Genomic DNA, 230686 nt, shown 5'->3' on the forward strand with positions numbered 1-230686 from the left:
CCGCGCGCCACGTCGGACATCTGGACCTTCTCCGCGAACTCGCGGACGGGCAGACCGGCGAGTAGCAGCAGGAACTGGTCCAGGCAAGCCGCGCCGCATTTCTCCTTCACGGCTGGTACAGATGGCCGGCCACGGCGTTTCGGCACACTTCCTGGAGTGCGTTCACCGCGTCTCGCAGCAGCGGGTTGGTGTTCGCGGTGCGGTGGACAGCGTGCACATGTCTGCGCACAGGCTTGTGCCGTAACGGCATCGCGTGCGTGCCGGGCAGCTCCTTGTACCCGAGCGCGGGCACGAGCGCCACGCCGACACCGGCCGCCACGAGCGACTGCACGACCTCGTAGTCGTTGCTTCGGAAAGCGATCTTGGGCGCGAAACCCGCCGCCGCGCACAGACGTGTGAGACAGGTGGCACCGGAGGTGCCGTCGCGTGACGCGATCCAGCGCTCGTCCTTGAGGTCTTCGAGTCTGACGTTGTTCTTCGCGGCCTGGTGCGCGGACGGCACCATGACCAGCAGGGATTCGTCCAGCAACGGCAGCACCGTCAGTTCTTCCGGCCACGTGCGCGGGACCAGGTCGTACGCGTAGACCAGTGCGAGGTCGAGCTCGCCGGACAGCACGAGCGGCAGGACGTCGTCCGGCTCCGCCTCGTCCAGGCGGACCTCGGCGCCCGGCAACTCGGCCTGCAGCTTCGCCAGCGCCTTCGGCACGACCCGCGCGCTCGCGGTGGGGAACGTGCCGATCCGCAGGCGGCCCCGCAGGCCCTGCACCATCGCCTTCACCTCGTGCTCGAACCCGTCGAACGCGGCGAGCAACTCGCCGCCGCGGTCGGCGATCAGCAGAGCGGCGGCGGCCGGCCTGATCGAGTGCGCCTCGCGTTCGAAGAGCGTCACGCCGACCGCCCGCTCGAACGCCGAGATCTGCTGCGACACGGCCGACGACGTGTAGCCGAGACGGCGGGCGGCCTCGGCGAAGGAACCCGTCTTCACGACCTCGACGAGCGTGCGGAGATGGACCGGGTTGAGCACCAGAGCAGCTTATGCTGGACGTCGCGAGGTTTCATTCTGCAACCTCTGGCGCATCCACCGCGCACCTACCAGGGTGGATGCATGCCCTACATCTCCACGAACCCGTCGAACACCTCCGACGTGGTCGCCGAGATCGAGCTCGGGACCAGCCGCGACTTCGTCGACGCCGCCCAGCGGGCCAAGGCCGCACAGCGCGCGTGGGCACGCGTACCCGCGCCCGTGCGCGGCCAGGTCATCGGCAACATCGGCCGCCTGGTCGAGGCGAACTTCGAACCCCTTTCCCAGCTCGTGACCCGCGAGATCGGCAAGCCGATCGCGGAGGCCCGCGGCGAGGTGCAGGAGATCGTCGACACCGCGAACTTCTTCCTCGGCGAGGGCAGGCGCCTCTACGGGCAGACGGTCCCTTCGGAGATGGCGGACAAGCAGCTCTTCACCTTCCGCAACCCGGTCGGCGTCGCGGCGATCATCACCGCCGGCAACTTCCCGGTCGCCGTGCCGTCCTGGTACATCATCCCGGCGCTGCTGTGCGGCAACTCCGTCGTCTGGAAGCCCGCCGAGTACTCCGCCGCGTCGGCCCAGGCGTTCTACGACGTGTTCCAGGCCGCCGGCATTCCGGCCGGCGTGTTCGAGATCCTCTTCGCCGAGGGCTCGGAGACGTTCGACGGACTCGAACAGTCGCTGCGGCAAGGACTCGTCGACAAGGTCGGCTTCACCGGGTCCAGCGAGGTCGGTGTGCGCATCGGCGAACTGTGCGGACGCCACCTCCAGACGCCGTGCCTGGAACTGGGCGGCAAGAACCCGATGGTCGTCACCGAGGACGCGGACCTCGACCTGGCCGTGCAGGGCGCGTTGTTCGCAGGCTTCGGCTCCGCGGGCCAGCGCTGTACCTCGCTCGGCACGGCGATCGTGCACGAGTCGGTGTACGACGAGTTCCTGACCCGGTTCGTCGAGGCCGCCGCCGGCGCCACCGTGGGCGACCCGACCGGTGATGTCCTCTATGGACCGTTGCTGGACGAGAAGTTCGCGCTGGCGTACGAGAAGTACCTCGGCTGGATCGGCGGGCACCACACGGTGCACGGCCCGACCGGCCGCATCTCGGCCACCAGTCCCCGCAACGGCTTCACTGGTGAGAACGGCTTCTTCTACCACCCCGCAATCGTTTCCGGCGTGCGCGACGACGACGAACTGTTCCTGCAGGAGACGTTCGGCCCGCTCGTCAGCGTCATGAGGTACTCGGACCTGGACGAGGCGATCGAGCTCGGCAACAAGCCGGGCTACGGCCTCTCCTGCTCGATCTACACGACGGACCCGAACAAGGCCTTCCGGTTCCGCGCCGGCATCTCCGCCGGAATGGTCAGCGTCAACAACTCGACGTCCGGGGCCGAGGCGCACCTGCCGTTCGGCGGCAACGGCAAGAGCGGCAACGGCTCCCGGCAGTCGGGCGTGTGGGTGCTCGACCAGTTCACCCGCTGGCAGTCCATGAACTGGGACTACTCCGGGAAGCTGCAGAAGGCGCAGATGGACACTCTCGCGATCGAGGCGAACCTTGACTTCCGACTCGCCTGAGCTGCCCGCTCAAGCAGAGGTCGTCGTCATCGGCGGCGGGGTGATGGGCACATCCATCGCCTTCCACCTCGCCGAGGCAGGAGTCCGGGACGTCGTGGTCGTGGAGAGGGATGACCTGGGATCCGGCTCCACCTGCAAGGCAGCGGGTGGAGTGCGCGCCCAGTTCTCCGACGAACTGAACATCAGGCTCGGAGCTCGATCCATCGAACTGTTCCAGCGCTTTCCGCAGCGCCCCGGGCAGGAGATCGATCTGCACCAGGTCGGCTACCTGTTCCTCCTTTCCTCTCGGGAACACGTCACGGCGTTCGAGCGCAACGTCGATCTCCAGAACTCCCTCGGCGTGCGCAGTCGCATGCTGACTGTCGAGGAGGCCCGGCGGATCTCGCCGCTGATCGAAACGGACGGCCTGCTCGCGGCGACCTACTCGCCCGACGACGGACACTGCACGCCTGAGTCCGTCGTACTGGGCTACGCCACCGCGGCCCGCCGATCCGGTGTCCGCTTCCACACCAGAACAACCGTGAGATCGATCGTAGGGACGGGGTCCGACAGTTTTCGCGTCGAAACCGACCGCGGAACGGTTTCGGCGGGAACCTTGGTGTGCGCGGCCGGCGCCTGGTCGCGGGAGATCGGCGAGATGGTGGGCGTTGACCTGCCCGTTTCTCCCCTGCGACGGCAGATCATGTTCACCGAACCCATGCCGGAGCTACACGATCGGGTGACTCCCTTCACCATCGACTTCGGCAGCACCTTCTACTTCCACCGCGAGGGCCAGGGGCTGCTGTTCGGCATGTCCGACCCCGACGAGACACCGGGTTTCAAGCTGGACATGTCCGACGCGTGGCTGCCCCGCCTCACCGAGGCGATCGGCAGGCGTGCGCCGAGACTGCTGGACGTGGGCGTGCGCGACGGGTGGGCCGGGTTGTACGAGGTGACGCCGGACCACAACGCGCTGATCGGCTCGGTGGGCAGGTTCTTCTACGCCACGGGCTTTTCGGGGCACGGGTTCCTGCAGGGTCCCGCGGTCGGCGAGGTCGTGCGCGACCTCGTGCTCGGTCGCGAGCCCTTTGTCGACGTGTCCAGTCTGGACGCCTCCAGGTTCGCCGCCGACCAGGCACGGCCGGAACTCAACTGCGTGTGAGGAATGTGATGGACGTTCTCGAGCTCATGGACGAGTGGGGGCCGGAGAAGGTCGTCTGCGTGTCCGACCGGCGCACCGGCATGAAAGGTGTGCTCGTCATCGACAACACCGCTCGCGGCATGGGCAAGGGCGGCACCCGGATGAGCCCGCACGTGACGGTCGCGGAGATCGCCCGTCTCGCCCGCGTGATGACGTGGAAGTGGGCCGGCGTCGACCTGTTCTTCGGCGGCGCGAAGGCGGGGATCGTGTTCGATCCTTCCTCTCCCGGCAAGGAAGCGGCGCTGCGGGCGTTCGCGCGCAAGCTCTCCAACGAGGTGCCGCGCGAGTACGTGCTCGGGCTCGACATGGGCCTCACGGAACGGGACGCCGCGATCGTCCAGGACGAACTGTCGGACCGCGGCGCTATGATGGGCGCACCGGCTCAACTCGGTGGTCTTCCGTACGACGAGCTGGGCGTCACCGGGTACGGCGTGGCCGAGGTGGCGGACGAGTTGGTGGTGCTGCGCGGAAAACGCGTGGCGATCCAGGGTTTCGGCGCGGTAGGTGCCGCGGCGGCGAAGCGGTTCTCCGAACTGGGCGCTGTCGTCGTCGCCGTGTCGTCGGTGCACGGCGCGCTGGTGGATGCCGGCGGCCTGGACGTCGCGCGACTGCTGAAGCTGCGAGGCGAATTCGGTGACCTCGCGGTGAAGGAGTACGGCGCCGTCCGCGCGCTCGGTGCCGAACTCCGGGTGCCGTGCGACGTGCTGGTGCCGGCCGCCCTGCAGGACGTGATCGACGCGGAACTCGCGGGCGAACTCGACACCGCCCTGGTGGTCGAGGGCGCGAACCTGCCGACTTCCGCCGCGGCGCAAGAGGTTCTCGCCGCGCGCGGGATCACGGTGGTGCCTGACTTCATCGCGAACGCCGGCGGCGTGGTCGCGGCGGCGTTCGGGATGGACGCGCGGTACTCGCCGTTCCCGGTGAATCCCGCGACGGTGCTGGAGGCCGTGTCCTCGAAGCTGAGGGCGAACGCGGCGAACATCATCGCCGAGGCGCGAAGTCGTGGCGCCACGACACATGTGGCGGCGCGCGAGCTGGCGCAGGAACGCGTGCTGGCCGCGATGAAGCTGCGGGGGCGGGTCGCATGAGCTCCCTCGAAGGCGTGGTGATCGCGGACTTCAGCCGGGTGCTGGCGGCGCCGTACGCGACGATGATGCTGGGCGACCTCGGTGCCGAGGTGGTCAAGGTCGAGCAGCCCGGCAGGGGCGACGAGACCCGCACGTGGGGTCCGCCGCACTACGAGGACGAGGCGACGTACTTCCTGTCCGTCAACAGGAACAAGACGTCCGTGCAGATCGACCTGTCGACCGAAGCGGGCCGGGAGGCGGCGCGCGAGCTGATCGCGCGGGCGGACGTCGTGGTCGAGAACTTCAAGCCGGGCACGATGAAGAAGTTCGGGCTCGACTACGAGTCACTCGGGCGGGACGACCTGATCTACTGCTCGATTTCGGGATTCGGTTCAGGCAAAGGCGCGGACCTGCCCGGCTACGACCTGCTCGTGCAGGCCGTGGGCGGGTTGATGAGCGTGACCGGGCCCGGCCCGTACGAGCCGGTGAAGACCGGCGTGGCGCTGGTCGACGTGCTGACCGGGTTGCACGCGTGCGTCGGCATCTTGGCGGCGTTGCGGCACCGGGAGGCGACGGGGCTGGGGCAGCTCGTCGAGCTCGACCTGCTGACGGTGTTGTTGTCGAGCATGGTGAACCAGAGCGCGGGCTTCACGCTGGCCGGCTCGGTGCCGAAGCCGATGGGCAACCGGCATCCGTCGATCGCGCCGTACGAGGTGTTCCCGACGGTCGACCAGCCGATCGTGCTCGCGGTCGGCAACGACCGGCAGTTCCGCCGGTTGTGCTCGGTGCTGGACGTGCCCGAGCTGGCCACGGACCCGCGGTTCGTCACGAACTCCGACCGGGTGGAGAACGTGGACGAACTGTTCGAGGTGCTCGCGGCGAGGCTGCGGACGCACCCGGCGCAGCACTGGTTCGAGACGCTGACGCCGCTGGGTGTCCCGTGTGGTCCCGTCAACGATGTCGCTCGGGCGTTCGCGCTGGCGGAGTCGCTGGATCTCGGTCCCACCGCGACGATCGACGGCATGACGCTCGTCGCGAACCCCATCCGCCTGTCGCGCACGCCGGTGACCTACCGGCTGCGCCCGCCGAAACTGGAGCAGTGACGTGCAGGACCCGTTGGAGTTGCTGGACATCCCGTCGTTGCTGGGCGACGAGGAGCGCGACATCCAGGCCACCGTCGCGGCCTACCTGTCCGACCACGTCCGGCCGCACATCGCCTCGTGGTTCGAGGCGGGCATCCTGCCGCGTGAGCTGGCGCAGGAGCTGGGCAAGCTCGGCGTGCTGGGCATGCATCTGGAGGGGTACGGGTGCGCGGGGACGTCCGCGCTCGCGTACGGGCTCGCGTGTCTGGAACTGGAGGCCGTCGACAGCGGCATCCGCAGCTTCGTGTCCGTGCAGGGTTCGCTGTCGATGTACTCGATCTGGAAGTACGGGTCGGAGGAGCAGAAGCAGGAGTGGCTGCCGCGGCTGGCCGCCGGTGAGGCGATCGGGAGCTTCGGGCTGACCGAGCCGGACTTCGGCTCGAACCCGTCCGGCATGCGCACGCGGGCCGTGCGCGACGGCGCGGACTGGATGCTGAACGGCACCAAGATGTGGATCACCAACGGTGGCCTCGCGGACGTGGCGACGGTGTGGGCGCGGACCGAGGAGGGAGTTCGAGGATTCCTCGTTCCCCGTGGCACGCCCGGATTCTCCACACGGGACATCAAGCAGAAGCTGTCGATGCGAGCATCCGTCACCTCCGAGTTGGTCCTGGAGGACGTGCGGCTGCCGGAAAGCGCTCGGCTGCCGCTCGCGACTTCCTTGCGCGCACCGCTGACGTGTCTGAACGAGGCGCGGTTCGGGATCGTGTTCGGCGCTGTCGGTGCCGCGCGGGATTCGTTGCAGGCGGCGCTCGGCTACTCCGGTACGCGCATCCAGTTCGACCAGCCGATCGCCTCGTTCCAGCTCACCCAGCGCAAGCTCGCGAGCATGACGGTGCAGCTCAGCAACTCGATGCTGCTGGCGTTGCACCTCGCACGGCTCAAGGAGGCCGGCACGCTCAAGCCCGAGCAGATCAGCGTCGGCAAGTACAACAACGTCGAGTCGGCCATCGCGATCGCGCGGGAAAGCCGGACCATCCTCGGCGCGAACGGCATCTCGCTCGAGTACTCGCCCTTGCGTCACGCCAACAACCTGGAATCCGTACTGACTTATGAGGGCACTTCCGACATCCACCTGCTATCCATCGGCCACGCGTTGACCGGAATCGCCGCTTTCCGTTGATCGTTCGCCCTATCCTGCACTCCGCAACGGGGTTCGCGGGTGGGAGGACGTTCTGCCGGAGGAGACAAACAGCCGCAGTGACGCGCGTCGCAACCGCAAGCGATTGCTGGACGCCGCGACGCACGTCCTGCGGGCTGAACCAGCAGCGGCGACGATGCAGTCGATCGCGCGCAAGGCCGCGCTTTCGCAAGCGACGGCGTATCGGCACTTTCCATCCGTGGAAGCGCTCGTGGTGGCCTATCACGAAGACGTCATAGCGTCGTTGGTCGAACACGGCGAACGGTCTCGCAAGACCGGCAAAGAACTGTTCGAGCATCAAGCCGCGCGGTGGGTGAAGCTGCAGAACATGCACGGCCCGGTGATAGTGCGGTTCTCGTCGCAGCGCGGGATTCTGGAACGGATGCACAACGCCGAAGAGGTGGCGGCGTTGACGTGCAGCGCGTGGGACCAGGCGTTGCGCGGCGTGCTGATCGACCTGGCACTCCCGGACGCCCTGCTGAACGTGGCGCGGTTCCTGCACCATGCGTTGTTCGACCCGCGGGAGATCCTCGACCTGACGAAAACCGCCGGACTACCTGACGAACAGGTGGTCCGGCGGCTCTCGGACGCGTTCTACGGCGCGTTGAAGGGCTGGGCTTCTCATTAGGGTCTAGATCCCGAGCGGGAGCACCCACTTGAGCTCGGACTTGACGTTCGGGCGGCCGTCGAGCGGGTTCTCCCCCGCGATGCCGCCGGCCGCGATCTTGTCCAGGGTCTTCAGTCCCTCGGGCAGGATCTGGCCGAACACGGTGTAGTTGGGGCGCAGGATCGAGTCCGACTGTACGAGGAAGAACTGCGAGCCGTTCGTGTCCGCGCCGGCGTTCGCCATGGCGAGCGCGCCGCGCGGGTAGATGCGGCGCTGCCCGGTCGGGTCGTTCGGGGCGGGCTGCAGGTCGGTCGGCAGCTCGTCCTTGTACTTGTAACCAGGGCCGCCCTCACCCGTGTTGGACGGATCGCCGCACTGCAGCACCTTCAGCGTCGGGTACGCGGTGAGCCGGTGGCACTCGGTCTGGTTGTAGAACCCCCGGTGCGCGAGGTGGATGAAGCTGTGCGCGGTGCACGCGGCCTTGGAGCGGTCGAGCACCAGCGGGATGTCGCCCTGGTTCGTCTTCACCTTGACCAGGACCTTGCCCTTGGTGAACCACGGGTCGTGCGGGATCGACACCGGACGCGCGGCCGGTTCCTCCGGGGTCGCGGTGTAGCCGCAGTCGGGCCGGGCCGTCTGAACCTCGGCGGACGCGGTGCCCGTCGTGATGAAACCAACGGCCAGCGCCGCCACTGCCAGTCCAGCTGCGATTCGCCTCATGCGCGTTTCCTAGTGGAGCCGGGGTGAACGGGCAAGGTTTAACGGATCACTCAGTTGTCCGTGGACTCGGTGATCTCGTACTCGCACTTCGCTTCCGCGCCGGCGTTCGTGATCTCCTTCTCCTTCTCCACGCGGAGTTTGCATGTCGCCTGGCCGGTCTTCGGCTTGACCGTCAGCGTGATCCTGCCCAGCGCGTTGGCGAGCATGGCCCGGTCCTTCACCGGCAGGTCCACGGTCTCGGACTGGGACGCGCCACCGGGAACGGTGAGCGTCAGCTCGGCCTTGCCGGTGCCCTCGACGTCGTAGAACGCCTCGTAGGTGTGGCTCTTCGGGCCGCACGCGGTGAGCGCCAGCACGGGAATCAGCAGGAGGAGTTTCTTCATGACCCGAATTCTGGTGATGGCCGCGGAACACGGCTTCTGTCCGCAGACCGGTTGTGGGTCCTACTTTTGGCCGATCAGCCGGGATTCCCACGCCCAGGCGGCGATCTCGACGCGGTTGCGGGCGTCCAGTTTGGCCTGAACGCTCGCCAGGTGCGTCTTGACCGTCCCGATCGAGATGAACAGTTCCTGCGCGATCTCGGCGTTCGTGCGGCCGATCGCGGCGAGCTTCACCACGTCCAGTTCACGCGCGGAGAGGGTGTGAGGTTGTTGCTGTGGCGGCGAGTTCATGTGCTGCAACAGCCTGACCGTGATCGACGGACTGATGAGCGCATCGCCCGTGACGGCCGCACGCACCGCCTCGATCAGCAGGTTCGGGCCGGCGTCCTTAAGCAGGAACCCGCACGCACCGTTCTTCAGTGCTGTGTGTACGTACTCGTCGTGGTCGAACGTCGTGCACACCACCACGTTGACGTCGTTCGCGATCTGTTTGAGCGCTTCGAGTCCGTCCATGCGCGGCATGCGGATGTCCATCAACGCGACGTCCGGCTTGGTGCGCCTTGCCTCCGCGACGGCCTCTACGCCGTCCCTCGCTTCCGCCACGACCTCGATGTCGGACTCGGCCCCTAGAATCATGCCGAACCCTGTGCGCACCATCGCCTGGTCGTCCGCGACGAGAACCCTGATCACGCGGTCGCCCTCCCCGTCGGGAGCGCGGCGTCGACGACCCATCCACCGTCGATGCCCGGCCCCGCCTTGATCCTGCCACCGAGCGCCTGCACGCGTTCGGTGAGTCCGACGAGCCCGAAACCGTTGCCCTGCCTCGCGGGCTTGCCGTCGTTGGAGACCTTGACCGTCACCCAGTCCGGTGTGGTCTGGATCTGGACGTCCACCGTGGTCGCCTCCTGGGCGTGTTTCCTGATGTTGGTCAACGACTCCATGACGACGCGGTGGACCGAGCCGGCCACTTCGAGCGGCAGCGCCGTGGTGTCGCCGTGGATTTCGAGGGTGGCTCGCGGTTCGGCCGCGACCAACGGCTCGATGTCGACGATGCCCGCGACCGGTGCCACGGGGGCGTCGTCGCGGAGCATGCCGATCATGCGGCGCATGGCGGCCATGGCCTCACCGCCGGCCTCCTCGATGCGGTCGAGGGCCTGTTTGGCCTGCGCCGGGTTGCGTTCGACGATCCGGCCCGCGCCCTGGGCGAGCACGACCATGCCGGTGATGTGGTGGCCCACGAAGTCGTGCAGATCGCGCGCGAACTCGGCCTTCTGCTCGGCTTTGACCGCCGCGACCTGCTTCTCCCTGGCGTTGCCCAGCAGCCGCAGGTAGCCGACGGACGCGACCACGCCTGTGGCGACGACCACCAGGGCCATCGCCAGGGTCAGCTCGGTGGGGCCGAGCGGGTACCGCAGCGGCTGGGTGACCAGCGCGATCACGATCCAGCCGATCAGCGGCGCGTCCCGGCGCGACCTTGCCCGATGGGTGGTGACGGCCAGGACGCCGGTGAGCGCCAGCGTCTCGGCGACGCCGAACTCCTTGTCGAGCGGGTTGACCAGGGTGAACGTGAGGCTTGCGGTGGCGGCGACGGCGGCCAGGGCTCGATGGGGGCGCAGCCAGGCCGACGAGGCCAGCACGATGCAGCCGAGCGCGGCCCAGCCGGTCCACGGGTAGAGGCCCGGCGACCTGAACAGGCCGTAGTAGAAATCGACGAACGCCGCAGCGATCAGTGCGGCGATCCCGCCGAACCTCCAGATCATGGCCATGACCTTATGCACTTGTGCCCGGTCCGCAGATCGGCCGAAAGACAGAGGCGAACCCTGCTCGGGACCGAGGTTTTCGCCTCCACTCCGGACTTTGCTGACCATGTGAACAACTTCGCTTCCGCCGCGGTCGACCTCGTGAAGGTGTACGGCTCCGGTGCCACCGCGGTTCGAGCGCTCGACGGGGTGACCGTCGGGTTCCGGCCCGCCGCCTTCAGCGCGATCATGGGGCCGTCCGGCTCCGGCAAGTCGACACTCATGCACTGCCTGGCGGGCCTCGACACGGCCACGTCCGGCGCGGCCCTGCTCGGCGGCAAGGACCTGACCCGGCTGCCGGACAACGCGCTGACCAAGGTGCGCCGCGACCGCATCGGGTTCGTGTTCCAGGCGTTCAACCTGCTGCCCACGCTCACCGCCCGGCAGAACGTCCTGCTGCCGTTGAGCCTGTCCGGGCGGCACGTCGACAAGGCCTGGTTCGCGCAGCTCGTGGAGGCGCTGGGGCTGTCGTCGCGGCTGTCGCACCGGCCCTCGGAGATGTCCGGCGGGCAGCAGCAACGCGTGGCGCTGGCGCGGGCGCTCGTCACCCGGCCCGAGGTCGTCTTCGCCGACGAACCGACCGGCAACCTGGACTCGCGGTCGTCCGTGGACGTGCTGAACCTGCTGCGTCAGGCCGTGCGCGAGTTCGGTCAGACGATCGTGATGGTCACGCACGACGACAGGGCCGCCTCTTACGCCGACGCCGTGGTGCACATGGCTGACGGACGGGTCGTTCAGGCGGTCGCCGCATGAGGAGGTTGCTGCCCGTCCTGTCGATCACGATCGCGGCGTTCTTCGCTTACTCGACCGTGCTCGCCAAGGACGTCACCGAACGTTCCCTGGCGGTCAGGGCGGCCCGCCTGGTCGAGGTGTTCGCACTGCTCGGCGCGTTCGTCACGGTCGCGATGATCGTGGCCGCCCTGGTCTCCACCTCGACGTTCCGGATCGTGTTCGCCCAACGGATGCGGGAGCTCGCGCTGTTGCGGGTGGTCGGCGCTTCACGGGCGCGGCTGGCGCGTGGCCTGATCGCCGAGGGGGCGCTGACCGGCTTGCTGGCCTCGGTCGCCGGGGTCGCGCTGGCGGCGGGCGCCGGGCAGCTCGTGCCGCTGGCGGGCCTGGTGGCGCCGGGCTTCCCGCTCGCGCCCGCGTTGGTCGTGGTGTCCGGGTCGTTCGTGCTGACGACGCTCGCCGTGCTGGCCCCCGCGTGGTCCGCGGCCAAGGTCTCACCGCTGGAGGCACTGCGCACCTCAGCCGTGCAGGACGCGAAAAGCCGGATCGGCCGGCCGCGCTGGGTGCTCGGAATCCTGATGGCGGTAGGTGCGGTCGCGCTGCTGGTCCACGTCGCGATCGACGGGCTTGCCACCGCACAACGGCCGAGCGGGATGACCGAGGACCTGCTGCTGCGCACCACCATCAGCGGTGCGCTGGCGTTCGGCGCGTTGATCACGCTCGGGCCCGCGTTGATCTCACCGGTGCTGAGACTGATCGGCCTTCCGTTGCGGCGCAGCACCATCGCGTCGCTCGCGGTGAGCGGTGTCGGTGGCGCGCCTCGCCGGGCCGCCTCGGTCACGGCGGTGGTGGCGCTGGGCGTCAGTCTCATCATCGCGACGCTGACGGGCGCGAACACGTTGCAGGGGCTGGGGAAGGCCGAGATGGCGAGCGCCTATCCGGCCGACCTGGAGATCGTCGGTCCGGTCGACGCCGGGAGGCTGAGAGCCTCCGGGCTCACGGACGTGCTCCCCTACCGCCGCACCGAGATCACCATCAACGGCACGCTCACGATGCGCGCCACCGACCTCGACATGACCAAGCTTCGCGACCTCACGGACTTCCGCGTCGACTCCGGTGCTCTCCAGGACATGGGACCACGCAAGATCATCCTGTCGACCTCCACCGCGAGCCGGCTCGGTTTGACCGCCGGGTCACGCGCCGAGGTGAACGGCGTGCAGATGACCGTGGCGGCGACGTTGTTCGGCGGGGTTCCGCTCGGCAGCGCGTTGCTGCACTCCTCCGACCTGGAGGGTGAACCGGTCGGCGTGCTCGCCAACGGCGCCAGGGAACGCGTGCCCGCGGGGCTGGAGGTCGAGTCGCTCGCCGCGCATCGTCTTACCCAGGAGGACTGGTTCGCCTCGTTGGTGGCGATCGCGGTAGGGCTGCTGTTCCTCACGGTGTTGATCGCCGTGGTCGGGGTGGGCTCGACCACGGCGTTGTCGGTGCTCGAACGGACCCGTGAGTCCGGTCTGCTGCGCGCGATCGGCCTGACCCGCAGGGAGCTCGGCCGCATGGTCACGGCCGAGGCCGGCCTGTACGGGGTCGTCGGCGCGATGATCGGACTCGTCATCGGCATTCCCTACGCGTGGCTCGCGATCATCTCGCTCGGCATCGAGTGGCCCCTGCAGGTGCCCGTCGTGTCCGTCGGCGTGGTGGTGCTCGTCCTGGCCGCCCTCACCGCGGGTGCGGGCCTGCTGCCGGCCCGCCGCGCGGCACGGGTGAGCCCGGTCGCGGCACTTCACTCGATCCAGTGACGTGTACCGGATCCAGGACCGGGTACCCGAACTGCATAGGGAGGTAATGCAGTCATGGGATTCGACGAGTTGAAGAACAAGGCCAAGGACCTCGCGGGCCAGCACGGTGACAAGGTCGACGACGGTGTCGAGCGCGCGGGGCAGGTCGCCGACGACAAGACCGGCGGCAAGCACAGCGAGCACATCGACAAGGGCGAAGACAAGCTCAAGGAAGGCCTTCGCAACTTCGGCGGCCAGCAACAGGAGTGACAGGACCTACCCAAAGTGGGTTCCTGAGGCGGCGCAGGCGATTGGTTCGCGTGTGAGTTACGCCTGATCGGATTCACTTCCGCGATCCCGGCGGCCCGGTTACCGTCGTTCGCCGGGATCGCGGAGGTGAAGGTGGATCCGAGCGGGGTGACCAGAGCGGCACGACTGACTGCGTTGGCCGCGTTGTGCCTGGTCACCGTCGTTTTGCTACTGCCGGCGGCCATCAGTGTGAGCACCGGCGGGGCCGTGCCGGGGTTCATCGGCGAGTTCGGCCGGTGGTTGTGGCCCGCGGTCGGCGTGATGGTCCTCGTCGCGGTCGGTCTCGCTCTCTGGGAGCGCGGCCGCGGCCACGAGACCAGCAACCGCACCGCCGCCCTCGCACGGGTCGAGTCACGGGTGAAAGCGCTGCTCGCCGCCTCCCTGGCCGCGCAGACACAGATCAAGCTCGGTGTCCTGAAGCAGCCCGCGATCTCTGTTCGGGTCGACGGCGAAGAAGTCTCCTCACGGGACCTGGAGGCCGTCTACGACCGCCTCGGCCACACGATGGTCCTGGTCGGACCGGTGGGCAGCGGCCGGTCGACGTTGCTGCGCGAGCTGTGCCTGGCGCTGGTCGAACGGGCCCGCAACGACCCGCAGGCGCCCATCCCGGTCGTCGTGGACCTGGCGACGTGGCGGGCGTACGGCGCGCGCAAGCCGACCGAGTTCACCGCATGGCTGTTGCGCGAGATGAACCGCCGGTACGGCATCAGCCGCTCGGCAGGCACGATCTGGCTGCGCCGCGAGCGGGTGGCCGTGCTCATCGACGGACTGGACGAGGTGCCGGGCGTGGACCGCGCGCACTGCGAGTCCGAACTCGCCCCGTTCGCCTCCGTCGTGAGCTCGACAGGTCCGATCGACAACCTGCCGTCGGTGTTCGTGGAGCCGTTGAACCGCGGTCAGGTGCTCGAGTACATCGCTTCGGTCAGCCCTCGGCTCGACAGCCTGGAATCAGCCCTGACCCCGGAGATCTGGGAGCGGCTGGACTCGCCACTGGCGTTGAACCTGCTGGCGCTGACGCACCTGGACAAGCAGGTCGACACGATCGGCACCGACTTTGTGGGGTCCTTCGTCGTGGAAAGGCTTTCCGGCCAACGCGGCGCAGGACCCACCATTCGCGCGTTGAAGTTCCTCGCGCGGTTGGGGCGGCCGGACCTCGGTGCACCCGTGCACATGCCTCAGCGCCGTGCGTGGCTTCCGCTGCTGCCGACGCGCCCCTTGTGGTTGCTGTTCGTGCGCGCGGTGCCTGCGGCATATGCCGGTGGGGTGTGTGCCGTGTCGTTCATGACGGGACTCCGCCTAGGATTGTGGCCCGCATTGGTGTTCGTGGTCGCCGCTTCTGCGTTGCTCGTGCTGGTGAACAAACTGCCTCGCGTCTTCCACCCGCCCGGACGCGCGCACGGCATTGTGACTGCCGCGCTGGGATTCCTCGCAGGAGTGCTCGCGGGATTACTGGTCGGTCTGGCCGGTTTGTGGCTGGGCGCAATCGGGACGCCGTGGCCGTATTTCGTGGCGTACGTGTTCGTGGTGGTGGCGTCATTCTTCTTGGCGTTGGGTTTCATACCGGGTGACGCACCCGTGCCGTGGGCGTTGCTGATCGCTGCCGCGCCCGGCGTCTCGATGATCTGGACCGGTCCCTACGCGGTGCTGACGGGCATGGGGGTCGGGTTCTCGGCTGGCGTGGCGGGCGGGATTTTTGCTGCCGCTGTGGGGCGTGTGTGGCGCACGGTGCGCACGGTGCAACAACAACGCATGCGGCAAGGGCGCCCGTGGTGGGTTCAGCCGGCCGTCCCGGTACTCGGCGCGATCGGTCTGCTGGGCGGGATCGGCGCGCTGGGATCCTGGGGAACAGCACTGGGAGTAGCACTCGGTCTACTGGTGACCCCGACCGCCGCCCGCGACTACGTCTGGCCGTTCGACGCGCTCGCCGAAATGGCTGCCGAGGCCGTCACACGGCCCCTGTCGCTGGGCGAGTTGTCGTTCCGCCGCAAGGCTTTGCTGCACCTCGCACAGGACAGGCTGCTGCTCACCCGCGTCGATGGCGAGTACCGCTTCGCGCACGTCGCGCTGCGCGACCACCTGGCGTCGTGCGACCCGACGGCGCTGGTTCGGGCCACGCGCCGTTGAACCTTCCCGATCTGCGGGCCGTACGGCCTGACAGAAAGGTCGGGTGTTGCGCATGCGCTGGTCGAAGGGCTGGATCGTGGGTGCCGGGGTCTTCTCGGTAGTCGCGGCCATCGGGGGAACGGCCTTCGCTCTCGCCGGATCGGGTGCCTCCTCGTCGCAGCCCGTGGTGGCGGGCAAAGAGGTGTGCGCCGGGCAGCAGGTGAAGACGACGAACGCCAAGGGGCCCGCGACCGTCCTGTCGGACAAGTTCCCGGTCGGCACGCTGTTGCGAATCACGAATCCCGCCAACGGTCGGGCGATCACGGTTTCGGTCACCGGACCGTCGACCGGATGCGCGGTGCTGAACATCGCGGCATTCGATTCACTCGGGGCCGCCGAAAGCGGCGAAGCGGAAAGCGTTCTCCGGCGCATTCGGGTGGAGATCGTCGGAAACGCACCGGCGCCGACACCCACCACCCGCACCTCCACAGCGCGGGTGCGGGCTTCCGGAACAGTCGGGCAGGTCGTCTGCGACGGCGCGACCGTCGGGTTGTCGGCCGTCGGTGGGGCACCTGGGGCGTTCTCGTCACAGCTCCCGGTCGGGACCGTGGTACGGGTCACCAATCTGGACAACGGGAAGCAGACGACCGTCCGCGTCGTCGGCGTCGGGCCGGCCTGCGTCGTGCTGAACAGCGCTGCTTTCGAACTCGTCGGGGAGTCCGGGAAGAACGTGATCAAGCGGGTGCAGATCGAGAAGGTGACCTGACCCGGTCACCAGTCCATCGGCTCGTCCGGCTCGTCCGGCTCCGGCCACTCGTCCACGGCGTCGCCCGAGCCCCACGCGGCACCACCGGGGCTCGTGGCCTTGAGCTTGGGCTTGGGTGCCGCGGCAGGTGCGGCCGCCTCCGGCGCGGGACCGCCGGCCGCCACCACCTCCAGGATCTGGTCGCCGTACTTCGTGAGCTTCGCCTGGCCGACGCCGCTCACCGCGCCCAGGGCGGTGAGCGAGCCGGGGCGCGACGCCGCGATGGACTTCAGCGTGGCGTCGTGGAAGATCACGTACGCCGGGACGCCCTGTTCGCGGGCCTGGCCGGCCCGCCATTCGCGCAGCGCCTCGAAGAGCGGGCCCGCTTCGGCCGGGAGGTCGACCTTCACCTTGGCCGCGCCGGACGAGGAGGACGCCGTGCGCGTCGTCGAGCGGGCAGGCGTCGGGTCCTTGCGCATCTTGACTTCGCGCTTGCGGCCGAGGACCTCGGAGCTCGCCTCGGTGAGGACGAGCGTCGAGTACTCGCCCTCGACGGCCAGCAGGCCCTGCGCGAGGAGCTGGCGGACCACGCCGCGCCACTCGCCCTCGCTCAGGTCCTCACCGATGCCGAAGGTGCTGAGCTGGTCGTGGTCGAACTGGATGATCTTGGCGGTCTTGCGGCCCAGCAGGATGTCGATGGCCTGACCGGCGCCGAACTTCTGGTTGCGCTCCTTGCGCAGCCGGTAGACCGTGGACAGGACCTTCTGCGCGGCGACGGTGCCGTCCCACGACTCGGGTGGCGTCAGGCAGGTGTCGCAGTTGCCGCAGGGGGCACCACCGGGTTCGTTGAAGTACTCCAGAAGCCTGGTGCGGCGGCACGTGACCGTCTCGCAGAGGGCGAGCATCGCGTCGAGGTGCGCCTGCGAGCGGCGGCGGAACGCCAGATCGCCTTCCGACGACTCGATCATCTTGCGCTGCTGCACCACGTCCTGCAGGCCGTAGGCGAGCCACGCGGTGGACGGGAGACCGTCGCGGCCGGCACGGCCCGTCTCCTGGTAGTAGCCCTCGACCGACTTCGGCAGGTCGAGGTGGGCGACGAAGCGGACGTCCGGTTTGTCGATGCCCATGCCGAACGCGATGGTGGCGACCATGACCAGGCCGTCCTCCCGCAGGAACCGGGCCTGGTTGCGCTGGCGGACCGACGAGTCGAGCCCCGCGTGGTACGGCAGCGCGGGGATCCCGTTCGCCACCAGGAACTCCGCCGTCTTCTCCACCGACGCGCGGGACAGGCAGTAGACGATGCCCGCGTCGCCCTGGTGCTCGCCGCGCAGCAGGTCCAGCAGCTGCTTCTTCGGCTCCTTCTTGCCGACGATGCGGTACTGGATGTTCGGCCGGTCGAAGCTGGAGACGAACTGCCGCCCCTCGTTCAGCTCCAGGCGCGTGAGGATCTCCTTGCGCGTCGCCTCCGTGGCCGTGGCGGTGAGCGCGATCCGCGGCACCTTCGGCCAGCGCTCGTGCAGGTGCGTGAGCGAGAGGTAGTCGGGCCGGAAGTCGTGGCCCCACTGGGAGACGCAGTGCGCCTCGTCGATCGCGAACAGCGCGATCTCACCCTGCTCCAGCAGGCGCAGCGTCGCGTCGGACGTCAGCCGCTCCGGCGCCAGGTAGAGCAGGTCGAGCTCGCCGTTGACGAACTCGGCCTCGACCATCCGGCGTTCGTCCCAGGACAGCGACGAGTTCAGGAAGCCCGCGCGCACGCCGAGAGCACGCAGCGCGTCCACCTGGTCCTGCATCAGCGCGATGAGCGGCGAGATCACCACGCCCACGCCCGGCCGGACCAGCGCCGGCACCTGGTAGCAGAGGGACTTGCCACCACCGGTCGGCATGAGCACGAGCGCGTCGCCACCCGCGATCACGTGCTCGACGATGGCGGCCTGGTCGCCGCGGAACTCGGGGTACCCGAAGACGCGCTGCAGGACCTGCAGCGCGTCGCCGTGGTCGGTTGAACCCATGCCGCCGATGCTAGCGAGCAGCACCGACAGCCCGATTCGCTAGCCCAATGCACCCTTCGTACCAGCGGAAACGCTGCCGGCGACCAGCGGAGCGGACGAGGCGGCCGGCACCGAGCCCTTCAGCGGGATCCGCACCGACGTGTCCGCCAGGTCCACGGTCAGCCTCGGCAGCTGGCTCGGCCGCACGATCGCGGTCGAGTCGGTGCCGCCGATGACCAGGCCCAGACGATGTCCCGCCTTGACCAGATGGTCCGTTGTGGACAGTCGGAACGTCATGCGGTACTTGGTTCCCGGCGTGATCGTGCGCGGAGTCGAGAGAGACTGGTAGTTCGCGAGATCCGCCCAGCCACGCGCGATGATCTGCGCGTCGACGTTGCCCGTCGTCGCCTCCGTGTTGCGATAACAGGCGTCATCGCCCGTGCGGCTCTCTCCCCAGCACGACTCCGTGGTCAGGGTCCGGATGCCCTCGCCGGTCCGCACCGTCGCCGGCCCGTAGTCGACGAGGTACGCCGTGAGGTGCGCGGTCGGCGTCGAGGACGACACCCCCACCGTGATCGAGGACGTGCCCGCGACGCGCAGGTCGGAGGTCAGCGGCGCCGTCGAGTAGATCGTCCTCCCGGTGTTCGAGCCCGAGAGCCAGTTCGCCGGCGTGCCGCTGCCGTTGTCGGTGAACGCCGACGTGCCCGTGCCGGGGGTCGTGCCGAGTCCCGAAGAAGAGGGACGCAGCACGGTGCCGACGGTGCCCGCAGGAGGCCACGTCTGGTCGTCCGCCCACTGGTTGGGCGCGCGTTCCGCCGACACCTGCGGTTCGTTCTCGATGCCGTTCTGCACGTTCAGCAACCAGCGGTCGAACCACCGGTGCAGCGTCGGGACCCACTCGCTGCGCCGGAAGTCGAACGGGTCGACGTGCGCCGTCTGCGAGAACCACAGCTTCTTCGGCACCGACGCGGGCACCGCGTCCCAGAACTGTCCGTACTGCAACGTCTTCACGTTGAGGTCGTTCAGCCCGTGGATCGCGAAGATCGACGCCTTCACGTTCGACGCGTTGCGCACGAAGTCACGCGTCTGCCACATCGCCGTGTAGTCGCCGTTGGCGGGAGAACCGTTCGTCATCTGCGTGCGCACCGCACCACACCGTGAGCGCGCGTTGGAGTTCTCGAACTGCGAGCCCAGGCCGGTCGGCGAGCTGTAGCCGGGGTACGCGACGCCGTCCGAGCGGAACCAGTCGTACCAGGAACTGATGGCCGCGATCGGCACGATGGTCTTCAGCCCGTCGATGCCGGTCGACGCGACGCCGTTCGCGATCGAGCCGTCCCACGACTTGCCGATCATGCCGACGGCGCCGGTCGACCAGGACGCGGCCTTCGTGGTGGCGCCGGTCAGGGTCGAGTAGCCGGTACGCCGGCCGTTCAGCCAGTCGATCACGGCCGTGCCGGAGGCGATCTCCGACTGACCGCCGACGTCGACGCAGCCGCGCGACCGGTTCGTGCCGAGGAAGTCGACGAGCACGACGGCGTAGCCGCGTGGCACGAAGTAGTTGTCGTAGAAGAGCGGGAACTTGACCGGCACCCCGGCGGAGTCGTAGGTCTTGACCTCGCTCTCGTTGCCGCGCCCGGCGCTCTGGTAGTAGGGGCTGGCGTCCATGATCACGGGCACGCGCCCGGTCGTGGACGGCCTGATGATGTCGGCCGCCACCCGATCGCGGGTGCCGTTGCCGTCGAGGTCGAGCCCGGAGTCGACGTAGACCGTCTCGCGGACCGCGTCGGCCATCGAGTGGATCGGCGCGGTCACGCCGCCCGACAGGGTGAACGCTGGTGTCGCCGCTGTGGCAGGGATCGGCGTCAGGGTCAGGGCCCCTGCTAACGCCACTACAACACGAACACGCTTCATGAAGATTCACGCTAAGGAGTGACGAAGTCGCCCCGTCAGAGCCGAAAGGCTTGACCCTCTGCTGTTGCGCCCGGCACTTCCCTCACGAATATTCGTTCCTCGTGAGCTTCACCTTCGAACCCGGCCGCACCCGCGTCGTCTTCGGCCGCGGCACCGTCTCCTCCGTGCGCGCCGAGGCCGAGCGGCTGGGCGCGCGGCGGGTGCTGCTGATCGCCCGGCACGGTGGCGACAGGGTGGCCACCGAACTCGGCCCGCTGCTGGTCACCCGGTTCACCGGTGCGGCCATGCACACGCCGGTCGAGGTCACGGAGCGCGCGCTCGCGTCGTTGCGTGAACACGGCGCGGACTGCATCGTGTCGGTCGGCGGCGGGTCGAGCACAGGGCTGTCGAAGGCGCTCTCTGTACGGGCGGGCGTACCGCAGATCGTCATCCCCACGACCTACGCGGGCTCCGAGGTCACACAAGTGCTCGGCGAGACGGCCTCGGGGCGGAAGAAGACACGACGCGATCCGGCGATCCAGCCGGACACGGTGATCTACGACGTCGACCTCACGCTGGACCTGCCGCTCGACGTCACGGTGACGAGCGCGCTCAACTCTCTCGCGCACGCCGTCGCCGCCCGAGGCAACGAGAACCCGCTGATCGACGCTGTCGCGACCAGAGCGATCGAGGGCGTTTTGCACGCTTTGAGCGGAAACCCGTCCACTGTGGAGGCACGGACGGAACTGCTGTCGTCGGCATGGCTCGCGGGCACGTGTCTCGCGTCCGTCCCCATGGGACTGCATCACAAGCTCGCGCACGTTCTGGGCGGTACGTTCGGACTGCCGCACGCCGCCACCCACACGGCGCTGCTTCCCCACACGGCACCGTCCGATCTGGCCACCCGCGTCCACGACACGGCCACCCGGTTCGGCGCGGCGACGTCGTTGCGGGAACTGGGGATGGCGGAGTCCGATTTGTCTGGTGCCGCGGAGATCGCCGAGCATCCGGACGCCCTGAGGGTGCTGACGAACGCCTGGCGTGACGCGTCGACCGGCTGAGCGGTTGTCATTCTTAAGGCTGATGTTCACAGCTCTGGACCGAGACGAATCACCGATGTGCTTCCTGAAGACTTCCTGAAGCATTGAGGACATGCTCAGCCCGTTGGACCTGTCCCTGATAAGCGGACCGATCCCCAAGCTCGCCACGGCCGCAGCCGCGCTCGCGCTCACCTACCTGGCCATCCGGAAGAACCGGACGTGGTGGATCCGCGTGCTGCCGATCGTCGTGCTGGCGTGCGCGCTCGTGGTGACCGGGCTGGTGCTCGTCGTCGACCACGTGTGGAAACCGTGGCCGGAGCCGATGCCGGTCGTTCTGGCGGTGTGGCTGGGCGCGGCGCTGGTCGCGTTGACGCTGGCAGCGGTGCGGCTGCGCTCCGGCCGATGGTACGGACGGGCCTTCGGCGTCCTGCTGGCGCTGGGTGTGACGGCGAGCGCGGTGGTCGCGACGAACGCCCATTTCGGGCAGTACCCCACCACGCGCGCGATGCTGGACGTCTTCAGGAACGACAGGGTCGACCTGAACGACGCCGCTCCCCCGCCCACGGGCGTCGTCGAGGTGCCCGCGGGCCAGAAGCTCGCCGACGTCTGGAAGCGGCCGGCGAACCTGCCGGACAAGGGCGTCGTCACCGAGGCGGAGATCCCCGGCGCGTTCAAGGCGCGGCCGGCGTGGATCTACCTGCCTCCCGCCTACAACACGACCCCACGCCCGCGACTGCCCGTCATCGTCCTGATGGCGGGCCAGCCGGGCAGTCCACGCGACTGGTTCGACGGTGGCCGGATCCTCGACAACCTCGACGCGTACGCGCGTGAGCACGACGGGCTCGCGCCGATCGTCGTGGTGGTCGACCAGCTCGGCACGTCGACCGCGAACCCGCTGTGCCTCGACTCGAAGCTGGGTCAGTCGGAGACCTATCTGGCACGCGATGTGCCCGCGTGGATCAAGCACCGGCTGACGGTCGACGAGCGCCGGGAGTCGTGGACCGTCGCGGGCTTCTCCCAAGGCGCCACGTGCTCGGTGCAGCTGGCCGTGCGCGCGCCGGACGTGTACGGCAACTTCGTCGCCCTTGCCCCCCAGCCCGAGCCCTCGCTGGGCACGCGGCAGGAGACGGTCAAGGCGGCGTTCGACGGCGACGAGGCCGCGTTCGTCCGGGTCAACCCGATGGACATCCTCGCGCGCCAGCGATTCCCGCACACGGCGGGCATGGTCGTCGCCGGACGCGACGACGTCACGTACCGCAAGGCGGACGCCGAGGTGTTCGAGGCGTGCCGGAAGGCCGGAATGGACGTGCAGTGGAAAGAACTGCCGAACAACCACGACTGGAACATGGCCCGCGAGGGTCTCTTCGGGTCGCTGCCGTGGCTCGCGCAGCGAACAGGGCTGGTCAGATGATCGGCCGGCTGTTCCGCGCCGCGCCTCTGACGTGCACGTTCCTGATCGTCTTCTGGACGGCCGGGGCGTTGAGCGGGGCGATCGGCGGCGCGAGCGACGAGCTGCTCACGCAGACCGGGTTCGGCACCGGGAGCCCGTGGTGGACGGTGCTCACCTCGGCGCTGTGGTCGATGGACCTGCTGGGTTACATCGCGACCACCGTGCTGCTGGCCGTCACCGGACCGCTGGCGGAGCGCGAGTTCGGCGCGCTGCGCACCGCGGCGATCTTCCTGGCCACGCACGTGCTCGGCTCGTTCCTGGGGCTCTGCCTGGTGCTGGTCGGCGGCGACCTGCACTGGGGCTGGCTCGAGTCGCTCGTCGGCGAGTCGGCGGCGGGGCCGTCGATCGGCGGGGTCGGGCTGACGCTCGCCCTGACGTTCCGGATGCCACCGCTGTGGAGGCGTCGCGTCCGGCTGATGATGATCTTGTCGGTGCTGGTCCTTACGCTGTACTCAGGTTGGCTGGAAGACCTCCTCCGACTGTCCGGTGGCGTGGCCGGGCTGGTGGTGGGAGCGCTGTTCCTGAAGAGCGGGCCGGTGCACAAGGCGCGTTCGCTGCAGGAGACGCGGGTGCTGGTGGCGTTGTTGCTCGCGGCGTCGGCGCTCGGGCCGGTGGTGTCGATGATGTCGCCGTACCCGAACGGACCGCTGTGGTGGTTCGCGGACGTCGTCGCGGTCGCGCAGCCGTCGCAGGACGACGTCTACGCGATGTGCTCCTCGGACGCGGTCGAGCTGTGCCGGACGATGGTGGTCCAGCTGTCGTACGGCCGGTTCCCCGCGCTCGTGATGTCGTTGCTGCCGGCGTTGCTGCTGCTCGTGCTGGCGGAAGGGCTGCGGCGCGGGCGGCGGTTCGCGTGGCGGGCGGCGCTCGTGTTCAACGTGGCGTTCGCGGCGTTCATCGGTTCGTACGTCGTGTACGTCGCGCAGTTCCCGGACGCGAGCGTGCTGGAGCTGGCGGTCTCGTTCGGTGTGCCGATGCTGGCACCGCTCGCGATCATCGTGGTGTTGTTGTTGACGCGCAAGCATTTCGACGTGCGTCTTCCTCGGCATGCCGTGGTGAGGTTCTGGCGGTTCACGGCGATCAGCGTCGCGTTGCTGTCGGCGCTGTACATCTTCGGCGGGTACCTGGTCCGCGACCAGTTCACGCCGGAGCCCGGGTTCGGTGCGCTGCTCGCGGACCTGCCGACGCGGTTCCTGCCGCCGGGCTACCTCGACCTGGTGCCGCTGCGGTTCTCCGCCGAGGGGTTGGCCGGCACGCTGCTGTTCGAGTACACCGGCGTGGTGTTCTGGCTGATCGTGCTGGCCGGGCTGCTCATGGCGTCGTGGCGGACGTGGCCGTCGTCGTGCGAGAAGGAGGCAGCGCATGCCCGTGAACTGATGCGGCGCCACGGCGGTTCGTCGTTGTCGTACATGACGACGTGGCGCGGCAACCAGTACTGGTTCACGCCTGACGGTGAGACGGCCATCGCGTACCGCGTGGTGGCGACCATCGCGCTGACGGTCGGCGATCCGATCGGCCCGGCGCGGCTGGACGCCGTGCGCGGGTTCGCGGAGTTCTGCGCGCGCAACGGCTGGACACCGTGCCTCTACAGCGTGGGCGCGGAAACGCGAGCCGCGGTGGAGGAACTCGGCTGGTCGGCGGTGCAGGTCGCCGAGGACACGATGATCGAGCTGGACGAGCTGAGCTTCACCGGCAAGAAGTGGCAGGACGTGCGCACGGCGCTGAACAAGGCTACCAAGGCCGGGATCACCGCCGAGTGGTGCACGTACGCCGACGCGCCGTACGCGATCACGGACCAGATCCGCTCGATCTCGGCGGAGTGGGTGGCGGACAAGGGCCTGCCGGAGATGGGTTTCACGCTGGGAGGGCTGGAAGAGCTGACCGGTGACGGGGTCCGCTGCCTGCTGGCGGTGGACGGCGACCGGACCGTGCACGGCATCACGAGCTGGCTGCCGGTGTACGCCGACGGCGAGATCGTCGGGTGGACGCTCGACTTCATGCGCCGCCGCTCGCACGGCTTCCGCGGCTCGATGGAGTTCCTGATCGCCTCGGCGGCACAACAACTCCAGGCCGAGGGAGCGCGGTTCCTGAGCCTGTCCGGGGCACCACTCGCGCGGCTGGACCGCGGTGAGCGGCCGCGGGCGTTGCAGCGCGTCCTGGACTTCACCGGGCAGGTGCTGGAGCCGGTGTACGGGTTCCGCTCGCTGTTCGCGTTCAAGGCGAAGTTCCAGCCGACCTATCAGCCGATGTTCATGGCGTATCCGGACTCGGCGGCACTGCCGCGCATCGCGAACGCGGTGAGCCGCGCGTACCTCCCGCACCTCAACGCGCGGCAGGGACTGCGGCTCGCGACCAAGATGATCATTCGGACGCGTGAGCGCGTGACCACGCCTGGTCGAACTCGCTAGTGCGGCACTAGTCCAAAAGGGTGGAGAGGTGATGCTCGTCATCACACTCCCGCACCACTAGGCGAAGATGCGCCGATGACCGTGCGGGGCGATCTGCCTGCCCAGACCACGACGTTCATCGGCCGCCGGGCGGTGCTCGCCGAAGCCGAGGCACTTCTGCGCCGATCCCGGCTGGTCACGCTGGTGGGTGCGGGCGGTGCGGGCAAGACGCGGATCGCCGGGGAGACGGGACGCGCGCTGGCTGGGGCGGGGACGTTCCAGCACGGGGTGTGGCGGGTGCGGCTCGCCGATCTCCACGACCCGGCGGCGCTGTCCCGCACCGTCGCGGCCGAGCTCCGGATCGTCGACAACTCACCGGAGGCCGGGCTCAACCGACTCGTGGAGTCGTTGCACGACAAGCACTTGTTGCTCGTGCTGGACGGCTGCGAGCACCTGCTTGAGGCGGTCCGGCATCTGGCGCACCACCTGTTGCGCGACTGCGAGGGGCTGACGATCCTCGCCACCTCGCGGGAGCCGCTCGGCGTCTACGGGGAGCATCTGCTGCGGGTTCCGCCGCTGAGCGTGGACGAAGCGGTGGAGCTGTTCCTGGACCGGGCGGAGCTGCCGCCCGGCTCACCCTGCGTCACGACGCTGTGCCAGGCGGTCGAAGGGCTGCCGCTCGCGATCGAACTCCTGGCCGCGCTACCGGCCGGTGTGGTGCTTCCCGAGGTGCCCCGGCAGCCCGCCTCTCTGGAGCAGGTGCTCGAGTGGGCGGCGCAGCAGTGTACGGACGAGGAACGGCGGTTGTGGGCACAGCTGTCGGTGTTCCCTGCGGACTTCGACCTCGGCGCCGCCGAGGCGGTGGCGGACGCGGACGTGCTGAAACCCTTGTCAACGTTGGTTCTCCGGTCGATCGTGGCGACGACGACGAGCCCCGTCACCGGTGAGACCCGCTATCGATTATCGAACACCGTGTCGCAGTTCGGTGCTCGTCTGCTGATGGACGCGGACGAGCCGTTACGCCGCCACGCCGTGCACTACAGCGAGTTCGTGGACGAGGCCGTCCGCTCGTGGTTCTCGCCGGGTGAAGCGTTGTGGATGGGCCGGTTGTGGGAGGAGTGGCCGAACATCCGCGCGGCCGTCGGTCACGCGCTCCGGACACCCGGCCTGGCCGCGGCCGGCGCGGTCGTGACGATGAACGTGCAGCGGGCGCGCTTCACCTCGTTCGCGGGGATGCTCGGGCAGGCGTGGGACATGCTCGGCGCCGCCCGCGAGGTGATCACCGAGGCACCGCTGCGGACGTCGTTGCTGGCGCACAGCGCGTACATGACGCAGGTGCGTGGCGATTCGGCGGTGGCGTTCCCGTTGATGAACGAGGCACGTGCGTTGCCGCGGCTGCCGATCACCGACGTGCACCTGGTTCTGGCCGAGGCCACGCATCTCTTCTTCGTGGAGGGCTCACCGGACTGTGTGCCGTTGTACGCGCACGTCGTGGAGCTGTGCCGTCAGTACGCGTCGCCGGGCGACACCTACGTCTCCGAGCTGATGCACGCGATGGCGTCGTGCTTCCTGCTGGACGCCGAAGCCGCGGACAAGGCCACGACAGCGCTCGCCAGGCAGGCCGAGAGCAACGGCGTGAACTGGTCGCACGCCTGGGGGCTGTGGCATCGCGGTCTCTACGAACTGCTGCACGGCGACCCGGCACAGGTGCATCCGCTGGTGATCGAGGCGTTGCGGATCCAGCTGACGCTCGGCGACACGTGGGGTGCGCCGTTCAGTCTGTGGCTGCTCGCCTGCGCGTGCGCCGAACTCGGGGCCTTCGACCGCGCGGCACGGCTGCTCGGCGCGCTGCGGTCGCAGGAACGGATCTCGCGAATCTCGTTCGGTGGCATGAGCCCGTTCCACCGGCTGCTGGACCGCGCCGACCGGACCGTCCGCCGCTCGCTCGGCGACGACTACCAGGTGATCTTGACGCTCGGCGCCGACCTGCGACCGGAGCAGGCGATGGCGTTCGCGCTCGAACCGGTGCCGGACTCCGAACGCCGACCGGCGAAGCCGCTGCTGCCCGGCGGCCTGACCCGGCAGGAGTTCACCATCGCCGGGCTGGTCGCGGACGGCTTCACGTCGAAGCAGATCGGGGCACGGCTGTTCATCTCGCCGCGCACCGCGGACCGGCACGTGGTCAACATCCGGGTGAAGCTCGGCCTGCCGAGCAGGGTCGCGCTCGCGGCCTGGCACCGCTCGGTCACCGGGGAGCGTTAGCGCGCCTCGAACGCCAGCTTCAGTCCCAGCGCGACGAACACGGACGCCGTCAGCCGGTCCAGCAGAACCTGCTGGCACAAAAGGAAAGCACGAGCACGGCCGGCCACCGCGATGAGGATCGGCAGCCACACCAGGCCGAGCCCGAGGTGGATGGCGACGAGTACGGCGCCCCACGCGGGCTCACCGGCGGGCATGAACTGCGGCAGCAGCGACAGGTAGAAGACGCCGACCTTGGGGTTGAGCAGGTTCGTCAGCAGTCCGGCGCGCAACGACGCCCCCGCGCCCGGCACCGGACGGGAGTCCTCGAGGGACACGGCCTTCCGGGAGTTCCACAAAGCCTTGGCGCCCAGGTAGATCAGGTAGGCGGCGCCGAGCCAGCGCACGATGTCGTAGGCAAGTTCGGACGCCTGCAGCAGCGCGGTGAGGCCCGCGAGGCTCGCCACCGCCCAGACCAGGCAGCCGAGTGTGATGCCGAGGACCACGCCCATCGCCGCGCGTTTGCCGCTCAGCAACGCAGTGCGCAACACCATCACCGTGTCCAGACCGGGTGTCAGGACGGTGAGCAGTGCGACGAGCGAGAAGCTCAGGAGCGCGGCGGCCGACATGCGGACATCACATCACACGTCACCGCGCGTCCGCCGCCGTCTTCAAGCCGAACGCGATCAGCGCTGAAGCGGACAACCGGTCCAGCAGAAGCCGTTGCCGCAGCAGGAAAGCACGGGCCCGGCCGGCCGCCGTGATCAGGATCGGGAACCACACCAGCCCGATGCCGAGGTGGATGGCCACGAGCACCGCGCCCCACGCGGGCCGGCCGACCGGCAGGAACTGGGGCAGCAGCGAGATGTAGAAGACGCCCGGCTTCGGGTTGAGCAGGTTCGTCAGCAGTCCGACCCGGACGGCCGCGCGCACCGACGGCACGGGCGCGGGTTCGTCGATCTCGACGGGACGCCTGGACTGCCACAACGCCTTGACGCCCAGGTAGATCAGGTATCCCGCGCCGAGCCAGCGCACGATGTCGTAGGCCAGTTCGGACGCCTGCAGCAGCGCTGTCAGGCCGACCAGGCCCGCGACCGCCCACGCCAGGCAGCCCAGCGTGCTGCCCACCACGACGCCCATGGCCGTGCGCCGGCCGACCAGCAGGGCCGTGCGCAACACCAGCAGCGTCTCGAGGCCCGGCGTGATGACCGTCAGCAACGCGACGAGCGTGAAGCTCAGGAGGGCGGTGGTCGACATGACGCCATGAGAACACGGAAGAACGGCGCCACCAGAAGAATTAACACACCCGACAGGACCGGCACGACGCCGGGGCGCTCAGGTCAGCCGGTAACCGTGCGCCGGGCGGTTCGCCATGCCGTACCGCGGTTGCACCTCCGCCTTGCCGATGGTCACCAGGTGCTCCAGGTAGCGGCGGGCACTCACGCGGGACAGCCCCGCCCGATCGCCGACCTCCTGGGCCGACAGGTCGTTCGCGCTGTCCCGCAACGCATCGGTCACCAGCCGCAACGTCACGGCGGACAGTCCCTTGGGCATGGCCGGAGTCCTCGGCCGGTGGTGCATCAGCGAGTCGACCTGGTCCTGGTCCAGCACCTGCCCCAGCCGCTGCACCTCGATCCGTTGCGCGAGGTACTCCCGCATCCGGTCGAGGAACGCCGTGCGCGTGAACGGCTTGACGAGGTAGTTGTCGACTCCGCGGGACATGGCCTGACGCACGGTCTCCCGTTCGCGTGCCGCCGTCACCGCGATGACGTCCACGGGCGGCCCACCGCGGGCGCGCAGCCGTGACAGCACCTCCAGCCCGGACATGTCCGGCAGGTGGATGTCGAGCAGCACCAGGTCCGGCCGCAACGCCTCCACGGCCCGCAACGCCTCACCACCGCGGTGGGCCTCGCCGACCACCTCGAACTCGGGCATCGCCTCCAGGAACCCGCGGTGGATCGCCGCCACGGCGAAGTCGTCGTCGACCACGAGCGTTCGCACGCTCATCGGTTCCCCGTTTCCGGCAGCCACACGTCGAACGACGCGCCGCCGAGTTCCGAGTCGGTGATCGCGACCCGGCCACTGCGCCGGGTCACCACCCTCGACACCAATGCAAGTCCGATTCCTCTGCCGTGCGCGCCCTGGGCGTCCTTGGAGCTCACGCCCAGGTCGAAGATGCGGCCGCGTTGCGACTCCGCCACTCCCGGCCCGTCGTCGTCCACGACCACCCGCACTCCGGTGACCGACGAGCGCACGAGCACCCGCACGGTTCCACCGGTCTCCACGGCGTCGACCGCGTTGTCGACCAGGTTTCCCAGCACGGTCAACGCGTCGTCGCCCGCACGAATGTCGACGGAGCTGCCGGGATCGAGCCGGAGCTCCACACCTCGTTCGTGCGCGGTGGAGGATTTTGCCAGCAACAACGCCGCCAGGGCGGGATCGGCGTTCGCTCCGTCGATGATGTCGGCCGTGACCGAGCCGGCGCCACCGACCCGTTCGATGTAGGCGACGGCGTCCGGGCCGCGGTCCAGATCCAAAAGACCGCCGATGACGTGCAGGTGGTTCGAGAACTCGTGGGCCTGCGCGCGCAGCGCTTCCGTGACGGTGCGCTGCCCGTCGAGCTCGCGCAACGCGTCGTGCAGCTCTGTCCGATCGCGCAACGTCAGCACGACGCCGACGGCGCGTTCGTTCGTCTTGGCCGTCATCCGGTTCGCGACCAGAACCCGTTCCCCGGCAAGGACGAGCCGGTCCGCGACGTCGTCGTCACCACGGGCGAGGTCCAGCAGACCGGCGTCGAGCACCTCCGCCGCCGGGCGTCCGCTCGGGTTCTCGGCCAGACCCAGCAACCGCAGCGCCTCGTCGTTGACCAGCGCCAGCTTCTCCTGGTCGTCCACGGCGACCACACCTTCGCGGATGCCGTGCAGCATCGCGTCCCTGGTCTCGAGCAGCTGCGCGATCTCGGCCGGTTCGAGCCGGAACGTCCGCCGCCGCACGTGCTGCGTGATCAACGCGGCGCCGAGCACGCCGACCAGCGCGGCCGCCGCCAGCCAGCCGATCAGCTCCGGCAGGTCCTCGGCGAGGTCGGCCGAGAGCTGGCTCTCCAGGATGCCGACCGACGCCATGCCGATGACGCGCCCGTCCTCCGTCCGCACCGGCACCTTCGCGCGGAGCGACGTGCCGAGCGTGCCCGTCTCCGTGCCGACGAAGACCTCGCCGGACAACGCGCTGGTCGGGTCGGTCGACACGCGCTCGCCGATCCGCTTCGGGTCGGGGTGGGCATAACGGACCCCGTTGTGGTCGGTGACCACCACGTACGTCACGTTGGACGCCTTGCGGATCAGCTCGGCCAGGGGCTGGATCGTCGCGGGCGGGTCAACCGAGCCGAACGCCTCGATCACCGTCGGTAGCCGCGCCACGCTTTCGGCGACGGACAACATCCGGTCCTTGTAGGAGTCGCGGATCCGGTCGCTCTGCAGTTTGGCGGCGAGCAGCCCGGCCGCACAGGTGGTCATGAGCACGATGACCACCTGCAACGCCAGAAGCAAAGCCCCAAACGAAACAGACCGACGGAACATGGATGGATTCTGACGCATCAGCTGTGAAACAGGTCACGAACTAAACGACCAATACGGAACTTACGACCTAAGCCTTACGAGCCGCACGGCCGTTACCTAGCGTCCCCGCCCAACGTTCGCAACGAAGCGAGGAGTACTCGATGGGTACGGCATGGAGACGAGCGGTGGCGGTCGCCGCCACCGGACTGGTGCTCGCAGGATGCGGTCAGGGGGCCAAGAGCGCGAGCAGCGGTGACTCCATCGCGAAGCTGGAGATCATGGCGCCCGCGGACCCCGGTGGTGGCTGGGACCAGACGGCGCGGTCGATGCAGTCGGCGGTGACCGGCGCCAAGCTCGCCAACTCGGTGCAGGTCACCAACGTCGGCGGCGCGGGCGGGACGGTCGGCCTGCAGAAGCTCCTCAACGAGCGCTCCGAGTCGTTCCTGATGATCACCGGCCTGGTCATGGTCGGCGCGGTGGAGACCAACGCGTCGGCGGCCCGGCTGGAGGAGACCACGCCGATCGCCCGGCTGACGGCCGAGGACGAGGTCGTCGTGGTGCCCGCCGACTCGCCGCACAAGACGATCGACGACCTGCTGGCCGCGGTCGCCGAGAAGGGCAAGGGCGTCTCGATCACCGGCGGTTCGGCCGGCGGTACCGACCACATCCTCGCCGGGTTGCTGCTCAAGGCGAAGAACATCGAGCCGGCGAAGCTGAACTACGTGCCGTACTCCGGCGGCGGTGAGTCGCTGGCGGCGCTGCTGGGCAAGAAGGTCGACGCGGGCATCTCCGGCGTCGGCGAGTACAAGGAGCAGATCAAGGCGGGCAAGCTGCGCGCGCTCGGCACGTCCGGCCCGAACCCGGTCCCCGACCTGAACGTGCCCACGTTCAAGGACCTGGGCGTCGAGCTGATCAACTGGCGTGGCGTCGTGGCGCCCGCCTCGATCTCGGCCGAGGCCAAGCAGCGGCTGACCAAGCTGGTCACCGACATGCACGCGAGCCAGCAGTGGAAGGACGAGCTCTCCAAGAAGGGCTGGACGGACACGTTCCTGACCGGCAGCGAGTTCTCCACGTTCATGGCCAAGGAGATCGGCCGGGTGAAGCCCGCACTGCAGGACATCGGGCTCGTCAAGTGATTGCAGCAAAAGCCGAGGAGTACGCGTTCGGCGGTCTGGTCGCGGCGGTCGGGGTCTTCACCCTGGTCGACGCGACCACGATCGCCGGGCGTGACGACAACGTCGTTGGACCACGCGCGTTCCCATACGCGGTGGGGATTCTGCTCGTCGTGACGGGCATCGCGGCGATCATCGCGACCGCCCGCGGCAAGCTCGGCCAGGCCGAGGACGCCGAGGACGTCGACGAGAACGTCCGCACCGACTGGCTCACCGTGGCCAAGCTGGTGGCCGTGCTGATCGTGCACCTGGTGCTCATCGACGTGGTCGGCTGGCCGGTCGCGGCCGCGCTGCTGTTCTTCGGCGCGGCCTGGACCCTGGGCGCGACCTGGTGGAGGGCGCTGCCGATCGCGGTGGTGCTGGCGCTGCTCGTGCAGGTGGTGTTCGCGTACGGCCTGGGCCTGTCGCTGCCCGCCGGGATCTTCGAAGGGGTGCCGTTCCTCGATGGATAGCATCACCATGCTGCTGGAGGGTTTCGCGACCGCCGCGCAACCCGAGTACCTGCTGTACGCGCTGCTGGGCGTCACGCTCGGCACGGCCGTCGGCGTGCTGCCGGGCATCGGGCCGGCGATGACGGTGGCGTTGCTGCTGCCGCTGACGTACACGCTGGAACCGACGGCGGCGCTGATCATCTTCGCCGGCATCTACTACGGCGGCATGTACGGCGGCTCGACGACGTCGATCCTGCTCAACACACCGGGCGAGTCGGCCTCCATCGTCACTGCCTTGGAAGGCAACAAGATGGCCAAGGCCGGGCGCGGTGCCGCCGCGCTCGCAACGGCCGCCATCGGCTCGTTCGTGGCGGGCACGATCGCCACGGTGCTGCTCACGTTGCTGGCGCCGGTCATCGCGGACCTCGCGGTGCAGCTGGGTCCGGCGGACTACGTGGCGCTGATGGTCGTGGCGTTCACGACCGTGGCCGCACTGCTCGGCTCCTCTCCCGTGCGGGGCCTGGCGTCGCTGGGACTCGGCCTGTTCATCGGGCTCGTCGGCACCGACACGCTGACCGGTCAGCAGCGCTTCACCCTCGGGGTGGCGACGATGTCCGACGGCATCGACGTGGTCGTGGTGGCGGTCGGCGTGTTCGCGGTCGGCGAGGCGCTGTACGTGGCGTCGCGGCTGCGGCACGGGCCGATCGAGGTGATTCCCGTGGGCGGCAAGTGGATGACGCGTGGTTTCTGGGCGCGCTCGTGGAAGCCGTGGCTGCGCGGCACGTTCATCGGCTTCCCGATCGGCACCGTGCCGGCCGGTGGCGCGGACGTGTCGACGTTCCTGTCGTACGCGGCGGAGAAGAAGCTCTCGAAACGGCCCGAGGAGTTCGGCAAGGGCGCGATCGAGGGCGTGGCCGGTCCGGAGGCGGCCAACAACGCCGCTGCGGCAGGCGTTCTGGTGCCGTTGCTGACGCTCGGGCTGCCCACGACCGCCACGGCGGCGGTGATCGTGGCCGCGTTCCAGAGCTACGGCATCCAGCCGGGGCCGTTGCTGTTCACCAACAACGGCCCGATGGTGTGGGCGCTGATCGCGTCGCTCTACATCGGCAACGTGATGCTGCTCGTGCTGAACCTGCCGCTGGTGAAGATCTGGGTGAAGGTGCTGCAGATCCCGCGGCCGTACCTCTACGCGGGCATCCTGCTGTTCGCGGCGCTGGGCACCTACGCGGTGAACTTCGTCGTGGACGACCTGATCGTGCTGCTGGTGATCGGTGTGATCGGCTTCTTCATGCGGCGCCACGGTTATCCGGTCGCGCCGCTGGTCGTCGGCCTGATCCTCGGGCCGATGGCGGAGGAACAGGTCCGGCGCACGCTGCAGATCAGCGAGGGCAAGCTCAGCGCGTTGGTGACGAGTCCGTTCGCGGCGGTCGCCTACAGCATCCTCGTCGTGCTTCTGGTGGTCGCGGTGGTGCTTCGGTTGCGCCGCAAGAAGTCCGAGGTGACGGTCTGACCGCGCACGGCGGCAAGCGCCCGTTCGTACAGTTCGAACGCATCGGCCTTGCCGCCGTGGCGGACCCACAGTTCCGCCGCGGTTTGGCAGTCACTGCCAGCCTGCCATCATCTGACGCCTCTTTCTGCCCCTGGCAGAACGGCCCTTTGAAGTAGCCGGGCTGCTGTCACCATGGCGACATGGCGGAGATCCTGGACTTCAAGCGCACCCCGGAACCCCTGTGGCGTGAAGCCCTGGGTCGCAAGCTTCGCGAGACGCGGGAGGACCTCGGCGACCGCCTGGTCGACGTGGCCGACCGCGCGGGCATCTCGGTGCAGTACCTGTCCGAGATCGAACGCGGCCGCAAGGAGCCGTCGAGCGAGATGATCGCGGCGGTCGCCGGTGCCCTGGGCATCGACCTGGCCGATCTGCTGATCGGTGTCGCCGGCCAGGTCCGCCACCTGCGCGTCCAGCAGGTCAGCCACTTCCACACCGCACGCCCGACGGGCCGCCCCTCCGGTCCCGTGGCCATGGCCTGGGCGGCTTAGCCCCGCTGGTCCAGCACCTGGTCCACCAGCCCGTACTCGACGGCGCCCGCCGCGTCGAACACGCGGTCCCGGTCGGTGTCGTGGCGCAGTTCGGCCACGGTCCGGCCGGTGTGCCTGGCCAGGATCACCTCCAGCTGCGTGCGCACCCGCACCACCTCGTCCGCCGCGAGGATGAGGTCCGGGATCGTGCCCCGCCCCTGCGCCGCGGGCTGGTGCAGCACGACCCTGGAGTGCGGCAGGACGGACCGGCGTCCTTCCGCGCCCGCGGCCAGCAGCACCGCTCCCGCCGCCACCGCCTGGCCCACGCAGGTCGTCGCGACCGGCGCCTTGATGTAGCGCATGGTGTCGTACAGCGCGAGCATCGCCGACGGGTCGCCGCCCTCGCAGTTGATGTAGAGGTTGATCTCCAGGTCCGGGTTGTCCGCTTCGAGGTGGAAGAGCTGCGCGATCAACGCGTTGGCGACGCCGGAGTCGATCCCGGTGCCCAGGTAGACGATCCGTTCGGACAGCAGGTGCGAGTAGACGTCCATGACCCGCTCGCCCCGCGCGTCCCGCGTGATGACGTTGGGAATGGTGTAGGTGCTCATGCCATGGCTCCCGAGTGCAGTCCCAGCTTGTGCATGCGGACGGGGACGACCTGCCCGAGGTCGCTGACGACGTGGTCGATGAACCCGTACTCGCGGGCCTGCTCCGTCGTGAACCACCTGTCGTGCAGCGAGTCGGTGAAGATGCGGTCGAACGGCTGCCCGGTGTCCTGCGCGATCAGGCCGAGCACGGTGTCCCTGGTGTGCCGCAGGTCGTCCGCCTGCACCTCCACCTCGACGGCCGAACCGCCGATGCCCGCACTTCCCTGGTGCATCAGGATTCGCGCGTGCGGCAACGCGAACCGCTTGCCCGGCGTTCCGGCCGAGAGCAGGAACTGCCCGGCGCTGCAGGCAAGGCCCAGCGCGAGCGTCGCCACGTCGCACGGCACGAGCCGCATCACGTCGCGAATCGCCAGCATCGAGGGCACCGAACCACCCGGCGAGTTGATCCACAACGCGATGTCCTGCCGCGGGTCCTCGCTCGCCAGCGAGAGCATCTGGGTCGCCAGCACCGTGCCGTTGTCGTCGTCGAGCGCGCCGTCGAGAATCAGCACCCGCTGACCGAAGAACCGTTCTCGCAGCCCTGGGCTGAAGAGCTTCTCGCTGTTCGTCATGGCACTGACGATGCCCGCCGCCCCAACGGGTCCGCCGCTTTCTCTGCTGAGGGCAGATCAGCTCACAGCAGGCACTGCGGGCGCCGGGACGAGTCCCGATGGCTGCCTTCCTCGTCTCCCAGCCGCAGGAAGGTGACGTGCACGGTCGTCTCGGTGATGCCGTACATGTTCACGAGGTCCGACAAAACGAAGACGGCGTCTGCGACAGCACAGTAACCTGCTCCCGCCGCAAAAGGTCCACAAAGGACTCAGGCGACCAGACGTGTAGATCACCAAGCCCGGCCAACTGCCGCGCAACACCGTCGGCCCACGCATCCAGCTGCGAGTAACGAGCGTCTGTCCACTCGCAACGCGCCGTTCGTCCCATGCGGACGGCACGCGCCGCGCGGTGGTGGCGGTGTACCGGGCGGCGAAAGCGAAAGCCCGTCTGATTCAGCCGTATCAGACGGGCGGCTGCAACGCTGTGAGCGGACCCGGCGACCTGTCAGGGCCTATGACGTCCCGGCGTTCGCCCGCAGCGGGGCGGCATGCGTCTCGACCCGCGTGACGATCGACTGGACGATATCGCCCGCGCGGACGGCCGAAGTGGACAGCAGCGACGACGTGATGCCGTGCGAGTGCTCGGTGCCGCCGCACAGGTACACGCCCGCGAGAACCTCGGGGCCGGTGGCGACCCGGTAGTCGCGCTCCACCCGGAGCCGATCCTGCTCGTCGCGCCAGAGCAGCGGCTCGACCTCGCCGAGGAGGGTGGTGGGGTCGGTCTCGCGGTATCCGGTCGCGCAGACCAGGGCGTCGACCTCCACGAGGGACTCGCGCGCGGTGTTCTCGTGCCGGATCGTCACCTCGACCCCGTCACCCGACGCGCGGGCGGACTTCAGGCGCGACATGTTGAGCAGGCGCAGCCGGCTGACGCCGCGGACCTTCTCCTCGTAGGTGCGGGCGTACAGGTCCTTGATGAGGTCGACGTCCACCACGGCGTAGTTCGTGTTGGCGTGGTAGGCCAGCAGAGCCGACTTGGTCTCCTCGGTGGCGGCGTGGAAGTCGTCGATCGCGGCAGGGTCGAAGATGCGGTTGGCGAACGGGCTGTCGTCGGCCTGGCTGTAGCCGAACCGCGCGAAGACGGCGTAGACCTCGGCCGACGGGAACGCGCGGTGCAGGTGGTCGACGATCTCGGCGGCGCTCTGCCCGGCCCCGACGACCATGAGCCGCCGTGGGTCCGTGATCCCTCCGACCCGGTCGAGGAACTCGGAGCTGTGCCAGATCCGCTCGCCCGCGGTGATGCCTGCGGGCAGTTCGGGGCTGAGACCTGGCGCGACCACGACGTTGCGGGCGAGCAACGCGGTGATGCGACCAGTCACGACGCAGCGGGCCGTCACCTCATAGTGGGTGACCATCCCCGCCTCGTACACCGGGCGCGCCGTCACGGCCTCGGTGCCGTAGTCGACCAGTGGGCTCAGCTGGTCGGCGCACCACCGGAAGTAGTCGTGGAACTCCACGCGCGAGGGGAAGAAGCTCTTGTGGTTGACGAAGTCGGCGAGGCGGTTCCGCGTGTGCAGGTACGACAGGAAGCTGAACTGGCTCACCGGGTTGCGCAGCGTGGCGAGGTCCTTGAGGAAGGAAACCTGCATCGTGGCGCCTTCGAGCAGCATGCCCTGGTGCCAGCCGAACTCGAGCTTGCGCTCCAGGAAACGCGCCGTCAGCGCCCCGCCCTGCTGGTTGTGCTCGGTGAGCGCGATTGCCAGCGCGAGGTTGGACGGGCCGAACCCGATGCCAACCACGTCGAGAATGTCCTTCGCCAGGGCGGAATCCACCCGAACCCCCATCGGTCGATGTGCTGAAGAATCCATCCGGGTCAGCGCCCGCGTTCCGCGCCGCCGTTGACCTGGATGATCTGCGCGGTCACGTGGGCCGCAGCGGGAGAAGCCAGCCAGTGCGCTGTCTCCGCCACGTCCGCCGGGACGCCCGCGCGGCCGGTGTGGCTCTGCGCGATCAGCGTCTGCTCCCGCTCCGCGGACAGCTTCCCCCTGAAGAACTCGGTGTCCTCGATGTAGCCGGGCGCGATCACGTTCACCGTGATCCCGCGCGGCCCGAGCGCCGCCGCGAGGTCGCTCGCATACGGGTGGAGCGCTGCCTTCGACGCCCCGTAGGAGCCGGACCCCGATCCCCGGTACGCCGCGATCGAGCTGATCAGCAGGACGCGGCCTCCGTCGGCGATCCGGTCGCGCATGGCCTCGGTGAGCAGCGCGGTCGTCAATGTGTTCGCCCGGAAGTTCGCCAGCCAGTGCCACGCCACGCCCGCAACGCCGTCCGGCCCGTCGTCCGGGGCGTCCAGCAGCGCGTTGCCGCCCGCGGCGTTGACGAGCACGTCGACGGACCCGATCTCGGCGGCCACTCGCTCGACGTCGACGGGCTCGGCAAGGTCGGCGACCACGGCGCTCGCGAGCTCGCCCAGCCGGGCGACGGCGGCGTCCAGCACCTGCCGCCTGCGGCCGATCAGCACCACCCGGTCGCCGTCGGCGGCGAACCGCTCGGCGGTGGCGAGCCCGATGCCGGTGCCTCCGCCACTGATCACAACCGTGCGCATCAGCTCTCCTCCCGCACCAGCAGCGGCGTCTTGTTGGTGCGCTCGTTGCGGGTGAACTCGGCGTCGGCACGCACCCTGAACCCGTCCTCGTCGCCGGCGACCTCGCCGTGCACCCGGTAGTGCTCCTCCAGCAGCCGCACGCGCAGCCGGGCGCACAGCGCGTCGGCGTCGGCGCCCGCGGCCGGCCGGATGCGGACGTGCATGCGCTCGCCGGGCGTGCCGGACTCGTAGACGGCGATCTGCACGTCCCGCACCTCGGGGTCGTCCAGCGCGGTGTCGGCCAGCTCCTGCGGGACGAACAGGATCGACCGGAACTTCACCTGCTGGTCCATTCGCCCGAGGATGCGCAGCGCGGGGTCCGGCCTGCCGCACGGGCAGCTCACGAACTCGCCGCGGTCGCCGATCTGGTACCGCAGGATCGGGTTGACGCAGCGCGGGTGGGTGTTTGTGACCAGCACGCGGTCCTGGTCCACCTCGACGTGCTGGTAGGGCATGGGGTGGAACGTGTGCCGGTCGCACTCGGGTCCGTTGTGGCCGATCACCCAGGTCTCGGACGAGCCGTAGACCGAGTGGTACTCGGCGTCGGGCAGCAGCCGCGTGGCCACCTCGGCGGCGTGGTCGCTGAACCGCTCCCCCGTCCACACGACCTTGCGGAAGTGGGAGGTGTCGCGGCCGGTGGCGGCGCAGAACTCCAGCAGCGTGGCCAGGTAGCTCGGGGTCGCGCCGATGGCCGTCACCCCGCAGTCGGCGGCGAAGTCCAGCCAGCGGCCCAGCTTGTCCCCGCCGACGCCGCCGAGCGGGACGACCGCGGCGCCGCACTGCTCGGCGAGCCGGTTGTAGAACGGGTTCATCGAGCCCAGCTCGCTGCCGGTGTTGCAGTTGAGGAGGACGTCGTCGCGGCGCAGCGGCTGCCACTGCGCGCAGATCTCCTCGATGAACAGGTCGCCGGGCATGACGCTGAGCTTGGGCGCCGACGTGGTGCCCCCGGTGCCGAAGACCACCGTGCCGTGGTCGCGGCTGCGTGCCCTGGCGAGGACGTCGGCGCGCACGGCGGCGAAGTCGTCCTTGGACAGCACGGGCAGCTCGGCCAGCGGGACCGGCCCGTCCGCGGCGGCGAACCGGGCGTACTTCTCGCTCAGCGCGGGCAGGTCGGCGGCCAGCGGGATCAGCGGCCGGGCGTCGTCGGCCGGCGTGGTGATAGCGGCGGTCATCGTGTCTCCAGGTGCGGGTGCGGCACAGCGGTGTTCATGCGCGGGTCCCAGGCGGCGAACTCCTCGGCCCGCGCGCGGGCGCGGTCGGCGATCTCGCGGGTGGTGTCCGCGTCCCAGCCAGGAGCGGTGGCCAGCCCCCACAGCGGGTGCAGGCGGGCGCCACGGCGGACCTTGGCTTCGTAGGAGTCGCAGCCGAGGTCGATCGCGGTGAAGCCGTTAGCCGCGGCGAACTCGATCGCGTGGTAGTAGGTGAGGTTGTAGTAGAGCGCGGCGGACCGGGCCATGTCGTCGTCGAGCCCGTGGACGCGCCCGAACAGGGTGCTGCCCCAGCCGAAGAACTGGGTGAAGCCGACGACCCGCCCGCCCTGCCGGGCGAGGACGACGTGGCAGATGTCGTCCATCGTCGCCACCTGCTCGGCGAACCGGCCTGCCTCGGCCTCGGCGGTGATCTCGTGGCCGTAGCGGCGCAGCACCCGCGCGGACAGCTCGCCGAGGTGCTCGTGGCACTCCGACAGGCGCAGCACCTCGGCGCGGCAGCCCGCGTCGGCGAACTTGCGCATCTCCTTGCGCATGCGCGCCGCGGTGTTCTCGCTGACCGCAGCCCGGTATCCGGCCAGCCCGCTCGGCTCGACGGGCAGCCGGGCGTGGGCGTCGAGCAGGAACACCCGGTCGTCCGGGCTCGACGGGGTCATGGCCAGTGCGTCATCGGTCAGGTAGAGCACGGCGGTCGCCGCCGCGTCCTCGGCGCGCAGGCGCTCCAGCAGCGCGGCGACGGCGGCGGCGCGCACGTCTTCCGACAGGCCGGGCCGGATCAGGTACTCCGAGCTGTAGCCGTGCCTGGTCCCGCCGAGGACGACGGGGCTGCCCGCGGGCGCACCGTAGTACTGCGGGTCGTAGTAGCGCGGGATAGCGCCTTCGAACCGGTACACCGGCAGCGCCGCGACGAGCTCCCCGTCGCGGCGCACCAGCAGGTACCGGTGCTCGCAGTCGCCGAACGTCTCGACGAACCGCAGCCAGGCGTGGCTGGAGTAGACGGCGGCCCCGGCGGCGACAGCGTCCCACTCCGTGCGGGGCACCTCCTCGACCCGGCCGGCCTCCTCGACGACGAGGTCCGCGACGGCGACCGGGCTCACTCCGGTTCTCCGGCCGCGGCTTCCTTCAGCCTGGCCTCCAGGCAGTCGAAGACCGCGTAGGTGTCGGCGACCATCTGCGCGCGGGTCGGGGCGGTCAGGAACAGCATGCCGATGCAGTTGGCGATGCCGCGGGCCTCGGTGTAGTGGGGCACCCGCGTGCCGTCCGGCGCCGTGAGCCCGTGCACGTGGGTGATCGTGCTGCCCGGCGACACCAACCGGTGCAGTTCGGCGGTGCGCGAGTCCCAGACGGGTTCGGTTCGCCACGGCCTGCCCGCGGAGTCCGTCCCGATCAGCGACAACTCCGCGGCCGCCGATCCGGCGTCGACCAGCATGCGGTCCGGGTAGTCGACCGGCTCACCGAGCAGCTGCCGGATGAACATGCCGACCAGGTCGACGCCGAACACCGACTCCACGACGCCGGTGATGGCCGAGCCACCGAACCGGGCGGCGGACTCCAGGAGCATGACCGTTCCGTCGGCGCACAGCTTCATCTCGGTGTGCGTGCCGCAGGTATCCAGGCGCAGCGCGTCCACCGCGGCCGTGGCCACCCGCTCGATCTCGCGCTGCAGCGGCTCCGGCAGCGCGCACGGGGCGTGGCTGCTCAGCTCGGTGAACGGCGGGATGGTCGGGATGCGGCCGGTGATGGCGATCGGGTGGTACACGCCGTCGGCGACGATGCCCTCGACGCTGAGGTAGTCGCCGAAGCCGGGCTCGTCGTACCAGCCGTCGGTGGTTCCCGCGATGATCTCCTCGACCAGCAGTTGGCGTGGCGCCTCCGCTTCGTAGTACTCGCCTGCGCCGTAGGCCACGAGGTCGTCGAGTGCCTTGGCGACGGTGATCCACGCGATGGCCACGTCGGCCTCCTCGCGCAGGACGAACTGCCCGATGGACCCGGCGCCCCAGGCGGGCTTGAGCAACATGGGCGCGGTCAGCTCGCGGAACGCGGCCAGCAGGTCGGCCTCGCTGCCCACCCGGCGGAACTCCGGTCCTGGCACCCCGGCTTCGGCCCAGCGCTCGCGCATGAGGCGCTTGTCGCGGGAGTCACGCACGTTGGCGCCGGGGCCGGGCAGTCCGAGCCGTTGCGCGGCCAGCGACACGGCAAGCAGCGCCCACTCGGCGAACCCGGTCACGGCGTCGGCTCCGACGGCTTTCGCGGTCTCGACGATCAGATCGACGAGGTCGTCGCCGCGGACCGGCTCGGTCCACCGGGGAATGATCTCGGCGCAGTGCTCGCGCCACGGCCCGTCCGGCAGCGGCGCCAGTGCCAGCAGGTGTACCTCGGCGTGTGCGGCCATCCTCGGCACGGCGTGGTCGAGCGGAACCCCGCCCTTGCCGTGCACGAACAGCAGTTTCTTCATGATCCCTCGGTCTCGTTCAGGGGACGGGAGGCCCGGAAGCGCACCCAGGCGACGATGAGGAGCAGGAGCACCACGACGGCGAGTGCCTGCACGAAGGTGCGGTAGCCGACGGCGGCGCCGCCGAAGCCCATCAGCATCGTGCCGACGGGGATGCTGGAGTAGACGGTGAGCCTGCGCAGAGCGAAGACCCGCACCCGGACCTCGGCGGGCGTGCGGTGCAGCCACACCGCGCCGCCCACGGCGACCAGCACCGAGAACAGCGCGCCGTTGGCCGCCATCGCCGCGACGACCAGCACCGGTGCCTGCCCGGCGGCGGCGCCCACCAGCACCAGGCAGATGACGCCGAGGCTCGCGCTGGCACAGGCCATCGCCGCGGTGCCGCGGAAGTCGCGGCGCAGGCGGGTGAGCGCCAGGGAACCGACGAGCATGCCCGCGCCGTAGGCGGTGGCGGCCCGGCCGAACCACACGGCCAGGTCGGTGGCGTCCGAGGTGTACTCCCCCAGCACGGCGGGCAGCACGGCGTAGAAGGGGAACACGATCAGGTTGGCCAGCACGCCCAGCTGGACCAGAAAGGTCAGGTCGCGGTGCCGACGCACCAGACTGACCGCGGGTTTGGCGTCGCGGACCAGGCCGCGCAGCACCGAGGCCGGCTTGGGTTCCGGCGCGTCCGCCGCGCCGAGCCGCCTGCGGGTGACCGCGTCGAGGTGGCGGCGGGCCAGCAACGTCGCGCCGATCATGCAGACGACGACTGCGACTGCGGTCAGCGGCACCACGCCCACCGCGCCCGCGGCGATCAGCAGACCGGTGAGCAGCGGTCCGACGACGCGTTCGACCTGTGAGTGGATCTGGGTCAGCAGGGCGGTGCGGGTCTGCGGCCAGGACGTGGGGGCCAGGTCGACCGCCACGGTCTCGGTGGCCGCGAGGTAGAGGGACTCGCCGGTGCTGATGAGCACGTAGCAGGTGCCCGCCAGCAGCACCACCGCCCCAGCGGGTTCCTGCCCGACGACGTAGACCAGACCAGCGACGGGCAACGTCATCAGCAACAGGAGCCGCACGAGCGTCGTGCGACTGTCCGCGCGGTCGATCACCCCCGAGACTGCGGCGACGGTGAGCAGCGAGATGACGCTGGAGAACCCGATGACCAGGCCAAGCGCGGCGCCGCCGCCCGGCGCTTTCCCGATCCACCAGCTGACGGTGAACAGGCACGCCCCGGTGGCGATGATGACGATCAGACTGGGCACCCACACGGCGAGGAACGCCGGCGTGGAGCGGTCCGAGGTGGCGGTAACGGTCATGCCGTCCCCCCAGAGGTGCGACCGCCGAGCGGGTAGCGCGGTACGCCCACCAGGGCGTTGATCTCGGCGGCCGCCCCGATCAGCTCGGCCTCGCTCCACCGCGGGCCCACGAGCTGCAGGGAGATGGGCGCGTCGAAGCCGGGGCTGTGCGCCACGGGGAACGTCAGCGACGGCAGGCCGAGCAGGCTCGCCATGGCCGCGTAGTTCACCCGCGGCGAGGTCGCCAGCTCCGCCGGATCGGGAATGGTGGACGCGACGGCGGGCTCGGTGTGGATGTTGCGGGGCATCATCGTGCCCGCGGGCAGCAGCCAGATGCCGGTGCCGGCGAGCAGTTCGGCGGCGCGCACCTGGTAGGCGTCCTGGATGCCGATCAGCTCGGCGTAGCGCACGTCGTCGCAGGAGCGGCCGGAGGCGAGCGCGAGGCGAGTCGCCTCGGCCAGTTCGTCGTCGATCTGGTCGCTGGTGCGCTGCCAGGTGTCGGCGGCCTCCCGTGCGCAGAGTTGGTAGGCCGTGCCGCGGGCGGTGAACAGCTCGCCGAGCTCGACGGTCCGCACCCGGTGGCCCGCGTCGGTGAGAGCGGCGACCGCCGCGTCGACCGAGGCGCGGATCTCCGGTTCGAGGTCGGCGTCGAGCGCCTCGGCGACGACACCGACGGTCAGCGGGACGCCGGTCAGGATCTCACGGCCGACGAGGCCGAGCGCGGGGTCGTGCTGCTCCCAGAAGTGCGCGAGGTCGTCGACGGTGCGGGTGATCCAGCCGGGCGCGTCCAGCCGCCCGGAGATGGTGAACACGCCTTCGAGGAGCCGCTTGTCGCTGGTCATGCGCAGCCCGGTCAACCCGCACGCGGCGGCGGGCAGGCGGACGGAGGCCACCGTGTCGGTGCCCATCGCGACGTCGCAGATGTTCGCCGCGACCGCGACCGCGCACCCGGTGCTGGACCCGGCCGGGTCGAGGTGCGGGAAGTACGGGTTCACGCAGCCGTGGTCGAGGCCGATGTTCAGCTCGGTGGTGACCAGCTTCGCGGTGATCGAGCCCGCCGGGACGCCCGCCAGGGCCGCCGCGGTGGCGGCCGGGTGGGCGCGGTGCCTGCGCAGGCCGAGCCGGGTGGCGAAGCCCGCGACGTCGACGGTGTCCTTCACCCCGATCCGCAGCCGCGGGTCCGTCACCGGGTGCAGCTCGACGGCCGCGCGGTAGCGGGCGTCGGCGTGACGCGCCCAGGCGTCGGCCTCGGCCGGGTCGATCGGGCCGCGCTCGCGCAGCGGCGCCAGCAACGCGGGCGGTGGCTGTCGGTGGTTCATCGCCGGTTTCCTCCGGGGCTGATCAGTTCTGCCGCGTACCGCACGACGGCTTCGGCCTGGCCGCGATCGAGCCGCGGGTCGCACAGCGACGTGTACGGGGCCAGCGGCTCGGTGCGCACGAGGTCTTCCGGCCGGGCCAGGCACTCGGCGACCGGGTCCGGCGTCATCTCCAGGTGCAGACCGCCTGGCCGCAGGCCGTGCCCGCGCAGGACGCCGACGAACCCGCCGACCTCGGTCAGCACGTCGGCGAGCAGCCTGGTCTTCTGCCCTGCGGCGGTCTTGCGGGTGTTGCCGTGCATGGGGTCGCACATCCAGACCACCGACCCGGCCATCGGTCCGAGTGCGGCGATCAGCTCGGTGAGCTTGGGGACAACCTGCTCGGCGCCCATCCGCGCGATCAGGGTCAGCTTGCCCTCACCGCGGGCAAGGCCGGTGACCAGCGCCGTGATCTCCGGTGCGGTCATCGTCGGCCCGACCTTCAACCCGACCGGGTTGGTGATCGACCGCGCGAAGTGCACGTGCGCACCGTCGGGCTGCCGGGTCCGGTCGCCGATCCAGAGGAAGTGCGCCGAGGAGGCGTAGTGCCCGCCCGCGTACCAGTCCGGCCGCACCAGCGGCTGCTCGAAGTCCATCAGGAGGGCCTCGTGGCTGACGTAGGTCTGCACGAACGGCCCGTCGCAGGCCAGCGGGAGGAACCTGTTGAGGAACAGTGCGTCCAGCCCGGCCGCGGCGTGGTCGTAGGCGGCCAGCAGCCGCCGCACGTCGGGCTCGCGCTCGGCCAGGTCGAACCCGTTGACCGCTTCGCCGCGAAACGCCGGGACGACGGCGCCGTCCGGCAGTGTTTCGACGGGACTCGACCGGGGCTTCGCGTACTGCCCGGCGAAGCGGCCGACCCGGACGACCGGCAGGCCGGTGTGCCCCTCGAACAGGTCCGCCAGGTCTTCCAGGAGCGCGGCTTTCGCCTGCATGCGGTCGGCGGTGGCGTCGGCGAACGGTTCGGCGCAGTCGCCGCCCTGGATGACGAACGCCTGACCGCGGGAGGCCGCGCGCAGTTCGCCGCGCAGCGCGTGGCAGGCCGCGGCATCCACCAGCGGGTGTCGCGCGCCCAGTTCGGCGCGCACGCGTGCGACGGCGTCCGGCGCCTGCCAGTCCGGTTGCTGCGCGGCGGTCCGCTCGCGGCTGGTGACGCCGTCGCCGCCCAGGCTCGTGGTCGTCATCGCGCGCTCACGCCCAGCGAGTACAGCCGGTCGGTCTTGACCTTGCCGGTGGCCGTGCGCGGGATGCGCGGCACGCGATGGACGCCGCGTGGCAGCGGCAGGTCACCGAGCAGTCCCGGCAGCCGCGGCCTGAGGTCGTCGGCCGGGCCGGTGTGGAACAGCTCGTAGTGCTCGCCGCGGATCCCGTCGCGCACGGCCAGGCAGACCACCTCGGTTCCCGGCAGCGCCGCGGCGAGCAGCCCTTCCACCGCGCCCAGGTCGCAGCGGCGGCCGTTGATCTTCACCAGCCGGGAGCTGCGACCCACGAAGTGGAACTCGCGATCGCCGACGACGCGGACGACGTCGGTGAGGAGGTGGGTGGTCGCGGCCGCGGCCGCGCCGACGCGCCGGGCGATGCGGGGGCTGCGCACGTGCAGCAGGCAGGTCTCGTCCGGCGACTCCGGCCGGTCCGCGAAGGCCACGTCCGGCAGCAGCCGCCAGGGTGCGGGGTCAGCCGAGATGTCGCGCTGGGCGACGCCACCGGTCTCCGTCGACCCGAACAGCTCGACCGCGCGGAGCCCGCGAGCCGTCAGCGCCGGCAGCGCCTGCGCGGTCGCCGCGGTCGTCGGCCCGGTGCCGTGCAGCGCGATCGAGCCGGTGAGGTCGGCGGCGCCCGCGGCCACCGCGCGCATGACGTGCCAACTCGCGGGCAGGCACACGAACAGGGTGCGGGCGCCGGCCGGCAGGACGGGCAGGGCCAGCACGTCGTGCGAGAGATCCTGCACGGGCACGCCGAGGATGCGCGGCAGCAGGTCGCCGAACAGCGTGCCGTAGAGGTGGGTCGTCGGGGCGAAGGTGACGACCTGGTCCACCGGGCCGAGCGAGGCCGCGGCGACCAGCTCGGTCTCCGCTACCAGCTGCGCGCCGGTGCGCGCCCAGTCGACCGGCTCGCCGGTGTGCCCGGAGGTGCGGAAGACCCGGTCGGCGACGGTGATCACCTCGCCGCCCCGAGCACGGCCTGGTCCTCGATCTGGTCGCGGACGAACTCGGCGATGCGGGCGATCGAGGCGAACCAGTGCCGCACGTCGTGCCCGACGAAGTCGACCTCGATGCCGAACTCGGCTTCCACCCTGGCGATGCAGTCCAGTGCGGAGAGGCTGTCGTAGTTGCCGTCGAGGCCTTCGGTCAGCGGGACGTCGTCGGCAAGGGCGTCGACGGCCGGGCCGAACTGGTCGCGGAGCACGTGCCGGACCCTGGCGTTGACCTGCTCGGTGGTGGGCAGTTCGCTCATTGGTCAGCCTTTCGGTTCGTCAGCTCGACGCAGTACGCCCGAGCGCCAGATGTGCACGTGCTCGCGTGGGGTGGGACGGAATTCCAGGTACAGGAACGCCGACGGGTGGACGACGCCCAGCGCGGCGGCGACCTGTTCGGCGAACGCGGCGCGGAACTCCTCGTCCCGGTCGGTTCCGACGCACGCCACGACCGAGGCGAAGCGGAGGCCGTCGGCGTCCTTGGCGACCGCCTCGACCGGCATCCCGCCGGTGAAGACGGTGCCGGGCCGGTGGTCGGTGAAGTGCACCACGACGTGTGCCGGTTCGACGCCGCGGTCGCGGAGCCAGCGGGTCAGGCCGAGGGCCACCGCGCGGCGCCTGGGCACGGGCAGGGGATCACAGGTGATGGTGATGGTGGGCATGGTCCTTGGGCGGATCAGGAGAGGACGACGGCGGGCAGCGCCGTCAGGCGGTCACCGAACCGGGCGCGCAGCAGCGCCGCGAGGCACCGGGCGAGCGGGTCGTCGCCGAGCGGGGCCAGCGGGGTCCAGGTGGCCTGGTCCACTGTGGACACCCTGGCCACGAACCTGCCCACATGGTCGGCGTCGACGGCGACGCCGTGCACGTCGGCGGCGAGGACCGCCTCGTACGTGGAGAGGAGGTCGGGCATGCGGTTGCCCTCGTTGGCATATCCGCCGCCCTTGACGTGGTGGGCGCGCAGGACCTCGGCGACCACGGTCGCATCCGGTTCGCCCAGCGCGTGCCGGACCCGGTGGGCCTGGAGCGTGGACCGCAGCGTCGGCCGTTCACCGGGGGTGTGCGCGTAGGACTCACCCACCCGGCAGGAGCGCAGGAACCGGGCGAGCCCGGCGCGGTCCAGGTGTGCGCCGACGGCCGTGGCCGCGGCGACGGCGGACGCGGTGGAGACCATGTCGGAGCCCCTGCCCTCCCAGTAGCCGAAGCCGCCGTCGGGGTTCTGCATCGCGACCAGCCACTGGGCGACCAGGGCCCGGCCGTCCGGGTCGGCGGCGAACGCACCCGCCGCGAGCGCCCAGGCCGTGCACCGGATTTCCGCGCCACGTCCCGGCATGTACATGACGCCACCTTCGTTGGGCAGCTGGCAGCTCTCCAGCCAGCGCACCATGTCCGCGGCATGGGGCTCGCCGCGCAGCACGGCCGCCGCCGTGGTCAGGGCGTCCCAGGCGGCACCCGGTTCCCGGTAGGTGTAGCCCCCACCGGGGCAGGCGAAGCGGGCGAGCGCGGTCACGACCGCCTCCGCGGCTTGGCCGGGCAGGTCGGTGAGCGTCCCTGCCGCGCAGAACGACGCCCACACGTCCTCGACGGCGTAGCCATCCCAGCGGACGAAGGCGCCGGTCGGTCCGCGCAGGCCGATGACGAAGGCCGCGACCGAGTCGGCGGGCTTGCGCCCCAGGGCGGACAGGGCGCCGGTGGCCCGATAGGTCGCCCACAGGCACGGGACCTCGGTGTCCTCGGCGAACCGGAAGCCGCCCGTGGCGTCCTGTTGGGACAGAAGCCAGGACACCAGGGCCTCGACGTCCCACGGTGGGTCGGCCGGCTGGTGGTTCGCCAGCGCACGCCACGCGGCGATGCCGTAGTAGCAGGCCCGCACGTCCGCCGCGCCGGTCCCGGCGTGCTCCGGCGTCCAGGCGAGGCCGCCGCCGCTGGTCTGCAGTCCGCGCAGCCAGTCGAGCAGTCTCGCGCGGTCGGGTACGTCCCGCCCGCAGATCTCCACCGCGGTGCGAGTGGAGAAGTGGGTGGCCCACACGTCGGGCGCCTGCCCCGGCATCATCGCGAAGGCCACGCCGGACCAGGTGCGCTCCAGCCACGTCCACAGGCCGGAGGTGTCGGCGAGCGGCGACCCGAGGTCGCGCATGGCCTGCGTGCAGTAGAAGGTGGCCCACGCATCGGAAGGCATGCCGCGGCTCCACGCGAACCCGCCGTCGGCGTTGCGCCGGTTGGCGAGGTAGGCGGTAGTGGCCTCCGGCTCGGGCACCGAGTCGAGGCGGTCGAGCCACGCGAGGGTGCGCACGGCGGCGTAGGTGCACCAGAGGTCGGGCTCGCCGGTGCCCGTCCCGGCGATCATCGGGCGGGTTCCACGATGCGGATGTTGGACCGCTTCCAGCTCTTCTGCGAGCCGCCGCTCTTGGTGGTGGCGGGCAGTGTGTTCACAAAGGACACGTCGTCCCACCGGAGGCCGAGCGCGGTGGCCGACGCCTCCTGCACCGCTTCCCGCTGGGCCGGCTCGGTGGCACGGTCGGCGTCGATGTCGCGCTCGAGCAGGAGCCTGCCGTAGCCGCCATCGCGGTCGAGCTCGATCAGGTAGCCGGTGCTGGAGCTGGCCCGGTAGACGACGTCCTCGACCGCGCGCAGCGTGAGAGCGCTGCCACGTAGCGACAGCGCCTCCGCCGAGCGGCCGCTGACCGTGACGACCGGGGCGGGCGAGCCGCAGGCGCAGCCGGCCGTGACCACCACGTCGTCGCCGGTGTCCAATTTGATCAGTGGCCGAGCGTGGAGGTTCAGCGGGGTGACGACGAGCCTGCCCCGGTCACCTTCGGACAGCCCGACCACGCCCCGGCCGGTCGCCAGCTCGAAGTGGTTGGCGGCAAGAAGCAGGTGCAGGTTCCCGTGCACGCAGGTCGCCGCCAGGGTGCCGGTTTCGGTGCTGCCGTAGCTGGCGTCGAACGCGGTGGCTCCCCACCAGGCGCCGAGGCGCTCACGCATCGCGGCGGTGCTGACCTCGCCGAGCAGCATCAGCGAACGCACCGATGCGCTGACGTCGGGGAGCTGTCCGCGCTGCTTGAGCAATCTGGACAGTTGCATCACGACACCCGGCGCGGCGAAGACGACCGTGGGCCGCAGGACGGCGAAGAGGCCGAGAAGGCGGTCCCAGTCGGTGATCCCGGTGGCGAAGGGGTACGCACGGGTGTGCACGAGGCCGCGGTGCTCGCAGACGTTGACGATCAGGTCGGCGACGGGCACGACGTCGGAGGGCAGCAGCACCAGCACGCGGTCGTCGTCGGCGAGGACGTCCTGCCAGGCCGCCGAGACCGAGGCGACGTTCCAGATGATGTCCTCCGCGAGCCGCGGCGTGGGCGTGACCTGACCGGACGTGCCGGTGGTCTCGTAGTACTTCGCCGCAGCACCGAGGTCGGCGACGATGTAGTCCCACGGCTGGGACTTGATGGCGTCCTTCGTGGTGACCGGTCGCCCGCGCAGCGCGGCCATGGAGAAATCACCCAGGTCCCCGTACGCGGCGGACTTCTTCGCCCGGTTCCACACCGAGGCGAGTTTCCTGTCGTAGAAGGACCGATCGGGCGCGGAGGCTCCAATCGTGCGCATCTCGTCGATCGCAGAGCACAGCTCTGTCAAGAGCTCATAGCTGTTTATCAGCACAAAGATCCCCAGATCCCCACTGTTCCCCAAACAGATACGCCCGCGCATTGCCGAGCACGGCGCAGAACGTAACAGCAGCGGCAACGCGCTAAAGCAGATCACGCTAAATGTGACCCAGAGCACACCGCTGCGCCGAATGGCCTATACCAATTACTTCGAGGTCTCGGCGACCACGGCGCGCAACCTTCCGGAAAGCAGAAGTTGGGCGACGGACTCGATATCGCCATCCTGTCGGCGGTCTCCCGACACAAATCGAGCGCATTCACGGACAACACCGTGGACACGTCGCGACACTGATGACACGCGTTCCAGACCACGCAGTTCGAGCGCCTGAGCGACGGCCAGAAGGTGGATCGCCGCGACCTGCGCGGTCAATTCGAGAACAGTGCGCGCACCTCGGGCCGCGATCGTGCCCATACTCACCTTGTCCTGGTTGTGGGACTCGCTCGACCTGGAGAAGATTCCCGCGGGCCCTGCCTCCTTCAGCGCCTCGGCGGTGACGGCCGAGCAGGCGATCTGCATTCCCTTGAAGCCGTGGTGCACGCCGCGCCCGGCTTCGGCGCCGACGAGGTTGGCAGGCAGGCCGCGGCTGAAGCGCGGGTCGACGACCAGGGCGAGCTGCCGGTCGAGCAGGTCGGCGACGTTCGCCGCGGCGATCTTGAGGCTGTCCATCGCCTGTCCGACGTGACCCGCGTAGAAGTTGCCGCCGTGGTGGACCGTCCCGGCCCGCGAGTCGAACAGCGGGTTGTCGGTGCTCGAATTGACCTCGACCGCAACCCAGCGGCTCGCCCACTCCAGCGTGTCCCACAGCACTCCGGTGACATGAGGGGCACATCGAATCGAGTAATTGTCCTGCACACGTTCCCCGCCGGAACAGTTCTGTTCACCTGCCGTGCACCGAGCGGACGTCACGTCGTCCTGGGACCGCGCCAGCCGGGAATCGCTCAGGATCCGGCGGATCAGCTCGGCACTCTGAATCGAACCTCGGTGCGGCTTGGCTGCGAACAGGAACTCGTCGAAGTGCGCACGGTTGCCCAGAATCGCCTCGCTCGCCATCGCCGTGACCAGATCCGCCGCGAATGCCAGCTCCTCGGCATCAGCTACGGCCAATGCGGCGAACGCTGCGGCGAACGAAGTTCCATTGATGAGCGCAAGCCCTTCCTTCGCTTCCAACGCGATCGGGTTCAGGCCCGCATCGATCAATGCATCAACCGCACTCCACGTCGACCCGCGATAGTCGACATCGCCCTCTCCCATCAACGCGGCGGCGATGTAGCACAGCGGAACGAGATCGCCGCTCGCCCCGAGCGAACCCCGCTCCGGAACCCGCGGCACCACATCGTGCAGAACCATCCCCAGCAGCAGGTCGACGACCTCCGGCCGAATCGCGGAATCGCCGCGCGCCAAACTGTTCGCCCGGATCAGCATGGTCGCCCGCACGACGTCGCGGCACGCGAGCGGGCCGACGCCGTTGAGGTGGTAGCGGATGAGATTCCGCTGGAGCTCGGCCGCGTCCTCCACCGCGATCCGCCGGTGCGAGCTGTCGCCGAAGCCGGTGGTCACCCCGTAGACGGGGACACCCTCGGCCAGGCGCTTCTCCAGGACCCTGACCGAATCCTCCATCCGGACCACGGAAACAGGGTCCAGGCCGACCCGGACCGGGGCCGCCGACCGCGCGGCGCCGGCGATCTCCCGGATGGTCAACGATGATCCGTCCAGGACCATTGCCGGTCGCGTGTGGACGTCGTACATGGTGCTCCCCCGGTGACATTCGATGCGCGAGACCGTCTGCTCGCCTATCAAAACGCGCCCAGGCTACGACACGGCCCGCCGCCGGGAACCCGTTCCGCGAAAACATCGATGGCGAACAGATCCGGCGAATCCGCCGGGCCTGTTTCGCGGTGAATCAACGCCAGTTCTCCGAAGCTTCTCCAGATCGGCGCGGCAGCGTCCACAATGGACCGAGAACGAAGATGGCCTGCCGGAGCTGTTCATGGGGGTCATCGGGCAATTCAGAGGCAGCGTCCGCCTTTGGTCCACAAAGGACCCGTTCAGGCCGCACGATCGCGGTCCGGCTACGACATCGGCAAGCCGCCCTGCGGGTACAAGCCACCCCAACCCTTCCAAAGCGCTCAAGGGCCTGACGAAGACACGACTGGAACTCTCCGCCCGAGCCACCAGGTGCTGCTCGTGCACGAAACGCGTGGTCGAAGTCGAGTGTCGCCGAACTGCTGAAGAACCCGAAGTACACCGGCTACCGGGTCTCCAACGCCGTTGATTCCAAAGTGGATGTTCGATGAGTTCAACGCACGCAGCGCGAACAACAAAGGTTCGCGTGACGGCACCGCCCGAAGTAGGATCCGAGGGCGAACGCACCTGTCTCCCACGCGGTCGCATTCTGTGCGAGTGCCGGCGCCGCATGATCGGCAATCCTCGCCACGGAACCACGTGCTACCGCTGTCACCCCGCCGACAACAACCGCGGACGGCCCGACACGAACGTGGCGAACAACGTCAACGTCACAGCGCAAGCTCGCTGACACGGTGCGCAGACAGGAAAACCTACTCGGCCAGGCGGAGGACGCAGACCCCAGCGACCGGTTCACGCAAGGTCTGCGCCAGCGATACAACGAGCTCGACCAAGAGCGGGAGGCGATCCTTGCCGCACTCGCCAGTCATGGAACGTGTCTTCCTGCGTGGACCGACTGCGGTGCAACTCCACATTCGACGAGCAGGACTGCGACGAACCAAGCCGACCGCTGAGCGAAGCGAAATCCAAGCGGGACCCAGGAACGGCCTGACCGCCGAGCGAAGCGAAGGCGCCCTCCCGCCCGACGCGGACGGCCGAGCGAAGCGAGGCCGAAGCGGGGGTCCGGGGGCGCAGCGCCCCTGCTGGGGCCTGGGGGCTCGGCCCCCAGAAAACACAAGCACTCGATGAGGGCGAGCGCTCTCCGCGAGCACACCTCACCGAATCGAGTGCCCCCGGCGCGTCTCGTACAACGTCTACACGCTCTCGCACCCGCCGTGAACTGCAGGTTTCCGCCACCGTAGAGGTCCCCCGTGGCCGCCGCCGTCGTACCGGCGGTGAAGGATGAATCCGAACGAGATCATCCATGGCCTGACTGACCTGCAGGCTGACGGCTTGGCCTGTCCAGTTTGCGCAGCGAACTTCATGCAGGTCCATGTTGCTTCGGTGCCTGTTGGCCGCTCGGTTACCGGCTCCCAGGTCCACGCGTGCGTCGACGGGTGCGTCGCATCAGCTACGGCAGCCGTCGCAGCTCGGCGTCGAGCTGGCGGTGCACGATGACCGCCGTTGTCCGGCGCGATCGCTCGCTGTGGGTCCAGTGCGCGTGCACGGCTCTGGTCGCGCTCGGCGCGGCGTACGCCTCGTACCGACACGGGCGCGAGTTCGCGCTCCGGTTCGGCGCGGACGAGACGACCGCGGCGATCTGGCCGCTGATCGTGGACGGCTTGTTGACCACGGCGACGGTGGAGCTGTGGAAGACCGGTCACGGCGGCGGGCGCTGGAAGGCCTGGCTGGCGTTCGTGTTCGGCATTGTGCTCTCGCTTTGCGCCAATGTGGCCGCGGCCCCGGAGTTGAGCGTGTTCGCCGTGGCGGTCGCGGCGTGTCCGCCATTGGCGCTTCTCCTGGCGGTCGAGCTGCTCAACCATGCGCTGAAACGCCGCCGCGCCGAGTGCGCGAACAAGACCGGAACCGAGAGCAACGAGAACAGTGACGAGAGCGCCGACGTGGTGCGTCTCGCGGCGATCTCGGACGACTCTCTACCGCCGGCAGAACCGACCGCCGAGCAGCGAATGTGGGCCTACTTCCGGGCACAGGTCGCACGCGGTCGGATGCCATCCGGTGCGGAGCTGGATCGTGCAGCGGGAACCAATAACTACGGTCGCCGGGTGCTGCGCCAGTGGCACGAGGAGGGCCGAGTCAGCTCCACGGCTGCTCAGCTTCGCCAGCAAAGCCCGCCGAACTGCAACACAACACTACATCGATCTTGAGAAAGCGCGTCAGCCATGTGCGAGTCTCCTGGGACAAGCTCTCCAAGGTCGTGTATGGATCAATCCATGACACCGGAGCAGGCGGCACAGTTGATCGACATGATCGATGACTACGCGATCTGTTCAGATCTTCGTGCGTATGCCTGGGGACGGCGTCGCTGGCTGCAGGAGACAGGCGCGTCCAACGACATGATCAAGTACGCGCGCGAGGTCGAGCAGAGCAAGGCTCAGCACGCGCAAGATGCCTTCGACGGAGTGCGCAAGTTTGTTGAAGCGCTGACGCGTGGCGAGTCTCCGGCTCTGCATGCTGACCGTGATGATGCGCGCGAGTTGCTCAGCGACTTCGTCAGCGCCGCCGATGCCGCGGTCAGAGAGCAGTTGAGCAAGCAAAGGACGTCGCACGAACTGCTGAGCACCCGGAGCGCTGCCGGAATCGTTGTCGAGTGTTGGCGCGACGTCTTGGAGCCCTGGCACTACTACTTCAGCGACGCCGAGATGGCCTGGATGAGCATGATCACTACACGCGATATCGCTCACCTGATTGACGTCAGGGCGAACGCGATCAACTTTGAAGGCGTTCGACGTGTGATGACCGATGGTGACCGCGAAGTCCTGCCGAAGACCGGCGTGCGCGATGCTCTCGGACCGGCGTGGCGCGCGATCGAACACCGCATCGCTGATCGCATCACGAGTGCGGTCGCGAACGGTATGACCGCTGCTACGTATGTCGGCTGGGCTGGCCGAGTTTGCTCGGACTGGTGGGGTGGCACGCGCTGGGTGGCGCTGGCTGAGCAGGTCGCTGAGGAGCTCGCGCTGAACGACGCGGAAGTACGGCAGCTGGTGACTGCTCCACACCAGTTGCCGTTCGACCGGTGGGAAGCAGTGATCGACGCGTTGACGAACATCAAGTACTGATTGGTGTAGGACAGGGGCTTGAGACTGATGACGAAGTCTGGCTGGCGTACCGATCCGCAGGTGGACAAGCTGTTCGACAGATACCACGAGGTGGGGAATGCCTATTGCTCGACCACTCGTGCAGCCGATCCGATCGCCTTGGCCGAGGCTGTACTCAATCGCCCGGTTCAGGTAGCCGACAGCCGTTTTCGTTCCCAGGCTGCCTTCTACGCCCTTTGGGGTGAGTTGCTCGTTGTGGTGTGGCACCTTCGTAACCGCGGTGTCTCCGCTCAAGCGCTCTCCGACGGTCGGGGCTTGTTGAGCCGCAACGACGTCGACCGCCTCATCGCTGAGGCAACCGCGCCCACAGCCCGTTCGCTTGCTGAGAACTGGGCGAGCTCAGCATTCGTCGGCGAGGTTGCGAACAAGCTCAACCAGCTACGGCGGGCGGGGAAGGAAGCCGAAGCCGAGCGGCTACGCAAGGCCGCCCGCCCCTTCTTGCGCGTCTGGTTCGAACAGAACGTGCCCGCTGACCCGCCGGACGAAACTGCCCGCGCCTTACTCCCGGCCTCCTGAAGTTGTTGCCGCCGAACGCGCAGCGTGGCAGGACGCTCGACGTCTCGTCAAAGAACGCATCCGAGAGCTCTGAACCAGGAAGGGAATGAATGGTGCGGAACGCGGCGCTGAACGCGAAGCAGCTGGCTGTTCTCAGGTGGGTCAGCGGCGGGTGCGCAGACGGCGTCTACGAGGGAACAGCTCACCGCCTGGTCGCTCGTGCGCTGCACAACCGCGGCCTGATCGTGGTGAAGGGCAACGGACCGTCGTGGACGGCACGAATGACCGACGAGGGCAACCACTTCCTCGAACACGGCGAGCACCCGCCAGCCGACGTCCGCGTGGAAAGCAGCCGTCCGACAAACGATCGCCCTGTCAAGGCACGGAAGCACGGGCCAGTCGACCAGCTGATGACGTCGCTCGCGGAAGCGCCCGATCGCCGCGTCGTCGTACCGCACGCCGAGGCTGGCAGGTACCGAAGGCTCGCCGGGATGGCAAAGAACCTCGACCGGATCCCGGAAGGGTTCCTCATCTCCTTCGGACACTCACGGGAATCCGGCGGCTTCATGGTGACGCTGACTCTGGAGCCAGTACCCGACTGGCAGACCAAAGTGCTGGACCCGTTGCACGTCTCGCACGAGTTGTCGAACCCCAGTGATGTCGTGCGCACCATGATGGCGAGCGACAACTTCCCCGTCGCCGGCGAGCCCCGAGATCGGGCTTTCCGGTTGCTGGAGGCGCTTGTGGCTGGCGCTCAGGAAGCGGGAATGACGGTCGATACCGGGCATCAGGCGCGCCGCGGGTACGGGACCGGCGCTCGCACCCAGGACGAGGTCACATTCCGCATCGGCCAGGACACGTTCCAGCTGCGCTTCACCCAGGCCACCTTGCAACGTCCCCACGAACCGACGGAACAGGAACTCGCAAAAGCACGCCGTGGCTACATGTTCCCGGACTTCGACGAGATCCCGGACGAGCACCTCGGCGTCGTCCTGGACGGGCCTGGCGCGCAGTTCTGGGCAAGCAGGTGGAAGGACACCAGTGACCACCGCTTGGAGGACGACCTTGCACAGATGCTGGAAGAGATAGGTCTCCGTCACGGGTACCTGACCGATTTGCGCGTACAGGAACAGGAGCGACAGCACCGGGCCCAGGAGGCACGGGTTGAGCGTCAGAGGCGATTGGACGCCGCGCGTGCCCGTGCGGCAGTGGCGTACCAGGAACACGTAATCGACGAAGAGGCTCGTGATCAAGCCAAGAGGTGGCATGAGGCCAAACAGATGCGGGACTACGCCGCTGAGGTCCGTCACCGTGCCTCGGCGCTCGGTACGGACGGTGAGAAACGGGCGCACGCGTGGGCGGAGAGGATCACTGAGGTCGCCGACGCCCTGGATCCGTTCCCAGATCAGGCCCTTCCGCCCGCCGACATCGCTGCGCCTTCGGAGAGCGACCTGCAGGCGTTCATGGACCTGTGAGTCATGAGCAGCCCTAGCCCCACCATCGACGACGCCGCCGCACTTCGACATACCGGACGGGGATCTCCGATGGCTTCAGCGGACGGTCGACGACGGGGCGATGGTTCGCAGGGGTGATCCGTTCTTCCTCGTGCACGCTCGCGATCACGTTGGCGAAGTTGCTGTGCCCGTTCTCGCGCAGCTGGTCGACCAGCCGTGTGACGAGCAGGTCCAAGCGGCGCACTTCCGCTTCCGCCGCGCCCAGCCGTTCCTGCATGGTCACAGCACGATGACCGCACCAGGAGCGCAGCAGTTCGTGCAGTGGGCGTCTGCGTTCGAGGTACCAGCTGTACTCCCACTCCGGATCCGAGGTCCGCTCCTCGCCTCGATGATTGGTGTAGGTCTCGCCGCGTCTAGTCTTCTCGCGGTACTCGCGCTCGTCCTCCAACACGAAGTCCAGCACCGGTGTGGGATTGACCTGACACGCGAACTCTGCGATCAAGAGGCTTCCCTCTGGTGACACCACGTCGTGCCCGTCGGAGTTGGTCAGTGACTCAACCCGATCGACAAGCTGCGCGACCGGGACACCGATCAGCGGTTCGAGCTTCGCCGGATCGATGATCTCGGCCGTCCGATCGGACCAGTCAAGATTGGCGATCTCTTCTGCGATCAACATCTCGAAGATGTATTCCGCAGCTGACCCTTCGGTCTCGGTCAGCTCGAACCCACAGACGCGTTGCCAGTTCGCCATCATCTCGTCGTACCGACGCACATCGGACCACGGCCCGCGCAGGCGCCGTTGTGGAACGTTCGCCTTCTTCTCAGCGGTTTCGCCGTCCAGAAACTCGACCTCGTACCGCGGGTTCCGCTTGGACGTGTCGATGGCGACGACGCGCACGCGCTGCGAGGGGTCGTGATCGCGTTGCCGATAGATCTGCTCGTCACCGATCTGGATCATCGTCCGTGGACCTCGTCGATCTGCTGTGGCTGAAGCCCAGATCGTAGTAGCGCTTTACTACCGACTTCTATCCAGCAAGTACATCGGCCGGCGCGATCCAACCGACTGCACGCACGCGGTCCCAACATGCTGGTTTCTTCGCCCACTCGGTGACGTTTCCGCCACTCGGCGGCGACGTCAGGACGCCGCGCACTATTCGGGCGACATCAGGTACCACTGTCGCGATCGCCTCTGGCAGGGCCTGCTCACGCCAGATACGGTCGAGGTCCAGTCCGCCGACAGCATGCACGATCAGGGACACGACGTAGGCTGCGGTTTGTCCGAGGTAGCCTCCGAAGTTCTCCTTCTGGATCAGCGATCGCGTCTGCCGGAACACGATCGCCTTCGAGACGAGGTGGCGGAAGTACGCGTCATCAGGTGCCTCCCGCTCGGCGAGTTCGGCCTCGAGAGTCCACGTCCGGAAGCACTTTTCCGCGCCCTGGCATACGACGTCCGGTCGTTCGTTGTAGGCGTACTCGTACTTCGCTGCGTCCGTCTTACCAAAGCGTTGCCGCACGGGGTTCTCGCGGTCGAACCGTCGCCGTGACGCCGTGGTCGTGAACTTGTTCTTGTCCACGTCGTACTGCCCGCGGACCCGTTCATAGTACCAACGGGTCTGCACGAGCTCGTCGCCGGATGGTGTCAGCCAGATACTGCGAGAGGAACGCTCCAGACCGACGTGGAACCGGCTGTTGCCCTCAAAGTCAGCAGCAGTAACAGCGTTCTGCGAGTTCGCATAGCGGGAGATCTCCGGAACCATGTGGTCAAGACGGTCATCCGGAATCAACGTGATCTTCGCGGGGACTGTCACCTGGGACAGGTCGAGCCCTCTGCGCGCAGCATTGTGCAGCGAAGCCGTGGTCTGGCCGCCATTAACGATCTGGAGCTCTGTCAGGCCTCGCAGGAGCAGCCCGTCCGGTGTCCGCTCGATCTCCGCAGCTCGAGCCGTAGCCGAGACGCCGTTGTTGTAGGCCAGGAAACGGCCTGGCTGGCTCTTGATCGTTGCCGCTATGCCCTTGTTGACCTTGCCACGCGCCTGCAGGAAGGCTCGCACGTTGCGCTGGAGCAGGCGGCTGTGGTGCTCGTCGTACAGATCTGCAAGAAGCTTTCCGGGGAGCATGGTGAGAAGGCAGCGGTAACCATCTGCCTGTTCGGAAGACTCGAGGCACTGCACCTCGTAGCCCAGCTTCGCGATGTCGATGAGGATGTCCTCCTGCTGGGCGCCGGAGCTGATCAGTCGATGCAGTCGGGTGGCATCCCACACATGCACGGCTGTTGGAAGCCCCGCAACAGTTGCTTCCTCGGCACGCCGCAGCCCAGTCGTCCCATCGGTGAAGACGAAAATCCGGATCGTGTGCAGATCCGGCCACGCGGTGTGGATCCGTTGGACCATGTCGTAGGTCGGGCTTGATCGCTCAAGCTGTTCGTGCATGCCGTTCCGGCAGAACTCGGCGAAGGCACCCACGCGTCGGACCAACTGAGTCAGTCGCTCGCGTTTCAACGGCTCGGCTCCCAGCCCATACTCGGTTGTTACGAGCTGGAGGATTGTTCCGTCGCCAGCGATGTCGTAGCCAGCGACTTCGACACGCCGGTTCTGCCACGGCACAAACAGGTAGCAGGTTTCGAGGTCGTCGAGCACACCGTCGTCGATCAGGTACTCGCCGACGATGCTCACAAACGCGTCCCGCACCATCAGCTCGGGCTCGGCGTCGACACGGTCCTCGATTCGGCGCTGCAACTCGGCGGTGAAGTTGACCAGTTCGCCGTCCGTCACGTCGCTACTCCAGTTTGGTGTCGTTCGATCACGAGGGCAGACTTGTTACGTGCAATCCGGGCGAGGGCAGTCAGCCGTGGCCGCAGGGGTTCCGGGGGTATGAGGTGTGCACCAGGCTCCGTACCGCCCCATGCACCAAGTTGGTCAACAGGCAACTCCACGAGCACGCGGGCGAGCGAGGTCTCAGTCGACATGTCAAGGCCGTCGAGCCCGAGCCACCCACCACACGACAGGTAGCGATCCTCACAGCGCACGTAGAATCCTTGGGCGCGCTGCCACTCGGAAGGATCACCGACGGAGTGAGAGTCACTGGTCCGAAGAGCGTTCGGATGTGGAAGAACACGCGGGCTCACCACTATCGAAAGTCCCTCGGCAGCAACGTGTTCCTCGCCGAGATGTTGCCCGGCCGGGTTGTTCCAGAGGAACGGGTCCTGCGCGGTCACGTCGATGCCGTTGACATCGATGCTTGTAACAGGCAGCAAATCTCCGAAAACGACTCCAAGTTCACGGATGCAGCGGTCCAAGATTGCAGCCACGCTCGCTCGCGCCACCTGTGGGCGTGGAGCCCGGAACAGGACGGTCGTCCATGCGCCGGCCTCATCGTCAGCGATCAGACCCGAAGGCGGGTTCTTGCGCGCACGATGCAACCACCATGTGTCCGTACCCGACGCCGAGGTCAGAATCCGGCAGTCCGGAGCGGTGCGGGAGTTCCAGCTCGTAATTTCGTCGTAGAGCGAAGCCGCGATACCGAGGGCCGTTGAGGCGTGGGTGGATGGACCGCCGCCGCATAGCACTTGCTGCAACACGGGTTCGACGAACGGCTCGCCGTCGTGGAGAAACGCCAGTCTGGCGGTTGTGTTGGTGCCTGCCGTTCGGATCCGGATCTTGTGAGCACCGGATCGCATTGCCTGATCCACTAGTGCAGCCAGCATCTTCATGACGCTGCTTTCGTCGCTCGTGGCGCCGAGGCGGTCAACCAACCCCAGACCGGTCGCAAGTTCATCACCGAACAGCCGCTTTTTCGGCAGGGACCTGCGTATCGGAGCAGGTGCCTGCGGGGGCGTGGCGTACACAGAAACACTCGGCTCTGCGTCGTCCGCGACGATCCCTACCTCGGCAAGCTTGGTGACCAGGTTTTTCTTGGCCTTGCCCTCGACCTGGCGGGCCCTCTCGCGGGTGAAGGAGAAGTGTTCGCCGATCTTCTCCAGCGTGAGGTCATCCTCGCCGTCAAAGCCGAACCGTAGCTCAAGGACCTTGGCCTCGCGTTCCTTGAGCGACGACACCGCCTTCCGTACGAGCTCCGCCCCAACTGCTCGGTCCACCACGTAGTCCGGGTTGGCGTCGTGCTCGAACGGAATTGGCACCAGTTCGGCAAAGGTGATCTCGCCGTCGGCACCGAGCGGCGCATCGATGCTGATAACACCGGCTGCGAGACGCAGACATTTCACAACCTGCTCCGGCGACAACTCGGCGCGCCTGGCTATCTGGGCTATCGAGCAGTCGTCGTTCTCGCGCTGCAGCTTGCTTCGGATTGCCTGAACCTTGCGAACGATCTCGTACATGTGGACGGGCAACCGGATGGTCGCACCCTCGTCGGCAACGGCACGGCTCATTGCCTGGTTGATCCAGTTGATGGCGTACGTCGAGAACTTGAGTCCGCGGGAACCGTCCCACTTCTCAATGGCCCGCATGAGACCGAGTACCCCGTGTTGCTGCAGGTCCTCGAAATCGAGGCCAGCACCGAGGTACCTGCTGACACTCGATCCGACAAGGCCCATGTTGTGCATCACCATGACGTCGAAGGCCCGCGCCCGTTCGTCGTCATCGCGGACTGTCGAGCGGAATCCTCGCGGCAGTTCGTCCACTAGGCCGACGCCGACGGAACGCATCAGCAGGGCAAGTCCGACTTCCTCGATCGCCGTCATGACCCGCTTGGCCCGGGCATTGCTCGTCAGCTTCGTCCCGATCAGGCTGCGGGCAGCCGACACCGCTTCGTCATTGGCCGCCGGAGGAGCAGGCTCAATTTCCGCCAGATCGTCAACAGGTACACGAGCTGCTGGCAGGGTCAGATCCGGCCACTCACGATCCGTGCGGTCCTGCACACGGTTGTCCACAAGGTCAGCCGGCAAGCCGCGCAGCGCCGTCGGCCGACCCGCCCCCGAATAGGAGAGAACCAGTTCGACCTGGGCGGTTGAGCCGAGGACCTGCAGAACGTTCTCAGAGCGTTCCTGGCTTGCAAGGGTGTCGAGGGCTGCCAGTACGACGTGGTCGAACCGCATTCCTATGGCACTTGCCCATGTGAGCACCTTGATGCCGGGATCGGACGCCGTCACCCAGGCATGGCGTGGGACGACGTGGTTGGACAGGTACCACTGGGTTACACCGTCGAAGAGATCCTCGATCCCGGTTCTGAACACCTGGACGAGTTCCTGCGTCGGCAGGAGAACCCCGATCTGTGCCTCACGGTGGTTCGTCGCGTGGTCCACGATGAACCGGATCTCCTCATCGACATCGTCGTGTCCAACCAGCAACGGTCGAGGGCCGTTCCGACACGGCGCGTTGATGTGAAAGTGTCCTTCGAAGTGCCCCAGAAACTCACGGATCTGCCTGGTGCCGTCGCTGCTGTCTCGCAGCATCGTTGGTGTTTGTGCGCCAAGAACAGTGACCAGTTCGTCGAGCGGCGTGCCCGACTCGTCAACCGGCTGCACGGGATCGATGAACACGGTCGCTGCGACACCAAGCAGCCGGAGCACCGCATAGAACTCGGTCGGCAACTGTTGGCCATGGACAACGACAACGTGCCGTCGGTCGAGTGGCCGAACGTAGCGAGCCCTGAGGCGTTGGCGAAACTCCCACAGATCCACGTTGTGGTCGTCGACCTTCTGAACGGGAACGCGCAGTGCGGCGCGCCACGTGTCGCTGCAGTACGCAGCGAAGGTCATCACGGTGTCTCCGCGGCTCTCGAACGGCATCAGGCCGCGGATGCGGTGGTTCAGCACGCTCGATCTGGTGATGACGTGCAGTTCCTTGCCATGACCACGCAGGCGGCGATACGCAGCAGCTGCCTCGGCGGCCTGATCAATTCCGGGCGGGGCAACCAGAACTTCGTAACTGGCTGCTTCGTGAACAGGCGCGCGGAGCGCGGCGCTCACACCACACCTCCGGGTACTCCTCCGATGGCGGTCACAAGATCTGCAAAGAACCCGAACTCAGGATCGACAAGCAGTCCTCGATCCAGCTGCCTGTTCGTCACCTCGCAACTGGTCTCGGGTACCAACGAGCACGCATGACACGCGGCCAGAGACAGACCGTCCGGCCCCTGACCAGGATGCTCTCCGCACACTGGATCGAACGAGCACCACTGCGCCGATGTCACTGACATGTCAAGCAGCCGCCCCAACCGCGGGAATTCCCCCATGCGAACAAGACCGCCCAGCGTTCCCTCGGAGTCACCGGCCGCGGTGTAGATCAGTACGCCGGCCATGGCAGGCGAATTGGTCTCGTCAGTCACGTAAAGGCGCTCACGCAGCGAGGACGTCGAGTAACCCGCCTCGAACGCGGTATTGCGAAGCAGGAGATGCGCGAACGTGTGGAGCAGTACATGCCGTGGCGTCGGCTTCGGGAGCCACGCGGCTCCCTTTCTCTCATGCCGTTCCAACAGTTTCCGGCACCGTTCAACCACAGGATCGCGTTGTTCCCACTCAGTGAGGGCACTCTCGTCGAACCTCAGGAAGAATCCCTCACCGAACACTTCGATGGCTGGCAGGAAGTCGGCATCCACGCTCAGGTTCGACTTCACCTTCTGCTGCATCGTGTGGCGCTCGAAGTGTGTGAGCACGCGAACCTCGCGCAGGCGGTCCACCAGCACAACATCAGCGATCACCTGACTCCACAGGCTCTCGGTGGAGGGGTTACCCCGCATCGAGCGGCTGGCGCGCCGGGTGATGAACAGATCGCGCGGGTGGTGTTCCTCAACCTGGGGGTTGATCAGCGCCGACCATTCGTCTGGCCGAATGTTCTCGGGTCCTCCGTCAGCCGGCACAAGCGGGTCCGTCGTCTCATGCGCCAGCGCGGCCTCCACTTCGGACCTGGCGAGTCCGTACTGTGCTGCAGCAAGGTCGATCATCTGACTGGCCAGCGCATATCCCGGATCAGTGACCAGGAACTTGAACTCCTTGCTTCGGCGCAGTGCGTTCAGCGGATCGCTGACCATGCGCCAAGCGGACTCCGGCGGGATGTCGATCGCACTTTCGACGTGCGGGAAGTACACGCTGGAAGCTCCCCGCTGCATGGCCACCACCGGCTCGGAGCAGTTCTGCGCGTCGGAGTTGTCCTGCCACGGCTGTCTGCCCGTACAGCGCACGCCAATCTGCCTCAGGCCGATTCTGGTCGTGAGCCCGTCCAGGGATCGTTCTCCACTGCATGTCTCACAACGCACGACCAGTGAGTTCAGTCCGCCGCCGACCTTGGATCTGTTCAGGAACCTCAGGTCGGGTCGCTCACACTGGAACTGGTTGCGGCCACGGCGCATCCCGCTGTGTGCCCACTTTCCCCAGTCGACATCGGCCAAGTGCCCGTCGCCGCACACGGCGACAAACCGCATCGGTACAAGTTGTTTACTGCCAGGGCATTGCTCACACGCCGGCGCGATGTTGGCGATCTCCTTCTTGTACGACCACCGGTACATACGTCGGCAGGATCCGCAGAAGAGCCACTGGGGAAACCTGTAGTAGGGAATCGGCCGGCGCGGCGACGGCGCGGCAAGTGAATCGATCTTCAGGTACGACGCCAGTCTCGGGAAGTCAACAGGTACGAGGGGGCGTCGCCACTTTCCGGCGTCCTCGACCACGAATGACTCGCCCACGAGATCGATGATCGCGCCCGGACCGAACGGACTGATGATCTGTGCACGTCGTACCTTGCGGGCGGTCATCTCCGGGTTCCCCTCACCTGCACCTCGATCTCGACGTCGACGCTGCGCATCGAGTCGAGCGTCGCCCAGCCGTCTCCTCGTTCGGTGAACCGCTTCAGCAACCTCGGTCGCTCGTGGCCGAAGTTGCTGTAACGAAGGCCTCCCAAGGCCTGTGAGTCGATCGCCCGCTTCGACCACGTCTCGATCAGGTCATCGAGGTGAACCTGTACGCGCGCGAGCTCGGTGGCATCCGCCTGCTCCACCCTCGCGAGAAACAACTCCAGCAGGGCTGTCAGGCGCTTGTCGTCCGGATCGAACAGGGCTGCGTCCTGGTTCTCGGTCAGGCCGAGGGCATGACGGACCAGGATGACAAGATCAGCGTGCAGCGCGCGTTCCCGCGCTGGTACCGAGAACGGCGTCACCGAACTCGGTTCCACAGAGCGGTAAAGACTTGCGTGGTAGGGGACAAACGACTCGTAGTGCGAGCGGTCGCGCGGCTTGGACGGTGAGTAGACCGTCACAACGAGACCTGGCCTGTCAGCCTTTCGGCCTACGCGGCTGGTTGCCTGGATGTACTCGGCAGTCGTCTTGGGCTGACCAACCACGGTCATGAGCCCAAGACGACCAACGTCAACACCGACGGAGATCATGTTGGTGCTGGCCAGAAAGGCCACACCCTCAACGTCGTCGTGTGGCCTCTTCAACCGTTCGAGTCGTTTCGGAATCTGGATGGAAGCGACGTTGCTCGTCAGCTCAACGACATTGTCATCATCGATGTGTCTGATCTCGTCCTCAGCCCGCGCGATCACCTTCAGACGCGAGGGGATGTCATCCGAGGCGAGGTTGATCGTCTTACCGAGCTCGCGAAGACTGTTGTGGTAGACGACGAGTGTCGAGTAGGCATCGGCAACCTGGGCCGACAGCTCGATCTCGAGCGGAGCCTGGAGCTGCGCGGCGGCGACGTGGATGAGCGCCGTAAGGGGCGTGTGCCCCTGAGGCATGATCCCTGCGTATGCGCGTCCGGGCCGCATATCGTCGGTCCGGACGAAGTACGAGTCGGCGGCGTTGACTCCTGCGGGAGGAAACAGCGCGACCTCGCGTCCGAACACACCCTGTGCCTGCTCGTCCGCGCGGCGGATGGTGGCAGTCGCGGCGACGATCTTCGGCCTGTGTCCAAGGTGCTGCATCAGAACGTCGAAGGCGGCCTCGTAGAGCCCGACGATGGTGCCGAGCGGACCGGAGATCAGGTGGAACTCGTCCTGGATGATCAGAGACGGTCCGGGGTCGTGGCCCGCGCCGAAGAACGCTCCGGTGTCCTTGTTCCACACGGCCCGAGCAAACTTGTCGACCGTGCCGACGAGCATCGTGGGCGGGTTCTCGTAGAGATCCTCGTCCACGGACGACATGGGCAGCCCGGTGCGGAACCGACACTTCTCGTTCAGGCACCTGACCCGGAACGAGCTGTTGGTTACCGAGATGCCCCACAGCTGTTCGTCCTCAGGACCGTTCGGCACGATCCTGGTCCCACACCACGGGCACGCCTCGATCTGGAAGCCCTGGTCCTCCACCACACCCTCGCGCGCACGGGCCAACAGTTTGCGCGCATCGGAGTACGTGTTGGGACTGTTGTTGGCGCCGACCCAGATCCCTATCGACACCGGTCGGCTGCCCAGCGCCCCGTTGGCCTGGTCACGCAGCACCTCGCAGGCCGCGATCATGGTGGCCGCGCGCTGGAACTGCTGGGTTGTGAGCAACCTCAGCGTGTACCTCGTAATGACCGTGGTGCCGGCTCCCTCGTCGCGACGGGTCAGCCGTCGGTGCAGGATCGTGAACGCGGCGAGCCCAAGGTATGCCTCTGTCTTGCCACCTCCGGTGGGGAACCAGATCAGGTCAACAAGATCGCGGTCCTCACCTTCCTGCACAACGCCCTTCACTGCCAGGAGAAGGAATCCGAGCTGGAACGGCCGCCACGTGGGGTCAAGCGACTCGTAGTCCACCGTTGGATCCGGTGCCTGGGAGAGCGGATGCGGCGAACCGCCGAGGTCCTCAAGGCTGTGCGCCATCTGCATGGCCATCGCACGGTTCGCCAGTCCGAACGCCCTACGTGCGTCTGGATCGTCGCGGAGGAACTCGACCCCTGCAAGCATGCGGTCCCGCGCGTTCTCGGCCCGATCCTGAAGCCGCTGTACCGCAGGAAGAAGTCGCGGCGGGAGGTTCTCCGACACAGCTTCCCATGTCGATGCAATCCAGTCCGTGTATCTGCCGACGAACCTGGTCAGGAAACCAACAGTTTCCTCTGTGGTGGACTCGATTTCGGCCAGCCGGTTCAACCGGACGGCATCCGCCACGTCCGGCACGTCGAATGCAACATCTGGAACGACATGCACGGGAAGAAAGGACGTGCTGACCCAGTCTGGGCGTTCAGTGGTGATGTCCCAGCAGGCCGCTGCCCCGTGTCCCACCGCATAAACCGGTACGTCGCGGTATAGGAGTTCGAGTTCCTCTGCCTCTTCATCGCTGTGGGTGTGAACCTGCGTCGGATAGCGGGTGATACCGCCATCTGTCACCGAGCAACGCAGCCCGACCTGGAACAGACAGTCCTCAGGCTGTACCGGACGGCCTTTTTCCTGCTTCCTGCGGTTGACCAGAACGACGGTGACTATGAGCCCGCCGGGATGCTGACGCCAGGTCACCTCCAAGGTGGCTGCGTCGTCCCAAAGGGGAACGCTTCGGTGCGTTCCGCCAGATTCCGGCGGAACGCACCGAACCGCATCGGTTCCGTTGAGGTCGAGAGAGTGACGCTGCCACTCGTCCTCGGCGACGTTCAGATAGCGAGCCGCGTGGACGTCGACGAGTAGCGTCGACCGGCTCGTGGTCATGAAGCTGATGCCTGCTGAGCTTGGGCGGTTCTGGCCGGCCAGTGTTATGGGGTCCTCGTCGTTGTCCTCCGGGAGTGCCCCTGCCCTGTCATCGATCTCCTCGTCGTCCTCGACGGGACTTCCCGCATCGGCTGCCGCCACATCGAGGGATGTCGGGTAAAGGATGGCCGTCAGATATCGGTGTTGTGGAGCCTTCTCGTACAGGACTTCGCTGTCACCGTCGACTGGACCCACAAGTTGGTCGTGAAGGTAGCCCAGCATCCGGTCCCGGTCGGGGAATCGGGTGGCATCCGGTTCCATCACCGTCCCGCTTCCTGATCGGCAGGCTTCACGATCCACAGCGCAGCCTTGGCCCTGGTCATGCCGACGTACAGCTGAGCTCGCGCCGTCTGTTCGTCCGTGTCCTCGTCCGTTTCCAGAACGACGTACCGACTTTCCAAGCCCTTGAAGTCGGCTACCTTGGCAAAACCGACGCGTCCGCGGCCCGGCTTGCGCATACGCATGAGGTCGAGCGCGTCCACACGCTGGCGCCACGGGGCAGGCAGCTCGACGAAGACGGAATTCGCCATGTCGTGTGGCGACAGCAGTACCACCTGCTCCAGCGGCACGTCGTGTTCTTCGAGTTCCGCCAGGACTGCGGCCACGGCAACAGCGGCTTCCGAGCGGTGCGCATCAATCACGACGACCTCGCGACCATGCCCCGCCGTCGTTACACCGAGGTCGGCGCCAGTCCGATCACGCGTGGCTTCAACGATCTCGGTCGTGTTCCTGCAGTTGTCCATCAGGTCCACAACGGCCGGTCGCTGCGCCTGCAGCGTGGCCATCGCGGTTTCCTCATACCGGCCAACCAGTCCACGTTGGTTGTTGGAGTCCAAGAGGAAGGACCAACGTCCGTCGGCGAGACCCCCGCATAGCGCGGCCTCGATGACCTTGAGGTCCTGCTCGTTGACGATGTCCTGCGCCTCGTCCACGACGACCATGTCGAAGGCGTCGACGTCGAAGGTCGGCACCTGGTCGAACGCGACCACGGTGATGTCGTCGAGGTCGGGCTGCGCACGGATGAAACTCGCAAGGATGTCACTGCGGCACGTAAGCAGGACACGATCACCGGAACTCCGTGCGCGTCGGCACATCTCTACCGCGAGCATCGTCTTGCCCGTGCCTGCGCCACCTTCGAAGATCAGTCGGGGATTCCGACGGTGGTGGTCAAGAGCCCTGTACTGACGCGTCGTAAGAGCGACCAGTTCCTTCTCGACGAGGTCGTCAAGTCGCCGCAACGACAACACACGATCGAAGTCCGGACGCAGGGCGCTGAGGTACTGCTCGACTTCCTCCGAGGAAAGCTGGCTTCGCCCGTTGGACCTGCCCTCCCAGAAGGTACCCAGCTTGTCGAGGCAGGCCGCCCAGCCCTCCGCCCGAAGCCGGGCAGCGTCGATCACCATCTCCGGACGCCACTCGACGCTGACTGCGTTGAAGTCGCAGTCCGGAAAGACGACGCCGTACCCGAACACCGTGCGACGCACCAGTTCGGGCCCGACATCGCGTCGCAGAACGTTCTCCAGAGCGAACATGCTCGATCTTGCCTGCTCGAGCGGGCTCTCCTTCAGCCGGTGCCTGGTTCCACGAAGATCCTGGGTGTGCCAGACGCCGTTCCTGCGGGAGATGCCACCGCCCTTGGCCTCCAGCACCAGCAGACCGCGCGGCCCCAACAGCAGGAAGTCGATCTCACACACACGTTTGCGTTCGTGTTCGGGCAGGTTGAGGCTGTGCAGGGCGTATTGCCAGCCGTCGGCTTCAAGTTCGGACAGCTGAGCAAAGATGTCCTTCTCGGCACGGCTGGGGTTGGAACCTATCCGGTTCGGGATCATCCTCATCGAGATACGCCTGCTTTACGACGAACGGGCATGAGAGTCGAATGCATGTTCGAGATCCTCAGTGAAGCGCTCCTTGCCGGCCGACCTGAACAAACACATGCGATCGCTTATCGCTGCGTTGCCAGCCTCGGTTACATCGCACGAGTTCGAACTCCGATCACGGGCATGAGACGCGACTGCGCGCAATAAGACCATATTCAGCACGCGCCTGAGTCATTCTGACGCAATCGCGCGCGCGGAGCATCGGATCAGACACCCACGCAACGGCAGCGACAGGGGTAGCGAGGAGCGTTTTCGCAGCTAGGAGTACACCAGAGGCGCCGACAGCAGCGTTGCACCCGAACCGGGATGTCCTTGTTTTGACCAGTTTTACTGAAGTCACATCCCGCCGTTACGCCATCCGAGTGGCGCAACTGCGACTGGACAGTTGGCCAGCCGACACCATAGGCTCCGAGAGCACGCCCGCCATGAGCGCTTGATTCGCCTGCTCACCAGGACTTTCCGTCAGGCAACGTCCATTGTGGATCGCTGCCGACGAGGCGCCAAACGACTTCCGCATCGAAGACTTCCACACTCAGGTATGTTATCCACGCACATGAACCTGGCGGCGAACCGTAACCGATACCAGAGATCATGGAAGCGGTTGTCACGGGACGGCTACATGGTCCTGGTACTCGTTGGCGCAGTGTTCGAAAGGGTGCGATAGGTGTCCTACTACGGGGTCAAGCTGCAGCGCAGCGACGATCTGCAACTAGCCAGCCACCCCGATGGCTGTACCGAGGACACCTTCGACGAATGGTGCTCACAGAGGCTCGCAAACAACCAGAAGCTGGCCGTCGACCTGTTCTCGGGCGCGGGTGGCCTGAGTCTTGGTCTGGAAGAGGCCGGCTGGACAGTCGCGGTCTCTGTCGACAACGACAACAAGGCGCTGCAGACCCATCGCCACAACTTCCCGGGGTTGGCGCTTGCCCGCGACCTTGGCGACGAAACCCAGCGCCAGGAGCTCGTCAGCCTTCTCCGTCGTACGACAGTAGACCTGATTGCGGGTGGACCACCCTGTCAGCCATTCAGCCGGGCAGGCCGAAGCAAGATCCGCAGCCTTGTGGTGGCCGGACACCGCGACGAGCACGACCACCGACGCGAACTGTGGCAGGCGTTTCTTGACATCGCGTTGGCTGTACGTCCGCGGGCAGTGCTGATGGAGAACGTCCCCGACATGGCGCTCGGCGACGACTTCGCCGTGGTTCGCACCATGGCCGACGAACTTGAGCGTGCGGGCTACTACACCGATCTACGACTCGTCGACGCGTGGCGATATCGCGTTCCACAGCATCGCAAGCGCCTCATCCTGCTTGCGCGCCGCGACATCGAGGACTTCCCCTGGCCAGAGGAGCAGGAGGTACAGACGACGCTGTGGGATGCGATCGGCGACCTGCCCGACCTCAATGACACCACGGGCGCTCGTGTGCTGACCTATCGCAGGCCACGAAAGCTCCCATGGTTCGGCGACGCGATGCGGGCTGGGGCTCCGGGTGGAGTGATCTGGGATCACATGACCCGTCCAGTGCGTGACGATGACCGCGAGATCTTCGATCTCATGGACTCGACCACCCTCTACGCGAACATCCCGGAGAAGTACCGGCGGTACAAGGTCGAAACCTTCGACGACAAGTACAAGAAGCTGGACTGGAAATCGGTAAGTCGGTCGATCACCGCACACATCGCCAAGGATGGGTACTGGTACATCCATCCAAAGCAACTGCGAACCCTCACCGTTCGGGAAGCCGCAAGGGTGCAGACCTTTCCTGATCGATTTCGTTTTGCCGGCACCCGTAGCGACGCGTTCCGGCAGATTGGTAACGCGGTACCCCCGATGCTTGGCCAAGCTGTGGCGACTGCGCTACGGCCGGTCAGCCAGGAGGAACACGAGAAGAATCCCCACGATGCTTCCTCACGCTGGGTCGCAGCGCGTAGCGCGCTGACCACATGGGCACGCCAGCAACGGCGTGGAAAACAGTGGCACACGATGCCGGGCCCCGCAGTTACTCCTGCAGTAGCTGCGGTGGCAGCAGTTCTGACCAGCCGTGGCACGATGCCCAAAGGTACCGAGCAGGTCCTCGAAAGCATCCGAGGTAGGACACGACTGACAAAGGCCGAACTCGAAGCGCTGCAACAGCACCTCGCGACACCGCCAGGACGTCGCCAGCTTGAGCGTTTCCGGCCACTGCTCACCAAGCGCAAGGTCTGGACCGACCCCGATCTACTCGTCGAGCAACTGGACATGAAGCCTGCGGAAGAACAGACCTTCAGACTCCTAGCTGGTCAGGATGTCCTTCTCGCCACGCAAACCACGCTCCGGGTCGCAGCACGGGTTGTCGGCTCGGATTCGGACAGGACCAACCGGCTGAGTGACGGTCGCGTGGATCTTGCCAGGCTGATCGGAGCCGGAGAGGACGCCCCGCTCCGGGCGGCGGCACTCCGGCTGCTCGGCAGCACCGTCTGCAGAGCTCCCAGCACACTCTGCGCAGCCTGCCCTCTCAGTCAGCAGTGCATTGGCGCGACAGCAGATCAGGCGACCGAGACGCTCTTCTAGTCTGCTGCTCCGCGTGACGTCTCAGCCCAGATCCGTTGGGCAGCGCCGACCGCATCTCGACGGATCTCACATTCCCAGACTCGAACTACGTGCCAACCAGCGTCGGCAGCAGACTGGTTGTTGCGCAGGTCGCGCTCACGGTTCGTGTTGATCTTCTTGGCCCATTGATCTGCGTTCGGCCCGCGAAATCTTGCAGGTGTATGGGCCGGACAGCCGTGCCAGAAGCATCCGTCCACGAAGACGGCCAAGCGATGACGCGGGAGGATGAAGTCTGGTGTGCATCGTGGCGCTACCTGCTGGTGAATCCTGTACCGCAGGCCAAGGGCGTGCACCGCACAACGTAACGCGAGCTCCGGCTTCGTGTTGCGGGTGGGTCGGCCTCGCAGATGCTGCCCCTCCGCTGTCGCGATCCATCGATCGGACACTGGGCCTCCCACCTCGTCAAAGGACAACATCCTCCAGGCTGGAGGCGAATGTCCACGTACTCTGCCGAACGCACGAACGAGCAAGACGTTGACTCGTTGCGTCAGCCACGGCTGACCGACCGAGAGGCTGGCATAGCGCCCAGACTGCACGGTGCTCGCAAGTGACAGCTGCGACCTGAGCACAGGACGGACTGCCTATAGGCAGTCCGTCCTGTGCGATCGCTACTGCCGACCTGCCTTGTCTCGCAGGTCGTTGATGAAGCTGCAGAACGCGGTGCGCTGGAACCGCAGCGGCTCCGCGTCCGGGTTCTTGGAGTCGCGGACGCCGACGTCGTCAGTACTCACGGCGAGTTCCACGCACTCGTTGCCGGCTCCTCCCGAGTAGCTGCTCTTGCGCCACATGGAGTTGCTGCTGCTCATTGTCTGCCGAGCGCCCCTATCTGTCGGCCGATGCGCGCTGCCGTCTCGGTGGGCGACAACGCGACCAGGCTCACGTCGTCGAACATGGTGGTGAAGCGGACTACGTCAGCCTCATTGTCCACCCACGCGCCTCCGGCCGGGTATTCCAGGTAAACGCCCGGCGGATCGGCCGGACTCGGGAAGCTGATGATCGTGCACGGCCCGGACATGCTGCCGTAGGCACCGGCGGTCTTCGGGATGATCTGCAAGATGACGTTTGCTCGTGCGCCCACGGTCAGCAGGCGGTGAAGCTGTTCCTCCATCACGTCCGGACCACCGACCTCGCGCTCGATGACCGCCTCGTCGATCAGCGCGTGCAGCTGCAGTTCGCCGTTCTCCAGCCGTTTCTGCCGGTTGAGGCGTGTGGTGACGTGGCTGTCGAGCCGCACATCCTGCTTGTAGAACCGGTGAGCGGCCGCCTCGATGGCACGGGCATAGGACTTCACCTGGATCAGGCCGGGCACGGCCAGCGACTGAACGGTGCGCACCTTGTCGGCTTCGAGCTCGGCGCGGACGAACGTGCGGAACGCCTTGGTCGAGCCTGCAGGCAGGCGCACGCGCGGAGGTTCATCGCTCGCGTTCTCCCACAGCCGGGCTGCGGTGTCGCGATCCTCGTCGCTGGCGTCGTAGGACGCGCACAAGGCGGCGACGCTCGCCCAGTTCGGCAGCACGTGTCCTGACTCGTACCGGCTGATGGTGCTGTCTGACGTCTTGAGTTCCTTTGCCGTCTGCGCGAGAGATCTGCCAGCGCTGTCTCGCAATCGCGCGAGGTGATCGCCGAGACGCTTCTTCGCCCGAGTTGGTGCTGCCATGCAGGCGAGACTAGCGCTGCACGCTCCCATGCAACAGCTCTCCAGCGACCCGATTGGGCGATAGAAGTCGTGCTATTGCACGGTATATGTTGCATGGGTCGACGGGACTGCTGGCCTCGATGGCCGGGCCGTCACGTGGTGGTGAAGCGCCCCTGCAGTCCCGTCGGCCCAGCAGAAGTGCCCGCTACGGGCACCCGGGCTCGACGGAAGGGGTGTCGGGGCGATGGACGTAGTGTTCGACGAGCTGCACCGCAGGGTGAAGAGCTACCTGGCGACCGTGAAGAACGTGGCCGCCGATGGCGGCAACGAGGCCGCGCTGGTCATCGCTCGCGACGAACTGCCGTTGATCGTCGACGCCTTCGACGCGCTGTTCGGCGGGCACATCCCGGACGACAACGGTCACTGCCGCCAGTGCCACCGAGCGGGCCGGTGGTGGCGGCGACGCCGGGTGCCTTGCCGGGTGTTCCTACAAGCCCAGATCGCCCTGTTCCATCCTGTCGGCCATGGCCGTCACGCCCTGACGAGGGCCGAGTTGTGAACGCCCGCGCTCTTGATGCGGTCACGCAGATGCAGCGCCTGCGGCATCTGCACCAAGTGCGGGACTGGTCCTTCGACCCGGTCCGCTCACCCGACCCGCCGCACGAGCTGGTGGAGCTGATCTATTCGTTCTGCCACGGCCAGTGGCTCGATGTGCTGCGGGTCAGATCGGACACCGACGCCCAGGCCGGGCGGTTCCTCACCGAGTCGATGGTCGGTGGCGGTTGTCCTCGGGCGTGCTGGCTGGCCACGGGCACGCTCGCCGACGTGCTGGACGGCCTGGACGACCTACCGCTACCGATGTCGCGGCTGGCTCCCGTCTTCTCCTACCCGCGATCGTGAGGTGACCATGTCCATGCCCCGCAATGCAATTCGTCTCGGCCTCGGCGTCCGAGAGGGACCGCAGACCGAGTTCGAGGCCGCCGCACAGTCCTATCAGGACGAGTACGGATGGACGGTGGGTGTGTACCGGACCGGTGTGTGGCTGGTCTCCGGTCGCGAGATCGACGCGCTGGACATGCCCAGGAAGCTCGGAGAGCGAGCGCGAACCGCACTGGGGGACTCCGTACCGCTGTTCGAGTCGCCTGACGACCACGGTGTGCGCTGGGTGTTCCTCGTCGTGTCGCACGCCGGCCCTCCTCTTCCGGAGGTAGCCGAACAGGGCGTCGATCATGTCGGGGCCGGGCGGTGCGTCGATCTGCCGCCCAGCCGGTTCGGACTGCACCGGTTGCGGTGGATCACCGAACCGGGTGGTGTGGAAGTTCCTGACTTCACGACCGTGACACACGCGACCCTCCAGTCGAGGTGATCGTGTGCGCTCCCGATCGGAAATGACACCACCGGAACGCAAAGTCGTTGCGGTGAAAGGTCTTACGCCGCCCCGCCCATTCCGCTGGCTGCCGTACCTCGGGGCGCGACATGCGATCCCCCGGGCACTGGCGGCTCCGGGTGCATGCGGAGAGGCGCTGTGCGGTGCTGAGGTTGTGGTTCCGGAGAAGGCGCCGCCGAAGTACCCGGACGGGTTGTGGAGCGAGTGCCCGCAATGCGATCGGCAGTGGCGTCGGCAGACAGGTCTGGCGCAACGGCCCTGGCGGCCCGACGCCACCAGACGTGAACGTCGAAAATGGATTCACGAATCAAGAACAGGTTGATGGCACATGGCGTTGGATCTGGTCGACGGGAGAGCAAGCCTGGAAGTCCGGGCGTTGAGCCGGACCGTGCTGGACTGGCGGACGAAACGTGGCTGGTCTCTCGCGGAGCTGGGTGAGCTGGTCGGCTTCTCGGCGGCCAAGCTGTCGCAACTCTGCAGGGCCGTACTGCGCATGTCTCCGCTCGAAGTCGTGGCGATCGGCGCGGTGTGCGGCGCGTCCGACGAGGAAGTCGAGCTCTGCGTTCGCGTGGCACAGCGCGCTGTCGACCCTGGCATGTGGGATCGGATCAACGGTGACGCGTGGGCACGGCTGACGTGGACCCCGTGGGACGTCATGGCCGAAGCGAGCGAACTGGTGATCGTGGCGGACAACGTGCTGCCTGAGCTCGTGCGCGTCGACTCCTACCACGCGGCTCTGCTGGAGTCCGGGGCCGCTGTGAACGAGCTTGACCTCGCGCTGCAGCACGAGGTCCTCAAACGCCTGGGGGTGGACGCCAGGGACGCCGCGCGGCCGGGCAGTCCGCGACGATTGCGTGTGCGGCTGATCGTGACCGAGTCGCTCATCAGGGACACCGTCGGTGGCGCGCGGGTGATGGCAGACCAGCTGGAGCGCTTGGAGGAGCTGACCGAACTGCCTGGGTTCGAGTTCCTAGTTGTGGATGGCGATGCGGGGCCGTACTTCGGCCAAGGCACGTCGTTCACGATGATGCGGTTCGCCGAGAAACGTTTCGATGATGTCGTCCTCCTGCGCACTCTGCACAGCGGTGACACCTGGCTTGAGTCCGCCGCCGAACGCGAGTCCTATGAGCGCGCACTGTTTGTACTCGATGGTGTTCTCCGATCCGAGGAGGAGTCTGCGCGCCGGCTCAGCCACGCATCACTACGTCTTCTGGAGCCCTTGCTGGGCAACGGCTCTGGTGATCGGCAGCGGCACTTGCAGTTGGTTTCCGATCGGGCGGGGAGGTAGCCGTGCCGAAGCGCTTTTCCACTGCGCGTGGTCGTGAGTTCGGTACCGGCCTGCGGGCAGCCATCACGAGCGCAGGCCTGACCTCGCGCGCTGCCGCCGAAATCGTGGACTGGGACGAGGCCAAGGTCTCGGACGTGGTGAACGGCAAGGGCGGCGCCACCCAGCTCGAGGTCGCCGTGCTGCTGGGTGTCTGCCGCGCGAACGCCGATGAGATCGTCCATCTGTTGTCGCTCTACGGCGAGACTCACATCCGGGGTTGGTGGCAGCAGCACGGCAGGTGCTCGCCCGTCCGGCTGCGCACGATCGTCGAGCACCTGAAGGTGGCCGAGACGCTGATCAGCTGGCACACCCACATGGTGCCGCTGTTTCTGCAGACGGCTGACTACCTGCGTGAGGTGCTACGGGCATCCGCTACGGCGCCGGCAGACGAGCTGGCGGAGCGGGTGCAGGCGCAACTCGCGATGCAAGCAGTGGTCCAGCGCAACGTGACGTGCACGTTCCTCATCCACGAGTTGGCGTTGCACCTCCGAGTCGGCGGCGCCGAGATACACGCCGGACAGCTCCTGCACCTCATGTTCATGGCGAACCGGCCGAACATCAGGATTCGGATCGTGCCCGCGGCACACGGCGCGCATGCCGGACTGGCTGGGCCGTTCACGCAGCTGACCTTCGCGAAGTACGAATCGCTGGTGTGGGTGGAGACCGAGAACTCCAGCCTCCTCGCCGAGGCGAGAGACGCGATCGACGGCTACGCAACGGTCGTCCGTGCGCTCGAGGCGCAAAGCCTGAACGAGGCCGATTCGACGGCGTTGATCGCCCGTCTGTACGAGGCACTACAGCCTGCTCACGACCAAGCCGCCACGGCGGCAACGCGCTCGACTGAGCCGTTTCCGCCGCCGGTTTAGACGCAGCGGACCTGTGAGAAACCGTCGCGCTCCGAGATTGGCCAAGACCTTGCCCGTATTAGGCAGCTACCGACAGACAGCGCCAACTGGGTGAGATCTTCATCGAGATATGGCCGGTAACGCTCTGCTGATGGGTGTTCAACTGGCAGTATGTCGCGCGGTCACGCACCGTAGGGAGCGGTGCGGCCGGCGAGAGGTGGTTACAGGGGTGTCGGGGGAGATCGTCTGTTCGTTCGCGGCGCTGGATGTGCTCGGTGTGGCGTTGCGGATCAATCTGCGGCGGTTCCCGTTCGCCATCCCGCATCACGGCGCGACGCGTGAAGACCGGGTCCGGCTGGTCGAGGCCGTGCACCGGGACCTGATCGACCGGGGACTTGTCCGTGACGGTGAGTTCGCACCGGAGCTGGTGGAGGCGCTGCACGTGTTCGCCCGCGGGCACCTTGTGATCGCATTGGTCGGTACCGCCGGTGACACGCAGCCTGTGGCGCTCGCGGTCTCCGACGACCGCACGGGCGTCGTCGCGGAGCAGCAGGACAACGCGATCGTCTTCCGGCTGTGCCAGCCCGACGCGGCTGTGCCTCGCTTGGTTCGGCTGCTGCCCCCGATGCGCCCAGGCCCGGGAGTCTCCGTCACGGTGGCCGATACCTCGATTCCAGCAGGTCGGAGGCGAGTGGAGGAGGACTTCTCCGAACAGACCTTCAGATCTCCGGTGAAGGCAGCGGCGCCGTCGCCGGGCGGGCAGCGGGCGGCAGCCGAGGAGATTCTGCGCCGTCCACGGCTGGGCGCCGGCTATCTGCAGGTCTCGGCGCTTGGCCGCCACGGGCAGGAGACCGAGCTGGGGACGGTCAGCTACCTGGACACCGACGTCGGGAGGTACGCGGTGATCCCCGGCACCGGCCAGGACGGACGACTGATGGCCACCTACACCCCCGCTGACCAGGCCGCACTCGATCGCCACCTCAACAGGATCATCAGTTCGCACCGGTAACCCAGAGGAACCGACCGCGGGCTCAATGCGTCAGATTCACCGGACAGAGCTGCGACTACTTGTTACCGTAAGGCGACGCAGCGTTAGGGAGGGGATTGGTCATGCCGGAGGCGTTCTTCGCCGGTATGCGGGGGATCAGCGACTCGGCGGCCAGCTTCTCGGCCTCGGTTGCGGCAGGCGTCGGCGTCAGCGAGTCCGGCGGTGAGGCTCTGATCAAGGCCATCGGCCAAATGCAGCGGGGCGTGGCGAAAGCTCTCCAGAAGGCAGAAATTCTCGGCCAAGAGCCGCCGCTGGGGACCACTCCGGCCGCACAGGTGTACAAGCCGTTCCTGGCCAGCATCGCTGCCGACCCGGTGCAGGGCTTTGTGCCTGCTGCCAAGCAGCTGGAAAAGGATCTGGAACGGATGCGCTCTGACGTCGAGCGGGCGATGGCCGCGTACCAGGCGACCGACGAGGACGCCAAGCAAGGCATCAAGAGGGCCGGTGGCCCCACCTACTCCGCTTGATCAACCAGGGAATCAACTCGTGAACTCTCGGATTGTCCTGACCAGCCTCGCTTTCGCCGCTCTGGTCGCTCTCCCCGCCTGTACGGCCTCGACCGGTGGTGATCCCAAGCCCAATTCGGACACGAACACCCCGAGTTCCACGAGCTCGTCCACTCCTACCAAAGCGAGCGGCTCGCTGGCAGACACCGACCCGTGCAGCCTGCTCACCCGGAGCGAAGCCGAGCAGGTCGTGGGACCGCTTGTTGAGGAACCGACCTCGGAAAAGGTCGGATCATCGCGGACATGTCAGTTCGCGCCGGACCGCGGCAGTTTCTCGGTAGGGATTCGGACGAACGTCGGGTTGTCGGGCGTGCAGGCGAACGGCGGCGAGATCAAGGACATCAAGGTTGGTGGTCACCAAGCCAAGCAACTACTCGGCGCGACTGGTAGTTGCGGCGTCTATCTGGGAGTCGATTCGTCGTCGCGGGTTGACGTCGTCCTGAACGCGGGTGCGTCGACCGATCCTTGTCCGCTGGCGTTGAAGGTCGCTGAGCTGGTTGAGCCGAAGTTGCAGTAGCGGCTGTCGCTGAGAGAGGGGTGCGGGGGATGAACGAGGGAGCGCCAGGAAGACCGTCCGATGTGCACTCGCGCTACGGCGTGCAGCGGCACTCGGAGGTGCAGACCGGCCAGCAGGTGCAGGAGCAGGTCAACGCCGAGATGCAAGTGCGCTACGGCCCGTTGATCGGCGTGGTCGTTGGCCTGGTGCAGGCGCCGGGCCAGGTGGACGACATGCTGGACGCACAGGCCGCACAGCTCAAGGGCCAGGTACTGACTCGCTCTGCTCCCGCGCAGCCGGATGCGCACTACATCGGCATCCCTCACCAGCAGCTGCACGAATCGGTCAACAACGGGGTCGATCCCGGTGCGATCGGCGAGATCGGCGACATCTGGACTCAGATCGGCAACGAGCTGGCGACCTTCAACGACGACGTCGCTTCCGCGATCGGGGACAGCGAGACGAACTGGACCGGCAAGGCCGGTGACGGTGCCCGGCAAGCCTTGGCGAACATGGGCAACCGCGCCGGCGAGACCGGCACCGCCGCGCAGCTGGCGGGCACTCTGTTCACTCAGCAGTCGCGGGCATTGAGCGACGCGAAGAACAACGTGCCGCCACCGCCCGCGCAGCCGTACGACGCGGCGGCGTCGCGGGAGCGGTTGATGTCGATCACCGATCCGATTCAGTTCGTCCAGCAGGCGGCGGCGGACAAGGCCGCGTTCCAGCAACAGCAGGCCGATCACCAGCAGGCCGCGCGGGCGGTGGAGACCTACGACCGCACGGTGGCACAGACCGCTGCGGCTCAGCCAGCGTTCGCGCCCGAACCGCCTGCCCCGCCGAAGGATCCGGTCGATCCTGGCAGGCCACCGATCGCGCCGAACCCAGGCTTCACCGGTCAGGGCAACACGCCACCGCCGCAGGTCAGCAACGACACCACCAACACGTCCTGGACGGCGCCGCCGACACAGAACCCTGGCACCACGAACACCAGCGGTCTCAACAACAATCTCGGCGGCAACGGCCCCAACCTGGGCAATCAAGGCGGCAACAACAGCCAGCTTGGCGGCAACAACATCAACCTGGGCGGCGGTCCGTTGCCTGGCACCAAAAACACCCAGGGCGGTCCCGGGGGCCGGACTGGCGGCGGACCAGGCGGCCGTAGCGGTGGTGGAGGTGTAGGCGGTGGCCGAATGCCCGGAGGCAGTACGGCGCTCGGCAATCCCAACGCCGCCAAGGGTTTCGGTCCTGGGGGCTCGGCCGGCGTGTTGCCTGGGAACGAAAGCGCCACCGGGCGCGGCAATGCTGCTTCAGCTGGAGCGACCGGCCGTGGCGGTGCCGCTGGCGGCGCGATGGGCGGCATGGGAGCCGGCGGCGCCAAAGGCAAGGGTGACGAGGACATCGAGCGGACGACTCCGTCCTACTTGTTGGAGCCTGATCCAGACGAGATCTTCGGCAACGAAACGCTCGTCGCCCCTCCGGTACTCGGAGAATGACTTCGTCACAACGCGCTCAGAACACACCTCCGGTTACTGTCCAAAGTAGAGCGCTCAGGCGGGCTTGGGACGAAACGCACAACGAGAAGGACCACGTGGGCCGATGACTGACCCTGATCAGATCCTCAATCAGTACGAAGGCAAGCTGGCTGAGGCCCAGCGGAAAAGCGATGCGATACGCGAAAGCTTGGCGAACCTGCGCGTCATGGAACGCAGCGCGGACGGCCAGATCGTCGTCACGGTCAACGATGCCGGCAACCTCGTGGATTTGAAGCTTGGTAACTCGCTGCAGCGCAGGGAGGGCGACAGCGTCGCCCAGGAGGTGCTGCGTGTGCTGCAGGCGGCGCAGAGCCGGGTGGCCGCCACGGTCCAGGAGGCCATGTCGCCAATGCTCGGCAGCGACTCCGAGGCAATGCACTTCATAGTTGACAAACTGCGCAGCGCCCAGCCACCACCTCCGCCGCAGTACGTGCCGGGCGGTGGCGGGTACGGCGGCGGTCAGCCTCGGCTCGGAGCTATCGAGGACGACACGCCACCGCCTCCTCCCCCACCAGTGCCGCCTCGTTCGCAGCGGCCTCGGCCGCCGCAAGATGATGACGATGACTTCAGCAACAAGGGGTTCCTGCGATGAACTACCGAATCGACTTGGTCGAGATGCAGGCCCACGGGATGAAGCTCAACAACGTCGGCCAGCAGGTGAACTACGCGCTGAGCGCAGGGCAGGCCGTGTCCAATCCGGAGGCTTTCGGCAAGCTCGGCTTCCCGCTCGCAGCCCTCTGCACCGCCGCGCAGAACGCGGCGATGGACACCATGCGCCAAGCCTCAGACGCCGCGGTCGACCACGTCAGGCGATTCGACGGGTGGCGCAAGCACATCGAGGAACACGAGCAGGCTCAGTCCGACATCTTCGACGGGATGCACGACCAATGACCACCATGGGACCGGCACCCATGCCAGGCCAGAACTTCCTCGTGAACACCGGCGAGGCGACGCCGAGCACGGAGGGCGCGGGAATCCTCCACGACGCCACCGAGACGGTGAAGGGCTTCTCGAGCGGCAACTGGGCAGAGGGCCTGATCAACGCAGGAGCGACAGTCGCAGGCGTCGCAGGTGTGCTCGCCGACCCGATGGCCGCACTCCTCAGCGCGGGCTTCGGCTGGCTGATCGAACACGTCGACTTCCTGAAGGAGCCGCTCGACTGGCTCGTCGGAGACCAGGAAGCCCTGGACGGCATGGCGAAGACGTGGGAGTCCGTCTCCGGCTATCTGAAGGACACTTCCGACGACCTCAGGAACTGGGTCAAGAACGACACCACGGGATGGACCGGCAAGGACAGCGACCAGTACCGGCTGTTCGGCGCCGATCGCGCCGACACCTATGCCGGCGTCGCCACCGCCGCCGGTGGCATCGCGAGCCTCGTCCGAACCTGCAAGATCGTGCTCAAAGTCGTCCGTGACATCGTCCGCGACATCATCGCCGAGGCGATCGGCAAGCTGATCTCGATCTGTATCCGGTGGGCGCCCGCCGTCGCGGCAGCCGGCGCGGGCCTCGCCGGAGCGATCGCCGAATGCGTGCCGACCGCGATCAAGTGGGCGAACAAGGCACTGGAGGCTTGCCGCAAGCTCACGAAGGCGTTCAGCAACGCCGGCGGGCTGTTCAAGAAGCTCGACGACATCCTGGTCAACGCCAAGACCGCGCTCTCCAAGAGCGGCGACGACTTCGTCAACGTCCTCAAGAAGGGCATCGACGCGGACATCCGGCGAAGCATGGCCGACTTCTCGTTCACCGGCATGGCCAAGGACGCGCTCGGCGAGGCAAAGACGGTCGCGGTCGACGGCATCAAGAGCGCCCCCGCGGACTTCCTGCCCAAGCTGGGAGTCGAGGCGACCAAGGAGTCCACCAAGTTCAACGACTGGGAGGACAAGGCCAAGGACGGCGGCGGCTGGAGGACGTGGCGGGATCTGAGGGCAGAGGAAGAGGAGAAGCAGGAAGAGAAGCGCAAGGAGGCCAACGGCGGATGAAAGCGGTCCGCATCCTGCACCGGATCTTTGCGTTCCTGATCATCCCCGTTCTCGGGTACCTGCTCGGCGCGACGATCTTCAACCACTTTTGGAACAAGGTCGAGACCGAGGACCTGAGCGAAGCCAGCCACATCATCGTCGCCACGTCGTGCGACCGGCACGGCCCGGTCACCCTGCGAGGCTTCGGTTATGTGTACGAGTGCCGCGCCACGGTGACGAACACGGTCAATGGCAACGTCGTGACCGCGACAGCGCGCGGGTTTCTCAACCCCGAGCTCATCGGTAAGCAAGTCGCGGGTACCGGGTTCAGGCGTGGCGACCTGTATCCGGAGCGCCCTTATGCGGGGTGGGGCATGGTCCTGCTCCTGCCGTTCGGTCTTCTGTGGTTTTACGTGTACATCAAGGTGGCGTGGCCGCTGTTGCCCGAGCGGCGGAAGTCCCGGCGCAAGCCGGTGCGCTATCAACGTCCTGACACCCCAACAGAACCCGATCGCACGGTTCGTGTCTTTGGCGGGCACCGTCGCGTGTGGTTGTTCGTCGTCTTCCTCGTCGGGTGCGTCGGAGCGTTCCTGTACACCTCGTCGGCATTCCAGGAAGACAACGTCGCCACTGGTGCAGCGATCGCGTCCTGGGCGGTGGTCGTACTCGTGATCGCCAACGTCGCATGGCGGCTGGTGCGGGGGCCGATGATCGCGATCTCGCCCGAAGGCTTGGAGTGGCGCGGAGCGAACCTCAGCTGGGCTGAGATTCAGGAGGTGCGGCTAACGCGTCGCCATGCACTGATCGTCCAGCCGCGGAACGGTGATGCCGTACGGATCGGCAGATTCGGCACCGAGCAGGCGACCCGCATCCACGTGGCCATGGGGCAATTCAGCCAGGCGACGTACGCCCGCGAGAGCACCAGCAGCGCGTGAACACTCTTGGGTGCTACGAGCACGGGTGGCAGGAGCCTGCCGGTCTGGACGGGGTCTCAGCCAGTCAGCGGTCTTGATCCCGGGTTCGACTCCGGTTCAGGCTCCAGCACGGTCCCTGGGACGACTCCCGGCGGTGTCTCGCGTGGGGACTCCGGTGTGGGCTCCGGCCCTGTCTCGGGCCATGACTGCGGTGCCGGGCCGAACGCGCGCCGGGCGGCCCGGACGGCCAGGGCGGCGACGGTGGCGTTGGCGCCGCCGCCGATGATCGCGCCGATGCCGAACGGGACCACCCGGCCGAGCACGATGATCCCCTGTTTGGTGCCGTACTTGGTGATGAAGTGCCTGCCCAGGACCTTGTTGATCTGTTTCAGGGTCGACATGGGCACCTTGCCGACGAGCTGGCGGGCCCAGTGCTGGCCGGTGCGCTCGGCGACCTTGCCGATGGTCGCGGAGCCGGACTCGCCGAGCAGGATCCCCATGACGAGTGTGCGGCGGCGTTCGATCTCGTCGATCTGGACGCCGTGGACCTCGGCGACTGAGAGCGCGAACAGGGTGCTCAGTTCGAGCGAGGTGAAGAACTCGCCCGCCGACAGCGCCAGCGCGACCCCGGTGCCGACGGCAGGTGCGGCCGCGGTGGCCCCGACCGCGGCCCCCGTGCTCGCCAGGGCGCTGACGTACATCTTCTCCAGGGTGCGGATGACCTCGGCCGGTGTCGCCTCTGGGTTGCGCTGGCGGGCACGGGCGATGTTCTTGCGGATCAGCGGTGTTTGCAGGCCGATGGCCTTGTCCAGCAGGTCGAGGATCGACTGGCCCCGTCCGCTCGACGCCGGGACCGGTCCTTCGAGGGCATCAGAGGCCACGCCGAACTCCTTTGAGTCGTAACGTCCTCGACCAGTCTCGCACCCGAGCGGCCAGAACCAGCCCTTGCGCTTGAATCAGGCAGGGGCCGCAAAGAACTGGGCGGGCTGCTAACTGGAGGCAAATCCCCGAATCGTCGACGCCGTGCCGCTGAGCGCAGACCCTGAGACTTCGACCGCCTCGACACGAGCCGATGCGATGGGTCGGCGTGCGATACCCATGACGCAGGCAGCTGCGCCATCATTCACCCGAATGGGGTATTGAACACTGCTCCGATCCCAGGTTACCCTGGAAGGTCCTAGCTCGGATCGCTTGATGTGCAGGTTCCGCCGAGAGGAGTTTATCGCACAGGGCAAGTGATCACAAGGTAGGCCTCGCCGATGGACCGGCCGGGCGGCCCCCGCTGTAGGGGCGCTTGGAGTCGAGTGTCCCGGTGGCGCGGAGCGCCACGGTAGGCGCAGGGATGCGGCGTCACGCCTGATCGGGCGTGACGCCAGGCGCGGTAGAGGAGTTCATGCCCCGGCTATCTGGAGCCGGCCCTCCTCGATGACCGTGGAGTCCCTGCCGGATCTGGCTGCGCTCCTGATCTTTCGTGTTCGTCCGCCGACACCGCGCCGCTGCGACATGCCCGCGCCACGAATCCGTGCGGGGCTCTCTGCATCGCGGCGCACCGTCGCGCGAACGGCTGCCCAGCGAACACGACGCATCCCCCGCACCGTGGAGGTGGAGACGCCATGTCATCACGCGATCTACGAATCATTGATCATCAAGCCGGGCCGGCCCCTGCCCCGTCCACATCGGACGGGTGCACGGATGTGGACTCGCCGGTGGGGTCATTTCTGTGCGATCCGTCGAGCCTGTGGGCGTGGTTGTCCTACGCCGCGGGCTGGGCCTGGCGCACGATCCAAGTCTGGTGGCCGCTGTTGGTCCTGGTGGCGGCGGCCTTGACGGTGGGCGCGCTGCTCGCCGTGGCGGTACGGCGAGCCCGTACAGAGGCGGCTGAGCAGGCATCGTGGGTGGAGATCACCCCACCCGCGGTCATGCCCGCCGACGGTGCGCGCGGACTGTGGCGAGCGCTGGCAGGTCTGCTGTCCCGCACCCGCCGAGGACTCGCCCCGCGGCATCTGGCCGTGGAGTTCGTCGCCGACGCCACCGGAATGCGTGCAGGAGTGTGGGTGCCTCCGGCGTTGTCGGCATCGTCGGTTGCCGAGGTGATCAGCCGATGCTGGCCCGGTGCCCGCGCCACCATCACCAACACCCCGCCCACGGTGCACCGTGATAGTGCGGGGCGGGTGACGGCCGCGCACGTGCTGCCACGCGGTGGCCCGTGGGCGCCGCTGCTGGACCCCTCCCGCGCCATGCGGCGACAGGCTGCCGAGGTGGACGGTCTGCACAGCGTGCTGGCCGCGCTGGCCGACCGCGGTGAGACGGACAGCGCGTGCGTGCAGCTCATCGTGTCCGTGGCCCGCACCGGCCGCCCCCGTGGCGACCGGAGCCGGCCGTGGTGGGCGCGGATCGCACTCGGCTTCCTGAAAGCACCGTTCGTGATCATCCTCGCTATCGCGGACGTATTCCTCGACAAGGGCTCGGCCGCCAGTCACCAGACTGCCGCGGCCACCAGCACGCCGGAGGATCCGGCGGTGGCCGCGTACCGCAAGGCGATCGCGGCCAAGCAGGCACACGGCCCGCATCTGCAGGCGACCCTGCGCCTGGCGGTGTGCTCTCCGGTGTCGCGACGGCTGCGGCGGCGCGCGGTGAACACGCTCGTCAACGGCTACGACCTCGCCGCCCCTGCGGCGATCCTGGCGACTCGCCCTGTCCACCGCACGGAGCGGCAGCTGGTGCAGCGGCTGCCCGCACGCCGCCAGGACCGGTTCCTGGTCACCCTCGACGAGGCCGCCGCGCTGTGGCATCTGCCCGACCAGCCGGCGCAGTACGGCATCGCCGATGCCACCGCCCGTGTCCGGCGGCCCCGCCGCGACCTGCCCCGTTTCCATCCCCGCCGTCGGCCGGAACAGCCCGAGGGAGGCCAAGATGCCGCAGCCTGAACGCGACGAAGCATCCGCAGGTCGACACAGGTCGACGCGCCTGCGGCTCCTTCCCGCGGATCACCCGAACCGGCAGACGCCGAAACTGTTGGGAGTCGCCAACGACGGCCCTCCCGACGTGATCGGGCTGCGGGTCGCCGACGCCCGCCACCACATCCACGTGCAGGGCGTGACCGGGGTGGGCAAGTCCACCTGGCTGGCCAACCACGTGCTCGCCGAGGCCGACGCCGGGCGCGGCGTCGTGTTGCTGGACTGCCAAGGAGATCTCGCCCGCCACGTGCTCGATCGGCTCCCTGCGTCATGCGGGGACCGGCTGGTGATCCTCGACCCCACCGAGACCGAGGCGCCGTCGGCGTGGAACGTGCTCGCCCCACTCGGCCGTCCCGGCGACGAGACGCCGGGACGAGACACCGAGACGGCCCAACGAGACCGCGAGACGCTGCAGCGAGACGGCGAGACCGGGCGAGAGTGGGCCGCTGAGAGCGTGGTCGGTGTGTTCCGCCGCCTGTACGCCGCTTGGTGGGGACCACGCATGGACGACGTGCTCCGCGCCGCCTGCCTGACCTTGGTGCGGCGGCCAGGTTCGACGCTGGCCGAGGTGATCCCGGTGCTGACGCGGCCGGAGTTCCGCCGCGCCATCCTCGCGAAACACGGAGAACCGGAAGGGCTGGACGGGTTCTGGGAGGGCTACGACGCCCTGTCTGCGGGGCAGCGCAACCAACTTGCCGGGCCGGTGCTGTCACGGTTGCGGTCGGTGCTGTCCCGCCGGTTCGCCCGCGATCTGCTCGGCACCGCGGCTTCCACGATCAACCTGGCCGACATCCTCGACGGCGGCATCCTGATCGCCCGGCTGCCCAAGGGCGAAATCGGTGAGCATGCCGCCCAGCTCGTCGGGTCATTGCTGCTGTCCGGGCTGTGGTCCGCCGCCACGCGCCGCGCCGCCCTGGCGCCGGAAGACCGCAGGGACGCCACGATCGTGGTCGACGAGTGCCACAACTTCCTGCACATGCCGATCGGCGTGGACGACGCGCTGGCCGAAGCACGCGGCTACCGCCTCTCGCTCGTGCTGGCGCACCAGCACCTCGCCCAGTTGCCTCCGGATGTGCGGGAGGCGGTGGATGCCAACGCCCGCAACAAAATCCTGTTCACCGTCTCTCCGAATGACGCGACCAAACTCGTCCGGCACGTGGCACCCTATTTCGACGAACGTGACCTCGCCCGCCGTCCCGCCTTCGAGGTCCTGGCCCGCAGCGTCCACCACGGACACGACGTGCCACCTTTCACGCTCGCCACGGAACCGCTGCCGCCGCCTGTTCGTGGCCGTGCTGAACAACTCCGGGCCGCGGCACGCAAACGGACCGGCCTGACCGCCGAGCAGCGCGCCCGCGCCACCCGCCGCCGGCATGTCGACACCGCGCCCCGCGCCGCCCGGCTGAGCGCCGATCCCACTCGCACTGTGGTGCCCAGTCAGTCAGCGGGCCACTCAGCGGGCCAGCCACCGGCCACTCAACAGGTCACCTATGACTGGCCCACTGACTGACCGCCCCGGCACCGGTCTTTCCGCAGCTCACGGCAGAAGTGGAGGAACAGTGCGCGTCTCCCGACATTCATCGATACATCCGCACACACCCCCAAGGGTGGAGATCGGCCCGGCAAGCCGGGCCGACATGCTCACGCACTCGCGCGGGCTCACCGCCCGCGATGCCGAGGTGATCTCCTACCTGGCGAGGCATCGGGTGCTCACCGCACTGCAGCTCGCGCGGCTGGTGTTCGGCTCCTACTCCCACGCCCGCTCCCGGCTCGCGGTGCTCCACGAACGCGGCGTGCTCGCCCGCTTCCGCCGCGACATCTGGCCCGGCTCCCAGCAGTGGCGCTACACCCTCGGCCCCGTCGGCGCTGTCGTGCACGCCGCTGCAACCGGAGCCGCACTGCCGCGGCCCGCCACAGTCACCGAAACCGTGCTTCGGCTGGCGCACTCCACCCACACCGAACACCGGCTCGGCATCAACGACTTCTTCGCCAACCTAGCTGGACACACCCGAGACCACCCTGAGTGCGCGCTGCACGAATGGTGGCCGGAAAACGAGATCGCCGAAACCTGCGCAGGCATCGTCCGCCCTGATGCCTACGGTGAATACACCGCTGCCGACGGCACACTCGCGTTCTTCTACGAACACGACACCGGAACCGAACCCATCGCGACCCTGGTGGAGAAAGTCGGCAAGTACACCGAACTGGCCGACGCCGGCATCCGCAAGCCTGTCCTGTTCCAGCTCCCCAGCACGAGCCGCGAACACAACTTCCACATCGGCCTCGCACAGCGCTGGCCGCACAAGACACCTGTGCCCGTGGCGACCTTGCCCACCGACCAACTCGCCCCGCCGAACCACCGCATCACGCCCGCCACACCATCCATCGTGGACGAGCTCTGGCTACCAGCTGGGCATGGACGCCGCCGCTCGCTCGCCACCCTCATGTCACGCCGCACGCAACAGTTGGAGGATGATCGAGACTCCCACCTTCGTTCCGCCTGAAACTCATTTCCCACAACATGTTTCGGACTCGCGTCGAACGCCCGTCTGTCTCGCCTTCGGCGAGACCAGCACCGAGACAGCGAGACGACGCCGAGACCGCAGCGAGACACCGAGTCTCGCTGGTCTCGGCCAGTCTCGCCGCTTGTCTCGCTGTACCAAGGGCAACAACGTCCGGAGCGCAACCACACAGCCGGTGATCGCCGGCCCCGATGGGTGCCGAAGTGCAGTCGGGGAGTCGAGGCCCACCAGTTGGCTTTCCTGTTCGACGCCACTACCTGGCCTGCCGAACAACCGCCCGCGACATCACGCGCACCAGGAGCGTGCTCACGGGTATCTGGAGGTGCCGACGATGGACCCCCAACCGCACGACGAGGCGATTGTTGTTCCACTGCCTCGAAAAGCACCCGATGGTGACATCGAAAACCCGCCCCATGACATCCCTGACCAGGCCGTATGGCGGTATGATGGGACAGGAAAGCGCACGAAGAACTGGACCTTCTCCGGTCACGTGCGCTACGTGAGTGGCGCCGAAGGCGATCGTTTGCACGGCGAGCTGAACGCCGTGATCCACGACCTTCTCGACTGGGCTATGCCCCAGGAACGCACTGAACAGCCCGACGAACGGGAGGCTGCATGAACACGCCGAACAACCCCGAAATAGACCCGCCCGCACCGGCATTGGCCGCACGGTTCCCCGCGGCGCTCGCTGTCGTGCCATCCGGGCCGTCAGGGTTGTCGGACTACGCGGTCTCGCCACTCGGCATGCCGACAGCCTTGCTGCGCAACGAAGTCCGAGTCGCCTTCCTCGCTCGAACGTCCACGGACGACCAGCAGGATCCGCGCCAGTCCATGTTGCGGCAGCTCGGAAACTGCAAGGCGGCCATCCCTGAGTCGTGGGTGATCGTCACGCACTTCTACGACGTCGAGTCCGGCCGTATGGAACTCGACCAACGCGGCCGTGGTGAGAACTACGAGCGCTACGACATCCCGATCGCTCGTGACGGCGGCGTCACCGATCTGCTCGACGAGGCCACGCATCCAGGCCGCCGGTTCGATGTCGTGATCTGCGAGAGCGTCGCGCGAGTCGCCCGCCGCACCTTCGAGGGCCTCTCGATCGAACGGGAGTTGGAACGAGTCGAGGTCCCGCTGTTCGCCTCCAACGAACCGATCACACTGGCCGGGAGTCGGGCGCAGCGAATTCTGCAGCGGCGGATCAACCAGTCAGTGGCTGAGTACGAGGTCCTCAACACCCTCGAACAGTCCTGGGGTGGACTGTGCACGCACGTACGCGAAGGCTGGAACATCGGCAAACCGCCGTACGGCTACAAGGCCAAGATCTACCGCCACCCCAACCCCACCAAAGCCGTCAAGGGTCAGACCAAGACACGGCTCGAGCCCGACGGCCTGCAGGGCGAGACTGTCACGCAGATGGCCGCGTGGCGCTATCACGAAGGTCTCGGCTACGACACCATCGCCGACCGTCTGAATGCCGACCCCGCCAAGTACCCGCCACCCGTGCCGCCCGGCAAGGTCCGGGCACGCGGGGCCTGGGGCAAGACCAGCGTCTACGAGATCCTGCGCAATCCCAAGTACACCGGCTACCAGGTGTTCAACCGCCGCGCCTCTCGCTCACGACGCGGCAAGATCAACGATCCGGTCAAGTGGGTGTGGTCCACCGAGCCTGCGCATGAACCGCTGATTCCGAAGTGGATGTTCGACGAGCTCAACGCTCGAAGGCAGGTCAAGCGGGGCTCGCGCGACGGCAACGAGTTGAACAGCCATCCCGAGACCACCCGTACGTACGTGTTTCGCGGCATGGTGTTCGACTCCTGCGGGCGCCGGATGTTCGGCAGCCAACGCGGTGAGCGCGCCTACTACCTGTGCTGGCCACGCAACAACAACCGCGGCCGCCCCGACAACTACCCCAACCACGCCAAGACGGTCTACATCCGCGAGAGCAAGCTGCTCGACGCGATTGCCGCGTTCTACGCCGACAGGGTCTTCGGCCCACACCGCCGAGCGATCCTCGCCGCCGAACTCGCCACAGTCGACGACCGGCAGACCCAGGAACGACAGACCCAGCGAGAGCGACTGCAACGCGGCATTGCCGATATCGCTCGCCGCCAGGACACCATCCTGCGTCAGGCGCAGAGCGGCGATCCCGATGACCCGTTCAGCCGAGGACTGCGCCAGAGCTACAACGACCTCGAAACCGAGAAACAGGCTGCCTTGGCCGCCGTCACGGAACTCGACGCTATCGACGATGCCGAGCCCACCAAGCCCAGCGAAGAGGACGTCAACCTGATCGACGCCCTCCCGCAGCTGCGGATCGACCTGGCCAAGGCACCCGAGAAGCTGCTGCGGAAGCTGTTCGACACCACCCAGCTGACCATCCGGCTACACCCGGACAGCAACTACGTGACTCTGACCATCAATGCCGGCCGACCGGCTCACCGCCATCGCCGGAGCTGCGGAAAGGATCGACGAAATGTCCCAAGACGCACAGAAACCCGAGACCAGCATGGTCACGGGCTCCTGTGTGGACGTTGTACGTGCCCCCGGTGCGACTCGAACGCACACTGGACGGATTTTGAGTCCGCTGCCTCTGCCGATTGGGCTACGGGGGCGTAGCTGGGATGAACTGTAGCGGATCATCCCAGCGAGTTTCTTGTGGGACCCCTACGACTTGACGAGCCTGCCGATGGCCGCCGACGCCTCTGCCAGCTTCTCCTCGGCCACGAGGCCGCCTTCCGCGGCCGCCTGCGCGACACAATGCTTGAGGTGCTCGTCGAGCAGTCCCAGGGACACCGCTTGCAGCGCCTTCGTGGCGGCGGAGATCTGGGTGAGGACGTCGATGCAGTATTCGTCGTTCTCGACCATGCGCTGGAGACCACGGATCTGTCCCTCGATGCGGCGCAGTCGCTTGAGGTATGCGTCCTTGTCCGCGGTGTACCCGTGCATCGGCCCCTGACCTTCCCTACCCCTGGCGGGTATGTCGAGGATACCTGCACCGGATGGGGGTGCGATATGTCCGGCACTGCTCCGTCAGCGGGAATGAGGAAGCGTCCGGCAAGCCCAGCAACGGGTCGAAGTGAGACGACTAGCAGCACATTTTGGACCCATAACACCCGTGTGGTTTACCGGGTAAATGCCCCGACCGGGGGGTTGGGGTCACATTTTAGCGGCGAAAGGTTCGCCGTTTTTCCTCGTGTGTACTACGGTGTTGTCGAAGCACGTGGTTACGTCGAGGATCCGCGTGCTATGTGAGTACCCAACGGAGGAACAGTGGCACAGCAGACCGTCGTCCAACTCATCGACGACCTCGACGGCGGAGAAGCCGACGAGACCGTGACCTTCGCACTTGACGGTGTCGAGTACGCCATCGACCTGTCGAAGGGAAATGCGGAGCGGCTTCGCGAGTCGCTGGCGGACTTCGTCGGCAAGGCTCGTCGTGCGGGTGGCCGCAAGCAGCGCAAGGGCACCGGCAAGTCCACGGTCAAGGCCACCGACAAGGCTGAGGCGCAGCGCATTCGTGACTGGGCTCGCGCGCAGGGGCACCAGATCTCGGACCGCGGTCGCATTCCGCAGAACCTGGTCGTGCAGTTCCAGGAAGCGCACGCCTCCTGACCTGCGCGAACACGCGAGGTTTCCACACGTCGGCCGGTTCGCCGGCCGACGTGTTAACCGCATAGACCCATCACATACCGGTTCGTTCACACTATCCCCGGAACGCAGGATCAACGGCCTGGAAAGTGTGCTCCGAACAGGCGTGACACAGCAGTGGCCTTGACCGCTGTCTCCTCGAATTCCTCGTCAGGGTCGGACAGTGAGATCACCGCTCCGCCCACACCGAAACTCACCCGGTCGCCGTTGCTGACCAGCGTTCGGATGACGATGCTGAAGTCGGCTGCTCCGTTGAGCGAGAAGTATCCGAGCGCTCCCGAGTACACCCCACGTGGACCGGCTTCCAGCCCATCAAGGATCTGCATGGTCCGGATCTTCGGCGCACCCGTCATGGATCCTCCGGGAAACGCGGCTCGAACACATCGGACAGCAGAACTGTCCGGCCGAAGTCGAGCCCGCACGGTGCTCACCAATTGGTGTACGGTCGCGTAGGTCTCGACCTCGAACAACCGCGTCACCTCGACGGAACCCACTTCCGCGCACATGCCGAGATCGTTGCGGACGAGGTCCACGATCATCAGGTTCTCCGCGCGGTCCTTGACCGATCGCGCCAGGGTTGTGCGCAACATCTCGTCGTCGGCCGCATCAACGCCTCGGGGCCGTGTCCCCTTGATCGGCGATGACTCCACGACGCCATCTCGGTCCACCTTGATAAATCGTTCGGGTGACGTGCTGAGCACGGAGAGGTCACCGAAACGCAGCAACGCGCCGAACGGAACGGGATTAGCGGCGCGAAGCAGCCGATATGTGTCCCACGGGTCGAGCGAGGCTCGCCACGACATCATGTTCGTCAGACACGCCTCGTACGTCTCCCCGGCCGTGATCGCTTCCTGACACGCGCTGATCAGCTTCAGGTAGTGCGCGCGCGGATGGCGCAACGTCACGTCGGAGACGACCGGACGTGAAGGTTCGGCCATTGGTGTCAACTGGGCCAGAACAGCCGAAACCTCGTCGAACCAGCCGTCATCGGACAACGACAGCAAATAGACGCAATCATCGGCGTGATCGATGACCACGGCACGGTCCGTGAAGACGAACGACGCGTCCGGCTGTTCCGCGCGGTGTGCGAAGTCGCCGCCGCACTCCACCTTCAGCTCGTAGCCGAGGTATCCGACCCAGCCCAGGGCGAAATCGAACGGAACATCGGGTTGCTCGACGCTCCACGACGCGAGGTCGTCGTCCAGCCAGGAGAAGAAAGAAGGGCAGGGGCGCGGTGTGCCGTCGAGCGTGAGCACCTGGTCCTGCACCGAGTACTGCGCGATGCGCGCGAGAGGCCCCGAGGCGTCCCCCATGAAGGAGAATCGCCCGCCCGGCCCGCTGTCCAGCCAGAACGCCGTCTCAGAAGCCCGGTGGAGTGCCGCGAACGCCTCCTCCGCGTTCACGGCCACGGCGAGCTTCCGGACGTGCACAGGGCGTTTCTGAGGCGTGGGGCGAACCAGTACCGGTTCCGGCACCGCGGCCGTCCTCGTCGGGGTGAGCGCGGCGAAGTTCGCGAGCATCTCGCGGCCGAAGTCCGTGCAGATCGACTCGGGGTGGAACTGCACACCCCACGCGGGCCGGTCGAGAGCGCGCACGCCCATCAGCACCGAGTCGTCGCTCCACGCGATCGCCTCCAGCGAGGAAGGCAGCTCCGTGACCGCCAGCGAGTGGTACCGCACGACGTCGAACGGCGAGGGCAGCCCCGCGAACACGTCGACGCCCGTGTGCGTGACCGGAGAGATGATCCCGTGGCGTGGCACGGGCGCGGGCCCTACGACAGCGCCGTACGACAGGCACAACCCCTGATGTCCCAGACACACGCCCAGCAACGGGATCTCGGCGTGGTCGATCACCGCGCGGCAGATGCCGAAGTCGGCGGGATTGCCGGGCCGGCCGGGTCCTGGCGAGATCACCACGTGGTCGAACGACCGCAGTGAGGCCAGCCGGAAGCGCGGGTCGTCGTTGTGGACGACCACGGGCTCGGCACCGTTCACCTCAGCGAGGTGCTGGAAGAGGTTGAACGTGAACGAGTCGTAGTTGTCGATGAGCAGAGTCCGCATTGCAGGACGGCACTCTACCTGGCAAAACACCCGAAAGAACCAACGAGAGAGGGCGGCCACAGAACGTGACCGCCCTCGTGTTCACCTGCTCAGCTCCCGAGAAGGAACTTCGCGTCCGTGGCCATGGTCGCGAGCTCGCTGGCCAGGAACGGGTTGCCGTCGAGCCCGGGGTAGCCGCTTCCCTCGTAGCTCGCGTTCTGGGCGATGTTCACCGTCCAGCCGTTGGGGGCCTTGTAGGACATCCACTGCATCACGCGACCCTCCTCCTGACTGGAAGCGTCGCCGACCTGCACGCCGTTGACGTCGCGCACCTTGCACGTCGCCTCGCTCATGCCCCAGAACCGCTTGGCCAGTGCACACGGCTCGGCCGGATCCGACGGCCTCGGCATCGAGACCTCGGCGAGCATCATGCCGACCTTGCCGTTCTTCTGGACCGGCACGTGTGCCGTGTAGACCCAGACCTCCGGCGTCTGGCCCTTGTTGGTCGAGATCTGCGCCCGGGTGCGCTGCATCTCGCCGTTCTGGTACTCCGGCGCCTGGTACTTCAGCTTGGGCGTCTCGAACCCGCCGGCCTGGGCGGATGCCATGAGCGCGTTCAGCAGCTGCACGCCGCGGTCGGCCTGCGGACCGTTGGTGGCCGTCCGGTCGGACTGCCCGACCGGCCACTTCTCGCCCCACTGCGAGCCGGGCATTCCGGGGTTGGAGCTGCTGCTCTGCCCCGCTCCGACCAGGTAGTTCGTCGTTCCCTGCGGGTTCAGCGCGAACGCCGACCCGAGCCCGACACCGACCACGAGCACGGCGACCGCGGCCCCCGTGATGGACGCCCGCCGCTTGGAACGGGCCTTGTGCGCCCTGCCGAGCGCGATGCCCGGATCCATCGAGGGAGGCGGGCTGCTCGCCACCACCACGTCCTGAAAAGCTCGTTTGAGGTCCTGTTCGTTCATCGAACCCTCTCCTGCTCTGAGAGCAGGCCGCGCAGCGTCTGCAGCCCCCGCGCGGCCTGGCTCTTCACGGTTCCTTCCGAACATTTGAGGACGACGGCCGTCTTCTCGACGGACATGTCCTCCCAGTACCGCAGAACGAGGCACGCACGCTGTTTCGGAGGCACCTTCGCCAGCGCCTCCAGCAACACCATCCGTTCCTCGGGGTAGCCGCCGGGCGGCGCGGCCGCGTCCGCCACGTCGTCTGTCGCCGACTCGAACCGGAACCACCCGCGCCGTCGCTCGGACAGGAACGTCCGCACCAGGATCTGCCTGGTGTAGGCGTCCAGCGCCTCGTGCCGCTCGACCCGTCTCCAAGCCAGGTACAGCTTGGTGAAGGCCTGTTGCACCAGGTCTTCCGCGCGATGCCAGTCGCCGCACAGCAGGTATGCCGTGCCGCGCATGGCGTCGGAACGGGCCGCGAAGTACTCCTGGAACGCGGCGTCCCGATCACTCATCAGGTCTCCCCCTGTCTGCGGTGCCGGGTTAGTCACGCCACCTGGGGCCTGGCGGGTTGCATGGAGTTCTCGAAACGCATACTGATGTCGTGATTTTCCTTTTGCTCCTCGGCGTCCCCGTCGCCTTGGGCCATTTGTACCTGTGGCGGCGGCTGGTCGTGGACACGACGCGGCCCCGCACGCTCGGGCGTCGCGTCGGCGCGGTGGCGGTCATCGGTGCGTTCCTGATGCTGATGAGCGCGCTGGTCGTGACGCGCAGGGTGCCGCCGGAGTACGGGAAGTTCTTCGCGTGGCCCGGGTTCGTCTGGCTCGCGGTGCTCTTCTACCTGGCGATCGCGCTCGGCATCGCGGAGGTGCCGCGCCGGATCCTGCTCAAGCGCGCCACGCTCGCGCCGGTGCCCGTCGCCGCCGGTCCCGCGCCCGCCGAACCGGTCGAGATCGTGCCGGACCCGTCGCGGCGGCTGTTCATCTCGCGCTCCGTGGCGATCGGATCCGGCATCGCGGCGGGCGGGGTCGTCGGCTACGGCATGACGCAGGCACTGGGCGACCCGCAGTTGCTGAACGTGCCGGTGACGCTGGACAAGCTGCGGCCGTCGCTGTCGGGTTTCCGGATCGCGGTCGTGAGCGACATCCACCTCGGGCCGCTGCTCGGGCGTTCGCACACCGAGCGGATCGTGCGGATGATCAACGAGCAGGAAGCGGACATCGTCGCGATCGTCGGCGACCTGGTGGACGGCACCGTCGCCGAGCTCGGCGAGGCCGCGGCACCGTTGCGGGACCTGGTGTCCAAGCACGGCAGCTTCTTCGTGACGGGCAACCACGAGTACTTCTCCGGACACGAACAGTGGATCGCGGAGCTCGACAGGCTCGGCGTGAACCCGTTGCGCAACGAGGGTTTGACGGTCGCCGGCGGCATCGAGGTCGTGGGGGTGAACGACGTGACCGGCAGGTCCTACAACGACGGGCCGGACTTCGACCGCGCCCTGTCGGGACGTGATCGGAACAACCCCGTAGTCCTGTTGTCACACCAGCCCGTGCAGGTGGGCGACGCGTCTTCACGCGGCGTCGACCTCCAGTTGTCCGGTCATACACACGGCGGACAGATGTTCCCGTTCAACTTCGTTGTGCCGCTGCAGCAACCCAGCACGGCCGGGCTGTCGAAGGTGGACGGCACCTGGCTCTACACCAGTCGTGGCGCGGGTTTCTGGGGTCCGCCGGTGCGCGTGGGCGCGCCTCCGGACATCACGATGATCGAGCTGCGTTCTGCTGGGTAAATCACACTCGCCTGGACTGGCTTGCGCATTTCGGGTGTCCAGGCCGTAGAGTGCACGGCCGTGCCCGCGTACGGAACGCGAGGCGGATGAAGGGGGACTCCTGGGGAAATGACCGAGAGCTTCGCCGTTGATCGGCGCAACGAGGCAGAGGCTCGTATTCGGCGTTTCCTGGACCAGGAGAACCCATCGACACCATGTCTGGTGATCGACCTCGAGACGATTCGCGCGCGCTACCAGGCCATTCGCGCGGCACTGCCGTCCATCGACATCTTCTACGCGGTGAAGTCGAACCCGGAGTCCGACGTGGTCGGCACGCTGGTCGCGGAGGGGTCGCACTTCGACGTGGCGTCGCCCGCCGAGATCGACCTGTGCCTGGCGCGCGGCGCCGAGCCGTCGTCGATCTCCTACAGCAACCCCATCAAGAAGGCCGCTGACATCGCGTACGCGTACTCGCGTGGCGTGCGGATGTTCGTGTCGGACAGCGAGCAGGACGTCCGTTTCGTCGCTTCCCACGCGCCCGGTTCGTCCGTGCTGGTGCGGATTCTTGTCCACAGCAAGGGTTCCACGTACCCGTTCGGCAACAAGTTCGGTTGCGATCCGGAGATGGCGACGGATCTCTTGCGGCTGGCGCACGAACTGGGCCTCGTTCCTCTCGGTGTCGCGTTCCACGCCGGCTCGCAGCAGCTCTCCGTCGAGGGCTGGGACTCCGGCATCGCCGACGCGGCGCTGATCGCCGCGAAGCTGCGCGCGGAGGGCATCGAGACGTCGACGGTGAACCTCGGTGGCGGGCTTCCGGCCGTCTACCAGGAGGCCACGCCGTCCCTGGAGGCCTTCGCCACCGCCATCGAGGCTTCGGTCGCCCGGCACTTCGGCGCCGCCCGCCCCAGGGTGATGATCGAGCCCGGCCGGGCGATCTCCGCCGAGGCCGGCATGATCCGTTCCTCCGTCGTGCTGGTGTCGCGGAAGTCCTATTCGGACGAACGCCGCTGGGTGTACGTCGACATCGGCCGCTACCAGGGCCTCGCCGAGACCGAGGGCGAGGCGATCGCGTACCGGCTGCGGACCTCGCGCGACGGTGGCCCGGTGGGCCCGATCGTGCTGGCGGGCCCGACGTGCGACGCGGACGACGTGATCTACCAGCACACCCGCTACGACCTGCCGCTCGACCTGCAGGCGGGCGACCACGTGGACATCCTCCACGCGGGTGCCTACACCTCCTCCTATTCGTCCGTGTGCTTCAACGGCTTCCCGCCGTTGGCCACGTACTGCATCTAAGCCCGTCTGCAATTCACATAGTTTGGAGTGATTGATGTCCGAAGCGCCCTGTCAGACCGAGGAGACCGTCGGTTTGTTCGCGGGACAGCACGTACTTGCAGAGCTCTCGGGTGTGAGTGCCGATCTGCTCGACGACGAGCAGTTCCTGAAGCACGCCCTTGGTGAGGTTCTCACGCAGGCCGACGCAACCGTGCTGGAGGTGATCTCCAAGAAGTTCGATCCCCAAGGAGTCACCGTGCTGGCCCTGCTGTCGGAATCCCATGCGTCGATCCATACCTATCCCGAAGTGGGTTCGGTGTTCGTCGACGTGTTCACCTGCGGTACGCGTGCGAAACCCGCACTGGCCGTCCAGCTACTCGCTGACGCTCTGGGCGCTGCTCACGTGAGCACGGACCTCGTCACTCGTGGCGTCAAGGAGCATGTCGCGTGAACACGATCAACGAGCCGCTCGCCGATGGCATGACCCGCCACTGGCAGGTGGACGAGGTGCTGGTCGACACCAAGACCGACTTCCAGCACCTGGTGATCGCCCGTACGGCGCAGGGGTTGTCGCTCTTCTGCGACGACGACCGCCAGTCGACGGAGTTCAGCCAGCTGACCTACCACGAGGCCCTGATGGTGCCGGCGCTGTTGCTGGCCGACACCGTCGAGCGCGTGCTGGTCATCGGCTCCTCCGAGGGCGTCGTGTGCCAGATGGCCGTCCAGCACGGTGCGACGGTCGTCGACCACATCGACATCGACGAGCAGGCCGTCAAGCTGTGCGCGGAGCACCTGCCGTACGGCTACACGTCCGAGGAGCTGGCCGAGGCGGAGAAGGGTTCCGGCCCCATCCGCGTGCAGTACATCGACGGGTTCGAGTACATCCGCACGACGTCGGAGAAGTACGACATCGTGCTGGTGGACCTGCCCGACGAGCGCGAGGAGGAGGCGCAGCACAACCGCCTGTACGGCGCGGACTTCCTGCGCATGTGCAAGGCCCTGCTGCGTCCCGGCGGCGTCGTCGTCAACCAGTCCGGTTGCCAGACGATGTGGCGCAACACCACGCTGATCCGCTCCTGGCAGCGGTTCAACGAGGTGTTCGACACCGTCGCCTACTACGGCTCGGACGAGCACGAGTGGGCCTACCTGTTCGGCCGCGCGGACGTCGTCGAGGACCCGACGGCGCTGATGGTCGAGCGGCTGAAGACGGCCGGGTACCAGCCGGAGTCGATCGACGACCTGGCGCTGCTGGGCAACAGCATCCCGCCCTACCGGGTACGGCAGTCGCTGGCCTGATCGCAGGCTTTCGAAAGGGGCGCTTCCCGTTGCGGGAAGCGCCCCTTTCTTATGGCGGTCAGGCGAGCGACTGCTTGAGGAACTCGACCTGCAGCAGCAGGAGGTTCTCCGCCACCTGTTCCTGCGGGGTCATGTGCGTGACGCCCGAGAGCGGCAGCACGGTGTGCGGGCGGCCGGCGGCGAGCAGGGCGCTGGACAGGCGCAGCGTGTGCGCGGCCACCACGTTGTCGTCGGCCAAGCCGTGGATGATCATCAATGGACGGGAGAGCTTGTCCGCGTCGGCGATGAGGGAGTTCGAGTCGTAGACCTCGGGCCTGTCGTCCGGGTGGCCCAGGTAGCGCTCGGTGTAGTGGGTGTCGTAGAGGCGCCAGTCGGTCACCGGGGCACCGGCGATGCCCGCATGGAAGACGTCCGGGCGGCGCAGGACGGCCAGGGCGCTCAGGTAGCCGCCGTAGGACCAGCCACGGATCGCCACTCGGGTGAGGTCGAGGTCCGGTTCGAGCGCGGCGGCCGCTTGCAGGGCGTCCACCTGGTCTTCCAAAGTGGCGCCGGCGAAGTCGAACGCGATCGCGCGTTCCCAGGCGAGGCCCCGGCCCGGGGTGCCGCGGCCGTCGGCGACGAGGACCGCGAAACCCTGGTCCGCCAGCCACTGCGAGGCCAGGAAGGCGTTCTGGGCCGACACGACGCGCTGGGCGTGCGGGCCGCCGTACGGGTCCATCAGCACCGGGAGCTTGGTGCCCGGGACGTGGCCGGTGGGCAGCAGGAGCGCGGCGCGGATGGAACGTTCGCCGAGGGTCAGCATGCGCGGGGACGCCTTGAGAACCGGCGTGTCCGCCCACGACTCGATGATGTGGTCACCGACGCGCGCCCGTGCGCCGAACCAGTCCAAAGTGGCCGACACGAGGACAACCGTGTCACCGCCCCGAATCGCGGAGTGCACACCGTCCTCAGAGGACAGTTTCTCAACGCTGCCGCCGACCGAGTAGACGTGCACCTGCGTCGGGTCGTCAGCGGCGGAGGCGGCCACGAGGATCGAGTCATCGGCGATGTCGAGCACCCGGCGCACCTGGAGTCCCGAGGTCAGGACCTCGTCGCCCACGCGGAGCGCGTACTCGTCGCCCTCCCCCACGATCCGCACGAGACGGCCGTCCGGAGTCCACGCCGGAGCGCCGTCGCTGACCTCGAGCCACGTCGGATCGGTCTCGACCGCGAGCTCCGTGACAGCGCCGGTCTCCGGGGACAGCGTGTAGATCCGGCGGGTGCGCTGGTCGCGGGTCTGCGTCGTGATCAGCGGGGCGCCACCGGACGACCAGTGCACGTCGTTGAGGTAGTCGAACTCCAGCAGCACCGGGACGAACGTCGTGTCGAGCGACACCACGTGCAGCGACACCGTGGCGTTGGCCGTACCCGCCGCCGGGTAGGCGATCTCGGTGGCGGCGGTGCCGGGGTTCGCCGGGTCGGCGATGTACCAGCGCTGCACCGGGGCGTTGTTCACGCGCGCGGCGATGAGGCGGTCGCCGTTCGGCTCCCACCAGTAGCCGCGGTAGCGCGACATCTCCTCGGCCGCGATGAACTCGGCGAGGCCGAACGTCACGTCCTCGCCGTCCGGCTCGGCGACGGCATAGTCCTCACCCGAGCTCAGCTCGACCACGCGCAGCGTGCCGTTCGTGACGTACGCCACACGCCGCCCCGTCGGGTCCACGCGCGGGTCGACGACGCCACCCCGGGTCGGCAGCTCACGGGCGGTACCGCTCACCAGGTCGGCCACGAACAGGCGGCCCGACAGCGCGAACGAAGCCACCGAGGCGTCCCGGGAGAGCGCGTAACCGACGATGCCCGCACCGGACTCACGCGTGCGCTCGCGGCGTGCCTTCTCCTCCGCAGGCAGATCCTCCGGATCGGACAGCAGCGTCGCCGGGTCGGCGAGCAGCCGTTCGACGCCGGTGGTCGTGTTCAGCTCCCAGAGCCCGTTCGCACGGCTTGTGGCCGTGGCCGGGCGCAGGAAGAAGACACGTGCGCCGTCCGCTGACACCGCGAATGTCCTCGGTGCGCCGACGGTGAACCGCTGGGTGCGCGCCTGTTGGCGCGGGAAGGAGATGTCGTTGCCCACGCTCCAACATTAACCCGCGCACGCGTGCCGCACGGGCGCTGTGACGTGCACTGCTTCGCACGACAGGCGCCGCCGAGCCACCAGGCCAGGCGCTGGGAAGCCGGGCACGACGACCTCCAGGCACGCCACCTCGCCGCGCACCCCCGCCAGCCCCTACCCCACGCGACTCTTCGGAGGCAGCGGGATGAAACCACTGGTGCGCCGCACATACTCGGCGTAGCCGGGACGGCGCGACACGATGTCCTTCTCCAGCAACGGCTTGCCGCTGCCCTTCGCGAGCAGCCACGTCATGATCACCGGACCGATGATCGTGAGCGCGGCGAGCCACGAGTGCAACGCGAACAGGTAGAGGCCCCACCACACCACAGAGTCGCCGAAGTAGTTCGGATGCCTTGTGTAGCGCCACAAACCGCGGTCCATCACGGCGCCCTTGTTCGCCGGGTCCGCACGGAACCGGGAGAGCTGCCAGTCACCTACGGCCTCGAAGACGAAGCCGACCATCCACACGCCAGTGCCCACCCAATCTAACACTCCGAACGGGGCCGAAAGATGCTGCGCGGCCTGGACCGGCAGCGACACGATCCACATCAGCACGGCCTGGAGCAGGTAGACGCGGTACATCCGCAAGCGCGGATTTCCCTTGGCACGCCTCAACATGTCCTGATAGCGCGGGTCTTCGTCCTTGCCCCTGTTGCGCGAGTGGATGTGCACGCCCAGGCGTAGACCCCACACCACGGTCAGGACGGTGACGACCCACTGCCGAGTCGGTTCGCCCTCCGCGAACAGCAACGTGATCACCGCGATCACGGCGAAGCCAGGGCCCCACACGGAGTCGATCAGGTCGTAGCGCTTGCGGGAGTCCGCGTACAGGAACAGTCCGCTGAGCAGCACCAGCACCACGACAAGGCTGATCAGGAAGCTCATCGGGCGACCAGCTCACGGCGCACGCGCGGCATGCCGCTGCGGCCGTTCTCGCTCCTGCGCACCGCGAGGATCTGGTCGACGCCCATCCGGCCCTCCTCGAACGTCAGCGCGCCGCCCGCGAGGTACAGCCGCCAGACGCGCGCCTGGCCCTCGCCGACCAGGGCGACGACCTCGTCCCAGCGCTCTTCCAGAGTCTGCGCCCACGCCCGCACGGTCCACACGTAGTGCTCGCGCAACGCGTGCACGTCGCGGATCTCCAGGCCGGCGCCTTCGAGAAAGCCGGTGGTGGCACTGACCGGCCGCATGTGCATGTCCGGCGCGACGTACGACTCGATGAACGCGCCACCGCCGGGTGCGTTGTGTCCGCGCGACATCTGCTGCAGCAGCAGGCGGCCCTCGGGCTTGAGCAGCCGGTGCAGCGTCGAGGCGTACTCGGGGTAGTTGCTCTCGCCGACGTGCTCGCCCATCTCGATCGTGGAGATCGCGTCGAACGGTTCGTCACGCACCTCGCGGTAGTCCTGCAACCGCACCTCGACCCGGCCGGTCAGTCCTTCGGCCTCGATCCGCCCCAGGATGTGCGCGCGCTGCTGGGCGGAGATCGTCACCCCCGTCGCGTGCACGCCGTAGTGCTTCGCGGCGTGGATGATCATCGAACCCCACCCGCAGCCGACGTCGAGCAGGCGCATGCCCGGCTCCAGGCCGAGCTTGCGGCACACGAGGTCCAGCTTGTTGTGCTGCGCCTGCGCGAGCGGCTCGTCCTCGGACGTGAAGTACGCGCACGAGTAGGCCATGCTCGGGTCGAGCACGAGCCGGTAGAAGTCGTTGCTCAGATCGTAGTGATGCGAAATGGCATCACGGTCCCGGCTCTTGGTGTGCAGCGCGCCCCGCAGCCGGGCTTCCTCCTTCGGCGCGTCCGGGTTGGGCCCCAGCACCTTCAGCCGCAACGCGAGCTTCGCGACCTCCGAGAGCCGCGGCCGCCGGGTGACGCCCCGCCGCACCAGCCCCCAGATCTGCGAGAGACCGGTCGCGAGATCACCCTCCACGTCGAGCTCCCCGCTCACGTACGCGCGCGCGAGCCCCAGTTCGTTCGGGCTCCAGACGAGCCGTCGCAACGCGTCGCGCGAGCGGATCACGACCACCGTGCCGTCCTGCGGCCCGGCCACACTTCCGTCCCAGGCCCGAAATCCGATCGGCAACGCTGCACCCAGCACCCGTTCGGCCATTCCCGCCAGCTGACCAGCGACGACCACCTTGCACCTCCTGCGTTACCCGGCTCCGCCAGACGTTCGAGACGGGACGAGGTTCGGTTCGTTTCTGAACCGAGACGCAACCGGGGCCGTATGGCCTGGATAGAGCGAACGGATGGACGAGGAGGACATGAGTGTGATCCGACGTAACCGCATTGCCATCGGGCTCGCCGCGGGACTGGCAGTTGTGCTGGGTCTGGGTGTCTGGAGCGCCACTGGCAGTGGCACGAACTCCAAGCCGGTGGCACAAACGCAAACCGACCTGGGCGTCCTCGGCGACTACGGCGACGTGGGTCAGCCCCCGGTACTCCAGGAGCCCGCGCAGGCCCCCGAAGCCCCTGTCCAGCAGCAGGCCCCGGAAGTTCCGGCCGCGCAGCCCCCGGCGGCGCAGCCCCCGGCAGCAGCCCCGGTCAGCACGTTGAAGCTGGTCGGCAAACCCGTCGACAAGATGGGCCTCGTGGTCCAGGACGGCGACGGCCGCACCCTTTACCGCTTCGACAAGGACACCCCGAAGCCCGAAGGCAAGTCGAACTGCAACAACCAGTGCGCCGTCACCTGGCCGCCGCTGATCGCGGACACGATCCCGCAGGTCGAGGGCGTCGACGCGAAGCTCGTCTCGCTGATCACCCGCGCTGACGGCAAGAAGCAGGTCGCCATCGACGGCTGGGCTCTCTACACCTACTCGCAGGACCCGAAGCCGGGCGCCTGGAAGGGCCAGGGTGTCGGTGGCACCTGGTTCGTCATCCAGCCCGACGGCAAGCGCAACGTGGAGTGCCTGCCCCCTGGTGTCACGGCCCCCGCTGCCTAACCCCACAGCATCCCTTTAGGACGGTCCATCTGAAACACACAACACCCTGACACGGTGAAACCCCGGCCCTGGGGAAGGGGCCGGGGTTCCCGTCGTTTCGCTCTCGGGTCACAAACGCGAGGGGCGCCACCGGAAATCCGGTGGCGCCCCTTGTCGTTCAGCGTCAGAGCGTCGAGTACAGCGGGTGCTTCGCCGCCAGCACCTCGACGCGCGCACGCAGCTCGTCGATCGCCGCGCCCGGCTTGAGGGCCTCCGCGATGACGTCGGCGACCTCGGTGAAGTCCACCTCGCCGAACCCGCGGGTCGCGAGCGCCGGCGTGCCGATCCGCAGACCGGAGGTGACCATCGGCGGCCGCGGGTCGTTCGGAACGGCGTTGCGGTTGACCGTGATGCCGATCCGGTGCAGCACGTCCTCGGCCTGCTTGCCGTCCAGTTCGGAGTTGACCAGGTCGACGAGGACCAGGTGCACGTCCGTGCCACCGGTCAGCACCTTCACGCCGGCCGCGGCGACGTCCGCCTGCGACAGGCGCTCGGCCAGGATCCGCGCGCCCTCGAGCGTGCGGCGCTGACGGTCCGCGAACTCCGGCGAGGCGGCGTGCTTGAACGCCACCGCCTTGGCCGCGATCACGTGCTCCAGCGGCCCGCCCTGCTGGCCGGGGAACACCGCCGAGTTGATCTTCTTGGCGATGTCCGCCTCGTTCGACAGGATCACGCCGCCACGGGGACCGCCGAGGGTCTTGTGGGTCGTGGTCGTCGTGACGTGCGCGTGCGGCACGGGCGACGGGTGCAGGTCGGCGGCGACGAGGCCGGCGAAGTGCGCCATGTCGACCATCAGGTAGGCCTCGACCGAGTCCGCGATGCGGCGGAACTCGGCGAAGTCCAGCTGGCGCGGGTAGGCGGACCAGCCGGCGACGATCAGCTTCGGCCGGTGCTCCTGTGCCAGGCGCTCGACCTCGGCCATGTCGACGCGGCCGTCGGAGTCCGCGACGTGGTACGGCACGACGTTGTAGAGCTTGCCGGAGAAGTTGATGCGCATGCCGTGCGTCAGGTGGCCGCCGTGCGCGAGGTCCAGGCCCAGGATCGTGTCGCCGGGCTGGAGCAGCGCGAACATCGCGGCCGCGTTGGCCTGCGCGCCCGAGTGCGGCTGGACGTTCGCGAAGCCCGCGCCGAAGAGCGACTTGATGCGCTCGATGGCGAGGCGCTCGACGACGTCCACGTGCTCGCAGCCGCCGTAGTAGCGGCGGCCGGGGTAGCCCTCCGCGTACTTGTTGGTGAGCACGGAGCCCTGGGCCTGCAGCACCGAGACGGGCGTGAAGTTCTCCGAGGCGATCATCTCGAGCGTGCCCTGCTGGCGTGCCAGCTCGGCCGCGACGGCCTCGGCCACCTCGGGGTCGTACTCCGCGAGGGAGGCGTTGAACTGGTCGGACATCTGGAGGATCTCCCTACTTGGCGCGCTTGTAGAACGGAAGTGCGACGACCTCGACCGGCTGCTTCTTGCCTCGGACGTCCACCAGCAGTGAGGTGCCGGGCTCGGCACTGGCCTTCGTCACGTAGGCCATGGCGATGGAGTAGCCGAGGGTCGGGGACAGCGCGCCCGACGTCACCTCGCCCACGACCTCGTCGCCGTCAAGCACCGCGTAACCGTGGCGGGGGGCGCGGCGCTCGGGCGTCTTCAGTCCGACCAGGACCGAGTCCACCCCGGACTCGGCGACCTTGGTCAGCGCGTCGCGGCCCACGAAGTCGCCGGGCTTGTCGAGCTTCACGACGCGGCCCAGGTTCGCGTTGTAGGGCGTCAGCGACGTCGTGAGCTCGTTGCCGTACAACGGCATCCCGGCTTCGAGACGCAACGTGTCGCGGCAGCCGAGACCGCACGGCTTGAGCTCGTGCGCCTCGCCGGCTCCCAGCAACGCCGCCCAGACCGCGGGCGCGTCGGCGGGGGCGACGAAGAGCTCGAAGCCCTCCTCGCCGGTGTACCCGGTGCGGGCGAGCAGCGCGTCGACACCGGCCACGGTGGACGGGTACGAGGCGTAGTACTTGACCGTCGACAGGTCGGTGGCGGTCAGGCCGGAGAGGATCTCGACCGACTTCGGGCCCTGGATCGCGATCAACGCGTAGTCGGTCGAGGAGTCGGTGACGACGGTGTCGAACCCGGCGGCACGCTCGACCAGCGCCTCGGCGACGACAAGGGCGTTCGAGGCGTTCGCGACGACCATGAACTCCTGGTCGCCCAGGCGGTACACGATCAGGTCGTCGATCACGCCGCCGTCGGCCTGCGTGATCATCGTGTAGCGCGCCTTGCCGACGGCCAGTGCCGAGATGTGGCCGACCAGCGCGTAGTCGAGGGCCTCACCGGCCTGCGGTCCGGTCAGGACGATCTCACCCATGTGCGTGAGGTCGAACAGGCCCGCGGTCGTGCGCACCGCGTGGTGCTCCGCGAGTTCGGACGAGTAGCGCAGCGGCATCCGCCAGCCCGCGAAGTCGGTGAACATCGCGCCGAGCTGCTCGTGCTCGGCGTTCAGAGGCGTGAGGCGGGACATCAGAACGCTCCTCCAGGGTGCGCCGAAGAGCCGGACGCGGCCGGCTGAGGCATCAGAAGAATGACACGGTCCATCGGAGACTCCTCACTAGAGCGAGCCTCCCCCTCTGTCATGAGCCTGAGAGCTTCACCACCGAAGTGGCTTGCACCGTGGGCGAGGCTGCTGATGAGCCTGCTTTTCAGAGTTGCCTTCGTCGCGCGGTACTTGTACCTGAGAGATTCCGGGGAGGAGTTGCTCCTTCGGCGCTCCCATCGAAGGGAGCTCTCCCGCGCGACATCGACGGCCGTGTTCAGTTGTCAGCCCCAGACGCTAGCAGGCCAAACGTCACAGGGGCACGCCCTGCGCGGTCTTCTCGACCACCTTGCGCTCCGCCCAGAAGGACAGGAACGGGATCGTGCCGGCGAGCAGCACCAGCGCGGTGCCCTTGATCGACCAGCGCAGCTTCAGCGCCAGGTCGACGGAAATCACCAGGTAGATGGCGTAGAGGAAGCCGTGGATCGGGCCGACGACCTTCATCGCGCCGTCCATGTCCGCGGCGTACTTGAGCACCATGGCCACGACCAGGAGCAGCAGGAAGACTCCGACCACGTAAGCCATGACCCTGAACCGGGTCAACGCACCCTTCATCTGCCCGCCTTCGCTCAACGACCGTCCCGCGCGTTGAGGTCCGCGAGCATGCGGTTGTAGGCCGCGAGCTCCGCGTCTTCTTCGTCGTCGAAGTGCTCGACAGGCGCGGGTTTGACGGCGTCAACGGTAGCCACCGGTGCAGGAGCGGGCGCAACCGGCTCCGGTACGAGATCCGCGTCACGGTTCAGGCGCGCCAAGCGCCGGAACCGCCACACCATGAAGAGGGGGAAGAGGCCGAAGAGCGGCCACTGGAGCACGTATCCGAGGTTCTGGAACGTGCCGCTGGCGGACTCGAAGCGCTGCCACTGCCACCACGCGAGCCCGCAACAGGCGACCAGCGCCGCCAGACAGGCGAACGCGATCAGCACACGTTGGGGAGTAAGGAGGCCGCGCACGGCTCCCAGACTACTTGGGTGAGGCCTCCTGACGGAGGCCACCCCGTGGGGGGTCCGGGGGCTCGCCCCCGGCTGGGGCGTGGGGGCTCGGCCCCCACAGAACACGTGGAACGATTCCTGTGAGCGCGTTCCGCGAACATAGGGGCCCCGATCGTGGAGCCCCGTCCGACCTACGCTTACGCGACGCCGTCCCGGCGCTGCCTCTGCAGACGTGCAACGCACCAGGCTGCGGCGGAACCGCGGCGAAGGTGCTGGAGAACCGTCATCGGTCCCAGGCGCCGACCGAGGTCGGCAGGAGACAGGCCGGCCGCGCGGTAGTCGAGCGCGCGCTGGTCCAACGGGCTGATGCCCGCGTCCCACCACTGCTCGGCCTCGGCGACGTCGCCCACCAGCTGCCAGTAGCTCGCCGCGGCGGCGAGCAGTGCCTCGGGTGCCTCCGGCGCCCGCTTGCGCATCGCGGCCACGTAGGCCGGATCCGCCGAGTCGACCTTGACCAAGCCACGCGACCCGCTCCTGCCTCCCCGCTGCGCGGGGATGCCTGGCGCCGAGGGGGGAGCCTCCGCGAGCCATGCGTTCTTGATCCGGTTCACCTCCTGCATCTCTGCGTCATCAGACCGTTCAGCCGCCCACTGCTGCAACAGCTCGTGGACCCCGGAGTCCTCGACCATATGTGCCTCCTCGTCGGTCGGGGATCGGCCATTGCAGCGGAAGGTATTCGGTAGGTCTGACAATCGCCAGACCCTGAATCCCGAGAACACCCGTTACCAGTGCGTGATTGGCCTCATTCCACCCGTCCGGCTCAACGCAGACGGCCGAGGATCACCCACTGTCACTAGCTGAGCGGGGTGGCCGTGCCGAAGAGGCTCCTGATGAAGGTGATGATCGACTCCGCGCCCTGACGCAGCCAGCCGAGTACCTGCTGCACCGCCGAGGCGGACTGCTCGGGCTGGGTGATCAGGAGGAACAGCACCAGCGCGACGCCCGCCAGCACTAGCACCTTCTTGAGGTTCACAGGTACCTCTCCGTCCGTGTGGTTCACCGGTCGAGCGGCAGACCGCCCGTGTCACCCGTCATGGTCCCTCATTCACCCTTGCGATGAACAACGACCACGCCAAACTCCTCCCAGGATCCACCAGCGGCGCACGCCTGCACGACGACCAACGTCACCCGAATGGCGGCTAAAGACGGGCGTCAGCAGCGCCGATGTCCTGGGCACGAGGTGAACACGGAACCCCTCGCATCCCACAGCTTGGAAGAGAGACTGTTGCACCGGCCCTCACCCGGATGCCGCTCGTCCCCCATCACGCACCGTCACGCCCGCGTGGCGTTATTAATGCGCACCCGAGCATTCATCCAATTACTCCAGACCGTCGCAGTTCCATAATCCGTGCGTCCGCCACACCCATGTCGGCAAGCACTTCCCCGGTGTTCGTCCCGGCCGAAACCGGAGCTGTGGGAACGGCCGTAGGAGTGCGGTCGAAGCGGGGCGCCGGCGCCGGATGCGGCGAACCGGACACGTCCACGAAAGTGGACCGCGCCTCGTTGTACGGATGCCGTGCCGCCTCGGCAGGGGTCAGCACCGGCGCCAGGCACGCGTCCGTGTCCCGCGCGAGGTCGGCCCATTCATCCCGCGGCCGGGTCTTCACCGCCGCCGCAATGCGTTCCCGCAGCTCAGGCCAGTTCGCCGGATCGTTGCGCGAGGGCGCGTCCGCCAGGCCCAGCACGCGCACGAGGTCCGCGTAGAACTTCTCCTCCAGCGCCCCGATCGCCACGTACTTCCCGTCCGCGGCCTCGTAGACGTCGTAGAACGGCACTCCACCGTCGAGCATGTTCTCGCCGCGCCCGCCCGCCCACATGCCCGCGGACCGCATTCCGTGCAGGAACGTCGTCAGCAACGCCGCCCCGTCGACCATGGCGGCGTCCACGACCTGGCCACGCCCGGAGCGCTCGCGTTCGTACAGCGCGGCGAGCACGCCGAGGGCCAGCAGCAGCCCTCCCCCGCCGAAGTCGCCGAGCAGGTTGATCGGGAACGACGGCGGCCCGCCGGCCCGGCCGAGGGGCTCCAGGGCACCCGCGACGGCGATGTAGTTGATGTCGTGGCCGGCGCGGTCGGCCAGGGGCCCGTCCTGGCCCCAGCCGGTCATGCGTCCATATACAAGGCGCGGGTTGCGGGCGAGGCACTGCGCCGGGCCGATGCCCAGCCGTTCGGTGACGCCCGGCCGGAAGCCCTCGATGAGCACGTCGGAGCGTTCGACGAGGCCGAGAACCAGCTCCGCACCTTCTGGCTTACGGGTGTCGATCGCGATCGAGCGCCGGTTGCGGCCGAGGAAGTCGCCGGGGATCGTCGGCACGCTCCCCGGCTTGTGCACCTGGATCACGTCCGCGCCGAGGTCGGCGAGCACCATGCAGCCGAACGGCGCGGGCGCGAGGCCCGCGAGTTCGATCACGCGAAGTCCTGCAAGGGGCCCCGTGCCAGTAGAAGTAGTCACAGGTGCCTCGCGATGATTTCCTTCATGATCTCGTTCGTCCCGCCGTAGATCCGCTGCACGCGGGCGTCGGACCAGGCACGCGCGATCGGGTACTCGTTCATGTAGCCGTAGCCGCCGAAGAGCTGCACGCACTCGTCGACGACCTTGCCCAGCCGGTCACTGGCCCACCACTTCGCCATCGCGGCAGTCGGGATGTCCAGTTCACCCTTCAGGTGCTTCTCGACGCACTCGTCGATGAACGCCCTGGTCACCGCTGCCTCAGTGGCGCACTCGGCGAGCTTGAACCGGGTGTTCTGGAACTTCATCAGCTCCTTGCCGAACGCCGTGCGCTCCTTCACGTACTTGAGCGTCACGTCGACGGCCGCCTCGATGCCCGCGATGCAGCAGACGCCGATGATCAGCCGTTCCTGCGGCAGCTGCTGCATGAGCTGGATGAACCCGAGGCCCTCCTGCTCGCCGAGGAGGTTCGAGGCGGGCACGCGGACGTCGTCGAAGAACAGCTCGGCGGTGTCCTGGCCCTTCATGCCGACCTTGTCGAGCACGCGGCCGCGCCGGATGTCGTTCTCGACGACGAGCAGCGAGATGCCCTGGGCACCCTGCGCCGGGTCGGTCTTGGCCACGACGATCACCAGGTCGGCGTGCACGCCGTTGGTGATGAACGTCTTCGAGCCGTTGATGACGTACTCGTCGCCGTCCCTGATCGCCTTCGTCCGGATGCCCTGCAGGTCGGAGCCCGCGCCGGGTTCGGTCATGGCGATCGCGCCGACGTACTCGCCGGACGCGAGCTTGGGCAGCCAGCGCCGCTTCTGCTCCTCGGAGCCGTAGGAGTTGAGGTAGTGAGCCACGATGCCGCTGTGGACGCTGTTGCCCCACGCGCTGTCGCCGGCCCGTGCCTGCTCCTCCAGCAACACGGCCTCATGCGCGAACGTGCCGCCACCGCCGCCGTACTCCTCGGGGATGCTCAGGCACAGCAGGCCGAGCTCACCCGCCTTGCGCCACAGTTCGCGGTCGACCTGCTTCTGCTCGGCGAAGCGCTCGACATGCGGTGTGACCTCCTTTTCGAAGAACGTGCGTGCGAGCTGGCGCAACTGGTCCAGGTCACTGTCCATCCACCGCGATCGACGCTCTGCCATGCGGTCCACGAAACCACCGGGCGGTGATCCACACCATGACCGCCGCGCCTGCACAGCCCGGAAAAACTGAGCGAAATTCCCACCCCGTTCGTACAGACTGACGGGTATGCAGATCCACCAGGTCACGCCGGACGAGTGGGAGCTCTGGCGCGACATCCGACTGGACGCGCTGGCCAGCGACCCCGAGGAGTTCGGTTCCACACTGGCCCGCGAGCAGGCGTACGGCGAGGACGACTGGCGTGCACGCGCGGCGGAGGGCCTGAAGCTCGTCGCGCTCGGCCCCCGCCCGGTCGCCCTGGTCGCCGCCACCGCGAAACCCGAGGGCCTCTACCTCTACTCGATGTGGGTGCGTGACTCCCATCGCGGCCAGGGGGTCGGGGAAGCCCTGGTCAGGACGGTCCTGGCGTGGGCGGCCGAGGAGGGCTGGAAGGTCGTGCGGCTGCGCGTGTGGGACGACAACCTGCCGGCGCGACGCCTCTACAGGCGGCTCGGGTTCGTCGACGCCGAGGAACCCGAGCACATGGAGTTCCGGGTGAGCTAATCGGTCACCCTTCACGGTCATGGCCAGCTCCTGCGCGCGGGCCTAGCGTGGTGCCATGAGCGAAGCCTTGATCTTCGACGCGGTGCGCACGCCGCGCGGCAAGGGAAAGCGCGGGTCGCTGCACAGCGTCAAGCCCGTCGAGCTGGCCGCCGGTGTACTGCGCGCGCTGTCCGAACGCAACTCCCTCGACACCTCCGCGGTGGACGACGTCGTGTTCGGCGTCGTGTCTCCGCTCGGTGAACAGGGCGGCGACATCGCCCGCACCGCGGTGCTGGCCGCCGGATGGGACCAGCGCCCGGCCGGGGTGCAGCTCAACCGCTTCTGCGCGTCGGGCCTCGAGTCGGTGAACCTCGCCGCGGCCAAGGTCGCGTCCGGGTTCGAGGACCTGGTGGTGGCGGGCGGCGTCGAGTCGATGTCGCGCGTGCCGATGGGGTCCGACGGTGGCGCGTGGGCGATCGACCCGCAGACCAACTTCGACCTGTCGTTCGTGCCGCAGGGCGTGTCCGCCGACCTGATCGCGACGCTGGAGGGCTTCTCCCGCACGGACGTCGACGCCTGGGCCGCCCGGTCGCACGCCCGCGCGTTCGAGGCGCAGAAGGACGGCCGATTCGAGCGGTCCGTCGTGCCGGTCGTCGACCAGAACGGCACGGTGGTGCTCAAGGAGGACGAGACGATCCGTCCCGAGTCCACTGTGGAGTCACTCGGCCGGTTGAAGCCGAGCTTCCAGTTCCACGGCGACCTCGGCTACGACACCGTCGCGATCGACCGCTACCCCACCGTCGAGCGCATCAGCCACGTGCACACGCCCGGCAACTCGTCGCAGATCGTCGACGGCGCCGCGGCGATGCTGATCGGTTCGGCGGCGACGGGCAAGGCTCTCGGCCTGACGCCCCGCGCCCGGATCGTGTCGGTCGCCGTCGTGGGCACCGAGCCGACGATCATGCTCACCGGACCGGCGCCGTCCGCACGCAAGGCGCTGGACAAGGCGGGGCTCTCGGTCGAGGACATCGACCTGTTCGAGGTCAACGAGGCGTTCTCGTCGGTCGTGCTGAAGTTCCTGCGGGACATGGACATCCCCGAGGACAAGGTCAACGTCAACGGCGGCGCGATCGCGCTGGGCCACCCGCTCGGCGCCACCGGCTGCATGATCCTGGGCACGCTGCTGGACGAGCTGGAGCGCCGGGACCTGCGCCGCGGGCTCGCCACGCTGTGCGTGGGCGGCGGCATGGGTATCGCGACGATCATCGAGAGGGTCTGAGGCATGCCGTTCCACTACGACAAGGACGCGGACGGCATCGTCACCCTGACGATGGACATGTCCGGCTCCGCCAACGTGATGAACGACGAGTACCGGGGCCTGATGGGCGACGCGGTCTCGAAGCTCGAGGGCGACGACATCACCGGCGTGATCATCACGTCCGCCAAGAAGACGTTCTTCGCCGGTGGCGACCTGAACGTCCTGATCGCGATCACGCCGGAGAACGCCTCGCAGGCGCTCGAAGGCGTCGAGGAGCTCAAGTCGCAGCTGCGGCGGCTGGAGAGGCTCGGCAAGCCGGTCGTGGCGGCGATCAACGGGACCGCGCTCGGCGGCGGTTTCGAGATCGCGCTGGCCGCGCACCGCCGGATCCTGTTGAACGACAACAGCATCCGCGTCGGTCTGCCCGAGGCGACGCTGGGCCTGCTGCCCGGCGGCGGTGGCGTCACGCGCATGGTGCGTCTGCTGGGCGTGCAGAAAGCGTTGCCGTTGCTCATGGAGGGCAAGCAGCTGCGGCCGGAACGCGCGCTGCAAGCCGGAATCGTGCACCAGGTCGTGGACACGCGCGAGGAGCTGATCTCCGAGGCCCGCGCTTGGATCAAGGAGAACCCGGCGCCGGCGCAGCCGTGGGACGTGCAGGGCGCGGGCGTGCCGGACCTGAAGTTCGGCGACCCCAACAGCTATGGCTTGCTCGCGGCGGCTCCGGCCGTGCTCAGCAAGAAGTCGCACGGCGGGTACCCGGCGCCGGAGAAGATCATGGCGACGGCCGTCGAGGGCGCCTACGTCGACTTCGACACGGCGCTGAAGATCGAAGGCCGCTACTTCGTGGAACTGGCCTCCGGCCAGGTCTCCAAGAACATGATCACGGCGTTCTGGTTCAACCTCAACGAGGTCAACGGCCGCGCGTCCGCCACGGGACGTCGGGTGGCCAAGCTCGGCGTGCTGGGCGCGGGCATGATGGGCGCCGGAATCGCCGAGGTGTCGGCGAAAGCGGGCATCGAGGTCGTCCTCAAGGACGTCAGCCTCGAAGGTGCCCAGAAGGGCGCTCAGGGCCTGGCGGGCATCACGCCGACCGACTCCGACGACGACCTCGCGGGCTGCGACCTGATCATCGAGGCCGTCTTCGAGAACCGCGAGCTCAAGAACAAGGTGCTCCCCGCGGCCGAGGAGAAGGCGTTGCCGGACGCGGTGATCGCGTCCAACACCTCGACGCTGCCGATCACCGGCCTCGCGTCGGCGGTCACGGCGCCGGAGCGGTTCATCGGCCTGCACTTCTTCTCACCCGTGCCGAAGATGCGGCTCGTGGAGATCATCCGCGGCGAGAAGACGTCCGACGAGACGCTCCAGCGCGCGCTGGACTACGTGCGGCAGATCGGGAAGACGCCGATCGTGGTCAACGACTCGCGCGGCTTCTACACCTCGCGGACGTTCGGCACGTACGTGATCGAGGCGATCACGATGCTGGCCGAGGGTGTGGCGCCGGCGTTGATCGAGAACGTGGCGAAGAAGTCCGGCATGGCCGTCGGCCCGCTGGCGGTGTCGGACGAGGTGACGCTGTCGCTGCAGCTGAAGATCCACGACCAGACCGTCGCCGACGACCCGTCGCTGGTGTCGGAGAGCCCGGCGTACGACCTGATCCGCGAGCTGGTGTCGCTGGGCCGCAGCGGGAAGTCGACCGGCGCGGGTTTCTACGAGTACCCCGAAGGCGGGAAGAAGTTCCTGTGGCCTGAGCTCACCACCCGGTACGCGAAGGCCGACGCCGGTGTGTCCGAACAGGACGTGCGTGACCGGCTGCTGTTCGTGCAGTCGCTGGAAACCGTGCGGTGCCTGGACGAGGGCGTGCTGACGTCGGTGGCGGACGCGAACATCGGCTCGATCTTCGGGTTCGGCTTCGCGCCGTGGAGCGGTGGCACGCTGCAGTTCATCAACTCCTACGGCGTGCAGGCGTTCGTGGAACGCGCGGACTACCTCGCGGACACGTACGGGGAGCGGTTCCGGCCGCCCGCCTCGCTGCGGGAGCGCGACAGGTTCTGACGTTTTGGCATGTTTTGGAGTGCTTGCGGCCGTCCACAGGACGGCCGCATTCTCTTTGCCATGAAGAAACTGTTCACCGCACTGGTGTCCGCCGCGGCCGCGATGCTCGCGCTGGCGGGCCCCGTGTCGATCGACACGTTGCTGCCCAACACCGAAACGGTGGCGGCCGGGGACGGCTGGGAATGGTGAGTCAGGCCCGGTAGGAGCCGGGTGAGGACCCGGTCCACCGCTTGAAGGCCCGGTGGAAGGCGCTCGCCTCGGAGAACCCGAGGCGCAGCGCCAGTTCCTCGACCGACTCCCCGCCCCGCACCAGCGAGGCCACCGCCTGGTCGCGCAGCAGTTGCTCACGCACCTCGCGGAACGACGTCCCCTCGGCCGCCAGCCTCCGGCGCAACGTGGGCGCCGACACCCCGAGCTGGGCCGCCACGGCCTCCAGCCCGGTCACACCGCGCCCGAGCAGCCGCCGCACGTGGCCCGACGTGTCCGCGCCGTGGTCGCGCCGCGACAACAGGTCCGCCGGCGAGTGCCGCAGGAAACGCTTCAGCGCCGCCTCGTCCTGCACGACGGGCATGCGCAGGAACTTCGGGTCGAACGCGATCGTGGTGACGCGCGCGTCGAATCGCAGCGGGCATCCGAAGATCAGGTGGTACTCGGCGGCGTGCGCCGGTTCCGGATAACCGAACTCGGCCCCCTGCAACGGGATGCGGCGACCGATGAGCCACGACGAGAAGCGGTGCCACAGCACGAGAAGCGACTCGGTGAGGAAGTGGTCGGGGTCGCCGGGGACGTGGAGTGTGAAGCGGCCGCCGTCGAGCGAGAGCTCCAGCGGCTCGTCGAAGAGCGCGTAGAAGGCCAGGCCGCGCTTGAGTGCCGATTCGAGGTCCGGGCAATGCACGGCGAGCAGGCACATCATCGCGAACGTGCCGCGCTTCGACGGCCGCGGCCCGAAGCCCATGAACTCGTCGTCGAGGACTTCCCAGAGCGTCTGGATGAACTTCGTGTACTGCGCGGGCGTGACACGCGCACGGTCGTCCGTGAGAAGGCTCTGCGGGATACCGGCACCGAGCAGGACGACGGACGGCTCCGGGCACGCGCGGAGTGCCGCACGCACGTAGTGGATCGCCACTGTCCTGGTGTGCACGACCCACAGTAAACGCCACCGGCGGCGACGCGGCTCCGGGGAGAGTGGGAGTCGCGTCACCGCCGCAGTGGGCCCACCCAGTGAGCCGTACTCCTCGCCAACGGGGCTTCCGCACGCCCGCCGGCAAGGGACGATGTTGCGTCCGTCGACGCTATGTGGTCTAGACCAGGAAAGTCAATAGTGAAAGAGTCGTCCGGTCTTGATGTTTCAGGCTTGTTCCAGCGGCGCGACAGCGAAGCCCGCACTGAACCTCTGGCACCAGATCACGACACTCCGAATAGCGGACACATCCACGCTCGCCGGAATTGCGTACACCTGATCGCCACGGTTTCCCTTCAACTTGCCGAGACTCGTGAATCCCTGACCAAAGGTCTTCTCGGACGAGCTCGACACGTGCGGCGAGAGGTAAACGTACAGGTCAGGCCCATCGCTGGTGTTCAACGAGGCGAACTGGACCGAATACCCGCCACCAGGCAGTTCGATGAGGCTCGCCTTACCTGTGGTCGCGTGCTCCAGTGAGCGCCACTCGCCGGCCGCGACCTCCTTCGGCGTTTCGACAACGGGCGCGGTGGCACTCGAAGCAGTCGACTGCGCCGTCGACTGCGCCGTCGACTGAACCGTGGCCGGAGGCACGAGCAACGCGTCGCGCGTTTCGCGAACCGTGAGCAGCCGCCACGGCTGGAACAGGTACAACCCGACCCCGAGCGCGACGACCACCAGAACTGAGACGGGAATCAAGAATCGACGAAGGCGCATACCGAAAATACTGACCCAAACCGGACCGAAAAGAGCTTACGGAGTTGTTAGGGTGCCAAGCCGTGGCGACACAGGCGAGGATCGGCCAGGCCGTGCTCGGCGTCCTGATGATCGGCTGCGCTCTGACGGGCCTGTTTCCCAGACCCGTGCCGCTCCTCTTCGCCATCGCAGCAGTAGGCACGGCCAACGCCGCGTTCCCCCTCATGCGCACGTTCGGCTCCGCACTGCTGGGCGGCGTGGCAGCAGCCTCGATCGCCCTCTCCTCGGTCCCGTTCGTCACCTGCTCCACGGAACGCTTCACCGAGGTGTTCACCTGCTCGGGTGACGCTCCGACGTGGCATCTGACCGGAACCGTGCTGGTGGCAGGCCTTTCCGGGGCCAGTTTGGTACTTGCCCGGATCACAGTTCAGTGACAGCGATCACTCAACCGGGGCCATCAAGGAGCCGATAAGGCAACCAGGCGAGCGTTCTCCTACCACCGGCCCAGCCGGTAATCTGCCGAAGAGCGTGATCGCCCGACTTCACACCGTGAGCATCAGAGGAGGACTGCCGTGCGCGCACTGTGGGCCGCAGGTGGTTCCGCCGTGCTCGGATCAGCGTTGCTCGGCGTGCTGGTAGGCATGGCGATCCATGGAGCGGCCGGCGAAGACCCGCTGAGCAGAACCCCGGCATCCACCTGGATCACGTCCACCTCCAGCACCCCACCGAGCTCGACGGAGAGCTCGACCGCGGACAGCAGCGCACCGTCGAGCTCCATCAGCTCGCCCCCGAACACGCAGCAACCACAAAAAACGACCACGCCACCCCCGGCGGCGACGAACCCGGCCCAGCCCCCGCCCCCACCGGCACAAACGACGACGCCGGCGCCGTCCTCGTCCGGCTGGCCGTGCAGCCCGCTGAACCCACTCCCGCCGCCCACCTGCAAGAACATGGGCAACTAGCCGCCGGGCGCAGGCTTGCGCAAGGGTCAGGCAGACTCGCGCCGCACCAACACGGTGGGCAACATCTGCTGCTTCCTCTTCACAGTCTCATCCCGGAGCAGCTTCACCAGGTGCTCGACCATCACCTTGACCTGCTCGTCAGAATCCTGCCGAACCGAGGTCAACGGCGGCGAAGTGTGCTCGGCGATGGCCACGTGATCGTCGAACCCGACCACGGCGACATCCTCGGGAACCCGCCGACCGGCCTCCTGCAACGTCTCCAGCGCCCCAGCCGCCATGAGGTCGGAAGCAACGAACACCGCATCAAGCGCGGGCACCCGCGCCAGCAACGAGGACATGGCCTTGCGCCCACCCTCCCGGGTGAACCCACCGTCCTCGGTGAGGCGAGCCGCTCCCTTGTCGTCCAGCGACATGGCCGACTTGAACCCGTTCAGACGGTCTATGGCGGACAGTTCGTCCAGGGGCCCGGAGACGTGGACGATCTTCTTGCGCCCGAGCGACTTCAGGTGCTCGGTGGCGAGTACGGCGCCGCCCTCGTTGTCGTTGTCCACGAGGTGCATGCCCCGCAACGACCCCCACGGCTTGCCGGCGTACACCACGGGCAGCGGCAGCTTCTTCACGATCGAGACCAGCTCGTCGTTGCGGTGCGGTGCGAACACCAGGGCACCGTCGACGTGACCGCCGGCCAGGAACCGGTGCGCTCGGATCTGGTCGTCCAGCGAGTGCACGAGCATGAGCACCATCTGCACGTCGACGTCGGCCAGTGCCCGTGCCCCCGCACGGATCAGGCGCGCGAAGTGCGGGTCATCGAAGATCTTGGGTTCCGGCTCGGAGAACAGCACGGCCACGGCGCCGGTGCGGCGGGTGACCAACGCGCGCGCGGCGCGGTTGGGCTGGTAGCCCAGCGCCGCTACTGCGGCGTTGACCGCTTCCAGTGCCTCCGGGCTGACGCGCGGTGACGCGTTCAGCACTCGTGACGCTGTCGCGCGGGAAACCCCTGCCCTCGCGGCAACGTCTTCCAACGTCGGACGCGCGTGGTTGGACACGAGCACCACCACTCCTCGATGAAAACCTTTGATCCGCTAAGCAGCTTAGCCCCAAAGGATCTCCAAGGAGGGTTTCCGCGCTGTTCATCGTGTTTTTTCGGCGACCTCGGTGGCTTCCGGTGCCTTCAGGGCACGCACGCGAGGCGTGATCGACACTCGGAGCAGACCGTCTTCACGGCGTGTCGTGGTGGCGAGGCCGGCGCGTGCGGCCGTGCGAACCAGGGCGGTCTCCGAAGGCAGGCACCACGCGACGAGCTCCGTGAACCCGGCGGCGCGGGCGTCCGACGCCAGGGCGCCGAGCAGGGCCGCGCCCACGCCTCGGCGTTGCCAGGAGTCCTCGACCAACAACGAGACCTCGGCGCAGTCCGGTGTGCCGGTGTGGATGAGTTGTCCCAGGGCGACGACCTGGTCGCCGCACTGAGCGAGGACCGTGGTGCCGCGCGGCGGGCTGAGCAGGCGGTGCAGCCAGCGGCGGGGCACGGTGCGCATGCCCGAGTGGTAGCGGTTGAACATCGTCCTCATGGAACAGCGGGAGTGCAGGGCGGCGACGGCGTCCTCGTCCGCGTCGGACCCCGGACGCAGGACCAATGCCGCGCCGTCGTCGCTGAGCACCGCACGCATCGAGGGCGCCGGGGCGTCCACGAGGTCGAGCAACGCCTGTGCGCGCGTGAGTTCGACCTGGGTGAAGGGAGCCCAGCCTCGCCGGGCCACCCACTCTCCCAGCTGGACCTGGCCGTCGGCGGCCTCGCCGACCGTCACGGAGTCGGCGGCCAGTACCTGGCGGAGCGCGTCGCCGGTCTGTTCCGGGTCGGTGAGCGCCATCCGCGCGGCGCGCAGCACGGCGGTCGGCTCGTCCACGAGGTCGCGCAGGTCGGCTCGGGTGATGCCGACGCGTTTGCCTCCCTCGCTGCGCACCGCCTCGACGAGGTCCGCGGGGAGCACGCCGGGAGCCGCCCGCACGACGATCTCGTCCAGCACCCCGCCGGGCACGGGGATCACGTGCAGCGCGAGGACGTTGCAGTCGGCGGCGGCCAGCCGGACGGTGACGCGCGCGAGCGCGCCGGGGCTGTCGCTGAGTTCGAAGCGCAGGCGCCAGGTCGTCGTCATGACGTCAAGAGTTCATGGAACTTGTTGCCGCGAGGCGAACCACGGGTAAAACGCTCGTCATAGGGTCGCCGCATGAGGAGAACACTGGCCGTAGGCCTCACTTTGCTCACCGTCACGGCACTGGCCACGCCCACCACCGCCGCTCCCGGTACGGCCGGCCAGAAGCCTCCCAGGCAGGCCACGCTGACGAATTTCGCCTTTCTCCCGGCGGAGACCTACCTGCCCGGCAGCGAACCGAGCGGCGCGGCACTGGGGACGGCCCCGATCAACGGGGTCACGCCGCCGTTCGCGGACCAGCCGATCCAGGGTTTCAGCGGTCTCGTCCGCAACAGCGACGGCACGTTCGACGCCATCTCGGACAACGGCTACGGCACCAAGGCCAACAGCGCGGACTTCCTGCTGCGCATCCACCGCATCGCGCCCGACTTCGCGAAGAACACCGTCGACGTGCTCGGCGGCATCACGCTGACCGACCCGAACGGCCACATCCCGTTCCCGCTGACCAGGCAGGACCGGGTGATCACCGGCGCCGACATCGACATCGAGTCGGTCACCCGCGGCGCCGACGGCACGTACTGGATGGGCGACGAGTTCGGCCCGTACCTGCTGCACTTCGACCGAGCGGGTCGCCTGATGGCACCTCCGGCTCCACTGCCGGGCGTGCGTGCTCCGGAGAACCCCGCCGGCAACCCGAACCTGGGCGGCAGCAAGGGCTTCGAGGGCATCACGCTCTCGCCGGACGGCAGGACGATCAACGCGCTGCTGGAGGGCACCGTCGCCGGTGACACGCCGGGCACGCTGCGCCTCAACGAGTTCGACATCGCGAGCAACAGCTTCACCGGCAAGACCTGGCGCTACCAGTTGGAGGACCCGAACTTCGCCATCGGCGACGCCATCGCGGTCGACGCCAACCGGCTGCTGATCATCGAGCGGGACAGTGCCCAGGGCGCCGACGCGATCGTCAAGCGCGTCTACCTGGCCGACAAGCGGGACCGGAACAACGACGGCAGGCTCGACAAGACACTGGTCGCCGACCTGCTGAACCTCGCCAACCCGAAGCACGTCGGCGGGCAGGCGGACCCGTTCAGGTTCCCGTTCGTCACGATCGAGGACGTCACGATCCTCGACGACCGCACGATCGCGGTGCTCAACGACAACAACTTCCCGTCGTCGTCGGGCCGCACGCCGGGCAAGCCCGACAACAACGAGTTCATCACCATCAAGCTCGGGCAGAACCTGCACGCCGACCCGAGGGTCCTGCGCAGGCGCTGACACAAGAGAGCGCTCTCACCTGCAGGCACAAGTATCCGCAGGTGAGAGCGCTGAGGCCCCCTCGGCCCGTCCTATCGGCTAAACGGTGTAACCGTGCGCGGGAAGCCCGTTCTGCCCGATGATCCGGGACAACGCGGCCGCGCTCTCCTTGACCGTGCGCTGCTGCGTCTCGAAGTCGACGTGCACGATCCCGAACCGCTGGGAGTACCCGGCCGCCCACTCGAAGTTGTCGAGCAGCGACCACGCCAGGTAGCCGCGGATGTCGGCGCCCTCGGAGATCGCCCTGTGCACCGCGCGGACGTGGTCCACCAGGTACTTCGTCCGCTGGACGTCGTGCACGCGACCCGCGGGGTCGACGACGTCCGGGAACGCGGACCCGTTCTCCGTGACCACCAGCGGCACGCCGGCCGTGTCCCGGGACAGGCGCACCAGCAGTTCGGTGAACGCGTCGGCGTTCTGCTCCCACCCGAACCCGGTGAGCTCGCCCTGCGGCGGCTGGATGGACACACCGCGCAGGCCCGCGTGCGGACCGGCCGGCACGAAGTCCGGGTCGGCGGGTGCGACGCGGGTCGGGTTGTAGTAGTTCACGCCGATCCAGTCGATCGGGGTCGCGATGGTCTCCATGTCCCCGTCGCGGACCACGTTCGTCCAGTCGCCCAGCCACGTCGTGTCCTGCAGGACGTCGAGCGGGTAGCCACGGCCGAGGACCGGGTCGAGCAGGATGCGGTTCTGCAGGCCGTCGACCTTGCGAACGGCCTCCGCGTCGTCGCCCCAGATCGTGCTGAAGTTGAGCACGATCGACAGCCGGTGCGACTCCGGTGCCTGCGCGCGCAACGCCTGCGTGGCGAGCCCGTGGGCCAGCAGCAGGTGGTGCGCCGCCTCCAGGGACGCCACCGCGTCGGTGATGCCCGGCGCGTGGATTCCGTTGCCGTAGCCCAGGAACGCCGAGACCCACGGCTCGTTCAGCGTGGTCCAGGCCTGTACCCGGTCGCCGAGCCGTTCGTGCACGATGGCCGCGTACTCGGCGAAGCGGTAGGCGGTGTCGCGGTTGCGCCAGCCGCCGAAGTCCTCCAGGACCTGCGGCAGGTCCCAGTGGTACAGCGTGGCGAGCGGCTGGATGTCCTTCTCCAGCAACGAGTCCACCAGCCGGTCGTAGAACGCGAGCCCGCGCTCCTCGACCTGGCCGCTGCCGCTGGGCTGGATCCGGGGCCACGCGATGGAGAACCGGTACGAGGCCAGCCCGAGGGACTCCATGAGGTCCACATCGGACTGGTACCGGTGGTAGTGATCGCAGGCGGGGTCGCCCGTGTCACCGGCCAGCACCTTGCCGGGCGTCGCGGCGAACGTGTCCCAGATCGACGCGCCACGACCGTCCACCGTGGTCGCGCCTTCGATCTGGAACGCCGCGGTCGCCGCTCCCCAGAGGAAGTCCGGCGGGAAGGTCAGCACGTCCCGCCCGACCTCGACGTCCGAGTCGGTCGTCATACATTCACATCCTTGTGGCTTGAGCCCTGCTGAGTGTCATCCCTTTAGGGCGCCCTGCATGAGGCCGCCCACGATCTGACGCGACAGCAGGACGAAGATCGCGATCACCGGCAGCACCGCGATGGAGGCGCCGGCGAGCATCAGCGAGTAGTCGGTGTAGTACCCGCTGGCCAGCGTCGACAGGGCCACCTGGACCGTCGGGCTGTCGTTGGGGTCGAGCACGATCAACGGCCAGAAGAAGTCGTTCCAGGCCGTCATGAACGTGAACATGCCCAGCACGGCGGCCTGGGGCCGCACCGCGGGGAACCCTACGTGCCAGAACGTCCGCAGCACCGAGCAGCCGTCCATGCGCGCGGCCTCGATCAGCTCGTACGGCACTGTCTCCTCGCACGCCTGGCGCATCCAGAACACCGCGAACGAGCCGATCAGCACCGGCACGATGACCGCCTGCAGGGTGCCGTACCAGTCGAGGTCGGACATCAGCATGTACAGCGGGATCACGCCGAGCTGCGTCGGCACCATCGCGGTGCCGAGCACGACGAGGAACAGCGAGTCGCGGCCCCTGAACCTCAGCCGCGAGAACGCGAACCCGGCCAGCGTGCCCAGCACGACGTTCGAGATCGCCACGCTCGACGCCACGATGAACGAGTTCTGCATGGCGAGCCAGAAGTCGACGGTGTCGAAGACGCGGGTGATGTTCTCGACCAGGTTGCCGCCGGGGATCAGTGGCGGGACCTTCTCGCCGAGAACCGAGTTGTCCTTCGACGCGACGATGAACGAGTAGTACAGCGGGAAGATCGACGCGGCGAGCACGGCGACCAGGAACCCGTAGAGCAGCGGGCCTGCCTTGGCGTTCTTCATGCGATCACCCCTTGCCCGCGATGCGCCGGGTCAGCGTGAAGTTGACCACCGCGACCACCAGGACGACCACGAACAACATCCACGCGACGGTGGCCGCGTAGCCGGCGTCGAACAACCGGAAGCCCTTCTCGTACATGTAGAGCACCAGCGTCTGGAACTGCCGGTCGGAGCCGCCGGTGGAGTTGTTGGCGGCGAACCCGGGGTCGAACAGCGCCGGTTCCGCGAACAGCTGCAGACCCCCGATCGTCGAGGTGACGACGGTGAACAGGATCGTGGGACGGATCGACGGCACGGTGATCGACCAGAACATGCGCCAGCGACCGGCACCGTCCAGCGTGGCCGACTCGTACATGTCCTTGGGCACGGACTGCATCGCCGCCAGGTACAGCAGCGCGTTGTAGCCGGTCCAGCGCCACATGACCATGGTGGACACCGCGAGGTGCGAGGCCCACGTCTCGGCGCGCCAGTCGATCGGGTCGATGCCGACGAAGCCGAGCAGGAAGTTGACGATGCCGAAGTCGCGGCCGAAGAACTGCGCGAACACCAGCGCCACCGCGGCGACCGAGATGACGTTGGGCAGCAGCACGCCCGCCCGCCAGAACGCGCTCCCGCGCAGACCCCGGTCCAGCAGCGCGGCGAGACCCAGCGCGGCCAGCAGCTGCGGCACCGTCGAGAGCACGAACAGGCTCAGCGTGTTGAACAGCGCGTTCCAGAACTTGCTGTCGCCGAACAGCTCGACGTAGTTGGCGAGACCGATGAATCCCTGGTTGCCGTCGATCAGCTGCCAGTCGTGCAGCGACACCCATGCCGTGTACACCAGCGGGTACAGCCCGAAGATCCCGAACACCAGGAAGAACGGCGCGATGATCAGGTACGGCGTGTACCTGGCGTCCCAGCTGCTCAGCCGGAGGCGCTTCGGTTCCTTGGAAGGCGAAACCGAGACGGCCGGGGCCGCCTCGGTCTCTTGACGCGTCACCGTCACTTGGCGGCGTCCGTCGCTTCCTTCAGGGCCTGCGTCCACGCCTCAGCCGCGGACTGCTTGCCCTGCTCCACGCGGGTCAGCGCGGTGCCGAACACCGGGCCGACCTTCGAGTCCTTCGTGCCGCGGTAGGTCGGCTTCAGCGACTCGGCGGAGGTCGCGAAGATCTGGCCCACCGGGGCGGAGTTGAAGTACTCGTTGACGGTCGCCTGCACCTCGGCGTCCTGGTAGACCTTCGGCTGGCTCGGCAGGTTGCCGGTCTCCTTGAAGATCCGCTTCTGCTGCTCGGGGGCCGTGAGCCACTTGGCCAGCTCGTAGGCCTCCTTGGGGTGCTTGCCCTGCTTCGGGATGGCGAGGAACGAGCCACCCCAGTTGCCGCCACCGCCGGGCGCCGTCGTCACGTCCCACTTCCCGGCAGCCGCGTCGCCGGCACCCGCCTTGATCAGCGCGAGCGCCCAGGCCGGGCAGGTGGTGGTGGCGAACGAACCCTGCTTCAGCGCGACGTTCCAGTCCTGGCTGAACGGCTCCAGGGCACCGGTCTGCTGCTTGGTGCCGAGCGCCGCCGCCGTGTCGAACGCGGCCTTGACCTTGTCGTTCTTCTCCGCGATGTACGAGTCGTCCTTCGCGAAGTAGCCCTCCTCGGTCTGGTCGAGGATCGCCTTGTAGACGTTGCGGCCGGTGTCGACGAACTTCACGTTCGGCGTCTTGGCCGTGAACTGGTCGGCGACCTTCGCGTAGTCGGCCCAGGTCGGCCACAGCTTGGCGACCTCGGCCCGGTCGGTGGGCAGGCCCGCCGCCGCGAACAGGTCCGCGCGGTAGCAGAGCCCGAGGCTGCCCATGTCCGTGCCCAGCCCCAGCACGAACTCACCGCCGTCGGCGGTGCCCTGGTTCCACTTCCACCCGGCCCACTGGTCCTTGAGGTCCTTGGCCCCGTACTCCGCCAGGTTCACGAACTTGTCCTTGGAGGCGCGGAACTGCGAGACCACGCCCTCCTCGAGGGCAACGATGTCCGCGGCACCACGGCCACCCGCGAGCTGAGTCGCGAGCTGCGTGTTGTGCTGCTCCATCTTGACCTTGCGCTGCTCGATCTTGATGTTCGAGTGCGAGGCCATGTACTCCTCGATGAGCTTGTCGTAGCCGAAGTCGGAGAACAGACCCAGCGACAGCTCGATCTTGCCGTCGGCCCCGGAACTCCCGCCGCATCCAGCGACCAGAACCATCGCGAGGGTCGCAGCGACGCTGCCGACCAGTCTTGTGCTCATCCGTCCTCCTCGACGACGCCGTGAGCGGCGCTTAACTGTGATGAGAGCGCTCTCACACTCAACCGGAGACGCGCGGGTGTCAAGCGGTCGACATCGTTCCGTAACTTTGTGGAGGCAGGCAACAAAAACCTGGACCGGAACGCCGAACGTCCCGGATGGGGCGACCAGAGGCCCCTCGGAACGACGAAGAGGGACGACCGGGCCCTCGCTCCGGTCGTCCCTCACCCCAGGTAGAGGGGCTTGCGGGGCAAAAGTGACGCGCGCCCCCGAAGATTTTTTCCGAAGCGGCGATCCACCTGCCGGTTCGGCGGGTGCCGAACCGGCCGAACGCAGCGGAGGCCCGGTGCCCCGACAGCACCGGACCTCCACCGATCCCCCGGTCGTGCGGCCCCTGTTTCCGCACTCCCGAACCCGCCTGACAGCCAGGGCCAGGCGGGGTGTCCTACCCCTCCGCCATGCCCGCGACCACGGAGTTCCTGGCCGCGCGGCGAGCGGGCAGGGCGGCGGCGATGACCGCCGCGATCACGGCCAGGCCGAGCATGATGCCGATCTGACCGAACGGGATGGAGAAGCTGATCCGGAACTCCGAGTTCGAGATCGCCTCGACCAGCAGCCACCCGAACCCGGCGCCGAGCAGCACACCCACGACCGCGCCGATCAGCGCCATCAGGATCGACTCGACCACCAGCATCTGCCGCAGCTGGCCCCTGGTCAGGCCGAGTGCCCGCAGCAGGGCGGACTCGCGGGTCCGTTCGAGCACCGAGAGCGTCAGCGTGTTCGCGATGCCGAACAGGGCGATGATCAGCGCCAGGCCGACGAGGGCCCAGATGAACATCAGGATCTGGTCGATCTGCCCGTTCAGCTCCGCCTTGGTCTCGGCCGCGGAGTCGAGCACCGCCACCGGCGAGGTCGCGATGAACCGCTCCAGGTCGGCGCGGGCCTGCGTGATGTCCGTGCCCGGCACGAGCTTGACCAGCACATTCTGGTAGCCCTTCGCGGGCTCCTTGAGCAGGGACTCGGCGGACTTGAGCGTCATGATGCCGGTGCCGTAGCTGTTGTCCTTGATCAGGGCGACGATCTTGAAGTCCTTGCCGCTGATCGGGACGGTGGAGCCGACGGTGAGGCCTGCTTCCTTGGCCTCCTTCTCCCGCATGGCGAGCTCGCCGTCCTTGAGCCCGGCCAGCGTGCCGGCGGCGACGTCCGGGCGCACCAGGGAACCGATCGCGTCGGCCGGGTACCCGGTGACGTCGGCGTACTCCAGCTTGGGCGACTCGCCGTAGGCCCGGAGCTCGGGCGCGACCTGCGCGACGTTGCGCACCTTCGCGAGGTCGTCGGTGAACTTCTGCGTGAGCGGCTGGCTGTAGACGTTCGACTTGACCGCGTAGTCGGAGGGGAACCTCTTGTCGACCTGCTCGTTCATGGTCGCGCGGCCGCTGCCGGCCACGACCGTCACCATGGCGACGATGGTCACGCCGATCATCAGCGCCGCCGTGGTCGCGGCCGTGCGCTTGGGGTTGCGGCCCGCGTTGGCCGAGGCCAGCTTCGCCGGGACACCGCGCAGCGCCTTGCCGAACAGGCGGTTCACCAGCGGCACGTACAGCGGGCCGAGCAGCAGCACCGCGAGCAACAGCACCATGGTGGCGCCACCGGTGATGAACATCGCCGGCTCTTCCTTCTCCTGCTGCAGTCCGAAGTAGACGGCGACGCCACCGATCAGCGCGATCAGCGTCGCGACGACGATCCGGACCTTGCCGGTACGGGCGACGTCGTCGGAGCTGTCCGGCTGCGAACGCAGGGCGGCCACCGGGGCGACCTTCGTGGCACGGCGGGCCGGCAGCACGGCCGACAGCACGGTCACGACCACGCCGACACCGAAGCCGGCGGCGATGGTCACCCACGAGATCGGCAGGCGGATGGGGGCGTCCTCGCCACCGGGGCCGCCCACCGTGCTGATGAACGCCTGCAGGCCTGCCGAGACGCCGACTCCGCCGAGGAGGCCGAGCACGGACGCCGTGAGACCCATGAAGAGCGCTTCGGCGAGCACGCTGCGGAACACCTGCGAGCGGTTCGCTCCGACGCAGCGCAGCAGCGCGAGCTCCTTCGTGCGCTGGGCGACGAGGATCGTGAAGGTGTTGTAGATGACCATGCCCGCGACGATGAGCGAGATCGCGGCGAACGCGAGCAGAAACGTCTTGATCTCGCTCGCGGCGTCACCGACCTGCGCCAGCGTGGCCTGGGTCAGCTGCTCACCGGTCTGCACCTCGTAGCCGGCGCCGATCGCCTTGGTGATGTCGTCGACCAGCTGTTGCTGCGAGACACCGGACTTGGCGACCGCGACGATCTCGTAGATCCGCTGCTCCGGGATCACCGTGCGCAGGCCCTCCGGCGAGACCAGGACGTGGTCGCTGCCGGACATCGAGATGCTGCTGGCGCCCTGCTGGTAGGTGCCGACGATGGTGAACGCGTGCTCGGCGTTCTCCTCGTCGAGCAGCTTGAGCTTGTCGCCGACCTTGAGCTTCGCGACCTGCGCGGTCTTGACGTCGATCGCGGCCTCGTCGGCCTTGACCGGGAACTTGCCGTCCTTGAGGTTGAAGTCGCGCAGCTTCTCCGTCGTGGGCAGCGGCTGCACCATCGCGCTGCGCGCCTTGCCTTCCCCGCTGAGCAACGCGGCGCTGCCGAACTCACGCGAGTCCGCGCCCTCGACACCGGGCGTGCTGCGGATCTTCTGCAGGAAGTCGGCGGGGATGCCCTTCTCCCGGTCGGGGCTGTTCTCCGCCATGTGCACGGCCGCGTCGACGTTGCGGGCGCTGCGGGCGAAGTTGTCCCTCGTCTGTTCCCCGACCGCGTCGCCGAGCACGAGCGTGCCCGTCACGAACGCGACGCCGAGCGCGATGGCGATGCTGGACAGCACCAGCCTCGCCGTGCGGGCTCGAAGGCCCGCAAGGATGGTCTTCAGCATCTACCTCACGCCCCCAGGTGCGTGAGGGCGTTGACGACGGACTCGGTGGTGGGCTGGTGGATCTCGCCCGCGAGCCGGCCGTCGGCGAGCAGCACCACGCGGTCCGCGTAGCTCGCGGCCACCGGGTCGTGCGTCACCATGATCACGGTCTGGCCCATCTTGCGGACCGACATGCGCAGGAAGTCGAGGACCTCGGCGCCGCTGCGGGAGTCCAGGTTGCCGGTCGGCTCGTCGGCGAAGATGACCTCGGGACGGGCGACGAGCGCACGGGCGCAGGCCACGCGCTGCTGCTGGCCACCGGACAGCTCGGTCGGGCGGTGCGTGAGCCTGTCACGCAGGCCCAGCACGTTGACGATCGTGTCGAACCACTCCCGGTCGGGCTTGCGGCCGGCGAGCTCCAGGCCCAGCAGGATGTTCTGCTCGGCGGTCAGCGTCGGCAGCAGGTTGAATGCCTGGAACACGAAGCCGACGCGGTCGCGGCGCAGCTTGGTCAGGTCCTTGTCGTTCAGCTTGGTGATCTCGGTCTGTCCGATGTGGATCTCGCCGCTGTCCACCGTGTCCAGTCCCGCGAGGCAGTGCATCAGCGTGGACTTGCCGGACCCCGACGGGCCCATGATCGCGGTGAAACGACCGGCCTGGAAGGCGACGTTGATGCCGTCGAGCGCCCGCACCGCGGTGTCACCCTTGCCGTAGACCTTCACCAGGTTGTGGGCCGCCGCGGCGGTCCGGGTGCCGACCTCGGACACCAGTGCAGACATGTGACTTGCCTTTCCTCACAGGGGCGTTCCTTGATGAGGAAGAAGCTATGAGGAAGCTGAGTACGCGGACATCAACTCCGCGACGCGTTGCGCATCAGCCTGAGGTATGACAACCGGCGCTATTCCAGCAGACCCCGGTCGTACGCGATGGCCACGGCCTCCGCGCGCCGCGAGGCTCCCAGCTTCGCCATGATCCGGGAAAGGTGCACGGAAACGGTCTTCTCGCTGATGTAGAGCTCCTCGCCGACCTCGCGGTTCGTCCGTCCCGCGGCCACCAGGCCGAGCACGTCGCGTTCCCGCGGGGTGAAGACGTCGACCTGCTCGCGCACCGGTTCGTCGGCCCTGAGGCTGATGCGGGCCCGCTTGGCGCACGACGCGACGGCCGTGGCGAGCGGAACGGCCTTGAGCCGCGTCGCCACCTCGTCGGCCAGGCGTAGCTGCTCGGCGGCCTCGTCGCGGCGTTCCGCTCCGAGCAGCGCCTCCGCGAGCCGCCACCGGCACAGCGCCTGCTCGAACGCGACCCCGTAGCCGAACTCGTCGACCGCGTTGCGCCACAGCTCCGGATCTCCCGCGCCGCGCAGCCGTGACTCCTCGGCGTTGGAACGGGCCAGCCAGGCGCGTCCCTCCGGACCGAGGGTGCCCGCCCGCGGCTTGCCGTTCCGCGCGGTCAGCCGCACGTGCTCGGCGAGCTCATGGCCTGCTTTGACGGCGTTGGCCTCCGCTTCGGCGTCGCGCTTGCGGCGCGCCTTCGCGGCGATCTCCGCGTGCGCCGCGATGCCGATCGCGCCGATCCTGATGCCCGCGAGCATCCACGGACCGCCGAGCTTGCGCGCCCACTCCAGCGCGTCCGTGACGCGTTCGACGGCCAGCTCCGGACGGCCGCGCCACAACGCGAGCTCCGCGCCCGTACCGCCGTTGATCAGGGCGATCTGGATGTCGCGGTGCCAGTCGCTGCGCAGCTTGGTGATCATCCGCTCGGACTCGGCCAGATCACCGCGCGAGACCGTGAGGTGCGTGCTCGCCGACGCCAGCCGCGCCAGCACCGTCGACGACACGGACATGCCGGGCGGTTCGCTGGCCCACGCCGCGTAGTCCCAGTCGCCGATGTAGTAGTGCACCAGCACCTGCAGGATGCGGATTTCCAGCCCGAACATGCTCCAGGTCAGGCCGGTCTCCTTGGCCCTGTCCCCCGCGAGGTTGTAGACGCGCGCCGCCTCGGCCAGTTCGCCGCGGTCGTAGTGCATCATTCCGTAGTAGTACCAAGCCCTCAGTTCGTTGTTGAACGCTCCGACCTCGCGTGCGTGCTGGATCGCGCGCTCGAAGCTGGCCTTGGCCTCCTCCGGCCGGTTCGCGTGGTCGTCGAGGATCGCCAGGGTGCCGAGGCCGTCCGCGATCGCACCCGGCGCGTTCGCCGTCCGGCCGTCCGCGATCGCCAGCTCTGCCGCTTCGCGCGCTTCGTCGTCCTTGCGTTGCTGGCGCAGGGAAGACGCCTTGCCCGCGAACACCCGGGCGCGCGTGGGACTGGGCTCGCGGTCCCGCACGAGCTGGAGCGCTTTCGCCAGGACCAGGAAGTGCTCTTCCTCGTTGCCGTCGAGGATCGACAGCGCCTGCGAGAGCCGCAACCAGATCTCGGCGGCCTCCTCCGGCGTCTGCTCGGCGCTGATCGCCTTGGTGGCGCTGCGGGCGAACGCGACCGCGCGTTCCGGCTGCCCGGCCGTGCCCGCGACCCAGGACGCGCGCCGCAGCAGCACGGACTCGTCCACATCGGACGGACGATCCACCTCGGCGACGGCGTTCCACAGGTTGAGGGCCTTTTCCAGGTACCGCAACGACTCCGCGGGCGCCCCGGCGCGTTCGGCCTCCTTGGCCGCCTGGATCGAGGCCTTCAGCGCCTGCGGCAGGTCGTGGCTCTCGAACGCGTGATGGGCCAGCGCCGCCGACGAACCGCGTTCGTCCAGCCTCTGAGCCAGGTGCCGGGCATAGGCGGCGTGCAGCCGGCCTCGTTCGCCGGGCAGCAGGTCGCCGTAGACGGCCTCCCGGACCAGCGCGTGCCGGAAGGCGTAGACCTCGTCCTCGTTCACGACGAGGAGGTGGTGCTGGATCAGTTCGCGCAACGCCGTGTCGAACGCGATGTCCGCCATGCCCGCGACCTCGTGCAGCCGGTAGTGCCGGACCCGGCGGCCCCAGACCGACGCGACGCGGACGACGTGCTGCGCCTCGGGACCAAGGCTTTCGACCCGGCTGAGCAGAACGTCGACCAGCGCGGACGGCAACGACCTGCCGTCGTCACAGGTGGCCACCGCGATGAGTTCCTCGGCGAAGAAGGCGTTGCCCTCGGAGCGTTCCGCGACCTGCCGCAGGACGTCCTTCGGCAGGTCGTCGGACAGGGCCTCGACGAACCTGCGGGCATCGGCCGCGTTGAACGGCGTGAGGTCCAGGCGGTCGACGGCGGGCAGCCGGACCAGCTCGGACAGCAAGGCGCGCAAGGGATGGCTGCGGTGCAGGTCGTCCGCGCGGTAGGTGCCGACGACCAGCAGACGCTGGGAACGCAGGCGGGACAACAGGAACGACAGCAGGTACCGGGTGGACGCGTCCGCCCAGTGCAGGTCCTCGACCACGAACAGCACGCGCTGCCGCTCGGAGAGATCACTGAGCAGCCCGAGCACGGCGTCGAACAGCTGGAGCTGTCCCACGTCCTGCTCGGGCCTGCGGCCGGGGACCAGGCTCGGCGCGATCATGCCCTCGGTGCCGGGCTCGCGTTCGGCCGGCAACGCCAGCTGCGGCAGCAACATCGCGAGCGCGGGCCGGTGCGCGACGTCGCTCTTCAACTTGCTCAAAGCCTCGGCGAACGGCAGGTACGGCAGACCGGTCTCGCCGACGTCCAGACACCGTCCCATGAGGACGATGGTGTCGTCGGCGCCGGCGGCCAGCTCCTCGATCAGCCGCGTCTTGCCGACACCGGCGTCACCGGCGAGCAGCACCGCCCCCGCGGTGCCCTCCCCGGCCTGCGCCAATGCGGCACGCAACCGGTCCAACTCGCGATCACGCGCGACCAACGGGATTCCGGAACCAAGGCGCGCCACAAGTGGCATGCTGTCACAGGTCAGTGCTAGTTCACGAGTAACTTGTTCAGCAGGGCGTTGCACGGATTTCGCCGGGGCGCCTGCAGTGGGTTTCACCGCGCCCGGGAGATTGTGCGGTGCATCATGCGGCTCAGCCACGACGGCCCGCGACCGTTCGAACGCCGCCAGTTGCACACCGCGTTGCCACGCCGGTAGTCGATTTCCGCCTTGATCGCCTCAGGGGTCCATTCGTTCATGGTCCTGAGGGTCGTCCTGAGGGACGCGGTAAGGCATCGGGCGATCACGCAGTCCTGCCCGCCGAACCCCTTACCCGACCGTCACCGCACGTGCGCGAGCCAGCCGGGCCCTTACCCCGTCGGCTTCCGGCGCGCCCAGCTCCGTGAACAACGCCAGCGCCCGCTGCCAGTGCGCCGCCGCTCCCGCTGCGCCGAGCTGCTCGAACACCGCCGCGAGCCGGTCGTGCGCCAACGCCTGGTGGTACGGCGAGACGGCATCGCACGCCACGGCCAACGCCGTACGGGCAGCCGACAGCGCACCGTCCGTATCGCCGGTCTCCAGCAGAGCCGTGGAGATGTCGGTATGGCAGGCCGCTTCCCCGCACTGCTCGCCGACCTCGTGGTACATCCGCAACGCCACCCGCAGCCACGGCATCGCGTCGTCGAAGCGCTGGGTGCTCAAGTACAACAAACCGAGGTGGTGGTGCGCGTTGGCCTCGGCCCACTTCGAGCCCGCGATCCGTGAGATCTCCATGGCCTCGCGGTAGTGCTCCTCCGCCTCGGCGGCCCGGCCCAGGTCCTGCAACGTGCCGGCGACCGTCGTCAGGGCCCGTGCCTGCTGGTGCACGTCCTCCTTGCGGCGCGCCACCTCCAGTGCGCCCTGCTGGGCCTGCAACGCCTCTTCGAACCGTTCGAACTGCAGCAACGCGACGCCCAGGTTGAACTGCATGACGAACCGGGCGTCGGCGTCGTTCAGGGCGATGGCGGCCTGTAGCGCGGCTTCGGTGAGACGCAACGAGGTCTCGCGCTCGGTCCGCAGCCACAGGTACCGCGACAACGTGTACGGCAGCTGCCACGCGTGCACGTGCCAGCCGGAGCCCGACGCCAGTTCGGCGGCGGCGATCAGGTTCGCGCGCTCGGCGTCGAACCAGGCCGTCGCGTCCGCGGCACCGGAGATCGCGGGCACGTGCACGGGCCGGTGCTCCGGCGCGACCAGGACGCTGCCGCGGTTGATCGGCAGCAGGCCGTCCGCGAGGTCCGCGCAGTGCAGGTAGTAGTCGAGCATGCGGCCGGTCGCGGCACGGCGTTCGGGCTCGGACAGCTCACCGGCCAGCGTCTTGGTGTAGACGCGGACGATGTCGTGCGCGAAGTGCCGGCCGGGTTCGCTGACGGACAGCAGGTTCGCGGCCGTCAACGCGTCCAGCGCGCGTTGGGCCTCCAGCAACGGGACGTCGCCCATCGCCGCGACCACATGCGGGGTGAGGTCCGCGCCGGGGTGCAGGCCGACGATCGCCAGCAGTCGCGACGGCTCCGCGGGCAACGCACGGCGCGAGGCGTCCAGAGCTGCTCGTACGGTGCCCTCACCGTCCTCCAGGCCGAGCGCGGCCAGGCGGCCCTGCTCGTCCTGCAGTTCCTCGACCAGTTCGGCGACGCGCAGGCGAGGGGACACGGCGAGACGGGCCGCGGCGATCCGGAGCGCGAGCGGCAGGCCGTCGCACAGCTCGGCCAGTTCGCGCAGGGCGCCGGCCTCGATGTCGGACCGGCCGGCGATGCGGCCCAGCACGTCGACGGCGGCGTCCGGGTCGAGCATGTCCAGCTCGACCAGCTTCGCCTCGACCTGCGCGACGAGCCCGACCAACCGGCGCCGCGACGTCACGACGACGCACGACGGCGCACCCGGCAGCAGCGGTAACAGGTCGGCCGAGCTGCGGACGTTGTCGAGCATCACGAGCATCCGGCGATCGGCCAGCAACGTGCGCAGCAACGCGGAACGTTCGTCGACCGAGACGGGGGTGTCGCCGGCCGGCACGCCCAGGGCACGCAGGAACCGGTTGAGCACCTCGCCGATCTCCAGCGGCTCCCGGTTCGGGTCGTACCCGTGCACGTCGACGTAGAGCTGGCCGTCCGGGAACTCCTCACGCACGCGATGCGCCCAGTGCAGGGCCAGCGCGGTCTTGCCGACCCCCGCCGGTCCGGTCACCAGCATCACCGGGCCGTCGTGGCCGCGCAGCAACGCGTCCAGGTAGCCGAGCTCGGCGTCCCGGCCGATCAGCGCGACGGGCGCGCGGGGCAGCTGCGCGGGGATCGTCACCGGCACGGGTTCAGGCGCGGACACCGGCTGCGGCACGCGGACGGGCGCGCGTTCCGGCTCGGGGCTGTCCCCCGCCAGCACTGCCTGGTGCACCCGGCGCAGTTCGGGGCCCGGCTCGACGCCGAGCTCCTCGATGAGCACGGCGCGCGCTTCCCGGTACGCGGCCAGCGCCTCGGCCTGCCGGCCGGCCTGGACCAGCGCCCTCATCAGCAGCCCGTGGCCGCGTTCGCGCAACGGGTGCTCGACGACCGTCAGGCTCAGCTGCGAGACCAGTTCCGGACCCTGCCCGATCGCGAGACCGAGCTCGGCCCGTTCCTCCAGCACCGCGAGCCGGCGTTCGACGAGACGACCGCGTTCGACGTCGGCGAGGAGACCGGACACACCGCCCAGCGGCTCGGCGCGGAACAACGCCAGCGCGTCGTCGAGCTCGACCGCGGCTCCGGCCAGGTCACCGGCGGCGCGCATGCGGTTCGCGAGCAGCACTTGACGTTCGAACACGTCGAGGTCCAGGGCACCGGGCTCGACGCGCATCAGGTAGCCGTCGCCGACCGACGTCAGCAGCTCGGCGGGAGCCCTCCTGGCACGGGTCGGTTCGAGGGCCCTGCGCAGTCCGGCGACATAGGTCTGGACCAGGTTGACCGCACTCGAGGGCACGTTGTCGCCCCACACGGCCTCGATGATGTGCCCGCGACTGACCGGCGTGTTGCGCGCCAGCAGCAGGACCGCGAGGACGGCGCGCTGCTTCGCCGCACCGAGATCAACCTCTTGACCTGCGCGAACGACCCGGAGAAGGCCGAGAACCTCGAACCGAAGGGGTTCCTCGCCGTGCGTCACCGATCTGTCCTTCGCCTGTGGGCCACCTGGAGCTTGAAGATCACTTCAGTCGGGCTCCAGTCGTGCTGTAGAAGGCATTCTTACGCTTAGCGTGTCCAACCAACCACAGACGGCGAGATCAACGGAAACCGGAGATCCGCGAGTCGGAACAGGTTGGACCGGACAGCGGAACCTCCGCTGCTCCCCATGATCGACGTGGGTCGGCCGGCGTGCAAGGGGCATCCAGCCCGCGGCGGCGGAACGCCGGCCGGCCCACGTCCCCTTTACGCGAGAAGGCCCTGGCTGGATGATCCAGCCAGGGCCTTCTGCCGTACCTGCCGATCAGCTGACAAAAGAGCCGATCTTCGCGGCGGTGAGGAAGGTGTCCCATCCCCCGTCGCCGAACTCCAGCCGCGCTCCGTCCGCGTTCTTGCTGTCACGGACCGCGGCGCCGGCTGGGACGAGCGCGATCTCCACGCAATCGGGCCCACCGGCCGACGACCTGCTGCTCTTTCGCCAACGCAAGCTTTCCACTCTGTTCACTCCCGGTCGCTGTCACGCGAGAGTGCGAGCGATCTCCGTGATCAGGGTTGCCGATTCCCGCGGGGTCTGGGCGGAAGTCACGAGACGCTCGAACATCTCGGCGTAGGAATGGACGTCCGACTGTTGTTCCAGGTAGACGCCGCTTCTGGTGCTTTCGATGTACACCACGTCGGGGTCGAGCCGCTCGGGAAAGCTCAGGATGACGAACGGGCCGTCCATCGCGGCATGACCACCGGCGCTGAACGGCACGACCTGCATCGTGACGTTCGGCAATGCACCGACTTCGAGAAGACGCGCCATCTGCGCGCGCATCACCTCGACGCCGCCGACGAGCCGGCGCAGGGCGGCTTCGTCGATCACGACGTGCAGGCGCAACGGGTCGTCCTCACTCAGCAAGGCCTGCCTGGCCTTGCGCAACCGGACGCGCCGGTCGATCTCGGCGGTGCGCGCGTCCGGCAGCACCTGTGAGATCAACGCCCTCGTGTACGCCTCGCACTGCAGCAGGCCCGGGATCATCAGCCCCTGGTAGGTCCTGATCGAGTCCGCGTCGGCCTCGTACCCCACGTATCGACCGGGCACGATGTCGCCGAACTCGTCCCACCACGCCTTGCGACGGGCTTCCCTTGCCAGCTGGACCAGTTCTTCGAGGGTGGCGACGTCCGCGTCGTAAGCGCTGAGCATGTCCCGCACGTCACGCGGGCTCACCCCCACACGCCCCGTCTCGATGCGGCTGATCTTGGAAGCCGAGCACTCGAGGCGCTCGCCGACCTCCTCGATCGTCAGCCCGGCCACTTCGCGCAGCCTCCGAAGCTCGCTCACGAGCCGGCGCTTGCGCAGGGTCGGGCTGCTGCCCCGTGACATCCCACACCTCCTGGTCGTTCCCAGTTTGAGAGCAAACCAGCGCGTCGCAAAGAGACGTCATCCATTCGTGTACTGCAACTTGCAGATCGCAGGTTCGGCGCGACAGTCTGCATGGGCTGCTTACGTAGGGACTGGAGCTCTGAGCCTGATGGCCGTCACGGTGTTCAGCCAACTGGACAATTCGCTGCACTCGCACCTGGCCACACTCACCGACCTCGCCGAACGCGGCGACGACCAGACCGCTCTCGTACTCGCCAGGGTTGAGTTGCCGAGGGTGGTCGCGGTGGTGAAGGCGTTGCTCGACGAGCACCAGCCCGACGAGCACGGCCGGTGCGCGACCTGCAAGCGCGGCTGGTTCTCACGGCGGATGCCCGCACCGTGCCGTGCTTACCTCTCGGCGCAGCTGATCCTGACCGTCGTCGGCCAGGAGACTTCACACGGCAAGCACCTGCGCTCGGTAGGCTGAATTTCCGGAACTCGATAGTTCTTCAGTTCCGTCCCGACCTGGGCCGGCTCCGCATCCCCCGACCGGAGCCGGCCCTGCTAGTGCCGCGACCGGCAACCTTCGCCGCGTCTTCGACGCTCAGCAGGGCGCCTCGCGGCACCGGCCCCACGCCCACAGCCAACCAGGATGAGGACGCGGGGCCGGCACCACGAGACACCCGTCTGACCGCCGAATACGGGGCAAAGGCTGCCGGTCGCGGCACTAGGTCATCACCTCGCGTAACGACGCCGGTCAAGATCAACACGGTTGGCTGAAAGATCTGCCACCGCAGCGATTCCGGCCTCATCATGGACGTCGACGCGGCCTGATCCCGGCCCTCGATGCCTGTGCCGACACGGAGGTGTTCCCGTGCCGACCCCGCATGACCGCGCCGACGAGCTCGATGCCGTCCGGCCGCGACGCATGCTGCCCTTAGAGCGCTTCTAGAGCGCAACCCTTCGCAGTTCCCCTCCCGCCCTGTGCCTCCGTCGCACAGGGCTATGCCGCTATCCGCAAAGGGAAACCCGTGAACCATCTGCCCAGATCCAACGCCGGCGAGCACACCCCGCACGGTCCTCCGCTGATCCTGAAGCACGACCTGCCCGCGAGCTTCGTGCTGTTCCTGATCTCGATCCCGCTGTCGCTCGGCATCGCGCACGCCACGGGCGCGCCGTTGATGGCGGGGATCATCTCCGCGGTCATCGGCGGCGTGGTCGTCGGCGCGATCAGCGGGGCACCGTTGCAGATCAGCGGTCCGGGCACCGGGCTCGTGGTCATCGTCGCCGGGCTGGTGGCGCAGTTCGGGTGGGCGGCCACCGCGGCGATCACGCTGGCCGCGGGCATGCTGCAACTGGCGCTGGGGCTCACCGGGATCAGCCGCGTGGTGATGTCGCTGTCCCCCGCCGTCGTGCACGGCATGCTCGCGGGCATCGGCATCTCGATCGCCGCCGGGCAGCTCGTGGTGGTGCTGGGCGGAACGGCGGCGTCGTCCGTGCCCGCGAACCTCGCCCTGCTGCCGGGAGAAGTGGCCGGCGCCTCGCTGGGCTCGGTGATCGCCGGCGCAGTGGCGATCGCGGTTCTGCTTGTGTGGCCGCGAGTTCCGCGTGCCTCGCTGGTCCCCGCGCCGCTGGTGGCCGTGGTTCTGGCGACCGCGCTGGCGTTCGTGCTGCGCCTCGACGTCGCCCACGTCGACCTGCCGGACAGCCACGCGCTGACGTTCCCGGAGATGCCGCAGGGCAACGTCGGTACGGTGGTCACGGCCATCGTCACGGTCGCGCTGGTGGCGAGCATGGAGTCGTTGCTGTCCGCCGTCGCCACGGACCGGCTGCACGACGGGCCGCGTGCCCGGCTGGACAAGGAACTCATCGCGCAGGGCACCGGCAACGTGCTCGCGGGCGCGCTGGGCGGGTTCCCGATCAGCGGCGGCCTGGCGCGCAGCTCCACGAACGTCGCGGCGGGCGCCAAGACCCGGTACGCCGCGATCTTCCAGGGCGTGTGGATCGCGGTGGCCGTGCTGGCGTTCAGCCCCGCCCTGGAGCTGATCCCGTTGTCCGCGCTGGCGGGCGTGCTGTTCGTCGTCGGGCTCAAGCTCGTGTCGCTCCAGCGGATGCGGAACCTGCTGCAGCACAGGGAGTTCGTGGTCTACGCCGTGACCGTCCTCGGCGTCGTCCTCTTCGGACTGCTGGAGGGCGTGGTCGCCGGGCTCGTCGTCGCGCTGCTGCGTGCGCTGTACCGGTTGACGCACTGCTCGGTGCGCGTCGAGGGCAACCGGGTGTGCGTGCGGGGATCGCTGGTATTCCTGGGAGTCGGACGGCTCGTGCGCGAGCTGCGCGGGATGCCGCAGGGCGAGACCGTCGTGCTGGAGCTGCACGTCGACTACCTGGACCACGCGTCCTACGAGGCGATCAACGACTGGCGCGAGGGCTACGAACGGCTCGGTGGCCGAGTGCGGGTCGACGAGGTGCACGACACCTGGTTCGACCGGGCGAACCAGGGCAAACCGGGGCGGCGCAAGACATTGCCCGGCCCGCTGCCGCGCTGGTTCGCGCCGTGGTCGCACTGGCAGGGCACGCCCGGCGCCGTGACGTTGCCGGCCCAGCGCGCCTCGGCGGAAAGCGACCCGATGCTGCTCGGGATGCGCGAGTTCGAACGCCGCTCCGCGCCGTTGGTGCGGCCGTTCCTGCACGAACTGGCGATGCGCGGGCAGCGTCCCCAGCAGTTGTTCATCACGTGTGCGGACTCCCGCGTGGTGCCGAACCTGATCACCACGTCCGGGCCGGGCGACCTCTTCTGCGTACGCAACATCGGCAACCTGGTACCGATGTCGTCCGCGGAGGACAGGTCGGTCGGGGCTGCAGTCGAGTACGCCGTGGAGATCCTGAACGTCAGCACGATCGTCGTGTGTGGACACTCCGACTGCGGCGCGATGAAGGCGTTGGTCAGCGGGTCCGCGCCGCGCGGATCGCACCTGCGCTCGTGGCTGCGCAACGCCGAACCGTCGCTGATCAGGTTCCACGCGCCGACGGCGCCCGGTTGCGCGGAACTGCCGGTGGCGGACCGGCTCGCCGTGGCGAACGTCGCGCAGCAGCTGGACAACCTGCTCGGCTACCCGAGCGTCCGGGAGGCGATCGTGGCGGGCACGCTCACGTTGAAGGGCATGTACTTCGACATCTCGAACGCCCGCGTGTACCTGGTGGACGCGGACCGCAACGGGCTCGAACCCGTGCCTTCACCGGCATAAAAACGAGGAGCCGCCCCAAAAGACTCGGGGCGGCTCCACTTGGGACGTTCTGCTAGCAGGTACCGATCCAGGAGCACTCCACGTCGAAGCGTTCCTGGGCGGGAACCTTCGCGCGGTCCTGCGCCGGAGCCTTGCGCTGCTGCGGCACCGACTGGACCTGCGGCGAGACCGTGCCGCCCTCCGAGGCCAGGCGCACGGCGATCCTGTCCTCGATGTTCTTCGGGTTGTTGAAGAGCAGGACGTTGTTCTGCACCACCGAGAACACGAGGTCACGGCCCGCCGCGGTCTTCACGTAGCCCGCCAGGCCCGAGACACCCGAGAGCGACCCGGTCTTGGCCTTCACGTTGCCCGCTGCCGGGGTGTTCCTCATGCGGTTGACCAGTGTGCCGTCGACACCGGCGACGGGCAGTGAGGCCTGCCACGCGGAGAACCACGGCTTGGTCCTCGCCTTGATCAGCACCGACGTGAGGTCGTCCGGCGAGAACTGGTCGAGCCGGGACATGCCGGAACCGTCGAAGACCTCGACCGCGTTCGGGTCGACGCCCAGACCGGACCACTTGGTGCTGAGCTGGTTGATGCCGTTGGTGAACGAGCCGCCCGCGGTCTTGACCAGCACCTCGGCCAGCATGTTGTTGCTGTCCTTGAGCAACGGCACGATCAGCTCGCCGAGCGTCATCGACGTGTCGGTCGCGAGGACAGTGGCATCGGCCGGCGCCTTCTGCCGCTTCACACCGCCGGTGACGGTGATCCCGCTGGCCTGCAACGCCTTCTGGAACACCGACGTCACGAGCCCGGCCGGGTCCTTGACCGACGAGAGCCTGGTGGTCTCGACGGACGTCGACCCGCTGACGATGATCCGGTTCGTGCCGTGCTCGCGTTCCACGAAGAGGCCGGCGTTGCCGGTCGTCGCCGTGGACACGACCTGCACGTGGTCGTTCGCCGGTTCGGTCGTGACGACGGCCGGGGCGCCCGCCGCGGCACCCGGCTTGACGCGCACGAGGACCGTGCCCGCGCTGAACTTCGCGTCCGGCGAGAACGTGAGCGCCGACGTCTCCGCGCTGTAGGAGAACGGCTCGTCGTCCCACGCCCAGCCTGTGCCGTACGGCTGCGCGTCGAACTTCGTGTCGTCGATGACCAACGCGCCGTTCACGGTGGTGACACCGCTGGCCTTCAACGTGTCCGCGAGCTGCTGGTAGCGCAGCCGGGACATCGTCGGGTCGCCGCCACCGCGCAGCGCCAGGTCGCCCTTGAGCACCGCCCCGGACTTCGTGCCGCTCGACACGAGCTCGGTCTTCCAGCGGAAGTCCGGGCCCAGCAGGTCGAGCGCTGTCGTCGTGGTGAGCAGCTTCATGTTCGACGCCACCTGGGAACGCCTGCTGCTCTGCCTGGTGTAGATCACTTCTCCGGAACCGGCGTCCCGCACGACCAGGCCGACGTCCGCGCCCTTGAGCGCGTTGTCGGCCAGGATCGTGTCGAGATCAGCCGTGAGGGCTTCGTTGCCGACCGCCACGGCGCCGCCGCTGGACGTCAGGGAAACCCCTGCCGCCACAGCGATGACCGCGCCCAGAACTCGGAACTTCACGCTTCCACCTCTGATCGATCACCCGACCACAACGTGTGGAAGCTACCGGGCTTGTCGGTGCGCCTGTACGTGTGCGCCCCGAAGAAGTCCCGCTGTCCCTGCACGAGTGCGGCGGGCAGTCGCTCGGAGCGAAGTCCGTCGTAGTAGGCCAAAGCGGACACGAAGCCCGGCGTCGGCACGCCGGACTCGACCGCGCGGACCACGACCCTGCGCCAAGCGCCCTCGGCGTTCTGCACCGCGTCGCGGAAGTAGTCGTCCACCAGAAGGGACGCGATGTCCGCGTTCGCGTCGTACGCCTCGCGGATGCGGTTGAGGAACTGCGCGCGGATGATGCAGCCACCACGCCAGATCGTCGCCATCGCACCGAGGTCGATGTCCCAGTCGAAGTTCTTCGACGCCTCGCGCATCATGTCGAAGCCCTGCGCGTACGCGACGACCTTCGACGCGTAGAGCGCTTGGCGCACGTCGTCGACCAGTTCCGCGTCCGGCTTCGCGACGACCTCGCTGGCACCGAACGCGTCCCGCACGGCCTTGCGCTGCTCGGTGTGGCCGCTCAGGCTGCGGGCGAAGACCGCCTCGGCGATGCCGGTGACCGGGACGCCCAGTTCCAGCGCCTCCTGCACGGTCCAGCGGCCGGTGCCCTTCTGCTCGGCCGCGTCCTCGATGACGTGGACGAGCGGCGTGCCGTCCGCGTCGACGTGCTTGAGGACCTCGGCGGTGATCTCGACCAGGTACGACTCCAGGTCACCCGAGTTCCACTGCGTGAAGACCTCGGAGATCTCGGCCGGCGACTGCCCGCCGATGCGGCTCAGCAGGTCGTACGCCTCGGCGATGAGCTGCATGTCGGCGTACTCGATGCCGTTGTGCACCATCTTCACGAAGTGCCCGGCGCCGTCCGGCCCGACGTGCACGCAGCACGGCTGACCGTCCACCTTGGCCGCGATCTCCTCGAAGACCGGCCCGACGTGCCGGTAGGACTCCGCGGGACCGCCCGGCATGATGCTGGGCCCGTTGAGCGCGCCCTCCTCGCCACCGGAGATGCCGGCGCCGACGAACAGCAGCCCCTTCTCCTTCAGCGCGGCCTCACGACGGCGCGTGTCGTTGAAGTGGGCGTTGCCGCCGTCGATGACCATGTCGCCGGGCTCCAGGAGCCCGCTCAGCTCGTCGATGACGGCGTCGGTCGGGCCACCCGCCTTGACCATGATGATGATCTGGCGCGGCGTCTGCAGGCTGTCCACCAGCTCCTGCAACGTCTCGGCGCCGACGAAGTCGCCCTCGTGGCCGTGCTCGTCGAGCAGGGCCTTCATCTTCGCGGGCGTCCGGTTGTGCACTGCCACTGTGAAACCGTGCCGCGCGAGGTTGCGCGCGAGGTTGCTGCCCATGGTGGCAAGACCGGTGACCGCGATACGTGCTTTGCCTTCCGTCATAGGCGACAGCCTGCCGTGTTCTTCGCCTTTGCGCGAGACGTCACAGGGTGTTCTCAGACTCCGTTTCGGCAGGTGAACCGCGTCACGTGCCCGTACGTATTGCTAGGCGTAAGTTGGCTTCATGACGGAATTCACGAGCGTGGGACGCTCGGCGACCGACCGTGCCTCCAGGTACGGATCGCAGCTGGTGAAGCACTTCACGGCCAAGGACCTCGAAGGGTCCTGGGAGGACACCCGCGGCTTCGTCCGCTTCTCCGCCGGCCTCGCGGAGTTCGAGGCCGCCGACGACGGCTTGACCATGCGCGTGGTGTGCACGTCGGAGGAGGACGTCGCACGCCTGCGCGACGTCGTAGAACGGCACCTGGTCCGCTTCGGGACGCGCGACGAGCTGTCCGTCACGTGGGACTCAGGTAGCGAGAACTGACGCAGCCAGCCCGATGAGAGCGGTCCCACAGATCCGCTCGAACGCCGCGCGGGTCCGGGGCCTGCTCAGCAGCCTGCCGAGTTGACGCGCGGACGGCACCACGATGACCCAGAACACCGCGAACACGCCGACCGTGACGGCGCTCAGCACCGCCGCCTGAGGCAGGGGCGCGGCGTTCGGGTCCATCGCCTGCGGGATGAGGCTCAGGAACGTGAGCATCACCTTGGGGTTCAACAGATCGCACAACATGCCGCGCAGGAACACGTTCTTCTGCTGCGGCTGCTGCTCGATCGGTTTGGTGGCTGCCTTGAGCGTCATGAAACCGATGTAGGCCAGGTAGAGCGCGCCGATCGCCTTGACCACGAAGAGCGCCGCCGGTGCCGCCGCCACGAGCGCGGACAACCCGACAGTCGCGAGCGTCCCGTGGATCAGCAGCCCGGTGAGCACACCGAGCGCAGCCTCGACACCCTTGCGGAGGCTGCGGACCGCGTTCCCCATGACCAGTACGAAGTCGGGACCGGGCACGACCGTGATCACCACGAGTGCCAGCAGGAACGACGTCCACGCGATGTGCATGGCGCTGATCGTCGGTGGTTTGTTCGTGTGAATTCCAGCAGGTCAGTACGATGTTCGGTTATGCGCGAACAAGCCGAACTCGATTCGGTCGACTGGCACATCCTGGAGGAGTTGCAGAACGACGCGACCCTGCCGAACCGCGCTCTGGCGGAGATCGTCGGGCTGGCGCCTTCTTCTTGTCTGCAACGGGTGCGGCGGCTGCGCGACCTCGGCGTGATCACGGGATGCCATGCCGTCGTGGATCCGGCTACTACCGGGCTGCCGTTGGAGGCCGTGATCTCGGTGAACGTGCGGCCGCACACCCGGACCGTGGTGGCCGGGTTCCGGGCGTTCGTGATGGCTCAGCCGGAGACCCGGTCGATCTTCCACGTGTCCGGGCAGGCCGATTTCCTGCTGCACATCGCCGTTGCCGACTCCACGCACCTACAGGCGTTCCTGATGGACAAGATCGCTTCGCGGACGGAGGTGCGGAACCTGACGAGTTCGGTGGTGCTGGAGCGGGTGGAGACGCGTGCGTTGACGCCGCCGGCGAACCTGCGGCCTACTCACCGGCGACGAAAGGCCTGAGCGTCACTCCCAGCGCAGTCGGCCGAGCCGCCACGTCCCGCTCGGTGGCTGTTCCTGGAGCAGCGGAGTGATGAAGGCGTCGGCCAGGGGCGTGACACCGTCAAGAGTCCGATGCTCAGCGGAAAGCTCCTTGGTCTTGGCCGCTTCCGCCCTGTAACCGGTCGTCCACGCGGGATCCGGCACGGCGAACTCGGTGGGAAGAACCAGGTGCGTGCCCGCCGAGTTGCGACGACGGACTTCTGCGTGCAGCGCCCGATGAGTTGTCGCTCCGTCCAGCGTGGAATTGCAAGCGATCAGCACCAGGTCGACGAGATCCTTGAACCTGGTCGACGGCACCAGCCGTTCACGATGCCGTTCGTACATCGCCGCGATCTTGTCGGCGACGTGATCCTCCAACGGCCACATGCGGATCTCCGGCCACGGACTGGAGTCGATGACGAAAGGTGCCACGAGCCGCTCGACGGTCAGCTGTCCGACGGGGTGAAGTTCGGCGGCGACAACGTCGACACTGACCGTGGACAGTTGCCGAAGACCAAACATGACCTTGAATCGCACTTTGCGAGACGGCCGGTTGGCCGCCGTTTCGCGAGATGTGTCGTGGTGCTCGAACGCAAGATGGTCGTCCAACCCGATCGATGCCGCCGCGAGCAGCGCTTCGACCGCACCGTCCACCGTTGCGTCCTCGCCCACCCTCAGGAGATCGACGTCGGTCGAATATCTGGCTCGCGGCCAGCGGACCAGCAGTGCTTGACCGCCCTTGAGCACCCAGCCGCCCCGATCCGAGTGGAACACACGGGCCAGCAGCCGACGATGGTAGTAGCGCTCGATGAGTTCGCCGGTAGGAATTCCGGTGAGCTGTGAACTGTTGGCCGCACGGCTCTTGAGCGAACTCATGAACGCCTGCGGACTGGATTGCTTCGAGGTCATGTCTCTTCAGGTTGTTCTGCGGCACGGCCCGGATCGGTCATCTGCAGCAGACGCTGCAGGGTCTCCGGAGACATCTCAGCGAGCTGCCCCCAGGTGACGTTCATGGTCTTGAGGTCGTCCCAGGAGTGCCCTCGCAGATCGCGCCAGCCCAGCGCCGGAACTGGCCTGGTGGCCAGTTCCTGGACGGACAGGCCGATCTGAGCGAGCAGCAGCTCGAGCAGCGCCACACCGGTCGGAGGCTTGGCACCGTACGACCGCGCGTGGGGCTGGATCCGCTCGGCGAGCTCATCGAGGTGAACCTGCCCGGCTTCGACCGCCTGGCGAACGATGGTCCCCACGTGGCTCGCGTCCGCGTGTTGCCCGAGCAGGTCGTAGATGGTGCGCAGGGGGGTGGTGACAGGCAGGCCGTCGAGCACCATCACGTCTGCTTCGGCCAGCTGCCCTCTGCGCAGCCGCACACCCGGATCCCGGGTGGTTCGCCTGCGCGGAGTGGTGATCTCGACCTGCGAGTTCACCAGGTCGCCGATGTTGTGGAGCCGCGCAGCGGACTGATGGGACACGACGCCACCGTCAGGGTCGAGCTTGGGCCGTGTCCATCCTGCGACTTCGGGACGCAGCGTGAGCCAGGCAGCCTGCTCCGAGCGCGCGTTGGATGCTTCCGCGGATGTCACCGCGTGCACACCACGACGTACGGATTCCAGAAGACCGGCGGACTTCAGCCGGTGCAGCGTGACGTCGTCGATCCCGCTGTTCAGAGCCTGCTTCGTCGTGACCATGCCCCACTGCCCTGCGGTGTAGACACCGAGCAGCTCAAGAGCACGAATCGCCTCCATGCAGCAAATCCTACATCAGGACGCAGCGTTTCTTACGCTCACCATGTAGGAAACGCTGCCGCGTCGGATCGGAAGACCTACGCGTCGTCCCCGGACGACTTGATCACCCGGATCAGCCCTTCCTGCACCACGGTCGCCACCAGCTGCCCGTCCCGGGTGAAGAACCGCCCGGTAGCCAGCCCGCGATTCCCGGACGCCGAAGGCGAAGTGGTGTCGTACAACAACCACTCATCGGCACGGAACGCCCGGTGGAACCACATCGCGTGGTCCAAAGAGGCACCGAGAACCTTGTCCAGCCCCCAATAAACGCCGTGCCGCGCCAGGACCCCGTCCAGCAGCGTCATGTCCGACGCGTAGGTCATGACGCAGAGCTGCAGCATCGGGTCGTCCGGCAGCTTGCCGTCGGCCTTCATCCACACCCGTGACGCGGCCTGGCCCGGACCGTCCTCACGGGACTCCCACGGTGGCTCGGTCACGTAGCGGACGTCGATGGGGCGCGGGAACTTCAGGTTCACCAGCGGGTAGCTCTTGGCGGACTCGGTCCACGTCGGCAGCGACTCGGGGTCCGGCACGTCCGGCATGTCCGACGAGTGCTCGACGCCCTGCTCCTCCAACTGGAAGGACGCGGAGAGCGAGAAGATCGCCTTGCCGTGCTGCACCGCCACGACGCGGCGGGTGGTGAACGAGCGGCCGTCGCGGATGCGGTCCACCTCGTACACGATCGGCACGCGCGGGTCGCCGGGCCTGATGAAGTACGAGTGCAGCGAGTGCACCCGCCGTTCCACCGGGACGGTGCGGCCCGCGGCCACCAGGGCCTGGCCCGCGACCTGACCGCCGAACACGCGCAGGGGCGACTCCGCAGGCGAGACACCGCGGAAGATGTTCTCCTCGATGCGTTCCAGGTCGAGCAACGCGACCAGGTCGTCCACTGCGGATTGTCCGCTCAGGCCCGACGGGCTCGTAGCAGCGGCACGGGCGGCCTCAGTCACAGCAGAACTCTCCCTAGCAGCATCTCAGCAAGGCAGCGGCCCCGCTCCCTCACAACCAGTATGAGGGAGCGGGGCCGGCATCACGACGTACCAGGCTGAGAGCCGGAGCACTTACGCGTGGTCGTCCTCGCCCAGGCGGTGCACCCGGATGAGGTTGGTGGACCCGATGGTGCCGGGAGGCGATCCGGCGACGACCACCATGAGGTCGCCGGCGGAGTAACGGCCGATTTCGATCATGGCCACGTCGACCTGGCGGACCATCTCGTCGGTGGACTCCACCCTGGGCACCAGGAACGTCTCGGTGCCCCACGTCAGCGACAGCTGCGAGCGGACCGAGGGCTCCGGCGTGAACGCCAGCAGCGGCAGGTGCGTGTGCAGGCGGGCCAGACGGCGGACCGTGTCGCCGGACTGCGTGAACGCGACCAGGGCCTTCGCGTTGAGGCGCTCGCCGATGTCGCGGGCCGCGTACGAGATCACGCCGCGCTTGGTGCGCGGGACGTGGGTCAGCGGCGGCACGACGACCGACTCGGTCTCGACGGCCTCGATGATGCGGCCCATGGTCTGCACGGACTCGATGGCGTAGCGGCCGACCGAGGTCTCACCGGACAGCATCAGGGCGTCCGCGCCGTCGAGCACCGCGTTCGCGACGTCGGACGTCTCGGCGCGGGTCGGGCGGGAGTTGGTGATCATCGAGTCGAGCATCTGGGTCGCGACGATGACCGGCTTGGCGTTCTCGCGGGCGATCTGGATCGCGCGCTTCTGCACCAGCGGGACGTGCTCCAGCGGCAGCTCGACGCCCAGGTCACCGCGGGCGACCATGACGCCGTCGAAGGCGAGGACGATGGCCTCGAGGTTGTCCACGGCCTCCGGCTTCTCGATCTTCGCGATCACCGGGAGACGCTTGCTGCCCGAGCGGTCCATGATCTGGTGGACCAGGTCGATGTCGGCGGGCGAGCGGACGAAGGACAGCGCGATGAAGTCCACGCCCAGCGAGAGCGCGAACTCCAGGTCCTCGATGTCCTTCTCCGACAGCGCCGGCACCGAGACGTCCATGCCGGGCAGCGAGAGGCCCTTGTTGTTGCTGACGGGTCCGCCCTCGGTCACCTCGCAGACGACGTCGGAACCTTCGACGTCGACTACCACGAGCGCGACCTTGCCGTCGTCCACGAGCATGCGGTCGCCGACCTTGGCGTCCTTCGCGAGCTCCTTGTACGTCGTCGACACGCGGTCGTGCGTGCCCTCGACGTCCTCGACGGTGATGCGGACGACGTCGCCGTTGTTCCAGTCCACCGGACCCGCGGCGAAACGGCCGAGGCGGATCTTGGGGCCCTGGAGGTCGGCGAGAATGCCCACGGCGCGGCCGGACTCGTCGGCTGCCGCGCGGACCATGTCGTAAACCTGCTTGTGGTCGGCATGGCTGCCGTGGCTGAAGTTCATCCTGGCCACGTCCATACCGGCCGCTACCAGGTCACGGACCTTTTCCGGCGTGCCAGTGGCGGGACCGAGGGTACAGACGATCTTTGCGCGTCGACTCACGTGTAGAGAGAGTAGACCCCGTTCCTGGACCGATCCCGAACTACTCCTCGGTAATGTTCTGCCAATGGGTCGAGTACTTCCGTTCGTGATCGCGGCGTCGCTCAGCGTCGTCGTGTTGTTCACCCCCGAGTCAGGTGTGCCGACGGCCCCGCCCGGCACGGACAAGGTGATCCACACGGTGCTTTTCGCGCTGCTCGCGTTCACCGGCCTGTACGCGAAACTTCCTCACATTCTGCTCGCCCTGGTGGCCTACGCAGGCATTTCGGAGGTGCTCCAGCAGGTGATCACGCCGCTGCACCGCAGTGGCGACGTGCTGGACGCGCTGGTGGACGTGCTCGGGATCGGCCTCGGCTGGGCTATCGCCTCGGCTGTTCGCTCACGCCGACGTGGTCCTCGCACCACGCGTTGAACTCCTTGAGCTGCTTCCACGACTTGCGCACCCGGTCGAGGCAGCCCGGCTCGTGCAGCACGTCGTCCGGCTCCCAGACTTTGCGCACGTAGATCGACCGGTGCCGGAGCAGGTCGAGATGCGGGTGATCGTCGGCGAACCCGCGCGGCTTCGACTTCATCACGTCGCCGGCCAGCTGCCAGCCCTGCCCGAGCAGCCTGTCGACGATCTTGCGCAACAGGACGCCGTGCGCGTCGACCGAGGCCCGGTAGCGGGCGAGCTGGTCGGACTGCATGTGGAACGAGCCGCCGCCGGTCATCAGGCCCTCGGGGCTGAGCTGCACGTAGTACGCGCCGCCGCCGCGGCCCTTCTCGATCACGGCGCCGCAGTGGTCCTTGTACGGCGTCTTGTCCTTGGCGAACCGCACGTCGCGGTACGGGCGGAAGATCTTGCCCTCACCGAACTCCTTCTCCAGCGCGAGCAGCAGTGCCTCCATCGGGGCCCGCACGTCACGCAGGTAGGTCTCCTTGTTGTCGTCCCAGTACGCCTTCGAGTTGTCGAGGACCAGGCCGTCGTAGAAGTCAATGGCGTACTCGCCGAAACCGTCGAACGTCACCGAGTCAGCCTAGGCGGATCGCCCATGAGCGTGAAAATTCGTTTGAGGGCGCACAATCAGGCCATAATCCGGTGAATGCCCCGCCGCATCAACGCGCTCGCGACCTGGCTCCTCCGACTCGAGCCGGACGAGGTGGCCGCGATACTCGTGCACCGCCGTGATGTCGCCGACCGCTACATCCGGACATTGAAGGACCTGGCCACGCAGCTGACCGACTCCGATTCGGTGCACGCCGCCGAGGACACGCTGGACCAGGGCGCGCTCGACGTGCTCGGCGCGATCGTGGTGCAGAACAACACCGGCACGGTCGACACGGTGTGTGCCGAGCTGCGGTGCTCGGCCGGTGACTTCGAGCGGGCGTTCGGTGAGCTGAAGCAACGCGCGCTGGCCTGGCCCGAAGGACCGCGGCTGATCGCGGTGAACTCGGTGCGGGCGAACGGCGCGGCGCAGGAGCAGCTGACGTTGCGCCCGAAGGCCCCCGGCAGGCGCAGGGCGTCCGAGATCTCGCCGATCGTCGCCGCGATGTCCACTGTGGACGGAGTGGCACGGCTGCTGGCGCACTGCGAGCAGGACACGTTCGACGCCCGCTACACCGGCGGCGTCGCGACCGTCGAGATCCGGCGGGTCGCCAGGGCCCTGCGGGTCACGGACAGTGTGCTGCGGCTGTGGCTGGAACTCGCGGCCGAGGCCCAGCTGCTCGGGGTGGAACGGTCGCGGCTGCTACCCACCAAGCAGGGTGACGCGTGGCTCGGCTCGCAGCCGGGGCCGCGGCTCTCGGCGCTGGTCGCGGCGTGGCGGCGGATGGACTGGCGGCCGGAGCCGGACCTGGCGCGGGCGGCGTTGCGGGACTACACCGGTGCCGCCGGGCTGGCGCTGCGGAGCGGTGCGCTGGAGCGGTTCTCGGCGCACGAGGCCTTCACGAACACCAGTGAACTGGTCGAGGACCTGACCTGGGAACGCCCCGCCGTGCACGATCCGCGGGCGACGGCGGCGGTGATCGGTGAGATGGAGTCGCTGGGCCTGGTGGCCGGTGGAGCGCTCACGCCGTTGGGGGTGGCGGTGCTGCACGACGGTGACGTCGACAGCGCGGCCGATGCGTTGATGCCGCCGGCGACGGAGAAGGCCGCGTTCCAGACGGACATGACCGCGGTCGTGAACGGGCTGCCGTCGCCGGAGCTGAGCGCGACGCTGAACCTGGTGGCGGACCTGGAGGACAACGACGCGGCACGGGTGTGGCGGCTGTCCGCCGGCTCGGTGCGGCGTGCGCTGGACTCGGGCCTGTCGGCCGACGAGGTGCTCGCGCGGCTGAAAGCCGTGTCGGAGGCCGCGCTGCCGCAGGTGATCGAGTACCAGGTGCACGACGTGGCACGGCGGCACGGGCAGCTCACGGTCACGGACGTGGCGAGCTGTGTGCGGGCTTCGGATCCCCTGCTGCTGCAGGAGATCGTGAAGTCGAAGCGGCTCGGGTCGCTGAAGCTGCGGTTCCTCGCGCCGACGGTGCTGGCGTCGGACCGGCCGATGGCCGAGACGCTCGCGGCGTTACGCCGGTGCGGGTACGCGCCGACCGGGCTGGACGCGGGCGAGAAGTCCGTTGTGGAGACCGTCGAACGGCGGCGGGCACCGGCTCGTGGCGAGCGCCGCCAGGAGCGGTGGTGGCGCACCGAGATGAACGACCTGGAGCTGACCCAGCTCGCGGTCCGGCTGGTCGAGCAGGAACGGCCGAGCGCGGGGCGGGGCACCCCGCGGGCCAACGCGGCGCGGACGCTGCGCGACCAGAACGTCTTCCTGCACGACGAAGAGGTGGTGCTGCTGTCGTCGGCGCTGGTCGACGGGAGCCGCGTCGAGATCAAGTACGCGAGCGGGCCGCGCCGGACCGAGACGCACGTGATCGTGCCGACCAAGCACCTCGAGGGTGTGCTGAGCGCGGACTGCGAGGACGGCACGAGCCGGGAGTTCGACATCGGGCACGTCCGCAAGGTCGCGCTGCCGGAATGAACAGCTGGTGAAGTCTCCTCGGGTCCGGTGATCACGTGCTGATACTGGAACTGTGGCCGACCCGTTTTCCGCCGGACTGCTGATGGTGCTCGAGACCGTGCTGGAGCGCGTGCTGCTCGGTCTCTTCGACATCGTGCACAAGGGCGCCAAGGACAAGAAGCGCCGGCGCGAGCTGACCAGGCCGGGACCGCTGGTCGAACGGGTCAGCGCCGAGCTCGCGCGCGGTGAGCTGAGCACCGTCGAGGAACACGAGTGGCGGGCCGCGGTGGACGCGGTGCGGGAGTCCATCGAGGCGGCGCTGCCGTTGCGTCCCGAAGAGGCGCTGCGGGTCATGCTCACGCCCGAGTCGTTGCGCGCCCACGTGATGGCGAAGTCCGCGACGATCCGGCGGGCGGCGGGCCTGTCCGACCAGGCGACGGCGGTCTACGACGCGTTGCTGCTGCGGGTGTGCGTGGCGGTCGTGGAGCTGGTGTGGTCGCAGCCGGAGTACGCGCGGCGGCTCGCGGTCGAGATGTTCCGGATGGGCAGGGCGACCGCGGATGCCGTGGCACGGCTCGCGGACCAGCAGCAACTGGCGCTCACGGCGTCGCACCGGGACTTCGAGGACCGTTATGCCGAGCAGGTCACGCACGCGCTGAGCGGGCTGGAGCTGTTCGGGGTGTCGCGTGGCCGGGCGCCGCGGCGGCAGTCGTTCGACACCTCGTACGTGTCGCTGGCGGTGGCGCGGGTCGGTGACACCGACGAGCTGACCGGGGCCGGGCTGCCGGTGGCGGCGGCGCTCGCGGACACGTCCCGGGTGCTGATCCGGGGCGGTGCGGGCGCGGGCAAGACGACGTTCCTGCGCTGGCTCGCGATGAACGCCCTGGGCGAGACGCGGACCTCGGGCAACGAGTGGCTCGGGCTGGTGCCGTTCTTCGTGCCGTTGCGGCAGTACACGACGCTGCCGAAGCCGGAGGAGTTCATCTCGCCGACGGCCTCGATGATCGAGGAGGAGAAGCCGTCCGGGTGGGTCACCGCGCGGCTGAAGGAGGGGCGCGCGCTCGTTCTGGTCGACGGCGTGGACGAGCTGGTGTGGGAACGGCGGGCCGAGGCAAGGCGGTGGCTGGAGAAGCTGGTCAACGCCTATCCGCAGGCCCGGTACGCGATCACGACCCGGCCGGCCGCGGTGCCGGAGGACTGGCTGGAGGACCTGGACTTCGCCGCGTTCGACCTGTTGCCGTTGAGCGACAAGGGCGTGCGCGACTTCGTGGAGGCCTGGCACACCGCCGCCAGCGACGAGCCGGGGCTGACGCGGGACGCGCGGGTGTGGCTGACCGAGTGCGAGGCGCGGCTGGTGGCGACGCTGGTGAAACGGCCTGACCTGCGGCGGCTGGCGTCGAGTCCGTTGCTGGCGGGGCTGTTGTGCGCGTTGCACCAGGACCGGAACATGCACCTGCCACGCGATCGGCGATCGCTGTACGAGGCCGCGCTGGACCTGCTGCTGGTGCGGTGGGACGAGGACCGCGGGCTCGCGCTGCCGTCGTTCTCCAAGGAGGAGCAACTCGTTCTGCTACAACGGTTCGCGTACTCGCTGGTGCGCAACCGGGAGTTGATGGTGCCGCGCGAGGAGGCCGTGCACCGGCTCGGGAACGCGATGCGCGGGCTGCGGTCGCACGACATCGACCCGGACGAGGCGATGCAGCGGCTGCTCGAACGGGCCGGGCTGCTGCGGGAGGTGGCCTCGGAGCGCGTGCAGTTCGTGCACCGGACATTCCGGGACTACCTGGCGGCCAAGGAGGTCGTGGACGCCGGTGACCTGAACCTGCTGGTGGACAGGGCACATCTGGACGAGTGGCACGACGTCGTGGTGATGGCGGTCGCGCACGCCCGTCCGCGTGAACGAGCCCGCGTGCTGATGGACCTGCTGGCGGGCAACGACGACACGCGCAAGGACGAGCGCGGCCGGGACAAGCTGCGGCTGCTCGCGCTGGCGTGCCTCGACCAGGCCGACGTGATCGAACCGGAGAGCGCGCGGGCGCAGGTGACGGCCGCGGCCTCCTCGCTGATCCCGCCGAAGAGCTTCGCGCACGCCGACGCGTTGTCCGAGGCCGGGTCGTTCGTGGTCGATCTCCTGCCAGGACCCGAGGCATCCGAAGAAGCCGCGTACATCGTGCGGACGCTGGCCAACATCGGCGGCGAGGGCGCGTGGGAGCGGATCGCGGAGTTCGTGGCCGTCGATCACGCGATGGTCATCGACGAGTTGCTGCGGGCGTGGCGGAACACGCCGGACGCGGAGAAGTACGCCAGGTCCGTGCTGTCCAAAGTGGATTTCGGCGACCGGCGGGTGGACGTCCGCGGCTGGCACCGGATCCAGTTCATCATGCACCTGGAGAAGCTGCGGTACGTGCGGTGCATCGGCAACATCAACCCGCTCGACCCGTTGGGTGCCATGCCCTCGCTGCACCGGCTGGAGTTGTGGCAGAACGAGGTCATGCGCGACCTCTCGCCGCTGGGCCTGTCGCGGTCCCTGAAGGAGCTGCACCTGAGCCGGTGCCGTCCACTCGGCCGGATCGACCTGGCGCCGGTGAAGGACCTGGACGAGCTGCACCTGCACTTCAGCCGGGTCGATCTGGCGTCGCTGGAGGGCGGTGCGCTGCGGCGGCTGCAGATCCGCGACTCGGCCACCGACGAGGGGCTGGACGCGCTACCGGCGTTGCCCGCGTTGCGCGAGCTGGCGATCGACCACCGCCCGCCCTACCCGCTGGCGGGGCTGGAGCGGTGGCCGACCATCACGACGCTGGAGGTGTTCGGGCTGCCGGCGGCGGACGACCTGCGCGCGCTGCCGGCATTGGAGCACCTGGTGCTGCACCAGCCGGAGTCGTTGCCGCGCCTGGAAGAACTGCGTCAGGCCATGCCCGGGCTGATCATCACCACCTGATGTCGGCGAGGCTGTTCAGCGGCTTGCGCTCGGTCTCGTCCAGCAGCTGCACCGACGCGGTGTCGGCGGCGTGCAGCTCGGCCGGGAAGGTGAGGCTCACGCGCTTCTCCAGCTCGGTCAGCGACACCTGGAACACCCGGAACTCGTCCAGGTCGAGGGCTTCGGCCAGGATGATGTTCTGGGTGAGCAGGAACGCGCTGCAGCGCAGCTCGCCGTCCACCACGAACGCGATCGCCTTGTAGAACTCGCGCGGGATCGCGACGCTGCGGAACACCCTGTCGTCGGCGTTGAAGACCGGGCCGCCGTAGACGCTGACCTTGAGGTTGTCGACGTCGACGTCCGCGAGCACCGCGTCCTCGAGCCGGCCCCAAAGGCCTTCCTTGGTGCTCTGGTTGAAGTCGTCCATCTGCGGCGTGATGTTCGTGAAGAAGAACGAGTCCCTGTTCGCCTTCTGCGCCTCGGTCTTCGGCCCCCAGCACAGGTCGGCGCGGCGGGCGAGGTGGCCGCGGTCGAGCCGGTTGTCCCGGTAGAGCTCGTCGCCGGTCTGGAACTCGGCCGGAATGCGCTTGTCCTTGACGAACGGGATGTTGCTGCGGCTCAGCGCCTTCATCTCACCGCCGTCGATGTTCCACGCGACCCAGCTCGCGAACTTGCGGGACTTGCTCATCGCGAGCGAGAAGTGCGTGTAGTCGATCGTGGTCGAGCCGTCGAGCTCGACCGCGTCGGCCGCTCCCGGCTCGGTGAGGACGGGGATCCCGGCGGTGGTGCCGAGAAACTTCGCGTCGAAGCCTGCGCTGGTCATGTGTCGCCCCCTACTGGTTCATCTGCAGGGTCGACATCTCCCACAGGGCCGTTAGCCCGGTACACCCGAACGGCCCAGTGTTCATCAGCTCTTCCCGACGAGTTTCCCGTCCGCAGCGATCGCGGAAAGGTGCCGCCACCCCGCGGTCGCGGCACCTTTCGCCTACCTGCCGACCAGGTCCACGGTCCTGCCCGCCCGCCGGGACTGGTCCACCCACTGGTCGATCGCCTGCCCGCAGGCCTGGTCGAGGTGCCGGACCCCGCTCAGATCCATCCGGACGTGCTCCCGGTCCACGCGGTCGAGCTCGTCCAGCAGCGCGGGCAACCGCAGGAACGTCGCGTTGCCGCGCAACGCCACGCCCTCCGGCGTCACGACGACGGACAGCCTGGACATGTCCCACGCCGTCTTGACGACCGCGGCCAGCAGGCCCGCGACGGTGCCGGTGAGCAGGTCGGTGCCCACGATGAGCCCGGCGGTCAGGACGAAGATGAAGCCCTCGGCCTTGTCCGTGCGCCACAACGAGACCACCTCACGCAGCCCCAGCAGCTTCCACCCAGCATGCACCAGAACCGCAGCCAGCACGGCGATCGGGATGAGCGTCAGCAACCCCGGCAGCAGCACCACGAACAACAGCAGCCACACGCCGTGCAGCACCCGTGACACACGAGTGCGCGCCCCGGCCGACACGTTGGCCGCGCTGCGCACGATCACGGCCGTCATGGGCAACGCGCCGAGCAGGCCACAGAGCGTGTTGCCCACGCCCTGCGCGACCAGTTCCTTGTTGTAGCGCGTGCGCGGCCCGTCGTGCATGCGGTCGACGGCGGCGGCGCTGAACATCGACTCGGCGGACGCGACAAGGGCGAACACGACTGCCGTGCCGATGATCCCGGTGTTCAGCAACGAGAAGTCGGGCAGGTGCACGTCCGTCGACAACGTGCCGACGTTGATCCGGTCGACCGGCGAAGCGAACGTCGCCGCCAGCCCGGTGCAGACGACCACGCCGACCAGGACGCCCGGTACGACGCGCATCGGGCTTCGCTGCCACAGCAGCATGATCAGCACGGTGAGCACGCCGAGCGCCAGCGCGATCGGCGACACGACCAGGTGCCTGAGCTGACCGAAGATCAGCACCAGCCCGATGCCCGCGAGCATGCCCTGCACCACGGACGGGGAGATCGCGCGGAACCAGCGCCCGCACCTGGCTAAGCCCAGCGCCACCTGCAACAGGCCGGCGCCGAGCACGATCACGCCCAGCGCCCCGATCCCGTGCCGGGAGACGGCATCCGCCACCAACACCGTCAAACCGGCGGCCGGTCCGCTCACCTGCATCGTGCTGCCCGGCAGCAGGCCGACGACGATGCCGCCGACCACGCCGGTCACGATGCCGAGTTCGGCCGGCACCCCGGACGCCACCGCCACGCCCACGCACAGCGGCAGCGCCACGAGGAACACGACGACCGATGCGCCGAGATCGGTCCAGTACTTCTTCATCACGTCGAAACCCCTACAGCGGAAGGAAAGCGTGCTCGGCACACGCGGAGACCTGGCCGGTCTCGATGTCGTAGAACCAGCCGTGGACGCGCAGCTCGCCCGAGGCGACCTTGTCGGCCACGAACGGGTACGCCAGCAGGACGTCCAGCTGGGTGCGCACGTGGTCCTGTCCTTCCGCGCGCATCGCCGGATCGGACGACTCGTGCAGCTGTCCGGGACGCAGCCAGCCGCGCATGGCAGGCAGGTGGTCGATGCCGCCGCCGTGCAACGCGCCGACCGCACCGCAGTGCGAGTGGCCGCAGACGACGATCTCGCTGACGCCGAGTTGCAGGACGGCGAACTCGATCGTGGCCATCTCACTGGTGGGCGCGGCCAGCGAATAGGGCGGGATCACGTTGCCCGCGGTCCGGAGTTCGAACAACGAACCGGGCTCGGCACCCGTGATCGCGGCCGTCACGATGCGCGAATCGGCACACGTGATGAACATCGTGGTGGGTTGCTGACCTGCGGCGAGCTTGCGGCCGAGCGCACGGGAACGCGATGCGGCGTGTGCGCGGGCATGCTGAACAAAGCGATGGAAGTCCATGGGAATCCCTCACTGCTAAGGAAGTGTTTCGGTTAGATCGGGGAGTGGGGACCGATCAGTTTCGGAACACCTGCAGCGCAGGGGGTGTTCGCCAGACCACTATTGGTTCGGCGTTGGACACGAGCGTGAGAACACCGGGAACGGCGCGCGGCGTGAATACCGTGAAGAAGGACGGCGCGGCCACGTTGGACGACCGGTCGACGGACGTGACCAGCAGACGCAGGCGGCTCGTCTCGCGCTCCTCGCGCGGAGCTTCTTCCTTGGGGACAGAGGTCTTCGACTTCGGCGGCGGGGCGCCGACCGACACAGTGGACACGGCCGGGGTCAGCACGGCGCACAGGGCGACGATGACAGCGAGAAGAACGCTGCGCATGCTTACACCCCCTGACCACGTTGCTCTACAGCTACCAGTTTCGCCCAAAGTGGACAACCTTCGCGATATACGAGACTGACTTCGCCCGCATCACACACAAATTTCACCCGAAAGGGCTTCTGGTTCACGGAAACGTACGTATGCGCAGAGTGATCCTCGCGCGTTGCGAATGTGCCATTTAGTGGACGATCGGCCACCGATCCCTGTCAGATCTGCACAATCGGTGACCGAATGCCAAAGGAGACCGTCGTAGCGAGGGTTTTCACCAGCCACGCGGCGCAGAATGTGGCGATCACGAAAAGTTTCCTGGAAGTTCGGAGAGGTGTCGCCTGGCGGCTTGTTCGCGCGCCTGCGGGCACTGCCCCCAGAGAAAGGCGAACGCCCCACGCGACGTCGTTGTCGCGCGGGGCGTCATGCTGCTCTCCGGTGGTCGGACGCCGTTGTCAGACCACAGCGAGCGGAAGCTGGTTCGGGATGACCGGCGAAGGCAGGTTCGAGGAACCCGTGAGGAAACTGTCCACGGCGTTCGCCACGGACCGCCCCTCCGCGATCGCCCACACCACGAGGGAAGCGCCGCGGTGGGCGTCCCCGCAGACGAACACGCCGGGCGCGGTCGTCTGCCAGTCGGAGCCGCACGAGATCGTGCCGCGCTGCGTCAGTGAGATGCCCAGCTCGTCGAGCAACCGCATGTGCTGGACGCCCTCGAAGCCGATCGCCAGCAGCACCATGTCGGCGGGCAGGACCTCGATCTCGTCGGTCAGCGGCACCACCCTGCGGCGGCCGGACGAGTCCTTCTCGACGCGTACCTGCTGCAGCTCGATGAAACGCACGTGGCCGTCGTCGTCGCCCACGAAACGCTTGACCGCCACGGTGAAGCGGCGTTCGCCGGCCTCCTCGTGCGCGGGGTACGTGCGCAGGATGTGCGGCCACACCGGCCACGGCGAACGGTCGTCGTCGCGGACCGACGGCGGCACCGGGTACTGGTCGAGCTGCGTCACGGACAGCGCGCCCTCGCGGGTCGCGGTGCCGTAGCAGTCGGCGCCCGTGTCGCCACCACCGATGACGATGACGTGCTTGCCCTCGGCCGAGTACGCGGACGGGCCGTCGCCTTCGACGGCGCGGTTCGCGGGGACCAGGTGGTCCATCGCGAGGTGCACGCCCTTGAGCTCACGCCCCGGAGTCGTCTTGTCGTCACGGCCCCGCAACGCACCCACGGCGAGTACGACCGAGTCGAACTGGGCTCGCAGCTCCTCGACGGTGATGTCGACGCCGACCTCGCAGCCGGTGACGAACTTGGTGCCCTCGCGGCGAAGCTGCGACAGGCGCCGGTCGAGGATCTTCTTCTCCATCTTGAACTCGGGGATGCCGTACCGCAGCAGGCCACCGAGCCGATCGTCCCGTTCGTACACCACGACCTCGTGGCCCGCGCGGGTCAGCTGCTGCGCGGCGGCGAGTCCGGCGGGGCCGGAACCGACGATCGCGACGCGCTTGCCGGAGGACACCGTCGCCTGGGCCGGCTGCACGTAGCCGTTCTCCCAGGACACGTCCGCGATGGTCTCCTCGACCCGCTTGATCGCGACGGCACCACCGGCGTCGTGCGAGATCGCCAGCACACAGGCGGCCTCACACGGTGCCGGGCACAGACGACCCGTGAACTCCGGGAAGTTGTTGGTGGCGTGCAAGCGGTCCGAGGCGAGCTCCCAGTCGCCACGGCGCACCAGGTCGTTCCACTCGGGGATCAGGTTCCCGAGTGGACAGCCCGCGGTTCCGCTGTGGCAGAAGGGAATGCCGCAGTCCATGCACCGCGTCGCCTGCGTGCGCACGGCGGCGTTGCGCTCGGGGGGCTCCTCGCGGAGGTAGACCTCGTTCCAGTCCTGCAGTCGATCCGGCTTCGGACGCTTCGGCGCGTCGGACCGGGTGTACTTCATGAATCCCTGTGGATCAGCCACGAGACGCCTCCATGACAGCCGCGTCAACGTCCCGGCCCTCGGCGCGGGCGAGGCGCATGGCCTCGAGAACGCGCTGGTAGTCACCGGGCATGACCTTCGTGAACGCACCGGCCCGGCGGGTCCAGTCACCGAGCAGCGACGCGGCGACGGCGGAGCCGGTCGCCTTGTGGTGCTTGGTGACGGCGTCCTTGAGCCAACGCAGGTCCTCGGCGCTGAGGCGCTGCAGATTCACCATCTCCTGGTTCACCGACAGGGGATCCAGGTCGAGCACGTACGCGATGCCGCCGGACATGCCGGCCGCGACGTTGCGCCCGGTCGGCCCGAGCACCACGGCCCGGCCACCGGTCATGTATTCGAACGCGTGGTCGCCCACGCCCTCCGCCACCAGCAACGCGCCGGAGTTGCGGACGCAGAAGCGTTCACCGACCCGGCCGCGCAGGAAGATCTCACCGGACGTGGCGCCGTAGCCGATCACGTTGCCCGCGATCACCTGGTCCTCGGCGCGGAACGGCGCGTCGTCGTGTGGCCGGACGATGATCCGCCCGCCGGACAGGCCCTTGCCGACGTAGTCGTTCGCGTCGCCGACCATCTCCAGCGTGATGCCCCGCGGCAGGAACGCGCCGAGCGACTGGCCGGCCGACCCGGTCAGCTTGACCCGGATCGTGTCGTCCTCCAGGCCCTCGCCGCCGAAGCGGCGGGTGACCTCGGCGCCGAGCAGCGTGCCGACCGTGCGGTTGACGTTGCGAACGGGCAGTTCCAGGGTGACCTGGTGCGCGTCCTCCAGCGCCGCCTCGGCGAGCTGGATCAGCGTGCGGTCCAGGGCCTTGTCGAGGCCGTGGTCCTGGTCGCGGACCTTGCGCTTCGCCGTCGGGTACGGGGTCTGCGGCACCTCGAAGACCGGGGCCAGGTTCAGGCCCGCGGTCTTCCAGTGCTCGATCGCCTCGTCCTTGTCGAGCAGCTCCGCGTGACCGACGGCCTCGTCGATCGTGCGGAAGCCCAGCTCGGCGAGGATCTCGCGGGCCTCCTGCGCGATGAACTCGAAGAAGTTCACGACGTGGTCGGCCTGGCCGGTGTAGCGGGCGCGCAGGTCGGGGTTCTGCGTGGCGACGCCGACCGGGCACGTGTCCAGGTGGCAGACGCGCATCATCACGCAGCCCGCGACGATCAGCGGCGCCGTGGCGAAACCGAACTCCTCGGCACCGAGCAAAGCCGCGACCACGACGTCCCGGCCGGTGCGCATCGCGCCGTCGACCTGAACGGTGATGCGGTCGCGCAAGCCGTTGAGCAGCAACGTCTGCTGGGTCTCGGCAAGGCCGATCTCCCAGGGCGTTCCGGCGTGCTTCAGCGAGTTCATCGGCGAAGCGCCGGTGCCGCCGTCGTAGCCGGAGATCAGCACGACGTCCGCGTGCGCCTTGGCGACACCCGCCGCGACCGTGCCCACGCCGATCGACGAGACGAGCTTCACGTGAACCCGTGCCTGCTCGTTCGCGTTCTTCAGATCGTGGATGAGTTGCGCCAGATCCTCGATCGAGTAGATGTCGTGGTGCGGCGGCGGCGAGATCAGGCCGACACCCGGCGTGGAGTGCCGGGTGCGCGCGATCCACGGGTAGACCTTGAAGCCGGGCAGCTGGCCACCCTCGCCGGGCTTCGCGCCCTGCGCCATCTTGATCTGGATGTCCGTGGCGTTCACGAGGTACTCGCTCGTGACGCCGAACCGTCCACTCGCGACCTGCTTGACCGCGGAACGACGCTCCGGGTCGTACAGGCGCTCGCGGTCCTCGCCACCCTCACCGCTGTTGGACCGCCCGCCGAGGCGGTTCATCGCGATGGCAAGGGTTTCGTGCGCCTCGGCCGAGATCGAGCCGTACGACATGGCGCCGGTGTTGAAGCGCTTGACGATCGAGCTGACGGGCTCGACCTCGTCGATCGGGATCGGCGTGCGGCCCTCGTTGCGGAACTTGAACAGCCCGCGCAACGTGCCGCCCTGCCGGGAGATGCGCTCGACCTCCGCCGTGTACTGGCGGAAGACGTCCTCCTTGCGCGTCTTCGTGGCGTGCTGCAACAGGAACACCGTCTCCGGCGTGAACAGGTGCAGCTCGCCCTCGCGGCGGTACGAGTACTCGCCGCCGACATCGAGCCTGCGGTGCGCGCGGTCGGTCGGGTTGTCCGGGTACGCGCGGCGGTGGCGCAGCGCCACCTCCTCGGCGAGCACCTCCAGGCCGGCACCGCCGAGCTTCGACTGCGTGCCGGTGAAGTACTCGTCCAGCAGGTCGTTCGACAGGCCGACCGCCTCGAAGATCTGCGCCGCGGTGTAGGCGCCGACGGTCGAGATGCCCATCTTCGACATGATCTTCAGGACGCCCTTGACGAGCGCCTTGACGTAGTTGCGCACGGCCTTGTGCGCGCGCACGCCGGTGATGGCGCCCTGGTTGATCAGGTCCTCGATCGTCTCGAACGCGAGGTACGGGTTCACCGCGGCGGCGCCGTAGCTCAGCAGCGCGGCGACGTGGTGGACCTCGCGGCAGTCACCGGACTCGACGACGAGCGCGACGCGCAGGCGTTCCTTGGTGCGCACCAGGTGGTGGTGCACCGAGGAGACGAGCAGCAGCGACGGGATCGGCGCCATGCGGTGGTCCGAGTCGCGGTCGGACAGCACCAGCGTCCGAGCGCCGTTCGCGATGGCCTCCGACGCCTCGCGACGCACGCGCTCGATCGCGGCGGCGAGAGCCTCACCGCCACCGTCCACCTCGTACAGTCCGGAGAGGACGGTGCAGGCGAAGCCCGGCAGGTCGCCGTCGTCGTTGATGTGGATGAGCTTGGCGAGCTCGTCGTTGTCGATGACCGGGTAGTCGAGCGTCACGTGGCGGCACGAGACGGGACCGGGGTCGAGCAGGTTCTGCTCGGGGCCCATCACACGCTTGACGGACGTGACGATCTCTTCGCGGATCGCGTCCAGCGGCGGGTTCGTGACCTGCGCGAAGTTCTGCACGAAGTAGTCGTAGAGCAGCCGGGAGCGCTGGCTGAGCGCCGCGACCGGGGTGTCCGTGCCCATCGAGGCCAGCGGCTCCATGCCCATGATCGACATGGGCGTGAGCAGGATCCGCAGCTCCTCCTCGGTGTAGCCGAAGGTGAGCTGGCGGCGCACGACGGACTCGTGGCTCTGCACCACGTGCTCGCGGTCCGACAGGTCGGCGAGGTCGAGCAGGCCGGCGTGCAGCCACTCGTCGTAGGGCGAATCCGAGGCCAGCGACGACTTGAACTCGTCGTCGTCGATGATGCGGCCCTGCGTGGTGTCCACGAGGAACATGCGGCCCGGCTGCAGGCGGCCCTTCGCGACGACCTGGTCGGCCGGCACGTCGAGCACACCGGTCTCGGAGGCCAGCACGACGCGGCCGTCGGCGGTCTGCCACCAGCGGGCGGGGCGCAGGCCGTTGCGGTCAAGCACCGCGCCGACGAGCTCGCCGTCGGTGAACGTGACACAGGCCGGGCCGTCCCACGGCTCCATCAGCGACGCGTGGAACTGGTAGAACGCGCGGCGCTTCGGGTCCATGGTGGCGTGGTTCTCCCACGCCTCCGGGATCATCATCAGCACCGCGTGCGGAAGGCTGCGGCCACCGAGGTGCAGCAGCTCCAGCACCTCGTCGAACGACGCCGAGTCCGAGCCGTCCGGGTTGCAGATCGGGAACAGCCGGGCGAGGTCGCCCGGGATGAGTTCGCTGTCCAGCAACGCCTCGCGGGCGCGCATGCGGTTGCGGTTGCCGCGGACGGTGTTGATCTCACCGTTGTGCGCGACGAACCGGAACGGGTGCGCGAGCGGCCACGAGGGGAAGGTGTTCGTGGAGAAACGACTGTGCACCAACGCGATCGCCGAGTAGAGGCGCTCGTCGTGCAGGTCGGGGAAGAACGCCGGCAGCTGCTCGGTCGTCAGCATTCCCTTGTAGACGATCGTGCGTGCCGACAGGGAAGGGAAGTAGACGCTGCCCTCGTGCTCGACCCGCTTGCGCAGGCAGAAGGCCAGGCGGTCCAGCGCGATCCCGGCCTCGTCGCGCGTGCCCTTCACGAAGAGCTGCGCGAAGTGCGGCGCCACCGACATCGCGGTCGGGCCGACGTTCGCCTTCTCCGGGTCGACCGGGACGTCGCGCCAGCCGAGAACGACGAGGTTCTCCTCCTCGGCGATGCGCTCGATCTCCTGCATCGCGTCGGCGCGTTCTTCGGACTCAAACGGCAGGAAAGCGATTCCCGCCGCGTACCGGTCGCGTTCCGGGAGCTCGAACTCGACCACAGCACGCAGGAACTCGTCCGGCAGCTGCAAAAGAATGCCAGCACCGTCGCCCGACGTGGGCTCGGCGCCGGCGGCGCCTCGGTGCTCCAGGTTCGCCAGCGCCGTCAAGGCATCACTCACGATGCCGTGCGAACGCCTGCCCTGGATGTCGGCCACCATGGCGACGCCGCACGCGTCGCGCTCATCAGCCGGGTCGTAAAGACCCTGGGGGCCGGGGATGGCGGAGAAGATCACTTCGCAGACCTCCTTCGTCGTCCTCGCTAAAGAACAAAGTCCTCGTGCTCAGACCTCGAACCAACAGGTGGGAGCACGGGACGACGATGGCCCGCGTGTTGACGCGACTTTAACAGCCGCGAAACCCAGGAACACCCGCCAATGGGTGATCTAGGTCATGGAACTGTAACGATTCCCGGCTGGAGAACGACATTGCGTCCAACGTCGGCGTTCGTTACAGCCGGGTAAGCGTAACCGAACGTTCAACTTCGGCCAGCGCGATGAGAGTTGCGTGACATTCCCGGTTTGCCAGTGGATGAGCTGGGTACCGAGACGTTCTGGCTGGTCAGCCGCCTGCCGTCCCAGTTAGCGGACGCTCACGTCGCCGGGACCCGATCGCCTGCGCACCGTCCATTCCGGCAGATCGGGATTGTTCCCCACCAAACGAGACCGAGGTCTCGTGGCTGGAGGCGGGAAGAGTCGCCTCCAGCCACGGACGCCTCAGTGAGCCGCGACCGGCTCCTTGCCGGACTCCGCGTGCTCCTTCTCCAGCAGGTCGTCCACGTCGACCAGGTCCGGGTTGTCGAGCACCTCGTTCAGGCGTTCCTTGTCGAGGGCCTTCTGCCAGGCGGCGACGACCAGGGAACCGACACCGTTGCCGATCAGGTTGGTGATGGCGCGGGCCTCGGACATGAAGCGGTCGATGCCGACGATCAACGCGATGCCGACCGCCGGAATGGCCGAGTGCGCCTCGAAGGCCTGCAGCGAGGCGGCCAGGGTGACGAGGCCGGCGCCGGTGACGCCTGCCGCGCCCTTCGACGCGATCAGCATGAACAGCAGCAGGCCGATCTGGACACCGATCGACACGTCGTGGCCGGTGGCCTGGGCGATGAAGATCGCACCCATGGTCAGGTAGATGCAGGTGCCGTCGAGGTTGAACGAGTAACCGGTCGGGATGGTGAGGCCGACGACCGATTTCTGGGCGCCCGCCGCCTCCAGCTTGATCATCATGCGCGGCAGCACCGACTCGCTGGACGAGGTGCCGAGCACGATGAGGATCTCGTCCTTGATGTAGCGCAGGAACTTCAACAGGCTGAAACCCGCGATCCGCGCCACGACGCCGAGCACGACGATGACGAACAGGATGCAGGTGGCGTAGAAGGAACCCATCAGCCACAGCAGCTTGCCGAGGATGCCGCCGCCGAACTTGCCGACCGTGTAGGCAATGCCCCCGAACGCGCCGATCGGAGCCGCGTACATGACGATCTTGATGATGCCGAACATGACCTTGGCGAGGGTGTCCATCGCGGACACGACCTTGGCACCACGCTCGCCCATGCCCGCCACGGCGACGGCGACGAGGATCGCGATGACGAGGACCTGGATCAGCTGCCCGTCCGTGAACGCGCTGACGAACGACTTGGGCACCAGGCTCAGGATGAAGCCGGTGACGCCGGTTTCGGCGGTGGTCGCGGACTTCAGCGTGTCCTGGGCCGCCGCCTCGTTCAGCGCGATCTCATTTCCGTGGTGACCCGGCTGCACGATGTTGACCACGAGCAGGCCGATCGCCAGCGCTAGCGCGGTCATCGCGGTGAAGTAGAGGATCGTGCGGAGTGCGAGGCCGCCCGCCTTGGCGAGGTTGCCGAGGCCCGCGATGCCCACGATGATCGTCGCGAAGATGGTCGGCGCGATGACGACCTTCACGAGGTTCACGAACAGGTCGGCGAGCCACTTCATCTCGGACGCCTGTTTGGGGAACAGGAAGCCGACGGCAGCGCCCAGCACGATGGAGACCAGCACCCAGAAGTAGAGGTGCTTGTAGATCGGTTTGCGCCCTGTGGTCGTGGTGGCCACTGTTCCTCCTTGAACTACGTGTTGGGAGAGAGAGTGAGCCGCGCCACCAGGCCCGACAAGCAGACCAGAGGAAACTTCAGACAGCCCTGACGTAACAGCTAGGCTTCATCGGTGTCGCTCAGCCGTCGCACGCTTCTGCTAGGGGCCGGACTGGCTCTCGCCGGGTGTACCCCGCGCAGGGTCGAGGCGCCCGCTGAACTGGTGCTCGCGACCGGCCCCGAGGGCGCGGTGTTCCGCGAGGTCGGAGGGGCTCTGGCGGCCGCGCTGGCGGAGCAGTTGCCCGGTACGAAGGTCACCGCGATCCCGACCGCTGCATCGGTCGAGAACCTGCAGTTGTTGCGATCAGGTGAAGCCCAGCTCGCGCTGTCCTCTTTGGACCCCATCGACGTCCCGCAGAGCGTCCGCGCGGTCGGCCGGCTCTACGACAGCTTCATGCAGATCGCGGTCCCGGCGGGGTCGCCGATCCACACCTTCGGCGATCTCGCCGGCAAGCGGATCTCGTTGGGCCCCATCGGTTCCGGCACGGAGTTCACCGCCGAGCGGATGCTGGAGTTCTTCGGCCTGTCCGCAATGGACGAACGCATGGCGCACGCCGAGGCGTCCCGGCGCGTCGCGAACGGGTCACTGGACGCGATGCTGGCGCTGACCGGCATCCCGACGCCCGCGATCACCGATCTGCAGGGCAACGTGCGGCTGGTCAACATCCCGCTGGAGGCGGTCAAGCTCGCCGAGAAGTACAAGGGCCCCTACATCCCGGCGACGATCCCCAGCACCACCTACGAGGACGTGCCGGCGAACCAGACGTTCGCGGTGCCGAACCTGTTGCTGGCGCGCGAGTCACTGAGCGCGGACGTCGTGGAGGTCGTGGCGCGCACGGTGTTCACCGAGACCGCGCGGATCGTGGAGGGCCACCCGGAGGCGTCGCGGATCAACGTCCGCACCGGCATCGCGACCGGCCTCGTTCCGCTGCACGACGGCGCTATGCGCTGGTTCCGTTCCGTGAAGCGCTGAGAGCGACCTTCACGTCCAGTCCCGGGTCCGCGTCGTGCAGGGTGAGCGTGCCGCCGGCCGACTCGATCAGCTCGGCGCAGATCGCGAGCCCCATCCCGGTGCCCGCGATGTTCTGGTGCTTGGTCGCGCGCCAGAACCGCTGCAGCGCGAGCTCGCGTTCCTCGGCGCTCAGGCCGTCGCCGTTGTCGACGACGTGCAGCTCACCGTGCTTGCCGATGATCGTGATCTCGGTGGCGTTGGCGAGCCGGATGGCGTTGCTGACGAGCTCGTCGAGCACGCTGCCAAGGCCGCCGGGCGGTTCCTGCATGGTGAGGCCCGCCGGCACGTCGATCTTCAGCGTGACACCGGACCGGCTCGCGAGCGCCTGCCAGGCCGCCCGGTGCGTCGTGAGCAGCTGGTCGATCTCGACAGGCTCGGTCTGCCGCGCGCTGTCGAGCCGGGTCGCGGCGAGCAGTGTGTCGAGCACGCGCCCCATCTCCTCGGCCTCCTCGACCGCGATCTGGTGCGCTTCCCGCGCGAGTTCGCCGTCCACGTGCGGTTCGAGGTTGTCCACGGCGAGCCGGAGACTCGCCAGCGGGTTCCGCAGCTGGTGCGACGCGTCGGCCACGAACGCCTTCTGCCTGTTCAGGGCTTTGCCGACGACGTCGACCATGGTGTTGAAGCTGCGCGCGAGCCTTCGGAGCTCCTGCGGCCCGCCGACCTCGTCCGCCCGCACGTCCAGGTTGCCCGCGGCCACGGCGGCGGTGGCCTCGTCGAGCCTGCCGACCGGCCTGAGCACCCACCGCGACATGGGCCAGGCGGCGGCGACCACGGCCAGCATCGGCGCGAGCCCGGCCAGCGCCATCAGCCCCCACTGCCGCAGCACCTCGGTCCGCAGGCCCCGCGTCTGCGAGATGGTGACGACCGCGGCCACCACCTCACTGTCCCGCCCGACCGGCTCGACGACGACCATCGGCCCGGTGCGCCACGGCCAGCCCGTGTACTCGGGCTCGGGCCGCACGCCGCCGTTCAGCGCCGTGTTCAGCGACTTCGTGACCTCGCCGTCGCTGCTGGGATCGAACCCCTGCCGTGATGCCAGCAGGATCCGCTTGTCGGCGCTGACCAGCGCGACCGGGATGTCGTAGAGGTTGTCGTAGCGCTGGATCTCCTGGCTCAGGGCCTCCAGCCGGTCCGACTGCAACGCGCTCTCGCCGAGCGCGGCGAACCTGCTCGCGTCGCTGAGGCGGTCGAGGTAGGTCGTCTGGGTCTCACGCTGCACGACTGCGGACGCCAAGGGGATGCCGAGCGCCGCGACCAGGGCGACGAGCAGCGGAACTGTGATGACGAGCAGTCGGCGGAGCATCGGTTGTGATTGTTCCGCAACGGCCTGTGGATGTCTCTCGGACACTCGTCACGCGACGAGCCGGTAACCCACTCCCCTGACCGTCTCGATCTTGACGTGGCCGCCGAGCTTGCCGCGCAACGCCGCGATGTGCGTGTCGAGGGTCCGCGACGGCGCCTCCCAGTGTGCCTGCCACACCTGGTCCACGATGAAGTCGCGGCTCACCACCTCGCCCTTGCGGGTCGCGAGGAGCGCGAGGAGGTCGAACTCCTTGCGCGTCAGCGAGAGCGGCTCACCGTCCAATGTCGCGACCCGCGTCGAGGCGATGATCCGCAGTGGACCGATCTGGATCGGCCCCTCGGTTTCCGGCTCCGCACGGTGCGTGCGCGTCCTCCTGAGGACGGCCTCGATCCGGGCGAGGAGCTCGGACGTGCCGAACGGCTTCACCACGTAGTCGTCGGCCCCGGCCCGCAGGCCGAGCACGCGTTCACGTTCCTCACCGCGCGCGGTCACCGTGATGACGGCGGTGCCCGGCCGGTGCCGCAACTCGCGCAGCACGTCCAGGCCGTCGCCGTCGGGCAGGCCGAGGTCGAGCAGCACCACGTCGGCGGGCGCGGCACGCAGCGCGTCGGCGGCCGTGGCCACCCGATGCACCTCGTAGCCCGCGTGCCGCAGCGCGGTCAGCAGGCCTCGGGCCACCCGGTCGTCATCCTCGACGACGAGCACGCGCACAGATCACTCCGGTTTGACGGATTCCGGGGAGTTCTTGCTGTCCTTCTCGGCGGCGTCGTCCTCGCTGTCCGCGGCGACGCTCTTGTCCTCCACGGCTTCCGCTTCGGTCGCTTCCGCCGTTTCCGCCACGGGATCTCCGTCGGTGCTGCGCAACGCGGCGACGTCCTCACGCTCACCGCGGGACTTGGCGATGATGAAGTACGCGACCGCTCCGATGAACACGATCGCCGACACGAACACGTTCACGCGCGTGCCGAAGACCAGCGTCGCCTCGTCGGTGCGCATGAGCTCGATCCAGAACCGGCCGGCCGTGTAGCCCGCGACGTAGAGCGCGAAGACCCGTCCGTGGCCCAGCCGGAACTTCCGGTCCGCCCACACGATCAGCAGCGCCACACCGAGGCACCACAGCAGCTCGTAGAGGAACGTCGGGTGCACGATCTGGATCGGCGTGTGGTCGGTCGCGACACCGGCGAGCAGGTCCTCGCGCTTGTCCGGCGTGACGCGGCGGTAGATCTCCAGCCCCCACGGCAGCGTCGTGTCGCCGCCGTAGAGCTCCTGGTTGAAGTAGTTGCCGAGCCGCCCGATGCCCTGCGCGACCACGATGCCGGGCGCGAGCGCATCCGCCATCGCGGGCAGCGGAATGCCCCTGCGGCGGCACGCGATCCAGGCACCGACGGCACCGAGCGCGATGGCACCCCAGATGCCGAGGCCACCGTTCCAGATCTCCAGCGCCTTGAGCGGGTTCTTGCCCGGCCCGAAGTACTTATCGTTGTCGGTGATGACGTGGTACAGCCGACCGCCGACGAGGCCGAACGGCACCGCCCACACGGCGATGTCCGTGACCTCGCCCTTTATACCGCCGCGTGCGACCCAGCGGCGCTCACCCCACCAGATCGCGGTGACGATGCCGGCGATGATGCACAGTGCATAGGCCCTGATGGGGACCGGACCGAGGTACCAAACACCGCGGTCGGGACTCGGGATCGTGGCCAGAAGGGCGTCCAACACGGCGCCCACCGTACCGGTCGGCCTGTGAGCGTCCCGTGGGGGCGCACGATCGTTATCGAGCCCGAACCCTGTCGGTGCCGATCACTAGAATAGAAATTGGGGGTACCCGGCCTGGCGCGTGTGTGTGGTAGCTGCGCATAGGCGCGTTGAGCTCGCCTTCCGGGACGCCCGGCTGCGCGCCTGCGATCCGCCGGTCAGACGGTGGAACGGTGCCCGTTCATCCACCTTCGACTGTCTGCCCAGCGGGGCCGAACTCGCGATCCTGGGGCGTTCGTGATCGCGGAGACCAGGCTGGGATCGCGGACGCTTCCCCGATCCGAAGCTGCTTCGCCCACCGCAGAGTTCGAGCGCCGCGCCAGGCCACTGTGACCAACTGCCGCTCGCGGCCTGCGTGGACCGGGCCTCAAGGTCGCGGATCCGCGACCTCAGGGGGTTCGTGATCGCTGAACCGCAATACTCGGACGCGGTCTGGGCGGACTCGTGAAAGGTCGGACATGACGGTCCTGGTGGTCGGCGGCGGTATCGGCGGGCTGGCGACGGCACTCGGGCTCGCGCGGGCCGGGGTGCGGGTGACGGTGCTCGAGGCCGCGGCGGCGTTCGAGGAGATCGGCGCCGGCATCCAGGTCGGGCCCAACGGGTTCCGCATGCTCGACTCGCTGGGCGTGGGTGCCGCGGTGCGGGCTCGGGCCGTGCACGTGGACGAGTTGCGGTTGCGGTGCGGGGTGTCCGGGCGGCAGATCGCCGGATTGCCGATCGACGCGGGCTTTCGGGAGCGGTTCGGCACCTATGCGGTGGTGCACCGCAACGACGTGCTCGCGCCGTTGCTCGACGCCTGCCGGCACGACAAGCGGATCAACCTCCGGGTGAGCAGTGGCGTCGAGGCCTACGCGCAGGACGCTGACGGAGTCACGGCGGTGCTGCGGTCGGGCGACGTCGTGCGCGGGGAGGCACTGATCGGTGCCGACGGGCTGCGGTCGGCGGTGCGACGGCAGCTCGTGGGCGACGGGGATCCGCAGGTGTCCGGGCACACGACGTTCCGCGCGGTCATTCCCTCGCGGAACGTGCCGCAGTCGCTGAAGGAGAACGTCGTCACGCTGTGGGCGGGGCCGCGCTACCACGTCGTTTGGTACGTGATCGCCGGCGGACGGTACGTGAACCTCGTGGCAACCGCGGACAACGCGGCCACGGAGCCCATGAACGGCAAGCCCGTCGAACACACCGAGGTGATGAAGCACTTCACGCCGTTGTGCGACGACGCGACTCGGATCATGGAACTCGCCGACGAGTGGCGTGCGTGGGTGCTGTGCGACCGCACGCCGATCACGAACTGGCAGGACTCACGCGTCGTGCTGCTCGGGGACGCCGCCCATCCCGTGCTGCAGTACGCCGCGCAGGGCGCCTGTCAGGCGTTGGAGGACGCTGTCTGCCTCTCCTCCGTCTTCGATCCTCAGGACGTGGCCGGCTCTTTTGCGCGGTACGTGACGCTCCGCTCGGAGCGCACCGCGCGCGTCCACCACGCCTCGAGGTCGATGGGTCTGGAGGTCTACCACCCTGTCGGCGGTGCGGCTGCGGCCCGTGACGCGATGTTCGCCTCGTGGACCGTGGCCGACCTGCACGAACGGCTGGAGTGGCTCTACGGCTAGGACGGCAGCTCGATCGTGACCGGGAACGGCCGGTCGAACGTCAGCACGCCGGCCTCACTGCGCGCGATCTCGACGTATTCACCTTCTTCGTTGAGTTCGAGCAGCGTCGCCTCGACAACCTTCTTCGACGGGTCGACGATCAAGTAGTAGGGAACTGCGGCTTCCGCATACACATGACGCTTGAGCACCAGGTCGTTCATTCGCGTGCTCTTGGAGAGCACCTCGCCTGCCAGCACAAGGTTCGACACCGGGAACGTGATGTCTGCATCACATGGCTTCACCACTGTGAAGTCCGGGATCAGCAAGCGGCCGGTCGACAGCGAGACGTTGAGCTCGACAGTCGCCTCGAACTGCGCCGGACATGCGCGATCCAGCGCAACGAACACTTTGCCTACTAGCCGCTGGTGCCGGTAACTCCCCAGCGGGCTCACGAGAAGCATCCCGTCGACGAGTTCGATGCGTTGACTGTGATCTTCCGGCAATGCGAGGACGTCTTTGAGCGTCCAAGGCCCTTCGTGGTTGGGCAGCAGGAAATCGGACTGAACTTCGGCTGGCGCCGCCACTGGGCATCACCTCCGTTGACCGCCTGCGTACCACCAGTGTGGCACGTCGAGCGGATGGCTGGCTTGTGCATGAACCCAACGATCGCAGCTCAGACCGACGGTCGAACGGGGTTTTGACCCCAATCGACTCAGGATTCACTCGATCAGGTGTTCGAATCTATGTCATGCTCTTGGAGGAACGTCAATGACTCCGAAAGGAGGCAAGGCTCCCGAAAACTTCATACCCGCCATCCCGACAACCACTCGATGGCGAGCACAGTGTTCAACCCGTTCAAAGCAATTCCGCGCCACCCGACAACCAAGAGGTGAAGCCGCCGCTGCAGAGGCGGCTTCTCAAGCAGCGCAAAGCAAAACCGCCCGGCCGGCAGGCCGAGCGGCTTCACGGAGCAAAGGAGGTTCAGACGGGAGCGACAGCCGATCGCACACCCTTGGCGAGGTCAGCGGCCAGCGCACGCACCGCGGCGTCGCTCTCACCTGCGGCCGTCACGAACGCCGACCCGACGATGACGCCGTCCGCGAACCCGGCGATCTCGGCGGCCTGCGCACCCGACCGCACACCCAGCCCGACACCGATGGGCAGCGTGGTGTGCTCGCGAACCCGCGCGACGAGAGCGGGAGCGGCGGACGACACGACGTCACGGGCGCCCGTGACGCCCATGACCGCGGTGGCGTAGAGGAACCCGGACGAGGCACGCGCGGTCATCGCGATGCGCTCCTCGGTCGACGACGGCGCCACCAGGAAGGTGCGGTCGAGGCCGTGCGCGGCCGAAGCCGCCATCCAGTCCTCGGCCTCGTCCGGCACGAGGTCGGGCGTGATGATGCCGAGCCCACCGGCGGCGGCGAGGTCGCGCGCGAACGCGTCGACGCCGTAGCGCAGCACCGGGTTCCAGTACGTCATCACGACCGCACGCCCACCGGCGTCGGACACGGCAGCCACCACGTCGAACAGGTCCCGCACGCGGAAGCCCGCGGACAGTGCCTGCTCGGCGGCGGCCTGGATCGTCGGGCCGTCCATCACCGGGTCGGAGAACGGCAGGCCGACCTCGACCAGATCGCATCCTGACTCGATCATCGAACGGAGGTGGTCCTTGGAACCCTCGACCGTGGGGAAACCCGCGGGCAGGTAGCCGATCAGCGCGGCACGCGACTCGGCCCGCGCGGTGGCGAACACGTCAGACAACGACATCAGGCCTGTCCCCCGTCAGCGAGGCCGAAGTACTTCACGGCCGTGTCCATGTCCTTGTCACCGCGGCCGGAGAGGTTCACGACCAGGAGTCCGTCCGGTCCCAGCGACGGTCCGAGCTTCAGCGCGCCCGCGAGCGCGTGCGAGGACTCGATCGCCGGGATGATGCCCTCGGTGCGCGAGAGCAGGGCGAACGCCTCCATGGCCTCGGCGTCGGTGACCGGGAAGTACTCGGCGCGGCCGATGTCCTTCAGGTGCGAGTGCTCGGGACCCACGCCGGGGTAGTCGAGGCCGGCGGAGATCGAGTGCGCCTCGGTGATCTGGCCGTCCTCGTCCTGCATGACGTACGACATCGCGCCGTGCAGGGAACCGGGCGTGCCCGCCGTCAGCGTCGCGCCGTGGCTGCCGCTGTCCAGGCCGGAGCCGCCGGGCTCGACACCGACCAGGCGGACGTCCGCGTCGTCGATGAAGCCGTGGAAGATGCCGATCGCGTTCGAGCCGCCACCGACACAGGCGACGACGGCGTCGGGCAGCCGCCCGGCCTTCTCGAGGATCTGCTCGCGCGCCTCGATGCCGATGATCCGGTGGAAGTCGCGGACCAGCAGCGGGAACGGGTGCGGCCCCGCGGCGGTGCCGAGCAGGTAGTGGGTGTCGTCGACGTTGGCGACCCAGTCGCGCAACGCCTCGTTGATCGCGTCCTTCAGGGTGCGCGACCCGGACTTCACCGGGATGACCTCGGCGCCCAGCAGACGCATGCGGGCGACGTTGAGCGACTGGCGCTCGGTGTCGACCTCGCCCATGTAGACGACGCAGTCGAGGCCGAGGAGCGCGCACGCGGTCGCCGTCGCCACGCCGTGCTGGCCGGCGCCGGTCTCCGCGATCACGCGCTGCTTGCCCATGCGCTTGGTCAGCAACGCCTGGCCGAGCACATTGTTGATCTTGTGGGAACCCGTGTGGTTGAGGTCCTCACGCTTGAGCCACACCCGCGTACCGGCGTGCTCCGCGAACTTCGGGGCCTCGGTCAGCAGCGACGGACGGCCCGCGAAGTCCCTCAGGAGGCGCTTGAACTCGTTCACGAACTCCGGGTCGAGCCGCGCCTTGTCGTACTCGGCGGCCAACTCGTCCACCGCGGCGATCAGGGCCTCCGGGACGAACCGGCCGCCCCACGGGCCGAAGTGGCCACGCGCGTCGGGATCATGCGGTGTGGGCGTGAACTGGCCCATCGGGTAACTCCTCTGGCGCTTGGATCAACCGTGCCCTACCGGCTGGGCCGGGGGCACGCGGGGTGTGAGCCCGCGGTCACGAGCTTGTTCACGGCGGCCTTGGGGTCTCCGCTGGTCACCAGGCTTTCGCCGACGAGCACCGCGTCGGCACCCGCGCCGGCGTACGACATCAGGTCGCCGGGCCCGGTCACACCCGACTCGGCGATCTTGATCGTCTCGAAGGGTAGACCCGGAGCGATCCTGCCGAAAACGTCTTTGTCGACCTCCAACGTGTGGAGGTTGCGCGCGTTCACGCCGATGACCGATGAACCCGCCTCCAGCGCGCGGTCGGCCTCCTCGGCCGTGTGCACCTCGACGAGCGCCGTCATGCCGAGCGACTCGACGCGGTCCAGCAGCGACACGAGCGCGTTCTGCTCCAGCGCGGCCACGATCAGCAGCACCACGTCCGCACCGTGCATACGCGCCTCGTGCACCTGGTACGGCGACACGATGAAGTCCTTGCGCAGCAGCGGGATCTTCACCGCCCGGCGCACCGCGTCGAAGTCCGCCAGCGACCCGCCGAAGCGGCGCTGCTCGGTCAGCACGCTGATCACCGACGCGCCGCCCGCCTCGTAGGCGGACGCGAGCTCGGCCGGCTCCGGGATCTCCGCCAGTGCGCCCTTGGAGGGGCTGCGGCGCTTGACCTCGGCGATGACACCCACGTTCGGACCGCGCAGCACCGACAGCACGTCGAGCGGCGGCGAGGCCTTGGCGGCCTGCTCCTTCACGACGGCGAAGGGCAACTTGGCCTCGCGAGCGGCGAGATCCTCACGCACACCTTCGAGGATCGACTCGAGAACCGTCACAGTGTTGTTCCCCTTCCCGCTATGGGGATGCTAACCCCGCCGGAGTAACGCCCCAGCCACCGGGGTTCAAGTGTCCCCGCAGCTAACCGAGGCCGTACACGTGTCACATGCACGAACGTGGGTGAATGATCTTCACTCGTTCGAGGCCGTCCTGCCAGGGGTCGTACCGTCGGTCGGATCATCCCCGCGCTCCAGCGCGCGCCACATGTCCGTCTCGGGGTCGTGTGCGCGGGTCTTCTGCCCGCCCACCCCGATCTTCGGCATCCGAGCCCCCAGCGCCACCTGAAGCGCGCCGGAGGCCACCACGAGCACGCCTCCGGCGATCGCCAACCAGTGGCCGGAGAACGCCCCGGCGATGCCGACGACGACCAGCAACGCGCCGAGGACCCGGCGCGTCACCCCGCTCAGCGCGACGACCGCCGCGACGGCCGCGAGGCAGAGCAACGCGACCGGCACCGAGCCGGCGCCCCAGAAGGCACCCGCCGCGCCCACGAGCAGGAGCGCGGCGATCCACAGCGGCGAGCTAGCTTTCAACTGCCGGCGCCATCGTCTGTGCGGTGGCGATCGCGGCCAGCACCGCGCCCGCCTTGTTCAGGCACTCGTTGTCCTCGGCCAGCGGGTCCGAGTCGGCCACGATGCCGCCACCGGCCTGCACGTACGCCACCCCGTCGCGCACCAGGGCGGTACGGATGGCGATGGCGGTGTCCGCGTCCCCGGCGAAGTCGAAGTAGCCGACGACGCCGCCGTAGAGGCCGCGGCGCGTGGGCTCCAGTTCCTCGATGAGCTCCATCGCGCGCGGCTTGGGCGCACCGGACAGCGTCCCGGCCGGGAAGCAGGCCGCGACCGCGTCGTAGGCCGTCTTGCCCTCGGCCAGCTCACCGGTCACGGTCGACACGATGTGCATGACGTGGCTATACCGCTCGACCTTGAAGAAGTCGACGACGTGCACCGAACCCGGCTTGCAGACGCGCCCCAGGTCGTTGCGGCCGAGGTCGACGAGCATCAGGTGCTCGGCGCGTTCCTTGTGGTCCGCGAGGAGGTCCTTCTCCAGCAGGGCGTCTTCCTCGGGGTCCTCGCTGCGCCAGCGGGTGCCCGCGATCGGGTGCGTGGTCGCCTTGCCGTCGCGCACCGTGACCAGCGACTCCGGGCTGGACCCGACGATGTCGAACCCGTCGAGGCGCAGCAGGTACATGTACGGGCTGGGGTTCGTCGCGCGCAGCACCCGGTAGATGTCGAGCGCGTCGGCGTCCGTGTCGATCTCGAACCGCTGCGACACGACGATCTGGAACGCCTCGCCCGCCCGGATGGCCTCCTTGGCCTTCTCGACGGCCGCGAAGTGCTCGGCCTGCGAGCGCCGGCGGCGGAACTCCGGCTTGGGCCGCGAGAAGACGGCGGCCGTCGGCGGCGCGGGCGTGTGCAGCGCCGTCGTCATCTCGTCGAGCCGGCGCACCGCGTCGTCGTACGCGGCGTCGACCCGTTCGGCCGAGTCGTCCCAGTTGATCGCGTTCGCGATGAGCGTGACGGTGCCCTCGTGGTGGTCGAGCGCGGCGAGGTCGGTCGCCAGCAGCATGACCAGCTCGGGGATCTTCAGGTCGTCCTCGGCGATGACGGGCAGCCGCTCCAGCCGCCGCACCGCGTCGTAGCCGATGTAGCCGACCATGCCGCCGGTCAGCGGGGGCATCCCGGGCAACGGGTCCGTGCGCAGCACCTCGATGGTCTCGCGCAACGCCTCCAGCGGGTCGCCGCCGTCGGGCAGGCCGACGGGCCGCGTACCCGTCCAGAACGCCTCACCGCCCGTCGCCGTGAGCGCCGCCGTCGACCGCACGCCGATGAACGACCAGCGCGACCAGGACCGCCCGTTCTCCGCCGACTCGAAGAGGAACGTGCCGGCCTGACTGGCCCCGAGCTTGCGGTACAGGCCGACCGGGGTCTCCGCGTCCGCGAGCAGCTTGCGGACCACCGGGATGACCCGGCGGTTGACCGCGAGCTCGCGGAACTCCTCACGCGTAGGACTCACAGTCCCCAGACCAGAGGCGGCCACAGCCCCGATGACGCTCACCATGCCGACAATTGTTGCATAAATTCAACATCTGTTGAACTATGGCCCTCGTGGAGCAAGTCAACCAGAAACGCCGAGGCCGCCGTGCCGCGGGCGAGGACACCAAGGCCGCGCTCGTCGCAGCGGCCCGCGAGGTGTTCGTCGAGAAGGGCTACGACGGCGCCACGGTACGCGCGATCGCCGCCAAGGCAGGCGTGGACGCCGCGATGGTCAACCACTGGTTCGGCGGCAAGGAAGGCCTGTTCGCGCAGTCGGTGCTGCAGCTCCCGTTCGACCCGGCCGAGATCCTCAAGCGCATCCTCGACGGACCGGCCGAAGAGGCGGGCGAACGCATCGTGCGCACCTTCGTGACGGTGTGGGACGCGACCGGCGGCGGCACGTTCGCGGCTCTGATCCGCAGCGTCACCAGCCAGCCGGAGGTGGCGGGCGCCCTGAAGTCGTTCCTCATCAACGCGATCTTCAAGAACGTGCTCACGGCGCTCGACGCCGAGCAGCACGAACTCCGGGCCACGTTGTGCGCGACCCAGATGGTCGGGCTCGGCATCGTCCGGTACGTCGTGCAGTTCGAGCCGCTGGCGTCGACCGACCTGGAGACCGTGGTCCGAACCGTCGCCCCGAACCTCCAGCGCTACCTCACCGGCGACCTCGACTAGAGCATCACGCGTCGGCGAGCAGCACCGTGGCGTCGAAGCACGTGCGGTCGCCCGTGTGGCAGGCGGCGCCGGCCTGGTCGACGGTCAGCAGCAGCGTGTCGCCGTCGCAGTCGAGCCTGACCTCGTGCACGTACTGGGTGTGCCCGGAGGTCTCGCCCTTCACCCACAGCTGCCGGCGGCTGCGCGAGTAGTACGTCGCGCGGCGGGTGGTGAGGGTGCGGTGCAGTGCCTCGTCGTCCATCCACGCCACCATGAGCACCTCACCGGTACCGCGCTGCTGGGCGACCGCGCACACCAGGCCGTCCGGGGTGCGCTTGAGCCTGTCGGCGATGGCGGGATCGAGCGGGTTGCTCAACGGGGACCTCCCAGGTGTTCACGAGCCGGTCCGGTGTTGAGCAGGACCACTCCGTAGATGTGCACAGCGGACAGCACTCCGGACGCGACGCGGGTCCACGCCGGTCCCTCGGCCAGCACGATGACGAGGTGCAGCAGCGCGACGAGGACGAACACGATCATCGCCGGGTAGTGCATGAACCGGAGCCTGATGAGCAGCGCCGCCGCGACGGGCAGCTCGAGGATCGCGATGAACGACGGCAGCTTCAGCACGTCCGCGTCGCCGGTCGAGCGCCACAGGACCAGGCCGATCACGAAGAACACCAGGGCGCCACCGAAGGCGACCGCCGAGGCGACCCGCACCTCGACCGGTTTCATCGCACCACGACGCCGGCTTGACGCAGGCCGTCCTTGACCTCGCTGATGCGGAGCTGGCCGAAGTGGAAGACGCTCGCGGCGAGCACGGCGTCGGCGCCCGCGGCGACAGCCGGCGGGAAGTGGTCGATCGCGCCCGCGCCGCCGCTCGCGATCAGCGGGACGTCGACCTCGCGGCGCACCAGTTCGAGGAGTTCGAGGTCGAAGCCGGCCTTGGTGCCGTCGGCGTCCATCGAGTTCAGCAGGATCTCGCCGACGCCCAGCTCCTGGCCCTTCGCGGCCCAGGCGATCGCGTCGATGCCGGTGCCGTTGCGGCCGCCGTGCGTCGTGACCTCGAAGCCGGTGCCGCCGGGCACTCGCCGTGCGTCGACCGACAGCACGATGCACTGCGCGCCGTACCGCTCCGAGCACTCCTTGAGCAGCTCGGGGCGTGCGATGGCGGCGGTGTTGAGGCTGACCTTGTCCGCGCCCGCGCGGAGCAGCTTGTTGACGTCCTCGGGACTGCGCACGCCGCCGCCGACCGTGAGGGGGATGAACACCTGCTCGGCCGTGCGGCGGACGACGTCGAACGTCGTCTCCCGGTCGCCGCTGCTCGCCGTCACGTCGAGGAACGTCAGCTCGTCCGCGCCCTCGGCGTCGTACGCCCTGGCAAGCTCGACGGGATCGCCCGCGTCGACGAGGTTGGTGAAGTTGACACCCTTCACCACCCGGCCGCGGTCGACGTCGAGACAGGGGATGACACGGACCGCGACTGACATGCGGGAAAGCCTACAAGGCAGGCCCGGGGACTACGCTGCGGCGCCATGATCACCGAGTTGGGCGAGGGCAAGTACCTGCTGCTGACGACGTTCCGCAAGGACGGCACCCCGGTACCCACCCCGGTCTGGGTCGTGCCGGGTGAGAGCGACGACGTCATCTACGCCTGGAGCGCGCGGGACACCGGCAAGGTCAAGCGGATCCGCCGCAACGGCGACGTGGAGATCGGGCCGTGCGACGTCCGCGGCAACCCGAAGGGCGCGTCGGTCAAGGCGCACGCGGCGCTGGTGGACGACGACGAGAGCGACGTCGTGCGGTCGCGGATCTCGAAGAAGTACGGGCTGTTCGGATGGTTCACGGTGTTCGGCAGCAAGCTTCGGCGCGGGCGGACCGGGTCGGTGGGTATCCGGATCACCGGGGCGAGCTGACCGGTAGACGCCCGTCAATCAATGTCGAGTCCACGTTGATGATGCCGGTCCACGTTGACGAGGCGGATCAACGTTGATTTCGCGCGTCCATGTCGACTCAACGTCGACCGGACGCGTCGACATCGAGCCTGGGTTGAGCGTCAACTCTAGGTTGACCCGAAACTCAGCGTCAACCTAGAGTTGACGGATGATCCAGTTGACCGACCTCATCGTCACGGTCGCTCAAGAAGCAGACGACGCTCTCCTGCGCCTGGCCAAGGCCGTCGAGATGAGTAGCCAGCTCAGCGAACTCGGCGACCACCTGATCGGCCACTTCGTGGACGAGGCGCGGCGGGGCGGGGCGAGCTGGGCCGAGATCGGCGAGAGCCTCGGCGTCACGAAGCAGGCCGCGCAGAAGCGGTTCGTGCCCAGGGAGTCGCCGGAGCTCAGCAAGCCGAGCACAGAGCGCTACACCCAGCGGTCGCGACGGGTCATCGCGCTGGCGAGGCACCACGCGCGGTTCAGCGAGCGGATCGGCACCGAGCATCTGCTGCTCGGGCTGCTCGACGAGTCGGCCGGCCTCGCGGCCAAGACCATCGCGAAGCTGGAGTCGGGCGACGGCAGCACGCGCATCGCGACCCTCAACCGGCTCGACTCAGAGGCCAAGCAGCGGCCGGAGAAGCAGCCGTACACGACGCACTGCAAGAAGGCCCTGGAACTGGCCGTGCGTGAGGCGCTCCGGATGGGCCACATGTTCATCGGCACCGAGCACATCCTGCTCGGCGTGTTGCTGGAGGCCGACGGAACCGCGGCCGACGTGCTGCACAACACAGGTGTGACGCACGCGGCCGCGGCCGCTCATGTGGAAGCCGTGGTCAACGGACCGCAGCGAGTGCTTCCGGGAGCGTGAAGGCGCCGGCGTACAGGGCCTTGCCGATGATCGAGCCCTCGACGCCGTCGCGTGACAGCTTCGAGAGCGCGACCAGGTCGTCCACAGTGGACACGCCGCCGGACGCGATCACCGGGGCGTCGGTGCGGGCGCAGACCTCGCTCAGCAGCTCCAGGTTCGGGCCCGTCAGCGTGCCGTCCTTCGACACGTCGGTGACCACGTAACGCGTGCAGCCGTCGCGGTCGAGCCGGTCGAGGACCTCCCAGAGGTCGCCGCCGTCCGACGTCCAGCCGCGGCCCTTGACCCGGTGGCCCTGCTCGGTGATGCGGACGTCGAGGCCCACCGCGATCTTCTCGCCGTACGCCGCCAGCGCCTTCGCGCACCACTCCGGGTCTTCCAGCGCGGCCGTGCCCAGGTTCACGCGGGCGCAGCCGGTGGCCAGGGCGGCCTCCAGCGACGCGTCGTCGCGGATGCCGCCGGACAGCTCCACCTTCACGTCCAGCTCGCCGACGACGCGGGCGATCAGCTCGCGGTTGGAGCCGCGGCCGAACGCCGCGTCGAGGTCGACGAGATGGATCCACTCCGCCCCGTCGCGCTGCCACTGCAGGGCAGCGTCGAGCGGCTCGCCGTAGTTCGTCTCGGTACCGGCTTCGCCCTGCACGAGCCGGACGGCGCGACCGTCGGCCACGTCAACAGCGGGGAGGAGTGTGAACGTCACCCGAGCAGCCTAGCGTCCCCCAGCACAAGGGCGGCCACGCGCTCCTGGGCCGCCGTGGCCCGCGGGAACTTCGACGGGACCGGCGTGCCGGGGCCGGTCGCGGCAGGTCCGACGCCGGTCCAGGGCCCGAAGACCATGATCCCGACGAACGCGGGGTGCTGCCGTGCCAGCGCCATGTACAGGTACTGGGTGCTTTCGAGGTCCGCGTCGGTCCTGTCCGCGCACCACGACTGGGGCGCGGCCTCGGGGAGCAGGAACAGCTCCTTGCCCGGCGCGCGCTCCGCCAGCTTGGTCATGCGCGCGTCCAGCGCCTCGTACCCGGTGCAGTACTCGTCGAAGCCGACCCAGTCGACGGCGGCGGGCACGGTGAAGGCGTCGTCGACCCGGATACCCGCCTCGATCAGCATGACCTTCCTGTCCGGGAACGTGTTCTTGATCCGCTGAGCCGAGAACTCGACGTCGGCGAAGCGCGCGCCGTGGTGGAACGGCTCGTCCTGCAGCACGAACCCGGCCACGCGGTCGAGGTACGGCCGCACCTTCGAGGCGAGGACCTCCCAGCGCTCGGCGGCGTTCGGGTGCAGCGGGCAGCCGGCCGCGTCGCAGTCGAAGAACTCGTTGCCCGTGTGGACGACGCAACCCGCGGGGGCGCAGTCCCGCAGCACCTCGGGACGGTAGGCGTCGAAGTCGCTGATCTGCACCCAGTTCAGGTTGCTGCGACCGCGCACCTCGGGCAGGTGGTTGCCGCCGGCGGCGTTCAGCCGCGCGCCGAAATAGCCGTAGTAGCGCAGCTGGGACCCGGGAAGCTTGCGCAGGTCGTCGGAGTTCATCCGTTCGACGCGGAGGTCGTCGACGAGGCTGACGGTCCTGTTGTTGTCGGAGTAGCGGCCGAGGTAGATCCACAGCCGGTCGGTCGGCACCGCGGTGCCCAGCGTGATCGTCTTGCGCGTGCCGTTGACCGAGAGGCCGAGCGTCGATCCGGCCGGCGTCAGCGTCACGTCGAACGAGCCGTCGGACTTGGACGAGGCGAACGAGGGCAGGTTCGCGACGGACTTGCCGGCCTGGAAGACCTGAACGCCCCCGTTGGCGCGCACCAGGAAGCCGAGATCGATGTCCTGATTGGACACATAACCCCAGCTGTTCGCCGAACGTGCCAGCGCGATCGACGACCAGTCGCCGGACGTGCGGTCGCCCGCCACCGGCGTCAGCGTCGCCGAGATCGACGAACCGGTGGACGGCGCGTCGAGCCGCACGGCCGTCGTGCCGAGGTGCATCGACAGCTTGCCGCGGTGGTTCGGGTGGTTGACCTGCGCGTACCACGGGCGCGGCACATCACCGGTGTTCCACCTGCCGGACACTCGGCTGTAGGTGACGGCGCCGGTTCCCTGGCGCTGCTTGAGGTTGTCGTTCAGGCCGTAGGTGGGATCCGCGGTCACGGCACCATCGAAGTCGTCTTGGAACGGTGCCGGTGCGGCGTGCGCGCCCCCAGGCACGGCAACGAAGGCAGCCACGAGTGTGGCTACCGTCAGCAGTCGTGTGATCACGACAAGGTAGTCAACCAGTTCCGCAGCAGGTGCGCCCCGGCATCGCCGGACTTCTCCGGGTGGAACTGGGTCGCCCACAACGGGCCGTTCTCGACCGCCGCGACGAACTCGTCCCCCGCGTGGTCCGCCCACGTCACGAGCGGCGGCTTGAGGTGTTCGGCCGGCTCGAGCTCCCAGCGGCGCACGCCGTAGGAGTGCACGAAGTAGAACCGCGTGTCCTTGTCGAGGCCGGCGAAGAGCTTCGAATCCTCAGGCGCACGCACGGTGTTCCAGCCCATGTGCGGCACGATCGGCGCTTCGAGGCGCTCGACGGTGCCGGGCCACTCGCCGCAGCCCTCGGTCAGCACGCCGTGCTCGATGCCGCGTTCGAAGAGGATCTGCATGCCCACGCAGATGCCGAGCACCGGACGGCCGCCGGCGAGGCGCTCGCCGATGAGCCGGGCGCCCCGCACCGAGTTGAGGCCCTCCATGCACGCCGCGTAGGCACCGACGCCGGGCACGACCAGTCCGTCCGCCTCACGGACGGCTCGATGGTCCGACGTCACCTCGACGTCGGCGCCGACGCGCTGAAGCGCGCGCTCGGCGGAGCGCAGGTTGCCGGATCCATAGTCAAGTACGACGACACGTGCCACGCCCACCAGGCTAGTCGGTCGGGACGGCACCCTGCGTGACCGGTATGACCGGCAACACGGTGTTGATCGGTTTCGTGCGCACGAGCCGGCGCCTGAGCACGACCAGCAGCCCTACCAGCATCGCGAGCAGCAGGAGGACGACGAGGTAGTACACGACCGCCGGGATGTCGAAGATCACCGTCGCCGCGGCCGCCAGCACGATCAGCGGGCCGATCAGCCAGAGCGGCCACAGTTGCGTGCGCGGCGGTTCGAGCGTCCGCAGCACGGCTTCCGCCCTGCCCTGCTCGGTGAGTTCCGCGACCCGCGCGACCTCGTGCAGCCCCGCCGCACGGAAGAAGTCCGGGATCGCCGCACGGCCGTTCCCGAAGTCGCGGATGCGTTCGAGCGTGCCCTTGCGGCCGGCCGCCGGGTACAGCGCGGTGAGCTTGTCGATGGCGTCGAGCTGCCACTTCTCCTTCTCGCGCAGGTCGACCATGCCCGCGGTGGCGCGGTCGAAGGACCGGCCGACCGGCCCCGACTGCTTGGCCTGCGCCGACAGCCGCAGCACCGCCTCGCGCGATCCCCACATCGAGGCGCGGCCGAGCGACGTGGTGAACATGTAGAGCAGCGCGGCGTCGTCGTTCCACACGGCCAGGGCCGCGCCGCGCCCGATCTTGCGCACCCGGTTCGTCATGTACGCGGCCTCGCTGAGCTTGGTGCCCGGCGGAGGCAGCAGGACCGTGCCGGACTGCACCGGAACCAGCGCCGCGGGACCCACGTTGCCGCTGTGCATGGACTTCTGCAGCTCGGCGGCGTTCAACGGGGTCCAGATCAGCATTCTCACGACCAACATCATTCCTGGTCGGCCTCGCGCGCCCGCACAGACATGCCAAAGACGTCCCGGACGTCCGTCCACAGCAGACGTGGGGTGTGCACGATCAGGATCGGCCTGATCGTGCACACCGCCTCACCTCTTAAACGGCGCGAGAAGGCGCGCCGGTCCAGTCATCCCCCATGACTGCGAACATTTCTTCACCCCCTGAAGAAACTCCGCACAGCACTCCCCAGCCCCACCACGTCGAGATCATGTGCCGCGTCATGATCTTCAGCCGTGCCGTAGTTGCGGAGCTCTGCGTGTCGTTTGACACCTGTAGAACGAATGCGGTGCGGGATTTGTTGCAGTGTCTCTGATACGAGATGAGAAGAAGTTCCCTCCAAGTAGGGCTCCACCACCATCACGTCGGCGTGGTCGGTGTTCTGCACGGCCTTGCGCAGCCCGGTCGCGTCGAACGGCCGTACCGTGGCCGCGTACAGCACCGTGACGTCGGCGTTCTCGGAATCGACGGCCTTGAGCACGCGGTCGAGCATCGGCCCGACGGCGAGCACGACGCCGCGTTTTCCGTGCCGGACCGTCGTGAATCCTTCGCCCACGGGATAGGCCTGGGTGTTCTCGTGCAGCGAAAGCCTCATGTAGACCCGGTTGTCGTCTTTCAGCGCCTGCTGGAGCAATGGCGTGACCTCGTCCGGATGTCCGGGCACGTGCACAGTCCAGCCCGGAAGCGTGTCGAACAACGCGACGTCACCCGGTGACTGGTGCGTACGGCCCCACGCCGGGTCGTCATAGGACGCTCCGATGCTCACGAACACCGCGCCGACGTCCTGATGTCCGATGTCGAGCTTGATCTGCTCGTACGGCCGTTCGACCAGGAACGGCGCGTAGCTGTGCACGACCGGCCGCAGCCCGGCCAGCGCCAGGCCACTCGCGACGCCCACCATGGTCTGCTCGCGGATCCCGACGTCCACGACGCGTTCGTTCTCCTGCGGGAACTCGTTGCTGGAGATCACCGCGGTCACCACGGCGATCCGCGGGTCGGCGGCGATCTCGTCGTTGACCGTCTCGACGAAGGCCTGGCGCATGGTGGTCATCAGTTGCCCTTCTCGATCTTGGCGACCACCGCGTACGGGCGGTCGTGCGGCGCGGTCAGTGCGGTGAAGACGGCCTCGTGGTCGCGGCCGTCGATCTCGGCGGTCTGCCACCCCTCGACGGCGAACCGCCGCGCGATGCCACCGGGCCAGCCGTACATCGCGGACTGGTTGTCGATCACGATCGCGGTGAGGTTCGCGACCTTCAGCCGCGCCGCCACCGCGATCGCCTCGTGGTTGCTGCCCTCGTCCAGCTCACCGTCGCCGACCAGCACGAACGTGCGGCCACGGCTGCCGGCGATCCGCTGCCCGATCGCCGTGCCCACCGCGATCGGCAGCCCGTGGCCGAGCGAGCCGCTGCTGATCTCCGCGCCGCGCACGAGCACCCGGTCGGGGTGCTGGCCGAGCGGGCTGTCCCACGACGTCCAGTCGTCCAGAGTGGACTCGTCGATGAACCCCTTCTCCGCGAGCACGGCGTAGTACGCCATCGGTCCGTGCCCCTTGGACAGCAGGAACCGGTCGCGATCGGGGTCGTCAGCCGTCGCGGGTGTGACGTTGAGGACCTTGTCGTAGAGGACCCAGAGCACGTCGATCGTGGAAGCCGCAGCCCACTCGTGCTTCTCGTCCCCGGTCATCCTCGCGAAGAGCTCTGGTATCCGTTGCATGGCAACAACTGTTCAACCTCGACCAAGCTGGAGGTCAAGCGGGCTACCATGATCCGGTGAGCAAGTTGCCGGAAATGCTGACCATCGGCCAGGTCGCCGAGCGCAGCGGCGTCCCCCACACCGCCCTGCGCTTCTACGAGGACAGGGGTCTGATCACCTCGGTCCGCACGGCGGGCAACCAGCGCCGCTACCTGCGCTCGGTGCTGCGCCGGCTGGCGTTCATCCGCACCGCGCAACGCGTTGGCCTCACCCTGGAGGACGTCCGCGACGCCCTCGCCCAGCTCCCGGACAACCGCACGCCGACGAAGTCCGACTGGGAACGCCTCTCCCGCTCGTGGAAGTCGGAACTCGACGCCCGCATCGACGCCCTGTACCGCCTGCGCGACCGCCTCACCGGCTGCATCGGCTGCGGCTGCCTTTCGCTGCGCAGCTGCGCCCTGCAGAACATCGACGACGAACAGGCCTCACACGGGCCGGGCGCTCCCAAGCTCAAGCCCGCCGTCGAGGGCGGTACCGCATAGGAACTCGCGCACCGCGCGCAGGTAGCCGTCGGGGTCGTCGACGTGCAGCATGTGGCCCGCGTTCTCCAGGATCACGGCTCGCGCTCGCGGGATCAGGCCGAGCGTCGGCTCGACCAGGCTGACCGGGAACGTCATGTCCTGCCGGCCGTGCAGCAGGAGCACCGGAACGTCGAGGTCGGCGAGCCGGCGCGCGGCGTCGGGAAGCCGGGGTGAGACCAGGCCGGCGGTCTGGAGCCGGCGCACCCACTCCGCGCCGAACCGCACCTGTCCCAGCCGCTTCAGGTAGCCCGGTATCCGCGCGGCGCGGCGGACGTTGGCTTCCACGGCCTCGAACGCGTCAGCCCGCACGCACTGCTCCGGCGTCAGGTCCTCGCGCTGCCACGGATCCTCCTGGTCAGCCATGATCTCGTCCCGCTCGGCCCATCCGTCGAAGGCGTCCGGCGGCACCGGCAGCACACTGCTGCCCGACACGATCAGGCTGCGCACGCGCTCCGGGTGGGTGATGGCGAACCGCTGCGCGACCATGCCGCCGTAGGAGTGACCGAGGACGTCCGCTCGCTCGACGTCGAACGCGTCCAGCACTCGCACGAGGTCTTCCACCACACCGTCCGGGTGATACTCCGGCGCTCGCCCCGACCGGCCACATCCGCGCAGGTCCGGCAGCAGCAGCCGGCAGTCCAGCCGGTCGAGCGGGTCGCGGAGATAGCTGTGGTCCCAGTCGGGGCCGCCGTGGATCGCGAGCAACGTCCGGTCCCCGGTGCCCTCCTGCCAGGCCACGAAGATCTCAGTCTCGCCCGGAACCCGCCGCTGACGCCACATCCAGCCCATGAAACCGCAAAACCGCTGGACGCGCTGTGGTTTCCTGATGGGGAAATGGAAGACGAACGAATGATCCGCCTCTCGAAGCGGATGTCCAAAGCCCTCCGGCACCAGCCCGAGCGCGTCGGCCTCACCCTCGACCCCTCGGGCTGGGTGCCGGTGGCCGACCTCCTGAACGCACTCGGCATCTCCGAGGCGGACATGCTCGAAGTCGTGGAGCGCAACGACAAGAACCGCTTCACGGTCGCAGGCGACCGCATCCGTGCGAACCAGGGCCACAGCGTCGAAGTGGACCTCGGGCTGCCGACCGCGATCCCGCCGGACCAGCTGTTCCACGGCACCGTCGCGCAGTACCTCGACGACATCATGCGCGACGGCCTGCGGCCGATGTCACGCCACGACGTGCACCTCTCGCCTGATCGCGAGACCGCGCGGCGCGTGGGGGCGCGGCGCGGCCGGCCGTTGATCCTGACCGTGGACGCCAGGGCGATGCACGTGGACGGGCACGAGTTCCGGCTCAGCGCGAACGGGGTGTGGCTCGCGCAGCACGTGCCGGCGCGCTATCTCAGCGAAGCGTGAAGCGGAACTAGACCAGCCAGAGAACGGCGCCGCCGACCGCCACCAGGAGCAGCACCAGCAGGATGATCGCCAGGAGTTTGGCGGTCTTCCACGTGGTGTAGACGCCACCGGCCAGGAAGCCCGCGAGGGCCAGCAGGCCGATGACGACGACTTCCTTCGGCATCAGAGGACGCCCTTGGTCGACGGGACGCCGGCGACGCGCGGGTCGGGCTCGGTCGCGACGCGCAGGGCGCGGGCGATGGCCTTGTACTCGGCTTCCGCGATGTGGTGCGGGTCGCGGCCGTATTCGACGCGCACGTGCAGTGCGATCTGGGCGTGGAAGGCCAGCGACTCGAAGACGTGCCGGTTCAGCACGAACGGGTAGTTCCCGCCGATCACGAAGCTGTTGAACTGCTCCGGCTCGCCCTTGTGCACGGTGTACGGGCGGCCTGAGACGTCGACCGCGGCGTGCGCGAGGGTCTCGTCCATCGGGATCCAGCAGTCGCCGAAACGGCGGATGCCCTTCTTGTCGCCCAGCGCTTCCCGGAGTGCCTGGCCCAGCACGATCGCGATGTCCTCGACCGAGTGGTGGGCGTCGATGTGCGTGTCACCCGTGGCGCGGACGATCAGGTCGAAGCTGCCGTGCACGCCGAACGCCGTGAGCATGTGGTCGTAGAACGGCACGCCCGTGTTGATCTCCACCTGGCCGGTGCCGTCCAGGTCGATCTCCACGTAGACCGACGACTCCCTGGTGGTGCGCTCCACCTTGCCGACACGACTCACCGGCTGACCTCCTTGCTGGCCGCGAGGAAAGCGTCGTTCTCCTCGGGTGTTCCGATGGTCACCCGCAGGTGACCCGCGATTCCGACGTCCCTGATGAGTACGCCGTGGTCCAAATAGGACTTCCAGACCTCACGTGCGTTCTCGAACCAGCCGAACAGCACGAAGTTCGCGTCCGAGGGCACGACCTGGAAACCCAGGGCGGCAAGCTCGGACGACACGCGATCACGTTCCGCGGCCAGCAGAGCCACCGAACCCAGCGTCTCCTCGGCGTGGCGCAACGACGCGCGCGCGGCCGCCTGCGTCAGCGCGGACAGGTGGTACGGCAGGCGGACGAGCTGCAGGGCGTCGACCACGGCCGGAGCGGCCGCCAGGTAGCCCAGGCGGCCACCGGCGAACGCGAAGGCCTTCGACATCGTGCGCGAGACGATCAGGCGCGAGCCGAACTCGTCCAGCAGCTTGATCGCGCTCTCCTGCGGGGAGAACTCCGCGTACGCCTCGTCGACCACGATCACGCCGGAGCAGGCCGCGATCAGCAGGCGCAGGTCCTCGAGCGGGATCGACTGGCCGGTCGGGTTGTTCGGCGACGTCACGAAGACGACGTCCGGCCGCAGGTCCGAGATCAGCGCGGCGGCCTTCTCGACGTCCAGCGAGAAGTCGGCACGGCGCGGGGTCGGCGACCACTCGGTGCGGGTGCCGGCCGCGATGATCGGATGCATCGAGTACGACGGCTCGAAGCCCAGCGCCACGCGGCCAGGACCGCCGAACGCCTGCAGGATCTGCTGGAGGATCTCGTTGGAACCGTTGGCGGCCCAGAGGTTCTCCGACGTCAACGGGATCGAGGTCGCGTCCGACAGGTACGCCGCCAGGTCCTCGCGCAACGCCACCGCGTCGCGGTCCGGGTAGCGGTGCAGCTCACCGGCGATCTCGGCGACCGCGGCGACGACGTCGGCGGCCAGCGCGTCGGTGGGCGCGTACGGGTTCTCGTTGGTGTTCAGGCGGTACGGGACGTCGAGCTGCGGCGCACCGTAGGGCGTGCGGCCGCGCAAGTCTTCGCGCAGGGGCAGATCCGACAGCTCCACCCGCGCGCCGACCACAGGCTTCATCGGGAGAACCTCGCTGTCACAGCCTGTCCGTGCGCGGGCAGGTCCTCCGCGTTGGCCAGCGCGACGACCTTGTCGGCAACCTCGCGCAGTGCTTCCTCGGAGTAGTCGATCACGTGGATGCCGCGCAGGAACGTCTGCACGGACAGTCCGGACGAGTGCCGCGCGCAGCCACCCGTCGGCAGCACGTGGTTCGAGCCGGCGCAGTAGTCGCCCAGCGACACCGGCGAGTGCGCGCCGACGAAGATCGCACCGGCGGCCGTGATGCGCTGCGCCACCTCACGCGAGTCGCGCGTCTGGATCTCCAGGTGCTCGGCGGCGTAGGCGTTGACGACCCGCACCCCTTCGTCCACAGAGGACACCAGGACGGTGCCGGACTGCTTGCCTGCCAGCGCCGTGCGGATCCGCTCGGTGTGCTTGGTGGCACCGATCTGGCGGTCCAGCTCGGCGTCCACCGCGTCCGCCAGCTCGGCGGAGTCCGTCACCAGCACCGACGCCGCGAGCGGGTCGTGCTCGGCCTGGCTGATCAGGTCCGCGGCCACGTGCACGGCGTCGGCGGACGAGTCGGCGAGGATCGCGATCTCCGTCGGCCCCGCCTCGGAGTCGATGCCGATCAGGCCGCGCAGCAACCGCTTGGCCGCCGTCACGTAGATGTTGCCGGGGCCGGTGACGACGTCGACCGGGGCCAGCTCGGCTCCGTCGGTGTCCACACCGCCGTGCGCCAGCAGTGCCACGGCCTGGGCGCCGCCCACGGCCCACACCTCGTCGACGCCGAGCAACGCGGCGGCGGCCAGGATGGCCGGGTGCGGCAGGCCACCGAACTCGGCCTGCGGCGGCGAGCACACCACCAGCGACGCCACGCCGGCGATCTGCGCGGGCACGACGTTCATGACGACCGTCGACGGGTAGACCGCGAGGCCGCCGGGCGCGTACAGGCCGACGCGTTCGACCGGCACCCACTTCTCCGTCACGGTGCCGCCGGGCACGACCTGCGTGGTCGTGTCCTCCCGGCGCTGGTCGGCGTGCACCCGCCGGGTGCGGTCGATGACCTCTTCCAAAGCCTCGCGCACGGCCGGGTCCAACGAGGACAAAGCAGACGAAATCTCCGAAGCGGGCACGCGGACGGATTCGGGACGAACCCCGTCGAACTTCTCCGTGTACTCCAGGGCGGCTTCGACGCCGCGCTCGGCGATCGCCTCCACCATGGGCCGCACATGATGCAGAACCGCGTCCACGTCCACCTCGGCGCGCGGCACGATGGCGCGCAACTGAGCGGGGGTCGTGGTGCGACCTCGCAGGTCGATGCGGTTCAGCATGTCCTACAGCCTAGTTCCCGCAGAAATCTGTCAACGGTCAGCCCGCTATCGGCGCTACCTCACCCTGTGACAGCACGGCCACGCTCGGTCGAGCACCACTCCGTCGCAAACCCCTGCTGATGATGGAGGAACGATGTTCAGTAAGCGCCGCGGCAAGATCGCCGCAGTGCTCGCCATCTGTCTGCCCGTGCTGGTCGCGGGCATGGCGACACCCAGCACCGCCGACTCCGGCCGTTATCTGCTGGAAGTCACGGCGAACACGTCCGCCGAACGCACCCAGGTCGCCGAGATCGGCGTAGACGTGCTCGGTGCGACGAAGCTCACCACCGTCTCGGTCGTCGCGGACAAGGCCCAGTACCGGGCCCTGCAGGCCACCGGCCTGCCGATCAGGTACGTGGGTGACTTCGAGCAGCAGCTCAAGAGCCTCGGCAAGGTCGACTTCTCCGACCCGGTGCCCGGCCAGGTCGGTACCCAGGACTTCCCGTCCGGCTACGCGGGCTACCACAACTTCGCGGAGACGACCGCGGAGATGCAGCAGACCGTTCGCGACCACCCGAGCCTCGCGAGCATGCGCAGCATCGGCAAGAGCTTCCAGAACCGGGACATCTGGGCGCTCAAGGTCAGTGACAACGTGGCCACCGACGAGAGCGAGCCGGAGGTGCTGCTCGTCTGCGGCCAGCACGCCCGCGAGCACCTGACGGTCGAGCAGTGCCTGCAGATCATCAAGCGCTACACCGACAACTACGCCACCCCTGCGATCAAGAACCTCATCGACAGCCGTGAGGTGTGGATCGTCCCGATGATGAACCCGGACGGCGCCGAGTACGACATCGCGACCGGCTCGTTCCGCGGCTGGCGCAAGAACCGCCAGGGCAACGGCACCGACCTCAACCGCAACTGGGGCTACAAGTGGGGCTGCTGCGGCGGTTCCAGCGGCAGCAGCACGTCGGACACGTACCGCGGCCCGTCGGCGTTCTCCGCACCGGAGACCGCCCGCATCCGCGACTTCGTGAACTCACGCGTCGTCGGTGGCACCCAGCAGATCAAGACGTTCATCGACATCCACTCGTTCTCGGAGCTCGTGCTGTGGCCGTACGGCTACACCCGCGCCGACACCGACACCGGTCTCAACGCGGACGAGGCGCGCGCGTTCCAGACGCTCGGCCGGCAGATGGCCGCCACCAACGGCTACACGCCGGAGCAGGCGAGCGACCTGTACATCACCGACGGCACCAGCGACGACTGGATGTGGGGCCAGCACAAGATCTGGGCGTACACCTTCGAGATGTACCCGAGCAGCGGCGGCCTCAACGGCTTCTACCCGCGTGACACGGTCATCCCGGCGCAGACGTCGCGCAACGACCGTGCCATCGACCTGTTCCTGAGCTACTCGGACTGTGTGAAGCGGGTCATCGGGCAGACCTGCTGATCCGTTCCAGCGCCTGATCGATCTCCTCCGGAGTGACGAAGTAGTGCGGGGAGGCCCGCACTACCTCGTCCAGGCCCCGGCGGGTCATGTCGATCAGCGTCGAGCCCTTCTGCGAGACCGTGACGGCGACGTTCTCCTGCCACAGCCGGTCTTTGAGCTCCATCGCCGGCACCCGGTCGCTCGTGAACGTGACGATGCCGGACCGCCGTTCACCGAGGTCCTGAACGGTGATGCCGTCCATGGCGCTCAGGCCCTCCCGCAAGCGCCGGGCGCGTTCCTGCACCTCGGCCTCGATCACGTCCAGCCCTCTGGCCAGCGCGTACTTCACGGCGGCGATGAGGCCCAGCCGGTCCGCGACGCTGTACTCCCACAGCTCGAACACCCGCGCGTCGTCTCGCGGCTCGTAGCGGCCGGGCGCGACCCACTCGGCGGCGCTGTGGTCCATCAGCCGCGGCTTCAGCCTGCGGCGCACGTCGTCGCGCACCACCAGCGCGCCCGTGCCGCGCGGGCCGCGCAGCCACTTGCGGCCGGTGCAGACGAGCATGTCGTAGTCGAGGCCGCGCAGGTCGATCTGGCCGGTCGACTGGCAGGCGTCGAGCAGCACGAGCGCACCGACCTCGTGAGCCTTCGCCGTGACCTCGCTGACCGGGTTGACCAGACCGCCGTTCGTGGGCACGTGCACGAGCGAGATCAGCTTGACCCGTTCGTCCAGGTCGAGGGCGCCGACGTCCAACTGCCCGTGCGCGTCGGACGGCATGACCTCGATCGTCGCGCCGGTCTCCTCGGCGCGGCGCAGCATCGGCACCGCGTTGCCGCCGTACTCGACCTCGGTGACGAGGACGCGGTCACCCTTCCCCAGCGGGACGGCGTCGAAGGCCGTGAGCCACGACCGGGTCGCGCTGTCGGTGAACGCGACCTCGGACGGTTCGCAGCCGAAGAACCCGGCCAGCACGCCGTACCCCGCCTCGACGTCGTCACGCCGTTCCGCGGCGGCCCGGTAACCGCCGATCTCGGTCTCCCGGCGCAGGTGCCCGATCACCTCGTCCACCACCTCGGCGGGCGGGATCGAGGAACCGGCGCTGTCCAGGAAAATCAGGTCGCTCACGCCGGTACTTTGCCACGAAATAGGCTGTCCACCATGGTGGAGATCCCCTACGGCAAGCGCATGAAGCCGCGGTACGTGAGGTTCCTGATCATCACGGTGGTCGGGGTCGCGCTGGTCGCGTTCGCCCTGGACATCCCGTGGCTGCTCATCACGCTGATCGTCCTGGGTGTACTGAACACGGTCGTGTGCGTGGGCGCTCTCTACGTGCTGACCAAGCAGCCGCACACCATCTCCGACGACGAACTGCGGCTGCGGCAGCTGGGGTTCTTCGACTGGAGCATCCCGACCGCCGACCTCGGTTCCGCCCAGATCACCGAGCGCACCCACAAGGGGCAGCGCAGCGTCGAGGTGATCGGTGACGCGCTCGTCATCCAGTCGCTGACCAGGACGAACGTGTCCGTGCCGTTCCACGAACCGCAGCTCGTGGACCTCGGCAAGACGGGCGTGCAGCGGGTCGAGCGCGTCGAGTTCTGGGCGGACGAGCCGGAGAAGGCCGTCCGCGAGATCAACGCCCGGACTACTTAGGCTCCCACTTCTCCAGGTTCCACCAGGGACCCCAGGTCAGCGCGCCATAGGAGTTCGGGTCGACCACCGGCAGGTAGCCGTTCCACGAGTCGCGCATCACGTACGCGTGCTCGGGGAAGACCAGCACCGCCATCGACGGCGCGGCGACGAACGCCTGCTGGAAGAGCTTGTACGCCACCGCGCGCTGCGCCGGGTCGATCAGCCTACGGCCGTTCTCGAGGGCGGCGTCGGCGGCGGGACTGCCCTGTCCGCGCAGGTCGTAGAGCATCAGGTCCGGGTCGAACGGCGAGCCCTCGCCGTACAGCAGCGCGTCCTGGGCCATCCGCGGGCGGATCGCCTCCCACGACAGGCCGGCAAGCTGCACGTCGACGCCCACGGCCTTGGCGTCGGCCGCGAACGCCGTGGCCAGGTCCGCCCGTAGGTCGTCGCCCAGCGGGTACATCAGCGTGAAACGGGCCGCGACGCCCTCGCGGACGCGGATGCCGTCCGCACCGGGCACCCAGCCGCCGACGTCGAGCAGCCGCGTCGCCTCGGCCTTGTCGAAGCGGAACTTCGCGGTCGGGTCGAACTGCTCGGCCAGCGCGTCCGGCACCGGCGTGTAGGCGATGGTGCCCTTGCCGTCGAGCAGGCTGTCGATCATGCCCTGGCGGTTCGCGGCGAAGTTCAGCGCCAGCCGGACGGAGGCGTTGCCGGTGACCGTGTTGGCCGCGGGCAGCCGCACGGCGCGGTAGTCGGCGCTGCGGTGGTAGTTCACCTGCAGGCCCGACCTGGCGGCGAACTGCGTGGCGATCTTGGGCGGCAGCACCGTGCCGTCGAACTCGCCGTCCTGCATGCGGCGGGCCCGCTGGTTGTCGTCGGTGACGAAGACGATCGTCACCTTCTTGACCTTCGGCGCGCCGTCGAAGTAGCCCTCGTTGGACTCCAGCAGCAGCCGGTCGCCCTTCTTCCACTCGGTGACCTTGTACGGGCCGGTGCCGACGGGCTGACCGTCCGGCTTCGCCTGCTCGCTGGGCAGGACACCGAGCACGAGCAGGTGCGGGAACGCCGCCTGCGTCTGCGTGAGGGTGAAGCGGACCGTCGACGGGTCGACCTGCTCGACGCCCTTGAGCGTGCTGAACCGGTCCTTGACCGGGTTCCGCAGCGCGGCGGTGTAGGTGGCGACGACGTCCTCGGCACCGAACGTGCTGCCGTCGGTGAACTTCACGTCGCCGCGCAGCTTGACCGTCCAGCTCAGGCCGTCCGCCGCCGGCTGCGGCAGATCGGCCGCGAGCCGCGGGGTCAGCGACCCGTCCTGGCGGTGCTCGACCAGTCCGTCGTAGATCTTCGAGACACCCTGCGCGCCGTAGCCGAGCAGCGGGCTCAGCGTCGTCGGCTCGTCGCGGTCGGCCAGCACGATCGACGTGCCGTTCGACCCGCCGTCCGGGCGGGGTGCGGCGGTCTCGGTGCAGCCCGCGGCGGCCAGCAACACGACTAGGAGCAGTGGGTAACGCACGGTTCCGGACCCTACAGTGAGGCTCATGCGCATCGCTGTGAGTCAGATCAGCTCGACCACCGATCCGCGGTCGAACCTGGAGCTCGTCCGCGACGCGGTGCGCAGGGCCGACGGCGCGCGGGTCGTGCTGCTGCCCGAAGCGACGATGTGCCGGTTCGGCGTGCCACTCGGGCCGGTCGCGGAGCCGCTGGACGGACCGTGGGCCTCAGCGGTGCACGAGATCGCGGTCCAGCACGACGTCGTGGTGGTGGCGGGCATGTTCACGCCTTCGGATGACCGCGTGACGAACACCATGCTGGTGACCGGGCCTGATCTGCACGTGGGCTACGACAAGATCCACCTGTTCGACGCGTTCGGGTTCCAGGAGTCGCGCACGGTCGCTCCCGGCTCCGAGGTCGTGACCTTCGACGTGGACGGCGTCACCTTGGGCGTGGCCACCTGTTACGACATCCGCTTTCCGTCGTTGTTCACGGCCCTGGCCGACCAGGGCGCCTCCGCCGTGCTGGTCGGGGCGTCGTGGGGCGCCGGGCCGGGCAAGAAAGAGCAGTGGGAACTGCTGGTGCGGGCGCGCGCGCTGGACTGCACGTCGTTCGTCGTGGCGTGCGGGCAGGCCTACCCCGGCGACCTGGGTTCGTCCGCTCCGACCGGGATCGGCTACTCGACGGTCGCCGACCCGTTCGGGAACGTCGTCGTGCAGCTGTCGGACCAGCCCTCGTCGTCGATCGTCGACCTCGATCTCGCGCAGGTGGAACAAGCTCGTTCCGTGCTGCCCGTGCTGGCGAACCGACGGCTGCGTTGACCTCCGCAGCCGCTAGCGCAGGTCCAGGCCGAGGTCGAGTGACGGGCTGGAGTGCGTGAGGCCGCCGACCGCGAGGTAGTCCACGCCGGTCTCGGCGTACGCGCGGGCCACGTCCAAAGTCAGCCCGCCGGACGCCTCCAGCTTCACGCCGTCCGGACGCCGCCGCACGGCCTGAGCGCACTGCTCGGGCGTGAAGTTGTCCAGCAGCACCAGTTCCGCGCCTTCGGCCAGCGCCTCGTCGAGCTGGTCGAGGCTGTCGACCTCGACCTCCATCAGCAGTTCGGGCGCGTGCGCACGGGCCGCGCGGATCGCGGCGCCCACCGAACCGGCCGCGGCGACGTGGTTGTCCTTGATGAGGATCGCGTCGCCGAGGCCCATGCGGTGGTTCACGCCGCCGCCGGCGCGCACCGCGTACTTCTGCAGCAAACGCAGGCCCGGCAACGTCTTGCGCGAGTCGCGGACGGCCGCGCCGGTGCCCTCGATCGCGTCCACCCACTGGGCGGTCCGCGTCGCGATGCCGGACAGGTGGCAGATCAGGTTCAGCGCCGTGCGTTCGACGGTGAGCAGGCCGCGGGTCGGGCCGGTGAGCACCAGGGCGGGCTCACCGGGGACGGCCTTGTCGCCGTCGGAGGCCTCGGAGATCACCTCGATTTCGGGCAGGTAGCGCTGGAAAGCCGTGCGGGCGACGGAAACGCCGCACAGCACGCCCGCTGCGCGAGGAGTGATCTCGGCGGTCGCGACGGCCTTCTGCGGCACGGTCGCGAGCGTCGTGGCGTCGAGGCCGTAGCGGAGGTCTTCTTCCAGCGCGAGCTGGATGACCCGGTTCGCGTCGTCCCAGTCGATGTTGCCGTCGATGGTCATGCGACACCCTCAGCGAGAACAGGATCGGCCAGCACGGGCTGACCGGTCGGGGTGAGCCGGACGAGCTGACTGCGCCGCCACGCCTCGGAACGCTCGGTGAAGTCCGTGCGGACGTGGCAGCCGCGTGATTCGGTGCGTTGCTGCGCCGCCGCGATCAGCGCGCGGGCGGCCGTGGTCAGCGCCGCGTCCTCGACCAGTTCGCGCGACTCCAGCTGCTTGTCCACAGTGGACACGTCGAGGACCGAGCCGACGACGGCCAGGCCCTCGGCGTCGCGGCCGATCGCGGCGTAGCGGGACATCACACGTTGCAACAGGTCGCGGTCCGCGACCGGAGCGGTGGGCAGCGAGGGCTCGACCGATCGCGCGGGCGAGATCAGGCCGATGGCGAGGTCTGCGGCGACGGTCTCGGCGGCACGCGTGCCGCAGACCAGGCCTTCGAGCAAGCTGTTGGAGGCCAGGCGGTTCGCGCCGTGCAGACCGGTGCGGGCGACCTCGCCGACCGCGTAGAGACCCGTCACGCCGGTGCGGCCGTCGACGGTGGAGACCACTCCGCCACAGGCGAAGTGTGCTGCCGGGGCGACCGGGATCGGATCCACGGCCGGGTCGATGCCCACCGAGGTGCAGGCCGAGAACACGGTCGGGAAGCGGGTCGCCATGTCGTGCAGCGCCGTCGCGTCCAGGAAGACGTGGTCGTCGACGCCGCCGGGTCCCGCCGCCATGTGCCGGGTGATCGCGGCCGCCACGACGTCGCGCGGGGCCAGGTCTTCGAGCGGGTGCACGCCCTTCATCACGCGGGCACCGGTCGCGTCGATCAGCACGGCACCTTCGCCGCGCACGGCCTCCGTGACGAGCGGGCACCGGCCACGGGCGCCGCGGCCCGTGTAGAGGACGGTCGGGTGGAACTGGATGAACTCGACGTCCGCGGCCAGCGCGCCGGCCCTGAGCGCCAGCGCGAGCCCGTCACCCGTTGCCACCGATGGGTTCGAGGTCGCCTGGTACATCTGGCCGAGGCCACCGGTCGCCAGCAGCACGGCGGGCGCGGTGAGCACACCGGGCACGCCGTTGCCGTCGAGCACGAGGAGTCCGGCCACGGCACCGAGCGGCGTCTTCACCGCGTCGACCGCGACGTGGTTCTCCAGCAGGGGAACCCGTCCGTCCACAGTGGCCTTGAGCAGGGCTCGCTCCACCTCGGCGCCGGTAGCGTCGCCACCGGCGTGCACGACGCGGAACGCGCTGTGGCCGCCTTCGCGGGTGCGTTCGAGCAGCCCGTCCGGCTTCGCGTCGAACACGGCACCGCGCTCGCGCAGCCGGGCGACGGCCGCGGGACCGTCGGTGATGATCGCCTCGACGGCCGCGTCCTCGCAGAGGCCCGCGCCCGCCGTCAGCGTGTCCTCGATGTGCCGCGCGACCGAGTCGCCGGGGTCGTGCTGGTCCTCCATGACGACGGCGACGCCGCCCTGGGCCCAGCGGGTGTTGCCGTCGTCTCCCGCGGCCTTCGTGACGACCAGGACGCGCAGTCCCAGCTCACGAGCCCGCAGCGCAGCGGTCAGGCCCGCCACGCCCGTGCCGACCACGATCAGGTCGGCTCGCGCCTCCCAGCGCGCGGCCATCACTCACCGCCGCCGGGCTTGCCGATCTCGATCATGCGCTGCACGGCGCCATGAGCCCGCTTGGCGGTCTCCAGGTCGACGTGCACCTCGTCCAGGCCGTCACGCACGCAGCGCAGCAGCGCGGCCGGCGTGATCATCTTCATGTAGGTGCAGGACGCGCGGTCGTTGACAGCGCGGAAGTCGATCTCCGGGGCGGCCTTGCGCAGCTGGTGCAGCATGCCGACCTCGGTCGCGACGAGCACCTTGGTCGCCTTCGTCGAGCGGGCCGCGGTGATCATGTCGCCGGTCGAGAGGATCTTGACCTTCTCCGCCGGGACGATGCCCTCGCCGCTCAGGTACAGCGCGCTGGTGGCGCAGCCGCACTCCGGGTGGATGAACAGGTCCGCCTCGGGGTTCGCGGCGGCGCGCTCGGCCAGCTCAGGGCCGTTGATGCCGGCGTGGACGTGGCACTCGCCCGCCCAGATGTGCAGGTTCTCGCGGCCGGTCTCGCGCTTGACGTGCGCGCCCAGGAACTGGTCCGGGCAGAACAGCACCTCGCGGTCCGCCGGGATGGACCTGACGACGTCGACGGCGTTCGAGGACGTGCAGCAGATGTCCGTCTCGGCCTTCACCTCTGCCGTGGTGTTCACATAGGACACGACGACCGCGCCGGGGTGCTCAGCCTTCCACTCGCGCAGCTGCGCGCCGTTGATCGAGTCGGCGAGCGAGCAGCCCGCGCGCTCGTCCGGGATCAGCACGGTCTTCTGCGGGGCGAGGATCTTCGCGGTCTCGGCCATGAAGTGCACGCCGCAGAAGATGATGGTCTGCGCGTCGGACTGCGCGGCGATCCGGCTCAGCGCGAGGGAGTCGCCGGTGTGGTGGGCGATGTCCTGGATCTCGGGCAGCTGGTAGTTGTGCGCCAGAATGACGGCGTCGCGCTCTTTGGCAAGGCGCAGCACCTCGTCTCGCCACGCGGCGTTCGGCTCGACTCCGCCGTACACACCCGAAGCGGTTCGCTCCACGGTTGCGGTAGCGACCATCACTGCCTCCTCGATCCGGGGTTTTCGCCTGCTGGTCGAAAACGTGGCCGATAGTATCAGCCGGGTGGCAGGTGTGGGGCACGAAGTTCTGGCCGCTGTGTTGCGGGTGAGAGGTGCATCACTCCAGGTCATGCTGTGGGAGCGCGCTCGGGAACCACATGCTCACCGCTGGTCGCTGCCGGGTGGGGAGCTGCGGGTGGACGAGGACGTCGAGTCCTCCATCCGCCGTCAGCTCGCGGAAAAAGTCGACGTGCGACAGTTGTCACACGTCGAACAGCTCGCCGTGTTCAGCGCGCCAGACCGCGTTCCCGGTCCCCGCGTCGTGGCGACGGCGTTCCTCGGACTGGTGCCTTCGGACGTCGATCCCGAGCGGCCGGCGGACACGGAGTGGCACTGCGTGGAGAAGCTGCCCGCGATGGCGTTCGACCACGCCTCGATCGTGCATCGAGCGCGGCACAGGCTCGGCTCGAAGCTGTCGTACACGAACGTCGGCTTCGCACTGGCACCACCGGAGTTCACGATCTCGCTGCTGCGCGACCACTACTCCGCGGCCCTGGGCTACCGCGTGTCCGCGACGAACCTGCAACGCGTGCTGTCACGCCGGTTGTTGCTGGAACCCACGGGCGGCACCGCTCCCCCCGGCCCGTCCGGCGGCCGCCCGGCGGCGTTGTTCCGGTTCAGCGCCAAGGCAATCCTGGTGACCGATCCGTTCGCCGTCCTGAGGCCGCCCGGATCCGGCCGTCCGGCGGGCGGGAGTGGCACGACGTAACGTTGGGCGCGTGGCAGAGACGCTTCCCTTGTTTCCCCTTGGCACAGTGCTGCTTCCAGGGGCGTCTTTGCCGCTGCACATCTTCGAACCCCGCTACCGCCAGCTCGTCGTCGACCTGATGACCGGCTCGCTGTTCGGCCGGACGTTCGGCGTCGTGTGCATCAAGCAGGGCTGGGAAGTGGGCGCCGACAACGTCCACTCACTGCAGGACATCGGCTGCTCGGCGGACCTGCTGGACGCCCGGCCGATGCCCGAGGGCCGCTTCGACATCGTGACGCGCGGGGTGCGGCGGTTCCGGCTGCTGGACGTCGACACGACGACGGCGCCGTACCTGCTGGCCCACGTCGACTACCTGGACGACGTTCCCGTGCCCGAGGCGGCTCAGGAGGTCGTGCCGATCCTGGAGCGCGGAGCCCGTGCCGCCCATGAACGCTACTGCGGCGCCGCTTGGCATCGAGAGGACTGGTCCACGCCCGCCGAGGACGTCGATCTCGGCGCGTTGTCGTACCTGCTGGCCGCCGACTGCCTGCTGCCCGTCGAGGATCGGCAGCGGCTGCTGGAGGAGAGGTCACCGGCTCGGCGGCTGCGGCTCGTGCGGCGGATGCTGCACCGGGAGACCGGGATCCTGAGCGCGCTGAAGGCCGTTCCGGTGCCGTTGACCGAGTTTGGGCACGTGCCGAGCCCGAACTAGTGGTGTGGCCCGGGACGTCGGCGACGTAATCCACGCTCAGCAGGGCGCCTCGCGGCACCGCCCCCACGCCCCCGTACAACCAGTACGAGAACGTGGGGCGACACCGCGATGCACCCGTCTGACCGCGAATTCCCCCGGCAACGTCCCGGGCCACACCACTAGCCGCACCGCCGGCGTCACGCTGCAGAAGCCGCCGGACGAGTCGCCTCAAGCTGTAGCCCGATCGCACGCGGGGGTCTTTCGTACTGCTCGTCAGTACGTACGGCCCCCGTTTGCGTTGAGGCGAGGCACGAGCGCGGACCGTTGAGCCGCACCCACCGACGCCACCCAGCCCATCCGCAGCGCGCCGATCGTCGGATCGTGGAATTGTGGCCTTGTGGGATTGTTGAACAATCCTTACTCTGAGGCTCACATCACACCCGACCACTCCTCCACCACGCTGCGAGGTGTCCCATGAGCACGTCCACGACCGAGGACACAGGCCGTTTCGCCTGGTTCCGCAGTCTCGGCCAGAAGGGCAGGCGCGCGTTCGTCGGCGCCTTCGGCGGCTACGGACTGGACTCGTACGACTACTGGGTCCTGCCCCTGAGCCTGGTCGCGATCACCGGCTACTTCGGCCTGACGAAGGCGGAAGCCGGCCTGCTGGGCACCAGCACGCTGCTGATGAGCGCCATCGGCGGCGCGGTGGCGGGGATCATGGCCGACCGGTTCGGCCGGTCCAGGACGCTGGTCATCACGGTGGCCGCGTACGCGTTCTTCACGGTGCTGTGCGGTTTCGCGACGAACTACGAGACCCTGCTGGTCTTCCGCGCGCTGCAGGGGCTGGGCTTCGGTGGCGAGTGGGCGGCCGGGGCGATCCTCGTGGCCGAGTACTGCAAGCCGAAGTACCGCGGGCGGACCGTGGCGTTCATCCAGAGCGCGTGGGCAGTGGGCTGGGGGCTGGCGGTCCTCGTCAACACGCTGGTCGTCTCGTTCGCGGACCCGGCCATCTCCTGGCGGATCATGTTCTGGACGGGCGCGCTGCCCGCGATCCTCATCTTCTACGTGCGCCGCAACGTCGAGGACGCGCCGGAAGCCAAGGCACAGCTCAAAGAACGCGGCACGTTCCCGAAGATCTTCCGGGGTCCGATCCTCAAGACCACGTTGTTCGCCGCGTTGCTCGCGACCGGTGTGCAGGGCGGGTACTACACACTCGCGTTGTGGCTGCCCGCGTTCCTGCAGACGGGGCGCGGCCTCACGGTCATCGGCACGGGCGGGTACCTCGCGTTCCTCATCGTCGGCGCCTGGATCGGGTACGTGTGCGGTGGCTACCTCACGGACTACCTGGGGCGTAAGAAGACCTTCGTGCTGTTCGCGGTCGCCAGCGCGTTGCTGATCGTCGCGTACACACAGATTCCCAACGGCGCCAACACGTTGGTCATGTTCCTCGGCTTCCCGCTCGGGTTCTGCATGAGCGCGATCTTCAGCGGGTTCGGCAGCTACCTCAGCGAGCTCTACCCGACGCACCTGCGGGGCACCGGCCAGGGCTTCACCTACAACTTCGGGCGCGCGTTCGGCGCGGTGTTCCCCGGTGTGGTCGGGTTCATGGCCGACCGGCTCGGTATCGGCGGTGCGATGCTGTTCGGGGCGGCCGCGTACGGAATCGCCGTCGTCGCACTCATCTGGCTGCCGGAGACGGTCAACAAGGAGCTCGAATGACGACCGCGGGACAAGCGCCGGGACAGGCGCAGGCCAACCTGATCGCCATCCCCAGGGACTGGGCGTACGACTTCCTGCTCTTCACCCACCGCAACCCCAAGCCGTGCCCGGTGCTCGACGTGCTGGACGCGGGCGAGACCGTCAGCGCCCTCAAGCAGGACGCGGACGTGCGCACCCACGCGCCGCGGTACCGCATCTGGGAAAACGGGGAGCTCAAAGCAGAACCCGAGAACGCGACCGACTACTGGCGCGACGACCTGGTGACGTTCCTGATCGGCTGCAGCTTCACGTTCGAGACGGCACTCACCAACGCGGGAGTGCCGCTGCGGCACGTCGATCAGGGCAAGAACGTCTCCATGTACGTAACGGACATCCAGTGCCGGCCCGCAGGAAGGCTGCACGGCCCGATGGTCGTGTCGATGCGCTGGATCCCGGAGTCCCTTGTGGACATGGCGCACAAGGTCACCGCGCTCATGCCGTCGGTGCACGGCGCCCCGGTCGGTGCGGGCGACCCGAGGATGCTCGGGATCGAGGACATCGACGCACCGGACTTCGGGGACGCCGTCGAGCACGAACCCGGTGATGTGCCGGTGTTCTGGGCGTGCGGGGTGACTCCTCAGGCCGTGCTGATGAAGTCCAGGCCGCCGTTCGCGATCACGCACGCGCCCGGTCAGATGTTCGTGACGGACATGCCCGACTTCGCCTACCGCGTCGGGTAACCGAAGAAGGCGGCGTCCCGGCGAACTAACCGAGGCGCCGCCCGAGGTCGTCCAGGCCGTTCCACGCCGTGCAGCAGCCGTACGCCAGCGCGGCACCCAGCGGCCACGCCAGAATTCCCCACCACGTCTCCAAAGCGGGCGCGATGAGCAACGTGTCGTTCGCCTTGATCGTCGACGGCAGCGGGTACGCGGCCGCGGCCAGCGAACCGCCGAGGAACTGCGCGAACCACCCCGCCCCGAACGATCCGGCGGTCATCCCCAGCATCACGACCGGCCCGCGCCGCTGCCGCAGCAGCCACGTCGCGATCCCGGTGACCACGCCGGCGCCCAGGCCGATCAGCACGAACACCATCAGCGCGTCGAGCCGGTGGTAGCTCTCCACGCCGATCGGGTAGAACTTGCTGTCCTGCGCCGAGACGATCTTGAGCTGGGCCGGGGCCAGCCACGACCAGAGGTACGCGGCCGGCAGCCCGAACGCGAACGTCGTCAGCGCCACCACGAGGCCCGGCAGCAGATCCCGCTTCACCACCACCTTCGGCCGTGGCCGGGGGTAGTAGTGGTAGACGTACGGCGGCTCCGGCACGGGTTCGATGCGCACCGGCGCTGCTTTTTCGTCCATTCGCGAGAGGTTACTACCGAGCCGACGCAGTCTCTCCGTGGCGGCTACAGCGCGCCGTCCAGCCGTCCGGGGTCACCTGGACGACCATGCGGCGCGCGCACTCCGGGCAGTAGCGCGGCGGATCGATCATCGACAGACGCTGACGGCAGAACGCGTGGTCGCCGTCAGCCTCTTCCTTGCCGCAGAAAGCGCAGTACACAGCCGTCATCTTCACAGGGTCTGGCTCAGCGCCTTGATCGGCATCGACAGCTCTTCGAGCATGTCGAGGTCCTGCTGCGCGGGACGGCCGAGGTTCGTCAGGTAGTTGCCGACGATGATCGCGTTGATGCCGCCGAGCATGCCCTGCTTCGCACCCAGGTCACCGAACGTCAGCTCACGGCCGCCGGCGAACCGCAGGATCGTGCGCGGCAGCGCGAGCCGGAACGCGCCGACCGTGCGCAGCGCCTCGGCGCCCTCGACGACCGGGTAGTTCTCGTACGGCGTGCCGGGGTTCGGGATGAGGAAGTTCAGCGGGACCTCGTCCGGCTCCAGCTCCGCGAGCTGCACGGCGAACTCCGCGCGCTGCGCCAGCGTCTCCCCCATGCCGATGATGCCGCCACAGCAGACCTCCATGCCGGCGTCGCGGATCATCCGCAGCGTGTCCCAGCGCTCCTCCCAGGAGTGCGTGGTGACGACCTCCGGGAAGTGCGAGCGGGCGGTCTCGAGGTTGTGGTTGTAGCGGTGCACGCCCATGGCCACGAGCTCGTCGACCTGCTCCTGCGTGAGCATGCCGAGCGAGCAGGCGATCTGGATGTCGTTGCCGTCCGCGCGGATGGCCTTGATGCCGTCACGCACCTGCGAGAGCAGCCGCTTGTCCGGGCCGCGCACGGCCGCGACGATGCAGAACTCGGTCGCGCCGGTGTCACGGGTCTGCCGCGCCGCGCGGACCAGGCCGGGAATGTCCAGCCACGCCGACCGCACGGGCGAGGGGAACTGGCCCGACTGCGAGCAGAAGTGGCAGTCCTCGGGGCAGCCACCGGTCTTGAGCGACACGATGCCCTCGACCTCGACCTCGGGGCCGCACCAGCGCTCACGGACCTCGTGCGCCAGTGCGAGCAGCTCGGGGACCCGGTCCTCGGGGAGCTCCAGCACCTTCAGCACCTGAGCCTCGGTGAGCCCGACGCCTCGTTCGAGCACCTGCTCACGAGCCTCGTCGAGCACGTCGATCTGTTCCGGTGCTGCGGTCACGATCTCTCCTCCTCTGTGGCCTGGCGAGCCAGTGTGCCTCACTGAATCCTTCCTCGTGCAGCGATGTAGGTCACTGGACCGCGAATTGAGCCGCGAACGTCTCCGGGTCGAACTCCCCGCCGAACCACGGTGAGAACGATCTCCTGGCGACGGTCAGGAAGTCCACCGGGCCGAGCTTCGTCACACCCTGCGGCAGCGCGCCGAGCAGCGGTGCGCCCGCCGCCTCCGGCAGGTCGGCCAGGTTCGTGAGCGAGGCGAGGTCGGGGTGCAGCGGCCAGCTGCCCACCACGACACCGATCGACTCGAGTCCACGCCGCTGCAACGCCTCGGCCGTCAGCGCGGTCGAGTTCAACGTGCCGAGCCCGGCCTGAGCGACGATCAGGACGGGCGCGTTCACCGCCCACGCGATGTCGGCCAGCGTCGAACCGCCCTCGTCGAACCGCACCAGCAGCCCGCCCGCGCCCTCGACCAGCACCAGGTCGTGGGTCTCGTCGAGCGCGGTGACCTCGGCGGCGACCTCCTTGGGGTGCACGGTGGCCATGCCGGCGCGTCTCGCCGCGGTGGCGGGGGCCAGCGGGTCGGGGTATCTGGCCAGCTCACGGGTCGTCACGTCGCCCGCCAGCCGCGCCACCTCCGCCACGTCGCCAGGCTCGCCGGGCAGCAGGCCGGTCTGCGCGGGCTTGAGCACCGCGACCCGTCTGCCTTCTGCCCTGGCCAGCGCCGCGATGCCCGCGGTCACGGCGGTCTTGCCGACCTCGGTCCCGGTTCCGGTGATCACCAGCACGCTCACAGGCACTCACTGTATTGGACGGCTGCTCCTCCGGAGACAGCGGCAAGGTCGACGCGACCTTGCGGCCGTCACCTACCGTAAGGGCATGACCGAGCAACCGATCGTGATGTACGGCGCCGAATGGTGTGGCGACTGCCGCCGGGCCAAGTCGTGGCTGACCCGCAACAACGTGCCGTTCACCTACGTCGACGTCGAGCACGACGACGAGGCGCGGGACAGGGCGATCGAGATCTCCGGCCGCAAGCAGATCCCCGTCGTCGTGCTCCCGAACGGTGAGTTCATGGTCGAGCCGACCGACACTCAGCTCGCGGCCGCGATCACTCCCTGACAGATCGCCGCGATGTCGTCGTCCGTGCTGATGAACGGCGGCATCGTGTAGATCAGGTCGCGGAACGGCCGCAGCCAGACGCCCGCGTCAACCGCGGCGCGAGTGGCTCGGGCCATGTCCACGGGCTCATGCAGCTGCACGACACCGATGGCGCCCAGCACGCGCACGTCCCGAACGCCGGGCAACGCGCGTGCGGGCGCGAGTCCTGCCGTCAGACCGGCGGAGATGCGGGCGACCTCGCGCTTCCAGTCCTGGGACAGCAGCAGGTCGATCGACGCCAGCGACACCGCCGCAGCCAGCGGGTTGCCCATGAACGTCGGCCCGTGCGCGAGCACCGGCACCTCGCCCCTGCTGATCCCGTCCGCCACCCGTGACGTGCACAGGGTGGCGGCCATCGTCAGGTACCCGCCGGTCAGCGACTTGCCCAGGCACATGACGTCCGGGCTGACGTTCGCGTGATCGGCACCGAACAGCTCGCCCGTGCGGCCGAAGCCCGTGGCGATCTCGTCGAACACCAGCAGCACATCGTGCGTGTATGCCAGCTCGCGCAACACGTGCAGGTAGCGCGGGTCGTGGAAGCGCATGCCCCCGGCGCCCTGCACGACCGGCTCGACGATGATCGCGGCGAGTTCGTCCGCGTGTTCCTCGATCAGGTCGGCGAGGTGCTGGACGTACGCGGTGTCCATCTCGGCCGGCGGCGCGTCCGCGAACACCTGCTGCGGCAGAATCCCGCGCCACAGCGAATGCATCCCGCCCTCGGGGTCGCAGACGGACATCGGGTTGAACGTGTCGCCGTGGTAGCCGCCGCGCCACGTCAGCAGGCGGTGCTTCTCCGGCCGGTTCTGCGAGCGCCAGTACTGCAGGCACATCTTCACGGCGACCTCGACCGACACCGAGCCGGAGTCGCAGAGGAACACGTGCTGCAACGGTTCGGGGGTGATCTCGACGAGCTTCGCGCTGAGCCTGATGGCGGGCTCGTGCGTGAGACCGCCGAACATCACGTGGCTCATCCTGCCGAGCTGCTCGGTGACGGCCGCGTCCAGCACGGGGTGGCGGTAGCCGTGGATGGCCGCCCACCACGACGACATGCCGTCGACGAGCTCGCGGCCGTCCGCGAGCGTCAGCCGGACACCCGAGGCCTCCGAGACGAGCAACGGTTCCTGGGTGCCCGGCATCGGGCCGTACGGGTGCCAGACGTGCGCCTGGTCGAGCTTCAGCAGGTCGTCCACCCGCAGCACATTAGGCGAGGCGGACGGGCAGGGTGTGCAGGCCGCGGATCAGCGTGCTGTCCCGCCACACCAACGTCTCCGGCTCCGCGGCCAGCGTCAGGTTCGGGAACCGGTCGAGCAGCTGCGTCAGCGCCACGTCGAACTCCAGCCGGGCCAGCGGCGCGCCGAGGCAGAAGTGGATGCCGTGACCGAACGCCACGTGCCCCTGCGCCGACCGCGTCACGTCGAGCTTGTCCGCATCGGCGTACTTCGCGGGGTCGCGGTTCGCGGCGACCAGCGACACCATCAGGATCTCGCCGGCGGGCACCGTGACGCCGCCGAGCTCGAGGTCCTCCCTGGTGTAGCGGAAGGTCGCGACGTTGACCGGGCCCTCCAGCCGCAGGAACTCCTCGGTGCTCGCCGGGATCAACTCGGGGCGGTCCTTGAGGATCTGCAGCTGGTCCGGGTTCCTCAGCAACGACAGCACCGCGTTGCCGATGAGGTTCACCGTCGTCTCGTGGCCCGCCACGAGCAGCAGGAACGCCATCGAGATCAGCTCTTCGGTGTTCAGCCGGTCACCGGAGTCGTCGGCGTGCACGAGAGCGGAGAAGAACGTGTCGTCGGGCTCGGCCTGGGCGATGGCCGTGACGTGCTGGAAGAGGAAGCCGGCCATCGCGGACGCGGCGGCCTGCACCTGGTCCGGCGTACCGAAGGACAGCAGCTGGTTCGACCACTCGCGGAAGTCGTCGCGGTTGTCGATCGGGATGCCGAGCAGCTCGCAGATGACGGTGATGGGCAGCGGGAACGCGAACGCCTCCAGCAGGTCGACCTCGTCGCCGTCGTTGAGCTTGGCGATCAGCTCGGCCGCGATCTCCTGCACACGTGGGCGCATCAGCTCGATGCGACGGGCGGTGAACGCCTTGGTCACGAGCTTGCGCAGCCGGGTGTGGCCCGGCGGGTCCATGTTGAGCATGTGCACGGCGAGCGTGGGTTCGATCTCGCGGCGCTGGTCGGTGTCGGGAGAGTGCACGGCCATCAGGTGGCCGCCCTCCGCGATGTTCTTGCTGACCTGCGGAGCGGTGAGGGCGATCTTCGCCTCGTCGTACCGAGTCACGAGCCAGACCTTGAGCCCGCGCGGCATGTGGACTTCCTGCACGGGCCCCTCGGCACGCAGCATGTCGTGCACGTGGTGCGGGTTCTGGACGTAGTCGTCGGGCAACTGGGTGAGTGTCGTCACCTCACCCAGTTAACCCCGTTTACTCAACCCTCGCCACTATTTCCGAAGCCAGGCGATCAACGCTGGATGGTGACGCCGCGGATGGTCTTGAGATCACCGAAGAGCGACGGCGTCGTGCTGACCCGGTAGTTGTCCACCACCAGCATCTCCTTCGACTTGTCGCGCTTCTGCACCTCCAGGTGCACGGCGACCTGACCCTCGTGCGACTTGAACACGATCTTGAGTTCCTCGATCAACTCCGGCGTCAGCGTCTTGGTGTGCAGCCCGAGCACGAGCGGCGGGTCCGCGCCGGGGTTGGCCTCCGCGTCGCTGATGTCGAGCGGGACGACGCCGTCACCGAAGATCGCCATCTTGTCCTCGCGCCAGTTCACGCGGCCCTTCACGCACACGGCGGAGTCGAGCTCCAGGTCGTCGCGCAGCACCTCGTAGGACTTCGGGAAGAACAGGACCTCGATGGACGCGTCCAGGTCCTCGATGACCGTGATCGCCCACGGCAGGCCGTTCTTGTTCACCCGGCGCTCGATCGACGAGATCATGCCCGAGACGATCAGCTCGCCTTCCTTGGGCGGATCGTCGAGCACGACCGCGATCGGCCGCGGCGCGTACTTGCGCAGGATCCGCTCGGCGCCGTCGAGGGGGTGCGAGGACACGTACAGCCCCAGCATCTCCTTCTCGAGGCTGAGCATCTGCTTGCGCGGGTACTCGTCCGTGCCGAACTTGAGGTGCGCCAGCGGTGAGCTGCTGTCGTCCTGGTCGTCGGCGCTGTCGCCACCGAACAGGTCGAACTGCCCCTCCGCCTCCTTGCGCTTGATCGGGACGACGGCGTCGACCGCGTCCTCGTGCACCTGGATCAGCGAGAGCCTGGGGTGGCCGAACGCGTCGAACGCGCCTGCCTTGATCAGCGACTCGATCACGCGCTTGTTGCAGGCGACGAGCTCGGACTTGTCCATGAAGTCCGTGAAGGACGTGTAGGCGCCCTTCTCCCGGCGGCTCTTGATGATCGACTCGACGACGTTCGCGCCGACGTTGCGGATCGCGCCCAGGCCGAAGCGGATGTCCGTGCCGACCGCACCGAAGCGCAGCGCCGACTCGTTGACGTCCGGCGGGAGGACCTTGATGCCCAGGCGGCGGCACTCGGCGAGGTAGACCGCCGACTTGTCCTTGTTGTCACCGACCGACGTCAGCAGGGCGGCCATGTACTCGGCGCGGAAGTTCGCCTTGAGGTACGCCGTCCAGTACGAGATCAGGCCGTACGCGGCCGCGTGCGACTTGTTGAACGCGTAGCCGGCGAACGGGAGGATCGTGTCCCACAGCGCCTGGATCGCCTCGTCGGAGAAGCCGCGCGGGTCGTTGCGCATGCCCTCGCGGAAGCCCTCGAACTCCTTGGCCAGGACCTCGGCCTTCTTCTTGCCCATGGCCTTGCGGAGCACGTCCGCGCGGCCCATCGAGTAGCCCGCGACCTCCTGGGCGATGAACATGATCTGCTCTTGGTAGACGATCAGACCGTGCGTCTCGCCGAGGATCACCTTGAGCGGTTCCTCGAGCTGCGGGTGGATCGGCTTGACTTCCTGACGGCCGTTCTTGCGGTCCGCGTAGTCGTTGTGCGCGTTCACACCCATCGGACCGGGGCGGTACAGCGCGCCGACCGCGACGATGTCCTCGAACGTCGTCGGCTGCATCCGGCGCAGCAGGTCGCGCATCGGCCCGCCGTCCAGCTGGAACACGCCGAGCGTGTCACCCCGGCCGAGCAGCGCGTAGGTCTCCGGGTCGTCGAGCGTGAGCTTGTCGAAGTCCGGGACCGCGTCCTTGCCGCGGTTGGCCTCGATGTTCTCGATCGCGTCGCCCATCACCGTGAGGTTGCGCAGCCCGAGGAAGTCCATCTTCAGCAGGCCGATGTTCTCGCACGACGGGTAGTCCCAGCCGGTGATGAACGAGCCGTCGTCGCGGTACCAGAGGGGGATGGACTCCGTGAGCGGGTCCTTCGACATGATCACCGCGCAGGCGTGCACACCGGCGTTGCGGATCAGGCCCTCGAGACCGAGCGCGGTGTCGAAGATCTCCTTCACCTGCGAGTCGGTCTCCAGCAGCGACCGGACCTCGGCGGCCTCGCCGTAGCGCGGGTGACTCTTGTTGACGATGCCGTTGAGCGGGATGTCCTTCGCCATGATCGGCGGCGGCAGCGCCTTCGAGATCTTGTCGGCGATCGCGAAGCCCGGCTGGCCGTGGTGCACGCGCGCCGAGTCCTTCAGCGCGGCCTTGGTCTTAATCGTGCCGAACGTGATCACCTGGGCGACCTTGTCCGTGCCGTACTTCTCACTGGCGTAGCGGATCATCTCGCCACGACGGCGGTCGTCGAAGTCGATGTCGATGTCGGGCATGGCGGTGCGCTCGGGGTTCAGGAACCGCTCGAACAGCAGACCGTGCGGGATCGGGTCGATGTTCGTGATGCCCATCGCCCACGACACGGCCGCGCCCGCGGCCGAACCACGGCCGGGACCGACGCGGATGCCCACGCTGCGGGCGTAGCTGATCAGGTCGGCGACGATCAGGAAGTACGCCGGGAAGCCCTTGTCGATGATGACCTTGGCCTCGAAGTCACAGCGCTTGATGTACTCGTCCGGAACCTCCCGGCCCTCGAACCGCCACTCGAGGCCGCGCCGGATCTCCTTGCGGAACCAGGAGGCCTGGTCCTCGCCCTCGGGGACCTCGAAGTTCGGGATGCGGTCCTTGACGGTCCAGATGTCCTCGTAGGACTCGACCATCGACGCGACCAGCAGCGTGTTGTCGCACGCCTCCGGGAGGTCCTTCCAGATCTCCCGCATCTCCTCGGACGACTTCAGGTAGTAGCCGTCGCCGTCGAACTTGAACCGGTTCGGGTCGGTCAGCATCTTGCCGGACTGCACGCAGAGCAACGCCGAGTGCGTGTCCGCCTGATCCTTGGTGACGTAGTGGCTGTCGTTCGTCGCGAGCGGCGGGATGCCGAGCTTCCTGCTGATCTCCAGCAGGCCGTCGCGGACCCGGCGCTCGATCTCCAGGCCGTGGTCCATCAACTCCAGGAAGAAGTTGTCCTTGCCGAAGATGTCGCGGTAGTCGGACGCGGCCTGGAACGCCTCGTCGACCTGACCGAGCCGCAGCCGGGTCTGCACCTCGCCGGACGGGCAGCCGGTCGTCGCGATGATGCCGTCGGCGTGCTCCGAGACGAGCTCGCGGTCCATGCGGGGCTTGTAGTAGTAGCCCGTCTTGCTGGCCTCGGTGTGCAGCCGGAAGAGGTTCCGCAGTCCGTCCGCGTTGCGCGCCCACATCGTCATGTGGGTGTACGCGCCGGCACCGGAGATGTCGTCGCTGCGCTGACCGGGATCGCCCCAGGCGACCGGCTTCTTGTGCAGGCGGTTGTGCGGGGCGAGGTAGGCCTCGATGCCGATGATCGGCTTGATGCCGGTCTTCATCGCCGTTTGGTAGAACTCGTCGGACCCGTACATGTTGCCGTGGTCGCTCATGCCGACAGCGGTCATGCCGAGCCGCCCGGCCTCCTCGAACAGCGGGGCCACCTTGGCCGCACCGTCGAGCATCGAGTACTCGGTGTGCACGTGCAGATGCACAAACGAGTCCGCCACGGTACCTCCATGAGATCGAACGGACGCGTGGGAAGGACGCGAATTCCGGATCTGCCAACCCTATCCCGCCTCGAAGATCACCTGTCGGAGGCTCCAGGGTTTGTCTGGGTGATCTCGATCCGGTAGGCGGTGACATGGTGGTCACGACCGCCGGGTAGCGTTCTTTTCGTGGTGCCCCCCGATCCCGTAGACGCTCGCCTGCTCGCCGTTCTCGCCGAGTCGGGCCGCGCCGCCGTGCACGAGATCGCCCAGCGCCTGGGCATGGACCCGCGCGAGGCCGCCATGCGCCTGATCACCCTCTCGGGCAGCGGCCTGCCGTTGCTGGTGGGTGTGGAGTGCGACCCGAACGGCGTGCGCAGGGCCCTCGCGAACGCCGCCGCCTACGGCAGCTACGTGGGCGGTCCGCCGTCCGGCCCGCACGCGGTGCACCAGAGCGGCCCCCACCCGGTCCAGCAGCAGCCCTACGGTCCGCAGGGCCCGGTCAGCCAGCCGTTCCCCACCCAGCAGCCGCCCCAGGCCACCTGGGGTCCGCCCCAGTCCGCAGGCTGGGTGCGCGCGGACCAGCCGCAGCCCAAGCCCGTCGTCTCGCGGACCGGCAAGATCGGCTCGGTGCTGGAGGCGGACAGCCTCGAAGGCGCCCGTCTCACCATCCAGCTGGTCGAGGTCGTCGACCCGGCCGACTTCCTGTTCACGGCGGCCGGCTACAAGCTCGCCGAGGGCGAACGGTCCGTGGTCGTGCACACCGAGGTGACGAACACCTCGCAGGTCCCGTACACCTCGCTGCCGGACATGTACCTGGTCCTCGTGACCAAGACCGGCGAGACCGTGACGAAGGCGCCCGTCTCGCTGTCCTCCCGGCCCGCGCACAAGCTCGGCGTGCAGCCGGGCGAGACGACGGGCGGGCACAGCGTGTTCGTGCTGCCCGACGAGACCCAGGTGATCCAGGTTCGCTGGAGCGTGCGCCCCGAGGTCGACCTGAACACCCTGGTCTGGACCGTCGAAGACTGAGCACACCGGTTGACATCAGGCGCAACGTCGTCAACCGGTGATTTGCCCAGACGCAATCAGCCCTCTTCGCGCAGCTTCTCCAGCGACACGAACAGGTCCTCCGGGTACTCCGACGTGTACGAGACCCACTGACCGTCCGCCGGGTGGTGGAACCCGAGCTGACGCGCGTGCAGCCATTGCCGCGTCACCCCGAGCCGCTTGGCCAGCGTCGGGTCGGCCCCGTACGTCAGGTCGCCCACGCACGGGTGGTGCAGCGCCGAGAAGTGCACACGGATCTGGTGCGTGCGCCCGGTCTCCAGGTGCACCTCGACGAACGACGCCGCGCGGAACGCCTCGATGACCTCGTAGTGCGTGATGGACGGCTTGCCGTCCTGCATCACGGCGAACTTGTAGTCGTGCTTGGGGTGGCGGTCGATCGGGGCGTCGATGGTGCCCTTGATCGGGTCCGGGTGGCCCTGCACGAGCGCGTGGTAGACCTTGTCGACGGTCCGCTCTTTGAAGGCGTGCTTCAGCGCCGAGTACGCGGACTCGGACTTCGCGACGACCATCACGCCGGTCGTGCCGACGTCGAGCCGGTGCACGACGCCCTGGCGCTCGGCGGCTCCGGACGTGGCGACACGGTGGCCGCCGGCGAGGAGCCCTCCGACAACGGTCGGCCCGGTCCAGCCCGGTGACGGGTGCACGGCGACCCCGACGGGCTTGTCGACGACGATGATGTCGTCGTCCTCGTGGACGATGACCAGGCCCTCGACGGGGATCGCCTGGACGGTGATCGGCTGCGGCGGCGCCGGCAGCGTGATCTCCAGCATCGACCCGGCCGTGAGCCGGTCGGACTTGCCGACGACCCGGCCGTCGACCAGCACCTCGTCGGCGTCGGCGATGGACGCGACGACGGTGCGGGACAAGCCGAGCAGCTTCGCGAGACCGGCGTCGACGCGCATGCCGTCCAGACCGTCGGGAATGGGCAGCGTTCGGTATCCGCTCACGCGGGGCCTCTACCTTCTTCTTCTTGCAGAACCTGCTGAAACTACCAGGAGCGGCTACTTCGACTCCTGCAGACCGTCCTGCTCCACGAGGGGCTCGGCCCGCTTGTGAACGGTTCCGTCGTAGTCGTGCTGCAGGAGCGCCAGGATGATGATCGTCACGCCACCGCAGACGATCGCCATGTCCGCGACGTTGAACACCGGCCACACCCGGCCGTACGGGTCGAACAGCGACAGGAAGTCGACGACGTGGCCGCGCATCGGGCCCGGCTCGCGGAAGAGTCGGTCGGCGAGGTTGCCGACGGCGCCGCCCAGCACCAGGCCGAGGCCGACGGCCCAGCCCTGGGAGCGAAGGTTGCGCGAGATCCAGACGATGAACCCGGCGACGCCGAACGCGATCAGCGCGAGGATCCACGTCATGCTCTCCGCCAGGCCGAACGCGGCGCCGGGGTTGCGGACGAACGTCAGGTAGAGCACGCCGCCGAACAGCTTGATCGGGTCGGCGCCCTCGAGGAACGCGACGGACACGACTTTGGTGAGCACGTCGAGGGCCAGCACGCCGGCCGCCAGGATCGCGAGGATCTTCGTCCTCGGTTCCGGCAGCGAGCCGGAGATCGAACCGGAGATCGGGAACTCGTCGTCGTCCTCCACCTTCGCGGGGGACTCCGCGGGTTTCTCCCCCGCGGCCGGCTCCTCGACCACGATCGCGGGCGCCGCGACCGTCTCGGGTTCGCTGACCTGCGCTTCCGCCGGTTCGTCAGCGACCTTCCCGGAGGCTTTCTCCTCGGCCTTGGACTCGTCACTCACCAGGTCATTGTCCACTACAGGGACTACGCGAGGAACGGCGGCAGGGTTCGGTTGTCGTCCTGCGGCACCCAGCGGCCGTCGCGCTGCGTGTAGGTCCACTTCGGACCTTCGGTGACCAGGGTGCGCAGCGCGGCGATCAGGCGATCGACGTGCTCGGCCGTCGTGCCGAGGCCGACCGACGCGCGCACGGCTCGTTCCTCGTGCGATCCGGCCTGCTTGACCAGGCGCCCCACGATCACGTGCGCGCAGAACGCTCCGTCGCGCACGCCGATGCCGTACTCGGCGGACAGCGCCGCCGCGAGGAAACCGGCGTCGAAGCCGGAGATCGTGAAGCTCACGACGCCGACCTTGTCCGCGTCGGCCAGGATCGCGAGCTCGCGGAAGCCGGGGATGGTGCGCAGGCCGTTCTGCAGGCGCGTCAGCAGTTCCTGCTCGTGCGCGACGGTCTGCTCCCAGTGCCGCGACAGGATCTCGCAGGCCGCGGCCAGCGCGTGCACGCCGACGACGTTCGGGCTGCCGGCCTCGTGCCGCTCGGGCACCGCGGACCAGGCCACGCCGAGGCGGTCGCCGTGGTCGGTCACCTTGGACGTCGCGCCGCCGCCCACGAGGTACGGCTGGGCCTGCTGCAGCCAGTCCGCGCGGCCGACCAGCACGCCCGCGCCGAAGGGCGCGTAGATCTTGTGGCCGGAGAACGCGATGTAGTCGACGCCCAGCTCACGGGCGTTGATCGGGCGGTGCGGGGCGAGCTGCGCGGCGTCGAGCGCGATGCGCGCGCCGTGGCGGCGGGCGACCTTCGCGAGCTCGGCGACCGGCCACAGCTCCCCCGTGACGTTGGACGCCCCGGTGACGATCACGAGCCGAGGGCCGACCGGGGCTGCGGCCAAAGCCCGGTCCAGCGCGACAACAGCAGCGCCGGACGAAGACGGAGCGGGAACCCGCTGAACGTTCGGACCGCGCCACGGCAGCAGCGCCGCGTGGTGCTCGCTGTCGAACAGCACGACGGCGGTGTTCTTGGGAACGCTGCGCGCCAACAGGTTCAGCGAGTCCGTGGTGTTGCGGGTGAAGACGACGGCGTCGGAGGAGTGCGCCCCGACGAACCTGCGGACGCGGTCGCGGGCCTGCTCGTAGACACGGGTCGAGACCTGCGAGGCGAACCCGGCGCCGCGGTGCACGCTGGCGTACCAGGGCAGCAGCTCGTCGACGGCGTCGCGGACCTCCTGCAGACAGGGCGCCGACGCCGCGTGGTCGAGGTTGGCGTACGTGACGCGCTCTCCGGTGACCAGGGGAACGCGCAGGTCGGCGCCGACGACAGCCGGAACGGAAGTGGTGGTTCCAGGGGTGATCGCGAGCGTCATCGAGCTGCCTCCGAGGCCAGGGGCCCCGTTGTGCGAAGGCCCGCGCTTGACCGGCGCCCCACGCGCCGGACCAGGTCCTCACCAAGGGCACCCCACCGCGGTTGGAGGGTTGCCGGCCAGCAAGCTTGGGCTTGACGCTGGCTCTCATGACCTGCCGACGACGTTAGCGGAGGGTGACACTCCCGTCGACACCCGATCACATCGTGAGAAGCCTCGGAGACCGACTAATCGCCGGTCTCGCCCTTCCACCTGGCGTAGCGACCGGCCCTGTCGACGGCACGTACGCGCCGCTCAGCGGCGTCGCGCGCCTCTTCGGTGGTGACGATGAGCAATTGGTCGTCCGTCTGCAGCCTCGTCGTCGGTTGTGGCGTGAAACTCTTCCCCGAGCGGACCACGAGGCTGACCGTGGCGCCGGTCGGTAGCCGCAGCTCGGACATGTAGACGCCGTGCAGCTTCGACCCGCGCTGGATGTGCACCTGCAGCAGTTCGGCCCCGAGCTCGTCAAGCGGCGAGGCGTCGACCTGGACCTCCTGCACCTCGCCCGCCTTTACCAGCCCGAGGCGCCGCGCCAGGAGCGGCAGCGTCGTGCCCTGCACCACCGTCAGCACGATGACCAGCAGGAACACCACGTCGACCAGCTCGCGAGCACCCTCGACGCCCTGGATCAGGGGGATGAGCGCGAACACGATGGGCACCGCGCCGCGCAACCCCGACCAGGACAGGAACGCCTGTTCGCGCCACGGCACCTTGAACGGCAGCGAGGCGAGGACCACCGACAGCGGCCGGGCCACGAACGTCAGCACCACGCCCGCGACCAGCGCGGGGAACAGCACGTCGAGCAGGCGCGACGGCGAGGCGTAGAGGCCGAGCAGCACGAAGAGCCCGATCTGGGCGAGCCAGCCGAGGCCTTCGGCGAACGAGAGGGTGTCGGCGCGGTGCGGCAGGCGGGCGTTGCCGAGGACCAGCGCGGCGACGTACGTGGCGAGGAATCCGGAGGAGTGCACGAGATCAGCGGCGGTGTAGGCCATCACGCACACCGCCACCGTGGCGAGCGGGTACAGACCGGTGGAGGGCAGCGCCGCGCGTCTGAGCCCGGCCCCGCCGAGATAGCCGAGTGCCACGCCGACGAGCGCGCCCGCGCCCAGTTCGTAGATCACCAGCAGTGGTGCGGTCCAGGAGATCTGGTCCGACGAGGCCAGCAGCACCACGGCTATGTAGACCGGCGCGTCGTTGAGGCCGGACTCCAGCTCGAGCGCGCCGGTAAGCCGCGAGCCGACACCCAGCGAGCGCAGGACGCTGAAGACGGCGGCCGCGTCGGTGGACGACAGCACCGCGCCCCACAGCAGCGCCATCCGCCAGTCGAGGCCCAGCAGGAAGTGCAACGCCGTTCCGGTCACCGCCACACTCACGGCGACGGCCACTGTGGACAGTGCGACGCCCAGCCGCAGCGAGGACTTCACCGCGCTCCAGCGGGTCGTGATACCGCCCTCGGTCAGGATCAGCACCAGCGCCGCGATGCCGAGGGACCGCGTGAGGTCGGCGTCGTCGAACTTGATGCCGACGACGGACTCGCCGAGGAGCACGCCGATGCCGAGGTAGAGCAGGAGCGAGGGCAGCCCTAGGCGAGTCGACACCCGCACCGCGATCACGGAGATCAGCAGTACGGCCGCGCCGACGCCCAGAACGACCGTGACGTCACCCACCTGGACCATTCTGGTTGATCACCACCGATTCCGACGAATCCGACGATCGCCTCTACCGCGCTCATGCACGAAGGAGCATGTTGATCAGTGGCTCAATCCCTAACCCTGCACGGAGTTGAACCATGAGGATCCTGATCGCGCTGGCGGCCGCCTTGATGGTGACCGGAGCGACCACCGCGCAAGCGGCGGCACCCGCGGCTCTCGCCGCACCGAACATCAACGTCGCGAACGTCCAAGCACACCTGAACCAGTTCCAGTCGATCGCCAACGCCAACGGCGGCAACCGCGCACACGGACGACCGGGGTACCTGGCCTCGATCAACTGGGTGAAGAGCAAGCTCGACGCGGCCGGCTTCACGACGCGCGTGCAGTCGTTCACCTACAACGGCGCCACCGGCTACAACCTGATCGCGGACTACCCCGGCGGCGACCTGAACAACGTCGTCATGCTGGGCGGCCACCTCGACAGCGTCACGGCGGGCCCCGGCATCAACGACAACGGCACGGGCTCCGCGTCGATCCTGGAGGTCGCCCTCCAGATGAAGGCGACCAACTTCCAGCCCACCAAGCACGTGCGGTTCGGCTGGTGGGGCGCGGAGGAACTCGGGCTGCGCGGCTCGACGTTCTACGTGAACTCCCTGTCCACGACCGAGAGGTCGAGGATCAAGTCGTACCTGAACTTCGACATGACCGGCTCGCCGAACCCCGGCTACTTCGTCTACAGCGCCTCCGGTCAGCCCTCCGGTTCGCTGGCGCTGCAGCAGTCGTTGCAGGCGGGCTTCCAGTCGAAGGGCGTCGCGACCGAGCTGACCAGCGTCGGCGGCCGCTCCGACCACGCGGCGTTCGCCCGCTCGGGCATCCCGGTCGGCGGCACCTTCACCGGCGCCGAGGGCATCAAGACCTCGGCCCAGGCGCAGAAGTGGGGCGGCACGGCCGGCCAGGCCTACGACCGTTGTTACCACCGCTCCTGCGACACCACGTCCAACGTCAACGCCACGGCGCTCGACCGCAACGCGGACGTGATCGCCTACTCGTTGTGGGCCACCGCGGCCTGATCTGATTTCTGCGTGAGGACCTGCACGGCCTCGTCGAGCACCGGTTCGACGAGGCCGGGCAGGGTCGTCCACATCTGCGCCTGGCCCAGGTAGAGGCTGAACGCGATCAGCGCGCGTCTCCTCGCCTGGGCCTCGCCGAACCCGAGCTGCTCGAACAACTCGGTCAGGTAGCCGATCCGCTTCTCGGTGACGCGCTGGAGCACCGGCGCGATCACCTCGTTCCCGGCACCCGCCTGCAACGCCATCTCCACCGAACCCTTGCGGGTCTGGTCGAGCACCATGGCGAACAGCGTCCGGAGCTTGCCGTGCGGCGTCTTCTCGGACTCGACCAGCTCGATGACCTTCTCGGTGTGCTCCCGCTCCCACCGCTCGACCGTCGCCTTCAGCAACGCTTCGCGGTTCGGGAAGTGGTGGTAGACGCTCCCCTTCGTGGCTCCGGCCCGCGCCGCCAATGGCTCGATCGCGACGGCCGGAAGCCCTCCCTCGGCGAGCGCTCTCAGCGCTATCTCAGTCCAGTCGTCACGATTCCTCCGCGCCACGCTTCCATACGCTAGCGTATGTTCCAGAAACATACGGCAGCGTATGGAGGGGGAATTCCATGATCAAGAACGTCCACACCCGCGACCTCGGCGTGCCCGCCGGCCCGTTCGTCGAGCGCATCCAGGAGCTCTGGCCACCCGCCTGGGGCAAGCAGGAGTTCGACCGCCCGCTGGGGGTCGGAGCCGACGGCGGGCACGGCCCGATCCGCTACCACTGCACCGAGTTCGTCCCCGGCGAGTCGATCACCTTCGCGTTCAGCGACGGCGACGGCACGCACACCCTGTCGGCCTCGGGCACGGTCCTGCGGCACGAGTTGATCGGCGATTTCAGCCTGGGCAAGCGCCTGCGGTGGGCGTTGATCATCCGGTGGATGCACGACGCGTGCCTGGAGGACCTGTTCGACGCCTGCGAACGCGCGGCAGGCCGCGTACCCGCCGCACCCGCTCGGTGGTCGCCGTGGGTGCGGCTGGTGCGGCGCTCACTCGGGGTGAGCCCGCACCAGCCACAACTCATCTAGTGATCACGCCTTGGCGACGGCGACCTTCACCTTGGCGCCGTCACCGACGGTGCCCTCGGACGTGCCCTCGCCGAACACCACCGACGTCGTCAGCGTCTCCGCCTGGACGAACGCCAGGTGCGGCTCGACGGCCGAACGCACCGCGTCCGGAAGCTCCAGCGTCAGCGTGATCCGGTCGGACACGTCGAGTTGGGCGTCCTTGCGGGCCTGCTGCACCACGCGCACCAGGTCACGCGCGACACCCTCGGCCTCCAGCTCCGGCGACACCACCGTGTCGAGCACGACGACACCGGCGCCACCGGGCAGGGCGGCCGTGGCGGCGGGATCCGTTGCCACCAGGCGCTGTTCGTACTCGCCCTCGAACAGCTCTACACCGGCGGCGACGATCCTGCCGTCCACTTCGGACCAGTCACCGGCCTTGACGGCCTTGATGACCTTCTGCACGTTCGGGCCGAGCCGCGGCCCGGCCGCCCGCGCGTTGACGACCAGCTGGAACTGCCCGTAGGCGTCGACGTCCGTGGACAGCGACACCTCCTTGACGTTGACCTCGTCGCGCACGATCCCGGCGAAGTCCTCCAGCAGGCCCGCTACCGGCGACGCCACCGTCAAGCGCGCCAACGGAAGCCGCACGCGCAGCTTGTTCGCCTTGCGCAGCGACAACGCCGTCGAGCAGACGTCGCGCACCTCGTCCATCGCCGCGACCAGCGCGTCGTCCGCCGGCACGTCCGACACCGACGGGAAGTCCGTCAGGTGCACCGAACGGCCACCGGTCAGCCCACGCCACACGACCTCGGAGGTGTACGGCAGCAACGGTGCCGTGACGCGCGTGACGACCTCCAGCACGGTGTGCAGGGTGTCGATCGCGTCCTGCTCGCCGTCCCAGAACCGCTGCCGCGACCGGCGCACGTACCAGTTCGTCAGCACCTCCAGGTACTCACGCACCAGCTGGCACGAACCGGAGATGTCGTAGACGTCCATCGCCGCCTGGACGTCGCGCACCAGGTCGTGCGTCTTCGCCAGCGCGTACCGGTCGAGCACGTTCTTCGAGTCGACGCGCCACGTGCCCTCCTTCCCGGAAGCGTTGGAGTACAACGCGAGGAAGTACCAGGAGTTCCACAACGGCAGCACCGCCTGGCGCACCGCGTCCCGGATGCCGCGCTCGGTCACCACGAGGTCGCCACCGCGCAGGATCGGCGACGCCATGAGGAACCAGCGCATGGCGTCGGAGCCGTCGCGGTCGAAGACCTCGTTGACGTCCGGGTAGTTCTTCAGCGACTTGGACATCTTCTGGCCGTCGTCACCAAGCACGATGCCGTGCGCCACGCAGTCGCGGAACGCGGGCCGGTCGAACAACGCCGTCGCGAGCACGTGCAGCGTGTAGAACCAGCCGCGCGTCTGCCCGTTGTACTCGACGATGAAGTTGCCCGGGTAGTGGTTCTCGAACCAGTCCGCGTTCTCGAACGGGTAGTGCACCTGCGCGAACGACATCGAGCCCGACTCGAACCAGCAGTCGAGCACGTCCGGGATGCGCCGCATCACCGACTGGCCGCTCGGGTCGTCCGGGTTCGGCCGCGTCAGCTCGTCGATGAACGGCCGGTGCAGGTTGTCCGGGCGCACGCCGAAGTCGCGCTCCAGCTCGTCCAGCGACCCGTACACGTCCGTGCGCGGGAACTCGGGGTTGTCCGAGGTCCACACGGGCAGCGGCGAGCCCCAGTACCGGTTGCGCGAGATGTTCCAGTCGCGCGCGTTCTCGAGCCACTTGCCGAACTGGCCGTCCTTGATGTGGCCGGGCACCCAGTTGATCTGCTGGTTGAGCTCGACCATCCGGTCCTTGAACTGCGTGACCGCGACGAACCACGCCGACAGCGCGCGCTGGATCAGCGGGTTCTGGCAGCGCCAGCAGTGCGGGTACGGGTGGTCGTAGGTCTCGTGACGCAGCAGCAGGCCCGCGTCCTTGAGGTCACGGATGATCAGCTTGTTCGCCTCGAAGACGTGCACGCCCGCGTACGGCGCCGCCTCCGCGGTGAACTTGCCATCCGGCCCGACCGGCACGACGACCTCGATGCCCGCCGCGTCCGTCACGACCTTGTCGTCCTCACCGAACGCCGGTGCGATGTGGACGATGCCCGTGCCGTCGTCGGTGGTCACGTAGTCGGCCGTCAGGAACTGGTGCGCGTTCTCGCGGCCCAGGAAGAAGTCGAACGGCGGCAGGTACTTCTTGCCGACCAGGTCCGACCCCTTGTAGCGGGCGACGACCTCGGGCTCCTCGCCCAACTCACGCGCGTACGCCGCGACACGGGCCTCGGCGAGCAGGTAGCGCTCGCCGTCGGAGCCCACGACAGTCACGTAGTCGACGTCCCGGTGCACCGCGGCGGCGAGGTTGCTCGGCAGCGTCCACGGCGTCGTCGTCCAGACCAGGGCCTTCTCGCCGGACTCCAGGCGCAGCGCCACCGTGACGGCCGGGTCCTGCCGGTCCCGGTAGGCGTCGTCCATCTTGGTCTCGGTGTTGGACAGCGGCGTCTGGCAACGCCAGCAGTACCAGAGCACCCGGAAGCCCTCGTAGATCAAGCCCTTGTCCCACAAGGCCTTGAACGCCCACATGACGCTTTCCATGTAGTCGAGGTCGAGCGTCTTGTAGTCGTTGTCGAAGTCGACCCAGCGCGCCTGCCGCGTCACGTAGTCGCGCCACTGGTCCGTGAATTGCAGCACGGACGTACGGCAGGCCTCGTTGAACTTCTCGATGCCGAGCTCGTCGATCTCGTGCTTCTGCGTGATGCCAAGCTGCTTCTCGGCCTCGTACTCGGCCGGCATGCCGTGCGTGTCCCAGCCGAACCGGCGCTCGACGTGCTTGCCGCGCATCGTCTGGTAGCGCGGCACGACGTCCTTGACGTAGCCGGTCAGCAGGTGCCCGTAGTGGGGCAGGCCGTTCGCGAACGGCGGGCCGTCGTAGAAGACGAACTCGTTCTCGCCGTGCTCACCGGCCGGGTTGCGGTCGATGCTCGCCTGGAAGGTCTCGTCGTCCTTCCAGTACCCGAGCACGTCCTGCTCGAGGTTCGGAAAGGACGGCTGCGCCGGGACCTCGTTCGCTCCGGCCCTGGGGTAGGCCATCTCCACTGCTCCTCGCGGTCAGATGCGACACGCGAGGACGACACGCCGATGTGGCTCGGCCCGCCGCGGTACCACCCCGCTTGCCCGCCTGCTTGCGGCGAGCCTCTCGTTCTTCGGCTGTGACGGGCCGGTCCCGTCCGGTTCTACTGAGGTGCTCGCGCACCCGTTCTTCCGGAGGCTCCCCGGTGATGGCCGGATCGGTGCCTGTTGGTTACAGGGTAACCGGAGGCGCAAACCGTATGCTCAGCCGATGACGTTGACCATCGCGTTGTCGATCGTGCTGGCCCTGCTGTTCGTGGCGACGGGCGCGGGCAAGCTGTTCGGCGCGAAGGCGTCACTCGAGGCACGTGACCACTTTCGGATGAACCCTGCGCTGTGGCGCACCATCGGCGCGCTGGAGTGGGCGGGCGCGGCAGGCCTCGTCGTCGGTCTGGTCACGTGGGAATGGGTGGCGCACGCGGCCACCGTCGGCCTCGGGCTGCTGATGGTCGGCGCCACGATCACGCGGTTGCGGTACGACTCGAAGCCCAGCGGTGTCGTCGTGGACCTCGCGCTGCTCGCGTTGCTGATCATGCTCCTGTTCCTGGACCGGTGAGGTTCCACCTCTTCGGCCCGCCCGAGGTCCGGCGGGGTACCGACCTCGTCGACGTGGGTCACGCACGGCAGCTGAGCGTGCTGGCGGTGTTGCTGGTGGACGTCAACCAGGTCGTCGGCGTCGACAAGCTGCTGTCACGGGTGTGGGGCGATGCGCCGCCGCGGCAGGCGAAAGCCGCGCTCTACAGCTACGTGTCGCGGTTGCGGACGGCGTTGGACGGCATTCCGATCGTGCGCCGCTCCGGCGGGTACGTGCTGGAAGCCGACCCCGCGTCCATCGACCTGCATCACTTCCGCACTCTCGTGGCGCTCGGACGGCCTGCCGAGGCCATGGCGCTCGTGCGCGGCGAACCGTTCGAGGGCCTCCATGGCGCGTGGTTCTCCGGCCTGCGCGCAACGCTGGCGGGTGAGATCACCGCAGCCGAACTGGACCACACCGACGCACGTCTGGCCGCCGGCGAGCACGTGTCACTGGTGGCCGAACTGACCGCGCGCACGTCCGAACGCCCGCTCGACGAACGGCTAGCGGGGCAACTGATGCGTGCGTTGATCGGTGCCGGTCAACGCGCCGATGCGGTCGCCTACTACTCGCGGCTCCGCGATCGGCTCGCGGACGAACTGGGCCTCGACCCCGGTCCCGCGTTACGCGACCTGCACGCATCACTGGTCCAGCGTCCACAGTGGAGCCCGCGGCAACTTCCACCTGCCCCGGCGGACTTCGCCGGCATGGCGGCCGAGCTCGCGGCCCTCGACCTGGAAGGGCCGATCGTCACGATCACCGGACCGGCCGGCACGGGCAAGACGCGGCTCGCGTTGCACTGGGCGCACGAGCACGCCGCCGACTACCCCGACGGCCGGCTGTTCGTGGCCCTCGACGGCTCCGACCCGGCCGATGTCGTCCGCGAGTTCATCATCGCGCTGGGCACCAGCCCGGACGGCATCCCGCCGGAACCGCACGCGCAGACGGCGCTCTACCGCACGTTGCTGGCCGACCGGCGAATGCTGATCGTGCTCGACAACGCCGCGGACACCGCGCAGGTCGTGCCGCTGCTACCGGGAACACCGCGCTGCCGGGTCGTCGTGACGAGTCGCGAACGCCTGCCAGGTCTCGTCACCGCCCACGGGGCGCGCCCGATCGTGCTCTGAGTAGTAGATCCACTCATGGCGCGCTGAGTTCAGCTACCGGCGCCGACGTCTGGGGCTGGGGCTGGGCTGCACCGGCAAGGAGGAATGCGAAAACGACGGCCAGGGCCCTCAGCCTCATGGCTCGTTCGTAACCGCCAGACCGCACCGCTCGTCCGCGAAACGGACAGAGTCAGCCGGTACGGCTCCTGCGCACCAGCACCGCGTCCGGGGTGCACAGCGCGCACGGCGTGAACTGCAGCTGCCGTGCCTCCTGCACCGGGAGGCCCAGCGTGGGCCTCCCGGCAAGCCAGGAGCACGAACTCAGGTGATATCGGGGCCGTTCGTCCAGCACCCGCACCTCAGCCACCAGATCGGCCACGACGAGCAGGTCTGCCGCGTCGGTGTCCTCTTCCGGTGGTTCCTCGTCAGCGGACGGCGTGTCGGCTACCGCCGGCTCCACCACCCGTTGATCATCAGCTTCACGTAGTTGATCTACACTCTGCGCGTCGGCAGCGGGGTCCCCCGGCCGTCTCCGCCACCAGTCCCAAGCAAGGACCAGGGCGGCGAGCACGCTCGCGCCCACGGACGACCACGCCCAGATCGTGTTGGACGTGGCCAGCGCAGGCACGAGCAACCCGAGGGCTGCCAGCACCAGAAGCAGAACTACGAAGAGCACCTAGCGAACAGTAGTTCAGCCCGCTTCGGCGCGTGCGCCGAAGGAGTAGCCCTGGGAACGACCCTCGGACGGAGCGGCCGGGCCGCGGTCCTGGAGGTCGCGCAGGGACGACTCGAGCATCGTCTTCAGTCGCGTGCGGTACTCACGTTCGAACGTCTGCAGCTTGTCGATCTGCTTCTCGAGCGTGTTCTTCTCCTGGGTGATGTTGCCCATCACCTCAGCGTGCTTGCGCTGCGCGTCACGGTCCAGCGCGGTGGCCTTCTCACGGGCCTGCCGCTCCAGCGTCTCGGAACGCGTCCGCGCGTCGTTGAGCATGGTCTCGGCACGCGTGCGCGCCTCGTTGACCATCGTGTCGGCCTTGGCGCGAGCCTCGGACAACAGCTGCTCGGACTTCGTGCGCGCCTCGGACAGCATGCCGTCCGCTTCGGCCTTCGCCTCGCCCGTCAGCCGGTCCGCCATCTCCTGGGCAAGGCCCAGGACCTTCGCGGCCTGCACGTGGTGGTCTCCGCCACCACCGGGGGACGTCTGCTCCATGACGGAGGGCGGCGGGACCGGCGCCAGGCGGCGCGGCTCCTCCACCGGCATACGGGTCGTCATGGGGCTGGAAGCAGCTTTCGCACGCGCGTCGTCGAGGTCGGCACGTGACGTCTCGAGCTGCTGGTCGAGCTGCTCGACCTGCTGACGGAGGTCGTTGTTCTCCTCGATCAAGCGGGCGAGCTCGCCCTCAACCAGGTCGAGGAACGCGTCCACCTCGTCCTCGTTGTAGCCCCGCTTGCCAATCGGCGGCTTGCTGAATGCAACGTTGTGCACATCAGCGGGGGTCAACGGCATCGGATCACCTCTCGCACTCCTGGGCTGCGGTCATCCCACGGTTCCCCGTCACCTGGGATCTGCGAATCGCATCAGAATGATAACGACTAGCCACAGCACAATAATCGATAGGTCCAGCCCGACGCCCCCGATCCGCACAGTCGGGATCACCCGACGGAGTGCACGGACCGGTGGGTCGGTGACCGTGTAGACGGTCTCAAGCGTCACGGCAACGCCGCCGGCGGGGCGCCACTCCCTCGCGAACGTCCGCACCAGCTCGACCACGACACGCGCGGTCAGGAACAGCGAGAACGCGAACAGGAGGTAGAAGATGACGAGCCAGATCGGGTCCACGAGGTCAACTCTAACCGTGGTTCCCGAACCCGCCCTCGGCCAGCTTCCGCCGGTCCTCCGCGGTGACGTCAACGTTCGGCGGTGAGAGAAGGAACACCCTGCTCGTGATCTTGTCCATGGACCCGCGCAGAGCGAACGCGAGTCCGGCCGAGAAGTCGACGAGACGCTTCGCGTCCGCGTCGTCCATGTCGGTCAGGTTCAAGATCACCGGGGTGCCGTCGCGGTAGTGCTCCCCGATCGTGCGCGCCTCGCTGTAGGTACGGGGGTGAAGCGTGGTGATGCGCGCCAACGGGTTGCCTGCCGGCTCCGCAACCGGACGCAGCCTGCTCACGGGCTCGCGCTGCGGCTCGACAGCGAGTGCGCCGTGCACGGGTGCGTCGGCACTCCAGCGTCGCGTGCCCGAGGGGTTGCCCCCG

At 68.4% G+C, this 230686-nt stretch carries 211 protein-coding genes, 1 tRNA gene, 2 pseudogenes and 3 riboswitches (2 of these 217 running past the window's edge); of the genes and pseudogenes, 84 read left to right on the plus strand and 130 right to left on the minus strand.

Annotated elements, in window-relative coordinates; translation table 11 throughout:
- Window positions 1-65: the end of a DinB family protein gene (locus tag IG04_RS0113040; RefSeq protein WP_030476872.1), read on the plus strand. Its footprint begins 421 nt before the window's first position; the window shows 65 of its 486 coding nt (coding positions 422-486); its start codon lies beyond the left edge, outside the window; it ends in the stop codon at window positions 63-65.
- A 41-nt stretch (window positions 66-106) separates the two neighbouring features.
- Here the strand turns inward: IG04_RS0113040 and IG04_RS0113045 are convergent, their stop codons facing one another.
- Window positions 107-1024 carry a LysR family transcriptional regulator gene (locus IG04_RS0113045; protein WP_051769759.1) on the minus strand — a complete coding sequence of 306 codons (918 nt, stop codon included), beginning with the start codon at window positions 1022-1024 and terminating at the stop codon, window positions 107-109.
- 81 nt (window positions 1025-1105) lie between these two features.
- Between IG04_RS0113045 and IG04_RS0113050 the strand changes: the two genes are divergently transcribed.
- The 6 genes from IG04_RS0113050 (at window position 1106) to IG04_RS0113075 (ending at window position 7748) form a co-directional block, all read left to right on the plus strand.
- A complete protein-coding gene (locus IG04_RS0113050) occupies window positions 1106-2590 on the plus strand; it encodes an aldehyde dehydrogenase family protein (RefSeq protein ID WP_030476874.1) in 1485 nt (494 codons plus the stop codon).
- 43 nt (window positions 2591-2633) lie between these two features.
- A complete protein-coding gene (locus IG04_RS0113055; protein ID WP_051769851.1) occupies window positions 2634-3731 on the plus strand; it encodes an NAD(P)/FAD-dependent oxidoreductase in 1098 nt (365 codons plus the stop codon).
- 8 nt (window positions 3732-3739) lie between these two features.
- Entirely contained in the window at window positions 3740-4858 is a 1119-nt protein-coding gene (locus IG04_RS0113060; RefSeq protein WP_211257747.1) for a Glu/Leu/Phe/Val family dehydrogenase, read from the plus strand.
- Complete coding sequence (locus tag IG04_RS0113065; protein WP_030476877.1) at window positions 4855-5940, plus strand: CaiB/BaiF CoA transferase family protein; 1086 nt, start codon at window positions 4855-4857, stop codon at window positions 5938-5940. Before IG04_RS0113060 ends, IG04_RS0113065 begins: the two co-directional genes overlap by 4 nt.
- 1 nt (window position 5941) lies before the next feature.
- Window positions 5942-7102 carry an acyl-CoA dehydrogenase family protein gene (locus IG04_RS0113070; protein WP_030476878.1) on the plus strand — a complete coding sequence of 387 codons (1161 nt, stop codon included), beginning with the start codon at window positions 5942-5944 and terminating at the stop codon, window positions 7100-7102.
- Between the two features lie 103 nt (window positions 7103-7205).
- Window positions 7206-7748 (plus strand): TetR/AcrR family transcriptional regulator, encoded by a 543-nt coding sequence (locus IG04_RS0113075; protein ID WP_051769762.1) that lies wholly within the window; start codon window positions 7206-7208, stop codon window positions 7746-7748.
- Between the two features lie 3 nt (window positions 7749-7751).
- Here the strand turns inward: IG04_RS0113075 and IG04_RS0113080 are convergent, their stop codons facing one another.
- From IG04_RS0113080 to IG04_RS0113095, 4 genes are read right to left on the minus strand one after another with little or no spacing between them, the layout of a single operon-like run.
- On the minus strand, window positions 7752-8447 hold the full coding sequence (locus tag IG04_RS0113080) for a peptidylprolyl isomerase (RefSeq protein WP_030476880.1): 696 nt from the start codon (window positions 8445-8447) through the stop codon (window positions 7752-7754).
- A gap of 50 nt (window positions 8448-8497) precedes the next feature.
- Window positions 8498-8830, minus strand: a complete 333-nt coding sequence (locus IG04_RS0113085; protein WP_030476881.1) for a hypothetical protein — start codon at window positions 8828-8830, stop codon at window positions 8498-8500.
- A 60-nt stretch (window positions 8831-8890) separates the two neighbouring features.
- Window positions 8891-9517: a response regulator gene (locus IG04_RS0113090; protein WP_030476882.1), complete on the minus strand. Its 627-nt coding sequence runs from the start codon at window positions 9515-9517 to the stop codon at window positions 8891-8893.
- A complete protein-coding gene (locus IG04_RS0113095; protein WP_159460483.1) occupies window positions 9514-10587 on the minus strand; it encodes a sensor histidine kinase in 1074 nt (357 codons plus the stop codon). The genes IG04_RS0113090 and IG04_RS0113095 overlap by 4 nt, the downstream gene beginning before the upstream one ends.
- 108 nt (window positions 10588-10695) lie before the next feature.
- Here IG04_RS0113095 and IG04_RS0113100 point away from each other — a divergent pair, with 108 nt between their 5' ends.
- The 5 genes from IG04_RS0113100 (at window position 10696) to IG04_RS0113120 (ending at window position 16308) form a co-directional block, all read left to right on the plus strand.
- Window positions 10696-11379, plus strand: coding sequence for an ABC transporter ATP-binding protein (locus IG04_RS0113100; RefSeq protein ID WP_051769765.1), 684 nt, complete (start codon window positions 10696-10698; stop codon window positions 11377-11379).
- On the plus strand, window positions 11376-13151 hold the full coding sequence (locus IG04_RS0113105) for an FtsX-like permease family protein (protein ID WP_084401637.1): 1776 nt from the start codon (window positions 11376-11378) through the stop codon (window positions 13149-13151). Before IG04_RS0113100 ends, IG04_RS0113105 begins: the two co-directional genes overlap by 4 nt.
- Before the next feature lie 54 nt (window positions 13152-13205).
- Window positions 13206-13400, plus strand: coding sequence for an antitoxin (locus IG04_RS0113110; protein ID WP_030476886.1), 195 nt, complete (start codon window positions 13206-13208; stop codon window positions 13398-13400).
- Window positions 13401-13526: 126 nt separating this feature from the next.
- Entirely contained in the window at window positions 13527-15563 is a 2037-nt protein-coding gene (locus IG04_RS0113115) for an NACHT domain-containing protein (protein WP_084401639.1), read from the plus strand.
- A 52-nt stretch (window positions 15564-15615) separates the two neighbouring features.
- Window positions 15616-16308, plus strand: a complete 693-nt coding sequence (locus tag IG04_RS0113120) for an RlpA-like double-psi beta-barrel domain-containing protein (RefSeq protein ID WP_030476888.1) — start codon at window positions 15616-15618, stop codon at window positions 16306-16308.
- Between the two features lie 5 nt (window positions 16309-16313).
- On the opposite strand, the gene recQ is transcribed toward IG04_RS0113120, so the two are convergent.
- Together recQ and IG04_RS0113130 are read right to left on the minus strand one after the other, a co-directional pair.
- Window positions 16314-18296 carry a DNA helicase RecQ gene (recQ, locus tag IG04_RS0113125; protein WP_051769853.1) on the minus strand — a complete coding sequence of 661 codons (1983 nt, stop codon included), beginning with the start codon at window positions 18294-18296 and terminating at the stop codon, window positions 16314-16316.
- Window positions 18297-18335: 39 nt separating this feature from the next.
- Complete coding sequence (locus IG04_RS0113130) at window positions 18336-20186, minus strand: Xaa-Pro dipeptidyl-peptidase (protein ID WP_051769770.1); 1851 nt, start codon at window positions 20184-20186, stop codon at window positions 18336-18338.
- Window positions 20187-20287: 101 nt separating this feature from the next.
- Here IG04_RS0113130 and IG04_RS0113135 point away from each other — a divergent pair, with 101 nt between their 5' ends.
- The 4 genes from IG04_RS0113135 to IG04_RS0113150 all read left to right on the plus strand — a co-directional run bounded on the left by IG04_RS0113135 (window position 20288) and on the right by IG04_RS0113150 (window position 27304).
- Window positions 20288-21226, plus strand: a complete 939-nt coding sequence (locus IG04_RS0113135; RefSeq protein ID WP_051769773.1) for a maleylacetate reductase — start codon at window positions 20288-20290, stop codon at window positions 21224-21226.
- Window positions 21227-21317: 91 nt separating this feature from the next.
- The gene (locus IG04_RS0113140) at window positions 21318-22616 is read left to right on the plus strand and encodes an alpha/beta hydrolase (RefSeq protein WP_030476892.1); all 1299 of its coding nucleotides are present in this window, start codon (window positions 21318-21320) and stop codon (window positions 22614-22616) included.
- On the plus strand, window positions 22583-25063 hold the full coding sequence (locus IG04_RS0113145) for a DUF2156 domain-containing protein (protein WP_157512914.1): 2481 nt from the start codon (window positions 22583-22585) through the stop codon (window positions 25061-25063). Before IG04_RS0113140 ends, IG04_RS0113145 begins: the two co-directional genes overlap by 34 nt.
- Window positions 25064-25138: 75 nt before the next feature.
- Window positions 25139-27304 (plus strand): ATP-binding protein, encoded by a 2166-nt coding sequence (locus tag IG04_RS0113150; RefSeq protein WP_030476894.1) that lies wholly within the window; start codon window positions 25139-25141, stop codon window positions 27302-27304.
- On the opposite strand, the gene IG04_RS0113155 is transcribed toward IG04_RS0113150, so the two are convergent.
- The 4 genes from IG04_RS0113155 to IG04_RS0113170 all read right to left on the minus strand — a co-directional run bounded on the left by IG04_RS0113155 (window position 27301) and on the right by IG04_RS0113170 (window position 30792).
- A complete protein-coding gene (locus IG04_RS0113155; RefSeq protein ID WP_030476895.1) occupies window positions 27301-27909 on the minus strand; it encodes a LysE family translocator in 609 nt (202 codons plus the stop codon). The two genes, IG04_RS0113150 and IG04_RS0113155, sit on opposite strands and share 4 nt — an antisense overlap.
- Before the next feature lie 19 nt (window positions 27910-27928).
- Window positions 27929-28537, minus strand: a complete 609-nt coding sequence (locus IG04_RS0113160) for a LysE family translocator (protein WP_030476896.1) — start codon at window positions 28535-28537, stop codon at window positions 27929-27931.
- A 78-nt stretch (window positions 28538-28615) separates the two neighbouring features.
- Entirely contained in the window at window positions 28616-29287 is a 672-nt protein-coding gene (locus IG04_RS0113165) for a response regulator (protein WP_030476897.1), read from the minus strand.
- Window positions 29284-30792 (minus strand): ATP-binding protein, encoded by a 1509-nt coding sequence (locus tag IG04_RS0113170; RefSeq protein ID WP_245816372.1) that lies wholly within the window; start codon window positions 30790-30792, stop codon window positions 29284-29286. The genes IG04_RS0113165 and IG04_RS0113170 overlap by 4 nt, the downstream gene beginning before the upstream one ends.
- Window positions 30793-30995: 203 nt before the next feature.
- Here IG04_RS0113170 and IG04_RS0113175 point away from each other — a divergent pair, with 203 nt between their 5' ends.
- The 4 genes from IG04_RS0113175 to IG04_RS0113190 all read left to right on the plus strand — a co-directional run bounded on the left by IG04_RS0113175 (window position 30996) and on the right by IG04_RS0113190 (window position 34474).
- On the plus strand, window positions 30996-31970 hold the full coding sequence (locus IG04_RS0113175; protein WP_030476899.1) for a Bug family tripartite tricarboxylate transporter substrate binding protein: 975 nt from the start codon (window positions 30996-30998) through the stop codon (window positions 31968-31970).
- Window positions 31967-32458: a tripartite tricarboxylate transporter TctB family protein gene (locus tag IG04_RS0113180; protein WP_030476900.1), complete on the plus strand. Its 492-nt coding sequence runs from the start codon at window positions 31967-31969 to the stop codon at window positions 32456-32458. The genes IG04_RS0113175 and IG04_RS0113180 overlap by 4 nt, the downstream gene beginning before the upstream one ends.
- Window positions 32451-33947 (plus strand): tripartite tricarboxylate transporter permease, encoded by a 1497-nt coding sequence (locus tag IG04_RS0113185; protein WP_030476901.1) that lies wholly within the window; start codon window positions 32451-32453, stop codon window positions 33945-33947. The genes IG04_RS0113180 and IG04_RS0113185 overlap by 8 nt, the downstream gene beginning before the upstream one ends.
- A gap of 179 nt (window positions 33948-34126) precedes the next feature.
- Complete coding sequence (locus IG04_RS0113190) at window positions 34127-34474, plus strand: helix-turn-helix domain-containing protein (protein ID WP_030476902.1); 348 nt, start codon at window positions 34127-34129, stop codon at window positions 34472-34474.
- On the opposite strand, the gene IG04_RS0113195 is transcribed toward IG04_RS0113190, so the two are convergent.
- The 17 genes from IG04_RS0113195 to IG04_RS0113275 all read right to left on the minus strand — a co-directional run bounded on the left by IG04_RS0113195 (window position 34471) and on the right by IG04_RS0113275 (window position 52136).
- Entirely contained in the window at window positions 34471-35061 is a 591-nt protein-coding gene (locus IG04_RS0113195) for a ClpP family protease (RefSeq protein ID WP_030476903.1), read from the minus strand. The genes IG04_RS0113190 and IG04_RS0113195 overlap by 4 nt on opposite strands.
- Complete coding sequence (locus tag IG04_RS0113200; RefSeq protein WP_030476904.1) at window positions 35058-35672, minus strand: ClpP family protease; 615 nt, start codon at window positions 35670-35672, stop codon at window positions 35058-35060. Before IG04_RS0113200 ends, IG04_RS0113195 begins: the two co-directional genes overlap by 4 nt.
- Window positions 35673-35734: 62 nt before the next feature.
- Window positions 35735-35857 (minus strand): hypothetical protein, encoded by a 123-nt coding sequence (locus tag IG04_RS48595; protein WP_276326670.1) that lies wholly within the window; start codon window positions 35855-35857, stop codon window positions 35735-35737.
- A 306-nt stretch (window positions 35858-36163) separates the two neighbouring features.
- Window positions 36164-37483 carry a lysine N(6)-hydroxylase/L-ornithine N(5)-oxygenase family protein gene (locus IG04_RS0113210; protein WP_245816358.1) on the minus strand — a complete coding sequence of 440 codons (1320 nt, stop codon included), beginning with the start codon at window positions 37481-37483 and terminating at the stop codon, window positions 36164-36166.
- 41 nt (window positions 37484-37524) lie between these two features.
- The gene (locus IG04_RS0113215; RefSeq protein ID WP_211257748.1) at window positions 37525-38256 is read right to left on the minus strand and encodes an SDR family NAD(P)-dependent oxidoreductase; all 732 of its coding nucleotides are present in this window, start codon (window positions 38254-38256) and stop codon (window positions 37525-37527) included.
- Window positions 38256-39467, minus strand: coding sequence for a phenylacetate--CoA ligase family protein (locus tag IG04_RS43940; protein WP_051769782.1), 1212 nt, complete (start codon window positions 39465-39467; stop codon window positions 38256-38258). The genes IG04_RS0113215 and IG04_RS43940 overlap by 1 nt, the downstream gene beginning before the upstream one ends.
- Window positions 39464-40600, minus strand: a complete 1137-nt coding sequence (locus IG04_RS0113225; protein WP_030476908.1) for a GNAT family N-acetyltransferase — start codon at window positions 40598-40600, stop codon at window positions 39464-39466. Before IG04_RS0113225 ends, IG04_RS43940 begins: the two co-directional genes overlap by 4 nt.
- Window positions 40597-41958, minus strand: coding sequence for an ATP-grasp domain-containing protein (locus tag IG04_RS0113230; protein ID WP_030476909.1), 1362 nt, complete (start codon window positions 41956-41958; stop codon window positions 40597-40599). The genes IG04_RS0113225 and IG04_RS0113230 overlap by 4 nt, the downstream gene beginning before the upstream one ends.
- Window positions 41955-43253 (minus strand): MFS transporter, encoded by a 1299-nt coding sequence (locus IG04_RS0113235; RefSeq protein WP_030476910.1) that lies wholly within the window; start codon window positions 43251-43253, stop codon window positions 41955-41957. Before IG04_RS0113235 ends, IG04_RS0113230 begins: the two co-directional genes overlap by 4 nt.
- A complete protein-coding gene (locus IG04_RS43945) occupies window positions 43250-44551 on the minus strand; it encodes an amidase family protein (RefSeq protein ID WP_051769784.1) in 1302 nt (433 codons plus the stop codon). Before IG04_RS43945 ends, IG04_RS0113235 begins: the two co-directional genes overlap by 4 nt.
- Entirely contained in the window at window positions 44548-45768 is a 1221-nt protein-coding gene (locus IG04_RS0113245; protein ID WP_051769787.1) for a 3-deoxy-7-phosphoheptulonate synthase, read from the minus strand. Before IG04_RS0113245 ends, IG04_RS43945 begins: the two co-directional genes overlap by 4 nt.
- Complete coding sequence (locus IG04_RS0113250; protein ID WP_051769792.1) at window positions 45765-46745, minus strand: class I adenylate-forming enzyme family protein; 981 nt, start codon at window positions 46743-46745, stop codon at window positions 45765-45767. The genes IG04_RS0113245 and IG04_RS0113250 overlap by 4 nt, the downstream gene beginning before the upstream one ends.
- The gene (locus IG04_RS0113255) at window positions 46742-47038 is read right to left on the minus strand and encodes an acyl carrier protein (RefSeq protein WP_030476914.1); all 297 of its coding nucleotides are present in this window, start codon (window positions 47036-47038) and stop codon (window positions 46742-46744) included. Before IG04_RS0113255 ends, IG04_RS0113250 begins: the two co-directional genes overlap by 4 nt.
- A gap of 3 nt (window positions 47039-47041) precedes the next feature.
- Window positions 47042-47440, minus strand: a complete 399-nt coding sequence (locus tag IG04_RS0113260; RefSeq protein WP_030476915.1) for a hypothetical protein — start codon at window positions 47438-47440, stop codon at window positions 47042-47044.
- A 14-nt stretch (window positions 47441-47454) separates the two neighbouring features.
- Window positions 47455-49161: a prenyltransferase/squalene oxidase repeat-containing protein gene (locus tag IG04_RS0113265; RefSeq protein ID WP_420843977.1), complete on the minus strand. Its 1707-nt coding sequence runs from the start codon at window positions 49159-49161 to the stop codon at window positions 47455-47457.
- A complete protein-coding gene (locus IG04_RS0113270) occupies window positions 49119-50378 on the minus strand; it encodes a phenylacetate--CoA ligase family protein (RefSeq protein WP_144065454.1) in 1260 nt (419 codons plus the stop codon). Before IG04_RS0113270 ends, IG04_RS0113265 begins: the two co-directional genes overlap by 43 nt.
- Before the next feature lie 204 nt (window positions 50379-50582).
- Window positions 50583-52136 carry an HAL/PAL/TAL family ammonia-lyase gene (locus IG04_RS0113275; RefSeq protein ID WP_248782523.1) on the minus strand — a complete coding sequence of 518 codons (1554 nt, stop codon included), beginning with the start codon at window positions 52134-52136 and terminating at the stop codon, window positions 50583-50585.
- Between the two features lie 497 nt (window positions 52137-52633).
- On the opposite strand from IG04_RS0113275, the pseudogene IG04_RS48925 reads away from it, so the two are divergent.
- The 5 genes and pseudogenes from IG04_RS48925 to IG04_RS0113300 form a co-directional block, all read left to right on the plus strand.
- Window positions 52634-52732 (plus strand): annotated as a pseudogene (locus IG04_RS48925) (recombinase family protein); the annotation flags it as partial.
- A gap of 1002 nt (window positions 52733-53734) precedes the next feature.
- Window positions 53735-54445, plus strand: coding sequence for a DUF2637 domain-containing protein (locus tag IG04_RS0113285; protein WP_036014571.1), 711 nt, complete (start codon window positions 53735-53737; stop codon window positions 54443-54445).
- A 66-nt stretch (window positions 54446-54511) separates the two neighbouring features.
- Complete coding sequence (locus IG04_RS0113290) at window positions 54512-55360, plus strand: hypothetical protein (protein ID WP_030476920.1); 849 nt, start codon at window positions 54512-54514, stop codon at window positions 55358-55360.
- A 60-nt stretch (window positions 55361-55420) separates the two neighbouring features.
- Entirely contained in the window at window positions 55421-55915 is a 495-nt protein-coding gene (locus IG04_RS0113295) for a hypothetical protein (RefSeq protein WP_030476921.1), read from the plus strand.
- 89 nt (window positions 55916-56004) lie between these two features.
- Window positions 56005-57369, plus strand: coding sequence for a hypothetical protein (locus tag IG04_RS0113300; protein ID WP_030476922.1), 1365 nt, complete (start codon window positions 56005-56007; stop codon window positions 57367-57369).
- 13 nt (window positions 57370-57382) lie between these two features.
- On the opposite strand, the gene IG04_RS0113305 is transcribed toward IG04_RS0113300, so the two are convergent.
- The 6 genes from IG04_RS0113305 to IG04_RS0113330 all read right to left on the minus strand — a co-directional run bounded on the left by IG04_RS0113305 (window position 57383) and on the right by IG04_RS0113330 (window position 69784).
- Window positions 57383-58306 (minus strand): hypothetical protein, encoded by a 924-nt coding sequence (locus IG04_RS0113305; protein ID WP_051769794.1) that lies wholly within the window; start codon window positions 58304-58306, stop codon window positions 57383-57385.
- A 67-nt stretch (window positions 58307-58373) separates the two neighbouring features.
- Window positions 58374-60119 carry an AIPR family protein gene (locus IG04_RS0113310; protein ID WP_051769797.1) on the minus strand — a complete coding sequence of 582 codons (1746 nt, stop codon included), beginning with the start codon at window positions 60117-60119 and terminating at the stop codon, window positions 58374-58376.
- Entirely contained in the window at window positions 60116-63271 is a 3156-nt protein-coding gene (locus IG04_RS43950; protein ID WP_144065456.1) for a sigma-70 family RNA polymerase sigma factor, read from the minus strand. Before IG04_RS43950 ends, IG04_RS0113310 begins: the two co-directional genes overlap by 4 nt.
- Entirely contained in the window at window positions 63268-65052 is a 1785-nt protein-coding gene (gene drmB / locus IG04_RS0113320) for a DUF1998 domain-containing protein (protein ID WP_030476926.1), read from the minus strand. The genes IG04_RS43950 and drmB overlap by 4 nt, the downstream gene beginning before the upstream one ends.
- Entirely contained in the window at window positions 65049-68210 is a 3162-nt protein-coding gene (locus IG04_RS0113325) for a helicase (RefSeq protein ID WP_030476927.1), read from the minus strand. The genes drmB and IG04_RS0113325 overlap by 4 nt, the downstream gene beginning before the upstream one ends.
- Window positions 68210-69784 (minus strand): nuclease-related domain-containing DEAD/DEAH box helicase, encoded by a 1575-nt coding sequence (locus IG04_RS0113330; protein ID WP_084401650.1) that lies wholly within the window; start codon window positions 69782-69784, stop codon window positions 68210-68212. Before IG04_RS0113330 ends, IG04_RS0113325 begins: the two co-directional genes overlap by 1 nt.
- Window positions 69785-70490: 706 nt before the next feature.
- Here IG04_RS0113330 and IG04_RS0113335 point away from each other — a divergent pair.
- Complete coding sequence (locus IG04_RS0113335; protein WP_051769802.1) at window positions 70491-72377, plus strand: DNA cytosine methyltransferase; 1887 nt, start codon at window positions 70491-70493, stop codon at window positions 72375-72377.
- Here IG04_RS0113335 and IG04_RS45180 read toward each other — a convergent pair.
- From IG04_RS45180 to IG04_RS42570, 3 genes are all read right to left on the minus strand, one after another.
- Window positions 72374-72832, minus strand: a complete 459-nt coding sequence (locus IG04_RS45180; protein WP_084401652.1) for a very short patch repair endonuclease — start codon at window positions 72830-72832, stop codon at window positions 72374-72376. The two genes, IG04_RS0113335 and IG04_RS45180, sit on opposite strands and share 4 nt — an antisense overlap.
- Window positions 72833-73024: 192 nt before the next feature.
- Entirely contained in the window at window positions 73025-73222 is a 198-nt protein-coding gene (locus IG04_RS0113340) for a DUF397 domain-containing protein (protein WP_030476930.1), read from the minus strand.
- Window positions 73219-74073, minus strand: coding sequence for a helix-turn-helix domain-containing protein (locus tag IG04_RS42570; protein WP_030476931.1), 855 nt, complete (start codon window positions 74071-74073; stop codon window positions 73219-73221). Before IG04_RS42570 ends, IG04_RS0113340 begins: the two co-directional genes overlap by 4 nt.
- A 223-nt stretch (window positions 74074-74296) precedes the next feature.
- Here IG04_RS42570 and IG04_RS0113350 point away from each other — a divergent pair, with 223 nt between their 5' ends.
- From IG04_RS0113350 to IG04_RS0113410, 14 genes are all read left to right on the plus strand, one after another.
- On the plus strand, window positions 74297-74611 hold the full coding sequence (locus IG04_RS0113350; RefSeq protein ID WP_051769807.1) for a hypothetical protein: 315 nt from the start codon (window positions 74297-74299) through the stop codon (window positions 74609-74611).
- Window positions 74608-74952, plus strand: coding sequence for a hypothetical protein (locus IG04_RS0113355; RefSeq protein WP_030476933.1), 345 nt, complete (start codon window positions 74608-74610; stop codon window positions 74950-74952). The genes IG04_RS0113350 and IG04_RS0113355 overlap by 4 nt, the downstream gene beginning before the upstream one ends.
- A gap of 13 nt (window positions 74953-74965) precedes the next feature.
- The gene (locus IG04_RS0113360) at window positions 74966-75418 is read left to right on the plus strand and encodes a hypothetical protein (RefSeq protein WP_144065457.1); all 453 of its coding nucleotides are present in this window, start codon (window positions 74966-74968) and stop codon (window positions 75416-75418) included.
- A 22-nt stretch (window positions 75419-75440) separates the two neighbouring features.
- The gene (locus tag IG04_RS48930; RefSeq protein ID WP_420843978.1) at window positions 75441-75761 is read left to right on the plus strand and encodes an HC3 family zinc finger protein; all 321 of its coding nucleotides are present in this window, start codon (window positions 75441-75443) and stop codon (window positions 75759-75761) included.
- Between the two features lie 6 nt (window positions 75762-75767).
- Window positions 75768-76727: a Scr1 family TA system antitoxin-like transcriptional regulator gene (locus IG04_RS0113365; RefSeq protein WP_030476935.1), complete on the plus strand. Its 960-nt coding sequence runs from the start codon at window positions 75768-75770 to the stop codon at window positions 76725-76727.
- A gap of 2 nt (window positions 76728-76729) precedes the next feature.
- Window positions 76730-77632: a DUF5753 domain-containing protein gene (locus IG04_RS0113370; RefSeq protein WP_030476936.1), complete on the plus strand. Its 903-nt coding sequence runs from the start codon at window positions 76730-76732 to the stop codon at window positions 77630-77632.
- A 208-nt stretch (window positions 77633-77840) separates the two neighbouring features.
- The gene (locus IG04_RS0113375; RefSeq protein WP_030476937.1) at window positions 77841-78620 is read left to right on the plus strand and encodes an ESX secretion-associated protein EspG; all 780 of its coding nucleotides are present in this window, start codon (window positions 77841-77843) and stop codon (window positions 78618-78620) included.
- A 101-nt stretch (window positions 78621-78721) separates the two neighbouring features.
- Window positions 78722-79126: a hypothetical protein gene (locus IG04_RS47150; RefSeq protein ID WP_030476938.1), complete on the plus strand. Its 405-nt coding sequence runs from the start codon at window positions 78722-78724 to the stop codon at window positions 79124-79126.
- A 19-nt stretch (window positions 79127-79145) separates the two neighbouring features.
- Window positions 79146-79682, plus strand: a complete 537-nt coding sequence (locus IG04_RS45190; protein WP_159460484.1) for a DUF3558 domain-containing protein — start codon at window positions 79146-79148, stop codon at window positions 79680-79682.
- A 98-nt stretch (window positions 79683-79780) separates the two neighbouring features.
- Window positions 79781-81154 carry a hypothetical protein gene (locus IG04_RS0113390; RefSeq protein ID WP_144065459.1) on the plus strand — a complete coding sequence of 458 codons (1374 nt, stop codon included), beginning with the start codon at window positions 79781-79783 and terminating at the stop codon, window positions 81152-81154.
- Window positions 81155-81257: 103 nt separating this feature from the next.
- Window positions 81258-81785 carry a YbaB/EbfC family nucleoid-associated protein gene (locus IG04_RS0113395; protein WP_030476941.1) on the plus strand — a complete coding sequence of 176 codons (528 nt, stop codon included), beginning with the start codon at window positions 81258-81260 and terminating at the stop codon, window positions 81783-81785.
- The gene (locus tag IG04_RS0113400; protein ID WP_030476942.1) at window positions 81782-82084 is read left to right on the plus strand and encodes a hypothetical protein; all 303 of its coding nucleotides are present in this window, start codon (window positions 81782-81784) and stop codon (window positions 82082-82084) included. The genes IG04_RS0113395 and IG04_RS0113400 overlap by 4 nt, the downstream gene beginning before the upstream one ends.
- A complete protein-coding gene (locus IG04_RS0113405) occupies window positions 82081-83175 on the plus strand; it encodes a WXG100-like domain-containing protein (RefSeq protein WP_144065460.1) in 1095 nt (364 codons plus the stop codon). Before IG04_RS0113400 ends, IG04_RS0113405 begins: the two co-directional genes overlap by 4 nt.
- A complete protein-coding gene (locus IG04_RS0113410) occupies window positions 83172-84089 on the plus strand; it encodes a DUF6346 domain-containing protein (RefSeq protein WP_030476944.1) in 918 nt (305 codons plus the stop codon). Before IG04_RS0113405 ends, IG04_RS0113410 begins: the two co-directional genes overlap by 4 nt.
- 56 nt (window positions 84090-84145) lie before the next feature.
- Here IG04_RS0113410 and IG04_RS0113415 read toward each other — a convergent pair whose 3' ends face one another.
- Window positions 84146-84949, minus strand: a complete 804-nt coding sequence (locus IG04_RS0113415) for a hypothetical protein (RefSeq protein ID WP_211257749.1) — start codon at window positions 84947-84949, stop codon at window positions 84146-84148.
- 825 nt (window positions 84950-85774) lie between these two features.
- Here IG04_RS0113415 and IG04_RS46445 point away from each other — a divergent pair.
- The 5 genes and pseudogenes from IG04_RS46445 to IG04_RS48935 all read left to right on the plus strand — a co-directional run.
- The gene (locus IG04_RS46445) at window positions 85775-86995 is read left to right on the plus strand and encodes a hypothetical protein (RefSeq protein ID WP_144065461.1); all 1221 of its coding nucleotides are present in this window, start codon (window positions 85775-85777) and stop codon (window positions 86993-86995) included.
- Window positions 86982-88535: a type IV secretory system conjugative DNA transfer family protein gene (locus IG04_RS0113425; RefSeq protein ID WP_159460485.1), complete on the plus strand. Its 1554-nt coding sequence runs from the start codon at window positions 86982-86984 to the stop codon at window positions 88533-88535. Before IG04_RS46445 ends, IG04_RS0113425 begins: the two co-directional genes overlap by 14 nt.
- A gap of 97 nt (window positions 88536-88632) precedes the next feature.
- Entirely contained in the window at window positions 88633-89529 is an 897-nt protein-coding gene (locus IG04_RS0113430) for a replication-relaxation family protein (RefSeq protein WP_051769815.1), read from the plus strand.
- Between the two features lie 349 nt (window positions 89530-89878).
- Window positions 89879-90166, plus strand: a complete 288-nt coding sequence (locus IG04_RS46450) for a hypothetical protein (RefSeq protein WP_144065463.1) — start codon at window positions 89879-89881, stop codon at window positions 90164-90166.
- A gap of 791 nt (window positions 90167-90957) precedes the next feature.
- Window positions 90958-91452 (plus strand): annotated as a pseudogene (locus IG04_RS48935) (recombinase family protein); the annotation flags it as partial.
- A 630-nt stretch (window positions 91453-92082) separates the two neighbouring features.
- Here IG04_RS48935 and IG04_RS0113450 read toward each other — a convergent pair.
- Window positions 92083-92156: transfer RNA gene (locus IG04_RS0113450), tRNA-Leu, on the minus strand.
- 52 nt (window positions 92157-92208) lie between these two features.
- Window positions 92209-92490: a metal-sensitive transcriptional regulator gene (locus IG04_RS0113455; protein ID WP_030476950.1), complete on the minus strand. Its 282-nt coding sequence runs from the start codon at window positions 92488-92490 to the stop codon at window positions 92209-92211.
- 324 nt (window positions 92491-92814) lie between these two features.
- On the opposite strand from IG04_RS0113455, the gene IG04_RS0113460 reads away from it, so the two are divergent.
- Window positions 92815-93156 (plus strand): histone-like nucleoid-structuring protein Lsr2, encoded by a 342-nt coding sequence (locus tag IG04_RS0113460; protein WP_030476951.1) that lies wholly within the window; start codon window positions 92815-92817, stop codon window positions 93154-93156.
- 110 nt (window positions 93157-93266) lie between these two features.
- On the opposite strand, the gene pabB is transcribed toward IG04_RS0113460, so the two are convergent.
- From pabB to IG04_RS0113475, 3 genes are all read right to left on the minus strand, one after another.
- Window positions 93267-95252 (minus strand): aminodeoxychorismate synthase component I, encoded by a 1986-nt coding sequence (pabB, locus tag IG04_RS0113465; protein WP_030476952.1) that lies wholly within the window; start codon window positions 95250-95252, stop codon window positions 93267-93269.
- Window positions 95253-95341: 89 nt separating this feature from the next.
- A complete protein-coding gene (locus IG04_RS0113470) occupies window positions 95342-96196 on the minus strand; it encodes a hypothetical protein (protein ID WP_030476953.1) in 855 nt (284 codons plus the stop codon).
- Window positions 96193-96690, minus strand: a complete 498-nt coding sequence (locus tag IG04_RS0113475) for a SigE family RNA polymerase sigma factor (protein WP_030476954.1) — start codon at window positions 96688-96690, stop codon at window positions 96193-96195. Before IG04_RS0113475 ends, IG04_RS0113470 begins: the two co-directional genes overlap by 4 nt.
- A gap of 89 nt (window positions 96691-96779) precedes the next feature.
- On the opposite strand from IG04_RS0113475, the gene IG04_RS0113480 reads away from it, so the two are divergent.
- The 4 genes from IG04_RS0113480 to IG04_RS0113495 all read left to right on the plus strand — a co-directional run bounded on the left by IG04_RS0113480 (window position 96780) and on the right by IG04_RS0113495 (window position 100514).
- The gene (locus IG04_RS0113480; RefSeq protein ID WP_338043528.1) at window positions 96780-97964 is read left to right on the plus strand and encodes a metallophosphoesterase; all 1185 of its coding nucleotides are present in this window, start codon (window positions 96780-96782) and stop codon (window positions 97962-97964) included.
- A gap of 108 nt (window positions 97965-98072) precedes the next feature.
- The gene (locus IG04_RS0113485) at window positions 98073-99239 is read left to right on the plus strand and encodes a type III PLP-dependent enzyme (RefSeq protein WP_030476956.1); all 1167 of its coding nucleotides are present in this window, start codon (window positions 98073-98075) and stop codon (window positions 99237-99239) included.
- Window positions 99240-99273: 34 nt separating this feature from the next.
- Complete coding sequence (gene speD / locus IG04_RS0113490; RefSeq protein WP_030476957.1) at window positions 99274-99669, plus strand: adenosylmethionine decarboxylase; 396 nt, start codon at window positions 99274-99276, stop codon at window positions 99667-99669.
- Between the two features lie 29 nt (window positions 99670-99698).
- Window positions 99699-100514 (plus strand): spermidine synthase, encoded by an 816-nt coding sequence (locus IG04_RS0113495; RefSeq protein WP_051769855.1) that lies wholly within the window; start codon window positions 99699-99701, stop codon window positions 100512-100514.
- Window positions 100515-100572: 58 nt separating this feature from the next.
- Here the strand turns inward: IG04_RS0113495 and IG04_RS0113500 are convergent, their stop codons facing one another.
- The 3 genes from IG04_RS0113500 to IG04_RS0113510 all read right to left on the minus strand — a co-directional run bounded on the left by IG04_RS0113500 (window position 100573) and on the right by IG04_RS0113510 (window position 104771).
- Window positions 100573-102624, minus strand: a complete 2052-nt coding sequence (locus IG04_RS0113500) for a S9 family peptidase (protein ID WP_030476959.1) — start codon at window positions 102622-102624, stop codon at window positions 100573-100575.
- A 153-nt stretch (window positions 102625-102777) separates the two neighbouring features.
- On the minus strand, window positions 102778-103548 hold the full coding sequence (locus IG04_RS0113505; protein ID WP_030476960.1) for a DUF1295 domain-containing protein: 771 nt from the start codon (window positions 103546-103548) through the stop codon (window positions 102778-102780).
- Complete coding sequence (locus tag IG04_RS0113510; RefSeq protein WP_036014587.1) at window positions 103545-104771, minus strand: SAM-dependent methyltransferase; 1227 nt, start codon at window positions 104769-104771, stop codon at window positions 103545-103547. The genes IG04_RS0113505 and IG04_RS0113510 overlap by 4 nt, the downstream gene beginning before the upstream one ends.
- A 154-nt stretch (window positions 104772-104925) precedes the next feature.
- Here IG04_RS0113510 and IG04_RS0113515 point away from each other — a divergent pair, with 154 nt between their 5' ends.
- On the plus strand, window positions 104926-105603 hold the full coding sequence (locus IG04_RS0113515) for a COG4315 family predicted lipoprotein (RefSeq protein WP_211257751.1): 678 nt from the start codon (window positions 104926-104928) through the stop codon (window positions 105601-105603).
- Between the two features lie 163 nt (window positions 105604-105766).
- Here the strand turns inward: IG04_RS0113515 and glyA are convergent, their stop codons facing one another.
- The 8 genes from glyA to IG04_RS0113555 all read right to left on the minus strand — a co-directional run bounded on the left by glyA (window position 105767) and on the right by IG04_RS0113555 (window position 112784).
- Complete coding sequence (gene glyA / locus IG04_RS0113520) at window positions 105767-107032, minus strand: serine hydroxymethyltransferase (RefSeq protein WP_030476963.1); 1266 nt, start codon at window positions 107030-107032, stop codon at window positions 105767-105769.
- Between the two features lie 13 nt (window positions 107033-107045).
- Window positions 107046-108140: a glycine cleavage system aminomethyltransferase GcvT gene (gene gcvT, locus IG04_RS0113525; protein WP_030476964.1), complete on the minus strand. Its 1095-nt coding sequence runs from the start codon at window positions 108138-108140 to the stop codon at window positions 107046-107048.
- 99 nt (window positions 108141-108239) lie between these two features.
- A riboswitch (glycine riboswitch) is annotated at window positions 108240-108327 on the minus strand.
- Window position 108328: 1 nt separating this feature from the next.
- Window positions 108329-108419, minus strand: a riboswitch (glycine riboswitch).
- A gap of 45 nt (window positions 108420-108464) precedes the next feature.
- Window positions 108465-108767, minus strand: coding sequence for a DUF3817 domain-containing protein (locus tag IG04_RS0113530; RefSeq protein WP_030476965.1), 303 nt, complete (start codon window positions 108765-108767; stop codon window positions 108465-108467).
- Between the two features lie 14 nt (window positions 108768-108781).
- Entirely contained in the window at window positions 108782-109162 is a 381-nt protein-coding gene (locus IG04_RS0113535; protein ID WP_030476966.1) for a hypothetical protein, read from the minus strand.
- A gap of 176 nt (window positions 109163-109338) precedes the next feature.
- Window positions 109339-109830 (minus strand): hypothetical protein, encoded by a 492-nt coding sequence (locus tag IG04_RS0113540; RefSeq protein ID WP_030476967.1) that lies wholly within the window; start codon window positions 109828-109830, stop codon window positions 109339-109341.
- Between the two features lie 164 nt (window positions 109831-109994).
- Window positions 109995-110174: a hypothetical protein gene (locus tag IG04_RS0113545; protein WP_030476968.1), complete on the minus strand. Its 180-nt coding sequence runs from the start codon at window positions 110172-110174 to the stop codon at window positions 109995-109997.
- A gap of 337 nt (window positions 110175-110511) precedes the next feature.
- Window positions 110512-111651, minus strand: a complete 1140-nt coding sequence (locus IG04_RS0113550) for a CaiB/BaiF CoA transferase family protein (RefSeq protein ID WP_030476969.1) — start codon at window positions 111649-111651, stop codon at window positions 110512-110514.
- Complete coding sequence (locus tag IG04_RS0113555) at window positions 111648-112784, minus strand: acyl-CoA dehydrogenase family protein (protein WP_030476970.1); 1137 nt, start codon at window positions 112782-112784, stop codon at window positions 111648-111650. The genes IG04_RS0113550 and IG04_RS0113555 overlap by 4 nt, the downstream gene beginning before the upstream one ends.
- 106 nt (window positions 112785-112890) lie before the next feature.
- Between IG04_RS0113555 and IG04_RS0113560 the strand changes: the two genes are divergently transcribed.
- Genes IG04_RS0113560 through IG04_RS48600 form a run of 4 tightly spaced genes read left to right on the plus strand, consistent with a single transcriptional unit; the run spans window position 112891 to window position 116803 of the window.
- Entirely contained in the window at window positions 112891-113325 is a 435-nt protein-coding gene (locus tag IG04_RS0113560; RefSeq protein ID WP_036014519.1) for a GNAT family N-acetyltransferase, read from the plus strand.
- Window positions 113326-113380: 55 nt separating this feature from the next.
- Window positions 113381-114583 (plus strand): acetyl-CoA C-acetyltransferase, encoded by a 1203-nt coding sequence (locus IG04_RS0113565; RefSeq protein ID WP_030476972.1) that lies wholly within the window; start codon window positions 113381-113383, stop codon window positions 114581-114583.
- A 3-nt stretch (window positions 114584-114586) separates the two neighbouring features.
- Window positions 114587-116614 (plus strand): 3-hydroxyacyl-CoA dehydrogenase NAD-binding domain-containing protein, encoded by a 2028-nt coding sequence (locus IG04_RS0113570; RefSeq protein ID WP_030476973.1) that lies wholly within the window; start codon window positions 114587-114589, stop codon window positions 116612-116614.
- 60 nt (window positions 116615-116674) lie between these two features.
- Entirely contained in the window at window positions 116675-116803 is a 129-nt protein-coding gene (locus IG04_RS48600; protein WP_276326671.1) for a hypothetical protein, read from the plus strand.
- Window position 116804: 1 nt separating this feature from the next.
- Here the strand turns inward: IG04_RS48600 and IG04_RS0113580 are convergent, their stop codons facing one another.
- Window positions 116805-117755 carry an AraC family transcriptional regulator gene (locus IG04_RS0113580; RefSeq protein WP_030476974.1) on the minus strand — a complete coding sequence of 317 codons (951 nt, stop codon included), beginning with the start codon at window positions 117753-117755 and terminating at the stop codon, window positions 116805-116807.
- A 207-nt stretch (window positions 117756-117962) separates the two neighbouring features.
- Window positions 117963-118511, minus strand: coding sequence for a DM13 domain-containing protein (locus tag IG04_RS0113585; protein ID WP_030476975.1), 549 nt, complete (start codon window positions 118509-118511; stop codon window positions 117963-117965).
- 62 nt (window positions 118512-118573) lie between these two features.
- Here IG04_RS0113585 and IG04_RS0113590 point away from each other — a divergent pair, with 62 nt between their 5' ends.
- Window positions 118574-118924, plus strand: coding sequence for a hypothetical protein (locus tag IG04_RS0113590; protein ID WP_030476976.1), 351 nt, complete (start codon window positions 118574-118576; stop codon window positions 118922-118924).
- 122 nt (window positions 118925-119046) lie between these two features.
- On the opposite strand, the gene IG04_RS0113595 is transcribed toward IG04_RS0113590, so the two are convergent.
- From IG04_RS0113595 to IG04_RS0113605, 3 genes are all read right to left on the minus strand, one after another.
- Entirely contained in the window at window positions 119047-119442 is a 396-nt protein-coding gene (locus tag IG04_RS0113595; protein WP_084401667.1) for a hypothetical protein, read from the minus strand.
- A 36-nt stretch (window positions 119443-119478) separates the two neighbouring features.
- Entirely contained in the window at window positions 119479-120507 is a 1029-nt protein-coding gene (locus IG04_RS0113600) for a LacI family DNA-binding transcriptional regulator (RefSeq protein WP_420843979.1), read from the minus strand.
- Between the two features lie 75 nt (window positions 120508-120582).
- The gene (locus IG04_RS0113605; protein WP_036014522.1) at window positions 120583-121605 is read right to left on the minus strand and encodes a GNAT family N-acetyltransferase; all 1023 of its coding nucleotides are present in this window, start codon (window positions 121603-121605) and stop codon (window positions 120583-120585) included.
- A gap of 72 nt (window positions 121606-121677) precedes the next feature.
- Between IG04_RS0113605 and IG04_RS0113610 the strand changes: the two genes are divergently transcribed.
- On the plus strand, window positions 121678-122877 hold the full coding sequence (locus tag IG04_RS0113610) for an esterase-like activity of phytase family protein (RefSeq protein ID WP_030476980.1): 1200 nt from the start codon (window positions 121678-121680) through the stop codon (window positions 122875-122877).
- 78 nt (window positions 122878-122955) lie between these two features.
- Here IG04_RS0113610 and IG04_RS0113615 read toward each other — a convergent pair whose 3' ends face one another.
- From IG04_RS0113615 to IG04_RS0113665, 11 genes are all read right to left on the minus strand, one after another.
- Window positions 122956-124362 carry a GH1 family beta-glucosidase gene (locus IG04_RS0113615; protein WP_051769821.1) on the minus strand — a complete coding sequence of 469 codons (1407 nt, stop codon included), beginning with the start codon at window positions 124360-124362 and terminating at the stop codon, window positions 122956-122958.
- A gap of 36 nt (window positions 124363-124398) precedes the next feature.
- Window positions 124399-125223 carry a carbohydrate ABC transporter permease gene (locus IG04_RS0113620; protein ID WP_030476982.1) on the minus strand — a complete coding sequence of 275 codons (825 nt, stop codon included), beginning with the start codon at window positions 125221-125223 and terminating at the stop codon, window positions 124399-124401.
- Window positions 125224-125227: 4 nt separating this feature from the next.
- A complete protein-coding gene (locus tag IG04_RS0113625; RefSeq protein ID WP_030476983.1) occupies window positions 125228-126127 on the minus strand; it encodes a carbohydrate ABC transporter permease in 900 nt (299 codons plus the stop codon).
- 74 nt (window positions 126128-126201) lie between these two features.
- Window positions 126202-127464, minus strand: coding sequence for an ABC transporter substrate-binding protein (locus IG04_RS0113630; RefSeq protein WP_030476984.1), 1263 nt, complete (start codon window positions 127462-127464; stop codon window positions 126202-126204).
- 442 nt (window positions 127465-127906) lie between these two features.
- Complete coding sequence (locus tag IG04_RS0113635) at window positions 127907-130423, minus strand: ABC transporter permease (RefSeq protein WP_030476985.1); 2517 nt, start codon at window positions 130421-130423, stop codon at window positions 127907-127909.
- A gap of 5 nt (window positions 130424-130428) precedes the next feature.
- Complete coding sequence (locus IG04_RS0113640) at window positions 130429-131181, minus strand: ABC transporter ATP-binding protein (RefSeq protein ID WP_030476986.1); 753 nt, start codon at window positions 131179-131181, stop codon at window positions 130429-130431.
- 119 nt (window positions 131182-131300) lie between these two features.
- Entirely contained in the window at window positions 131301-134273 is a 2973-nt protein-coding gene (locus tag IG04_RS0113645; RefSeq protein ID WP_030476987.1) for a helix-turn-helix transcriptional regulator, read from the minus strand.
- Between the two features lie 83 nt (window positions 134274-134356).
- Window positions 134357-134500, minus strand: a complete 144-nt coding sequence (locus IG04_RS46455; protein ID WP_157512916.1) for a hypothetical protein — start codon at window positions 134498-134500, stop codon at window positions 134357-134359.
- Window positions 134501-134570: 70 nt separating this feature from the next.
- Entirely contained in the window at window positions 134571-137405 is a 2835-nt protein-coding gene (locus IG04_RS0113655) for an AfsR/SARP family transcriptional regulator (RefSeq protein WP_030476988.1), read from the minus strand.
- Between the two features lie 321 nt (window positions 137406-137726).
- Complete coding sequence (locus IG04_RS0113660) at window positions 137727-137927, minus strand: DUF397 domain-containing protein (protein WP_030476989.1); 201 nt, start codon at window positions 137925-137927, stop codon at window positions 137727-137729.
- 12 nt (window positions 137928-137939) lie between these two features.
- Window positions 137940-138788: a helix-turn-helix domain-containing protein gene (locus tag IG04_RS0113665; RefSeq protein ID WP_030476990.1), complete on the minus strand. Its 849-nt coding sequence runs from the start codon at window positions 138786-138788 to the stop codon at window positions 137940-137942.
- Between the two features lie 148 nt (window positions 138789-138936).
- Between IG04_RS0113665 and IG04_RS0113670 the strand changes: the two genes are divergently transcribed.
- Entirely contained in the window at window positions 138937-139254 is a 318-nt protein-coding gene (locus IG04_RS0113670) for a hypothetical protein (protein ID WP_030476991.1), read from the plus strand.
- 544 nt (window positions 139255-139798) lie between these two features.
- Window positions 139799-142012 (plus strand): SulP family inorganic anion transporter, encoded by a 2214-nt coding sequence (locus IG04_RS0113675; protein ID WP_030476992.1) that lies wholly within the window; start codon window positions 139799-139801, stop codon window positions 142010-142012.
- Window positions 142013-142064: 52 nt separating this feature from the next.
- On the opposite strand, the gene dacB is transcribed toward IG04_RS0113675, so the two are convergent.
- Both dacB and gndA read right to left on the minus strand, forming a co-directional pair.
- Window positions 142065-143594, minus strand: coding sequence for a D-alanyl-D-alanine carboxypeptidase/D-alanyl-D-alanine endopeptidase (gene dacB, locus IG04_RS0113680; protein WP_030476993.1), 1530 nt, complete (start codon window positions 143592-143594; stop codon window positions 142065-142067).
- The gene (gene gndA, locus IG04_RS0113685) at window positions 143591-145021 is read right to left on the minus strand and encodes an NADP-dependent phosphogluconate dehydrogenase (protein WP_030476994.1); all 1431 of its coding nucleotides are present in this window, start codon (window positions 145019-145021) and stop codon (window positions 143591-143593) included. The genes dacB and gndA overlap by 4 nt, the downstream gene beginning before the upstream one ends.
- 121 nt (window positions 145022-145142) lie before the next feature.
- Here gndA and IG04_RS0113690 point away from each other — a divergent pair, with 121 nt between their 5' ends.
- Window positions 145143-145445 (plus strand): DUF2218 domain-containing protein, encoded by a 303-nt coding sequence (locus tag IG04_RS0113690; protein ID WP_030476995.1) that lies wholly within the window; start codon window positions 145143-145145, stop codon window positions 145443-145445.
- On the opposite strand, the gene IG04_RS0113695 is transcribed toward IG04_RS0113690, so the two are convergent.
- Window positions 145428-146021, minus strand: a complete 594-nt coding sequence (locus tag IG04_RS0113695) for a LysE family translocator (RefSeq protein ID WP_030476996.1) — start codon at window positions 146019-146021, stop codon at window positions 145428-145430. The genes IG04_RS0113690 and IG04_RS0113695 overlap by 18 nt on opposite strands.
- 60 nt (window positions 146022-146081) lie before the next feature.
- Between IG04_RS0113695 and IG04_RS0113700 the strand changes: the two genes are divergently transcribed.
- A complete protein-coding gene (locus tag IG04_RS0113700) occupies window positions 146082-146588 on the plus strand; it encodes an Lrp/AsnC family transcriptional regulator (RefSeq protein WP_030476997.1) in 507 nt (168 codons plus the stop codon).
- Between the two features lie 3 nt (window positions 146589-146591).
- Here IG04_RS0113700 and IG04_RS0113705 read toward each other — a convergent pair whose 3' ends face one another.
- From IG04_RS0113705 to pyk, 4 genes are all read right to left on the minus strand, one after another.
- Window positions 146592-147515, minus strand: a complete 924-nt coding sequence (locus IG04_RS0113705; RefSeq protein WP_030476998.1) for a nucleotidyl transferase AbiEii/AbiGii toxin family protein — start codon at window positions 147513-147515, stop codon at window positions 146592-146594.
- Window positions 147512-148348, minus strand: coding sequence for a type IV toxin-antitoxin system AbiEi family antitoxin domain-containing protein (locus IG04_RS0113710; RefSeq protein WP_063758263.1), 837 nt, complete (start codon window positions 148346-148348; stop codon window positions 147512-147514). The genes IG04_RS0113705 and IG04_RS0113710 overlap by 4 nt, the downstream gene beginning before the upstream one ends.
- A 77-nt stretch (window positions 148349-148425) precedes the next feature.
- Window positions 148426-149337 carry an acyl-CoA thioesterase II gene (gene tesB / locus IG04_RS0113715; RefSeq protein WP_030477000.1) on the minus strand — a complete coding sequence of 304 codons (912 nt, stop codon included), beginning with the start codon at window positions 149335-149337 and terminating at the stop codon, window positions 148426-148428.
- Between the two features lie 111 nt (window positions 149338-149448).
- Complete coding sequence (pyk, locus tag IG04_RS0113720; RefSeq protein ID WP_030477001.1) at window positions 149449-150873, minus strand: pyruvate kinase; 1425 nt, start codon at window positions 150871-150873, stop codon at window positions 149449-149451.
- Between the two features lie 64 nt (window positions 150874-150937).
- Between pyk and IG04_RS0113725 the strand changes: the two genes are divergently transcribed.
- Window positions 150938-151282, plus strand: a complete 345-nt coding sequence (locus IG04_RS0113725; protein WP_030477002.1) for a VanZ family protein — start codon at window positions 150938-150940, stop codon at window positions 151280-151282.
- Here IG04_RS0113725 and IG04_RS0113730 read toward each other — a convergent pair.
- The gene (locus IG04_RS0113730) at window positions 151230-151877 is read right to left on the minus strand and encodes a DUF2461 domain-containing protein (protein WP_030477003.1); all 648 of its coding nucleotides are present in this window, start codon (window positions 151875-151877) and stop codon (window positions 151230-151232) included. The two genes, IG04_RS0113725 and IG04_RS0113730, sit on opposite strands and share 53 nt — an antisense overlap.
- A 75-nt stretch (window positions 151878-151952) precedes the next feature.
- Between IG04_RS0113730 and IG04_RS0113735 the strand changes: the two genes are divergently transcribed.
- A complete protein-coding gene (locus IG04_RS0113735; RefSeq protein ID WP_030477004.1) occupies window positions 151953-153872 on the plus strand; it encodes a helicase-associated domain-containing protein in 1920 nt (639 codons plus the stop codon).
- Window positions 153873-153924: 52 nt separating this feature from the next.
- On the plus strand, window positions 153925-156789 hold the full coding sequence (locus tag IG04_RS0113740) for an NACHT domain-containing protein (RefSeq protein WP_030477005.1): 2865 nt from the start codon (window positions 153925-153927) through the stop codon (window positions 156787-156789).
- Here the strand turns inward: IG04_RS0113740 and IG04_RS0113745 are convergent.
- From IG04_RS0113745 to dctA, 7 genes are all read right to left on the minus strand, one after another.
- The gene (locus tag IG04_RS0113745) at window positions 156779-157591 is read right to left on the minus strand and encodes a DNA/RNA non-specific endonuclease (RefSeq protein ID WP_030477006.1); all 813 of its coding nucleotides are present in this window, start codon (window positions 157589-157591) and stop codon (window positions 156779-156781) included. The genes IG04_RS0113740 and IG04_RS0113745 overlap by 11 nt on opposite strands.
- Before the next feature lie 162 nt (window positions 157592-157753).
- Window positions 157754-159082, minus strand: a complete 1329-nt coding sequence (locus IG04_RS0113750) for a SulP family inorganic anion transporter (protein WP_036014524.1) — start codon at window positions 159080-159082, stop codon at window positions 157754-157756.
- Between the two features lie 13 nt (window positions 159083-159095).
- Window positions 159096-159668: a carbonic anhydrase gene (locus tag IG04_RS0113755; protein ID WP_030477008.1), complete on the minus strand. Its 573-nt coding sequence runs from the start codon at window positions 159666-159668 to the stop codon at window positions 159096-159098.
- A gap of 55 nt (window positions 159669-159723) precedes the next feature.
- Complete coding sequence (locus tag IG04_RS0113760) at window positions 159724-160041, minus strand: hypothetical protein (protein ID WP_030477009.1); 318 nt, start codon at window positions 160039-160041, stop codon at window positions 159724-159726.
- Between the two features lie 443 nt (window positions 160042-160484).
- The gene (locus IG04_RS0113765) at window positions 160485-161990 is read right to left on the minus strand and encodes a glutamate synthase subunit beta (RefSeq protein ID WP_030477010.1); all 1506 of its coding nucleotides are present in this window, start codon (window positions 161988-161990) and stop codon (window positions 160485-160487) included.
- Window positions 161983-166506 (minus strand): glutamate synthase large subunit, encoded by a 4524-nt coding sequence (gene gltB / locus IG04_RS0113770; protein ID WP_030477011.1) that lies wholly within the window; start codon window positions 166504-166506, stop codon window positions 161983-161985. The genes IG04_RS0113765 and gltB overlap by 8 nt, the downstream gene beginning before the upstream one ends.
- A 480-nt stretch (window positions 166507-166986) precedes the next feature.
- Window positions 166987-168339, minus strand: coding sequence for a C4-dicarboxylate transporter DctA (dctA, locus tag IG04_RS0113775; RefSeq protein ID WP_030477012.1), 1353 nt, complete (start codon window positions 168337-168339; stop codon window positions 166987-166989).
- Window positions 168340-168450: 111 nt separating this feature from the next.
- On the opposite strand from dctA, the gene IG04_RS0113780 reads away from it, so the two are divergent.
- Entirely contained in the window at window positions 168451-169350 is a 900-nt protein-coding gene (locus tag IG04_RS0113780) for a TAXI family TRAP transporter solute-binding subunit (protein WP_030477013.1), read from the plus strand.
- Here IG04_RS0113780 and IG04_RS0113785 read toward each other — a convergent pair.
- From IG04_RS0113785 to lgt, 3 genes are read right to left on the minus strand one after another with little or no spacing between them, the layout of a single operon-like run.
- Window positions 169319-170692, minus strand: coding sequence for a sensor histidine kinase (locus tag IG04_RS0113785; protein WP_030477014.1), 1374 nt, complete (start codon window positions 170690-170692; stop codon window positions 169319-169321). The genes IG04_RS0113780 and IG04_RS0113785 overlap by 32 nt on opposite strands.
- 48 nt (window positions 170693-170740) lie before the next feature.
- The gene (locus IG04_RS0113790; protein WP_030477015.1) at window positions 170741-171403 is read right to left on the minus strand and encodes a response regulator transcription factor; all 663 of its coding nucleotides are present in this window, start codon (window positions 171401-171403) and stop codon (window positions 170741-170743) included.
- Window positions 171404-171406: 3 nt separating this feature from the next.
- The gene (gene lgt, locus IG04_RS0113795) at window positions 171407-172420 is read right to left on the minus strand and encodes a prolipoprotein diacylglyceryl transferase (protein ID WP_030477016.1); all 1014 of its coding nucleotides are present in this window, start codon (window positions 172418-172420) and stop codon (window positions 171407-171409) included.
- A gap of 485 nt (window positions 172421-172905) precedes the next feature.
- Here lgt and IG04_RS0113800 point away from each other — a divergent pair, with 485 nt between their 5' ends.
- Window positions 172906-174054 (plus strand): FAD-dependent monooxygenase, encoded by a 1149-nt coding sequence (locus tag IG04_RS0113800; protein WP_030477017.1) that lies wholly within the window; start codon window positions 172906-172908, stop codon window positions 174052-174054.
- Here IG04_RS0113800 and IG04_RS0113805 read toward each other — a convergent pair.
- The 6 genes from IG04_RS0113805 to IG04_RS0113830 form a co-directional block, all read right to left on the minus strand.
- Window positions 174051-174617 (minus strand): Uma2 family endonuclease, encoded by a 567-nt coding sequence (locus IG04_RS0113805; protein ID WP_030477018.1) that lies wholly within the window; start codon window positions 174615-174617, stop codon window positions 174051-174053. The genes IG04_RS0113800 and IG04_RS0113805 overlap by 4 nt on opposite strands.
- A 397-nt stretch (window positions 174618-175014) precedes the next feature.
- Window positions 175015-175803, minus strand: coding sequence for a tryptophan synthase subunit alpha (gene trpA / locus IG04_RS0113810; RefSeq protein ID WP_030477019.1), 789 nt, complete (start codon window positions 175801-175803; stop codon window positions 175015-175017).
- Window positions 175803-177023 (minus strand): tryptophan synthase subunit beta, encoded by a 1221-nt coding sequence (trpB, locus tag IG04_RS0113815; RefSeq protein ID WP_030477020.1) that lies wholly within the window; start codon window positions 177021-177023, stop codon window positions 175803-175805. The genes trpA and trpB overlap by 1 nt, the downstream gene beginning before the upstream one ends.
- A gap of 35 nt (window positions 177024-177058) precedes the next feature.
- Window positions 177059-177868: an indole-3-glycerol phosphate synthase TrpC gene (trpC, locus tag IG04_RS0113820; protein WP_030477021.1), complete on the minus strand. Its 810-nt coding sequence runs from the start codon at window positions 177866-177868 to the stop codon at window positions 177059-177061.
- Window positions 177869-178000: 132 nt separating this feature from the next.
- The gene (locus IG04_RS0113825; RefSeq protein WP_030477022.1) at window positions 178001-178402 is read right to left on the minus strand and encodes a hypothetical protein; all 402 of its coding nucleotides are present in this window, start codon (window positions 178400-178402) and stop codon (window positions 178001-178003) included.
- Entirely contained in the window at window positions 178392-179930 is a 1539-nt protein-coding gene (locus tag IG04_RS0113830; RefSeq protein WP_030477023.1) for an anthranilate synthase component I, read from the minus strand. Before IG04_RS0113830 ends, IG04_RS0113825 begins: the two co-directional genes overlap by 11 nt.
- 38 nt (window positions 179931-179968) lie before the next feature.
- On the opposite strand from IG04_RS0113830, the gene IG04_RS0113835 reads away from it, so the two are divergent.
- Window positions 179969-180580 (plus strand): TetR/AcrR family transcriptional regulator, encoded by a 612-nt coding sequence (locus IG04_RS0113835; protein ID WP_030477024.1) that lies wholly within the window; start codon window positions 179969-179971, stop codon window positions 180578-180580.
- Between the two features lie 4 nt (window positions 180581-180584).
- On the opposite strand, the gene hisI is transcribed toward IG04_RS0113835, so the two are convergent.
- From hisI to hisF, 3 genes are read right to left on the minus strand one after another with little or no spacing between them, the layout of a single operon-like run.
- Window positions 180585-180935 (minus strand): phosphoribosyl-AMP cyclohydrolase, encoded by a 351-nt coding sequence (gene hisI, locus IG04_RS0113840; protein WP_030477025.1) that lies wholly within the window; start codon window positions 180933-180935, stop codon window positions 180585-180587.
- Window positions 180932-181291 (minus strand): hypothetical protein, encoded by a 360-nt coding sequence (locus tag IG04_RS0113845; RefSeq protein ID WP_030477026.1) that lies wholly within the window; start codon window positions 181289-181291, stop codon window positions 180932-180934. Before IG04_RS0113845 ends, hisI begins: the two co-directional genes overlap by 4 nt.
- A complete protein-coding gene (gene hisF, locus IG04_RS0113850; protein WP_030477027.1) occupies window positions 181288-182046 on the minus strand; it encodes an imidazole glycerol phosphate synthase subunit HisF in 759 nt (252 codons plus the stop codon). Before hisF ends, IG04_RS0113845 begins: the two co-directional genes overlap by 4 nt.
- Window positions 182047-182091: 45 nt before the next feature.
- Between hisF and IG04_RS0113855 the strand changes: the two genes are divergently transcribed.
- Window positions 182092-182472 (plus strand): PPOX class F420-dependent oxidoreductase, encoded by a 381-nt coding sequence (locus IG04_RS0113855; protein ID WP_030477028.1) that lies wholly within the window; start codon window positions 182092-182094, stop codon window positions 182470-182472.
- 187 nt (window positions 182473-182659) lie between these two features.
- The gene (locus IG04_RS0113860) at window positions 182660-183361 is read left to right on the plus strand and encodes a Clp protease N-terminal domain-containing protein (protein WP_030477029.1); all 702 of its coding nucleotides are present in this window, start codon (window positions 182660-182662) and stop codon (window positions 183359-183361) included.
- Here the strand turns inward: IG04_RS0113860 and priA are convergent.
- From priA to IG04_RS0113895, 6 genes are all read right to left on the minus strand, one after another.
- Entirely contained in the window at window positions 183327-184058 is a 732-nt protein-coding gene (priA, locus tag IG04_RS0113865; RefSeq protein WP_030477030.1) for a bifunctional 1-(5-phosphoribosyl)-5-((5-phosphoribosylamino)methylideneamino)imidazole-4-carboxamide isomerase/phosphoribosylanthranilate isomerase PriA, read from the minus strand. The genes IG04_RS0113860 and priA overlap by 35 nt on opposite strands.
- Window positions 184055-185491 carry a hypothetical protein gene (locus IG04_RS0113870; RefSeq protein ID WP_144065465.1) on the minus strand — a complete coding sequence of 479 codons (1437 nt, stop codon included), beginning with the start codon at window positions 185489-185491 and terminating at the stop codon, window positions 184055-184057. The genes priA and IG04_RS0113870 overlap by 4 nt, the downstream gene beginning before the upstream one ends.
- A gap of 104 nt (window positions 185492-185595) precedes the next feature.
- Window positions 185596-186231 carry an imidazole glycerol phosphate synthase subunit HisH gene (hisH, locus tag IG04_RS0113875; RefSeq protein WP_030477032.1) on the minus strand — a complete coding sequence of 212 codons (636 nt, stop codon included), beginning with the start codon at window positions 186229-186231 and terminating at the stop codon, window positions 185596-185598.
- Between the two features lie 10 nt (window positions 186232-186241).
- On the minus strand, window positions 186242-187054 hold the full coding sequence (locus IG04_RS0113880) for a hypothetical protein (RefSeq protein WP_144065466.1): 813 nt from the start codon (window positions 187052-187054) through the stop codon (window positions 186242-186244).
- 188 nt (window positions 187055-187242) lie between these two features.
- Window positions 187243-188136, minus strand: coding sequence for a transketolase family protein (locus IG04_RS0113890; protein ID WP_030477034.1), 894 nt, complete (start codon window positions 188134-188136; stop codon window positions 187243-187245).
- Window positions 188136-188798: a thiamine pyrophosphate-dependent enzyme gene (locus IG04_RS0113895; protein ID WP_030477035.1), complete on the minus strand. Its 663-nt coding sequence runs from the start codon at window positions 188796-188798 to the stop codon at window positions 188136-188138. Before IG04_RS0113895 ends, IG04_RS0113890 begins: the two co-directional genes overlap by 1 nt.
- Before the next feature lie 74 nt (window positions 188799-188872).
- Between IG04_RS0113895 and soxR the strand changes: the two genes are divergently transcribed.
- On the plus strand, window positions 188873-189319 hold the full coding sequence (soxR, locus tag IG04_RS0113900; protein ID WP_173849996.1) for a redox-sensitive transcriptional activator SoxR: 447 nt from the start codon (window positions 188873-188875) through the stop codon (window positions 189317-189319).
- Here the strand turns inward: soxR and IG04_RS0113905 are convergent.
- Window positions 189263-190138, minus strand: a complete 876-nt coding sequence (locus IG04_RS0113905; RefSeq protein WP_051769856.1) for an alpha/beta fold hydrolase — start codon at window positions 190136-190138, stop codon at window positions 189263-189265. The genes soxR and IG04_RS0113905 overlap by 57 nt on opposite strands.
- Window positions 190139-190192: 54 nt before the next feature.
- On the opposite strand from IG04_RS0113905, the gene IG04_RS0113910 reads away from it, so the two are divergent.
- On the plus strand, window positions 190193-190717 hold the full coding sequence (locus tag IG04_RS0113910; protein ID WP_030477038.1) for an RNA 2'-phosphotransferase: 525 nt from the start codon (window positions 190193-190195) through the stop codon (window positions 190715-190717).
- 7 nt (window positions 190718-190724) lie between these two features.
- Here IG04_RS0113910 and IG04_RS47155 read toward each other — a convergent pair whose 3' ends face one another.
- From IG04_RS47155 to hisD, 4 genes are read right to left on the minus strand one after another with little or no spacing between them, the layout of a single operon-like run.
- A complete protein-coding gene (locus IG04_RS47155) occupies window positions 190725-190880 on the minus strand; it encodes a hypothetical protein (protein WP_169745995.1) in 156 nt (51 codons plus the stop codon).
- Window positions 190880-191479, minus strand: coding sequence for an imidazoleglycerol-phosphate dehydratase HisB (gene hisB, locus IG04_RS0113920; RefSeq protein ID WP_030477039.1), 600 nt, complete (start codon window positions 191477-191479; stop codon window positions 190880-190882). Before hisB ends, IG04_RS47155 begins: the two co-directional genes overlap by 1 nt.
- Complete coding sequence (locus tag IG04_RS0113925) at window positions 191476-192582, minus strand: histidinol-phosphate transaminase (RefSeq protein ID WP_030477040.1); 1107 nt, start codon at window positions 192580-192582, stop codon at window positions 191476-191478. The genes hisB and IG04_RS0113925 overlap by 4 nt, the downstream gene beginning before the upstream one ends.
- Complete coding sequence (hisD, locus tag IG04_RS0113930) at window positions 192579-193895, minus strand: histidinol dehydrogenase (RefSeq protein WP_030477041.1); 1317 nt, start codon at window positions 193893-193895, stop codon at window positions 192579-192581. The genes IG04_RS0113925 and hisD overlap by 4 nt, the downstream gene beginning before the upstream one ends.
- 133 nt (window positions 193896-194028) lie before the next feature.
- Between hisD and IG04_RS0113935 the strand changes: the two genes are divergently transcribed.
- Window positions 194029-195324 (plus strand): M14 family metallopeptidase, encoded by a 1296-nt coding sequence (locus tag IG04_RS0113935; RefSeq protein ID WP_030477042.1) that lies wholly within the window; start codon window positions 194029-194031, stop codon window positions 195322-195324.
- Here IG04_RS0113935 and IG04_RS0113940 read toward each other — a convergent pair.
- Window positions 195305-196429, minus strand: coding sequence for an aminotransferase class V-fold PLP-dependent enzyme (locus tag IG04_RS0113940; RefSeq protein ID WP_245816363.1), 1125 nt, complete (start codon window positions 196427-196429; stop codon window positions 195305-195307). The genes IG04_RS0113935 and IG04_RS0113940 overlap by 20 nt on opposite strands.
- A 33-nt stretch (window positions 196430-196462) precedes the next feature.
- Between IG04_RS0113940 and IG04_RS0113945 the strand changes: the two genes are divergently transcribed.
- Complete coding sequence (locus IG04_RS0113945; protein ID WP_169745994.1) at window positions 196463-196954, plus strand: hypothetical protein; 492 nt, start codon at window positions 196463-196465, stop codon at window positions 196952-196954.
- Here the strand turns inward: IG04_RS0113945 and IG04_RS0113950 are convergent.
- Entirely contained in the window at window positions 196947-198446 is a 1500-nt protein-coding gene (locus IG04_RS0113950; protein ID WP_030477045.1) for an ABC transporter substrate-binding protein, read from the minus strand. The genes IG04_RS0113945 and IG04_RS0113950 overlap by 8 nt on opposite strands.
- A 25-nt stretch (window positions 198447-198471) precedes the next feature.
- On the opposite strand from IG04_RS0113950, the gene IG04_RS0113955 reads away from it, so the two are divergent.
- Window positions 198472-199245 carry a carbon-nitrogen hydrolase family protein gene (locus IG04_RS0113955; RefSeq protein WP_030477046.1) on the plus strand — a complete coding sequence of 258 codons (774 nt, stop codon included), beginning with the start codon at window positions 198472-198474 and terminating at the stop codon, window positions 199243-199245.
- 12 nt (window positions 199246-199257) lie between these two features.
- Here IG04_RS0113955 and nadC read toward each other — a convergent pair whose 3' ends face one another.
- The 3 genes from nadC to nadA are packed head-to-tail and all read right to left on the minus strand — an operon-like array spanning window position 199258 to window position 202735.
- The gene (gene nadC / locus IG04_RS0113960; RefSeq protein WP_030477047.1) at window positions 199258-200106 is read right to left on the minus strand and encodes a carboxylating nicotinate-nucleotide diphosphorylase; all 849 of its coding nucleotides are present in this window, start codon (window positions 200104-200106) and stop codon (window positions 199258-199260) included.
- Window positions 200103-201716 (minus strand): L-aspartate oxidase, encoded by a 1614-nt coding sequence (locus IG04_RS0113965; protein ID WP_030477048.1) that lies wholly within the window; start codon window positions 201714-201716, stop codon window positions 200103-200105. Before IG04_RS0113965 ends, nadC begins: the two co-directional genes overlap by 4 nt.
- Window positions 201716-202735: a quinolinate synthase NadA gene (nadA, locus tag IG04_RS0113970; protein WP_030477049.1), complete on the minus strand. Its 1020-nt coding sequence runs from the start codon at window positions 202733-202735 to the stop codon at window positions 201716-201718. Before nadA ends, IG04_RS0113965 begins: the two co-directional genes overlap by 1 nt.
- Window positions 202736-202835: 100 nt before the next feature.
- On the opposite strand from nadA, the gene IG04_RS0113975 reads away from it, so the two are divergent.
- From IG04_RS0113975 to IG04_RS0113990, 4 genes are all read left to right on the plus strand, one after another.
- Window positions 202836-203504, plus strand: coding sequence for an NUDIX hydrolase (locus tag IG04_RS0113975; protein ID WP_084401696.1), 669 nt, complete (start codon window positions 202836-202838; stop codon window positions 203502-203504).
- Between the two features lie 10 nt (window positions 203505-203514).
- Window positions 203515-204195, plus strand: coding sequence for an LON peptidase substrate-binding domain-containing protein (locus IG04_RS0113980; RefSeq protein WP_084401672.1), 681 nt, complete (start codon window positions 203515-203517; stop codon window positions 204193-204195).
- Window positions 204196-204648: 453 nt separating this feature from the next.
- Window positions 204649-205893 (plus strand): MFS transporter, encoded by a 1245-nt coding sequence (locus IG04_RS0113985; RefSeq protein ID WP_030477052.1) that lies wholly within the window; start codon window positions 204649-204651, stop codon window positions 205891-205893.
- Window positions 205890-206612: a putative hydro-lyase gene (locus IG04_RS0113990; protein ID WP_051769824.1), complete on the plus strand. Its 723-nt coding sequence runs from the start codon at window positions 205890-205892 to the stop codon at window positions 206610-206612. Before IG04_RS0113985 ends, IG04_RS0113990 begins: the two co-directional genes overlap by 4 nt.
- Window positions 206613-206637: 25 nt before the next feature.
- Here IG04_RS0113990 and IG04_RS0113995 read toward each other — a convergent pair whose 3' ends face one another.
- The 4 genes from IG04_RS0113995 to bioD form a co-directional block, all read right to left on the minus strand.
- A complete protein-coding gene (locus tag IG04_RS0113995) occupies window positions 206638-207231 on the minus strand; it encodes a DUF2567 domain-containing protein (protein ID WP_030477054.1) in 594 nt (197 codons plus the stop codon).
- Window positions 207232-207244: 13 nt separating this feature from the next.
- Entirely contained in the window at window positions 207245-207439 is a 195-nt protein-coding gene (bsaP, locus tag IG04_RS0114000; protein WP_030477055.1) for a biotin synthase auxiliary protein BsaP, read from the minus strand.
- 2 nt (window positions 207440-207441) lie between these two features.
- Window positions 207442-208458: a biotin synthase BioB gene (gene bioB / locus IG04_RS0114005; RefSeq protein ID WP_030477056.1), complete on the minus strand. Its 1017-nt coding sequence runs from the start codon at window positions 208456-208458 to the stop codon at window positions 207442-207444.
- A 70-nt stretch (window positions 208459-208528) separates the two neighbouring features.
- A complete protein-coding gene (gene bioD, locus IG04_RS0114010; RefSeq protein ID WP_036014528.1) occupies window positions 208529-209248 on the minus strand; it encodes a dethiobiotin synthase in 720 nt (239 codons plus the stop codon).
- A gap of 85 nt (window positions 209249-209333) precedes the next feature.
- Here bioD and IG04_RS0114015 point away from each other — a divergent pair, with 85 nt between their 5' ends.
- Window positions 209334-209576: a glutaredoxin family protein gene (locus IG04_RS0114015; RefSeq protein ID WP_030477058.1), complete on the plus strand. Its 243-nt coding sequence runs from the start codon at window positions 209334-209336 to the stop codon at window positions 209574-209576.
- Here IG04_RS0114015 and IG04_RS0114020 read toward each other — a convergent pair.
- From IG04_RS0114020 to dnaE, 3 genes are read right to left on the minus strand one after another with little or no spacing between them, the layout of a single operon-like run.
- The gene (locus IG04_RS0114020; protein WP_211257757.1) at window positions 209549-210811 is read right to left on the minus strand and encodes an adenosylmethionine--8-amino-7-oxononanoate transaminase; all 1263 of its coding nucleotides are present in this window, start codon (window positions 210809-210811) and stop codon (window positions 209549-209551) included. The genes IG04_RS0114015 and IG04_RS0114020 overlap by 28 nt on opposite strands.
- Before the next feature lie 4 nt (window positions 210812-210815).
- Window positions 210816-212021, minus strand: a complete 1206-nt coding sequence (locus IG04_RS0114025) for a cytochrome P450 family protein (RefSeq protein ID WP_030477060.1) — start codon at window positions 212019-212021, stop codon at window positions 210816-210818.
- 56 nt (window positions 212022-212077) lie between these two features.
- Window positions 212078-215590 (minus strand): DNA polymerase III subunit alpha, encoded by a 3513-nt coding sequence (dnaE, locus tag IG04_RS0114030; protein WP_051769862.1) that lies wholly within the window; start codon window positions 215588-215590, stop codon window positions 212078-212080.
- Window positions 215591-215803: 213 nt separating this feature from the next.
- On the opposite strand from dnaE, the gene IG04_RS0114035 reads away from it, so the two are divergent.
- The gene (locus tag IG04_RS0114035; RefSeq protein WP_030477062.1) at window positions 215804-216643 is read left to right on the plus strand and encodes an AsnC family protein; all 840 of its coding nucleotides are present in this window, start codon (window positions 215804-215806) and stop codon (window positions 216641-216643) included.
- A gap of 56 nt (window positions 216644-216699) precedes the next feature.
- Here IG04_RS0114035 and IG04_RS0114040 read toward each other — a convergent pair whose 3' ends face one another.
- The 4 genes from IG04_RS0114040 to IG04_RS0114055 form a co-directional block, all read right to left on the minus strand.
- The gene (locus IG04_RS0114040; protein WP_051769864.1) at window positions 216700-217584 is read right to left on the minus strand and encodes an RluA family pseudouridine synthase; all 885 of its coding nucleotides are present in this window, start codon (window positions 217582-217584) and stop codon (window positions 216700-216702) included.
- 99 nt (window positions 217585-217683) lie between these two features.
- On the minus strand, window positions 217684-218433 hold the full coding sequence (gene lspA, locus IG04_RS42575) for a signal peptidase II (RefSeq protein WP_173849993.1): 750 nt from the start codon (window positions 218431-218433) through the stop codon (window positions 217684-217686).
- A 23-nt stretch (window positions 218434-218456) separates the two neighbouring features.
- The gene (locus IG04_RS0114050; RefSeq protein WP_030477065.1) at window positions 218457-219788 is read right to left on the minus strand and encodes an aminotransferase class V-fold PLP-dependent enzyme; all 1332 of its coding nucleotides are present in this window, start codon (window positions 219786-219788) and stop codon (window positions 218457-218459) included.
- A gap of 37 nt (window positions 219789-219825) precedes the next feature.
- Window positions 219826-219940: riboswitch (SAM riboswitch) on the minus strand.
- Between the two features lie 72 nt (window positions 219941-220012).
- Window positions 220013-221491, minus strand: coding sequence for a potassium/proton antiporter (locus IG04_RS0114055; protein ID WP_144065468.1), 1479 nt, complete (start codon window positions 221489-221491; stop codon window positions 220013-220015).
- A 122-nt stretch (window positions 221492-221613) separates the two neighbouring features.
- Here IG04_RS0114055 and IG04_RS0114060 point away from each other — a divergent pair, with 122 nt between their 5' ends.
- Window positions 221614-222546: a M28 family metallopeptidase gene (locus tag IG04_RS0114060; protein ID WP_051769833.1), complete on the plus strand. Its 933-nt coding sequence runs from the start codon at window positions 221614-221616 to the stop codon at window positions 222544-222546.
- Here the strand turns inward: IG04_RS0114060 and IG04_RS0114065 are convergent.
- Entirely contained in the window at window positions 222519-223085 is a 567-nt protein-coding gene (locus tag IG04_RS0114065; RefSeq protein WP_245816368.1) for a TetR/AcrR family transcriptional regulator, read from the minus strand. The two genes, IG04_RS0114060 and IG04_RS0114065, sit on opposite strands and share 28 nt — an antisense overlap.
- Window positions 223086-223144: 59 nt before the next feature.
- Here IG04_RS0114065 and IG04_RS0114070 point away from each other — a divergent pair, with 59 nt between their 5' ends.
- Window positions 223145-223603 (plus strand): hypothetical protein, encoded by a 459-nt coding sequence (locus IG04_RS0114070; protein ID WP_051769839.1) that lies wholly within the window; start codon window positions 223145-223147, stop codon window positions 223601-223603.
- A gap of 3 nt (window positions 223604-223606) precedes the next feature.
- Here the strand turns inward: IG04_RS0114070 and ileS are convergent, their stop codons facing one another.
- Window positions 223607-226711, minus strand: coding sequence for an isoleucine--tRNA ligase (ileS, locus tag IG04_RS0114075; protein ID WP_030477070.1), 3105 nt, complete (start codon window positions 226709-226711; stop codon window positions 223607-223609).
- A 250-nt stretch (window positions 226712-226961) separates the two neighbouring features.
- Between ileS and IG04_RS46460 the strand changes: the two genes are divergently transcribed.
- Both IG04_RS46460 and IG04_RS0114085 read left to right on the plus strand, forming a co-directional pair.
- The gene (locus IG04_RS46460) at window positions 226962-227306 is read left to right on the plus strand and encodes a DoxX family protein (protein WP_036014530.1); all 345 of its coding nucleotides are present in this window, start codon (window positions 226962-226964) and stop codon (window positions 227304-227306) included.
- Entirely contained in the window at window positions 227303-228451 is a 1149-nt protein-coding gene (locus tag IG04_RS0114085; protein ID WP_051769842.1) for an AfsR/SARP family transcriptional regulator, read from the plus strand. Before IG04_RS46460 ends, IG04_RS0114085 begins: the two co-directional genes overlap by 4 nt.
- A 169-nt stretch (window positions 228452-228620) precedes the next feature.
- Here IG04_RS0114085 and IG04_RS0114090 read toward each other — a convergent pair whose 3' ends face one another.
- The 4 genes in view from IG04_RS0114090 to IG04_RS0114105 are tightly spaced (at most 48 nt apart) and all read right to left on the minus strand, a layout consistent with a single transcriptional unit that may run on beyond the window.
- The gene (locus tag IG04_RS0114090) at window positions 228621-229106 is read right to left on the minus strand and encodes a hypothetical protein (protein ID WP_030477073.1); all 486 of its coding nucleotides are present in this window, start codon (window positions 229104-229106) and stop codon (window positions 228621-228623) included.
- Between the two features lie 15 nt (window positions 229107-229121).
- A complete protein-coding gene (wag31, locus tag IG04_RS0114095) occupies window positions 229122-229937 on the minus strand; it encodes a DivIVA-like cell division protein Wag31 (protein ID WP_030477074.1) in 816 nt (271 codons plus the stop codon).
- A 48-nt stretch (window positions 229938-229985) separates the two neighbouring features.
- Window positions 229986-230261: a YggT family protein gene (locus IG04_RS0114100; protein WP_030477075.1), complete on the minus strand. Its 276-nt coding sequence runs from the start codon at window positions 230259-230261 to the stop codon at window positions 229986-229988.
- Between the two features lie 19 nt (window positions 230262-230280).
- Window positions 230281-230686, minus strand: partial view of a cell division protein SepF gene (locus tag IG04_RS0114105; RefSeq protein ID WP_030477076.1) — the 3' portion only. The gene runs 248 nt beyond the window's last position; only the last 406 of its 654 coding nucleotides appear in the window; its start codon lies off the right edge, out of view; the stop codon is at window positions 230281-230283.

This window comes from Lentzea albidocapillata, from assembly GCF_000719115.1.
Taxonomy (GTDB): Bacteria; Actinomycetota; Actinomycetes; order Mycobacteriales; family Pseudonocardiaceae; genus Lentzea; species Lentzea albidocapillata.

Excerpts from the sequence above, each read along its gene's own strand:
- IG04_RS0113050 (WP_030476874.1), top strand. The coding sequence starts at position 1,106 with ATGCCCTACATCTCCACGAACCCGTCGAACACCTCCGACGTGGTCGCC.
- IG04_RS0113055 (WP_051769851.1), top strand. The coding sequence starts at position 2,634 with ATGGGCACATCCATCGCCTTCCACCTCGCCGAGGCAGGAGTCCGGGAC.
- IG04_RS0113060 (WP_211257747.1), top strand. The coding sequence starts at position 3,740 with ATGGACGTTCTCGAGCTCATGGACGAGTGGGGGCCGGAGAAGGTCGTC.
- IG04_RS0113065 (WP_030476877.1), top strand. The coding sequence starts at position 4,855 with ATGAGCTCCCTCGAAGGCGTGGTGATCGCGGACTTCAGCCGGGTGCTG.
- IG04_RS0113080 (WP_030476880.1), bottom strand. The coding sequence starts at position 8,447 with ATGAGGCGAATCGCAGCTGGACTGGCAGTGGCGGCGCTGGCCGTTGGT.
- IG04_RS0113085 (WP_030476881.1), bottom strand. The coding sequence starts at position 8,830 with ATGAAGAAACTCCTCCTGCTGATTCCCGTGCTGGCGCTCACCGCGTGC.
- IG04_RS0113095 (WP_159460483.1), bottom strand. The coding sequence starts at position 10,587 with ATGATCTGGAGGTTCGGCGGGATCGCCGCACTGATCGCTGCGGCGTTC.
- IG04_RS0113105 (WP_084401637.1), top strand. The coding sequence starts at position 11,376 with ATGAGGAGGTTGCTGCCCGTCCTGTCGATCACGATCGCGGCGTTCTTC.
- IG04_RS0113110 (WP_030476886.1), top strand. The coding sequence starts at position 13,206 with ATGGGATTCGACGAGTTGAAGAACAAGGCCAAGGACCTCGCGGGCCAG.
- IG04_RS0113120 (WP_030476888.1), top strand. The coding sequence starts at position 15,616 with ATGCGCTGGTCGAAGGGCTGGATCGTGGGTGCCGGGGTCTTCTCGGTA.
- recQ (WP_051769853.1), bottom strand. The coding sequence starts at position 18,296 with ATGGGTTCAACCGACCACGGCGACGCGCTGCAGGTCCTGCAGCGCGTC.
- IG04_RS0113130 (WP_051769770.1), bottom strand. The coding sequence starts at position 20,186 with ATGAAGCGTGTTCGTGTTGTAGTGGCGTTAGCAGGGGCCCTGACCCTG.
- IG04_RS0113140 (WP_030476892.1), top strand. The coding sequence starts at position 21,318 with ATGCTCAGCCCGTTGGACCTGTCCCTGATAAGCGGACCGATCCCCAAG.
- IG04_RS0113150 (WP_030476894.1), top strand. The coding sequence starts at position 25,139 with ATGACCGTGCGGGGCGATCTGCCTGCCCAGACCACGACGTTCATCGGC.
- IG04_RS0113155 (WP_030476895.1), bottom strand. The coding sequence starts at position 27,909 with ATGTCGGCCGCCGCGCTCCTGAGCTTCTCGCTCGTCGCACTGCTCACC.
- IG04_RS0113160 (WP_030476896.1), bottom strand. The coding sequence starts at position 28,537 with ATGTCGACCACCGCCCTCCTGAGCTTCACGCTCGTCGCGTTGCTGACG.
- IG04_RS0113165 (WP_030476897.1), bottom strand. The coding sequence starts at position 29,287 with ATGAGCGTGCGAACGCTCGTGGTCGACGACGACTTCGCCGTGGCGGCG.
- IG04_RS0113170 (WP_245816372.1), bottom strand. The coding sequence starts at position 30,792 with ATGACCACCTGTGCGGCCGGGCTGCTCGCCGCCAAACTGCAGAGCGAC.
- IG04_RS0113175 (WP_030476899.1), top strand. The coding sequence starts at position 30,996 with ATGGGTACGGCATGGAGACGAGCGGTGGCGGTCGCCGCCACCGGACTG.
- IG04_RS0113185 (WP_030476901.1), top strand. The coding sequence starts at position 32,451 with ATGGATAGCATCACCATGCTGCTGGAGGGTTTCGCGACCGCCGCGCAA.
- IG04_RS0113190 (WP_030476902.1), top strand. The coding sequence starts at position 34,127 with ATGGCGGAGATCCTGGACTTCAAGCGCACCCCGGAACCCCTGTGGCGT.
- IG04_RS0113195 (WP_030476903.1), bottom strand. The coding sequence starts at position 35,061 with ATGAGCACCTACACCATTCCCAACGTCATCACGCGGGACGCGCGGGGC.
- IG04_RS0113200 (WP_030476904.1), bottom strand. The coding sequence starts at position 35,672 with ATGACGAACAGCGAGAAGCTCTTCAGCCCAGGGCTGCGAGAACGGTTC.
- IG04_RS0113215 (WP_211257748.1), bottom strand. The coding sequence starts at position 38,256 with ATGCGCACGGTTGTGATCAGTGGCGGAGGCACCGGCATCGGGCTCGCC.
- IG04_RS43940 (WP_051769782.1), bottom strand. The coding sequence starts at position 39,467 with ATGACCGCCGCTATCACCACGCCGGCCGACGACGCCCGGCCGCTGATC.
- IG04_RS0113230 (WP_030476909.1), bottom strand. The coding sequence starts at position 41,958 with ATGAAGAAACTGCTGTTCGTGCACGGCAAGGGCGGGGTTCCGCTCGAC.
- IG04_RS0113235 (WP_030476910.1), bottom strand. The coding sequence starts at position 43,253 with ATGACCGTTACCGCCACCTCGGACCGCTCCACGCCGGCGTTCCTCGCC.
- IG04_RS43945 (WP_051769784.1), bottom strand. The coding sequence starts at position 44,551 with ATGAACCACCGACAGCCACCGCCCGCGTTGCTGGCGCCGCTGCGCGAG.
- IG04_RS0113245 (WP_051769787.1), bottom strand. The coding sequence starts at position 45,768 with ATGACGACCACGAGCCTGGGCGGCGACGGCGTCACCAGCCGCGAGCGG.
- IG04_RS0113255 (WP_030476914.1), bottom strand. The coding sequence starts at position 47,038 with ATGAGCGAACTGCCCACCACCGAGCAGGTCAACGCCAGGGTCCGGCAC.
- IG04_RS0113260 (WP_030476915.1), bottom strand. The coding sequence starts at position 47,440 with ATGCCCACCATCACCATCACCTGTGATCCCCTGCCCGTGCCCAGGCGC.
- IG04_RS0113270 (WP_144065454.1), bottom strand. The coding sequence starts at position 50,378 with ATGCGCACGATTGGAGCCTCCGCGCCCGATCGGTCCTTCTACGACAGG.
- IG04_RS0113285 (WP_036014571.1), top strand. The coding sequence starts at position 53,735 with ATGACCGCCGTTGTCCGGCGCGATCGCTCGCTGTGGGTCCAGTGCGCG.
- IG04_RS0113290 (WP_030476920.1), top strand. The coding sequence starts at position 54,512 with ATGACACCGGAGCAGGCGGCACAGTTGATCGACATGATCGATGACTAC.
- IG04_RS0113300 (WP_030476922.1), top strand. The coding sequence starts at position 56,005 with ATGGTGCGGAACGCGGCGCTGAACGCGAAGCAGCTGGCTGTTCTCAGG.
- IG04_RS0113305 (WP_051769794.1), bottom strand. The coding sequence starts at position 58,306 with ATGATCCAGATCGGTGACGAGCAGATCTATCGGCAACGCGATCACGAC.
- drmB (WP_030476926.1), bottom strand. The coding sequence starts at position 65,052 with ATGACCGCCCGCAAGGTACGACGTGCACAGATCATCAGTCCGTTCGGT.
- IG04_RS0113325 (WP_030476927.1), bottom strand. The coding sequence starts at position 68,210 with ATGGAACCGGATGCCACCCGATTCCCCGACCGGGACCGGATGCTGGGC.
- IG04_RS0113330 (WP_084401650.1), bottom strand. The coding sequence starts at position 69,784 with ATGAGGATGATCCCGAACCGGATAGGTTCCAACCCCAGCCGTGCCGAG.
- IG04_RS45180 (WP_084401652.1), bottom strand. The coding sequence starts at position 72,832 with ATGTTGTCCTTTGACGAGGTGGGAGGCCCAGTGTCCGATCGATGGATC.
- IG04_RS0113340 (WP_030476930.1), bottom strand. The coding sequence starts at position 73,222 with ATGAGCAGCAGCAACTCCATGTGGCGCAAGAGCAGCTACTCGGGAGGA.
- IG04_RS42570 (WP_030476931.1), bottom strand. The coding sequence starts at position 74,073 with ATGGCAGCACCAACTCGGGCGAAGAAGCGTCTCGGCGATCACCTCGCG.
- IG04_RS0113350 (WP_051769807.1), top strand. The coding sequence starts at position 74,297 with ATGGACGTAGTGTTCGACGAGCTGCACCGCAGGGTGAAGAGCTACCTG.
- IG04_RS0113360 (WP_144065457.1), top strand. The coding sequence starts at position 74,966 with ATGCCCCGCAATGCAATTCGTCTCGGCCTCGGCGTCCGAGAGGGACCG.
- IG04_RS48930 (WP_420843978.1), top strand. The coding sequence starts at position 75,441 with ATGACACCACCGGAACGCAAAGTCGTTGCGGTGAAAGGTCTTACGCCG.
- IG04_RS0113365 (WP_030476935.1), top strand. The coding sequence starts at position 75,768 with ATGGCGTTGGATCTGGTCGACGGGAGAGCAAGCCTGGAAGTCCGGGCG.
- IG04_RS47150 (WP_030476938.1), top strand. The coding sequence starts at position 78,722 with ATGCCGGAGGCGTTCTTCGCCGGTATGCGGGGGATCAGCGACTCGGCG.
- IG04_RS0113395 (WP_030476941.1), top strand. The coding sequence starts at position 81,258 with ATGACTGACCCTGATCAGATCCTCAATCAGTACGAAGGCAAGCTGGCT.
- IG04_RS0113400 (WP_030476942.1), top strand. The coding sequence starts at position 81,782 with ATGAACTACCGAATCGACTTGGTCGAGATGCAGGCCCACGGGATGAAG.
- IG04_RS0113405 (WP_144065460.1), top strand. The coding sequence starts at position 82,081 with ATGACCACCATGGGACCGGCACCCATGCCAGGCCAGAACTTCCTCGTG.
- IG04_RS0113410 (WP_030476944.1), top strand. The coding sequence starts at position 83,172 with ATGAAAGCGGTCCGCATCCTGCACCGGATCTTTGCGTTCCTGATCATC.
- IG04_RS0113425 (WP_159460485.1), top strand. The coding sequence starts at position 86,982 with ATGCCGCAGCCTGAACGCGACGAAGCATCCGCAGGTCGACACAGGTCG.
- IG04_RS46450 (WP_144065463.1), top strand. The coding sequence starts at position 89,879 with ATGGACCCCCAACCGCACGACGAGGCGATTGTTGTTCCACTGCCTCGA.
- IG04_RS0113455 (WP_030476950.1), bottom strand. The coding sequence starts at position 92,490 with ATGCACGGGTACACCGCGGACAAGGACGCATACCTCAAGCGACTGCGC.
- pabB (WP_030476952.1), bottom strand. The coding sequence starts at position 95,252 with ATGCGGACTCTGCTCATCGACAACTACGACTCGTTCACGTTCAACCTC.
- IG04_RS0113470 (WP_030476953.1), bottom strand. The coding sequence starts at position 96,196 with ATGAACGAACAGGACCTCAAACGAGCTTTTCAGGACGTGGTGGTGGCG.
- IG04_RS0113475 (WP_030476954.1), bottom strand. The coding sequence starts at position 96,690 with ATGAGTGATCGGGACGCCGCGTTCCAGGAGTACTTCGCGGCCCGTTCC.
- IG04_RS0113485 (WP_030476956.1), top strand. The coding sequence starts at position 98,073 with ATGACCGAGAGCTTCGCCGTTGATCGGCGCAACGAGGCAGAGGCTCGT.
- speD (WP_030476957.1), top strand. The coding sequence starts at position 99,274 with ATGTCCGAAGCGCCCTGTCAGACCGAGGAGACCGTCGGTTTGTTCGCG.
- IG04_RS0113495 (WP_051769855.1), top strand. The coding sequence starts at position 99,699 with ATGACCCGCCACTGGCAGGTGGACGAGGTGCTGGTCGACACCAAGACC.
- IG04_RS0113505 (WP_030476960.1), bottom strand. The coding sequence starts at position 103,548 with ATGAGCTTCCTGATCAGCCTTGTCGTGGTGCTGGTGCTGCTCAGCGGA.
- IG04_RS0113510 (WP_036014587.1), bottom strand. The coding sequence starts at position 104,771 with ATGGCCGAACGGGTGCTGGGTGCAGCGTTGCCGATCGGATTTCGGGCC.
- IG04_RS0113515 (WP_211257751.1), top strand. The coding sequence starts at position 104,926 with ATGAGTGTGATCCGACGTAACCGCATTGCCATCGGGCTCGCCGCGGGA.
- glyA (WP_030476963.1), bottom strand. The coding sequence starts at position 107,032 with ATGTCCGACCAGTTCAACGCCTCCCTCGCGGAGTACGACCCCGAGGTG.
- gcvT (WP_030476964.1), bottom strand. The coding sequence starts at position 108,140 with ATGTCCCGCCTCACGCCTCTGAACGCCGAGCACGAGCAGCTCGGCGCG.
- IG04_RS0113530 (WP_030476965.1), bottom strand. The coding sequence starts at position 108,767 with ATGAAGGGTGCGTTGACCCGGTTCAGGGTCATGGCTTACGTGGTCGGA.
- IG04_RS0113540 (WP_030476967.1), bottom strand. The coding sequence starts at position 109,830 with ATGGTCGAGGACTCCGGGGTCCACGAGCTGTTGCAGCAGTGGGCGGCT.
- IG04_RS0113555 (WP_030476970.1), bottom strand. The coding sequence starts at position 112,784 with ATGGCAGAGCGTCGATCGCGGTGGATGGACAGTGACCTGGACCAGTTG.
- IG04_RS0113560 (WP_036014519.1), top strand. The coding sequence starts at position 112,891 with ATGCAGATCCACCAGGTCACGCCGGACGAGTGGGAGCTCTGGCGCGAC.
- IG04_RS0113565 (WP_030476972.1), top strand. The coding sequence starts at position 113,381 with ATGAGCGAAGCCTTGATCTTCGACGCGGTGCGCACGCCGCGCGGCAAG.
- IG04_RS0113570 (WP_030476973.1), top strand. The coding sequence starts at position 114,587 with ATGCCGTTCCACTACGACAAGGACGCGGACGGCATCGTCACCCTGACG.
- IG04_RS48600 (WP_276326671.1), top strand. The coding sequence starts at position 116,675 with ATGAAGAAACTGTTCACCGCACTGGTGTCCGCCGCGGCCGCGATGCTC.
- IG04_RS0113585 (WP_030476975.1), bottom strand. The coding sequence starts at position 118,511 with ATGCGCCTTCGTCGATTCTTGATTCCCGTCTCAGTTCTGGTGGTCGTC.
- IG04_RS0113595 (WP_084401667.1), bottom strand. The coding sequence starts at position 119,442 with ATGTTCTTGCAGGTGGGCGGCGGGAGTGGGTTCAGCGGGCTGCACGGC.
- IG04_RS0113605 (WP_036014522.1), bottom strand. The coding sequence starts at position 121,605 with ATGACGACGACCTGGCGCCTGCGCTTCGAACTCAGCGACAGCCCCGGC.
- IG04_RS0113610 (WP_030476980.1), top strand. The coding sequence starts at position 121,678 with ATGAGGAGAACACTGGCCGTAGGCCTCACTTTGCTCACCGTCACGGCA.
- IG04_RS0113615 (WP_051769821.1), bottom strand. The coding sequence starts at position 124,362 with ATGACGACCGACTCGGACGTCGAGGTCGGGCGGGACGTGCTGACCTTC.
- IG04_RS0113620 (WP_030476982.1), bottom strand. The coding sequence starts at position 125,223 with ATGAAGAACGCCAAGGCAGGCCCGCTGCTCTACGGGTTCCTGGTCGCC.
- IG04_RS0113630 (WP_030476984.1), bottom strand. The coding sequence starts at position 127,464 with ATGAGCACAAGACTGGTCGGCAGCGTCGCTGCGACCCTCGCGATGGTT.
- IG04_RS0113635 (WP_030476985.1), bottom strand. The coding sequence starts at position 130,423 with ATGCTGAAGACCATCCTTGCGGGCCTTCGAGCCCGCACGGCGAGGCTG.
- IG04_RS0113640 (WP_030476986.1), bottom strand. The coding sequence starts at position 131,181 with ATGTCTGCACTGGTGTCCGAGGTCGGCACCCGGACCGCCGCGGCGGCC.
- IG04_RS0113645 (WP_030476987.1), bottom strand. The coding sequence starts at position 134,273 with ATGCCACTTGTGGCGCGCCTTGGTTCCGGAATCCCGTTGGTCGCGCGT.
- IG04_RS46455 (WP_157512916.1), bottom strand. The coding sequence starts at position 134,500 with ATGAACGAATGGACCCCTGAGGCGATCAAGGCGGAAATCGACTACCGG.
- IG04_RS0113665 (WP_030476990.1), bottom strand. The coding sequence starts at position 138,788 with ATGTCACGGGGCAGCAGCCCGACCCTGCGCAAGCGCCGGCTCGTGAGC.
- IG04_RS0113670 (WP_030476991.1), top strand. The coding sequence starts at position 138,937 with ATGGCCGTCACGGTGTTCAGCCAACTGGACAATTCGCTGCACTCGCAC.
- gndA (WP_030476994.1), bottom strand. The coding sequence starts at position 145,021 with ATGACGGAAGGCAAAGCACGTATCGCGGTCACCGGTCTTGCCACCATG.
- IG04_RS0113690 (WP_030476995.1), top strand. The coding sequence starts at position 145,143 with ATGACGGAATTCACGAGCGTGGGACGCTCGGCGACCGACCGTGCCTCC.
- IG04_RS0113695 (WP_030476996.1), bottom strand. The coding sequence starts at position 146,021 with ATGCACATCGCGTGGACGTCGTTCCTGCTGGCACTCGTGGTGATCACG.
- IG04_RS0113700 (WP_030476997.1), top strand. The coding sequence starts at position 146,082 with ATGCGCGAACAAGCCGAACTCGATTCGGTCGACTGGCACATCCTGGAG.
- IG04_RS0113705 (WP_030476998.1), bottom strand. The coding sequence starts at position 147,515 with ATGACCTCGAAGCAATCCAGTCCGCAGGCGTTCATGAGTTCGCTCAAG.
- IG04_RS0113710 (WP_063758263.1), bottom strand. The coding sequence starts at position 148,348 with ATGGAGGCGATTCGTGCTCTTGAGCTGCTCGGTGTCTACACCGCAGGG.
- IG04_RS0113725 (WP_030477002.1), top strand. The coding sequence starts at position 150,938 with ATGGGTCGAGTACTTCCGTTCGTGATCGCGGCGTCGCTCAGCGTCGTC.
- IG04_RS0113735 (WP_030477004.1), top strand. The coding sequence starts at position 151,953 with ATGCCCCGCCGCATCAACGCGCTCGCGACCTGGCTCCTCCGACTCGAG.
- IG04_RS0113745 (WP_030477006.1), bottom strand. The coding sequence starts at position 157,591 with ATGACCAGCGCAGGCTTCGACGCGAAGTTTCTCGGCACCACCGCCGGG.
- IG04_RS0113750 (WP_036014524.1), bottom strand. The coding sequence starts at position 159,082 with ATGAAGAAGTACTGGACCGATCTCGGCGCATCGGTCGTCGTGTTCCTC.
- IG04_RS0113755 (WP_030477008.1), bottom strand. The coding sequence starts at position 159,668 with ATGGACTTCCATCGCTTTGTTCAGCATGCCCGCGCACACGCCGCATCG.
- IG04_RS0113760 (WP_030477009.1), bottom strand. The coding sequence starts at position 160,041 with ATGCGCAGCGTTCTTCTCGCTGTCATCGTCGCCCTGTGCGCCGTGCTG.
- IG04_RS0113785 (WP_030477014.1), bottom strand. The coding sequence starts at position 170,692 with ATGCTCCGCCGACTGCTCGTCATCACAGTTCCGCTGCTCGTCGCCCTG.
- IG04_RS0113800 (WP_030477017.1), top strand. The coding sequence starts at position 172,906 with ATGACGGTCCTGGTGGTCGGCGGCGGTATCGGCGGGCTGGCGACGGCA.
- trpA (WP_030477019.1), bottom strand. The coding sequence starts at position 175,803 with ATGTCGTTGTCTGACGTGTTCGCCACCGCGCGGGCCGAGTCGCGTGCC.
- trpB (WP_030477020.1), bottom strand. The coding sequence starts at position 177,023 with ATGGGCCAGTTCACGCCCACACCGCATGATCCCGACGCGCGTGGCCAC.
- IG04_RS0113830 (WP_030477023.1), bottom strand. The coding sequence starts at position 179,930 with ATGGTGAGCGTCATCGGGGCTGTGGCCGCCTCTGGTCTGGGGACTGTG.
- IG04_RS0113835 (WP_030477024.1), top strand. The coding sequence starts at position 179,969 with ATGGCCCTCGTGGAGCAAGTCAACCAGAAACGCCGAGGCCGCCGTGCC.
- IG04_RS0113845 (WP_030477026.1), bottom strand. The coding sequence starts at position 181,291 with ATGAAACCGGTCGAGGTGCGGGTCGCCTCGGCGGTCGCCTTCGGTGGC.
- hisF (WP_030477027.1), bottom strand. The coding sequence starts at position 182,046 with ATGTCAGTCGCGGTCCGTGTCATCCCCTGTCTCGACGTCGACCGCGGC.
- IG04_RS0113855 (WP_030477028.1), top strand. The coding sequence starts at position 182,092 with ATGATCACCGAGTTGGGCGAGGGCAAGTACCTGCTGCTGACGACGTTC.
- IG04_RS0113860 (WP_030477029.1), top strand. The coding sequence starts at position 182,660 with ATGATCCAGTTGACCGACCTCATCGTCACGGTCGCTCAAGAAGCAGAC.
- IG04_RS0113890 (WP_030477034.1), bottom strand. The coding sequence starts at position 188,136 with ATGACCACCATGCGCCAGGCCTTCGTCGAGACGGTCAACGACGAGATC.
- IG04_RS0113895 (WP_030477035.1), bottom strand. The coding sequence starts at position 188,798 with ATGCAACGGATACCAGAGCTCTTCGCGAGGATGACCGGGGACGAGAAG.
- soxR (WP_173849996.1), top strand. The coding sequence starts at position 188,873 with ATGCTGACCATCGGCCAGGTCGCCGAGCGCAGCGGCGTCCCCCACACC.
- IG04_RS0113905 (WP_051769856.1), bottom strand. The coding sequence starts at position 190,138 with ATGTGGCGTCAGCGGCGGGTTCCGGGCGAGACTGAGATCTTCGTGGCC.
- IG04_RS0113910 (WP_030477038.1), top strand. The coding sequence starts at position 190,193 with ATGGAAGACGAACGAATGATCCGCCTCTCGAAGCGGATGTCCAAAGCC.
- IG04_RS47155 (WP_169745995.1), bottom strand. The coding sequence starts at position 190,880 with ATGCCGAAGGAAGTCGTCGTCATCGGCCTGCTGGCCCTCGCGGGCTTC.
- IG04_RS0113925 (WP_030477040.1), bottom strand. The coding sequence starts at position 192,582 with ATGAAGCCTGTGGTCGGCGCGCGGGTGGAGCTGTCGGATCTGCCCCTG.
- hisD (WP_030477041.1), bottom strand. The coding sequence starts at position 193,895 with ATGCTGAACCGCATCGACCTGCGAGGTCGCACCACGACCCCCGCTCAG.
- IG04_RS0113935 (WP_030477042.1), top strand. The coding sequence starts at position 194,029 with ATGTTCAGTAAGCGCCGCGGCAAGATCGCCGCAGTGCTCGCCATCTGT.
- IG04_RS0113945 (WP_169745994.1), top strand. The coding sequence starts at position 196,463 with ATGGTGGAGATCCCCTACGGCAAGCGCATGAAGCCGCGGTACGTGAGG.
- IG04_RS0113955 (WP_030477046.1), top strand. The coding sequence starts at position 198,472 with ATGCGCATCGCTGTGAGTCAGATCAGCTCGACCACCGATCCGCGGTCG.
- nadC (WP_030477047.1), bottom strand. The coding sequence starts at position 200,106 with ATGACCATCGACGGCAACATCGACTGGGACGACGCGAACCGGGTCATC.
- IG04_RS0113965 (WP_030477048.1), bottom strand. The coding sequence starts at position 201,716 with ATGGCCGCGCGCTGGGAGGCGCGAGCCGACCTGATCGTGGTCGGCACG.
- nadA (WP_030477049.1), bottom strand. The coding sequence starts at position 202,735 with ATGGTCGCTACCGCAACCGTGGAGCGAACCGCTTCGGGTGTGTACGGC.
- IG04_RS0113985 (WP_030477052.1), top strand. The coding sequence starts at position 204,649 with ATGAGCACGTCCACGACCGAGGACACAGGCCGTTTCGCCTGGTTCCGC.
- IG04_RS0113990 (WP_051769824.1), top strand. The coding sequence starts at position 205,890 with ATGACGACCGCGGGACAAGCGCCGGGACAGGCGCAGGCCAACCTGATC.
- IG04_RS0113995 (WP_030477054.1), bottom strand. The coding sequence starts at position 207,231 with ATGGACGAAAAAGCAGCGCCGGTGCGCATCGAACCCGTGCCGGAGCCG.
- bsaP (WP_030477055.1), bottom strand. The coding sequence starts at position 207,439 with ATGACGGCTGTGTACTGCGCTTTCTGCGGCAAGGAAGAGGCTGACGGC.
- IG04_RS0114015 (WP_030477058.1), top strand. The coding sequence starts at position 209,334 with ATGACCGAGCAACCGATCGTGATGTACGGCGCCGAATGGTGTGGCGAC.
- dnaE (WP_051769862.1), bottom strand. The coding sequence starts at position 215,590 with ATGCTCGACGGTGCGGCCAAGGTGGCCCCGCTGTTCGAGGAGGCCGGG.
- IG04_RS0114040 (WP_051769864.1), bottom strand. The coding sequence starts at position 217,584 with ATGCGCGTCGACGCCGGTCTCGCGAAGCTGCTCGGCTTGTCCCGCACC.
- IG04_RS0114050 (WP_030477065.1), bottom strand. The coding sequence starts at position 219,788 with ATGACGCTCGCGATCACCCCTGGAACCACCACTTCCGTTCCGGCTGTC.
- IG04_RS0114060 (WP_051769833.1), top strand. The coding sequence starts at position 221,614 with ATGAGGATCCTGATCGCGCTGGCGGCCGCCTTGATGGTGACCGGAGCG.
- IG04_RS0114070 (WP_051769839.1), top strand. The coding sequence starts at position 223,145 with ATGATCAAGAACGTCCACACCCGCGACCTCGGCGTGCCCGCCGGCCCG.
- ileS (WP_030477070.1), bottom strand. The coding sequence starts at position 226,711 with ATGGCCTACCCCAGGGCCGGAGCGAACGAGGTCCCGGCGCAGCCGTCC.
- IG04_RS46460 (WP_036014530.1), top strand. The coding sequence starts at position 226,962 with ATGACGTTGACCATCGCGTTGTCGATCGTGCTGGCCCTGCTGTTCGTG.
- wag31 (WP_030477074.1), bottom strand. The coding sequence starts at position 229,937 with ATGCCGTTGACCCCCGCTGATGTGCACAACGTTGCATTCAGCAAGCCG.